At 44.1% G+C, this 230686-nt stretch carries 220 protein-coding genes and 4 tRNA genes (2 of these 224 cut by a window edge); 78 read left to right on the top strand and 146 right to left on the bottom strand.

The annotated features are described in order from the left end of the window. The 24 genes from VRU48_RS16705 to VRU48_RS16590 form a co-directional block, all read right to left on the bottom strand. Positions 1–1115, bottom strand: partial view of an NADH-quinone oxidoreductase subunit N gene (locus VRU48_RS16705; protein WP_330109057.1) — the 5' portion only. 256 nt of this gene lie to the left of the window's left edge; the window shows 1115 of its 1371 coding nt (coding positions 1–1115); it begins with the start codon at positions 1113–1115; the stop codon falls past the left edge of the window. Between the two features lie 2 nt (positions 1116–1117). Next, complete coding sequence (locus VRU48_RS16700; protein WP_330109056.1) at positions 1118–2581, bottom strand: complex I subunit 4 family protein; 1464 nt, start codon at positions 2579–2581, stop codon at positions 1118–1120. A 19-nt stretch (positions 2582–2600) separates the two neighbouring features. After that, the gene (gene nuoL, locus VRU48_RS16695) at positions 2601–4502 is read right to left on the bottom strand and encodes an NADH-quinone oxidoreductase subunit L (RefSeq protein WP_330109523.1); all 1902 of its coding nucleotides are present in this window, start codon (positions 4500–4502) and stop codon (positions 2601–2603) included. A gap of 18 nt (positions 4503–4520) precedes the next feature. Further along, a complete protein-coding gene (gene nuoK, locus VRU48_RS16690) occupies positions 4521–4850 on the bottom strand; it encodes an NADH-quinone oxidoreductase subunit NuoK (RefSeq protein WP_199138193.1) in 330 nt (109 codons plus the stop codon). Further along, on the bottom strand, positions 4843–5349 hold the full coding sequence (locus VRU48_RS16685; RefSeq protein ID WP_330109055.1) for an NADH-quinone oxidoreductase subunit J family protein: 507 nt from the start codon (positions 5347–5349) through the stop codon (positions 4843–4845). Before VRU48_RS16685 ends, nuoK begins: the two co-directional genes overlap by 8 nt. A gap of 105 nt (positions 5350–5454) precedes the next feature. Further along, complete coding sequence (locus VRU48_RS16680) at positions 5455–5955, bottom strand: NuoI/complex I 23 kDa subunit family protein (RefSeq protein WP_330109054.1); 501 nt, start codon at positions 5953–5955, stop codon at positions 5455–5457. A gap of 11 nt (positions 5956–5966) precedes the next feature. After that, positions 5967–7001: an NADH-quinone oxidoreductase subunit NuoH gene (gene nuoH, locus VRU48_RS16675; protein WP_330109053.1), complete on the bottom strand. Its 1035-nt coding sequence runs from the start codon at positions 6999–7001 to the stop codon at positions 5967–5969. Next, positions 7001–8011 carry an NADH-quinone oxidoreductase subunit G gene (locus VRU48_RS16670; protein ID WP_330109052.1) on the bottom strand — a complete coding sequence of 337 codons (1011 nt, stop codon included), beginning with the start codon at positions 8009–8011 and terminating at the stop codon, positions 7001–7003. The genes nuoH and VRU48_RS16670 overlap by 1 nt, the downstream gene beginning before the upstream one ends. A 2-nt stretch (positions 8012–8013) precedes the next feature. Next, complete coding sequence (gene nuoF, locus VRU48_RS16665) at positions 8014–9387, bottom strand: NADH-quinone oxidoreductase subunit NuoF (RefSeq protein ID WP_330109051.1); 1374 nt, start codon at positions 9385–9387, stop codon at positions 8014–8016. 74 nt (positions 9388–9461) lie between these two features. Then, positions 9462–9977, bottom strand: a complete 516-nt coding sequence (locus tag VRU48_RS16660) for an NADH-quinone oxidoreductase subunit NuoE family protein (RefSeq protein ID WP_330109050.1) — start codon at positions 9975–9977, stop codon at positions 9462–9464. After that, positions 9970–11184 carry an NADH-quinone oxidoreductase subunit D gene (locus VRU48_RS16655; protein ID WP_330109049.1) on the bottom strand — a complete coding sequence of 405 codons (1215 nt, stop codon included), beginning with the start codon at positions 11182–11184 and terminating at the stop codon, positions 9970–9972. The genes VRU48_RS16660 and VRU48_RS16655 overlap by 8 nt, the downstream gene beginning before the upstream one ends. A gap of 4 nt (positions 11185–11188) precedes the next feature. After that, the gene (locus VRU48_RS16650; RefSeq protein WP_330109048.1) at positions 11189–11689 is read right to left on the bottom strand and encodes an NADH-quinone oxidoreductase subunit C; all 501 of its coding nucleotides are present in this window, start codon (positions 11687–11689) and stop codon (positions 11189–11191) included. Further along, complete coding sequence (locus VRU48_RS16645; protein WP_199138204.1) at positions 11689–12231, bottom strand: NADH-quinone oxidoreductase subunit B; 543 nt, start codon at positions 12229–12231, stop codon at positions 11689–11691. Before VRU48_RS16645 ends, VRU48_RS16650 begins: the two co-directional genes overlap by 1 nt. A 166-nt stretch (positions 12232–12397) precedes the next feature. After that, on the bottom strand, positions 12398–12769 hold the full coding sequence (locus VRU48_RS16640) for an NADH-quinone oxidoreductase subunit A (RefSeq protein WP_199138205.1): 372 nt from the start codon (positions 12767–12769) through the stop codon (positions 12398–12400). Positions 12770–12843: 74 nt separating this feature from the next. After that, positions 12844–14586, bottom strand: coding sequence for a tetratricopeptide repeat protein (locus tag VRU48_RS16635; RefSeq protein WP_330109047.1), 1743 nt, complete (start codon positions 14584–14586; stop codon positions 12844–12846). An 84-nt stretch (positions 14587–14670) separates the two neighbouring features. Beyond that, positions 14671–15582 (bottom strand): PstS family phosphate ABC transporter substrate-binding protein, encoded by a 912-nt coding sequence (locus VRU48_RS16630; RefSeq protein ID WP_330109046.1) that lies wholly within the window; start codon positions 15580–15582, stop codon positions 14671–14673. After that, positions 15583–15822 carry a hypothetical protein gene (locus tag VRU48_RS16625; RefSeq protein ID WP_330109045.1) on the bottom strand — a complete coding sequence of 80 codons (240 nt, stop codon included), beginning with the start codon at positions 15820–15822 and terminating at the stop codon, positions 15583–15585. A gap of 6 nt (positions 15823–15828) precedes the next feature. Beyond that, complete coding sequence (locus tag VRU48_RS16620; protein WP_330109044.1) at positions 15829–16650, bottom strand: energy transducer TonB; 822 nt, start codon at positions 16648–16650, stop codon at positions 15829–15831. A gap of 33 nt (positions 16651–16683) precedes the next feature. Then, complete coding sequence (locus tag VRU48_RS16615; RefSeq protein ID WP_330109043.1) at positions 16684–17229, bottom strand: ExbD/TolR family protein; 546 nt, start codon at positions 17227–17229, stop codon at positions 16684–16686. Positions 17230–17238: 9 nt separating this feature from the next. After that, on the bottom strand, positions 17239–17859 hold the full coding sequence (locus tag VRU48_RS16610) for an ExbD/TolR family protein (protein ID WP_330109042.1): 621 nt from the start codon (positions 17857–17859) through the stop codon (positions 17239–17241). Between the two features lie 83 nt (positions 17860–17942). After that, the gene (locus VRU48_RS16605; RefSeq protein ID WP_330109041.1) at positions 17943–18824 is read right to left on the bottom strand and encodes a MotA/TolQ/ExbB proton channel family protein; all 882 of its coding nucleotides are present in this window, start codon (positions 18822–18824) and stop codon (positions 17943–17945) included. Between the two features lie 292 nt (positions 18825–19116). After that, positions 19117–20721 carry a phosphoenolpyruvate carboxykinase (ATP) gene (gene pckA, locus VRU48_RS16600; RefSeq protein ID WP_330109040.1) on the bottom strand — a complete coding sequence of 535 codons (1605 nt, stop codon included), beginning with the start codon at positions 20719–20721 and terminating at the stop codon, positions 19117–19119. Positions 20722–20853: 132 nt separating this feature from the next. Then, positions 20854–21207 (bottom strand): translation initiation factor, encoded by a 354-nt coding sequence (locus VRU48_RS16595; RefSeq protein ID WP_330109039.1) that lies wholly within the window; start codon positions 21205–21207, stop codon positions 20854–20856. A gap of 14 nt (positions 21208–21221) precedes the next feature. After that, positions 21222–22100, bottom strand: a complete 879-nt coding sequence (locus tag VRU48_RS16590) for a diacylglycerol/lipid kinase family protein (protein WP_330109038.1) — start codon at positions 22098–22100, stop codon at positions 21222–21224. 232 nt (positions 22101–22332) lie between these two features. On the opposite strand from VRU48_RS16590, the gene metK reads away from it, so the two are divergent. Both metK and VRU48_RS16580 read left to right on the top strand, forming a co-directional pair. Then, positions 22333–23583, top strand: a complete 1251-nt coding sequence (gene metK / locus VRU48_RS16585; protein WP_330109037.1) for a methionine adenosyltransferase — start codon at positions 22333–22335, stop codon at positions 23581–23583. 170 nt (positions 23584–23753) lie between these two features. Continuing rightward, complete coding sequence (locus VRU48_RS16580; RefSeq protein WP_330109036.1) at positions 23754–23945, top strand: hypothetical protein; 192 nt, start codon at positions 23754–23756, stop codon at positions 23943–23945. 62 nt (positions 23946–24007) lie between these two features. Here VRU48_RS16580 and VRU48_RS16575 read toward each other — a convergent pair whose 3' ends face one another. Together VRU48_RS16575 and VRU48_RS16570 are read right to left on the bottom strand one after the other, a co-directional pair. Further along, positions 24008–24535: an ExbD/TolR family protein gene (locus VRU48_RS16575; protein WP_330109035.1), complete on the bottom strand. Its 528-nt coding sequence runs from the start codon at positions 24533–24535 to the stop codon at positions 24008–24010. A 94-nt stretch (positions 24536–24629) separates the two neighbouring features. Continuing rightward, entirely contained in the window at positions 24630–25157 is a 528-nt protein-coding gene (locus tag VRU48_RS16570; RefSeq protein WP_330109034.1) for a superoxide dismutase family protein, read from the bottom strand. Positions 25158–25290: 133 nt separating this feature from the next. Between VRU48_RS16570 and VRU48_RS16565 the strand changes: the two genes are divergently transcribed. The 3 genes from VRU48_RS16565 (at position 25291) to VRU48_RS16555 (ending at position 26557) form a co-directional block, all read left to right on the top strand. Further along, entirely contained in the window at positions 25291–25638 is a 348-nt protein-coding gene (locus VRU48_RS16565; protein ID WP_330109033.1) for a hypothetical protein, read from the top strand. 90 nt (positions 25639–25728) lie between these two features. Continuing rightward, positions 25729–26148, top strand: coding sequence for a DUF5655 domain-containing protein (locus VRU48_RS16560; protein WP_330109032.1), 420 nt, complete (start codon positions 25729–25731; stop codon positions 26146–26148). Then, on the top strand, positions 26126–26557 hold the full coding sequence (locus VRU48_RS16555) for a hypothetical protein (protein WP_330109031.1): 432 nt from the start codon (positions 26126–26128) through the stop codon (positions 26555–26557). Before VRU48_RS16560 ends, VRU48_RS16555 begins: the two co-directional genes overlap by 23 nt. A gap of 39 nt (positions 26558–26596) precedes the next feature. Here VRU48_RS16555 and VRU48_RS16550 read toward each other — a convergent pair whose 3' ends face one another. The 4 genes from VRU48_RS16550 to VRU48_RS16535 all read right to left on the bottom strand — a co-directional run bounded on the left by VRU48_RS16550 (position 26597) and on the right by VRU48_RS16535 (position 29418). Beyond that, positions 26597–27091, bottom strand: a complete 495-nt coding sequence (locus VRU48_RS16550; RefSeq protein ID WP_330109030.1) for a RidA family protein — start codon at positions 27089–27091, stop codon at positions 26597–26599. A 144-nt stretch (positions 27092–27235) separates the two neighbouring features. After that, a tRNA-Asp gene (locus tag VRU48_RS16545) sits at positions 27236–27309 on the bottom strand. Between the two features lie 89 nt (positions 27310–27398). Then, entirely contained in the window at positions 27399–28472 is a 1074-nt protein-coding gene (gene prfA / locus VRU48_RS16540; RefSeq protein ID WP_330109029.1) for a peptide chain release factor 1, read from the bottom strand. A 199-nt stretch (positions 28473–28671) separates the two neighbouring features. After that, positions 28672–29418 carry a UDP-2,3-diacylglucosamine diphosphatase gene (locus tag VRU48_RS16535; RefSeq protein WP_330109028.1) on the bottom strand — a complete coding sequence of 249 codons (747 nt, stop codon included), beginning with the start codon at positions 29416–29418 and terminating at the stop codon, positions 28672–28674. A gap of 169 nt (positions 29419–29587) precedes the next feature. On the opposite strand from VRU48_RS16535, the gene VRU48_RS16530 reads away from it, so the two are divergent. Both VRU48_RS16530 and VRU48_RS16525 read left to right on the top strand, forming a co-directional pair. Further along, a complete protein-coding gene (locus tag VRU48_RS16530; RefSeq protein ID WP_330109027.1) occupies positions 29588–30598 on the top strand; it encodes an NAD(P)/FAD-dependent oxidoreductase in 1011 nt (336 codons plus the stop codon). Positions 30599–30600: 2 nt separating this feature from the next. After that, the gene (locus VRU48_RS16525; RefSeq protein WP_330109026.1) at positions 30601–30930 is read left to right on the top strand and encodes a 2Fe-2S iron-sulfur cluster-binding protein; all 330 of its coding nucleotides are present in this window, start codon (positions 30601–30603) and stop codon (positions 30928–30930) included. A 142-nt stretch (positions 30931–31072) separates the two neighbouring features. Here the strand turns inward: VRU48_RS16525 and VRU48_RS16520 are convergent, their stop codons facing one another. The 5 genes from VRU48_RS16520 to VRU48_RS16500 form a co-directional block, all read right to left on the bottom strand. Further along, a complete protein-coding gene (locus VRU48_RS16520; RefSeq protein ID WP_330109025.1) occupies positions 31073–32005 on the bottom strand; it encodes a DUF1735 domain-containing protein in 933 nt (310 codons plus the stop codon). A gap of 22 nt (positions 32006–32027) precedes the next feature. Then, positions 32028–33650 (bottom strand): SusD/RagB family nutrient-binding outer membrane lipoprotein, encoded by a 1623-nt coding sequence (locus VRU48_RS16515; RefSeq protein WP_330109024.1) that lies wholly within the window; start codon positions 33648–33650, stop codon positions 32028–32030. Positions 33651–33662: 12 nt separating this feature from the next. Continuing rightward, positions 33663–36776 (bottom strand): SusC/RagA family TonB-linked outer membrane protein, encoded by a 3114-nt coding sequence (locus VRU48_RS16510; RefSeq protein WP_330109023.1) that lies wholly within the window; start codon positions 36774–36776, stop codon positions 33663–33665. A gap of 234 nt (positions 36777–37010) precedes the next feature. Beyond that, positions 37011–38702, bottom strand: a complete 1692-nt coding sequence (locus tag VRU48_RS16505) for a S41 family peptidase (RefSeq protein ID WP_330109022.1) — start codon at positions 38700–38702, stop codon at positions 37011–37013. Positions 38703–38759: 57 nt separating this feature from the next. Continuing rightward, positions 38760–38975, bottom strand: coding sequence for a hypothetical protein (locus VRU48_RS16500; RefSeq protein WP_330109021.1), 216 nt, complete (start codon positions 38973–38975; stop codon positions 38760–38762). 200 nt (positions 38976–39175) lie between these two features. Between VRU48_RS16500 and VRU48_RS16495 the strand changes: the two genes are divergently transcribed. Then, positions 39176–39520 carry a hypothetical protein gene (locus VRU48_RS16495; protein ID WP_330109020.1) on the top strand — a complete coding sequence of 115 codons (345 nt, stop codon included), beginning with the start codon at positions 39176–39178 and terminating at the stop codon, positions 39518–39520. A 69-nt stretch (positions 39521–39589) separates the two neighbouring features. Here VRU48_RS16495 and VRU48_RS16490 read toward each other — a convergent pair whose 3' ends face one another. The 3 genes from VRU48_RS16490 to VRU48_RS16480 are packed head-to-tail and all read right to left on the bottom strand — an operon-like array spanning position 39590 to position 45101. Then, the gene (locus tag VRU48_RS16490) at positions 39590–40378 is read right to left on the bottom strand and encodes a DUF4397 domain-containing protein (RefSeq protein WP_330109019.1); all 789 of its coding nucleotides are present in this window, start codon (positions 40376–40378) and stop codon (positions 39590–39592) included. Between the two features lie 7 nt (positions 40379–40385). Beyond that, a complete protein-coding gene (locus VRU48_RS16485) occupies positions 40386–41975 on the bottom strand; it encodes a SusD/RagB family nutrient-binding outer membrane lipoprotein (RefSeq protein WP_330109018.1) in 1590 nt (529 codons plus the stop codon). An 18-nt stretch (positions 41976–41993) separates the two neighbouring features. Beyond that, entirely contained in the window at positions 41994–45101 is a 3108-nt protein-coding gene (locus VRU48_RS16480) for a SusC/RagA family TonB-linked outer membrane protein (protein WP_330109017.1), read from the bottom strand. A gap of 243 nt (positions 45102–45344) precedes the next feature. Between VRU48_RS16480 and VRU48_RS16475 the strand changes: the two genes are divergently transcribed. Beyond that, on the top strand, positions 45345–46091 hold the full coding sequence (locus VRU48_RS16475; RefSeq protein WP_330109016.1) for a DeoR/GlpR family DNA-binding transcription regulator: 747 nt from the start codon (positions 45345–45347) through the stop codon (positions 46089–46091). Positions 46092–46094: 3 nt separating this feature from the next. Here the strand turns inward: VRU48_RS16475 and VRU48_RS16470 are convergent, their stop codons facing one another. Then, positions 46095–47294: an anhydro-N-acetylmuramic acid kinase gene (locus VRU48_RS16470; RefSeq protein ID WP_330109015.1), complete on the bottom strand. Its 1200-nt coding sequence runs from the start codon at positions 47292–47294 to the stop codon at positions 46095–46097. A gap of 114 nt (positions 47295–47408) precedes the next feature. Between VRU48_RS16470 and nagB the strand changes: the two genes are divergently transcribed. From nagB to VRU48_RS16455, 3 genes are all read left to right on the top strand, one after another. Then, complete coding sequence (nagB, locus tag VRU48_RS16465) at positions 47409–49328, top strand: glucosamine-6-phosphate deaminase (protein WP_330109014.1); 1920 nt, start codon at positions 47409–47411, stop codon at positions 49326–49328. 90 nt (positions 49329–49418) lie between these two features. After that, complete coding sequence (locus VRU48_RS16460; RefSeq protein WP_330109013.1) at positions 49419–49946, top strand: transposase; 528 nt, start codon at positions 49419–49421, stop codon at positions 49944–49946. A gap of 83 nt (positions 49947–50029) precedes the next feature. Continuing rightward, positions 50030–51178: an acyltransferase family protein gene (locus tag VRU48_RS16455; RefSeq protein ID WP_330109012.1), complete on the top strand. Its 1149-nt coding sequence runs from the start codon at positions 50030–50032 to the stop codon at positions 51176–51178. Between the two features lie 50 nt (positions 51179–51228). Here the strand turns inward: VRU48_RS16455 and VRU48_RS16450 are convergent, their stop codons facing one another. Next, positions 51229–51483, bottom strand: a complete 255-nt coding sequence (locus VRU48_RS16450; RefSeq protein WP_330109011.1) for a hypothetical protein — start codon at positions 51481–51483, stop codon at positions 51229–51231. Positions 51484–51553: 70 nt separating this feature from the next. Here VRU48_RS16450 and VRU48_RS16445 point away from each other — a divergent pair, with 70 nt between their 5' ends. Then, positions 51554–51952, top strand: coding sequence for a hypothetical protein (locus tag VRU48_RS16445; RefSeq protein WP_330109010.1), 399 nt, complete (start codon positions 51554–51556; stop codon positions 51950–51952). On the opposite strand, the gene VRU48_RS16440 is transcribed toward VRU48_RS16445, so the two are convergent. After that, on the bottom strand, positions 51939–52130 hold the full coding sequence (locus VRU48_RS16440; RefSeq protein ID WP_330109009.1) for a hypothetical protein: 192 nt from the start codon (positions 52128–52130) through the stop codon (positions 51939–51941). The genes VRU48_RS16445 and VRU48_RS16440 overlap by 14 nt on opposite strands. A 309-nt stretch (positions 52131–52439) precedes the next feature. Between VRU48_RS16440 and VRU48_RS16435 the strand changes: the two genes are divergently transcribed. Both VRU48_RS16435 and VRU48_RS16430 read left to right on the top strand, forming a co-directional pair. Next, the gene (locus tag VRU48_RS16435; protein ID WP_330109008.1) at positions 52440–52781 is read left to right on the top strand and encodes a hypothetical protein; all 342 of its coding nucleotides are present in this window, start codon (positions 52440–52442) and stop codon (positions 52779–52781) included. A gap of 80 nt (positions 52782–52861) precedes the next feature. Then, entirely contained in the window at positions 52862–53017 is a 156-nt protein-coding gene (locus VRU48_RS16430; protein ID WP_330109007.1) for a hypothetical protein, read from the top strand. A gap of 161 nt (positions 53018–53178) precedes the next feature. On the opposite strand, the gene VRU48_RS16425 is transcribed toward VRU48_RS16430, so the two are convergent. Together VRU48_RS16425 and VRU48_RS16420 are read right to left on the bottom strand one after the other, a co-directional pair. Then, on the bottom strand, positions 53179–54000 hold the full coding sequence (locus tag VRU48_RS16425) for an IS1595 family transposase (protein WP_330109522.1): 822 nt from the start codon (positions 53998–54000) through the stop codon (positions 53179–53181). Between the two features lie 379 nt (positions 54001–54379). Then, a complete protein-coding gene (locus tag VRU48_RS16420; protein ID WP_330109006.1) occupies positions 54380–54583 on the bottom strand; it encodes a hypothetical protein in 204 nt (67 codons plus the stop codon). Between the two features lie 194 nt (positions 54584–54777). On the opposite strand from VRU48_RS16420, the gene VRU48_RS16415 reads away from it, so the two are divergent. The 3 genes from VRU48_RS16415 (at position 54778) to VRU48_RS16405 (ending at position 59269) form a co-directional block, all read left to right on the top strand. Further along, positions 54778–55296, top strand: a complete 519-nt coding sequence (locus VRU48_RS16415) for a hypothetical protein (RefSeq protein WP_330109005.1) — start codon at positions 54778–54780, stop codon at positions 55294–55296. A gap of 262 nt (positions 55297–55558) precedes the next feature. Then, on the top strand, positions 55559–58426 hold the full coding sequence (locus tag VRU48_RS16410) for a M16 family metallopeptidase (RefSeq protein ID WP_330109004.1): 2868 nt from the start codon (positions 55559–55561) through the stop codon (positions 58424–58426). Positions 58427–58483: 57 nt separating this feature from the next. Further along, positions 58484–59269, top strand: coding sequence for a DUF1835 domain-containing protein (locus VRU48_RS16405; protein WP_330109003.1), 786 nt, complete (start codon positions 58484–58486; stop codon positions 59267–59269). Here the strand turns inward: VRU48_RS16405 and VRU48_RS16400 are convergent, their stop codons facing one another. Continuing rightward, positions 59270–60811, bottom strand: coding sequence for a glycoside hydrolase family 10-like protein (locus tag VRU48_RS16400; protein ID WP_330109002.1), 1542 nt, complete (start codon positions 60809–60811; stop codon positions 59270–59272). Between the two features lie 225 nt (positions 60812–61036). On the opposite strand from VRU48_RS16400, the gene VRU48_RS16395 reads away from it, so the two are divergent. Continuing rightward, positions 61037–61942, top strand: coding sequence for a hypothetical protein (locus VRU48_RS16395; RefSeq protein WP_330109001.1), 906 nt, complete (start codon positions 61037–61039; stop codon positions 61940–61942). On the opposite strand, the gene VRU48_RS16390 is transcribed toward VRU48_RS16395, so the two are convergent. From VRU48_RS16390 to VRU48_RS16375, 4 genes are all read right to left on the bottom strand, one after another. Next, a complete protein-coding gene (locus VRU48_RS16390) occupies positions 61943–65674 on the bottom strand; it encodes a sensor histidine kinase (protein WP_330109000.1) in 3732 nt (1243 codons plus the stop codon). Positions 65675–65756: 82 nt separating this feature from the next. Next, complete coding sequence (fabD, locus tag VRU48_RS16385) at positions 65757–66638, bottom strand: ACP S-malonyltransferase (protein ID WP_330108999.1); 882 nt, start codon at positions 66636–66638, stop codon at positions 65757–65759. Between the two features lie 136 nt (positions 66639–66774). Further along, positions 66775–67410, bottom strand: a complete 636-nt coding sequence (folE, locus tag VRU48_RS16380; protein ID WP_330108998.1) for a GTP cyclohydrolase I FolE — start codon at positions 67408–67410, stop codon at positions 66775–66777. Positions 67411–67420: 10 nt separating this feature from the next. Beyond that, positions 67421–67831, bottom strand: coding sequence for a 6-pyruvoyl trahydropterin synthase family protein (locus VRU48_RS16375; RefSeq protein ID WP_330108997.1), 411 nt, complete (start codon positions 67829–67831; stop codon positions 67421–67423). 111 nt (positions 67832–67942) lie between these two features. Here VRU48_RS16375 and mqnB point away from each other — a divergent pair, with 111 nt between their 5' ends. Continuing rightward, positions 67943–68935: a futalosine hydrolase gene (gene mqnB, locus VRU48_RS16370; RefSeq protein ID WP_330108996.1), complete on the top strand. Its 993-nt coding sequence runs from the start codon at positions 67943–67945 to the stop codon at positions 68933–68935. A 40-nt stretch (positions 68936–68975) separates the two neighbouring features. Beyond that, positions 68976–69830 carry a menaquinone biosynthesis family protein gene (locus VRU48_RS16365; protein ID WP_330108995.1) on the top strand — a complete coding sequence of 285 codons (855 nt, stop codon included), beginning with the start codon at positions 68976–68978 and terminating at the stop codon, positions 69828–69830. Between the two features lie 20 nt (positions 69831–69850). Here VRU48_RS16365 and VRU48_RS16360 read toward each other — a convergent pair whose 3' ends face one another. The 8 genes from VRU48_RS16360 to VRU48_RS16325 all read right to left on the bottom strand — a co-directional run bounded on the left by VRU48_RS16360 (position 69851) and on the right by VRU48_RS16325 (position 77151). Continuing rightward, entirely contained in the window at positions 69851–70234 is a 384-nt protein-coding gene (locus tag VRU48_RS16360) for a hypothetical protein (protein WP_330108994.1), read from the bottom strand. 3 nt (positions 70235–70237) lie between these two features. Then, positions 70238–71470 (bottom strand): ABC transporter permease, encoded by a 1233-nt coding sequence (locus VRU48_RS16355; protein WP_330108993.1) that lies wholly within the window; start codon positions 71468–71470, stop codon positions 70238–70240. 77 nt (positions 71471–71547) lie between these two features. Continuing rightward, a complete protein-coding gene (locus VRU48_RS16350; RefSeq protein ID WP_330108992.1) occupies positions 71548–72186 on the bottom strand; it encodes an MBL fold metallo-hydrolase in 639 nt (212 codons plus the stop codon). Position 72187: 1 nt separating this feature from the next. Beyond that, positions 72188–73477 carry an alpha/beta hydrolase gene (locus tag VRU48_RS16345; protein ID WP_330108991.1) on the bottom strand — a complete coding sequence of 430 codons (1290 nt, stop codon included), beginning with the start codon at positions 73475–73477 and terminating at the stop codon, positions 72188–72190. 37 nt (positions 73478–73514) lie between these two features. Beyond that, positions 73515–74102, bottom strand: coding sequence for a gliding motility lipoprotein GldD (gene gldD / locus VRU48_RS16340; protein WP_330109521.1), 588 nt, complete (start codon positions 74100–74102; stop codon positions 73515–73517). Next, entirely contained in the window at positions 74102–74845 is a 744-nt protein-coding gene (locus tag VRU48_RS16335) for a shikimate dehydrogenase family protein (RefSeq protein ID WP_330108990.1), read from the bottom strand. Before VRU48_RS16335 ends, gldD begins: the two co-directional genes overlap by 1 nt. A gap of 74 nt (positions 74846–74919) precedes the next feature. After that, on the bottom strand, positions 74920–75684 hold the full coding sequence (locus VRU48_RS16330) for a phosphosulfolactate synthase (RefSeq protein WP_199138878.1): 765 nt from the start codon (positions 75682–75684) through the stop codon (positions 74920–74922). Positions 75685–75747: 63 nt separating this feature from the next. After that, positions 75748–77151, bottom strand: a complete 1404-nt coding sequence (locus VRU48_RS16325) for a tetratricopeptide repeat protein (protein WP_330108989.1) — start codon at positions 77149–77151, stop codon at positions 75748–75750. 245 nt (positions 77152–77396) lie between these two features. Between VRU48_RS16325 and VRU48_RS16320 the strand changes: the two genes are divergently transcribed. Then, entirely contained in the window at positions 77397–77864 is a 468-nt protein-coding gene (locus VRU48_RS16320) for a nuclear transport factor 2 family protein (RefSeq protein ID WP_330108988.1), read from the top strand. 407 nt (positions 77865–78271) lie between these two features. Here VRU48_RS16320 and VRU48_RS16315 read toward each other — a convergent pair whose 3' ends face one another. Continuing rightward, the gene (locus VRU48_RS16315) at positions 78272–80773 is read right to left on the bottom strand and encodes a M1 family aminopeptidase (protein ID WP_330108987.1); all 2502 of its coding nucleotides are present in this window, start codon (positions 80771–80773) and stop codon (positions 78272–78274) included. A 206-nt stretch (positions 80774–80979) separates the two neighbouring features. Here VRU48_RS16315 and amaB point away from each other — a divergent pair, with 206 nt between their 5' ends. Then, complete coding sequence (gene amaB / locus VRU48_RS16310; RefSeq protein WP_330108986.1) at positions 80980–82521, top strand: L-piperidine-6-carboxylate dehydrogenase; 1542 nt, start codon at positions 80980–80982, stop codon at positions 82519–82521. 118 nt (positions 82522–82639) lie between these two features. On the opposite strand, the gene VRU48_RS16305 is transcribed toward amaB, so the two are convergent. Further along, the gene (locus VRU48_RS16305) at positions 82640–83287 is read right to left on the bottom strand and encodes a GIN domain-containing protein (RefSeq protein WP_330108985.1); all 648 of its coding nucleotides are present in this window, start codon (positions 83285–83287) and stop codon (positions 82640–82642) included. Positions 83288–83636: 349 nt separating this feature from the next. On the opposite strand from VRU48_RS16305, the gene VRU48_RS16300 reads away from it, so the two are divergent. The 3 genes from VRU48_RS16300 to VRU48_RS16290 all read left to right on the top strand — a co-directional run bounded on the left by VRU48_RS16300 (position 83637) and on the right by VRU48_RS16290 (position 88070). Beyond that, positions 83637–86534, top strand: coding sequence for a DEAD/DEAH box helicase (locus tag VRU48_RS16300; protein WP_330108984.1), 2898 nt, complete (start codon positions 83637–83639; stop codon positions 86532–86534). Between the two features lie 21 nt (positions 86535–86555). Further along, on the top strand, positions 86556–87221 hold the full coding sequence (locus VRU48_RS16295; RefSeq protein ID WP_330108983.1) for a DUF2927 domain-containing protein: 666 nt from the start codon (positions 86556–86558) through the stop codon (positions 87219–87221). A gap of 303 nt (positions 87222–87524) precedes the next feature. Next, a complete protein-coding gene (locus VRU48_RS16290) occupies positions 87525–88070 on the top strand; it encodes a transposase (RefSeq protein ID WP_330108982.1) in 546 nt (181 codons plus the stop codon). Positions 88071–88177: 107 nt separating this feature from the next. Here VRU48_RS16290 and aat read toward each other — a convergent pair whose 3' ends face one another. Further along, positions 88178–88813, bottom strand: a complete 636-nt coding sequence (gene aat, locus VRU48_RS16285; protein WP_330108981.1) for a leucyl/phenylalanyl-tRNA--protein transferase — start codon at positions 88811–88813, stop codon at positions 88178–88180. Between the two features lie 75 nt (positions 88814–88888). Between aat and VRU48_RS16280 the strand changes: the two genes are divergently transcribed. Together VRU48_RS16280 and VRU48_RS16275 are read left to right on the top strand one after the other, a co-directional pair. After that, positions 88889–90319, top strand: a complete 1431-nt coding sequence (locus VRU48_RS16280; protein WP_330108980.1) for a DUF1800 domain-containing protein — start codon at positions 88889–88891, stop codon at positions 90317–90319. A gap of 50 nt (positions 90320–90369) precedes the next feature. Beyond that, positions 90370–91569: a DUF1501 domain-containing protein gene (locus VRU48_RS16275; protein WP_330108979.1), complete on the top strand. Its 1200-nt coding sequence runs from the start codon at positions 90370–90372 to the stop codon at positions 91567–91569. On the opposite strand, the gene VRU48_RS16270 is transcribed toward VRU48_RS16275, so the two are convergent. Then, a complete protein-coding gene (locus tag VRU48_RS16270; protein WP_330108978.1) occupies positions 91566–91919 on the bottom strand; it encodes a hypothetical protein in 354 nt (117 codons plus the stop codon). The genes VRU48_RS16275 and VRU48_RS16270 overlap by 4 nt on opposite strands. 162 nt (positions 91920–92081) lie before the next feature. On the opposite strand from VRU48_RS16270, the gene VRU48_RS16265 reads away from it, so the two are divergent. Then, the gene (locus VRU48_RS16265) at positions 92082–92450 is read left to right on the top strand and encodes a YccF domain-containing protein (protein WP_330108977.1); all 369 of its coding nucleotides are present in this window, start codon (positions 92082–92084) and stop codon (positions 92448–92450) included. Here VRU48_RS16265 and VRU48_RS16260 read toward each other — a convergent pair whose 3' ends face one another. Together VRU48_RS16260 and VRU48_RS16255 are read right to left on the bottom strand one after the other, a co-directional pair. Continuing rightward, positions 92451–92849, bottom strand: coding sequence for an META domain-containing protein (locus VRU48_RS16260; RefSeq protein WP_330108976.1), 399 nt, complete (start codon positions 92847–92849; stop codon positions 92451–92453). A 46-nt stretch (positions 92850–92895) separates the two neighbouring features. After that, complete coding sequence (locus VRU48_RS16255; protein WP_330108975.1) at positions 92896–93873, bottom strand: App1 family protein phosphatidate phosphatase; 978 nt, start codon at positions 93871–93873, stop codon at positions 92896–92898. 54 nt (positions 93874–93927) lie between these two features. Here VRU48_RS16255 and VRU48_RS16250 point away from each other — a divergent pair, with 54 nt between their 5' ends. Then, positions 93928–94809, top strand: a complete 882-nt coding sequence (locus tag VRU48_RS16250) for a diacylglycerol/lipid kinase family protein (protein ID WP_330108974.1) — start codon at positions 93928–93930, stop codon at positions 94807–94809. A 346-nt stretch (positions 94810–95155) separates the two neighbouring features. Here VRU48_RS16250 and VRU48_RS16245 read toward each other — a convergent pair whose 3' ends face one another. From VRU48_RS16245 to VRU48_RS16185, 13 genes are all read right to left on the bottom strand, one after another. Beyond that, positions 95156–95497, bottom strand: a complete 342-nt coding sequence (locus VRU48_RS16245; protein ID WP_330108973.1) for a hypothetical protein — start codon at positions 95495–95497, stop codon at positions 95156–95158. Positions 95498–95560: 63 nt separating this feature from the next. Then, positions 95561–96214 carry an energy transducer TonB gene (locus VRU48_RS16240; RefSeq protein ID WP_330108972.1) on the bottom strand — a complete coding sequence of 218 codons (654 nt, stop codon included), beginning with the start codon at positions 96212–96214 and terminating at the stop codon, positions 95561–95563. An 8-nt stretch (positions 96215–96222) separates the two neighbouring features. Continuing rightward, a complete protein-coding gene (locus tag VRU48_RS16235; RefSeq protein WP_330108971.1) occupies positions 96223–96930 on the bottom strand; it encodes a peptidoglycan DD-metalloendopeptidase family protein in 708 nt (235 codons plus the stop codon). A 1-nt stretch (position 96931) separates the two neighbouring features. Further along, a complete protein-coding gene (locus VRU48_RS16230; RefSeq protein WP_330108970.1) occupies positions 96932–97504 on the bottom strand; it encodes a hypothetical protein in 573 nt (190 codons plus the stop codon). Next, the gene (trhA, locus tag VRU48_RS16225; protein ID WP_330108969.1) at positions 97504–98145 is read right to left on the bottom strand and encodes a PAQR family membrane homeostasis protein TrhA; all 642 of its coding nucleotides are present in this window, start codon (positions 98143–98145) and stop codon (positions 97504–97506) included. Before trhA ends, VRU48_RS16230 begins: the two co-directional genes overlap by 1 nt. Further along, on the bottom strand, positions 98132–98518 hold the full coding sequence (gene rbfA / locus VRU48_RS16220; RefSeq protein WP_199141878.1) for a 30S ribosome-binding factor RbfA: 387 nt from the start codon (positions 98516–98518) through the stop codon (positions 98132–98134). The genes trhA and rbfA overlap by 14 nt, the downstream gene beginning before the upstream one ends. Positions 98519–98608: 90 nt before the next feature. Continuing rightward, positions 98609–99802 (bottom strand): GTPase HflX, encoded by a 1194-nt coding sequence (gene hflX, locus VRU48_RS16215; RefSeq protein ID WP_330108968.1) that lies wholly within the window; start codon positions 99800–99802, stop codon positions 98609–98611. A gap of 447 nt (positions 99803–100249) precedes the next feature. Continuing rightward, positions 100250–100672 carry a hypothetical protein gene (locus tag VRU48_RS16210; protein WP_330108967.1) on the bottom strand — a complete coding sequence of 141 codons (423 nt, stop codon included), beginning with the start codon at positions 100670–100672 and terminating at the stop codon, positions 100250–100252. 244 nt (positions 100673–100916) lie between these two features. After that, positions 100917–101315, bottom strand: a complete 399-nt coding sequence (locus tag VRU48_RS16205; RefSeq protein WP_330108966.1) for a hypothetical protein — start codon at positions 101313–101315, stop codon at positions 100917–100919. Positions 101316–101417: 102 nt separating this feature from the next. Next, positions 101418–102200 carry an indole-3-glycerol phosphate synthase TrpC gene (gene trpC / locus VRU48_RS16200; protein ID WP_330108965.1) on the bottom strand — a complete coding sequence of 261 codons (783 nt, stop codon included), beginning with the start codon at positions 102198–102200 and terminating at the stop codon, positions 101418–101420. Positions 102201–102287: 87 nt separating this feature from the next. Next, the gene (locus VRU48_RS16195; protein WP_330108964.1) at positions 102288–102884 is read right to left on the bottom strand and encodes an anthranilate synthase component II; all 597 of its coding nucleotides are present in this window, start codon (positions 102882–102884) and stop codon (positions 102288–102290) included. A gap of 28 nt (positions 102885–102912) precedes the next feature. Continuing rightward, positions 102913–104316: an anthranilate synthase component I family protein gene (locus VRU48_RS16190; protein ID WP_330108963.1), complete on the bottom strand. Its 1404-nt coding sequence runs from the start codon at positions 104314–104316 to the stop codon at positions 102913–102915. A 291-nt stretch (positions 104317–104607) separates the two neighbouring features. Continuing rightward, entirely contained in the window at positions 104608–105051 is a 444-nt protein-coding gene (locus tag VRU48_RS16185) for a cytochrome B (protein WP_330108962.1), read from the bottom strand. A 206-nt stretch (positions 105052–105257) separates the two neighbouring features. Between VRU48_RS16185 and VRU48_RS16180 the strand changes: the two genes are divergently transcribed. From VRU48_RS16180 to VRU48_RS16170, 3 genes are all read left to right on the top strand, one after another. Continuing rightward, the gene (locus VRU48_RS16180; protein ID WP_330108961.1) at positions 105258–108437 is read left to right on the top strand and encodes a TonB-dependent receptor; all 3180 of its coding nucleotides are present in this window, start codon (positions 105258–105260) and stop codon (positions 108435–108437) included. Positions 108438–109029: 592 nt separating this feature from the next. Further along, positions 109030–112062, top strand: coding sequence for an amidohydrolase family protein (locus VRU48_RS16175; RefSeq protein WP_330108960.1), 3033 nt, complete (start codon positions 109030–109032; stop codon positions 112060–112062). Next, positions 112055–113371: an amidohydrolase family protein gene (locus VRU48_RS16170; protein WP_330108959.1), complete on the top strand. Its 1317-nt coding sequence runs from the start codon at positions 112055–112057 to the stop codon at positions 113369–113371. The genes VRU48_RS16175 and VRU48_RS16170 overlap by 8 nt, the downstream gene beginning before the upstream one ends. Positions 113372–113527: 156 nt before the next feature. Here the strand turns inward: VRU48_RS16170 and VRU48_RS16165 are convergent. Further along, positions 113528–113672, bottom strand: a tRNA-Asp gene (locus tag VRU48_RS16165). A gap of 81 nt (positions 113673–113753) precedes the next feature. Next, positions 113754–113864, bottom strand: a tRNA-Asp gene (locus tag VRU48_RS16160). Between the two features lie 186 nt (positions 113865–114050). Between VRU48_RS16160 and VRU48_RS16155 the strand changes: the two genes are divergently transcribed. Continuing rightward, positions 114051–114527, top strand: a complete 477-nt coding sequence (locus VRU48_RS16155; RefSeq protein ID WP_199140699.1) for an Lrp/AsnC ligand binding domain-containing protein — start codon at positions 114051–114053, stop codon at positions 114525–114527. A gap of 10 nt (positions 114528–114537) precedes the next feature. Here the strand turns inward: VRU48_RS16155 and VRU48_RS16150 are convergent, their stop codons facing one another. Then, positions 114538–116832, bottom strand: a complete 2295-nt coding sequence (locus VRU48_RS16150; protein ID WP_330108958.1) for a Tex family protein — start codon at positions 116830–116832, stop codon at positions 114538–114540. 67 nt (positions 116833–116899) lie between these two features. Between VRU48_RS16150 and VRU48_RS16145 the strand changes: the two genes are divergently transcribed. After that, the gene (locus VRU48_RS16145) at positions 116900–117499 is read left to right on the top strand and encodes a hypothetical protein (RefSeq protein ID WP_330108957.1); all 600 of its coding nucleotides are present in this window, start codon (positions 116900–116902) and stop codon (positions 117497–117499) included. A 91-nt stretch (positions 117500–117590) separates the two neighbouring features. Here the strand turns inward: VRU48_RS16145 and VRU48_RS16140 are convergent, their stop codons facing one another. The 8 genes from VRU48_RS16140 to VRU48_RS16105 form a co-directional block, all read right to left on the bottom strand. Beyond that, positions 117591–118577, bottom strand: coding sequence for a pyruvate dehydrogenase complex E1 component subunit beta (locus VRU48_RS16140; RefSeq protein WP_330108956.1), 987 nt, complete (start codon positions 118575–118577; stop codon positions 117591–117593). 157 nt (positions 118578–118734) lie between these two features. Further along, positions 118735–119295: a GNAT family N-acetyltransferase gene (locus tag VRU48_RS16135; RefSeq protein WP_330108955.1), complete on the bottom strand. Its 561-nt coding sequence runs from the start codon at positions 119293–119295 to the stop codon at positions 118735–118737. 45 nt (positions 119296–119340) lie between these two features. Next, positions 119341–121737, bottom strand: a complete 2397-nt coding sequence (locus VRU48_RS16130; protein ID WP_330108954.1) for a glycoside hydrolase family 95 protein — start codon at positions 121735–121737, stop codon at positions 119341–119343. A gap of 76 nt (positions 121738–121813) precedes the next feature. Further along, positions 121814–124666, bottom strand: a complete 2853-nt coding sequence (locus tag VRU48_RS16125; RefSeq protein WP_330108953.1) for a PD-(D/E)XK nuclease family protein — start codon at positions 124664–124666, stop codon at positions 121814–121816. Between the two features lie 91 nt (positions 124667–124757). Continuing rightward, positions 124758–127994, bottom strand: a complete 3237-nt coding sequence (locus tag VRU48_RS16120) for a UvrD-helicase domain-containing protein (RefSeq protein WP_330108952.1) — start codon at positions 127992–127994, stop codon at positions 124758–124760. 96 nt (positions 127995–128090) lie between these two features. Further along, positions 128091–128582 carry an endonuclease domain-containing protein gene (locus VRU48_RS16115; RefSeq protein WP_330108951.1) on the bottom strand — a complete coding sequence of 164 codons (492 nt, stop codon included), beginning with the start codon at positions 128580–128582 and terminating at the stop codon, positions 128091–128093. 169 nt (positions 128583–128751) lie between these two features. Then, positions 128752–129543: a tRNA threonylcarbamoyladenosine dehydratase gene (locus tag VRU48_RS16110; protein ID WP_330108950.1), complete on the bottom strand. Its 792-nt coding sequence runs from the start codon at positions 129541–129543 to the stop codon at positions 128752–128754. 43 nt (positions 129544–129586) lie between these two features. Continuing rightward, positions 129587–130240, bottom strand: coding sequence for a TatD family hydrolase (locus tag VRU48_RS16105; RefSeq protein ID WP_330109520.1), 654 nt, complete (start codon positions 130238–130240; stop codon positions 129587–129589). 117 nt (positions 130241–130357) lie between these two features. On the opposite strand from VRU48_RS16105, the gene VRU48_RS16100 reads away from it, so the two are divergent. Further along, a complete protein-coding gene (locus VRU48_RS16100) occupies positions 130358–130873 on the top strand; it encodes a thioredoxin family protein (protein WP_330108949.1) in 516 nt (171 codons plus the stop codon). Positions 130874–131254: 381 nt separating this feature from the next. Here the strand turns inward: VRU48_RS16100 and VRU48_RS16095 are convergent, their stop codons facing one another. Together VRU48_RS16095 and VRU48_RS16090 are read right to left on the bottom strand one after the other, a co-directional pair. After that, the gene (locus VRU48_RS16095; RefSeq protein ID WP_330108948.1) at positions 131255–131401 is read right to left on the bottom strand and encodes a hypothetical protein; all 147 of its coding nucleotides are present in this window, start codon (positions 131399–131401) and stop codon (positions 131255–131257) included. Between the two features lie 41 nt (positions 131402–131442). Next, positions 131443–133155, bottom strand: a complete 1713-nt coding sequence (locus VRU48_RS16090; protein WP_330108947.1) for a glycoside hydrolase family 3 protein — start codon at positions 133153–133155, stop codon at positions 131443–131445. A gap of 297 nt (positions 133156–133452) precedes the next feature. Here VRU48_RS16090 and VRU48_RS16085 point away from each other — a divergent pair, with 297 nt between their 5' ends. From VRU48_RS16085 to VRU48_RS16075, 3 genes are all read left to right on the top strand, one after another. Continuing rightward, the gene (locus VRU48_RS16085) at positions 133453–134073 is read left to right on the top strand and encodes a porin family protein (protein WP_330108946.1); all 621 of its coding nucleotides are present in this window, start codon (positions 133453–133455) and stop codon (positions 134071–134073) included. Between the two features lie 112 nt (positions 134074–134185). Next, positions 134186–135079, top strand: a complete 894-nt coding sequence (locus VRU48_RS16080) for a LysR family transcriptional regulator (protein WP_330108945.1) — start codon at positions 134186–134188, stop codon at positions 135077–135079. Positions 135080–135219: 140 nt separating this feature from the next. Further along, positions 135220–136107 (top strand): YeiH family protein, encoded by an 888-nt coding sequence (locus tag VRU48_RS16075; RefSeq protein WP_330108944.1) that lies wholly within the window; start codon positions 135220–135222, stop codon positions 136105–136107. Between the two features lie 18 nt (positions 136108–136125). Here VRU48_RS16075 and VRU48_RS16070 read toward each other — a convergent pair whose 3' ends face one another. Both VRU48_RS16070 and gvpO read right to left on the bottom strand, forming a co-directional pair. Next, positions 136126–136695, bottom strand: a complete 570-nt coding sequence (locus VRU48_RS16070; protein WP_330108943.1) for a 3'-5' exonuclease — start codon at positions 136693–136695, stop codon at positions 136126–136128. Positions 136696–136722: 27 nt separating this feature from the next. After that, positions 136723–136809 (bottom strand): gas vesicle protein GvpO, halophile-type, encoded by an 87-nt coding sequence (gvpO, locus tag VRU48_RS19665; RefSeq protein ID WP_431311641.1) that lies wholly within the window; start codon positions 136807–136809, stop codon positions 136723–136725. A gap of 521 nt (positions 136810–137330) precedes the next feature. Between gvpO and VRU48_RS16065 the strand changes: the two genes are divergently transcribed. After that, positions 137331–137507, top strand: coding sequence for a hypothetical protein (locus VRU48_RS16065; RefSeq protein ID WP_330108942.1), 177 nt, complete (start codon positions 137331–137333; stop codon positions 137505–137507). Between the two features lie 12 nt (positions 137508–137519). On the opposite strand, the gene VRU48_RS16060 is transcribed toward VRU48_RS16065, so the two are convergent. Then, the gene (locus tag VRU48_RS16060) at positions 137520–137975 is read right to left on the bottom strand and encodes a hypothetical protein (RefSeq protein WP_330108941.1); all 456 of its coding nucleotides are present in this window, start codon (positions 137973–137975) and stop codon (positions 137520–137522) included. After that, complete coding sequence (locus VRU48_RS16055) at positions 137975–138655, bottom strand: NAD-dependent epimerase/dehydratase family protein (RefSeq protein ID WP_330108940.1); 681 nt, start codon at positions 138653–138655, stop codon at positions 137975–137977. Before VRU48_RS16055 ends, VRU48_RS16060 begins: the two co-directional genes overlap by 1 nt. 123 nt (positions 138656–138778) lie before the next feature. On the opposite strand from VRU48_RS16055, the gene VRU48_RS16050 reads away from it, so the two are divergent. The 5 genes from VRU48_RS16050 (at position 138779) to VRU48_RS16030 (ending at position 144345) form a co-directional block, all read left to right on the top strand. After that, a complete protein-coding gene (locus VRU48_RS16050; RefSeq protein ID WP_330108939.1) occupies positions 138779–139876 on the top strand; it encodes a serine hydrolase domain-containing protein in 1098 nt (365 codons plus the stop codon). 51 nt (positions 139877–139927) lie between these two features. Then, positions 139928–140164 carry a hypothetical protein gene (locus VRU48_RS16045; protein ID WP_330108938.1) on the top strand — a complete coding sequence of 79 codons (237 nt, stop codon included), beginning with the start codon at positions 139928–139930 and terminating at the stop codon, positions 140162–140164. A gap of 655 nt (positions 140165–140819) precedes the next feature. Beyond that, complete coding sequence (locus VRU48_RS16040) at positions 140820–141890, top strand: sensor histidine kinase (RefSeq protein WP_330108937.1); 1071 nt, start codon at positions 140820–140822, stop codon at positions 141888–141890. Continuing rightward, a complete protein-coding gene (locus VRU48_RS16035) occupies positions 141878–142582 on the top strand; it encodes a LytR/AlgR family response regulator transcription factor (protein ID WP_330108936.1) in 705 nt (234 codons plus the stop codon). Before VRU48_RS16040 ends, VRU48_RS16035 begins: the two co-directional genes overlap by 13 nt. A gap of 29 nt (positions 142583–142611) precedes the next feature. Next, a complete protein-coding gene (locus VRU48_RS16030; protein WP_330108935.1) occupies positions 142612–144345 on the top strand; it encodes a CocE/NonD family hydrolase in 1734 nt (577 codons plus the stop codon). Positions 144346–144435: 90 nt separating this feature from the next. On the opposite strand, the gene VRU48_RS16025 is transcribed toward VRU48_RS16030, so the two are convergent. Both VRU48_RS16025 and VRU48_RS16020 read right to left on the bottom strand, forming a co-directional pair. After that, positions 144436–146577, bottom strand: a complete 2142-nt coding sequence (locus VRU48_RS16025) for a S9 family peptidase (RefSeq protein ID WP_330108934.1) — start codon at positions 146575–146577, stop codon at positions 144436–144438. A gap of 156 nt (positions 146578–146733) precedes the next feature. Next, positions 146734–148224 (bottom strand): TlpA family protein disulfide reductase, encoded by a 1491-nt coding sequence (locus VRU48_RS16020; protein WP_330108933.1) that lies wholly within the window; start codon positions 148222–148224, stop codon positions 146734–146736. 488 nt (positions 148225–148712) lie between these two features. Here VRU48_RS16020 and VRU48_RS16015 point away from each other — a divergent pair, with 488 nt between their 5' ends. From VRU48_RS16015 to VRU48_RS15995, 5 genes are all read left to right on the top strand, one after another. Continuing rightward, a complete protein-coding gene (locus tag VRU48_RS16015) occupies positions 148713–149312 on the top strand; it encodes an RNA polymerase sigma-70 factor (protein ID WP_330108932.1) in 600 nt (199 codons plus the stop codon). Positions 149313–149365: 53 nt separating this feature from the next. Continuing rightward, on the top strand, positions 149366–150361 hold the full coding sequence (locus VRU48_RS16010; protein ID WP_330108931.1) for a FecR family protein: 996 nt from the start codon (positions 149366–149368) through the stop codon (positions 150359–150361). Positions 150362–150493: 132 nt separating this feature from the next. Then, the gene (locus VRU48_RS16005) at positions 150494–153184 is read left to right on the top strand and encodes a TonB-dependent receptor (RefSeq protein ID WP_330108930.1); all 2691 of its coding nucleotides are present in this window, start codon (positions 150494–150496) and stop codon (positions 153182–153184) included. Positions 153185–153188: 4 nt separating this feature from the next. Next, positions 153189–154010: a DUF4249 domain-containing protein gene (locus tag VRU48_RS16000; protein ID WP_330108929.1), complete on the top strand. Its 822-nt coding sequence runs from the start codon at positions 153189–153191 to the stop codon at positions 154008–154010. A gap of 153 nt (positions 154011–154163) precedes the next feature. Then, the gene (locus VRU48_RS15995) at positions 154164–154523 is read left to right on the top strand and encodes a VOC family protein (protein ID WP_330108928.1); all 360 of its coding nucleotides are present in this window, start codon (positions 154164–154166) and stop codon (positions 154521–154523) included. Here VRU48_RS15995 and tam read toward each other — a convergent pair. Then, on the bottom strand, positions 154520–155287 hold the full coding sequence (gene tam / locus VRU48_RS15990; RefSeq protein WP_330108927.1) for a trans-aconitate 2-methyltransferase: 768 nt from the start codon (positions 155285–155287) through the stop codon (positions 154520–154522). The two genes, VRU48_RS15995 and tam, sit on opposite strands and share 4 nt — an antisense overlap. Positions 155288–155412: 125 nt before the next feature. Here tam and VRU48_RS15985 point away from each other — a divergent pair, with 125 nt between their 5' ends. Genes VRU48_RS15985 through VRU48_RS15975 form a run of 3 tightly spaced genes read left to right on the top strand, consistent with a single transcriptional unit; the run spans position 155413 to position 156712 of the window. Then, entirely contained in the window at positions 155413–155769 is a 357-nt protein-coding gene (locus VRU48_RS15985) for an MmcQ/YjbR family DNA-binding protein (protein WP_330108926.1), read from the top strand. 10 nt (positions 155770–155779) lie between these two features. Then, entirely contained in the window at positions 155780–156304 is a 525-nt protein-coding gene (locus VRU48_RS15980; RefSeq protein ID WP_330108925.1) for a GNAT family N-acetyltransferase, read from the top strand. Between the two features lie 51 nt (positions 156305–156355). Then, positions 156356–156712, top strand: coding sequence for a VOC family protein (locus tag VRU48_RS15975; RefSeq protein ID WP_330108924.1), 357 nt, complete (start codon positions 156356–156358; stop codon positions 156710–156712). Here VRU48_RS15975 and VRU48_RS15970 read toward each other — a convergent pair. The 4 genes from VRU48_RS15970 to VRU48_RS15955 form a co-directional block, all read right to left on the bottom strand. Beyond that, positions 156702–158021: a hypothetical protein gene (locus tag VRU48_RS15970; protein ID WP_330108923.1), complete on the bottom strand. Its 1320-nt coding sequence runs from the start codon at positions 158019–158021 to the stop codon at positions 156702–156704. The genes VRU48_RS15975 and VRU48_RS15970 overlap by 11 nt on opposite strands. A gap of 77 nt (positions 158022–158098) precedes the next feature. Further along, positions 158099–158186, bottom strand: a tRNA-Ser gene (locus VRU48_RS15965). A 236-nt stretch (positions 158187–158422) separates the two neighbouring features. Further along, positions 158423–159853 carry a pyruvate kinase gene (pyk, locus tag VRU48_RS15960; RefSeq protein WP_330108922.1) on the bottom strand — a complete coding sequence of 477 codons (1431 nt, stop codon included), beginning with the start codon at positions 159851–159853 and terminating at the stop codon, positions 158423–158425. A gap of 139 nt (positions 159854–159992) precedes the next feature. After that, positions 159993–160412: an IPExxxVDY family protein gene (locus VRU48_RS15955; RefSeq protein WP_330108921.1), complete on the bottom strand. Its 420-nt coding sequence runs from the start codon at positions 160410–160412 to the stop codon at positions 159993–159995. A 155-nt stretch (positions 160413–160567) separates the two neighbouring features. Here VRU48_RS15955 and VRU48_RS15950 point away from each other — a divergent pair, with 155 nt between their 5' ends. From VRU48_RS15950 to rnc, 3 genes are all read left to right on the top strand, one after another. Beyond that, a complete protein-coding gene (locus tag VRU48_RS15950; RefSeq protein ID WP_008508386.1) occupies positions 160568–160804 on the top strand; it encodes an acyl carrier protein in 237 nt (78 codons plus the stop codon). Positions 160805–160832: 28 nt separating this feature from the next. Next, complete coding sequence (fabF, locus tag VRU48_RS15945; protein ID WP_330108920.1) at positions 160833–162086, top strand: beta-ketoacyl-ACP synthase II; 1254 nt, start codon at positions 160833–160835, stop codon at positions 162084–162086. A gap of 84 nt (positions 162087–162170) precedes the next feature. Beyond that, positions 162171–162899 (top strand): ribonuclease III, encoded by a 729-nt coding sequence (gene rnc, locus VRU48_RS15940; RefSeq protein WP_330108919.1) that lies wholly within the window; start codon positions 162171–162173, stop codon positions 162897–162899. Between the two features lie 114 nt (positions 162900–163013). Here the strand turns inward: rnc and VRU48_RS15935 are convergent, their stop codons facing one another. Together VRU48_RS15935 and VRU48_RS15930 are read right to left on the bottom strand one after the other, a co-directional pair. Next, complete coding sequence (locus VRU48_RS15935) at positions 163014–163730, bottom strand: hypothetical protein (RefSeq protein WP_330108918.1); 717 nt, start codon at positions 163728–163730, stop codon at positions 163014–163016. Between the two features lie 7 nt (positions 163731–163737). Next, entirely contained in the window at positions 163738–164454 is a 717-nt protein-coding gene (locus VRU48_RS15930; protein WP_330108917.1) for a hypothetical protein, read from the bottom strand. 72 nt (positions 164455–164526) lie between these two features. Between VRU48_RS15930 and VRU48_RS15925 the strand changes: the two genes are divergently transcribed. The 4 genes from VRU48_RS15925 to nadD all read left to right on the top strand — a co-directional run bounded on the left by VRU48_RS15925 (position 164527) and on the right by nadD (position 167593). Beyond that, positions 164527–165264 carry a lysophospholipid acyltransferase family protein gene (locus tag VRU48_RS15925; protein ID WP_330108916.1) on the top strand — a complete coding sequence of 246 codons (738 nt, stop codon included), beginning with the start codon at positions 164527–164529 and terminating at the stop codon, positions 165262–165264. A gap of 163 nt (positions 165265–165427) precedes the next feature. Further along, complete coding sequence (locus VRU48_RS15920; RefSeq protein WP_330109519.1) at positions 165428–166291, top strand: YicC/YloC family endoribonuclease; 864 nt, start codon at positions 165428–165430, stop codon at positions 166289–166291. A 51-nt stretch (positions 166292–166342) separates the two neighbouring features. Next, on the top strand, positions 166343–166909 hold the full coding sequence (gmk, locus tag VRU48_RS15915; RefSeq protein ID WP_330108915.1) for a guanylate kinase: 567 nt from the start codon (positions 166343–166345) through the stop codon (positions 166907–166909). A 93-nt stretch (positions 166910–167002) separates the two neighbouring features. After that, the gene (gene nadD / locus VRU48_RS15910; RefSeq protein ID WP_330108914.1) at positions 167003–167593 is read left to right on the top strand and encodes a nicotinate (nicotinamide) nucleotide adenylyltransferase; all 591 of its coding nucleotides are present in this window, start codon (positions 167003–167005) and stop codon (positions 167591–167593) included. A 161-nt stretch (positions 167594–167754) separates the two neighbouring features. Here the strand turns inward: nadD and VRU48_RS15905 are convergent, their stop codons facing one another. Continuing rightward, positions 167755–168468: an SAM-dependent methyltransferase gene (locus VRU48_RS15905; protein ID WP_330108913.1), complete on the bottom strand. Its 714-nt coding sequence runs from the start codon at positions 168466–168468 to the stop codon at positions 167755–167757. A 262-nt stretch (positions 168469–168730) separates the two neighbouring features. Here VRU48_RS15905 and VRU48_RS15900 point away from each other — a divergent pair, with 262 nt between their 5' ends. Further along, complete coding sequence (locus VRU48_RS15900) at positions 168731–170113, top strand: DUF6600 domain-containing protein (protein WP_330108912.1); 1383 nt, start codon at positions 168731–168733, stop codon at positions 170111–170113. A gap of 16 nt (positions 170114–170129) precedes the next feature. Here the strand turns inward: VRU48_RS15900 and VRU48_RS15895 are convergent, their stop codons facing one another. Continuing rightward, positions 170130–170654: an RDD family protein gene (locus VRU48_RS15895; protein WP_330108911.1), complete on the bottom strand. Its 525-nt coding sequence runs from the start codon at positions 170652–170654 to the stop codon at positions 170130–170132. A 256-nt stretch (positions 170655–170910) separates the two neighbouring features. On the opposite strand from VRU48_RS15895, the gene VRU48_RS15890 reads away from it, so the two are divergent. Continuing rightward, the gene (locus VRU48_RS15890) at positions 170911–172491 is read left to right on the top strand and encodes a peptide chain release factor 3 (RefSeq protein ID WP_330108910.1); all 1581 of its coding nucleotides are present in this window, start codon (positions 170911–170913) and stop codon (positions 172489–172491) included. Between the two features lie 3 nt (positions 172492–172494). Here the strand turns inward: VRU48_RS15890 and VRU48_RS15885 are convergent, their stop codons facing one another. From VRU48_RS15885 to argH, 4 genes are all read right to left on the bottom strand, one after another. Then, positions 172495–173697, bottom strand: a complete 1203-nt coding sequence (locus VRU48_RS15885) for a glycosyltransferase family 87 protein (RefSeq protein ID WP_330108909.1) — start codon at positions 173695–173697, stop codon at positions 172495–172497. Between the two features lie 98 nt (positions 173698–173795). Then, positions 173796–175049 carry a pyridoxal phosphate-dependent aminotransferase gene (locus VRU48_RS15880; protein WP_330108908.1) on the bottom strand — a complete coding sequence of 418 codons (1254 nt, stop codon included), beginning with the start codon at positions 175047–175049 and terminating at the stop codon, positions 173796–173798. Between the two features lie 80 nt (positions 175050–175129). Continuing rightward, a complete protein-coding gene (locus tag VRU48_RS15875) occupies positions 175130–175591 on the bottom strand; it encodes a hypothetical protein (RefSeq protein WP_330108907.1) in 462 nt (153 codons plus the stop codon). 12 nt (positions 175592–175603) lie between these two features. Further along, positions 175604–176938, bottom strand: coding sequence for an argininosuccinate lyase (gene argH, locus VRU48_RS15870; RefSeq protein WP_330108906.1), 1335 nt, complete (start codon positions 176936–176938; stop codon positions 175604–175606). 197 nt (positions 176939–177135) lie between these two features. Between argH and VRU48_RS15865 the strand changes: the two genes are divergently transcribed. Further along, complete coding sequence (locus VRU48_RS15865) at positions 177136–179997, top strand: S9 family peptidase (RefSeq protein WP_330108905.1); 2862 nt, start codon at positions 177136–177138, stop codon at positions 179995–179997. Positions 179998–180394: 397 nt separating this feature from the next. Here the strand turns inward: VRU48_RS15865 and VRU48_RS15860 are convergent, their stop codons facing one another. The 12 genes from VRU48_RS15860 to VRU48_RS15805 form a co-directional block, all read right to left on the bottom strand. Continuing rightward, positions 180395–181456 carry a M20 family metallo-hydrolase gene (locus VRU48_RS15860; protein ID WP_330108904.1) on the bottom strand — a complete coding sequence of 354 codons (1062 nt, stop codon included), beginning with the start codon at positions 181454–181456 and terminating at the stop codon, positions 180395–180397. A 21-nt stretch (positions 181457–181477) separates the two neighbouring features. Further along, positions 181478–181846 carry a four helix bundle protein gene (locus VRU48_RS15855; protein ID WP_330108903.1) on the bottom strand — a complete coding sequence of 123 codons (369 nt, stop codon included), beginning with the start codon at positions 181844–181846 and terminating at the stop codon, positions 181478–181480. Between the two features lie 34 nt (positions 181847–181880). Then, positions 181881–182690 carry a pyrroline-5-carboxylate reductase gene (gene proC / locus VRU48_RS15850; protein ID WP_330108902.1) on the bottom strand — a complete coding sequence of 270 codons (810 nt, stop codon included), beginning with the start codon at positions 182688–182690 and terminating at the stop codon, positions 181881–181883. 139 nt (positions 182691–182829) lie between these two features. Further along, complete coding sequence (gene argB / locus VRU48_RS15845; protein WP_330108901.1) at positions 182830–183663, bottom strand: acetylglutamate kinase; 834 nt, start codon at positions 183661–183663, stop codon at positions 182830–182832. A gap of 103 nt (positions 183664–183766) precedes the next feature. Next, positions 183767–184732, bottom strand: coding sequence for a Rossmann-fold NAD(P)-binding domain-containing protein (locus VRU48_RS15840; RefSeq protein ID WP_330108900.1), 966 nt, complete (start codon positions 184730–184732; stop codon positions 183767–183769). Positions 184733–184757: 25 nt separating this feature from the next. Then, positions 184758–185888: an aspartate aminotransferase family protein gene (locus VRU48_RS15835; RefSeq protein WP_330108899.1), complete on the bottom strand. Its 1131-nt coding sequence runs from the start codon at positions 185886–185888 to the stop codon at positions 184758–184760. A gap of 70 nt (positions 185889–185958) precedes the next feature. Continuing rightward, positions 185959–186315 carry a four helix bundle protein gene (locus tag VRU48_RS15830; RefSeq protein ID WP_330108898.1) on the bottom strand — a complete coding sequence of 119 codons (357 nt, stop codon included), beginning with the start codon at positions 186313–186315 and terminating at the stop codon, positions 185959–185961. A gap of 75 nt (positions 186316–186390) precedes the next feature. After that, complete coding sequence (argC, locus tag VRU48_RS15825; protein ID WP_330108897.1) at positions 186391–187374, bottom strand: N-acetyl-gamma-glutamyl-phosphate reductase; 984 nt, start codon at positions 187372–187374, stop codon at positions 186391–186393. Positions 187375–187376: 2 nt separating this feature from the next. Then, positions 187377–187847 carry a GNAT family N-acetyltransferase gene (locus VRU48_RS15820; RefSeq protein ID WP_330108896.1) on the bottom strand — a complete coding sequence of 157 codons (471 nt, stop codon included), beginning with the start codon at positions 187845–187847 and terminating at the stop codon, positions 187377–187379. After that, entirely contained in the window at positions 187840–188190 is a 351-nt protein-coding gene (locus VRU48_RS15815) for a cupin domain-containing protein (protein WP_330108895.1), read from the bottom strand. The genes VRU48_RS15820 and VRU48_RS15815 overlap by 8 nt, the downstream gene beginning before the upstream one ends. Before the next feature lie 76 nt (positions 188191–188266). After that, positions 188267–189457, bottom strand: a complete 1191-nt coding sequence (gene argG / locus VRU48_RS15810) for an argininosuccinate synthase (RefSeq protein ID WP_330108894.1) — start codon at positions 189455–189457, stop codon at positions 188267–188269. A gap of 11 nt (positions 189458–189468) precedes the next feature. Then, a complete protein-coding gene (locus VRU48_RS15805; protein WP_330108893.1) occupies positions 189469–190161 on the bottom strand; it encodes a GNAT family N-acetyltransferase in 693 nt (230 codons plus the stop codon). A 650-nt stretch (positions 190162–190811) separates the two neighbouring features. On the opposite strand from VRU48_RS15805, the gene VRU48_RS15800 reads away from it, so the two are divergent. Continuing rightward, a complete protein-coding gene (locus VRU48_RS15800) occupies positions 190812–191528 on the top strand; it encodes a DUF4397 domain-containing protein (RefSeq protein WP_330108892.1) in 717 nt (238 codons plus the stop codon). Here VRU48_RS15800 and VRU48_RS15795 read toward each other — a convergent pair whose 3' ends face one another. Beyond that, positions 191529–192731, bottom strand: coding sequence for an NAD(P)/FAD-dependent oxidoreductase (locus VRU48_RS15795; RefSeq protein WP_330108891.1), 1203 nt, complete (start codon positions 192729–192731; stop codon positions 191529–191531). Positions 192732–192909: 178 nt separating this feature from the next. Between VRU48_RS15795 and VRU48_RS15790 the strand changes: the two genes are divergently transcribed. The 9 genes from VRU48_RS15790 to VRU48_RS15750 all read left to right on the top strand — a co-directional run bounded on the left by VRU48_RS15790 (position 192910) and on the right by VRU48_RS15750 (position 203577). Next, positions 192910–195312 (top strand): TonB-dependent receptor, encoded by a 2403-nt coding sequence (locus VRU48_RS15790; protein ID WP_330108890.1) that lies wholly within the window; start codon positions 192910–192912, stop codon positions 195310–195312. A 10-nt stretch (positions 195313–195322) separates the two neighbouring features. Next, positions 195323–196033, top strand: a complete 711-nt coding sequence (locus VRU48_RS15785) for a DUF4198 domain-containing protein (protein WP_330108889.1) — start codon at positions 195323–195325, stop codon at positions 196031–196033. Between the two features lie 64 nt (positions 196034–196097). Then, positions 196098–197309: a PepSY-associated TM helix domain-containing protein gene (locus VRU48_RS15780; RefSeq protein WP_330108888.1), complete on the top strand. Its 1212-nt coding sequence runs from the start codon at positions 196098–196100 to the stop codon at positions 197307–197309. A 38-nt stretch (positions 197310–197347) separates the two neighbouring features. Then, on the top strand, positions 197348–198268 hold the full coding sequence (locus VRU48_RS15775) for a DUF6607 family protein (protein ID WP_330108887.1): 921 nt from the start codon (positions 197348–197350) through the stop codon (positions 198266–198268). Positions 198269–198471: 203 nt separating this feature from the next. After that, entirely contained in the window at positions 198472–199617 is a 1146-nt protein-coding gene (locus VRU48_RS15770) for a M28 family metallopeptidase (RefSeq protein ID WP_330108886.1), read from the top strand. 79 nt (positions 199618–199696) lie between these two features. Next, positions 199697–200770, top strand: a complete 1074-nt coding sequence (gene namA / locus VRU48_RS15765) for an NADPH dehydrogenase NamA (RefSeq protein ID WP_330108885.1) — start codon at positions 199697–199699, stop codon at positions 200768–200770. Between the two features lie 101 nt (positions 200771–200871). Next, positions 200872–202440, top strand: a complete 1569-nt coding sequence (locus tag VRU48_RS15760) for a DUF4394 domain-containing protein (protein WP_330108884.1) — start codon at positions 200872–200874, stop codon at positions 202438–202440. A 52-nt stretch (positions 202441–202492) separates the two neighbouring features. Next, the gene (locus VRU48_RS15755) at positions 202493–202798 is read left to right on the top strand and encodes a YbaB/EbfC family nucleoid-associated protein (RefSeq protein ID WP_330108883.1); all 306 of its coding nucleotides are present in this window, start codon (positions 202493–202495) and stop codon (positions 202796–202798) included. Positions 202799–202896: 98 nt separating this feature from the next. Next, positions 202897–203577 (top strand): metal-dependent hydrolase, encoded by a 681-nt coding sequence (locus VRU48_RS15750; RefSeq protein ID WP_330108882.1) that lies wholly within the window; start codon positions 202897–202899, stop codon positions 203575–203577. Between the two features lie 79 nt (positions 203578–203656). Here VRU48_RS15750 and VRU48_RS15745 read toward each other — a convergent pair whose 3' ends face one another. The 5 genes from VRU48_RS15745 to polA all read right to left on the bottom strand — a co-directional run bounded on the left by VRU48_RS15745 (position 203657) and on the right by polA (position 209728). Beyond that, positions 203657–204016, bottom strand: coding sequence for a hypothetical protein (locus VRU48_RS15745; RefSeq protein ID WP_330108881.1), 360 nt, complete (start codon positions 204014–204016; stop codon positions 203657–203659). A gap of 114 nt (positions 204017–204130) precedes the next feature. Beyond that, positions 204131–205006, bottom strand: a complete 876-nt coding sequence (locus VRU48_RS15740; protein ID WP_330108880.1) for a toxin-antitoxin system YwqK family antitoxin — start codon at positions 205004–205006, stop codon at positions 204131–204133. Between the two features lie 150 nt (positions 205007–205156). Next, entirely contained in the window at positions 205157–206032 is an 876-nt protein-coding gene (locus VRU48_RS15735) for a TonB family protein (RefSeq protein ID WP_330108879.1), read from the bottom strand. Continuing rightward, on the bottom strand, positions 206029–206904 hold the full coding sequence (locus tag VRU48_RS15730) for a TonB family protein (RefSeq protein ID WP_330108878.1): 876 nt from the start codon (positions 206902–206904) through the stop codon (positions 206029–206031). Before VRU48_RS15730 ends, VRU48_RS15735 begins: the two co-directional genes overlap by 4 nt. A 13-nt stretch (positions 206905–206917) precedes the next feature. Next, entirely contained in the window at positions 206918–209728 is a 2811-nt protein-coding gene (gene polA, locus VRU48_RS15725) for a DNA polymerase I (RefSeq protein WP_330108877.1), read from the bottom strand. Between the two features lie 221 nt (positions 209729–209949). Between polA and VRU48_RS15720 the strand changes: the two genes are divergently transcribed. Continuing rightward, positions 209950–210624: a hypothetical protein gene (locus VRU48_RS15720; protein ID WP_330108876.1), complete on the top strand. Its 675-nt coding sequence runs from the start codon at positions 209950–209952 to the stop codon at positions 210622–210624. A 138-nt stretch (positions 210625–210762) separates the two neighbouring features. Here VRU48_RS15720 and VRU48_RS15715 read toward each other — a convergent pair whose 3' ends face one another. From VRU48_RS15715 to VRU48_RS15690, 6 genes are read right to left on the bottom strand one after another with little or no spacing between them, the layout of a single operon-like run. After that, on the bottom strand, positions 210763–211116 hold the full coding sequence (locus VRU48_RS15715; protein WP_330108875.1) for a carboxymuconolactone decarboxylase family protein: 354 nt from the start codon (positions 211114–211116) through the stop codon (positions 210763–210765). A 39-nt stretch (positions 211117–211155) separates the two neighbouring features. Next, positions 211156–211482: an MGMT family protein gene (locus tag VRU48_RS15710; protein ID WP_330108874.1), complete on the bottom strand. Its 327-nt coding sequence runs from the start codon at positions 211480–211482 to the stop codon at positions 211156–211158. After that, complete coding sequence (gene trmB / locus VRU48_RS15705) at positions 211482–212132, bottom strand: tRNA (guanosine(46)-N7)-methyltransferase TrmB (RefSeq protein WP_330109518.1); 651 nt, start codon at positions 212130–212132, stop codon at positions 211482–211484. The genes VRU48_RS15710 and trmB overlap by 1 nt, the downstream gene beginning before the upstream one ends. 38 nt (positions 212133–212170) lie before the next feature. Next, positions 212171–213025, bottom strand: coding sequence for a hypothetical protein (locus VRU48_RS15700; RefSeq protein WP_330108873.1), 855 nt, complete (start codon positions 213023–213025; stop codon positions 212171–212173). Between the two features lie 26 nt (positions 213026–213051). Further along, positions 213052–213435 (bottom strand): hypothetical protein, encoded by a 384-nt coding sequence (locus VRU48_RS15695; protein WP_330108872.1) that lies wholly within the window; start codon positions 213433–213435, stop codon positions 213052–213054. Further along, on the bottom strand, positions 213435–214286 hold the full coding sequence (locus VRU48_RS15690; RefSeq protein ID WP_330108871.1) for a hypothetical protein: 852 nt from the start codon (positions 214284–214286) through the stop codon (positions 213435–213437). The genes VRU48_RS15695 and VRU48_RS15690 overlap by 1 nt, the downstream gene beginning before the upstream one ends. A gap of 531 nt (positions 214287–214817) precedes the next feature. Here VRU48_RS15690 and VRU48_RS15685 point away from each other — a divergent pair. Further along, the gene (locus VRU48_RS15685; protein WP_330108870.1) at positions 214818–215750 is read left to right on the top strand and encodes a hydrogen peroxide-inducible genes activator; all 933 of its coding nucleotides are present in this window, start codon (positions 214818–214820) and stop codon (positions 215748–215750) included. On the opposite strand, the gene VRU48_RS15680 is transcribed toward VRU48_RS15685, so the two are convergent. The 5 genes from VRU48_RS15680 to VRU48_RS15660 all read right to left on the bottom strand — a co-directional run bounded on the left by VRU48_RS15680 (position 215747) and on the right by VRU48_RS15660 (position 218203). Continuing rightward, a complete protein-coding gene (locus VRU48_RS15680; RefSeq protein ID WP_330108869.1) occupies positions 215747–216118 on the bottom strand; it encodes a DUF2784 domain-containing protein in 372 nt (123 codons plus the stop codon). The two genes, VRU48_RS15685 and VRU48_RS15680, sit on opposite strands and share 4 nt — an antisense overlap. Before the next feature lie 2 nt (positions 216119–216120). Then, positions 216121–216564 (bottom strand): hypothetical protein, encoded by a 444-nt coding sequence (locus VRU48_RS15675; protein ID WP_330108868.1) that lies wholly within the window; start codon positions 216562–216564, stop codon positions 216121–216123. Positions 216565–216653: 89 nt separating this feature from the next. After that, complete coding sequence (locus VRU48_RS15670; protein ID WP_330108867.1) at positions 216654–217262, bottom strand: superoxide dismutase; 609 nt, start codon at positions 217260–217262, stop codon at positions 216654–216656. 81 nt (positions 217263–217343) lie between these two features. Next, positions 217344–217817 (bottom strand): nucleoside deaminase, encoded by a 474-nt coding sequence (locus tag VRU48_RS15665; RefSeq protein ID WP_330108866.1) that lies wholly within the window; start codon positions 217815–217817, stop codon positions 217344–217346. 50 nt (positions 217818–217867) lie between these two features. After that, positions 217868–218203 (bottom strand): tRNA-binding protein, encoded by a 336-nt coding sequence (locus VRU48_RS15660; protein WP_330109517.1) that lies wholly within the window; start codon positions 218201–218203, stop codon positions 217868–217870. Positions 218204–218311: 108 nt separating this feature from the next. Here VRU48_RS15660 and VRU48_RS15655 point away from each other — a divergent pair, with 108 nt between their 5' ends. Beyond that, the gene (locus tag VRU48_RS15655) at positions 218312–219499 is read left to right on the top strand and encodes a class I SAM-dependent rRNA methyltransferase (RefSeq protein WP_330108865.1); all 1188 of its coding nucleotides are present in this window, start codon (positions 218312–218314) and stop codon (positions 219497–219499) included. 44 nt (positions 219500–219543) lie between these two features. Then, positions 219544–220440, top strand: a complete 897-nt coding sequence (locus VRU48_RS15650; protein ID WP_330108864.1) for a bestrophin family protein — start codon at positions 219544–219546, stop codon at positions 220438–220440. Here VRU48_RS15650 and VRU48_RS15645 read toward each other — a convergent pair. The 9 genes from VRU48_RS15645 to VRU48_RS15605 all read right to left on the bottom strand — a co-directional run bounded on the left by VRU48_RS15645 (position 220437) and on the right by VRU48_RS15605 (position 228560). Continuing rightward, the gene (locus VRU48_RS15645) at positions 220437–220691 is read right to left on the bottom strand and encodes a DUF6814 family protein (protein WP_330108863.1); all 255 of its coding nucleotides are present in this window, start codon (positions 220689–220691) and stop codon (positions 220437–220439) included. The genes VRU48_RS15650 and VRU48_RS15645 overlap by 4 nt on opposite strands. 3 nt (positions 220692–220694) lie before the next feature. Then, positions 220695–222224 carry an MFS transporter gene (locus tag VRU48_RS15640; protein WP_330108862.1) on the bottom strand — a complete coding sequence of 510 codons (1530 nt, stop codon included), beginning with the start codon at positions 222222–222224 and terminating at the stop codon, positions 220695–220697. 217 nt (positions 222225–222441) lie between these two features. Continuing rightward, complete coding sequence (locus VRU48_RS15635) at positions 222442–222792, bottom strand: hypothetical protein (RefSeq protein ID WP_330108861.1); 351 nt, start codon at positions 222790–222792, stop codon at positions 222442–222444. A gap of 296 nt (positions 222793–223088) precedes the next feature. Continuing rightward, entirely contained in the window at positions 223089–224144 is a 1056-nt protein-coding gene (locus tag VRU48_RS15630; protein WP_330108860.1) for a nucleoid-associated protein, read from the bottom strand. A 63-nt stretch (positions 224145–224207) separates the two neighbouring features. After that, positions 224208–225104: an NAD(P)/FAD-dependent oxidoreductase gene (locus VRU48_RS15625; protein ID WP_330108859.1), complete on the bottom strand. Its 897-nt coding sequence runs from the start codon at positions 225102–225104 to the stop codon at positions 224208–224210. A gap of 124 nt (positions 225105–225228) precedes the next feature. Continuing rightward, positions 225229–226017 (bottom strand): TerC family protein, encoded by a 789-nt coding sequence (locus VRU48_RS15620; protein WP_330108858.1) that lies wholly within the window; start codon positions 226015–226017, stop codon positions 225229–225231. An 80-nt stretch (positions 226018–226097) separates the two neighbouring features. Continuing rightward, the gene (locus tag VRU48_RS15615; RefSeq protein WP_330108857.1) at positions 226098–227438 is read right to left on the bottom strand and encodes a hypothetical protein; all 1341 of its coding nucleotides are present in this window, start codon (positions 227436–227438) and stop codon (positions 226098–226100) included. A 34-nt stretch (positions 227439–227472) separates the two neighbouring features. Beyond that, a complete protein-coding gene (locus tag VRU48_RS15610) occupies positions 227473–228012 on the bottom strand; it encodes a hypothetical protein (RefSeq protein WP_330108856.1) in 540 nt (179 codons plus the stop codon). Continuing rightward, complete coding sequence (locus tag VRU48_RS15605) at positions 228009–228560, bottom strand: RNA polymerase sigma factor (RefSeq protein ID WP_330108855.1); 552 nt, start codon at positions 228558–228560, stop codon at positions 228009–228011. Before VRU48_RS15605 ends, VRU48_RS15610 begins: the two co-directional genes overlap by 4 nt. 149 nt (positions 228561–228709) lie before the next feature. Between VRU48_RS15605 and aspS the strand changes: the two genes are divergently transcribed. Further along, complete coding sequence (gene aspS, locus VRU48_RS15600) at positions 228710–230455, top strand: aspartate--tRNA ligase (protein WP_330108854.1); 1746 nt, start codon at positions 228710–228712, stop codon at positions 230453–230455. Positions 230456–230502: 47 nt separating this feature from the next. Here aspS and VRU48_RS15595 read toward each other — a convergent pair whose 3' ends face one another. Further along, positions 230503–230686 carry the final stretch of a hypothetical protein gene (locus VRU48_RS15595; RefSeq protein WP_330108853.1) on the bottom strand. 263 nt of this gene lie beyond the right edge of the window, so only the last 184 of its 447 coding nucleotides appear in the window; the start codon falls outside the window, past its right edge; the stop codon is at positions 230503–230505.

Here is a 230686-nt window from a genome sequence, read left to right as displayed (position 1 = left end):
GTTAGCGGTATACCTGCCAACGATAGCATGGCAACTGTTAAGGCAAATGCCACCAAAGGGTTCTTCTTGCCCAGGCCATTGAAACTGTCGAAAGTATCGCCACCAGTTTTTTGTTTTACCATAATCAACACCGCGAAGGCAATGATGCTGGCAAAAGTATAAGCTGCGGCATAAACCAATACGTTATTGGCCGAGTTTGGCGTCAATACCACCAAAGAGAACAGCAAATAACCGGCATGCGAAATACTCGAGTAGGCCAACATGCGTTTAAAGTTCTTTTGGTAAAGGGCGGTGATATTGCCGATAAACAAGGTGATCACCACGATGCAGGTTAGCACCGGTGTCCAGAAATCGTGCAAAGGCTCAAAAGCATTGCTAAACAACCTCAAGAAAGCCGCAAAACCAGCCGTTTTTACCACGGTCGACATGAAGGCGGTAATAAGCGATGGTGCACCCTCGTACACATCTGGAGTCCAGAAATGGAAAGGCGCCGCGCCCACTTTAAAGCATAGCCCAATCATGATCAGGATTACGCCAGGATAGAACAACGTTGAAACTGTATTGTGTTCTACCAAATATTTGTTGATGACATCGATATCAAAAGATCCGGTAGCACCGTAAATCAGGGTAATACCGAACAGCAAAAATCCCGTAGAGAAAGCACCCATTAAAAAGTATTTCAGTGAGGCTTCGTTAGAGGCAAAATTAAGCTTGCGAATACCCGCCAGGATGTACAAACTTACCGACATGATTTCCAAACCGATAAACAACATCGACAGGTTTTGGTAAGATACCATGATGATCATGCCCGACAAAGCGAACAAAATCAGCGTAAAGTATTCGGCTACGTTATCGCTGCCTTCGGTAAAATAGCGTTGGGTAAGCAAAAAGATAAAGAAAGTACCAATAATGCTGATGGCGCTAAAGGCAAGTGCAAAATTGTCCATTTGCATCATGCCAAAATAAGTTGTCGGATTATTCCAGGCACACAGGGTAAAGCCCAAAGCTACAAGCAAACCTACCAAGGTTAATGGCAACAAGGCTTTTTTGGCTTTGAACAAACCTGCATAAAGTACTACTAATGCCGTTACGGCAATGGTTATAATAATGTTCATGTTTAGTTTAACCCTGTTAATTTTTGATTTACTTGTTCTAATAAATGTTGCACCGAAGCTTCCGACAATTGCAGCACTGGCTTAGGATATACGCCCATGACGATGATAAGCGCACAAATGATATACAACACCAATTTTTCTGTTCCTTTAATATCTGTAAAGCCAATGGTAAGGCTGTTGGTTTCGCCCAACATTACCTTTTGATACATCCTCAGCATGTAAACAGCACCGAAAATGATAGTCAATCCGGCTACGGCTACCATCCAAACGTTATATTGGTAAACAGACATCAATAATAAAAACTCGCCCACAAAACCATTGGTTCCCGGCAAGGCTACCGTACCCAAAACAATAATGAGGAAAGTAATGGCCAATTTTGGCGCTACTTTGGCCAAACCACCTAGTTCATCCACTTTGTTCGTTTTTAATTGCGAAGAAATGATGTCCAACACAAAGAACAAACCTACCACGTTGATACCATGGCTCAGCATCTGTACCATCGAACCCTGCAAGCCTTGCGTGTTTAGTGCAAAGATACCAGCCGCAATCAAACCTACGTGGCCAATTGACGAATAAGCTACCAATCTTTTGGCGTCTTTTTGCGTAAAGGCAATCAATGATGCATAAACGATACCAATAACAGACAAGATCATGGCCACATTGGTCCAGTCGTGTACACCTTGTGGCACTACTGGCAGCAACCACCTGATTACGCCATAAATACCCATCTTCAACATGATACCCGATAATAGCATCGTACCCGGAGCTGGAGCTTCGGTATAGGTATCGGGTTGCCAAGTATGGAAAGGGAAAATAGGCATCTTAATAGCAAAAGCGATAAAGAACGCCCAGAAAACCCAGCCCTGCTGATAGCTATCGAGGTTTAAGGCATAAAAGGCATTGATATCAAAATTATGCGCCGGATTTTGCAGGTACAGGTAGATCATACCCAAAAGCATAAACAACGAACCGGCAATGGTATACACAAAAAACTTCATGTTGACCTTGATGCGGTCTTTGCCGCCCCACATGGCGCAGATGAAATAAATCGGGATCAAAGCCGCTTCCCAGCCGATGTAGAACAAAAATGCATCGAGCGAGGTAAACACCAACAAAAGTCCGCTTTGCATAAAAAGCACCAAAGCATAAAAAGCGTTGCTGTTTTTATAGTCGTGCTTAAAGCTGGCCAAAATGATTAAAGGCATTAAAATATTGGTCAACAGCACGGTAATCATGCTAATGCCGTCGATGCCTACGTGAAAGTTAATTCCGAACTGTGCTATCCACTGACAGTTGACTAAAAACTGCGTACTGGCATCGGGGGTAAACTTGCACAATAAACCTATGGTTGTTGCCAACGAAAGGATGGAAAACACCAAGGCCGTTTGCTTAGCAGTTTTTTTGGCTAAAGCAGCTGTGACAATGGCACCAATTAGTGGTAAAAATATAAGTATTAAAAGTTCCATTTATTTTGTTTAGCCAATGTTAAGAGATGGATAAATAGGTGTACAACAATAAGGCAATGATACCGAACACCATCATAAAGATATAAAAGCCTACATTTCCAGATTGCAACAGGCGAAGGTTCTTGCTGCCTTCGGTAGCCGTCCAGCCCAAGCCGTTTACCAAGCCATCGATTACTTTTTTATCTACAATGCGGTAGAAGAACTTAGAAAAAGCATCCAATGGTTTTCTGATGATGGTATCATAAATCTCATCCAAATAGAATTTGTGATAAGACAATTTGGCCAATGCCGACCTTTTGCCTTCATCAGGTACAGGGATATCGGCATTTTTCACATATTTTACATAGGCAAAAATCAAAGCGATAAGCGCCGCGCCTACCGAAGCCGCCATCAGGCCGATTTCTGTACCGTGGTCTAAACCCAATTCCTGCGGCTTAATACCCGCACCGGCTAGCCAGTGTGCCAACCATTCGTTGCCTCCAGCAAAATGCGGCAAATTGATCAATCCACCAATGGCGGCCAAAATAGCCAACACAATCAGTGGGAAAGTCATTACACTTGGCGATTCGTGAACATGGCTTTCTTCGTGATGCGTACCACGATATTTGCCCGAGAAAGTCAGGAACATCATCCTGAACATATAGAACGAAGTTAAGAATGCCGTAAGCAAACCTACGCCCCAAAGTACCGGACTATGCTCGAAGGTATGTGCCAGGATTTCGTCTTTAGAGAAGAAACCCGAAAACGGTGGCAAACCTGCAATGGCAATGGTACCGATCATCATGGTAGCAAAGGTGATTTTCAATTTCGATCTTAAACCACCCATGTGGCGCATATCTTGCTCATGGTGCATGGCGTGGATAACAGAACCAGCGCCCAAGAACAACAAAGCTTTAAAGAAAGCATGGGTTAACACGTGGAAGAATGAACCGGTGTAAGCACCAACGCCCAAACCTAAGAACATATAGCCCAATTGCGACACGGTTGAATAAGCCAATACTTTTTTGATATCGGTTTGGGTCAAAGCAATCAGGGCGGCAATTAAAGCGGTAGCCGCACCTACAATGGCAATAATGTTTTGCGTAAGTGGCGCCAAATCGAACAATACGCTCGAACGGGCAATCATGTAGATACCAGCAGTTACCATGGTAGCGGCATGGATCAAAGCCGAAACCGGCGTTGGACCAGCCATCGCATCAGGCAACCAGGTAAACAAAGGCAACTGTGCCGATTTACCACAAGCACCGATAAACAACAGAATAGTGATGGTGATTATCACAGTGTCATTTGAAGCAAACTTAGTGGCGGCTACCGGAAAGATCTGTGCAAATTCGGTGCTGCCAAAAGCGGCCACCAACATAAATACACCGATCAAAAAGCCCAAATCGCCGATACGGTTCATCACAAAAGCCTTTTTAGCCGCGCTTGCGTAGCTCTTGTTGGTATACCAGAAGCCGATGAGCAGGTAAGAACACAAACCTACGCCTTCCCAACCGATAAACATCACGATATAGTTTGAACCCAATACCAAAATCAGCATGAAGAAGATAAAGAGGTTCAAATAGCTGAAGAACTTGCCAAAACCGGCGTCTTCGTGCATATAGCCAATAGAATAAATATGGATCAGAAAACCGATACCGGTAATGATCAGCAGCATCACCGAACTCAACGGATCGAGCAGAAAAGCCAAGGGGATATGCACCTTGCCCGCGCTAATCCAGTCGAAAAGCACTACATTGATTTGTTTTTCGGTACCGCCGCTTAATTGAAAAAACAAAAATACGCTGAGTACAAAAGAGGCAAATACCACACCGCTTCCGATCAAGCCAACCAGGCTTTTGCTAAACGTATTTCGGCCAAGGCCATTAATTACGAAGCCTAAAAGCGGAAGCAAAGGAACCAGCCAAAGTAAATTATTCATCATTCCTATTCTATATAATTACCACTTAAGGCGATTTAACACATTAATATCTATCGACTGCGTATTTCGGTAAACCATCACGATGATACTCAATCCTACAGCAACTTCTGCCGCGGCCAAAGCCATAATAAAAAATACAAAAACCTGTCCCGATGGGTCGTTATGGTGAACCGAAAAGGCAGTTAGCAACAAGTTTACGGCATTCAGCATCAGCTCTACCGACATAAAGATTACGATGGCGTTTCGGCGGGTCAATACCCCGATTACACCAATGGTAAAAATAATGGCGCATAACCAGATGTAGTGGTTAAGCGGCACTACCTTCATATTTTGAAACAAACTATCCATTTTGCTTTTCTTCCTTTTTAGTTAACAATACGGCACCAACCATTGCGGTAAGCAATAAGATCGACGACAACTCAAATGGCAACATAAACGGGCCAAAAAGTTCCTTGCCCAGATTTTTTACCAAGCCCAGGCTTGGGTTCTGCAATACCAGTGGAGTATTGATCGAAACCGCTTTGAACGAACCGATTAAAGTTACGGCCAAGCAGCCTCCGGCAATTACGCCCACGATTTTGATGAGGTTGGATTTGTTGGGCTCGTTCTCTTTGTTCAGGTTCAGCAACATGAGCACAAAGAGAAACAATACCATAATTGCCCCCATATAAACGATAAAGTTTACAACGGCCAGAAACTGGGCGTTCAACAATACATAGTGCACGGTAAACGTAAAGAAGGTCAGTATCAGGTATAGCACGCTGTGGATGGGATTTTTAGAGAAAATCACCAGCAACGAGAAAATGACACTGAGTGCAGCTACAAAATAGAATACTTGTGTACCCATTAATTCTTTGTTTAGTTATTTTTCGCCACGTTTTGCGGGGCACGAAGCAATCTCATTTTTTAAACCGTTGCTTAGGATTGCTTCTTTCCCTGCAACGGCTGTTTTTTATTTGGTCTCCAACGGAGCTTCTACCAATTTATCCTTGCCATAAATAAAGTCTTTGCGCAGGTAATCAGACGGTACGATTGGTCCATCCAAGTAAATGGCTTCCTTAGGGCAGGCTTCTTCGCACAAACCACAGAAAATGCAACGCAACATGTTGATTTCGTAAACGGCTGCATATTTCTCTTCGCGATAAAGATGTTTCTCATCGTTTTTGCGCTCGGCCGCGATCATGGTAATGGCTTCTGCAGGACATGATAAGGCGCACAAGCCACAGGCTGTACAACGCTCCCTGCCTTCTTCGTCTCTTTTTAAAGAGTGCATGCCACGCCAGTTGATCGAAAACTCTCTTTCTACCTCAGGATACCTGATAGTGGCACTTTTCTTAAAAAAGTGGCTCATTGTAGTACCCAAGCCTTTTACAATGGCAGGCAGATACAAACGCTCGGCAAGGTTAAGTGGCTTTTGCTCTAGTACTTTTTTCTTATTGCTTAATGATTCCATTGCTCTCCCTTTTAAAATTGACGTAAGGCAATCCAAATTCCTGTAATGATGATGTTGACGATAGCCAACGGGATCAATCCCTTCCATCCCAAATTCATCAACTGATCATAGCGGAAACGCGGAATGGTCCAGCGTACCCACATGAAGAAGAAGATGAACATAAATATCTTGATAAAAAATATACCCGTTCCTATCAAGGCGGCTGCATTAGGTGCAACGTGCGCTGCCACCCAATCCATCCCCGGATAGTTATAGCCGCCAAAATAAAGCGTAACCATCACGGTTGATGAAACGAACATATTGATATACTCGGCGAACAGGTAAAAACCCAGTTTCATCGACGAGTATTCGGTATGATAGCCGCCGATCAACTCGGTTTCACACTCCGGTAAATCGAAAGGTGCACGGTTGGTTTCGGCAAAAGAGCATACCATAAAAATAATGAAGCCCAAAGGCTGATAAAGCACATTCCAGTGCCAGCTATGTTGCTGCGCCACAATTTCTTTTAGGCTCAGCGAATTAGTTACCAAAAGCAGGGCGATGATAGAAAGGCCCATAGCCACCTCGTAACTGATGTTTTGCGAAGCTGCACGGATAGCACTTAACAACGAATACTTGTTGTTGGAAGCCCAACCACCAATCATTACGCCATAAACGCCCAACGATACCACACCAAAGATGTACAAAACGCCAACGTTGATATCGGTTACCTGCAAAGGCACTGTTTTGCCAGCAATGGTTAAATCTTGCCCCCATGGAATAACCGCCGTACCAATACAGGCACAAAGCATGGCCAAACCCGGACCAACCATAAACAACCATTTATTTGACGTTGCAGGAACGATTTCTTCTTTCATGAACATCTTTACACCGTCGGCCAATGGCTGTAAAATACCAAAGGGTCCGGCTCTATCCGGTCCAAGCCTGTCTTGTAAAAATGCAGCCACCTTGCGCTCTGCATAAGTAGAGTACATGGCAATAACCAAGCTGATGGCAAATAAAATGGTTACCAGTATAAATTTTTCGATTACAAAGTTGATATCCATTAGAATTTAGCAGTTTTTTCTAGTTCTATTTGATTTGCTTTTTGCAACGCCAGGTTTTCTTTAATAACCGGTAGTGGCTTAAAGGTTTCGTAGTGGTTTGATGCAATTACCGAAGTATCAGAAATATGCGTTGGATGCTCGATTACCCAATCGGCCGTATTTTTCTTCTCGAAGCGACAGGTGTTGCAGATGAACTCCTCCACCTCGCCAAACTGATCCTTGCGGGCAGTTACGCGCAACACATCTTCACCTTTGTACCATAGCGTTACCTTGCCATTGCATTTCTCATGGTCGCAGTTGCGATGTGCATCGACAGGTTTGGTAAACCACACCCTGTTTTTAAACCTGAAAGTTTTATCGGTTAAGGCCCCAACTGGACAAACATCGATTACGTTTCCTGAGAAGTCGTTATCAACCGCGGTTTGGATGTAGGTAGAAATCTCCGAGTGGTCGCCACGGTTCAAGATACCGTGTACACGTTTGTTGGTAATCTGATCGGCTGTAAACACACAACGGTAGCACAAAATGCAACGGTTCATGTGCAACTGGATCTTATCGCCAATATCTATCCTATCGAAAGTACGACGTTCAAATTCGTATCTGGTTTTTTGCAAGCCGTGCTCATAGCCCAGGTTTTGCAAATCGCACTCGCCCGCCTGGTCGCATACCGGGCAATCTAAAGGGTGGTTGATCAGCAAAATCTCTACCACGCCGCTTCTGGCTTCCAAAACCTCTGGCGAGGTAATGTTCTGTACTTCCATGCCATCCATCACTGTGGTACGGCACGAAGCTACCAGCTTAGGCATTGGGCGAGGATCTTTCTCAGAACCCTTGCTTACCTTTACGATACAGGTACGGCACTTGCCGCCGCTACCTTCCAGCTTAGAATAATAGCACATGGCAGGCGGAACGATATCGCCACCTATTTGCCTTGCCGCATTTAAGATGGTAGTTCCCGGAGCTACCTCTACTGTTATTCCGTCTATAGTTACTTTAACTAAATCGCTCATGGTTAAAGATTATCCTGTTTAACTTCCACTACTTTTTCTATCGGCACTGCATAATTGGCTATGCCATAGTTCTGTTGCTGGCTCTTAACCGGCTCTTTGATATGCCACTCAAACTCGTCTCTGAAGTGTCTGATGGCACTGGCTACCGGCCAAGCAGCTGCATCGCCTAGTGGACAAATTGTATTTCCTTCTATTTTACGTTGTACGTCCCATAGCAACTCGATGTCATCCATCGTGCCGTGTCCGTATTCAATTTTATGCAAAATTTTCTCTAACCAGCCTGTTCCTTCACGGCAAGGCGAACATTGTCCGCAACTTTCGTGATGGTAGAAGCGCGAGAAGTTCCAAGTGTTTCTTACAATACATTGGTCTTCGTCAAAAGCGATGAAACCGCCCGAGCCCAACATCGTTCCTGTGGCAAAACCACCTTCAGAAAGCGATTCGTAACTCATTAAGCGAGGCTCGCCATTGGCATATTTTAAGGTTAAATTGGCTGGCAGAATAGGCACCGACGAACCGCCGGCTACGGTAGCTTTTAGTCTTTTGCCATTGGCAATACCGCCACAATACTCGTCAGAATAGATAAATTCTTCAACTGGCAAGCCTAATTCGATTTCGTAAACACCTGGCTTAACCAAGTTGCCCGAAGCCGAAATCAATTTGGTTCCCGTACTGCGACCGATACCGATTTTGGCATACTCATCGCCACCATCGTTGATGATCGGCACTACTGCCGCGATTGACTCAACGTTGTTGACTACCGTTGGACAGCCATATAAACCCGCAATTGCCGGAAAAGGTGGCTTGATACGAGGATTTCCCCTCTTGCCTTCCAACGATTCCAATAAAGCGGTTTCTTCGCCACAAATGTAGGCACCACCACCTGGCTGTACATACAATTCGAGGCTATAGTCTGTTCCCAATATTTTTTGACCCAGCAATCCGGCGGCTTTGGCTTCGGCAATTGCTTTTTCCAAAATGCGGATCTGAGGCATCATCTCGCCACGCACATAAATGTAGGAAGTGTGTGCACCCAAGGCATAGCTTGCTACAATCATCCCTTCAATTAAGGCATGCGGAATATAAGTCATTAGATACCTGTCTTTAAAAGTTCCAGGCTCGGATTCATCGGCATTGCATACCAAATAACGCGGAACACCTTCTGGCTTGGCCAAAAAGCTCCATTTCATTCCGGTAGGGAAACCCGCACCGCCCCTGCCACGCAAGCCCGATTTTTTCACTTCTTCCACTACCTCGTCGGGAGTTAGCGTTTTCAGTGCTTTTTCAACGGCTCGGTAACCGCCTTTTTGGCGATAAACCTCCAGCGTGTTAATGCCAGGTACATTGATATGTTCTAATAATAGTTTACGTGCCATTTGCTATAGATATGAGATGTGAGCTATGAGATCAAAGCCAAACCGCTCCGCCCTCAAAACTCAAATCTAAGGTCTCAAATCTTATTTTTTAAATCGTCTATCAATTGATCAACCGACTGTTCGGTCAGGTTCTCATAAAAAGTATACTCAGGGCCAATTTGCAACACCGGACCAAAGCCACAGGCGGCCAAACACTCTACGCCTCTCCAGCTAAACAAACCATCTTCGGTTACTTGGCCTTCCTTAACACCCAGCTTCTGTTCGATGTGGTCCATAATTTTTTCGGCACCAACCAGGCAACAAGGGCCGGTACGGCAAACCTCCAATACATATTTTCCTTTAGGCTCTAAGAAGTACATGGTATAGAAAGAAGCTACTTCATACACTTCGATGGGCTGAATCTGTAAATATTCGGCCACTTTATCCATGGCAGGAACACTGGTCCAGCCAAATTCGGCCTGTACCAAATGTAAAATAGGCAAGAGTGCCGATTTCTGTCTTCCGGCAGGATAACGGTTTACGATCTCGTCGAACTTGCTGAGCAATGCCGACGAAAACTCTACAGGTTGTTGTTCTTCTACTCTAAGCATCTAATTCTCCTGCAATAATGTTCATGCTACTCATGTTGATGATGGCATCTGATAACAACATGCCTTCGCTCATTTTGGCAAACATAGAATAATTAATAAAACTTGGTCTTCTGAAGTGCAAGCGATAAGGCGTACGGCCACCATCGTTGATCAAATAGAAGCCCAGCTCGCCGTTACCGCCTTCTACGGCATGGTAAACTTCTGCTTTTGGCGCATCGATTTCGCCCATCACAATCTTAAAGTGATAGATCAATGCCTCCATATTGTTGTATACTTCTTCTTTTCCTGGCAGATAGAATTCTGGAACCTCCGCATGGAAAATGCCTTTGGGCTCCGATTTTACTTTCTCCATCGCCTGCTCGATGATGCGTACGCTTTGCCACATCTCTTCGTTGCGCACCAGGTAACGGTCATAAATATCGCCACTGGTACCTACCGGAATTTCGAAGTCGAAATCTTGGTAAGACGCATAAGGTTCGCTGGTACGTACATCATAGTCGACGCCGGTAGCACGCAGCAATGGACCTGTCCAGCCATAACTCAAGGCATTCTCTTGGGTAACTTCGGCAACGCCGGCGGTACGGTCAATGAAAATACGGTTACGGTTCAGCAAGCTTTCAAACTCTTTGAGCGCTACTGGAAACTCTTTTAAGAATTTGTTGATTTTAGCAAAAGCAATATCATTAAAATCTCTTTCCAATCCACCGATACGGCCAATGTTAGTGGTTAAGCGCGCACCGCAGATCTCTTCATAAATTTCGTAGATATGCTCCCTGAACTGGAAAAGGTAAAGGAAAGTGGTGGTTGCACCGGTATCTTGCGCGATAATGGTATTGCAAATGATATGATCGGCAATCCTCGAAAGCTCCATGATGATGACACGCAGGTAATCAACACGTTTCGGGATCTGGATATTCAACAGTTTCTCTACCGCCATGTGCCAACCCATGTTGTTAATGGGCGACGAGCAGTAGTTTAAACGATCGGTTAAGGGCGTAATCTGATAAAAAGGCCTATGTTCGGCAATCTTTTCGAATGCACGATGGATATAGCCAATGGTAGAAACACCACTTACGATACGCTCGCCATCCAGCTGCAAAACATTTTGGAAAACGCCGTGCGTAGCCGGGTGGGTTGGCCCCAAGTTAAGGGTTACCAATTCACTCTGCGGATCGTTGTCTGTATATACTGGTTGATTGTGTTTCATGGATTTATCTACCAAAATATTCGTCTTTTTTATCAACTCTGTTCGGATCTTCCAATGGATATTGCTTCAGCATAGGGTGTACGCCCAAATCGTCCATATTCAAGATCCTTCTCAGGTCTGGATGGCCTTCGAACTTTACGCCAAAGAAATCGTAGGTTTCGCGTTCCATCCAATTGGCCGCATTCCAGAGCGTACTGGCTGTTGGAATAGTTGGCTCGTTTTCGTGGATGAAAACCTTTAGCCTCACCCTGATGCCTTTTACCATGCTGTGCAAGTGGTAAACTACCGCAATATGGTTTTTCTCCGGATAATGAACCGCAGTAATATCGGTTAGGAAGTTGAAATCGATTTTGCCGTTTTCTTTCAGGAACGAAAGCACAGCAATCACTTTGTCTTTGGTGGTCGAAAAGGTTAACAGTCCGTAAGGCTCTGTTACATCGAAAAGCTGCTCGCCAAATTTTTCGCCAAGCAATTCGATAATTTCTGTATTGGTTGCTTTGGCCATTATTCTATTCCGTAAGAAGCTAACATTTTTTTGTATTGCTCAGAATGCCTTCTCCTGCCCGATTCGTTCTTCACCAGCTCCTGAATTTTGTTGAAGCCGTCTAAAATAGCCTCTGGACGAGGTGGACAGCCCGGCACGTACACATCAACAGGAATAATCTCGTCAATGCCCTGCAGCACCGAATAAGTATCGAAAATACCGCCGCTAGAAGCACAGGCACCAACTGCCATTACCCAACGAGGCTCGGCCATCTGCAGGTAAACCTGCTTCAATACCGGACCCATTTTCTTGGCTATGGTACCCATTACCATCAGCAAATCGGCCTGACGAGGCGAAAAGCTCAAGCGCTCGGCGCCAAAACGCCCAAAATCGTAATGAGAACCCATGGTAGCCATAAACTCGATGCCGCAGCATGAGGTGGCAAATGGCAATGGCCATAAGGAATGCGAACGAGCCAAACCAATGACCTTATCTAAAGAGGTGGCAAAAAAACCAGATCCTTCGATACCTGGAGGCGCATCTACTATGTTGATTTCACTCATGTTTTTAAACAAAAAATGCTCATTCAAATAAAGAATGAGCAACAAATTTACAATATTTTAAAAGCAATTAACCTAAGCTATTAGCATTTAGAACCGTTCTAAATAATCCGTTTTCAGTTATTATTTTCAAGCAACTGCAAACTGCCGATTGAGAACTGCCAACTGATTAGGCCCAGTCTAGCGCTTTTTTCTTGATGATGTAAATGAAACCCAATAGCAAGGTGCCCATGAAGATGAACATTTCAATCAGGCCATTCCAGCCAAGTTCCTTAAAATTAACTGCCCAAGGGTACATAAAGATAACCTCTACGTCGAACAGCACGAAAAGTATGGCAACCAGAAAGTATTTGATAGAAAACGGCTGACGTGCATTACCGATTACTTTGATACCCGCTTCAAATGTAGAAAGCTTGTCTTTGGTTTTGCGTCGAGGGCCTAAAATGTGCGTTACAAACAATGTACCCACCACAAATCCCAAGGCTACGATAACCTGAAATATAATAGGCAGAAAATCCTGTGCTGTACTTTGCGTTTCCATATCAATAATTTAAGGCAAAATTAAAATAAAAAGGCAGGATTACAAACCCTGCCTTTCGTTTATCTATTAAAAACTTATTTCTTAATTGGAGCCTTCTTAGCTGGTGCTGGAGCTGGTGTTCCATTCAAAAATTTCAAGTTATCTGTAGCAGTTGCATTAGTTGGGTCAATTGCCAAAACTTTATTGAAATATTCTTTAGCTTTTTCCTTGTCGGTCGGAGCAGCGTAAGCACCAAGATTGTTGTAAGCATCTACCAAGCTTTTTGCATTAGCCGCAGCCTTCTCTGGCTTGGTAACCGTAACTAGTTCCACATATTTCTCATAATAAGGAACGGCCAATCCCTTCGGTGTTTCTCCGTTATCTTTGGCGTCAAGCAATTTGTTAACACGTGCTCTTTGCAAATAGCTGATTTCATAATCAGGAGCAAGTTCAGTTACTTTTGCAAATGCGTTATCGGCCTCCACAAGAATACTTCTGTCTGGGTTTTTATTAGCTTGATTAGCATAAGCATAGTTATAGTAATCTGCCAAGCCAAGATAAAAGTAGTTCATGGCGATGCTCGGGCTCTTAGAATTAGACTTCACTACAGTTCTGTAAGCATCTGCAGCCTTAACATAGTTTTTAGCATCATAAAGTTTTTTGCCAATCTCTGCCAATGCATCTACTTTGGTCGAATCCATACTAACTGCCTTTACCACATTAACCAAAGCCAAGCTGTCGTTTCCAGTTGCGGCCAAAGCTTTACCTAAATAAAGGTAATCGCCACCCACAATACGCGATTCGTCTTGTTTGCGGGCAAACAATTCGTTCATGTATTTTAAGCCTTGTTCGAAGTTTTTGTTTTCGATGGCCGAATAGCCACGCATACGGATTACGACAAACTCTTTCGGGTTGTTGGCCTCGGCATGCAAATTAGCTACTTCTTTTTCTAAAGTGGCAAAGTCATCGGCATAGAACAAGAACTGTGCATAACGCAAACGCGATTCGAAAGACTTATCAGTTAAGTCTAAGTACTTTTTCATGTTAGCCAATGCTTCTGCTCTTTTTGCAGGGGCATTTTTAGGATCTGCCAAAGCCCAACGCATTTCGTTTTCGGCCAACTCGCGATAAGCCGGTCCGTAGTTAGGATCGCTTTCGGTTGCTTTTTTCAATTCCGCTTCCGCTTCAGGATAGGCAAAAGCCATTTTATACATCCTTCCAATTTGAACGTGTGCACGGTTCAAGGTTGGATTAATATCCAAAGCTCGCAGATACATCGGGTAAGCTTCTGTGTTTTTAGTCTGCATGGCATAGAAATCGCCTAAAGCCAAAAAGGTTTCGGCATCTTTATCTTTTGCATCTAATTCCTCTGCTTTTTGCAGGTTTGGCAAAGCGGCGGCATAATCAGGTTTGGCCTGATCGGTATAAGCCCTGCCGATTGCCAAATAAGTTTGGTAATCTTTAGTGCCCAGCTGCAAAGCTTTGTCGAAATTTGTTTTTGCCGATGTTGGGTTGCCCGATTTCAAATCGGCATGTCCCAAACCTACATAGTTTAGGGCGTATTTTGCATCGGCTGCGATACCTTTTGTAAATACTGCTCTGGCCGAATCGATATCGTCTGTACGTAAATATACTTCACCAAGGTTAAAAAAGTTTTCGCCCTTTGTTCCTTGGGTGCTTACTAATGTCTTAAGCATCGCTCCCGCCTTTTGGTACTGTTCTGCATCCATGGCCTTCTTCGCATCGGCTAAACTCTGAGCAAATGAGGCAGTACCACCCATCATTACCAAACCTAAACTTAAGGTTATTGCTTTCTTGATCATTTTCATTGTCATCATTTGTTTTAAACTGAAATAAAATCTTCCTATGCCTTTATCTGGTTCTGCATTAAGAATGTTATTTCCTTAGTTGAATATTAAAATTTAGTTCGTGTTCTTTATGTTAAATTCTCTCGGTGCTAATTTATGAGGACCTAGTCCTGATTTGAGTACAATTAACTGTCCACGTTGACTAGTTAACCAATTTGCAAATCCTGTGCCTAAACCATCGCTGTACTCGGCATTAATGATGTAAACATTCCTTAAAAACGGATATTTTGCGCCGATCAGGTTATTCTGGGTAGGTTTATAATAAGAGTCGTCCCCCTTTTTCCCAGGCAAGTTCTTCACGCCCATCATCTTAACTTGTGGCAAATATGCCAAAATATCTTTGTTGTTCTCTAACAACCAATTCACGCCCACCACACCAATGTAATCTTTGTGTTCGGCAATATACTTAATTACATCATTATTTGACTGTAGGGTATATACGCCGCTTTTTGGCAGTTCCTTAACCTTTGCCGAGTCGATAAAGTACCTGATCGTACTGGAGTTGGCATTATCAAACACCAGTTTTCTGCCTGATTTTGAAGTTCCCTTCATGATCTCAAACACCTCGCTTACGGTAATGTTTGTATCGATATTGGCTACGTTGGTAATCAGCGCGATGCCGTCAATCGCAAACCGGTCGGTATACACAGGAACCTGCCTCTGCTTGTAATAGTTTTCTTCCTCCGGCTTCAGCATCCTCGACAAAACAATCATCTTGGTTTTGCCGTTCAGAAAATCTGGAAGGATCTGATTTTCGTTGCCTAAGGTAGTCATTACGTTGGCATTCGGATAATCGCTTTTGAACACTTCAATCTGATCGTCCAAAATTCTGGCGAAAGAAGCATCTACCAGCAGTTTTGTGGTACCCGAAGTCCTGGTTTCCTTCACGGTATCTTTTTTGTCCTTTCTGCGGCATGCGCCAAACAAAAGTACCAAAAGCACCAAGGCCAAACTTATCTTTTTCATTTATGCAGACTCTTTTTTACTCATTATGCGGCTAAATCTTATGCCTGCATAAACAATTAAAACCACGCCGAAGGCAATCCGGTATTTTTGTGGAAACCTTTCGGGATCAAGGTTGATCATATCGCCAAAAAAAATAACGACGATACCTATACCCAAATAGATGAGCATCATGGTGAGCCCTAAAATAAACAGAAATCGCTGCTGAGGCGATTTCTGTTTAAAGTAATTCAGATTAAACATGTGTGCTTATTGTTGTAAGCTAAATTTAATAGGAATATTGTATTTTACACGCACTGGTTTACCATTTTGCATACCAGGGTTCCAGCGTCTAGCCAGTTTCAAAACCCTCAATGCTTCTTCGTCGGTTCCGTAGCCTAGTTTACGGTCGATTTTAAGATCGGTTAATGAGCCGTCTTTTTCTACTGTAAACGAAACGAATACGTTACCTTGAATATTATTCTCTGCTGCCATTGGCGGATATTTGATATTCGCGCTCAAGAAAGCATAGAACTTTTCGATACCGCCTGGATAGGTTGGCGGGTTCTCCATACTCACGAAGTTATAAACCGTGTTATCCTCTACCACAACCGCTTGTTTCGGACCTTCGCCTGCTGGTGCAATCTGAACGATCTCTGCAGTAGGGTCGCCTTCGATTGTTTTTTGTCCAGGGTCGGCTTTTTTCAAGTCTTCCAATTTTGGTGGTTCCTCGTCTTTTACCTCGTTATCAGGTTTTACGATTGGAGGAGGGAATTTCACCTGATCTTGTTTCGGTGGAGGTGGCTCTACCGGTGGAGGTGTTTTCACTTCCGGATCGATTGGCGGCGGTGGCTGCACAATTACCTCAACTGCCTTTTCGGGAGGAGGTTCTGGCCCAAGGCCTTTGATTAAAGCGTAAATTCTTGGCCCCAAGAACAGCAATATGAATACTGTTGAGGCAATCAGTAATGATTTGGTTGTATTCCAAGAATTAGTTTGGCGAAGCTCGTAAGCTCCGTAAGCTTTATTCTTTTTGGCAAATACAATCTCAAGCCATTCTTTGTCAAATAAATCTATTTTTTTTCCAAACATTGTTCAAGTATTTTTATTATTCGCTAATTCTCGTTAAAGGATGCCCTTTGCTTTCATGAAAGCTACTTCAGCTTCAAGCAAGTGCTTAGGGTCGTCATCAATTGCCGGAGCACTGATGTTGGTTTTGGTTACATTGATCTCATCCATAATGTCTACAAAGTTTTTGTAGTTGGCGCCCGAAGTCGGTTTTACCAAAATGATGATATCTCTGCCTGTTTTATCCTTTACTTCTTTTTTGTTTTTTAATAAAGATGCCCTGATGTCTGAAAATCCTTCGATAGTTGGCGCCGTGCTACCGGCCTTTCCCATATACCAGGCAATTCTATCGTTCTTTCCAAGAAGAATTGTCATGGTTTGTGATTCTCTCACTTCTAATCTATTCACGTCTTTATCATCCTTATCAGGTTTTGCAATATCCATTGCAAGCGGCTTTGATAGCGAAGTGGTCAACATAAAGAAGGTAATCAATAAGAAAGCCAAATCCACCATTGCGGTCAAGTCAACCTTGGTCGATTGTTTTTTGCTTCTTACTTTGCCACCTTTTTTGCCACCCCCGCCGGAGGTATCTAATTCTGCCATAGCTCTTTTCTATTGTGCACCGGCTTCAGCCGATGTAATTAAACTAAATTTGTTGACTTTTTGCTCCTGAAGTACGTCTACGATCTTTTTGATAACCGGATATTCTTCTTTCGCGTCGCCCTTGATACTTACGCGCATCTCGGTTTGGTGCAATTCGGCAGTAGCTCTACGTGCTTGTTCAATCCATCTGAACAAATCGTTGTTTCTGGTACTGTCAACCGGAACACCTTTAAACTGCGCCTCGAACTTGGTACGCTCATCGCCGTTCATTTTAATGAACTGCTTCAAGTTACCGAAAGGTACGCCGAACGATGAAATTACACCAAAACGGTTGATTTCTTCTGGGGTGAACTTCACGCTGTACAATTCAGCCATTTTTTGCAAAGTCAGCATTTTCACGTCTTTACCGATGATCTCGACAAAAACCTTTCCTTTACCGATGCTCAAGATCGTCAAATCCTTATCTGGCACTTTAAACTGTACCGAAGAAGAAGGCGTCTTGATTTCCAGTGGGTCTGGCTGACGTGAAGTTGCCGTTAAAATAAAGAAAGTTAACAACAGGAAGGCTACGTCGCACATGGCGGTCATATCTACTGCGGTACTCTTTCTTGGAACTTTTACTCTAGGCATAATATAAAAATTATAATATTTTAATTAATGATGTTAATTCTTCCGGTTTTCCATAAAGCCGGTAAAAAAAATTAAAATAATTCTTATTTATGGGTACTAGCGTAAGTTTGGATGATGCTGAAACCAGCTTCATCGATAGCATAAGTCAATTTATCGATTTTAGAAGTCAAGATGTTGTACATGATGATCGCAAGCGTAGAAGTACTGATACCAGTTGCTGTATTGATCAAGGCCTCAGAGATACCAGTTGCCAAAGCCGCTTGATCTGGAGCACCTGAGTTAGCCAAACCACCGAAAGCTTTGATCATACCTGTTACCGTACCCAATAGACCCATTAACGTACCTACTGATACCAAAGTAGCAATGATCGTTAAGTTTTGCTCCAACATTGGCATTTCCAATGAAGTTGCTTCTTCGATGTCTTTTTGGATAGCCAAGCATTTTTGATCTGTGTCCATGTTGGCTTCTGTTTCCATCTCGCCATATTTTTTAAGACCAGACTTGATTACGTTAGCTACTGAACCTTCTTGTTTATCGCACTCTGCAGCTGCAGCTTGGATATTGCCAGCACTTAAAAGCGATTGGATTTTTTTAACGAAAGAATCCAAGCTTCCTTTACCTGTAGCTTTGCCAATAACAATTAAACGCTCAATTGAGAATACAAACACCATTAAAAGCATACCGATTAGGATAGGTACGATGAAACCGCCTTTGTAAGCCATACCGCCATAGTTTCCTGGGTGTGGTAAAAAGCTGTGGGTATCATCATTGTAGAAAGCCAATGATACAGCACTGTTGTTTTTGGCAACATCAGGTGGAACATTGAAGTTTGAAGGCTTTCCTAATACAAAGATGAAAAGTGAAATACCGATAATAAGACAGATAGGGATTACCAGCGTTGCAAATAGATTAGATGCAGTTGAGCTCTCTTTTTTAACTGTTGTTGGTTTTGGTGCGTTTGCCATTTTTTTAGTTTTTTAGTTTTAGTACTTGTTTTTTAAACTTTAGATAAATTATTAAATCTTTTAGTAATACACACAACGCGTATTGACACTAATTGTTGCGTTAACAAATTTATAACTTTGATTTAAATTACAAATTAAATAATCGTTACACAATTAATTCGTTACGTTTTGCTATCCATCTTCACAAAGCGAACAGGGCATATAACTAAAAAAGATTGCCTATGGTTAGACAATCTTCCGCAATTAAAACTAAAAATTTAATTAAAAGCAAATTTTATGTAAAAAAAATACCTTAAACCACAGGCTCAACCACCTTTGGAAGTGCCTTTTTGATGGCCTCGTCGGCAAATTCCTCGAATTGCTTAAAGTTGTTCAAAAATGCGCCTGCCAGTTCGTTGGCCTTTTGGTCATACGCTTGCTTATCGTTCCAGGTATTGCGTGGGTTTAGTATTTCGGCAGGCACCTCCGGACAAGCAGTTGGCATCAGCAGGCCAAAAACGGGATGTTCTACAAACTCGGCATTGGCTAAACTGCCGTTTAATGCCGCGGTAATCATCGCCCTTGTATAGCCTAGCTTCATCCTTTGGCCAATGCCGTAAGGCCCACCGCTCCAGCCCGTATTCACCAGCCATACATTTACCTGATGCTTCTCCATCTTTTGGCCAAGCAGTTTGGCGTACTGAGCCGGGTGCAAAGGCAAAAACGCCTTGCCAAAGCATGCCGAGAAAGTAAGCTGAGGTTCTGTAACCCCGGCCTCCGTACCCGCTACCTTGGCCGTATAGCCAGAAATAAAGTGGAACATGGCCTGGCCCGTAGTTAGCTTTGAAATTGGCGGCAACACACCGAAAGCATCGGCCGTTAAAAAGAATATGTTCTTTGGCCCTTTAGCCACCGATGGCAACTGGGCATTGTCTATATAATGTATTGGATAGGCAACCCGGGTATTTTCCGTTTTCTCGATATTCGAAAAATCTACCTTGCGCGTGCCTGGAAAGTAATTGGTATTTTCGAGCAATGCCCCAAATTTGATGGCGTTGAATATTTGAGGCTCCTTCTCGGCGGTAAGGTCTACGCACTTGGCATAACAACCTCCTTCGAAATTAAATACAGAATCCTCGCTCCAGCCATGCTCATCATCGCCAATGAGTGCTCTTTGCGGATCGGCAGACAGCGTGGTTTTACCAGTTCCCGACAGACCAAAAAAGATGGCGGTATCTCCATCGGCACCTACATTGGCCGAGCAATGCATAGATAAAGTTTGCTTTTGTTGTGGCAAAACGTAGTTGAGTACAGAAAAAATGCCCTTTTTGATTTCGCCGGTATAAGCAGTACCTCCAATAAGGATAATCTTTTTAGCAAAGTTCAGGATCGAGAAATTGGCCTGCCTGGTTCCATCTGTAGCTGGATTGGCTTCGAAAGAAGGCGCAGCAATAATAGTCCATTCGGGTTGCGCAGGAGGTTCTTCCTGATCGTACCTTAAAAACAGGTTATTGGCAAACAAATTCTGGAAGGCATGTTCGGTTACCACCCTGATGCTGGTGCGATAAGGCTCGCTGGCGCAGGCATAGGCATCGCGAACGTAGATCTGCTTGGCGCTAAGGTGCGCTGTTAGGCGATTGAACAAAGAATCGAAATGCGCAGGACTGATTTTGATGTTGATATCTCCCCACCAAACCGTGTCTTCGGTTACTTCATCGCAAACGACAAAACGATCTTTTGGCGAACGGCCAGTAAATTTTCCGGTATCCACTGCCAAAGCGCCGCTATCGGCCAGCGTACCTTCTCCGTTCTTTAAAGCTTCCTGAACCAACTCTGCTACACTAAGCTGGTATTTAACTGTTTTAGCGTCTAATTTAAGATAGCTTAAATCAGGCGGGTGTACACTATTGTTGCTCATACATTTGGTTAATATGCTGCAAATCTAAACAGTTATTAACGCAAAAAACAACGCAATTTGGATAAAAATTTTACTTATTGTGGCAAATACACTAACAAACAAAACACTAATTATCAATTAGTTAAATCCGAATTAACCACCAGATTTTTTTACTTTATAGCCTTCTTTTTGAAGCAACGAAACGATCTTGTCGCGGAAGTCGCCCTGAATCAGTACTTCTCCGTCTTTGGCACCTCCGCCAACACCACACTTGGTCTTCAACATTTTGGCCAATATTTCCAGTTTTTCGTCGCTGCCTCTAAAACCGGTAACCAAGGTAACGGCTTTGCCTCCCCTGTTCTTACGGTCGAGCATCACCCTTAAATCCTGCTGGGCGTTGGTTAATTCGTCGTTTTCCTCTGGCTCGTTGCTTTCAAAAACAAAAGACGGATCGGTAGAGTACATAATGCCTCCCAAATCGCTTAGTGTATTCTTCTTCGGCTTCATTTTTTGTTGATTCGCTACTTGGTAATAATATTCAAAGATAAAGGCAATATTTCAATATCGATGTCTTTGCCCATAAATGAAGGTTCGCCATCCAAATGGATCGCATCTTCTTTGGTTCTCCTGATTTTGATATGTTGCCCCCTGATAATCTCAACCATGTCTGAGCGGTGGGTCTTCGCCCGCAACATGTGGTAGGCCAACCTCGGAAGCATATATAATGGAAACGGCTTGACGATACAAACATCCAAAAGGCCATCGGTTATTGACGATTTGGGCGAAATGTAAACGTTATTGCCATATTGCGAAGAATTGGCAATGCTGATTACAAAGGCCTTGCGCGCGTAGGTTTGGCCATCTATTTCTATTTCGTAGGGTTGCGCCTTGTAAGACGTCATTTCTTTCAGCCCCATTTCGATGTAGCCTTTTAGTCCCCGGCTTTTATTGCCGGCAAAAACGGCGCTTAGCTGAGCATCAAAGCCCATCCCGGCCATGTTAAAGAAAGGTTTTCCGTTGAGCCTGGCTGTATCTATCTGTTTTACGTTAAGCGTATTGAGCAATTGGATGGCTTTTTTGGTCTGCAAAGGCATCTTCAAGAAACGCGCCAAACCATTTCCAGAGCCCAAGGGAATGATACCAAGCGTCTTGTCTGACTGGACAACTTTTGCGGCCACTTCGTTAATGGTGCCATCGCCACCCACGGCCACGATAACATCGAAATTCTTATTCGCTGCTTCTTCGGCCAATTCTGAGGCATGACCTACATACTCGGTAAAACTGTAATTGGCATTGAACTTTGTCTTGTCCAAGCAACTATCTACCAAAGCAGGTATTTTAAGTTTCTTTTTACCTCCCGAAATGGGATTAATGATGAATAAGATATTCGTTTTTAACAAATTGCTTGAATTAGATTGGCACAAAATAATTGATATTTTTTGACTATTAATAATATATATAGTAATTTTGCAGCTGTTAAAAGTGGACTGATTTGCGATGCTATGCAAGTAGCGGGATTGCAACCACGTAAAAAAAAGTGCTAAAACCTTATTTCAATCGTTTTACCACCTGTTTACAGGACCATCAATCCATTTTACATAATAAGTTTATTTAAAAATTTAATTATTTAAAATGTCGTATTTATTTACATCAGAATCTGTATCTGAAGGCCACCCAGATAAAATTGCAGATCAAATCTCGGATGCGTTAATTGACAATTTCTTGGCGTTCGACACAGAATCAAAGGTAGCTTGTGAAACATTGGTTACCACTGGACAGGTAATTTTGGCCGGTGAAGTAAAATCTCAGACCTATTTGGACGTACAACAAATTGCAAGAGAAGTTATCAAGAAAATTGGCTATACCAAAAGCGAATATATGTTCGAAGCTAATTCTTGCGGTATCTTATCGGCGATACACGAACAGTCTCAAGACATTAACCAAGGCGTAGACCGAAGCAACAAAGAAGAGCAAGGTGCTGGCGACCAAGGTATGATGTTTGGCTATGCCACCAACGAAACCGACGACTACATGCCGTTGGCTTTGGATCTTTCTCACAAATTGTTGCAAGAGCTTGCCGCTTTGAGACGCGAAAACCAAGAAATTACCTACTTACGCCCAGATGCAAAATCGCAGGTTACTTTAGAGTATGATGACAACAATAAACCAGTTCGTATTGATGCCATCGTAATTTCTACCCAACACGACGATTTTGACGAAGAAGGTAAAATGTTGGCCAAAATCAAACAGGACTTGGTAAGCATCCTTATTCCAAGGATTATCAAAAAATATCCGCAATATGCGCACTTGTTCAACGACAGTATCCAGTACCACATTAACCCAACAGGTAAATTTGTAATTGGTGGACCGCACGGCGATACTGGTTTAACCGGAAGAAAAATCATTGTGGATACTTACGGTGGTAAAGGTGCACATGGCGGTGGTGCTTTCTCGGGCAAAGACCCAAGCAAGGTAGACAGAAGCGCGGCTTATGCCACACGCCACATTGCCAAGAACTTGGTAGCAGCAGGCGTAGCTAGCGAAGTTTTGGTTCAGGTATCTTATGCTATTGGTGTAGCTCAACCTATGGGTATCTACATCAATACTTATGGCACCAGCAAAGTGAACAAAACAGACGGTGAGATTGCCAAAATTGTAGAAGGCATTTTTGATATGCGTCCTTACTTTATTGAACAACGCTTAAAACTAAGAAACCCTATTTATAGCGAAACAGCAGCTTACGGACACATGGGCCGCAAGTCTGAAACCGTAACCAAGACCTTCAAATCGCCAAACGGTGAAGAAAAAAAGGTTACCGTTGAATTGTTTACTTGGGAGAAACTTGATTTTGTTGACCAAGTTAAAGCCGCTTTCGGTTTATAGTCCTTAGCCAGTAAATGTATAAAAAGCCCCCGGTGTTAAATCGGGGGCTTTTTGTTTTTGTTCAATATTTTGTCAATCGATCTAAAGCCAAGGCGAATCGCTTATCTTTAAAATAGCCTCTTAACCAAAGGCTATAATCGTCCTTATTTTTTAACCAAAAAAATTAAATCATGAAAAAGACCCTAAACTTGGGCAAAGCCCTAAGCAAAGCAGAACAAAAATCTATTCTTGGTGGCGGAAGCGAGTTTGTTGTGATCCAATGTAGCAATGGAGCCGTAGTTTGCATTTCTTGCGATGAAGGCGATGACTGTGGCGCCATAGCCGATGCGGCTTGTGCTGCAGCCGGCAATAGCGAAAGCTAGGCCCGATTTGACCATTAAACCAGAGCCGGCACTTGGAAACAGCGCCGGCTCTGACATTTTAGCTACATCCCCCTTGCTTGCATAAAAGCACGTTCCTGCGCCAAAACATTCCTGTCGTCTATAAAATACGACTTTACATCGGCGATGTGCATCTCATCAATCACATCCACAAAATTTTTATAGTTGGCCGTAGCGGTTGGCTTAATGACCACCACCATAAACTTCGATGGATCATGCTGATGTTGCTGGGCCACCTGTTGCTTGCCTTGCAAAATATATTTTTGAATAGTAGCCAAGCTTGTGGTCTGCATAATCGCTTTCGTGGCTTCACCCATGTAATAAACCGCCTGGTTATTTTTGCCCAAAAGAATGGTCATGGTTCGTGATTGCGCCAAAGTAATCGGCTCCTTGCTATCAACCGGCTTTACAATTTCCATTGCCCTCATTTTAGCCAAGGAAGTAGTCAGCATAAAAAAAGTAATGAGCAGAAATGCCAGATCGACCATAGCGGTCAGGTCTACATTTGGAGCGTGTGTTTGGGTTCTTCCCTTTACGGCCTTGCCGTTTTGTGGAGCAGTAAGTGTTGCCATATCGTGTTTAGTTTTAAACAGGATGACAGCTTGACAAAAATTGCATAAAAAAGCGACTAAAAATTTAGTCGCCTTTCTATTGTATTATTTTGGGTTATTTGATTGCTTCAATCACGCCACACCCTACCCTAGGCCCCGAATTGCCGGTTGGCTGGGTGGTATAATCGTCGGTACCGCCATGTACAATAATGCCACGACCAACGATATTTTTTACGTCGCCTTCTTTTACGCTCCACCTATCAGTACTTACACTGATGCTGCCATGGCCTTTAGCATCGAGCTTGATATTGCCAATATCGCCCGAATGGTAGGCTGCCGAACCCCATTTGCCGTGCATTTCATTGGTTGGATTCCAATGTCCGTGGGTATTCTCTCCCATGTTGCCACAATCGCCATGCTCATGAAAATGTACGGCCACGTTGCTGTCGGCACGGGCTGGATAGTTGATTTCCAAATCCATCTTGATCTTTCCATCGGCCAGACTGTAAAATTTGGCCGTTCCGATAGGTTGATTATCTGCGGTTGTACTTAAGGTTGCTTGGGCAATTTCCTTGTCTGCTTTGTTGCATGCGCTCCATGCCATTACAAAGCAAAGCGCCAGCGGTATAAGGTATTTTTTCATCATTATATATTTTAAGTTTCATCAAGAACAAACGGAGTAACGCTTTGGTTTCGAATACTTAAGAAAGAATATATCGAAATCCAAAACCAATTTGATGTGCCTTTGTTTTTACGGTATACAAACTTCAACCATCATGGAACAGCCAGTAGAAATGAATACCATGAGCCAGATTTTGGAAAAACTGAGGCTCAAAGGAAGAGATAACGAAATCAGGATGTCGGACCATGGAAAAATGCAATCGGCAAGCCTAAACAAAATATATAAACCAGAAGACCTAAGCATTGTAAAGACCTATCGTTTTGAGGGCATGTCTGACCCCGCGGATAATTCTGTGCTTTATCTGGTAGAAGATGCCGACAAGAACATCGGATATATTTTGGATGCCTACGGCATTTATTCTGACAACGAAGGCCCGGCTTTCGACGATTTTTTGAAAAAAATACCCGTGGCCGATCGCGACGAACAGGAGCTTTTCAGTTAAACTCAAAGCTATCAGAAGGGCTTCCATTTAGCGGAAGCCTTTTTTACGTTCGCTTAAATGACTATGTTTGGCCAAATAAATCTCTAAGCGATGTGGACTTGTCCCTTATGTAGCCGGCCATTTAAGCAAACCAATCAGCAACACTATTGCGGTGGCAAAACAGTTGGCGATTTCCTACGAGGGAAAAGCGATGTTTCGTTGGCATTATTTGATCATTTGTTGGCAAAATTAGCCACGTTCGGCCCTATTCAGCTACACGCCACCAAATCAATGATCGTGCTATCGGCTGTTACCCGATTTGCCTTTGTGATTAACCTGGGTAGGAACTTTGTCGATATGGTATTGCCTTTTAACGAACCTTATTACGACAACCTGTGTTTCCGTAAGATTGGACAAGTGCCTGGAAGCAACCAATACAACCATCACCTTAGGCTCATGTTTGCCGAGGACATCAACGAAGAAGTTTTGGGATATCTACAAAAAGCCTATGCCATCGGAAAAAACGTATGAACTTAACGGATTTAGCCTGCCTGTGGTATTTAAGGATGGCGTAATCCAAATTAATGGACCAGAAGACCTGCAACGCTTCCTCTCAGCAGACATTGACAATAGAACTCTAGTTTTGGTGGCGCTCATCAAATCAGACTACTTGTTGCGCACGAATCAGGCTTTAGCAATTGAGGATGATTCGATGATCGTGGAAATCTGGGGACACGTTTATGCAAGCCATTTTGCCGAAGCATTAAAAAATTTGGTACAGATGCACCTTATCGAGCAAATGGCAGATTTTATTATCCACCGTGCCGACACCATCGACTGTGGTGAAAGAGACAAAGACAATAACCGTGTTTTTTGGGACCTGCTTTCAAATTTTAAGGGATTGATTTTGGAGTTTTTGCCGAACGAGTTAAAAGCATAGGTTGATCAAAGCAGATAGCCGGTTAACTTTGAAAGATTTTTACTCATCCCCACCGCTCAGCTGTGCCACTAAATCCACTTCCAACTTGGCATCGGCTTCGTAAAGTCTGCTAATCTGTACCCAGGTAGCTGCTGGAAAGTCGCCTTTGTAAAATTCCTTCCTCGAATCGTTATATTTTTTCATGGCCTCTATATCTGTGGTATAGAGCGTTTCTTTTACCACATCTCTTGAAGTAGCTCCAAAGGCATTTAGGCATTCTTCCAATGTTTTGTAAAGCCTTGTTATGCCTTGCGGGCTTAAATCGCTTGTGGGAACCCCAGAAATATAAATCGTATTGCCCACCTTAACAACTTGGGCATACCCCGCGCTTTCATTTTGCTTTTGGCTGTTGCCAAAATTCCATTTTTCTTTAATGATGGCTGCCTTTTTATGGCTGGATTTTGCGGTATGCTCTTTGGGTTCGCCAGTGTTTTTACAACCTGCATGGGCAAACAACAACGAAAACAAACAAAATATGATGGCTGGTTTAATCATAAAAAGCTTCTCTAGATACCCTAATATAGGGCTTTAAGCCTTCCTATCAAAATTCTGCCGCGTAAACAAGACAGAGGGAACCGACTATGCAAACACAAAAAGCCTAAAACGAAAAAAGCACCACTGTTAAAGTGATGCTTTTTGCGGTCTGGACGGGACTCGAACCCGCGACCTCCGCCGTGACAGGGCGGCATTCTAACCAGCTGAACTACCAGACCTCTCAACCAAAATCTCTTTCGGTTTGGGATTGCAAATATAGCTTCTTTCTATTACTTTGCAATAAAAATTTTAAAATAATTATAACTCATTAATTTACAGCACCTTCTTTCATCTTCTCGGCGTTCTCTGCAAACTGTAAAGCATCGATCAGCTCTTGTACACCGCCATCCATAATGCCGCTCAGGTTGTAAAGGGTTAAACCAATGCGATGATCGGTTACCCTTCCCTGTGGGTAGTTATAGGTACGGATCTTAGCCGAACGGTCGCCGGTTGACACCATTGTTTTACGCTTGGCGGCAATATCTCCGTTCTTCTTCTGTACTTCCAGGTCGTAAAGTTTGCTTCTCAGCATTTCCATCGCCAATTCGCGGTTGGCCAGCTGCGAACGCTCTACCTGGCAAACCACCACAATACCTGACGGGCGGTGGGTTAGCTGCACCTTGGTTTCTACCTTGTTTACGTTCTGTCCACCAGCGCCACCCGACCTCGAAGTCTGCAAATCAATGTCTGCCGGGTTTACGTATAAATCAATTTCTTCGGCTTCTGGCAATACGGCTACCGAAGCTGCCGAAGTATGCACACGACCTTGGGTTTCGGTATCGGGCACGCGTTGTACGCGGTGTACACCCGATTCGTATTTCAACTGACCATACACATCGTCGCCACTCACCTTCAAAATCACCTCTTTGTAGCCACCGGCCGTACCCTCGGTTACGTCCATGGTTTCTACACGCCAGCCTTTGGTTTCGAAGAAACGGGTATACATACGGTATAAATCGCCAGCAAACAAGGCCGCTTCGTCTCCACCAGTACCTCCCCTGATCTCGAAAACCGCATTTTTGGCATCTTCAGGATCTTTCGGAATCAGCATCACACGGATATCTTCCTCCATTTTTTCCTGTTGTACCAAAAGGATGTCCAATTCTTCCTTAGCCATCTCGCGTAGTTCCTGGTCTTTTTCGGTGCTCAAGATTTCCTTATTAGCCTCGATATTGCTCATCACATTCTTGTAGATTTTGTATTCGTCTACAATTTTGCCCAAGTCTTTGTATTCTTTATTCAAAGCCGCAAAACGCTTCATGTCCTGTATCGTATCAGGATTGCTCAGTTGTTCTTCAACATCTTCCCAGCGTAGCTTAATTGCTTCTAATTTCTCTAACATAATTTTGTTTTTTCTGAAAATATGCGCTGTTGCAGGCAACAGAGCCAGTCCCGCTATCCGCTTCAACTTTAAACAAGTTTCCGCTGCTATCGGGTTTATTTAACGGCCACCTGTGCCGTAAAGGATGCAAAAATACGATTTTAAGACCAAAGGTGAAAGACCAAAGGAAACGGACAGGAAAGCTATGTTTAGAAGCCCTTTAATTTGGTTTATAGTATTCGAGCCTCAAATTCTCTCCGTCGAAAACACCATACGAAGAATAATTAATCCATTCGCCAATGTTTACATAACGGCTATTGTTGCCCAAATCTATATCTAGGGGCAAGTGCCTGTGCCCAAAAACAAAGTAATCGAAATGTTCTTCTTTTAGCTTTTCCTTGGCAAAAATGGCCAGCCATTCGTTTTCATTACCTAAAAAAACCTCTTTTTTGTTGCTGGCTACCCTGCTGCTGCTCGACCAGCCATTGGCAATAAACATACCTATGCGTGGCGGCAAAACCGAAAACAGCCATTGGCAAAAAGGATTCCTGAATACCTTGCGCAAAAATTTGTACTTCTTGTCTCCTGGCCCTAAGCCATCGCCATGATGCAAAAAGAATTTCTTGCCGGCACGCTCTATAAGCAGCTCGTCGCTGATGATTTCCAGGCCAATTTCCTTGGTAAAATAATCATCCACCCACATATCATGGTTGCCCTTAAAAAAATAGATCTTAATGCCCCTGTCGGCCATTTCGGCCAGCTTGCCCTGCAAGCGGATAAATCCCTTGGGTATTACCTTGCCGTATTCAAACCAAAAATCAAATACATCGCCCATCAAGAACAATTCGCTGCAAGTTGGTTCGATAAAATTCAGCCAGTCTACAATATGGGTTTCCCTTTTGCGACTCTCGGCGTAGTTGGGCGCCCCCAAATGAAAATCAGAAGCAAAATAGATGTATTTATCCATAGTTATGGCAAAGATAGCAAATTTTCATGGCCCTGTGAGTTAGCCTTTAAACGCTCAAAAACCGCATAGTCTACAAAAATTATAGACTTTTTTTAGTTTTTATGTAGAACGCGTCTAAATAAGGTCTATTTTTAAAGTTTAATTGTTAAATTTGCAAAAATTTAAAAATATGATTTCAACTGACATAGCCATTATTGGCGCCGGACCCGTAGGTTTATTCGCGATTTTTGAAGCAGGATTATTAAAAATGCGTTGTCATTTAATCGATTATTTACCCCAAGTGGGCGGCCAGTTGTCTGAAATCTACCCTAAGAAGCCTATTTACGATATCCCTGGCTATCCAAGTGTATTGGCCCAAGAGCTGATCGATAACTTGGTAGAACAAGCCAAACCCTTCCATCCCGGCTATACTTTAGGCGAGCGCATTGAGGGCCTTGAAAAACGTGGCGAAGCCGATTTCGTGCTCACCACCAATATGGGTACCATCATCGAAGCCAAAGTAGTGGTAATTGCTGGCGGATTGGGCTGTTTCGAGCCACGCAAACCTGCCGTTGCCGGTTTAGAGCAGTTCGAGAACGGAAGAGGCGTAAACTATATGATCCTAGACCCGGAAAAATACCGCGGACAAAAAATGGTGATTGCCGGTGGTGGCGACTCTGCCCTAGACTGGACCATTTTCTTGGCCGATGTGGTATCGGAACTTACTTTGGTACACCGTAGCGAAAGCTTCCGTGGCGCACCAGATTCGGTAAACAAGGTTATGGAATTGGCCGAAAGCGGAAAAATCAACCTCGTACTAAACAGCAATTTAAATGCAGTTAACGGAAACGGCAAGCTTGAAAGCGTAGAAGTGATCCATAACCGTACCATGGAAACTACCACTTACGAAGCCGACCACTTGATTCCCCTATTCGGATTAAGCCCTAAATTAGGCCCTATAGAGCAATGGAACCTGAACATAAGCAAAAGTGCCATTGAGGTAAATACAGACGACTACAGCACAAATATCCCGGGTATTTACGCAATTGGCGATATTAATACGTATACTAACAAATTAAAGTTAATTTTGTGCGGATTCCACGAGGCCGCCTTGATGAGCCACAGCGCTTATCAATACATTAATCCTGGAGTTAAATACACTATGAAATACACCACCGTAAACGGGGTTAGCGAATTTTAACAATGGAAACAAACGATATTTCTATACAGGTTGAAGACCGTGAGGGCAATGTTGCTACCTTAACGGCCCCTACCGACATGGGCTTAAGCCTCATGGAATTTTTAAAGGCCAGCGAATACGATATCTTGGCCACTTGTGGTGGCATGGCGCTTTGTGCAACCTGTTGCGTAGATGTACTGGAAGGCGAAGAAAAGCTCAACGAGATGACAGACGACGAGTATGCCATGCTAGACACCTTGCCTGACTTATTGCCCAACTCTAGGTTAGCCTGCCAATTACAGCTAAGCCCAGCCATGGATGGCTTAAAGGTAAGGCTACACGCCGAACAATAAGCTTAGATCGAGATTACAAATATGATCAATAGAAAAGCCCGCAAATTGCGGGCTTTTTTGGTTTAAGGCTTTTGAAAACAAAAAGCTCAAGGCATAAAAAAGGCGCTTCATAATGAAGCGCCTTTTTGGTATTCAGGTTTAATTATCTTGCACCTGAGTATTTATAGGTCTCGTCAACAGTATACCTGCCTGCGCCAGCCTTCCACTTGGCATTCATTGAAACTGGATCAGTGCCACTGAACGACATTGCGTTTCCAGTTACATCAAGTACAGCACCACCTTGGAATGCAGTACCAGTTTGGGTAGTAATTGTAATCAGTTTATCTGTAGCTGTATCGAATTTGAAGCGTAAGCTACCACCATTCAAATAAGCATCATCAGAAATCCTGTTGAAGATGTAGTAGTTACCAGCAAAGTCTCTGTTGTAAACATTACAAGTTTGGGCGTCAACCGTTCTAAACTCTACTTCGGTTGGATAGAAACCACGGTAAACACCATTGGCATCAGTTAAAGATCCCGTCACTTTGTATACACCATCATATTTATTTTTAGCACCTATAGCCAAAATGATTGTGCCAAAGTTAGAGCTTATAGTAGCTCCTGTTGCAGACTTGATCCTTACTCCTAAACCATAAGTTTTGGTAAAGTCGAACGACTGCGGCTTAAATGTAAAGGAAATTGTAGTAAAAAATGTTCCTTTTGCAATAGTTGCCGTCGGTGTATTGAAAGTATACAACGAAGTAGGCATGATCATTAAGCTCGACGATTGTTGTGTATTATACGAGGTTACTGCTGCGTCAAAGATATCAATGGTTAGCGGAATATCTTGAGGTGCAGGAGTAGCTCCAGTATAAGCTATTGTAACGCTATAGTTTACGGTTGGTGCATCCAAGCCAAATGACTTAGGAAACATTGGGTAAATTGCACCTGAAGGCGACCCAATAGCCACTGGGTTCCTAAATTCAACCACAGATGGCGAATTATCAGCTTGGATTACTGCTTTATCATCTTTTAAACAAGACGATAAAGAAAACACCGCTACTGATAAAATTAATAGACTAAAATATTTTTTCATGATTATTTTCATTTAATTAATGTTAATTCAAATCCCAGAATATCCTATCAGTAAATGGACCAACACTAGGTACGTTGGCAGAGTTTAATGAATATTCAGATGAAGGATAAACAGATCTTACTGGTAATTTATCAGTGCGGGTTGATACAGATTTAGTTGAAGCAAAACTCAATGTTCCATCGCTAGAACCATTTACGATTCTTGGATAAGTAGTTCTTCTGAATTCAGCAAAACCTTCATCACAAGTAACAAAGTTCAATGCAATCCATTTTTGGGTAATGATGGCTTCCTTTTTCTGCTCAACAGTACCAGCGGTTGGGAAGTTAACCAAAGCATTGCCTGGGTTTGCTGTTTGATAAGCAGTTCTGTCAGTAGTGCCATTTGTGCCTGGAGCATTGGTTGGACCTTCAGCTAGGTAAACAAAAGATTTTTCGATACCTAAGTCGAACAAATTCTGGGCATTGGCCGCAGAAACACCACCAACACCAACTACTGCAGCTTCAGCTTGGATGAAATAGCTTTCAGCGGCCAACATCAATGGCATACCAGCATTAATTCCTTTCATGATACCTGTACTTGTAGCATTTTGTCCTGTTGAAGTTCCTGTAAACCATGCAGAACCAGTAGGAGCTCTGTCGATTGGCTCAGCATCAACACCCAATTGATTTTTCTTCACACTTGGAAAACCTTGATACATTAATTTTCCTCTGGTGTTATCAGTAATTTTAACACCATTATAGAATGACAAGGCGAAAGGTGTTGGCAATTGTTGTTGACCTAAACCACCAGCTCCACCGGTTACAGTCCAAGCAAAGTTAGTGAACCAAGTATTGGCTTTGCCAGAAATAGCGCCAAAACCAGGATTAACAATGGCATCATCAGTTAAGAAAGCGCCAGTTAAGGTTTTTCCTGTAGCCCAAGCATCGTTAACTGTTCCTTTACATTTAACCAAGATTTTTAGACGGAGTGTATTGGCAAATGCTCTCCATTTAGCCATCTCAAGTGCATTAGAGAATGAACTAGTTGGAAAGAAGCTATTTGTACCAAACAATACGTCAACTGTGTTTGTGCCTGAAGTTGCGATTGGTTTCGCACCAACAACATTGGCATCAATACCACCTATGGCAACCGTTAAATCGTCATAAAGAGCTTTATAAACGTCTGCATCTTTGTCATATTTAGGCGTAACGTTCGATGCGCCTTTTAAAGCTTCAGAGTATGGTACGTTACCGTATTGATCAACCAGTTTCAAGAAGATATAAGACTTCATGATACGCGCTACAGCATTAAAATTAACAGTTACATCTGAAATAGATGTATTGTTAATGATATACTGATAATCGTTAGCGTTGTCATAAACAGATGTCCAAAGACCATTGTTATCGCCTGTACTATAGTTATAAGTCCAAACTACACCAAAAGCTCCGAAACCGCCAGCATTGGCCTGGTAACCTGCTTGCCAAGCTCCAGTATTGTTATAAGTTGTGGTTAGAAAAGCTGTTGATACTAGTGCTTGTGGCAATACCAAGTCTGGGGTATTCGTGGTTGGTGTATTCGGATTATCATTGATATCCAAATACTTCTTACAGGAAGAAGCTGAAACAACCAAAGCACCTATAATGAATAAATTAAATATTTTTCTCATCGTATGTCGATATTAGAATGTTAATGATAATGTTGCTCCATAGTAACGAGTTGGAGGCGTTTGGCTCAAGGTATTGATACCAATTGCGTTGCCACCAAGCGTATAATCTGGGTCAGTGTATAAGTTAGTTTTAGGTACAAATAAGAACAAGTTACGTCCTTGCGCACTGATGGTTGCACCTTTCACGTATTTCAAACCTTTCAACAATGATTTTGGCATATCCCACGACAAGCTGATCTCACGGATTTTCCAGAATGCACCACTGTTTACATAGTTTTCAGTTACGTTCATGTTCATACTTCCGTCAGCCCAAAAACCTGCACCACCATCTCTAACTGTTACATTTGTGTTAGCTACGAATTGACCAGTAACTGGATCTTTGTAAGACGAGTTAGGGAATACGAAACGTTGACGGTTAAAGGTTACCGATCTTGCTGATGAACCTGAGAAGTCGAAACCACTAGCACCACTGTTGAAGATTACATAACCACCGCGATACTCAGCAACAGCCGCTAAACGGAATTGTTTGTATCTGATAGAGGTATTTAAGCCTAGGATATGTTTAGGGTTGGTATTGCCAATTCTTTGCAAATCGGTATTTGCACTTGGATAGCCAGTAACTGGATCTACGATAACTCTACCTTGGTCGTCTCTTTTATAAGTAGCACCATACAATACAGGGAACAAATCGTTTTGAGCAGCATATACTTGACCAGTACCGCCAGTTGATAGGCCCAAACGTTTTTGGTCTAAGCTGATTGACAATACTTTGTTGCTGTTATAAGTATAGTTACCACCAACTGTTACTTCTAAACCATAGTTAGTTCTAACTGGAGTAATGCTCAAGGTTGTCTCGATACCTTCGTTAGAAACATCACCAGTGTTGATCAAGAATGAAGTATAACCTGTAGCATTAGAAATATTTACAGGAACGATCTGATCGCTGGTTTTAGTTTTGTAGTAAGTTACACTGGTAGAAATACGGTTGTTCCAGAAATCTGCATCAAAACCACCTTCGAAACCTTTAGTAATCTCAGGAGTTAGGTTCAATGATACGATACGGTTATCTAAACCAAAGCCTGGGTTAGAACCATAAGGATAACCTGATTGTTGGCTAAACGTAGGCACCAATGAATAAGCAGCTAAGTTTACGTTACCTACTTTAGATACACCTGCACGGATTTTCAAGTTGTTTAAGTAGTTATCGCTTTTGATAGAAGGGAAAAATTCAGTAGCGATGAACGACAAGTTCGCAGATGGATAGAATACAGACCTGTTTGCAGGCGATAAAGTAGAATACCAGTCGTTACGACCTGTTAATTGTAAGTACAAATAGTTTTTGTAACCGAATTGTACGTTACCAAAAATTGCTTGTTGGTGAACTGTAGAATTGCTTTCTGAACCACTTGGCTGAGCCTCAGAACGGTTACCAATGTTATAGATACCTGGTACTACCAAGCTGCTTGCCGAAACACCAATGCTTTTGCCCTTGTTGTTTCTTAAGCTCACACCTGCAGTAGCAGTAACTGATAGATCGGTAAAGAAAGTTTTGTTGAATTGAGCCAATAACTCAGAAGTCAACTGCGTGCTATAGCTTTCGCCATCAGAAACACTACCCAATCTGTCGTTCTTTTTAACACCGCTGGTACCAATTGATTTGGTATAAGCACTTAAAGCATATTTAGCGCTGTAATCTTTGTTAGAAGCATTTTGAGTAGTGATACCTACACGATAAATGAAGTTCAATTCTTTGATTGGATTCCACTTAACCTGGCTATTTGCAATGAAATAATCGTTACGAACATTCGAACGGTTAGTTTCTAAGGTAAAATAAGGGTTGTTATAGTACTCATTGTAGTAACCATCAGGACTTGCAAATGGATCTGTTTGCCAATTTTTATAAGAATTTAATTGGATTTGTCCAGGTGTTTGCAAAATCTGATCGTAGATAGATGAAGTTTGGCTGGTAATATCATACCTGTTTTGTACATAGTTGGTATTGAACTCAACTGTTACTTTGTTGCCAAGGTCACGGGTACCGTTAAAACGAGCAGAGAAACGGTTATACTTATCTTCTGGAGTAGTACCGTTTACGGTTACATACTGACCAGCAGCATAGGTAGTTGATTTCTCATCGCCTGATGAAACTGCAAAGTCTGTTTGGTTGGTGATACCAGTATCCCAGAATTTGTATTTCGAATCGTTGTAAGTGTAAGGTACGGTTTGGATTCTGCCATCAACCAATGGTTTACCAATTTGTACCATGCTGCCATCAAATGCAGGACCATATTGCTGGTTTTCATAAGCAAGGTAAGTCTGAACGTCAGGAGCTGAACCAGAACCAAATTGCTTTTGCATTTTAGGATAGAAACTTACTTGCTCAAAGCTGGTTGTGTTACTTACTTTGATGTTAGATTCGCCCCTTTTACCTTTTTTGGTAGTGATGATCAACGCACCGTTTGATGCATCTGAACCATAAAGAGCGGCAGCACCAGCACCGTTTAATACTTGCATGTCCTCAATATCCTCAGGGTTTAAGTTACCTAAGATAGAGTTTGGAACAATGTTATTATCAACTACAACCAAAGCCTGGTTATTACCCAATAACGAACGGTTACCCCTTAATACTAAACGTACAGTTGGGTTAACACCGCTACTTACAGTATTGATCTGCAAACCGGCAACCTTACCGTTCAAAGCTGTTGCAACGTTGGTTGCTTTGGCTTGGGTAAGTTCTTGAGCTTTTAAAGTTGTTGAAGTATAACCTTGCTCACGACGTTTAACTGTCAAACCTCCAGCGGTTACTACCACCTGATCTAAGGTTTTAGAGTCTAAGGTTAGAGAAACGTTAACAGAATTGTTAGCAGGAATAGCTACCTCTTGAGTGTTGTAGCCAAGGTAAGAAATTAGCAAGGTTTTGCCATTTGCAGGCACTCTTAGCGTAAACTTACCATCAACTCCTGTTGTTGCACCTACAGCAGGGGCCTCTTTAACTTTTACGGAAGCGCCCGGAATCGGCAATCCGTCTTCACTTGCTTTAATGGTACCTGTTACCGTACGTTCTTGGGCGAACGCAGCAACAGCCATTGTACACAAGATGAATAAACTTAGTACAAGTTTTTTCATAAATTAATAAAATTTAGGTTAGTTAATAGTTAATTAATCCCTAAATATGAGTAAAAGTATAGGGGAATCAAAATTTTGAAATGTTAAAATGACAATCAAATTTTATAAAATACTGATTATCAGATGTTTAAATTTTAACACTTTTTAACACTATTTTGGTGATATTGGCATATTTGCCTCTAAACCAAGAGAATTGAACTATAAAATAAATTCAAAATAAATAAAGTGTCTTGCTTAATTCTCTGTAGACGAGGTTTTTACTGGACTGCCTATCGTTTTGTAGCTTCCATCGCCTTTTAGGATGGCCAACAGCTGGGCCTGGTTGCCAAACAGCGTTTTTGCCTGCGCCATCTCCCTATCATATTGAAAAGCCTGCTCTATTTTGCCTTTTTCAAAGTAGTAGCGACTGATGATTTGTGTTTCGAGTACACGCTTGATTTCTGCCTTATGGGTAATCAGGTCTGTTTTCTTCGCCGCCAGCAACTTGTTTTTCAGCTCGTCGAGATCTGTTTTCACAGCAACAGATTTGTTTTCCTTTTCTGCTTCGGTACGCAAATCGTTAATCAGCTGTTCTGTTTTAGAGGTATAGCTATAGTCTTTTGAGGCCAGCGAGGTTACAAACTGGCTGTAATCGGCATCGCTAATCTGAAAGGTCTTAACATTGGGCGCCGTTTTATTGGCTTTTTTATAACTGTTGGCATAATCAAAGAACAGATTCTTGCTTACCAAAGAAATGGTAATCGGGCTGTATTTAACCGGCGCCACAAAAACGTCCGGATATACGCCATTGCCATTATATACGGTACGCCCCGCTTTGGTATCAAACGCCTTCATTACCGAATCGGCAAACTTTTCGGCAATTCCATTCTGGTCTTTATGCGCATAATCCAAGGCTTGGATGCACCTGCCCGAAGGTGTATAGTATTTCGCTACCGTAACTTTGACCAAGCTGTTGTAAGGCAGGTTGAATGTTTGCTGTACCAGTCCTTTGCCAAAGCTGCGTTGGCCAACTACAATTGCCCGATCCAAATCCTGCAAAGCGCCAGCTACGATTTCTGAAGCGGAAGCAGAGCCATTGTTGACCAACACAATTAGTGGCAGGTTTGGCGAGATGGGCTCGTTAGTGGTTTTATAAGCGACTGTTTTTTCTGGGTTTCTTCCCTTTTGGGTAACTACCAACACATCTTTGCTTACAAAAAGGTTGACAATTTTAACGGCTTCCTGCAATATGCCTCCACCATTGTTCCTTAAATCGAGAATCAGGCCTTTCGGTTTTTCCTTATTGATGCTTTCAAGCGCATCTTTAACCTCCTGCCCCGAGTTTTCCAAAAACTTGTCGAGGCGGATATAGCCGATCTGTCCATCGAGCATGCCCGAATAGGAAACATTGGGTTGTTTGATTTCTTCGCGGGTTAAGGTTTTGTTGAGCACCGTACCCTCTCTGATGATGACCAAGCTTACCGCCGAGCCTTTGGGACCGCGCATCAATTGGCTAACCTGGTTGCGGTCTTTGCCTTGAACCTCTACGTTGTTGATGCGGGTAATTTGGTCGCCTGGCCTGATGTCTTGTTTGTAGGCAGGATTATTTTCGCTGATTTCGTTTACATACAGCTTGCCTTCTATATTTAAAGTGCCGATGCCGATGCCCCCGTATTGCGTACTTACGTATTTGAGTTTGTAATCTTCTATTTCCGATTCGGGAATGTATTCGGTATAAGGGTCTAACCCGCCCAACATCGCATCGATGCCGTTACGCATCAAATCGGCGGGATTGGTTTCTTCTACATAGTTGATGTTGATTTCCTTGTACAGCGAAGCAAAAATATCGAGGTTCTTCGAAACCAAGAACAGGTCTTCCCTGAAAGCCATCGTTAACGAGGCCAACACTACAACCAATAACAGAATGTGTACCCTAGTCTTCTTCATCTACCAATTTGAAATAAAGGTAAACTTACAAAAAAGCAGAGGAAATTAAAAACGATGCTATAATCGGTTGCCGTTGGGATCGGCCAAGGCTTTACGGATCGTAAATTCGATATAGGTTTTATCTCTGTTTACCAATTGCATGAGCTGCTGCACCAGTTGGTCTTCCTGTCCGGGCACGAACGCAAGATCGGCCTCCGCCAATTCGCGGTACTTCCTCAAAAATTTGATTTTAACTTTTTGCCAGGTTTCGGGAGTAAGTGTAAAGCTTGCCATTGAATACTAATATTTTTTACAAAAGTATTAATATTTTATCAATACACACAAGCAATTGTTAAGGCAGGCTCAGCGGTGTTTGTTAATTACAAATTAAAAAAATAGAACCTTTTTTCAATGTCAAAAAACTGAACATCAATGGTTTAAATATTTTAGTAAATTTAAATAGGTAACTAATCCACCACTAAAACTTAATTATTATGAAAAAACTATTCATCAGCTTGGCTGTAGTATTTGCATTTTTTGCACTGAGTTCTTTTAAAGGCCAATTTACCATGGGCTCCGTTTCGCTCGAAATAAGCTCCTTTTCGGGCCACGGCGGTTCGGCAACCATTCAAAATACCGATACCAATGTTTATTACGACATTACGGCTGTCGATACGCAAGGGTCTATAGATGTGCCCTACGGCAATTACATTGTTGCTTCGGCAGGCACGCCTTGCAGTCCGCCTTTTATACACCAGGTAACTACTTCTACCGGCTCCATGACTTTTGTAATAGATGCAGACACCCCAGGCTTTACCATTATGGCCAACTGCTATTAAACTTTAGGCTCTTTATACCAAAAAAGCCACCCGATTAGGGTGGCTTTTTTATTTAAAGCAACAGGATAGCTACCTGTTCGGCGTATTGTCTATAAAAGGCCTATTGGTTGCCGTACCCGTATAAGGCAGGGTAATATCCCCTCTTAAACTGAAAGAATAAGTATTCGACTTGATTACGCTTACTGCTGTTCTTACCACAACGTTGGTGGTAGGTGCGCTTGGATAACGCAAAATCAAATCGTAAACCCCCATTGGAATCCTGAAAAAGGCAGATGCGCTTTTATAGGAAACACTTGGCGCTACAACGGTTTCTATGCCAGTTGTTGTATTCTTCATGATAAAAGTGAAGGCATTGGCATTGTAGCAGGCATGCACGAAACGCACATAGGCTGCAGAACTGTCGATAGCCGGCAAAGCATCTTCCACTACAAATACATCGGTAGTTTTAGTGGTTGTGTTATACAAGCCCGAAGTATACAGCGAATAGTTTTTGCCGTCGGCCAAGGTAGAGTTGATCGTAGCAATTACTTGATCTGGATCAACAGTGGAAGTGCTCGGGCGCTTCGCTTTCAGGTCGTAGGTACCTGGCGTCATCACAGCATAAGCATTGGTAGATGGGTATACCGCCGCAAAGGCCACGCCTGTAGTTGAACTTTCTGTACCTGTAGTTGAAGAAGCTGCAGAAACCTTGGTATTATTGGCATAAAAGTTAACCACCGGGCTATTTAAACCAAAATTGAAAAACTTGATCTGTGCGCCGCTTATAGGGCTGGAAATGTCCTGCACAGCATTCTTCTTACAAGAATAAATTATGGTGGATAGCAGAAGTACTGCTATTAATATATAGTTTCTTTTCATAATCTAATTATTGAGGAATTGTAACCCACATTTCTTTAGTTTGATAATCTGTAGCCAAGCCTCCAATTACATTCAGTCCGTCTCTGTTCCAAACGTATTCAGAGTTGTACCTAGGACGCATCCTTTGCACCACTTTGGTGTTGTTTTCTGAGAACAATACCAATGGCACTGCAAAACCTATAAACACTTGGTTGCCGGTAGCCGGATCTATATCGGTATAATGATACCTTCTTAAATCCATCCATTGCTCAACATGGCCCCAAGCCCATTGCGCAATATATTTCTGGCACATAATCTGCGAAAGGGTCAGGCTGCTTGGCAATGTCGGAACAATGGCAGTAGACGAAAGATAGGCTGTTTTTTCGGTCGAGCTGATTTGTGTAGGCGTTTGGCCATCGTCGGTGTTACGTGCATTTACAAAATCGATGTGTGCCGAAATACCATTTTTATACGCATTCCAAGCGGCAGTCTTATCTCCTTTTTTATAAGCCGCTTCAGCTTTGATAAACTGCAGCTGCGCATAAGTCATGATCGGGAATTTGTTTTTTCGCGCAAACAAATACCTGGCTGGCGTAGTTGTGGTGGCATTGGCCAATGCTTGTGTGGTATAGCCCCACAAGTTTAATGGCTGTTGCGAAGCGGTTAGGGCACCGATACCAAAAGTTGGCTCCAAGCCTCTGTAAAGGCCATCTGGAGATGGAGCAAGCATTCTGCTCATGCGTGGGTCAACCACACCACCAAACTGCGTACCATCCATCAAGGCTAAAATGAACTTGGTTTGTCTTAAAGTACCAATGTTGTTTCTGGTTGCCGAAAGGAAGTTGGCATCATCGTTTGCACTGCCTGCATAAGGGATCAAGGCATCGTCTACGTTGCCCACAAACGAGGCGTCAACCGCAGCAATGATATCGTCAGGTTTATACAATGCCGATTTGTTAGAAAGCTGGTTCAAGGTCATAGCTTTTAAACCGTTCGCAAATTTGATCCATTGTGCTCTTTTGCCTTTGTATAAAAAGTCTGTTTTGCCCAAATAGCCCTCGTTTACACCACCATCGGTCCTGTTCAGGTTAACGATGGCTGCATTGATCAACCTTAGGGTTTCTTGAAAGGCAAAGTCCTGCGTATCGTAATCGAACGAAGTTCTGCTGGCATCAATGGCTTCCTTAATGATGATTTCGCCATTACAATCGGTAGCAGTTAGCCAACCCCATGCTTTTAAGATCTGAGCCACGCCCAATAAATCCCAACGTTGTTCTTTTTCGGCTTTATTGGTCATGTCGACCAAGTTTTGGCCAAAATCGTAATACGTTGTTTTCCATATCTGTCCGCCTTGGTCTGGTGCAGTACCGCCTTGGTTATGGCCCATGCGCTCCCAAAGGTCTCCGGAAGAGGTTGAAGCGAAGTTTTGCGTATAACGACCTATATATATACCATCGTATTGTGGTGCCGTAGCCATCCAATGTAGCATTGGCGACAAATAAAGGTTGGCTTCTACCACTTGTGGCGCATTTGGATTGGTATTAACATCCAAAAACTTCTTACATCCGCTAAGGACAATAAGACCAGCCACCGTAAATGTTATGAATAATTTTTTCATGTTTTAATGCTCTCCTAATTATAAACCAATTTTAACCCCGAAGTTGATACCGATAGGAATAGGGAAGTTACCATAATCGATACCAGAAGCTCCAGATCCGCCTACAGCTGCCGTGTTACCGTTTACTACCGGATCTAAACCAGAGTAGTTGGTAATCAGGAATAAGTCTGTACCGGTAACAAAAACGCTTGCGCTTTTAACAAACTTCTGTTTGCTCAACAGCGTTTGTGGCAACCTATATTGCAAGGTTACGTCTTTTAAGCGAACCCAGTTGATGTTTTTCTCAATGAACAATTCCTCGCTCATACCGCTATAATAGCTGTTTTGATAGAAAGGCGTTACCACAATATTGTTTTTGGTTGGGTTGGCCGTATTTTCTTTTCCATCCTGCAATACGCCATTTACGATCCTAGGATTCAATCGGTCTAGGGTCATCATGCTCAAACCTCTTTGGGTTAAGAAATGTTGCGTAGCATTTAACACATCGCCTCCTTTTCTCATGTCTAACAAGAAAGACAAAGAGAAGTTTTTGTAGGTAAAGGTATTGGTGATACCGATAGAAAAATCTGGTTGCCTGTCATATCCTTTTCCAGGGCCCTGAATAAAGATAGAAGACCTTACCGGCAAACCGGTTGCAGGGTTGATCAAAATATCGCCATTGTTGTTTCTCAAGTAGAAATAACCGGTTAGCGAACGGGTAGAATAACCTGGCGAGTTACCATTTCTCACGTTACCGTATACCCAAGTATCAGACACATAAGATTCAGGCAACGAATTTGGCAAGGCCAGTACCGTACCTTTTGCACTTTCGAAGTTGGCCAATACGTTCCAGTTGAAGTCTTTGGTTTTAATTGGTGTACCTCTTACAGTAACCTCGATACCCTCGTTGCGGGTTTTGGCACCGTTAAGGTTAAACAATACATAACCTGTTGCATAACTGCCCCTGATATCGTTTACAATCTGGTCGGAAGTTTCTTTACGATAAATCGTAAAGTCTAAGCCCAAACGATCGTTAAAGAAGGCCAATTCGGTACCCAATTCGTAAGAACTTGCAAACTCTGGTTTCAGATCCAAGTTAGGACCGGTAAAGCCATAACCGAAGCCGCCACCTACCGTAGTTTTGCTCTCTAGCGAAGGCACGTATGAATAAGGCCTGGCATCTTTACCTACGTTGGCAAAGGCCGCCCTGATTTTACCAGAAGTAAAAATCTTGCTCAAGCCATCTTTAAATGCCGGCACATCGGTAAATACAAAACTTGCCGATACTGAAGGATAGAAGAATGAGTTGGCTCCGATCGGGATGGTCGAAGTCCAGTCGTTCCTGCCTGTTGCCGTTAAATAAAGGTAGTTTTTATAGTTTAAGGTCGCTCTTCCGAACAAACTGAACAATCTTCTTTGCGTAATTGTCGATTTTGCATTCCTTAACGTTGGCGTAGTATTGTTGATAGACACGAAATTCGGATCTAAAAATCCTTCGCCATATTGCGAATCGATAGAAGATTTCAAATCTTGGATGGCATTACCCAAAGTAGCGTCGATAGACAAATCGCTGGTAATTTTTTGCGAAGTCAGGTTCAATAAGTTTTGGATGTTCACGTTTCTCGTATTGTCGTTTGCGATATCCAAAATACCTTGACGGCTAAAGCCCCTAGAACTTTCTGGATGGCTTAACAAAAGGTTTCTGTTGTTGTACACATCAAAACCGATGTTAGATTTAAGGTTCAGCCATTTTACCGGGGTAATGGTAAATCCGAAGTTTGAAGTGATCCTATTCTGAATCGAATTGATTTTATTCTTATTGATATTAAAATAAGGGTTTTCGATTTCAGAAGTCAAGTCTGTTGCCGTAGTAAACCTTCTTCTGGTACCTGCTGGGGTAAGGTAATCTTTGGCATTGTCTTCTTGCGGCCAAAGCAACAAACCAATTAGTGGACCGCCCGAACCTTTAAAAGGCTGGTTGTTTACCGCATAAGTATAGTTCATTGAAAGGTCAACCTTTAGCCAATCGTTTATTTTGCCATTGGTTGAACCATTCAAGGTAAAACGTTCGTAGTCTGAATTTGGTACTACACCGTTTTGGTCGGTATACGAACTCGAGATACGATAGGTAACATCCTGGCTGCCTCCATCAAAAGACAAGTTGTGCTTTTGGGTAAGCGCAGTTTGAAAAAAGCCATCTACGTTATTGTACAATACTGTTCCAGGCGCATAAGCCGGACCAAAGTACTGCAAGGTACCAGCGCTGGCTACGCCGCCGGTTCCGAGGCCGTAAACACCTTGTACTTCTGGCTGGGTGCTGGTTTTCTCGATACGGAAGCTATTGCTGTAGTTAATCGAACCTTTGCCTGCTTTACCTCTTTTGGTAGTAATAACGATGGCACCGTTGGCCGCATCGATACCATAAAGCGCCGCGGCTTCAGGGCCTTTCAACACCACTAGGCTTTCAATGTCTTCAGGGTTGATATCGGCCGCACGGTTGGTAAAATCGACACCTCTATTAGAAAACGCCGTATTCGAGCTGTTATCCGAATAGAATGCTGAAGTATTCAACGTTTTGTTGTCGATTGGCAAACCATCAACCACAAATAGCGGCTGGTTGCTACCACTGATAGAACTTACGCCCCTGATGGTAATCGAGGTTGATGCTCCGGGTACACCCGAAGTACTGGTTACCTCTACCCCGGCAATCCTGCCTTGCAGGGCGTTGATAAAGTTTTCTCTTTGGGTATTGGCCAAATCCTGGCCTTTTACTTCTTGTTGTGCGGTACCTAAAGATTTTTTAGAAACCTTTTGCCCCAAGGCGGTTACCACAACTTCGTTAAGTGATTTAGAATCTGGAACTAAAGCCACATTGATTACAGTGCTTGAGCCCACTGTCTTTTCTTGGGTTGTTAAGCCCAAATAGATGAATTGAAGTACATCTCCTTGTTTGGTTTTGATCGAGTACATTCCCGCCGGACTAGTCTGCACGGCTGTTTCGGTTCCTTTGATCTTTACCGTAGCACCCGGAATAGGCAGGTTATCCTCCGTAGAGGTCACCTTTCCCGAAACCGTTATCTGCTGGGCCATTACTTGAATAGCCAACAAAAACGTGCCCAAAAACAGCATGAGTAGTTTTTTTTTCATAAACGCCAATTTGGTTAATAATTTAAGTTTTGTTTGTTGTTTTTTTATCTTGCCGAAAACACGCAGTAACACGCAAAATAACAATTGTCAAGTAAATATGATAAATGTTTTTCAGTAAAAAAAGAAAACAAGTAACTATTTTGATAGGGTTCTGCAAACTTTTATTGCACAAACCAGCAAAAACCCGCAGGATATTTTTATTTTCATATATTTATATCTTAGTATTCCAAACAGCTACAATCTATGTTGAAAAAAGAAAGACACGATTTTATTATGCGCCAGATCAACCTGCACAACAGGGTGCTCACGTCGGACCTGGTACAACTGCTCAATGTTTCCGAAGACACCATTAGAAGGGATCTACAGGAAATGTCGGACGACAACCTGCTCTATAAGGTACACGGCGGCGCGCTTTCCAAATCGTACCATTCTTCTTTTGACGACAGTACCGTTTATGCCAAAGAGGCCAAAATAGCCATAGCCAAAAAAACGATCTCGTTGATTAAAGATGGCATGGTGGTACTTACCGGTGGCGGAACGACCATTATAGAGCTGGTTAAGCAACTGCCAGAAAGCCTTCAGGCCACTTTTTTTACCATTAGTCCGCTGGTAGCTGTAGAACTGGCCAAATATGCCCGCATCGAAGTGATTCTGATTGGCGGACTCTTTTCCAAAAATTCGCAGATTACCTATGGTGGCCACGTCATCAACCAGCTTTCTGAAATCAATGCCGACCTGTGCCTGATGGGAACCAGTGCCTTGCATCCACAAGATGGGCTAACCGATACCGATTGGGAAATCAACCAGTTGAAAAAAACAATGCTCAGCTGCTCCAGGAAATCGGCCGTGCTTTGCATTTCCGAAAAACTGAATATTTCTTTAAGGCTAAAAGTAGCTTCTTTAGAAAATATAGACTATCTCGTTACCGAACTCGAAGCAAAAGACGCACAATTGGCCAACTATACGGCCAAATCGCTACAAATTCTATAACATTTAAGCCGGCAGGCAGATCTTGCCCATGCACACTGAGGGTACGCCTTCGCGGGCGCCGAAATTAATTGGTTGGCCAGCCAGGGTTTCGTTGGCCAGCAAGGCAAACAATACGGCTTCCTTGGCATCTGGGTTAATGTCCAACTCATCGGTTGTACCAAAACGCGCTTCCGGCAAAGCTTCTTTTAAAAGCCGAACCAATAAAGGATTGTGCATGCCCCCTCCACTCATAATGATGCGTGGGTGCCGCACCGAACCCGTTGTTTTTTTCACCGCTTGCATAATCCCTTCGGCCGAAAAATGGCAAAGCGTGGCCAATACGTCTTCGTGGGCCAAATCTGAAGTGTTGCTTTGTGCTTGGGCCTTTAATAAATAAGCCATGTTGAACAACTCTGGGCCGGTAGTTTTGGGAAAATCGGCATCGAAAAATTTATTGTCCAGCAAAGCTTCCAGCAGTTTTTTATTCGCTTTGCCACTTTGGGCAATGGCTGCATCCTGATCATAATACAAGCCCGGATAATGCAGCTGGATGTATTGATCCATCAGCGTATTACCCGGACCAACATCGGTAGAAAACACCTTGCTGGCATCTTTATCGCTGGGCAAATAAGTAAAATTGGCAATACCGCCAATGTTCAGCATAAGCCTATCTTCGCCTGTTGCCGAAAAAATCAGGTAATCGCCATATACGGCTAAGGGTGCCCCTTCGCCACCAGTTGCCAAGTGTTTTTGCCTAAAATCGGCAAGGGTAATGATACCTGTTTTAACGGCAATATGGTCGCCATCCCCTATTTGCAGGGTTGCATTTGGATAGCCGGCTTGCCCATGCAGCGATTTGGGCGCATGAAAAATAGTCTGCCCATGACTGGCAATGGCATCTACGGTTTCGGGCTTTATTTCCCATTGGGCCAAAGCCTCCAAAATCATTTCGGCATGTTTGATGCCCACCAGCTCGTTAAGCAGGCATACTTTTTCCAAATCGGCGTCTTTTCTGGAAAAAACGCTTTTAATATCGGCCTTAAAGGCATCGGTATAAGGCAATGTGATAAAATGAAGCACCTTGACTGCCGTTTCCCTGCCACTGCCACTGCACAGGCAAAGCGCAATATCCAGGCCGTCGAGCGAGGTACCCGACATGAGGCCTATGATTTTGCGTTCTTGTTGCTGGGCAATCTGATAAAGGCGTGCAAGCTGCTGGTTCATGGCATTAAATTTCGATAAAGGTAAATAGCGCAAACGTATTCGCAGTAAATTTTGTCGCGCTTTTTAAAAATACTCTATATATTTACTGCTCCGTTCACTAAATAACACAGATTAATGGCAAGATTAAATCTTTTAGAAGAAACGAGGTTCGAAAAACTACCTGTTACCGTATTCAAAACCCCGAAAGAAGCATCCTTAAACGTAGCCAATCGCATTGCGAACATCATTAAGGAAAAACAAAAAAACAACTTACCGGCCGTTCTGGGCCTGGCTACCGGCGCTACGCCAATTGCCGTTTATGCCGAACTGGTGCGCCTGCACAAAGAAGAAGGCTTGAGCTTTAAAAATGTAATTACCTTCAATTTGGACGAGTATTACCCGATGCAGCCCAATGCCGCGCAGAGCTATGTAACCTTTATGAACGAAAACCTGTTCGATCATATCGATATCGAAAAGAAAAACGTACATATTCCCGATGGCACCCTAAAACTGGAAGAAATTCCGGCGTTCTGTTTAGATTACGAAAGAAAAATTGGCGAATTGGGCGGTTTGGATATCCAGATCTTGGGTATCGGACGTACAGGCCACATCGGTTTTAACGAGCCGGGATCGGCGCCAAACTCTGGAACGCGACTGGTTACCTTAGACGATTTGACCCGCAGGGATGCAGCCAGGGATTTTGGTGGCAAGTCTTTTGTGCCAACCAAAGCCATTACCATGGGTATCGGTACCATTTTTAAGGCCCGCGAGATTGTACTCATGGCCTGGAACAAGAAAAAAGCACCCATCATTAAAAAAGCCGTAGAGGGCGAAATGTCGAGCGATGTACCGGCCACCTACCTGCAGCTTTCTGATAATGTAGAGTTTATTTTAGACGAAGATGCCGCCTGCCTATTGACGCGCTTCGATACGCCTTGGTTGGTAAAAGACTGCGTATGGACAGAAGAACTGACCAGAAAAGCGGTAATCTGGCTAGCCAACACCTTGGGCAAACCGGTACTTAAGCTAACCGAAGACGATTTCAACAACAACGGTATGGCCCAATTGGCCCTTGAAAAAGGTCCGGTTTACAACATCAACATCCACATTTTTAATAAACTGCAACATACCATTACCGGATGGCCGGGAGGGAAACCTAATGCCGACGACAGCCAAAGGCCTGAAAGAGCCGAACCTGCCAAAAAGAGAGTGGTTATTTTCTCGCCGCACCCTGACGATGATGTGATTTCGATGGGCGGTACGTTTATCCGCTTGGTTGATCAGCACCACGATGTACACGTAGCCTACCAAACTTCGGGCAACACGGCCGTTTGGGACGACGATGTGTTGCGCTTTATGGAGTTCAACATCGATTTTGCCGAAAGAATGAATATCGATCAGCCTGAAATGAAAGATGTTTACGATAAAATGCGCAAGTTTATCGAGCAAAAACAGCCTAACCAGATCGACACGCCAGAAATACAAAGCGTAAAAGGTCTCATCAGAAAAGGCGAAGCCATTGCAGGCGCCCGCTATTGCGGTTTGGAAGACGACCATATCCATTTTATGGCGCTGCCTTTTTACGAAAGTGGCAAAAACCAAAAGAACCCGGTTACCGAAGCCGATGTGGTATTGACCATGGAGCTGTTGCAAAAAATAAAGCCTCACCAGGTTTTTGCAGCCGGTGACTTTGAAGACCCGCACGGTACGCACATCGTTTGCTTCAACATTATACTCGAAGCTTTAAGACGTTTGCAAAAAACCGAGGCATGGGTAAAAGACTGCTGGTTGTGGATGTACCGTGGCGCTTGGCTTGAATTCGAAACCTATGAGATTGAAATGGCCGTGCCATTGAGTCCGCAAGAGGTAGAACGCAAGAAATTCGCCATCTTTAAGCATCAATCGCAAAAAGACAGGGCCGTGTTTCCAGGCGACGATGCCAGAGAATTTTGGCAAAGGGCCGAAGACAGAAACAGGGAAACTGCCAAAGCTTATGATAGTTTAGGCCTTGCCGATTACGAAGCCATGGAAGCTTTTGTAAGGTATAAGTTCTAATAAACCGATTACACTTGCGAAGTTTTAAAAACTTCGCAAGTGTTTTAAATAAGTATATTCAATTAATACCTAAACTAATTGAATATACCTATGAAAATCATTGAAAACTCTTATTATCATATCTATAATAGGGGAAACAACAAAAATCCAATCTTCTTTAAAGAAGACAACTACAGCTATTTCTTAACCAAATTAGAAAAGCACCTCAGACAATCCTGCACTTTGTATGCCTATTGTCTAATGCCCAACCATTTTCATTTGTTTTTAAAAGTTAACCACAAACACGATTTCGAACTGGGCATCAAAAACTTTTTTATCTCTTATACAAAGTCTATAAACAAAGCCTACGGCAGAGTTGGCGGCTTATTCCAAGGAAGATATCGGGCTTCAGTCGTTAATTCCGACAGTTATTACTCCAGAGTCATAACTTACATCCATCAGAATCCCCTAATGACAGGGCTTGTAAAGAAATTAGAAGATTACCGATATTCTTCTTACTCCAAATATCTAACCAACGATCCAGCATTTATTGACAAAGCTCCTGTTTTAGACTGGTTTGGGGGATTGGATAATTTCATCCGCAGCCATCAAATCATTAATACGTACGAGGCGCTATAACCAACCAATACTTGCGAAGTTTTAAAAACTTCGCAAGTATGTCTATATTAGTTCTCAATCTCCTTATTTATAAATTTCAAAAAATGGAAACCAAACCCCAGCGGTTATTATCGCTTGATTTTTTTCGTGGCCTTACCGTAGCCACCATGATTTTAGTGAACAATCCCGGCGACTGGGGGCATATCTATGCGCCACTAGAGCATGCCGAATGGAACGGCTGTACGCCAACCGATCTGGTATTTCCTTTTTTTCTTTTTATTGTGGGGGTTTCCATCGCCTACGCCATGGGCAGCAAGAAAACCGATCCCAAAAGCCATGGGCAACTGCTCAAAAAGGCTTTCAGGCGGATGATTACCCTTTTTGCGCTGGGCTTTATCCTAGCCATCTTCCCGAGAAACTTCCACGATTTTAACCTGATCGAATCGTTAAAGCATGTGCGTATACCCGGCGTATTGCAACGTATTTCGGTTGTTTTCTTTATTTCGACCTTTATTTTCCTCAAACAATCGGAAAAAAGTATTTTCAGGACCATCATTTTAATCCTCGTGGCCTATTGGGCATTGATGATGTTTGTACCGGTTCCCGATTTTGGACCGGCCAATCTGGAAAAAGAAACCAATTTAGGCGCTTGGCTAGACCGCACGTTGTTAACCGAAGCGCATTTATGGAAATCGTCTAAAACCTGGGATCCTGAAGGCATTTTAAGTACTTTGCCTGCCATCGGCACCTGTTTGTTTGGGGTATTGGTCGGCGTTTACCTGAAACGCAAAGAGGTGGAAGCCGCAACCAAGGTGGCTTGGCTGTTCGTTGTAGGTTTATTGTGCGTAATGGCTGGACTGCTTTGGGACCTCGAGTTCCCGATCAACAAATCGCTGTGGACAAGTTCTTATGTACTGTACACCGGCGGATTGGCCACTATTGGTTTGGCGCTATCCTACTGGATTATAGACGTGAACCAATACAACCGCTTTACCAAGCCTTTTGTGGTTTATGGGGTAAATGCCATCACGGTGTTTTTCTTAACCGGATTAACGCCGCGATTGTTCAACATGATCAAAATCGATATGCCGGATGGTTCCAAACTGGGCGCATTGAGCTGGTTTTATCAAAACTTCTTCCCCCCTTATTTTTCGCCAATCAATGCATCGTTGGCTTATGCAATTGTTTTCATCCTGTTTTGGTACGTTATCCTTTGGATGATGTACAAGAAGAATATCATTATTAAGGTATAGTATACAACGGCCACTTTTGTTGTTAGAACAGAAGTGGCCGCTACATAAATTTAGCAACTCACGCTGATACACATGGGGTCACTTGCACACATGGCTTCCGCATACTCTCTTGCCGAACCATATCCTGACCCGGGAGGATTACTTACCATACCTTCTTCGGTATGTGCACCACCATCTTTCATCACATAGGTACAATAGGCAGAATCACTTCCTACTCCACCCACTACTTTTTTTAACTGTTCTTTGGTCATGACCGATGCACCAAAAAAGGCTGTCTGCTTTAATTTTTTGGTATTTATACGCAAAGCTAACCCGTTTGCTTGCTAATTGATTGTCAATTGTTTATTTTGTATGTCTAAATTAAAATCTCAGATTATGTCTATTCCAGTAACAGTAAAAATTCATCCAGACAAACCAACAATAAATACGCTTCCCAAAAAACTTCCAAACAAGGTGTACGTAATAGATTATGACACTCATTTAGAAATAGAAGGTAAGTGGGTATTAAAGTTCAAAATAACAATGCTTGTAAGGGCGAACGGTGGGGATGTGGAGTTCAGCTACCAACGAAATATGAAGTTTGGCTTTCTTCCTCCAAAGTCAAAGGATGATTTTTACTATGTTTGTAACTATTGTTATCAGACGACAGTAATAGAGTTCAATAAAACATTAGATGACTTGCCATGCGATGACAAGTATATGGATATGCATTTTGAATCTTATGAGGCGCTTAAAAATAAAGTTGACAACGCCCTAAAACCTAATCTGAATTAAACTCTTCAAAATCGCTACTCTCTATTGGTATAATGACCAATGTATCGTCTTCTAGTTTTTCTGACGAATAGAAGTCCAATGCTTTTCTAAGCATTTGCGCAGAGAGCCTAAAAGACTTATCTGGGAAATTAATTGCCAAGTGGCTATTGTAGTCTATTGTTATATCTTTATTTTCCATAATTTTTAAGTGGTTAATTGATTTAAATACTATAAATTTGAAATATTGTTGAACATTTTAGAACGTTAAAAGCATCTTAGAAAAGACTTAACTAAACATATTTAAAACAGAAGCGTTAGCTTTTATTCTTGCACCCTGAATCTGGAAAATTCTCAACACGGCAAAGAATATAGTGGACCGCTCGCGCATAGCGTGGGCTGTTGCTTATTTTGCTGTATGGGCTATTCCAGAGCCTAGGGTGCGAAGTAGTGCTACAGTTCCACGCTTCTTTACTTTAAGGGCCTACAGGAACTGGGGGCGCTCTTCAAAATGAAAAAAGCAATTTTAATGGCGTTTGTCGCTGTTACATTCCTGTGCGGATGTAAAAAAGAAAAATCAACCTCTACATACGAGGTAAAACTGGTGTCTGCTGGAACCAGCTATACCCTTACAGCAAAAGTTTCATCGTCCAGCGGATCTGGAAAAGAATACTTAAACAAGTCCGGAATCAGTGGTTCTACTACCTATACGTTTACTCCGCTAGAATCAGAAGACATAAACGTTGCCTATGCGACTACCTCGAACATGACACTAAAGATATATGTCAATGGCCAAATGGTAGGAGATTATTCCAACACAGCTGGAAGTGGGATATATTTTGTACACAAATAATGCTGGCCAACTTTTTTAAGGTAGTATGGACTATTCTAGGAATGGGACTTCTGGCTGTACTCTATGGCATTTACATAAAAATGGACATAGGTAGGTATCAGATGGGAACCGATGTGTTCAACATTATAGATACAAAAACAGGCGAGCGATATTTCAGGGACGAATATGGAGCAGGCTATTATATCCTAGATAAAAATGGAGACGAAGTAAAAACAAAGTGGTACCCCAAGAACTAGATAAGCCTACTTCTTAGACGGCTTCCCAAGCAGTTTGTCGATAGCCCTGTCAAAAGCCGTGTCCCCGCTTGACTGTGCCTTTTTTCGGGGCTTTGTTGCGACTTTCGATGCGGTTTTCTTTTTTGATGCCGTCTTCTTCGCAACGGCTGTTTTCTTCTTGGTCATGCTATCAGTTGCTTGTATTTGAGCCTGCACTCGAAATTTTCGATAAACTTATCGAATAGTTGCTGGATGGACAAATTTCTGTAGTTATATCTGAATACGCTTTCCTGTACATATTTGTTCAGATGCTTAGGTGTTACCCTGATATAAACGGCAGTAAGGCTCCTTTTCATGTGCGACCAGAAGTTTTCTATGGCATTGGTATGCAGTTCGCCTCCATCTCCATAATAGCCTTTGCCATGGTCGGTACATCGAACCTTGTAAGAAACTTCTAATGCCCTATATCCATGGAATCCATCACCCATAATGCTTGCGCCAGTCCTTATGTTTTCAAGTGCTATTTGCCTAATAGTTACCATCAGCACATTAGGGACTACCATCGCGCGAACTTTACCTCCTCTTTCAAGCATGCCAAATACAGGGGTCTTGTCCTTGTATGCCCTTCCTGGATTGTACTTTATGCGCTTGTTCCTATGGCGGAACTTTGATTTTCCGCCCACGAACGATTCGTCGATTTCTACGGTTCCCTCCATCAGCGGAGCTTCTTCGTTGCCAAGAACTGTTCTCAGCCTCTGCAACATGAACCAAGCCGTCTTTTGGGTTATTCCCAAGTCCTTTGCCAGCTGTACGCTGGAAATGCCCTTTTTGTGCATGACAAGGTACAGCCCCATGAACCATGTAATCAGCCTCAGCTTTGATCCCTCGAATATGGTTCCGGTCTTTGCGGTATAGATTTTTCGGCAACAGGTGCATTTGTAGCGGATGCCGTCCTTAAAGACAAATGACTTATCGTTTCCGCATCCTTCGTACGGACACTGCATATATCCTTCCCATCTCCTAGAGGCAAGATATTGATGGCAAGACTTTTCGTTGGGAAAGCGCTTTACCAAGTCAATTATTGTAGCAAATTCTGTAACCATTGGGCAGATGATTTATAGGTGTTCTATTTTTTTACTTGTTTGGAATAATAAAGCCTTCTGTTAATATTTAATTTTTAAAACCTCAAAAGTATATTTTATGGAAGATTTTTATGTGATTACAAAACCAGTTAACTATTATACTGGCAGAATAAATGTGGAACACGTTCAAACAGATTTATTAATTCAAGAGCAGTTTAAAAGCGAAGTTGCAAAAATTGAAAGAATAAATAATTATGAGATAGATAGGAACACAATAAGGTTTGAGCTGATTGGGGCAATATTATACATCGTCCTGGTTGCCTTCAAGAAGAAGTGAGGTTTGTACCTTTGAAAGAGCATCTATTTTAGACTGCGCATTTTGCAATATTTCTTTTGCACCAGCAACGGGTAATCCATCGAGTACCCTAAGAATCTCTATTGTCTTATTTTCTATATCCCTATTTTCAAGCCATTCTCCAATTAGGGTAAGTTTTTTTATTTCCATAACTCCTGTTTTTTTGACCTCCCATTAATTTTGCGGACAAATTAGTCTTTTTTATTGACTTATGCAAATCTTAACAGGCTGTATTTTAGATTATTGATTAGGTTAATTGAACTACCTGAAGTTTTTGTTTAGGTAGATTGTGGTGGGTAAGATTGGTATATAAGTGCCGTAAATTTATTAACCAAACAAACAGCATGAAATCTAATGTCGAAAAAAGTATGCTACTTAAAGAGCATATCAAAAAAGCAAACTATACAAGAGGACTTGTAATAAATACCATAGTTCAAGTTGAATATATGCTTGATCGTTTACTAGCAGAATATTTTACTTCTGATAACAACCGATATGAAGACATGTTACTATTAGTGTTTTCAACCGAAAGAATAACGTTAGACAGTAAACGTAGAATTTTAGAAGTGATACTTAAAAAATGGTTTAAAGACCAGCACACAAAATACTCAAAGAATCTCAGATACATGGAAAATCAAATGATTCCAATAAGAAATAGGTTTGCACATTCTCCAACGGAGTACATGATAAAAAATGATGGTACAATTATAGATTTGATCAAGGTAAAGGACAAACAAGAAACTATTTCTTTTAATGAGAACCAAATAACCGAATTGAAAGAAAATTGTCAAGTGTGTATCGAGATGATGATGGACCTATTTAGAATAGTTAGACAGGCGCATCCCCGCAACGACTGGAAATAATCCCCAGGCATTGCAGAAATCGCCGGCTCTTTAATCTCAATAAAAAAAAGCCTCAAAAGAGGCTTGGTTATGTTTCCGTATAAATACCAATTTTTTCATAGCATGTTTTTTACTTTAAGTTACACTTATTTTCGCTAAAAGTATATTTCGCAGTTTTTGAATAGCTTTTCTACAAATACGTCTACAACTTAGCCAACAAAATGTAACTTTATTACTATAAATGTTTCCAAGCTTTGAAAACTATTAGATCTAATCAAAATCTATGATGAAAAAAAGACTCCATCTATTTGTTATTGGTTCGCTATCATTGGTTTTAGTCCAACCAGCGATTGCCCAACAAAAAACACCGGCCAAAAAGCCCGTGGCAACCAAAACAGCACAAAAGGCATCAACCAGCGCCTTGATACCCAACGACCCCAACGTAAAAATTGGGACCTTGCCTAATGGATTAACCTACTACATCCGCAAAAACACCGAACCTAAAAAAAGAGCTGAGCTTTATTTGGCCAACAAAATAGGCTCGCTCATGGAAAACGACGACCAACAAGGCTTGGCGCATTTTACCGAACACATGGCCTTTAACGGCACCAAGGATTTTCCAAAAAACGAGATCATCAACTACCTGCAAAAGGCGGGGGTACGTTTCGGTGCAGATTTAAATGCTTCTACCGGCTTTAACCAAACGGTTTACCAGCTGCCCATCCCAACAGACAGCATCGAGGTTTTTAAAAACGGTTTTAAAATCCTAGCCAACTGGGCCGGAAAAGTAAGCATGAACGGACCAGATATTGATAGCGAGCGGGGCGTTATTGTGGAGGAAGATCGTCAACGTGGCAAAAATGCCCAGCAAAGGATGAGCAACCAGCTGTTGCCTTTCCTGTTAGCCAACTCGCGCTACGAAAAGCGCATCCCGATTGGCAAAGTCGACATTTTGAACAACTTTACCCACGACAAGATCCGTTCTTTCTACGCCGATTGGTACAGGCCAAACCTGCAAGCCGTTATTGCCGTAGGCGATTTTGATGTAAACGAGGTAGAAAACCTCATCAAGGCTAATTTTTCTGACCTCAGTAATCCTAAAAATGCCAAACCAAGGCCTAATTACGATTTGCCAGACAATGTACAGCCCTTGGTCAAAATTGTAAGCGACAAAGAACAGCCCTACAATGTGGCACAGGTCATGTATAAACATCGCGAAGGCCCAACAAAAAGCGCAACGGATTTCAAAAACGACCTGATCCAAAACATGATCAATAGCATGTTAGGTGCCCGTTTACAGGAAATTACCCAAAAAGGCAATGCGCCGTTTCTAGTTGCCCAAAGCTATTATTCTCCCTATATGGGCGGTGCAGTTTGGGGGATCAACGCATTTCAAACCATTGCTGTGTCCAAAACAGCTGCTGGACTGGCCGATGCCTTAAGCGCCGCCTTGGCCGAAAATGAGCGTATGGCCAAGTTCGGTTTCACCAACAGCGAGTTCGAAACCGTAAAGAAAAAAGTAGAAGCAGGCATAGAAAAACAGTACAAGGAAAAAGACAAAACCAAATCGGTGGTTTATGTAAACCAATATTTGGAAAATTTCTTAGTGGGCGCCAGCATGCCATCGGCCGACTATAATTACAACGAAACCAAGAAAATACTTCAAAGCTTAACCTTGGCAGAAGTTAATGCCATGGCCAAAAGCCTGATTACCCAAACCAATCAGGTAATTGTGGTACAGGCTCCAGAAAAAGAAGCTAAAGATCTTCCAACCGAAGCCCAGTTACTTGCCGTATTGAAAAATGCAGGCAATAACGTAAAACCTTATGTAGACAATGCGGTAAACAAACCGCTTTTGGCCACCATCCCAACGGCAGGCAAAATTGTAAGCGAAAGCAAAACCGACAAAGTGGGCGTAACCAGCCTCACCTTAAGCAACGGTGTAAAAGTGGTACTTAAACCTACCGATTTCAAAAACGATCAGGTTATTTTCTACTCTTTTGGCAAAGGCGGCTCTTCTCTGGCCAGCAATAGCGATTATCAATCGGCAGAAAACGCCAACCTGATTGCGCAAAGCGGCGTGGGCGAGTTTAATCCTACCCAGCTCTCCAAATATTTGGCTGGCAAAGCCGTATCGGCCAGTGCCTACATCAATTCGGAGTACCAAGGCTTTTCGGGTAGCAGTACGCCCAAAGACCTCGAAACCGCCTTCCAGCTGATTTATGCCTATGCCACCAATCCGCGCAAAGACGTTGAAATATTCAACAAGAACATCAGCGATTTTAAAGTGATTACAGCCAACAAAAACAGCAGTCCAACCAGCGTATACGCAGATACCGTACAAGCCGTAATGGCCAATTACAACAAAAGAGGCATGCCAACGACCTTGCAAGACATCGACAAAATCTCTCTCGACAAGGCTTTTGCCTTTTACAAAGACCGTTTTGCCGATGCCAGCGGGCAAACCTTTGTTTTTGTAGGAAACTTTGACGTAGAAAAAATAAAGCCTTTCATTACGACCTATTTGGCCAGTCTACCGACATTGAACAGGAATGAAAACTTTGTAGACCTGGGCATCAATCCGCCAAAAGGCAAAGTAAGTAAAACCGTATACAAAGGCCTCGAAGACAAAGCTACCGTACAATTGTACTTCCATGGCGACTACGACTACAATGTTGACAACAACACGCAACTAGAAGCGCTAAAAAGCGCCTTGGAAATTAAAATCCTGGAGCGTTTGCGCGAAAAGGAAAGCGGCGTTTACAGTCCGGGCGTACAGCTTAGCGTAGAAAAATATCCTTCGGCGCATTATTATTTCACCATTTCTTTCAACTGTGCCAAGGCTAACGTAGATAAGCTGATCAATGCGGCCTTGGATGAGGTGAACTCGTTCAGGCAAAATGGCGCTACCGAAGACGATATCAAGAAGTTCAAATCGGAAGAGCTGAGGCAAGAAGAATTGAGCCTAAGAGAAAACGGCTTCTGGTTAAGCTATTTAGCCAACCGCCTCAAAAACGGCGAAAGCCTTGAGCAGGTGTTGGGCGATAGGGACCGCGTAAACAGCGTAACCGTTGGCACTACCAAAACTTCGGCACAAAAATACCTCAGCAGCGATAATTATATCCGCTTGGTACTTGTTCCAGAAAAATAATCCTAAAAATAACATGGGGGTGTATAGCTCAGGTCATACACCCCTTTCTTTTTTGCCATGAACAAAACACTACATATTTTAAACGGCGATGCTACCTGGCATAGCTTTAAGCAAACAGCTCTAACAGGAGATGTTTTAGTCTGGCGTGAAATCTTATCCGAAGGTCCTGTTTCAACAACCGAGCTCTGGCCAACCAGGGCCAAATGGATCAGTGAAACTTATGGCGAAAACACCACCGGCTACCAACAAAAAGTACTTGCTGAAATAGAGAAGCTAAACCATCTTGGTCCGTACAACGAGCTTGTGCTTTGGTTCGAGTATGATTTGCTTTGCCAAATTAACCTGATCTGCATTTTAAACATACTTCACGAATCGATCGGGCAGTTGCCAAGCATCTACCTCATCTGTCCAGACCATTTCGACGGTATGCCTAATTTTAAAGGCCTAGGCGAGCTCAATCCGGAACAGCTGACTAGTTTGTGGCCAAGCAGGACAAAACTGCACCAAAGCGACCTAACCTTTGCCAGCGAGGCTTGGCAATGCTATGTAGAAAATAATCCTAAACAACTCGAAAATTTTCTTCATCGTGATTTTGGGCAATTGCCTTTGCTCAAGAAAGCATTACAGGCACATCTGTTGCGTTTCCCACAGGCACCCGATGGCCTCAACCACATCGAAAAAACTCTACTCGAAATCGTCGATTCGAGTAAACATGCCAAACCCGCAATTTATCAGGCCTTTTGGGAAAAGGAACCTATTTATGGCCTCGCCGATTTACAGCTAGAGCACATCTTAAACCAATTGCAAAGCAAGGGCAAGATTACGGCAACCTTGACACCTTAATTATTTGGCTTGTATACCAACCGGTCCGCTAGGCTCGCTTTCGTTCTTTAAACGATCCAGTGCCGTTACCAAATAATTGTAGCGTTTGCCTTTTTCAACATTGGTATCCAAATAAAAAGTAAAGTCTTCAAAGCTAATGTGCACGATGTTTTTGGCATCCAAAATGGAGATTTTCTCGCCCTCTTCAAAACGATACACCACATAGCCCGAAGCCGTTTCGCCATCTTTGGCTTTCAAAGGCTTAGCCCATTTCAGGTTAACGCCATCTGCTTCAGCTTCGGCCGTTAGGCTTTGTGGCTGATTAGGCATTACATCGTCTAGCCAAGGCATTTGCGGCGGCAAAGCCGGATATTTGTACAAATCGTTGCGCAACGAATCGGCAACGGCACGAGCTACCGTAGAAAGCGACTTGGAACTGAAAAATACGCTGCCCTGTACACGGTTATTGGCCCTGATGTATCGGATTTGATTAGGAATTTCGCTCAGCTTGCCCCAGGCCGCTTCCTGCCTTGATGGCATGCCGTGCACCAAATAGGCCGCCTGACCAATATAAAGGTGCCTTCCGTAGGTATTGTTGCTCCACCAATCGAGCAGTACGCCAAAAGGTGCCGCCTGGCGGCTAAACGTAAAGTAAATCTGCGGATTGATATAATCTACCCAGCCTTCTTTAATCCATTTCCTCGAATCGGCATAAAGCTCTCCGTAATTGGAAAGGCCGTTGGTTTTAGAGCCCAGCGTATCTTCGCGGTAGTTGCGCCAAATGCCAAAAGGGCTTACGCCAAACTTCACGTACTTTTTGTAGTAATGCACGCTGTCGTTCACCATTTTAATCAGCATATCTACATTGTTTCTGCGCCAATCGTCTATATTGGTAAATCCGTTTGGATATTTGGCAAAAGTTGCGCTGTCTTTAATGGTTTGTCCGGCAATGCGATAAGGATAAAAATAATCGTCGAAATGCACGCCATCAATATCGTACTCCTTAACCACGTCTAAAATGACCTGCATAATATAGTCGCGTACTTCGGGCAATCCCGGATCGAACAGCTTTTGGCCGCCATAGGTATAAAACAGCTCTGGCCGTTTTTGGGTAATGTGTTCGGAACTGGTTACGGCATTGGCGCTCATGGTAGCCCGGTAGGGGTTAAACCAGGCGTGCAGTTCCATGCCTCTTAAATGAGCCTCTTTAATGGCAAATGCCAAAGGATCATAATCCTGCGTGGGCGCCAATCCCTGCTTGCCCATCAGCCAGTGGCTCCACAACTCGCGCGATTTTGCATAAAGTGCATCCGCCGTAGGCCTGATCTGCAACATTATCGCATTAATTCCGTTCTTCTTATGTTGCTCCAGGATACCTATCAGTTCTTGCTTTTGCTGATCAACAGAGAGGCCGGGCTTTGAGGGCCAGTCGATATTGGTTACAGTAGCTACCCACACGCCCCTAAACTCTCGTTTTGGAGTAATTTTTGTAGTAGTTTGTGCTGTTAGGGAAAATGAGGTTACTAATGAAAGTAAAAGTGCAATAAAAGGGCTTTTATTCATTATTTGGTTTGGTAATAGCAAATATGTTCGGTTTAAATTCTGTAGTCGTAAAGGTACACCTTGGTGCTAAACTTTATAAGTAAACGGTTTTTTCTAAAAAATCTGATACAATAACATTGCAAATTTAAGCTTTTCATTTTTTTATACTATGTTAGCCTCCCCGTAAAATGAAAATTAAATTAAAGTTTATTGCCTTCGCTTTGATGTCAATAAAAATTAATGACTATGCAGAATCAGGATCCCGTAAATAAAGTTGACAGGAATAAGGTCTATTTCTTGGTTGTTGTGATCGCCGCGCTCTTGGGTATCAACGCCTATCTCTATTTTAAAGACAAACAGCAAAGCAGCCGTTTTGTTACAGTAAATACCGAAAAAGACCGGCTCAAGCTCGAGGTTGAAAAAATAGAAGTAGAATTAGACCGCGTAAATGCCATTAATGTAAGCCTGAGCGAAAAGCTGCAGAACGAACAGAAGCTGGCCCGCGAAAAAATAGCCGAACTTAAGCTGGCCCTGCAAAAAGGCGAACTAACCCAGGGCGACCTAGACAAGGCACAGGCCCAAGTAAAAGAGCTGAGGGAATTTGTAAAAAACTACAACGACCAGATCATCAGGCTCGAAAAAGAAAACTCTTACCTTAAATCGGAGCGCGACAGCCTGAAGAGCACCGCCAACGCCATTAACCAAAAAGCGCAAAACCTGGAGCGCGAAAACGAAAACCTGAACGCCAAAGTAAAGGTTGGGGCCGCTTTAAAGGCGGCCAAAATAAACATTACCGCATTTAAGGTAAAAAGCAGCGGCCGTTTGGTAGAGGTAACCCGCGCCAGCACAGCCAAAAAGCTGGTTATCGACTTTTCTATCGCGCCCAATACCCTGGCCGAAAAAAACTACCATAAAATCTACCTCCGCGTATTCGATCCGGCCGGTAACCTCATTGCCAATGGCAACAACTTGTTTGAAGCCGACGGACAGCAGATGCAGTACAGCAGCGCCATCGAGATTTCGTACAACGACGACGATACGGCTTATAAAATCGACTGGACCAATCCCAAAGAATTTATGAAAGGTGCCTATGCCATTATTCTTTATGCCGATGGCTTCGTCATGGGCAAAGACCAGATTGTGCTCAGGTAGTTAAGCCAAAGGGAAACTGAAATAGAATGTAGTTCCCTTATCTACTTCCGACCGAAACTCTATTGTTCCACCCGCATTTTCTGTGGCCTGTTTAACAAAGGCCAAGCCTAAGCCCGTACCCGACGATTTGGTGGTGAAGTTTGGCACGAAGATTTTATGCTGCAGGCTAGGATCTATGCCTTTGCCATTGTCTTCTACCTCGATATACACCTGTTTTTCATCGTTGATGAGGTGTATTTTGATGGCACATTTTTCGCGGCCTTCCGAGGCTTCTATCGCATTTTTGAGCAGGTTATTGAAAGTACGCAACAACTGGTCCTTATCGCCTAAAACCACAATGTTTTTATTGGTACGGTTAAGCACCGCAATCTCTATATTATCGGCTGTACTGAATACCGCAATAGCCTGTTCGATAACCGGCAAAAGCTCCAGGTTTTCGAGCTTGGTATCGGGCATTTTGGCAAAGTTGGAAAACTCAGAGGCAATGGTAGCCAAGCTATCAATCTGTTCGATGAACGATTTATTGAAGCTGGCAAATTTCTTCTCAAAGTTGGGATCTTTTTCCTTCCACGATTTTTCCAATAGCTGAACCCCTAATTTTAAAGGCGTAAGCGGGTTCTTGATTTCGTGGGCCACCTGTTTGGCCATTTCGCGCCAGGCGCTTTCGCGTTCGGAACGGGCCAGTTTATTGGCGCTAGCCTCCAAAGCGGCAATCATTTTATTGTACTCCTTAATCAAAGAGCCGATTTCATCCTGCCGATGCCAAACAATAGGCTGGTTCTTCTGCCCCAATTTGGTCTTTTTAATGCTCTCCTGTATAAAAGTAAGCGGATTGGTAATCTGATTGGCCAAAAACACCGCCAATACGCCAATCAGTACAAACACCAAGGCATAAATATTGATCAGCGTGTTGATAAACAAGCCTATTTTCGCCTCATAATCTTCTTCGTTCGAATAATATGGAATGCCGATGTACGCCACGGTTTGGTTCTGTGCATTGCGGATGGGTGCATAGGCAGCCGCATATTTAAAATCGCCTATTTTTTCTGCGGTGTTTAAATATTCCGAGCGCTGTTTCAGATGCAGTTCGATATAGGCTTTAGAGGCCATTTTTCGGCCCAAAATGCCGTAATTGTACATTTTTGGCAAAGAGGTAAGGTACAAATCGCCATTGGTGAGATAAAGGTTCAGGAACGACGCGTTCACATCAGCAAACTGGCTAAATGCCGATTCGGCCTCGGCATCCTTCTTCAGCATCCCACTGTTCAATATCTGGCGCTCGTAAGAAAGCTGTACTTTTCTCAGCTTTTCTCTAATGGCTCCCTCCTGCTGTTTCAGGTATTCGTCTTTGATGTAAAAGAAGGTAGTCCATCCCACAATAAGCAAAGTAGCCACAACCGACAATACAATGGAGAACTGGATGCGGGTTTTGTAAAGGATCTTATTGGCATTGATCATGAGGTAACGGTTAATGCTGAACCAGCCGCCCTGATTGCTATCGATGTTTTTAATCAGCCACATAAAAACATACAGCAGGATGCCAAACAGGATAAACACCAGAAAAAAGAAAGACAGCGTGGCCAAACGCACCACATAAGGAATCTTGCTCTTGGTAATGACAATCAGTTTCGAGGCATCGGGCTTGTAGATGGCATGGCTGTAGCTGGTGCCATCGGCCGTATCTTCGTTTAAAAACTCAACCTTGCCAATTGCGCCTTTAAAACTCTGGTTAACCATGTCGTAGGTGTAGGTACCCGACTGACCGTAAAGCTTGTTGTCTTTATAAAACGCAAACGAATAATCGCTAAAGTCCTCGTCGCTCTTGAGCTTGCCGTCTATGAGCAGTTCGGGGAAATGGCTATTCGAATCGTAAGGCTGCGATTTGAGTTCGATCACCATACTGCCCAACAGGTTTTTGCCCTCGAGGATCGGAATGATGCAAAAATAGCTCTGAAAGCCAAAGGTATTGTTAATGCGATAGGCAAATTCGGTTTCCTGTACCTTTACGGCGCCCGACCTAACCAAGTCCCTAAACTTCGAAAAAGGAATTACCTCTTCCTTTTTAAGTGTCGAATCCTGGTTATTGTACTCGTACATCCTGTAATCGAAGCGCGACAAATAGCCATCCAAGTACCTTTTTACGATGTAATTGTGAAAACTGTTGGTTTGACTAAGTGATGGGCTTTTAAAATAATCAACCACCAGCGAATCGGACGAAACGCCCTTTTCAAAACTGTCTATCGAATTGATAACCTTGGGATCGTCTGAATAAGGAAGCTTTTCGGCAATGGTCGCTCTGATGCCCCTTTCCTTGATGTCGATGTACTTGATGTACTTGATGGCGGTTAAGAAGGCCATGCACAGGAACAAGGTGGCAAAAATACCGATAGAAAACCGTCGGTGCTGCATGTAGCCGTTCCAGGCGATGATAAAAATGAACAGGGCGTATACGAGGAAAAAGACATTAAAATCGTCGATTACCTTGTACACAAAATAAGCGCCCAACAAAGCCAAGAAAACAAAAAGGCGCTCGCGGTTATTAAAATGGAACTGTTTGCTCAGCTCAATCATGACATTCACCAACAGGTAAACGTTAAACCACACCAGACAGAGAATAATGATACTTGTCCAGCTGATCCAGCCCATGTTGATGATATTGGTGATATCAAAGTTGATCTTTGAGTTATAAATCAGGCCAAAAAATACATCATCGACCAAAAAACCGATATAGGCCAATAGCAATAAGGCCAGTATATGAAACAAATAGGCAGAAAACCTGCTCTTGGTTATGCTTTTAGCAAAATGGTACTTATAGCGATGCACGTACACAAAAAGCGACACCCAGGTAATGGCAAGCACATTGAGCAACAAATCGCCCAAGGAGGGCAGAAAATCGCTTTCGGCATAAATGGAAGGGCTGAATATTTCGAGGTTAAACTGATGGTTAAACCAGAAAAACTGCAGGTCGGTAAGCCTTACGGCCGTAAAAAAAATGGCCAGCACCAAGGTGGCCGATAAAATCAGGCCTCTTTTGGCCAACCACGAACAATACGAATTGACAAAAATACAGATGCTGAGCAAGCCGGTTATCCAAAGCCAAAGCTGAATGGTGCTGTAAATATTTTTAGAGTATTCTTCGCTCAGCTTGACCGGAAAAAGGTATTCCTTGTGGATGTTGAAGATTTCGGTAATGTCTTTGTCTGTAAAAGTGGCCAGATCCAGGCTATTATTGGCAAAAAGCTCGGGTGCAATCTGGTTTTTGAGGTATTGGTTCTCAATGCTGAACTGTGTTTTTACGGTAATGAGGAAAACGAAGATATGATCGTCGACCGTTTTTTTGACCAGTTCGTACCAACCGTTAGACAGCTGGCTAAACGAGGTCCCTTCCTTTAAGTGCTCTACATTGGCCGGAAAGGCCCTGGCAGAACTCCAAAAATCGAGGATGCCATTCTGGTAAACCAATACATTGATGCCCTGTTCGCGGTAATCGTTAATGAATTTAACGGCAAGTTTGTCGTCTTTATAAAACGATTGGAGTTCGGCTAGCTTCTCCGGATCGAAAAGGTACTGCTGTACAATGCGTTCTTTGGCCGAGAGGTTGCGCTGCAACTCGCCAGCTTCGTGCAAAAGGAGGTCGGTTTGGGTAATCGAATTATCGAGCGACAATGCCGTTACAATACAGCAAAGGCCCAAAATCAATAGCAGAAACCTAATTTTACCTCCAATACTCACGTTAAAGTTTAATTTAGTTAGGGTATTTATAAAAGCGCATTGCCTTGGCCATGCCAAAGCAATGCGTTAGGCACAGCATATTTTAGGCCAAAGATGCGCTGTTGGTCTGTGCTTCTCTATTTACTTTTTTAACCAGTCCCTGTAGCACATTGCCTGGGCCAACTTCTACAAATTCTGTAGCGCCATCGGCGATCATGTTGGCTACGGTTTGTGTCCACCTTACCGCACCGGTTAATTGGGCAATCAGGTTGGTTTTAATCACTTCAGGATCAGTGGTAGGCTGAGCATTTACGTTTTGGTAAATTGGGCATACCGGTGCCGAAATCTGCGTTTGTTCGATAGCCGCTTGCAGCTCTAGCTTGGCTGGCTCCATCAATGGCGAGTGGAAAGCACCGCCTACATTGAGTTTTAAAGCCCTTTTAGCTCCGGCTTCGGTTAGTTTTTGGCAAGCCAGGTCAATACCTTCAATGCTGCCTGAAATAACCAGCTGTCCCGGACAGTTGTAATTGGCAGGCACAACCACTTCGTCAATTTCGGCGCAGATCTGCTCCACTACTTCATCGGCAAGGCCCAAAATGGCAGCCATGGTTGAAGGTTGGATTTCGCAGGCTTTTTGCATGGCATTGGCACGGGCCACTACCAATTTAAGGCCATCTTCGAAAGAAAGCGCATTCGCGGCCACCAAAGCAGAAAATTCGCCCAACGAGTGTCCGGCAACCATATCAGGCCTAAAGCTCTCGCCCAATACTTTGGCCAAGATTACCGAGTGCAAGAAAATGGCAGGCTGGGTTACGTTGGTTTGCTTAAGCTCCTCGTCGGTACCGCCAAACATGATATCGCTGATGCGAAAACCCATAATTTCGTTGGCTTTTTCAAATAATTCTTTGGCCATTGGGTTTTCGTAAAGGTCTTTGCCCATACCCGAAAACTGGGCGCCTTGCCCTGGAAAAACGTATGCTTTCATACTTACAGATTTAAACCGGCATGGGTTTGCAGTAAAACAATTACCGGTTTCTATTTTTTGTTTAAGGTTTATTGATAAATGCTTTCGGCCATTTCGGGTATTGTTCTCCAAAATGGCCTCATTGAAATTTATTTAACTAGTGCAGGTTTGCTGTAATTAACCTCAAAAACTCTGCTCTTGTTTTATCGTTGCTGATAAATTCGCCGGTAAATGCCGATGTGGTTGTTACCGAGTTCTGTTTTTGTACGCCACGCATGGCCATGCAGAGGTGCTTGCACTCGATCACCACCGCAACGCCCGATGGCTGCAGGGTTTCTTGGATGCAGTCCCTGATTTCGTTGGTGAGGCGCTCCTGTACCTGTAGCCTGCGCGCAAAGGCATCAACCACTCTCGGAATTTTGCTCAGGCCAACAATATGCCCATTCGGAATATAGGCAATGTGTGCCTTGCCAAAGAAAGGCAGCATGTGGTGTTCGCACATCGAGAAAACCTCGATATCCTTAACCACTACCATTTGGCTGTAGTCTTCTTTAAACATGGCCGAGCGCAGAATTTCGGCCGGCTGGATATCATAGCCATGCGTTAAATACTGCAGGGCCTTGGCCACGCGCTCTGGCGTTTTAACCAAACCTTCGCGGGCTGGGTCTTCGCCCAACTGGGCCAGAATATCTTTATAATGGGTAGCTACCGAGCTGATTTTTTGATCGTCGTACCGGTCTATTTTCTGGTAGCCCAATACTTCTTCGTCGTGGTCGTATTTGTCGTGTTCCATATAAGTGCTGTTAACCAAAGTATTCAACAAAGTTGTTTTCGGTCTCGTAAATCTTAATACTGTGCAATTGTGCGCCACTTTCGGTAATAGGCGCAATGAGTTCCTGCCAAATGGCGATGGCTAAATTTTCTGTAGAAGCCAGTTTGTCTTTCATAAAATCTACATCCAAATTAAGGTTTTTATGATCGATTTTATCAACTACATAGGTATTGATTACATCTTTTAGCCATTTGAGGTCTACCAAAAATCCGGTTTCCGGATTTACTTCTCCTTTTACGGTTACATAAAGCTGGTAGTTGTGTCCATGCCAATTGGGGTTGGCACACTTGCCATACACTTCGGTGTTTTTATCGAGGCTCCAATCGGTTCTCGACAGCTTATGGGCGGCATTAAAACTTGCTTTTCGGGTTATATAAATCATTGCTTACAAATAAAAGGCAAATATACGGATAAATGGCCAAGCCCATGCCCTAATTTGCCTACGGTACAATATCTGGATAAATAAGCAAACAAAAAACGTTAAATTTACCTGATGAAATTATTGGTAGTTGCGGCCACCAGCGCCGAAATAAGCGGCCTTTATCAGCATTTTGGACTAGCTGAAGCCAATTTTGTGCAAACGCCCGAATTTGACATCTTGATTACAGGCGTGGGCATGACGGCCACTGCCTTTGCCTTAGGCACAAGGCTTAACCCAAGCTACGGCCTAGTGCTGAATGTGGGCATTGCCGGCAGTTTTGACCACACATTGGAACTGGGCAACCTCGTTAACATTACTACCGATGTTTTTGCCGAACTGGGTGCAGAAGACCACGATTCGTTTTTGAGCATCGACCAATTGGGCTTTGGCACCAACGCTTACACCAATAATTACACCTCGGCATTGCCTCAGGTAGATCGCTTGCCACAAGTAAAAGGCATTACCGTTAACAAAGTGCACGGCAATGCGCAAAGTATTGCTAGAATCAAGAGCCTTTTTAATCCGCAGGTAGAAAGCATGGAGGGCGCGGCCTTCTTTTACGCCTGCCATCAACTGCAACTCCCCTGCCTGCAAATCAGGAGTATTTCTAATGCTGTAGAGCCAAGGGCGAAAGAAAACTGGAAAATAGGATTGGCCATTTGGAACTTAAACCATTGGTTGATTGAATTATTAAGCTTTCTGAAAAACCCAACCGAATTTGTACGACATCAGTACTCCATCACGTTTATTAAAAAAAGACTAGTTCAAGGCCGCTATTATTACACCACCTTCACTTCAAATCCCGACAATGAAGACATTGCTAACCATTTAGCAAATAGCGACAAAAGAATTACCGAAATACAGATTGAAGATATTCAAAAAGCAATGGACGGAGAAGCGATAGAGGAGCATTGGGGAGAAGTAATGGGTTCTCAACTTGAAATTTTTCCTAAAAAGGGAAGCGTACTGATTGGATATGCAAAGAAAACAATCCCTATCGGCGATTTTAAACAGCTTTTGCAGGAATGGCTCGCATTCATAAGCTCATCACCAACTTTGAGTTAAAAATGACCAAACAAAGTCTGCAAAGCCCTATTTTTACGGCATGAAACTTACCCTTGGCTTTTCGCCCTGCCCTAACGATACTTTTATTTTTGATGCGCTGATCCACGGCAAAATCGATACCGAAGGCCTCGAATTTGAGGTAACTTTTGACGATGTGGAAACGCTGAACCAAAAGGCCATGCAGGGCCAGCTCGACATTACCAAGCTTAGTTTCCATGCTTTTGCCTATGTGGCCAACAGCTATGCGCTTTTAGATGCCGGCAGCGCGCTTGGTTTCGGCGTGGGCCCCTTGCTTATCTGCAAAAAAGAAAATTTCGATCGCATTAACGCCGAGCTTCAAACGCCAAACGCGCAACTCAAGGTTGGCATACCCGGCAAATACACCACGGCCAATTTTCTGTTGGGCGTAGCCTATCCGCAATTAACCAATAAGCAGGAAATGGTGTTTTCGGCCATTGAAGATGCCTTGCTGAACGAGGAAATAGATTTAGGCCTCATCATCCACGAAAACCGCTTTACCTATCAGGAAAAGGGTTTGCACAAAGTGGTTGACCTAGGTAGCTATTGGGAACAATTAACCGGTTGCGCCATTCCGCTTGGCGGCATTGTGGTTAACCGCAGGCTGCCTGTAGAGATACAGCAAAAAATAAATCGCCTGGTGCGTCAATCTGTAGAATTTGCGTTCGCCCATCCCAAATCGGGCATTGAGTTTATCCGTAGGCATGCACAGGAAATGGAAGAAGCCGTGATGTACAAGCATATAGAGCTGTATGTTAACGACTATTCGGTTGATTTGGGCACAGCCGGGCGCAAAGCGATAGATACCTTGTTTAGCATGGCTACCGAACGCGAAGTTATTCCGCCAATAGGCCAGCCTCTTTACGTAAATCCTTAAAAATAAGTTTACCCGTTTAACTATTGGTTACAAGGACCTTCGGGTATCTGCTTGCTGATTTTAAGCAGTTTGGTCACCACCATCGTCGAATCGTAGTCGCCGGTAACCGTGGTGGTATCAGATTTGATAAAATGGCATTCTGCCTCGATGTAAACCGGTGTATAAGGTTTTTCGAAGCCCAGGTTGCTATAAGCCAATTCGAGCGTTTTGGCACTGTCGATCACCCAATATTCGCGTCCTTCCTCGCAATCGGTAAAGGATCTGATTTCTGGTCCAAAGCTATAAAGCCCCTTGGCCACAACAGATGTTTTTTGGCCAGAATCATTTGATTTATTGCGGTTACAGGCTGCCAATATCAACAAGGAAGCAAATAGAGCGAGCAGGAGACTTTTATAGGTGTTCATGTTTTAAAGGTCTTGATTTAAATGGTCTATTTTCTTTACGCTTAAATTTGATGCCAAAGCCGATGCGATAAAAGAAAAAAAACTAACCGTTACGAAAACCAGCACAAAATCTTTCCACTTGAAAGCAATTGGGTAAGCATTACTGATCAACAAATTTGATTCGCCCATTTTTACCCATCCGTAATGTTGCTGCAACAAGCAGAATAAGAATCCGATTAACAGTCCAAAGATACAACCTGTTAAGGTGATCATCATACCTTCTGCCAAAAAAATTCGCTTAATCAGCTTTTTTCCCGCCCCAAGGCTATTCAGCACGGCAATATCTTTGAGTTTATCAATCACCAGCATGGTTAACGAACCAATGATGTTGAAAATGGCAATGATTAGAATAAAGGTCAGTATGATGTATACCATCCACTTTTCTGAACCCAGCACATTGTACAGGGCCTGATTTTGCTGCACCCGGTTCTTTACCAGGTAAGAATTTCCCAGTTTATCCTCAATCTGTTGCTTAAATTTCTCAGCATCCACCCCATCGTTCACATTGATTTCGATGGCGCTCACTTTTTTTTCTTCGCCAAGCAATCGCCTTGCGAAAGACAAAGGCACAATAACCAAGTTATCAAAATCCTGCTGGATTTCAAACACCCCCGAAGGTGGAATATTCAGCACGGTAAAATCGTCCATTGGATTGATAGAACTGGCCTGAACCCCTTTTTTGGGCGAGTAAATCTGCAGTTCTTCAAAAGGATCGCTCGAATTAACACCCAAATAGGCCTGCAGGGCCGAGCCAACCACCGCATTTGGCCCATTTCTGTTTTCGAGCACAAAATGGCCTTCCAGCATCACGGTGTCTAAGCTTTTGTTTTTCAGGAAATCGTCGCTTACACCCTTAATCAAGGCCGGCGACTGTTTTTCGTTATACCTGACCAAGGCATTTTCCGAAAGCACTTCGGTATACGAGAAGATTGACTTATCGTGGCGTAGCGTCTGTAAATAGGCTGTATTCGGATCAAATGTCTTGCCTTTTGCCGGTTCGATCAAAATTTGGGGCGTAATGGTATTGAACATGTTGAGCACCACTTCCTCAAATCCGTTAAACACCGACAAAATAATAACCAAAGCCGTACTGCCTACAAAAACGCCAACCGCCGAAATTGCCGAAATGATATTGATGGCATTGGTTGATTTTTTTGCAAAAAGATACCTACGGGCGATATAAAATGCGGTGTTCACTTTACAAATATACAGAAAAGGTTCAAGGTGGAGGGCTGAAGGCAAAAGGCATCAGCCCGCCTCTTCTTCCTGATGTTTTATCTCAAGAAGGGATTGTTCAGTTTTTCAAAACCAATGGTAGTAGAAGGGCCATGGCCTGGAAATACTTCGCAATCGTTGGGCAGTACAAACAGTTGCTGTTTAATGCTATTGATCAACTGCTGGTGGTTTCCTCCCGGAAGGTCGGTACGGCCGATGCTTTGGTAGAACAGCACATCGCCACCAATGAGGAAGTTATCTTCTTTGGCATAAAAGCAGAGATGCGCGGGCGAGTGTCCCGGTGCGAAAATCAGCTCTAGCTGGCTGTTGCCAAAACTAAGGGTTCCGCTTTCGGGCAAAAAGGTTTCAGGCTCCGGCGACAGTTCGTAGCGCATGCCCATTTGTGGCGCATAGCCGGGCACTGCCTGCAAAATGTACAGTTCGCCTTGGTGAAACTGCGGTTTCAAGCCCCAATTGTCAAACACAAACTTGTTGCCCAACACATGATCAATATGGCAATGCGTATTGAGCAAAAGCACTGGCTTTAATCCGTTTTCCTTGATAAACGAAGCCAACTGGTTCTGCTCGCTTCCGTCGTACATACCCGGATCAATAATGACGCATTCCTTGCTTTCGTCAAACAAAACATAAGTATTTTCCTGATAAGGATTGAAGGTAAATTTTTGTAAACTGATCATGTTAATGTTTTAAAATCCAATTCGCGATATCTTCTATGACGTACAAAGGCACATTTGCTGGGGTTTCGTACTCGGCAGGCGTACTGAGGGCCCCCTCTCCCTCGGTATACAAATGGTTAAGCTTGGGATAGCTTTTAATGGTTACGTTTTTGTTTTTGCCAAGTTCGGTCTTCCAAATAGCCAAGTCTTTTAAGGTAACCTGATAATCTCTTTCGCCCTGCAGCACTAAAATTGGCAACTTAAGTGCTTTTGCCACTTTAACCTGGTTATATTGGTTGAGGTTGGTAAAGTAGCTGGCTGGAATGCCCATAATCAGTTTATGCTGGTCTTTAACCGTATCGGCGTGCGTAATTTCGTCGGCCACATGGAGTTGCTTTTGCAGCTGCTCCTGATCTTTGATGAGGTAGGCAAACTGGTCTTTAATGGTAGGGCCAAAAGGGCGTGCCGGAGCAGACATCATGATAATACCGGCCAAGCCTTGCTGTTCTGCCGCAATTTTTGGGGCCAGCATAGCACCTAGGCTATGGCCCAATACTATTATTTTTTTAGCGTTGAGGCCAGGTAGCTGCTGCGCCAATTTAACGACCGCTTGTACATCGTCTGTTACTTCTTCCTTAATGGTTAATGCTACGCCATCGGGGGCCGAATGGGCGCCATAAACCCGGGTTCGTTTATCATACCTGATGGTGGCAATGCCTTTGGCGGCCAAACCCAAGGCCAAATCCCTAAAAGCTTTGGTATTGCCAACGGCTGCATCCTTGTCGCCGGGGCCCGAACCGTGTACCAGGATAACTACCGGAAAATTATTGCCTGTTTTGGGCTTTGTTAAAATACCCGGCAGCTTAAAGTCGCCACTGGTTATGGTTATTTTTTCTTCGGTATAAAGGCTGGCGTTGGCATAGGCGGGGTCTTTATACAGCGAAACCTTGGCCTTGGGCACTAAGGTAAAGCCCAACATTTTATGTGCAGCATTAAAAAGGAACTGCACCATCAGGTTTTGGGGTTCATTGAGCAGCGGCATTTTGACCAGCTGGTATTGTCCCGACTTTGTTTCTTCTGCCTCGCCGGTACGCAACTCGCCGTATTGCGCGGTTAAAGTGGCATGGGTATTTTGCATCAGCTGCACCGTAATCTTGTCGGCTACGCTGGCATCAAAATAGCTGCTTAGCACTTCGAACTTTTTGGCCTTAAAATCGGCCAAGAACTGATTGGCAAGATTGATGTTTTCGCGCTGAGCAAAAACTTGTGCAGCCAAACAAAGACTGAAGAACAATAATGTAATTTTTTTCATGGCAATCTATTTTAATGCCGTTTAAAACACTGGCCTGTTAATTTTTCCACTTGAACGTTTCGATGATCCGATCTATGTCTTTCTTGATGAATTTAACCACCGGCTGGATAGAATCGTATTGCGGACGTTCGTTAAAATAGAGAGCTCCCCTAAAATAGTGCTTGGCGCTATCGGTTAAAAAAAACTGTACCGAAGATGCCGTATTGCCTTCTATGGCGTAATAAATGCCATATACTTTGCGCTCGGGATAATTGATGAGCTTTTGGTCGATGGAGTTGGCCCTTACCGTATGCTTCATGGCCAGGGTACGGGCGGCCTCGGTCATTTTATCGTATTCTGTTTTCGAGAAAACACCATGATAGGTTAAATGCAGCACCCCATTAAACTGCGGAAAATTGAGGTTGTTCCAGCAGGGCTGGGCATTGCGCTCGTTATCTTTGGCCATTACAGCATAAACCGGATATTCGAAAGTAAAAGGACAATCGGAATTGAAGGTTTGATAGGCCTTTTTCGGAAAATCGATCCTAAAATATCCCCGTGGCTTAGGCGTACTTGCCTGCTGCTGGGTACAGGCCAAAAGGCTTACGGCCACAAACAACAGCAAAAAAATGTTTCGGTTGGTCATCATGTATTCCAAATATACCAAGAACGTTCGGCTTGCAGGTATAGCATTTCCATTCCGTTCTTGATTTTTCCGCCCTGCGCCTTCACTTTTTTCAGGAATTCGGTTTCTTCCGGGTTATAAACCAGATCGTAGGCCAAATGCTGAGGCCCTAAGAACTGGTAGGGAATGGGCGGAAAGCTATCGTAATTCGGCGACATGCCCAAAGGCGTGGTGTTGATGAGCAACTGATGTTCGTTCAGCAGTTTTTCGTCTACCTGACTGTACAAAATGGCATTGGGAGCAGGATTGCGAACTACCGTGAGGTATGGAATCTGTAATTGTGCCAAGGTATATTTAACGGCTTTGGCTGCGCCTCCGTCGCCGAATATCAGGGCTTTTTGGTGACGTTCGTCGAGCAATGGCTTTAGCGATTCGGCAAAACCGTAAGCATCGGTATTGTAGCCCTTTATTGATGAGTTTCCCTCTTTTCTTTCGATTTTGATGCAGTTTACCGCTCCTATCGCCACCGCCGCTTCGTCAATTTCATTTAAAAAGGGCAGTATTTCTACTTTATGGGGTATGGTTACGTTGATGCCACAAAGCGTTGCATGTGTGGAGAGGAGCTCGCCAAACTCACTGGCCTGCCTGATTGGAAAAAGCTCGTAGCGACAATTGGCAATGCCTTCCTTTTCGAATTTCTCGGTGAAATATTTTTTCGAAAAAGAATGCGAAAGCGGGAAACCGATTAATCCGAAAAGTTTCATAGGCGAATAACGTCGTGACGAGGAAGTAGGGCGAAGCAATCTCTATGATGCCTCATGCTACACTCGACGACGATTTATTTTTTGTTCAAGAAATAATCAAAAGTATCGCCTCTTAGGCCCAAACGGATAGTTTCTAACGGAATAACTTCCGCCGGTGCGATATTGCCCAGGTTTACATTGGTGCCGATCAGTTTGATGAACCAAACCTGCTGCTCTTTTTGCGGGGCCTCCCAAATAATGGTTTCTTCCGGAATTTGGGTCAGGATTTCGTCTACCAAACCCTCGCGCACTTCGCCGGTACCACGGTAGATACCTACGTTGCCACCTTCGCGGGCTTCGGCAATTACTTTCCACGAACCTGCCTCGATTTCGGCCTTCATCAGTTTGATCCATTTGTAGGGCGCGAAAATCTTGGTGGCATCTTTAGAACCCACTTCAGAGATTACGGTAACCTGTTTAGACAATTTATGGATGAATTCGCATTTTTCTTCGTGCTCAATATCCATCGATCCGTCTGATATTTCGGCATATTCCATCCCAAACTCTTCCAAAACCCTGCAATAATCGTCGAATTGGTTGCGAATGGCAAATGCTTCGAACAAGGTTCCTCCAAAATAGACTGGAATACCCGCACTGCGATAGATAGCTAATTTTTCTTTGAGGTTGGGGGTTACAAAAGAAGTAGCCCATCCCAACTTCACGATATCGGTATGTACGCCAGCAACTTCTATAAAATCTTCTACTTGTCTTAGGCTTAGGCCCTTGTCCATCACCATGGTTAAGCCTTTTTGGCGGGGTTTAACCGAGCGCTCAGGAATGTCGTTTAATTTGTAGTTCATATAGGATGCAAAGGTTAAAAAACTCTGCTATTTTTTAAAATAAACATCTAATTAATGACATTTCTATTTGATGTACTTATTAATTACGTCGATAATCAAGCCATTGTCCTGTAACTGGGGCAGGTATTCGAACAAGATGTAATGTTTTTCGGGATCGGTAACCAAGGCTGTTTCCAAATAAGCAATGGCATCTTTGCTTTGGCCCAAGGCAAACAGGTAAGCTACCATGCGGTAATACAGTTCGGCCGCATCGGGGTTGTTTTTGATGGCTTCGGCCATGGTTTCGGAAGCCTCTACCAATTTACCCTGTTCGTAAAGCACGGTCGAGAAATCGAGCCAGGCCTCTACATCAACCGGATTATATTCCAATACCTTGTAGTAGGCCTCTATCGATTGGTCTATCTGGCCCAATTTATAGTAGGCATCGGCAATGGCAAACCAAAAATCAGGATTTTCTTCGTCCAGCTCCAGCGCCTTTTTGTAAAAATGCAGCGATTCGAAGAAACGTTCCTCAAAATTGAGGGTTACCCCAATGCCAAACCAGGCATCGGCCATTTTCGAATCCATTTTAACCGATTTTTTGTAATAGGCGCGGGCTTCGCCCATCTGTTCCAATTTCTCGTAGCACTCGCCAATGGCACAATAGGTATCGGCATTAGGCTGTTCGTACTCGAAAGTCTGCTTATAAACCGCAATGGCATCTTCATATTTCTCGAGCTGCACCAGCGCGTTGCCTTTGTTGTAATAGGCCGAAGCAAAATTTTCTTTAATCAGGATGGCATAATCGTAGGCATCGATGGCTTTTTCGAAAAGATCCAATTTATGGTACGAATTGGCCAGGTTATACCAGGCCGCATACGAATAGGGATCGTTGTCGATATATTCCTGGTAAAAATGGATGCTTTCTTCCTGTTTATCCAAAATATCGTAGCAAAAGGCCAGTTCGTACAAGCCGTCTTTGTTTTCCATATTTTGCTCCAGGCTGCGCTTGATGTAGACGATGGCATTTTCGTAATCGTGCATGTTTTGGTACACGTAGGCCATCTGCAGTAAAATTTCGTCGGTGGTTTCGGCCAGCCCCAGTGCTTTTTCAAAATTCTCTAAAGCTTCCGAGTGGCGGTCGAGGTTTTGGTAGATGTTGCCCCTGAGCACATAGATATCTGCTTCGGAAGGCTCGAGCATTTCTGCTTTTTCGAGCGAAGCAAATGCCTTCTCTACCTGATTGGTAAACAATAAGAGCTGGGCCTGTTTAATCAAAAAAACCGCAGCGTAAGGGTGTTGGCTTAGGGCATATTCTATTACCTGCAAAGCCTTAACTGGATCGTTCTTCTCTATATAATTGTCAATTATATATTCAAATGCCTGCGCATCGAAAAAATACTGATCCTCATTGCGGATCATTTCTTCATAACGTTCTACAGAATGTTGCGCATCTTCATTAAAATCAAATTCAAATTCTTCTTCCATGTATCCTGAATATTTAAAGAACAGCCCAATTGTTTAATTAATCATAAGTTTACGCTATTTATGAGAGGCGCAAAAATATAATTATCAACATACACACACCCCCTTTTCCTAATTGATTAATAATAAAAGATTTAGCCGATAAGGGGCTGTGAGCGACCGGCAATAGGTAGGTCAAGTAGTTGCCGTTCTTTTAAATAGACTACAAATTTACATATATTTAGTTTGATAACCGTAAAATTTAAGTCATGAAGCAACTGAGCATCATTATTTTATTAGGGGTACTAGGCTTTGCCTCTTTTGCCCAAACCAACGAAGAAGAAGCTGTAAAAGCAACCATTAACCAACTTTTTGAGGGCATGCGCAAGGCAGATACCGCCTTGGTGCGCCGGGCATTTGCCAAGCAAAACGTAATGCAGACCATTGTGAAGGGCAAAGACGGCAAATCGGAAGTCCGCACCGAAAGCGTTGATGGTTTTATTAAAGCGGTTGGTACGCCACATGCGGCGCAATACGACGAGCGCATTGTGTTTACCAAGGTGTTGGTAGATGCCAACTTGGCCAGCGTTTGGACCGACTACAAATTTTATGTAGGCGACAAGTTTAGCCATTGCGGGGTTAATTCGTTCCAGTTATTTAAGGGCGAAGACGGCTGGAAGATCATTTACATTATCGATACCCGACGCAAAGATGCGTGTAGTGATGCAGTGAAGTAGTCGATATGGCTTGCCTGCGGCAGATTGGCGATGAGCGAGGCGAAAAGGCAATCCTTATCAATTAAAAATCGGCTTGTGGCAAAATTCAATTATTCAGTGGTTCTTTTTCACATTCTGTCGCTTCGCGGACAAACGTTTTTCATTAGCATGTATGTTTTCAATGGTATTCAAGCCTGCTTTGCAGGTTTTCCTGTAGATGAAAAAAGTATGCAAAAAAATCCACGCCTGCGCCCGATGCTTTAAAGTTTGTGCTGGAGCTAATTACTGCTAACCGAACCGGACAAGGGCGGTTTTGGCGTAACGATTGGCCATTACTTGGGCCTGACATGATGCTAAAACAAAGCTCATATCACAAAGGCTGTTGATTTGGATCAACAGCCTTTGTGATGGATACTTTCAAAATCGAATTATTTATTCAACTCGGCAGCGGCAGCTTTAAAGTAAGCCGCTTGCTTCAACAAATTGTCTTTGGCGTCGCCACTGGCACTTTCGGCCTCTTTAATTTTGTTCTGCTCGGCCGTGGTAAATACCTGCACAAACTGCTTGCCGTAGTATTGCGCCAACTTGGTGCGGTTCATGCCGTTAACAATGGCCTGTGCGCCTTCCTGCGTAATTTTTGGGTTCTTGTTTTTCACCAAATAGTTCGAATAAGCCATTACTACACCGGCCAAGGCATTGATGTTACCGGTATTGGCAATGTTCAGGTAAAACGGGTGAAAGCTGTCATCGCCTAAGCTGGCGTAAATCTGCGCCAACTGCGACGGCACATGGTCTTTCGTATCTTGATCCAACCCTGCTACAATTGAGCCCAAGGCCGTTGGTTCTACCATGTTCATGGCTTGCAACGAGGTACCGATTACTTTGTAAGATTGCTCTTTCAAGCCATTTTGGAATACTGGCACATAAGCTTTGTCGCCACTCATGGCCAATCTGGCAATGGCGGTAGACCTTACGTTCGAATTTTTGTCGTTTTTAGCCAAGGCTACAATTTTTTCGCCGGCTAGCGCTTTAATTTGTTCGTCTTTAAGGTTAAAGCCTTTTAAAGCCATAGCCCTTAGCGTAGCATTTTTATCGTCTAAAGCTTTTAAAAGCAATTGTTGAGCGGCCTTTTCCTTATTGTTAAATGTAGCCTGTTCAATTGCTTTTAGCCTGTTTGCGTATGAAGGAGCATTACTATATTGAAAAATGTAGTTCTCCAATGTTTTGTTGTCTTTGATTTGGCCTACCAAAATTTTGTCGGCATCAAGATCAATCAGGTCGGGTTTGGCCGAAACCGGAAAGCTAAAGCTTTGTTCCCTGCTGTTAATGGTTATTTCCTTGCTGATTTTTTGTCCACCCACATACAAGTCTACTTTTAAAGGCAAGGTAAAGGTTTGTACATCGGGCGACTGCGTTTGTTTAACATCGATTACCGCATTGCCATCTTTGTAATCGTACTTCACGTCCAAAATCGGGTGGCCGCCAGCATAATACCATTGGTTAAAATAAGGCAACAAATCTCTGCCGCTTACTTCTTCTAAAGCCAAACGCAATTGATGAGGTTCGCCGTTTTTATAGGCATTGGTTCTGAGGTAAAGGTTCAATCCTTTGTAAAAGGCATCGTCGCCCAAGAGGTTTTTTAAAGCGTATAAGATAATCGATCCTTTGGCATAGCTCACGTTATCGAACATGTCTTCCTTATCGTTGTAGTAGAAACGGGCCAATACCGGACTTTCGCCATTTTTGGTCGAACCCAAATAAGAAGTCAATTTGCCATAGCGCGATTCGTCTTCAGCATCTTTACCCTCGTCGTGACCGTGCCAAACCACCTCTCCAAAGGTGGCGAATGATTCGTTCATGGTGAGGTTAGACCACGATTCAGCGGTTACATAATCGCCAAACCATTGATGGAACAGCTCGTGTGCAATGGTGCCTTGTTCGTTGGCATCAATCAGTTCTCTTGGTGTTTTCTGCACGTGCTCGCCATGCAGGGTTGCCGAAGTATTCTCCATAGCGCCCGATACATAATCTCTAGCCACTACCTGTGCATATTTTACCCAAGGGTAGTCTATGCCCAAAATGTTGCTGTAAAAAGTCATCATATCAGGGGTTTTGCCAAAAATCTGCTTGGCATAAGGTGCATATTTTGGTTCCAGGTAATAGCTCACCTCCTTGCCTTTCCAGCTGTCTTTGTAAACTTGGAAAGGGCCAACCGCCATCATAAACAGGTATGGCGAATGTGGCTGATCCATTTTCCAAACATCGGTACGGGTACCGTTGGCATTGGCTTTTTGCGAAACCAGCTTGCCGTTAGACAGCGTAGTATATTTAGCCTGTACCGTCATGGCAATTTCGGCCGTGGTTTTTTGGTTAGGCTTATCGATGGTAGGGAACCAGGCCGAAGAGGCTTCGGTTTCGCCTTGGGTCCAGATTTCAATTGGCTTGTCTTTAATGGCCCCATCAGGGTTGATAAAATACAAGCCTTTGGCATCGGTAATGGCCGCGCTGCCTTTTACCTTCAGCTCGTCGGGTTTGGCCGTGTAAGCAATGTAAATGGTGTATTTCTCGCTGCGCGTGTATTTTTTGTTCAGCTGCACAAACAACTGTTCGTTATCGTAGGTATATTTTAACGGGGTGTTGGCTTTGGCTCCTACCAAGGCTACACTTTTAATATCCATACCCTTGGCATCGAGGGTTAGCGTATCGGTTGGGTAAAAATGTGGCGTTAGCGTAAGCCAGGCCTTGCCATACAGGTAGCGTTTGGCATAGTCGAAGCTCACGTCGAGCTTGGTGTGCACCAAATCGTTTATTTTGGTGGGCGTAACTCGGTAAACCTGATTGGTTTTGGGAGCTTCTTGTTGTGCCTGGAGCGAAGTAAAGCTGCAGAGCAGGGCCACCCCAATTAAACCGGTGGTAAAAATTTTATTCATGACTGATGTGCTTTGGTTTGCAATGGACTAATGTAGCAAAGTTAGCGCATAGAATTGCAAGCTAACGCTGGAAAAGTGTGGAGCGAGGTCGGCAGGCAAAAAATGTACCCTACGGCATTGCCAACCTAAATCCGCTTATTTTGTGGCAATCCTCCTTAATTTTTTGTTGCTTTGTAGAAATCGATTTCAGATCAAACCTTAATAGAATGGAAACAAATATCAGTGCTATTTTAAAGCAATTAGGAATAGAATCCATCAATCCGGCCTATAGCACAGGCCAAAACTGGGCAAGCCCAAGCAACGAAAAAATTATCGACAGCCACTCTCCCGTTGATGGCAAAAAAATAGCGTCGGTGCAAGTGGCATCGGCCAAAGATTACGACCAAGTTGTAGAAACTGCCCAAAAGGCATTTTTGCACTGGCGAACCGTACCTGCCCCAAAAAGAGGCGAAATGGTGCGCCAATTTGGCGAAGAGCTTCGAAAAAACAAAGAGGCTTTAGGCACCCTGGTTTCGTACGAAATGGGCAAAAGCTTGCAGGAAGGTTTCGGCGAAGTACAAGAAATGATAGACATCTGCGATTTTGCCGTTGGCCTGTCGCGCCAGCTTTACGGATTAACCATGCACAGCGAAAGGCCTTCGCACCGCATGTACGAGCAATGGCATCCGATAGGCATTGTAGGCATTATCTCGGCCTTTAACTTTCCGGTAGCCGTTTGGAGCTGGAATACAGCCCTGGCTTGGGTTTGTGGCAATGTTTGCATCTGGAAACCTTCAGAAAAAACACCTTTAACTGCTGTGGCTTGTCAACATATTATTAGCAAAGTATTAACGGCAAATGATGTTCCCGAAGGTGTGTCTAACCTGGTTATCGGCGACAGAACCATTGGCGAATTGATGAGCAACGATACCCGAATTCCGCTAGTTTCCGCCACTGGGTCTACCCGCATGGGCAAGGCCGTGGGCGCTGCCGTGGGGGCACGTTTGGGCAAAAGCCTCTTAGAATTGGGTGGCAACAATGCCATTATCATTTCTTCGGCAGCTGATTTGGACATGTCGATTATCGGCGCGGTATTTGGCGCGGTAGGTACTGCCGGCCAGCGCTGTACCTCAACCCGTCGTTTGATCATCCACGAAAGCGTGTACGAAGCCTTTAAAGAAAAACTAGTTAAAGCCTATGGACAGCTGCGCATTGGCAATCCGCTAGACCAGCACAACCATGTTGGCCCGCTGATTGATACCGATGCCGTAGCCAGCTATCTGGATTCGATAGCCAAATGCAAAGCCGAAGGCGGAAACTTTGTAGTTGAAGGCGGTGTATTGAGCGGTGGCGACTATACTTCGGGTTGCTATGTCAAACCTTGCATAGCCGAAGTAAAAAACGATTATCAAATTGTGCAGCACGAAACCTTTGCGCCAATCCTTTACCTGATCAAATACAAAGAACTTGACGAGGCTATCGCTCTGCAAAATGGCGTACCACAAGGCCTATCGTCGGCCATTATGACCCTCAATTTAAGGGAAGCCGAGCAATTTTTATCGGCCCAAGGTTCAGACTGTGGCATTGCCAACGTCAACATCGGTACTTCTGGCGCCGAAATTGGCGGTGCCTTTGGTGGCGAAAAAGAAACCGGTGGTGGTCGCGAAAGTGGCTCGGATGCCTGGAAAGCCTACATGCGTCGTCAAACCAATACCATTAATTATTCGAATACCCTGCCTTTGGCACAGGGCATAAAGTTTGACTTTTAATTAAAATAAATACACTTGCGAAGTTTTAAAAACTTCGCAAGTATTTACCAAAAAAATAAAAAAGCGCCCCGAATTCGGGGCGCTTTCCTTTTAAAAAAACTGAGATATGATAGGTTTGTTATTTTGAAAGTTTGGCTTCGTCGGCAAGGATAATGCTTTCTAAAGTTTGTTTAACGGGAGCAACTTTGGCAATTAGCGGGGCTACAGTGTTTACGCTGGTGCTATCGGCTACAAACTGATCCATGCTCATTTTCGCTTTTGAACCCAATACGGCATAGTGCTCGGTAGTACTGCCACTTAGTTTTAAGTCTGCGCTATCTTTAACCGAAGTGTATAGGTTAATGGTGCTGGCGTTGATATCGGCCTTGGCGGCACCTTTTAAATCGATGTTCAAGTTAAGGAAGTTTACTTTTCCGTAAGTTCTAACAACCGCATTATCGGCAGCTTCGATTGCAGCAAGGTTACGTACATAAACCGCTACGGTTAAGGTTTCTTTTTGGAAAGAGCTGATGCGCAATACGCCTTCTTGTTGCTGTACCAAAGCGTTTTTAGAATAGTAGCTGTCGTAAACTTTTACGCTTTCTGTCGGCGCTTGCACCAAGATCACTTCAACATTACCTTTTACTTCGATTTTGCTGATGTTTTTTACTTGGTTTAACACGGTTACATTGTTGTTGTCTTTTACTCCTGTTGAAGCAAATGCAGAACTGCTTAATACTACGAGTGATAAGGCGGCTGCGAATAAGGTTTTAATAGAGGTTTTCATGACTTTAATATTTTAAACTGTTGTATAACTGTTGTTTATTTTTTGTTTGGGCCTGCCGTTCTTCTGGGCAGGTTTCGTAAATAAGACTGCATCAAACGAGAAAAGTTGCACCGAAAATGGGCGTATTATACCAGCCTTGGGTAACACTAGACGAACGCCCGTAATTTTTCGACGAACTCGCACAAAAAATTTTCGTCGATAAGCAACTATTTGATTTGTAAGGCAATTGGATCTGACAGCTCGATTAATTTCTCAGAATTTATGCCCTCGCTGTTTGAATAAAAAACAATTTGATGTATGTTTAACATTTTTTAGATGCCTAGCTTTTCTTTCTTTTAGCTTTTATTCAATGTTACGCGTAAATAGTTCCAGTCCTTGCCAAATCGTATATTCATTATGTAAGCATGAGTTTTTGGGCTATTTGATCGAACCGCACATTGTACAGCTCAATCCGCAGGGCGATTTTTCGCTCACCTACCAGCGCTTGTTTACGCATACGGCCAAAGAGTTTGCCAAGCACCTGAGCGAGGTAGATTTTAAGCTGATCAAGATCCTGGACGAAACCGAGCAGGATTTCATCATCAAAAAATACCATAAAAAAGCCATCAGGCCTTTCGAGTTTTTCAGCAAGTTTTTTGACGAGAAGTTTTACGACAACGTAAGGCCAAAAATCGAAAAGAAACTGGCCGAAGTATTGGAAATCCTCAAAACCAAGGACGGCCTGTACCTGATGGACAAAGACGGCTGGCCCGCCGAACGAAAAATAGACCTGGCCACCGAACCGGCTACGGTGCTTTTTCATTTCAGGCGAAGCGAAACCGAAACCCGATACTTCCCCACCATCAAGTACCAGGGCATGCGCATCGATTTTATGTTTAAGGAGGCACAGGTGGTCTGTAACCAGCCGGCCTGGCTCCTGCTTAACGATGTGCTGTATTTCTTTGAACAGGATATAGAGGGCAAAAAGCTGATGCCTTTCCTCAATAAGCGATATATTACCATTCCGAAGGCCACCGAAGCCACCTATTTCGAAAAGTTTGTAGGGCCTTTGATCGAAAAATACCATGTTTACGCCGAAGGTTTCGACATCAAAACCGAGAAACTGGAAGCCACGCCTGTAATCAAGGTTATTTATGTAGATGGTGGCGTTTCGCAGCTGCAGCTGTATTTTAAATATGGGCAATATGCCTTTGCCATGGGCAACGACCAAAAGGTAACGGTTAGGCTAAGCAAGGAAAACGACAACTATACTTTTACCCGCATCAAGCGCAATAGCGACTGGGAGAAAGAGAAATTTGCCTTGCTGCAAAGCCTGGGGCTCAAAAAAACAAGTGCGCTTTTCCATCACCTGGAACTGCCCAACCTCGACGAGAACCATAATCCGTCTTACGCCATTATTACCTGGGTAAACGAGCATATCGATATGCTAAAAGAGCATGGCTATGAAATTGAGCAGGCCACCAGCAGCAAGCGCTTCGTTTTTGGTGCCAATAAAATCGATTTCGAAATCAAGGAAGACAACGATTGGTTCGACATCAATGCCATTGTGTATTTTGGTATTCATCCCATTCCGTTTATTGCCTTAAAACAGCATATCCTCCATAAAAAGAGAGAATTTATCTTGCCTGATGGCGATATCGCCATTATTCCCGAAAAATGGTTTACGCAATACAGCAGTTTGTTTAGCCTGGCCGATGGCAGCAAGAACCTGAAGCTGAAAAAGCACCACATCGGTTTGGTAAACGATTTGGCCGAAGACAGCCTGGCTAACGTAACTTTAGACCGCAAGCTGCAACGCCTCAACGATTTTGAACATATTGCCGACAGCGCCATGCCTACCCACTTTAAGGGCGATTTGCGCCATTACCAAAAAGCGGGCTACAATTGGTTCAGCTTTTTGCGCGAATACAATTTTGGGGGCTGTTTGGCCGATGATATGGGTTTGGGTAAAACCATCCAGACTTTGGCCATGTTGCAAAAGCTGAAGGAAGAAGACGAGCAAAACGCTACGCACAGCACCTCGCTCATCATCATGCCTACCTCTTTAATCTACAATTGGCTAAACGAGGCTAAAAAGTTTACCCCCAAACTCAAGATACATGCCCACACCGGCACTTTTCGCAATAAAGACATCAGCCTTTTTGGCAAGTACGACCTAATTATTACCACCTACGGCATTACCCGCGTTGATGCCGAGCTGTTGAGGGAATTTTATTTCAACTACATTATTTTAGACGAGAGCCAGAACATCAAAAATCCTTCGTCTAAATCGTTCAAAAGCGTGCGCATGCTCCGATCGCGCCATCGCCTTATTTTGAGTGGTACGCCGGTAGAAAATTCGGTGGCCGACTTATGGACGCAGCTTACTTTCCTGAACCCCGGTTTATTGGGCACGCAATCTTTTTTTAACGAAGAATATGTGCAGGCCATAGAGAAAAGAAAGGACGAAGACAAGGCCAAAAAACTGCAGGCCATCATCAAGCCCTTTGTACTGAGAAGAACCAAGGAACAGGTTGCCGCCGAACTGCCACCTAAAACCGAGCATATTTTTTATTGCGATATGAGCGAAGATCAAGCGGCCGTTTATGAGAAAACCAAATCGGCTTACCGCAACGACTTGCTCACCAGTATGGACGATGGCACTTATGCCAAAAAACAGGTGCAATTGCTACAGGGCTTAACCGCGCTAAGGCAATTGGCCAACCATCCGGTGATGATTGACGAAGGCTATGAGTCTGATTCGGGCAAATTCGAAAACGTGGTACACACGCTCGACAACGTGCTGAAAGGTGGCCATAAAGTGTTGATTTTCTCACAATTTGTGCGACACTTGGGCATTTTCAAGAATTACTTCGAAAAAGAACACATTCCTTATGCCTACTTAGACGGCAGTACCAAAAACCGTGGCGAAATTGTGGCCGAGTTCCAGCAGAATACCGACCTAAAGGTGTTTCTGATTTCGATCAAAGCGGGTGGCGTGGGCTTAAACCTCACCCAAGCCGATTATGTGTTTATTCTCGATCCATGGTGGAACCCAGCTGTTGAGCAACAGGCCATTGACCGTACGCATCGCATTGGACAGGAGAAAAAGGTGTTTATCTATAAATTTATATCGAAAGATACCGTTGAAGAGAAGATCCTGGCCTTGCAACGACGCAAAAAATCATTAGCCAATTCATTGATTACGACCGAAGAAAGTTTCTTCAAATCGCTCAGTAAAGACGATATTAGGGAGTTGTTGAATTAGCAATCAATAAATTGCCTGCCCATGAAAAAGATAAAACTGCTTGCCTTCCTCCTACTGGGCTTAAGTTTGAATGCTTTTGCCCAAAAACTCAACGAAAAAGAAAAGGCCGCCTTTGACGATATTGCCTTTTACAGAGCCAGGCCCAACGATTATAGGGTGATTGTAAAATGGGTAGTTCCAATCAGGTATAAGATTTATGGCGATACCAGCCAATACATCAAGAAAGAAATAGACAGTACCTTTAGCCAAATCAGAAGGCTTACCAAGCTCGACATCAAAAAAACGAACGATGATGACGAGGTAAACTTTCTGATCGTAGCTGGTCGGGAAGAAAGCGCATTGAACAGACTATCTGAAGGCATTGTGAAATATGCCAATGGCTATGGAGGCTTCTATTTCAAATCGAACAGCAAATCTGAAATTTACCGTGCCGAAAACCTGATTTTCCCTGAAAGCTATCGGGATAGAACTCCTTTAAGACATTCGTTGAAAAAGAACCTCTTAAGGTCTATCGGCTTGTTAAGCCCTACCGAGCGCAACGCGAACAGCTTGTTTTATTCGAACTATAACGACAAACTAAAAATAGACGATTTCGATTCGCATATCATTGCAGCCTTCTATCAGGAAAGCATCAAGCCAGGGATGACCAAAGAGGAAGTCGATGCCATTTTAAAGGCTAATCAGTAATTTCTCCTTTGTCGCTGGTGAAGAACACCAACGATGGCCAACATCACTTACTCAATAATTGATAGCTGAATAAACTTATCAATATCTTCATGGCCTTATTGGCATTCCTCTATGCACTTGTTGGTGTTCTTCACCAACAAGCTACCCTTACAATAAGTCAATTGGACTTCAAAACCTCCAAATATGCTTCTCTGCTCATCATTTCGGTACTTAAGCTCATGCCCTTGTTGATGTTCTTCACCAACAAGCTAAAAGAGTCACTCATGAAATCGCTGTTTCTTCTCAAAATCATTATCTTGTAACATGGTACCAATAGCAACGTATCATCCCCAATTTTTTACCGTCGCGATTTTAAAATGGCAAAATCTTTTATTAGCTGACGAGCGAAAAGAGATAGTCATCTCCAGCTTAAACTTTCTTCATGCCAAGAAGCGGATAAAAGTATATGCTTTTGTTATCATGCCGAACCATATTCATCTGATTTGGCAAGTTATGTCAGGTTATTTAAGAGAAGATGTACAAAGAGATTTCTTAAAATTTACTGCACAACAATTATTGAAAACTTTAAGAAATGGCCATACCTCCGAAATGAAAAACTATTATGTCGGCCTTAAAGACCGTAAATATCAGATTTGGCAACGTAATGCGCTGAGCAAAGATTTATGGTCTGAAGCATTTTTTCTTCAAAAGCTTGGTTACATCCACAACAACCCTTGTCAACCCAAGTGGATGTTGGTAGATGCGCCCGAAGACTATTATTATTCAAGTGCCTCTTTCTATAAAAGTCAGCAAAACAATTTCAGCTTCTTAAGCCATTATAGCGAACGAATGTTCTTCTGTCGTTGGTGAAGAACACCAACGGTGGCCTACATCGCTTACTCAATATATCCATGACTTAATACAGTTTTGCTAGCTCTTGTTGGTGTTCTTCACCAACAAGTTACCCTTACAATAAGTCAATTAAACTGCAAAACCTCCAAATATGCTTCTCGGCTAATCATTTCGGCACCCAAGCTCATCAAATGCTCGTTGGGCAATTGACAATCGATCAGTTCAAAACCCATGTTTTGGCAGAGGTAAATGAGCGCCGTTTTAGAGGCGTTGCTCACCAAACTGAACATGCTTTCGCCACAAAAAACCTTATTGATTTTAACGCCATACAAGCCTCCTACCAGTCGGCCTTGTTGCCAAACTTCTATGCTGTGCGCCAGCCCTTTTTGGTGCAACTTGATATAGGCCGACTGCATCTCGTTGGTAATCCAGGTTCCATCCTGCCCTTCGCGGGGTACTGCCGCACAATACCTGATTACATTTTCGAAATCTTGATTTACCGTTACCTCAAAAACACGGTCCTTCATTACCTTGGCCATGCTCTTGCTCACTTTTACCCGTTCCGGAAAAATGACACAACGCTCGTGCGGTGCATACCACAAAATAGGGTCGGCGTGGCTAAACCAAGGAAATATACCGCTCTGGTAAGCCAGTTCCAGCCGTTCTACGCTCAGGTCACCTCCAATGGCCAATAACCCATCAGGCTCGGCCAAAGCCGTATCAGGAAAAAGCAGCACATCGTCTAGCAATCTAAAAATCATGCTGCAATAATAGCAAACAAAACAATAGTTAAACCCAAGCGTTTTAAAAGAGTCATAACTGTAAATCGAACTCCCATGGAGAGAAAAGATAATTTCAACAGTGTTAAGCATCTATATAGTCGCGCCTCTTTCGGAATTTCCTATCCCAAGCTGCAAGACCTCAGCAGAAAAAACCCGAACAAGGTAGTAGAACAGCTCTTTAAGGATTCTGCCGTTTTCGAAGAGCTGAAAAGCGTAGATCCGGCCGAAGTAAGGCAACAAATGGACCTACAGGCTAGCCTCGGAGCTAAAAAGGAACTCACTCAAGAGGAAAAAGACCAGCGACAGGAAATTACCAAAACACAAAACGAAAGAAGCCGTTCGCTCAACATCGATTGGCTTATGCGCATGATCAACACCAATGCATCGTTACGCGAGAAAATGACCCTGTTTTGGCATGGCCACTTTGCCTGTCGCTCTAACAACCCCATGTTTGCCCAGCAGCTCAATAACATCCAACGGCAATACGCCTTGGGCAGTTTCCGGACTTTGCTGGTCGAGGTTTCCAAATCGCCGGCCATGTTGCAATACCTCAACAACCAACAGAACCGCAAAGGCAGACCAAACGAGAATTTTGCCCGCGAATTGATGGAACTTTTCACCCTGGGCATCGGCAACTATACCGAACAGGACATCAAAGAATCGGCACGGTCGTTTACCGGCTGGACTTACGACAAAAACGGCGATTTTCAGTTGAGGCCGGCCTTTCACGACGAAGGCAATAAAACTTTCTTTGGCAAAACGGGAAATTTTGATGGCGAATCGATCATCGACATGATTTTGGAAAACCCTAAAACAGCCGTTTTCATTGCGAGAAAACTGTATGTATTTTTTGTAAACGAAACGCCAAACGAAGCGCATGTAAAAGAGCTGGCCGATCATTTTCACGCCAGTCAGTACGATATTTCGGCTGTACTGAAAAAGATGTTTACGGCCGATTGGTTTTACAGCGCACCCAATGTGGGTACCAAAATCAAATCGCCGGCGGAGTTTCTGGTTGGATTGAGTCGCGAATTTTATGTCACCTACAACAAGCCACAGGTGCTCATCCAGTTGCAAAGCAGCTTAGGGCAATACCTGTTTAATCCGCCCAACGTAGCGGGCTGGCCGGGTGGCAAAAACTGGATAGACAGCTCGTCACTGATGCTACGGATGAAAATCCCTTCGCTGGTGCTAAACGACGGCCTCATCGATTTTAGCGGCAAGGCCGACCCCGAAGACGAAGCGGTAATTGCCCTAAACAAACCAGCCAATGCCAAGCCCAAACCCAAATCGTACGTGGATGCGCAAAGCGATTGGCCTAAATTTTTGGCAAGCCTGCCCAAGGGGATCAAACCCCTCGACTTGGCCAAGTTTTTATTGCAGCCTAGCCTGAGCCAAAAAATCACCGACATGATTGCCAACAACCAAGGCTTGAAAAACACCGCCATAGAAGTAACCAGTTTGCCAGAATATCAGCTTTGCTAACCATACTTGCGAAGTTTTGAAAACTTCGCAAGCGTACTAAACCCAAGAAGATGAAAAGAAGAGATTTTTTAAAGAATTCTGCCCTGGCTGCCGCCGGTAGCTTGTTTGTTCCAGTGTTTATGAAACCTTTTGAGGCCTTGGCCTTAGACGAACTGAGCCCTTACAAAAACCTGGTGGTGGTACAGCTTTCGGGTGGCAACGATGGCCTCAATACGGTTATTCCTTTTGGCAACGATATTTATTACCAAAAAAGAAAAAGCATCGCCATTAAGCCGGAGGATGTGATCAAACTGAACGATATGCAGGGCCTCAACCCTAACTTGGGCGCTTTGAGGGAGATTTACGACCAAGGCTGGATGACCATCATCAACGATGTGGGCTACCCCAACCCCGACCGCTCGCATTTCCGTTCGATGGACATTTGGCAAACCGGCAGCGACAGCAACCAGTTTCTTTCTACCGGATGGATTGGCCGCTACCTCGATTCGAACTGCGAAACCTGCAAATTTCCCTATACGGCAATTGAGGTAGACGATAGCTTGTCGCTGGCCATGAAAGGCAATTCGAAAAAGGGAATTGCCCTCAAAGATCCCAATACGCTGTTTAGAAATACCAACGAGGCCTTTTTTAAACAGGTGCTCAACAGCAGCAAAGACCATTTGGATGAAGACAATTTGGGCTATTTGTACAAAACCATGGTCGAAACTTCCTCGTCGGCCAATTATATTCAGCAGACTTCCAAAATTTACGAGAGCAAGGCCACCTATCCCAACAGTGGTTTCGCCAATCAGCTTAAAACGGTATCGAGATTTATTTCTTCTGGCTTAAAAACCAAGGTTTACTATGTGTCGCTAAGCGGTTTTGATACCCACGTGAACCAATTGCAGCAACAAGGCAACCTGTTTAGGCAATACAGCGAGGGCATGGCCGCGTTTTTAAACGACCTGAAACAGCACGACAAACTGAACGATACCTTGGTGATTACTTTTTCCGAGTTTGGACGTCGGGTAGAGCAAAATGCCAGCAACGGTACCGACCATGGCACGGCCAACAACGTATTTGTATTTGGTGGCCGATTAAAAAAACAGGGCATTTACAACAGTGCCCCAAATTTAAGCGACCTAGACAATGGCGACCTTAAGTACCAAGTAGATTTTAGAGAGGTCTACGGAACCATTTTAGACAACTGGCTCGATGTAAGCAACCAGCAGATACTGACCAAAAAATTCCAAACCCTGGATTTTATCTAATTGGCTGTACGCTTTAGCACATAGTATTTGTAGCTTCCATATTCGCCTCCCAGCGCATAGACCTGAAAAAGTTCGTAGCCATAGTTTTTCATTTGATTGACGCAGTCGAGCGCCGAGTTGAATTCGAGTTCCTTGCCTTTATCATCCTTGATATAGGCTTCTTCTTCTTGATTTATTTTCTGGCCGTAATCTAGCTTTATCCACCTTTTATTACTAAGAAATTTTCCAACTTCCCTCAGTTCGATGTAAGGCGCTTTGATTTCGCTCAGTTTTTGGCCGTTAACGGTTTGTGCTTTGGCGCCAAATGCCAAGCCAATGGCCATAGCCATTAAAAAAATTAACTTTTTCATGTCCTTATGGTTATTTGTGTATTCTAAATATACACAATTGTAGTATTCCAATAAATAATCAGGGTTAATTTAATATAGGTTCGTCATCAAAAATCAGGCGCCAAATCGGGTTAATCGCTGTAACATTCGGGCCTGCTGATGCTCTTAATAAAAAGCGCATACATGAACTTGATTGGCAATATTATCTGGATTATTTTTGGTGGATTACTGATTTTTTTCCAATATATTTTTGGTGGCCTTATTTTGTGCCTAACCATTGTAGGCATTCCATTCGGCATCCAATGCTTCAAATTTGCCATAGTTGGACTGGCACCATTTGGCGTTAAAATAACCAACACCAGCTACGGCGTAGGTTGCCTATCGACCATCATGAACATCATCTGGCTTATTTTCGGTGGATTAAGCATTGTGCTTACCCATTTGGTTTTCGGCCTTTTGCTGTGCATAACCATCGTAGGCATTCCCTTCGGTTTGCAGCACTTTAAGCTGATGAGCCTGGCCTTTTCGCCATTTGGCAAATCGATCAGCTAGTTATTTGGCCGGACTAAACACCAATAACACGGTGCCGTTTTTCAAAATCTGCAGTTTATTATCGCTTACCTTTAGGTTGGTGGCACTTTTGAGATCGTTAAGGAAATTATTTTCTGCCTGGCCCACTTCTTCGCAGTACATCATGGTGCCTATCAACTGGTCAAATTTTACCGAATCGCCTTTAATCATGGCCGAGCCTCCAAAGCCATTGCAAAACGACTTGCCGCTTACGTGATTGTTGCCTTCAAAATTTAAGGTAGCTTTTGCCTTGGTGGGCAGGGTTTTGCCTGGCCATTCGCTCAATACCCATTTGGTGTTTGCTACACTGGCACTTTGCATTTTTGGGGTACAGGCCTGAACAATCAGTATCATGACTAGGCCAAAGAATAAATGTTTCATGGTCATTTTGAATAGGGTTTACCTAAAGATAAGCAGCATTTGCCTGCTAAGCAATTAATCCGATCTTTTTCGAATGGCTAATGGCTTCTTCACTATCCGTAAACAGGCAGGTGTGTATTTGGTTTTGTTCGAGTTCGTTTAAAAGCGCCAGGGTTCCCTCTTGTTTTTTGGGCCTGATGTTCCTGATGTAAACCGCAGCTACATTTTGAGGAAAACGCATGGCAATGGTATGGTAAATGACTGGGTCTTGCTGCGAGTTATCGCCAAAGAAAACAAAGCGCTGTTTCGGAAAGGCATCAATAATGCGCATCACCCTCAACAGTTTCCCTTCGTGTCCGGTTTTCCCGGTTTTAAAGAGGCTTTTCCATCGCTTAAGCTGATTGAGCAAAAATGCGCCCTCAGGCAATTGGTTGAACCTGAACGTTTCTACCAGGTAATCGTACAAATTCCATTCGCTGCTCGACACGTAGAAAAACGGATTGGGTTGCGTGACCTCGGTATAGGCATTGGCCAATAATTGGTAATGCATTTGTGTCATGGCAAAGGTTTTGCGCGTTCGCGGATTGCGGGTAAAGAGTTCTTTTAATCGCCTGCCCAATTTTACCGAATACGATACCATTACCGTATCGTCTATATCAGAAATAAAGGCATATTGGGTAATGTGGGGCACAAAAATCTCTCCTTCGGCCGTTGCCAGCACTTGGTCGGCCTCGTCAACGGCATCAACCTTTACCCGGTGCCAACCAGCGGTTACGTTTTCCTGGGCTTGCCACTCGAACTTGAAAAAGCCATCGTACGCTGTTTTTTGGTGGATAATCTGCTGGTTAAAATGCAAGCGTACCCGAGCAAATGGATAGGGCTTTACCATAAACAATTTGAGCAGGTGCACCATATTAACCAAAAAATTACGGCTAAAGCCTTGCTTGGTCTTGGCTTTGAACTTAAACACATGGCCATAAAGCACCAAATTATGGGTATGCCCATAGCCGTGGTATATTTTTACGCTCAGGTTTTTGTTCATCATATTTAAAACAGGCTTTGGCCGTCAGTTGTTTTGTAGGCACTTCAAATTAGGCAAGTGAAAACGAAAAAGCTTCTTTTTATCATCAACCCAGGTTCTGGTCATGGCACCCAAAATTTTGCCGAAACCATTGCTGCTTTTTTTAACGACAGGGAGGAACAGGCCGAGGTTTATCAGCTACCCAAAACCTGTGTGATGAAAGAGCTGAAAGCCATCATCAAAAATGCAAAGGCCAACCGTGTAATTGCCGTTGGTGGCGATGGTACGCTCAAGTTGGTGGCCGAATGCCTGTTGGGAAATGATACGCCCATTGGCATTATTCCGGCAGGCTCGGCCAATGGCATGGCCAAAGAACTGGGTATCCCCTTGGAGGTAAACGAAGCGCTGACCTTAGCCACAACTGGGCGGCCCAAACAAATCCATGCCATCCTCATCAACAACCAACTGTGCATCCACCTGGCCGATATTGGCTTTAATGCCTACTTGGTTAAAAAATTTGACGAATTGCCCGCAAGGGGGATGCTTACCTACGCCAAAGCCCTCTGGCATGCCCTTTGGAATCATCGCAAAATGGATGTGGAATTTTCGATTGGCGAAAAGACCATCCGACAGCAAGCCGCCATGGTAGCCATTGCTAATGCCACGCGATATGGCACGGGGCTACAGATCAATCCCGATGGAAAATTAGACGACGAACTTTTCGAAGTGATCCTGGTCAAAGAATATGCCGTGATGGAAATTCTGAAAATATGGATCAGCAAATTGCCTTTCAATCCAAAGAAAATAGAAAGCTTTCAAACCACCAAACTGCACATCAACACCAAACACCGGGTACATTTTCAGGTAGACGGCGAATATTTGGGCAAAATAAGCTCGCTCAAGGCAAAAATTATCCCTCGGGCAATCCATGTGGTTGTTCCGACTTCGCAAGCCCGATAAAGAGGAGAATCTCCCATCATATAAGGCTAGGCATTAAGAGCATAGGATTAACGGCCAACCCTTAGCCTCTCTAAGGCGTCTTAGGTGGTCAAACAATAAAACCCAGTATTGCAAATCTTTCAACTGCACCGATTAACCATTTAGGAATTTAGGGCATGAAGAATTAGGATAGTCAACCCTCAGCTTTCTAAGGCGTCTTAGGCGGTTAAAAAATAAGGTAACTTTATTCCATTTTCCAGTTTCACCAGTCTCCATTGGATTGAATAACCATAAAGGCATTAAGCAAAATGAAGAATTAAATATTAGCCTCTCTAAGGTGGCTTAGGTGGTCAAAAAATAAAACAAGTTATTGCAAATCCTTCAGCTTCACTTGCCCCCTAATGGTCAGGTAGAGCCTTACAAATTCGAACATGATGCAGACTTTGAGCAACACCCCAAACCATTTGTCGCCATAATAGCTCAATGCCTCGGGTAGCAGGGTAATAAATCCAACTGAAAACACCCACAGGTATAACCTCAAAGGAAACTGGATGTAATAGAGTATAAACCCGAATTTTTGCAGCCTGAATTGTCCGTAAGCACCCCACAGCACCAGTATAAACATCGGGAACATTAAAATGGCACTTATTTTAGCCGAAAGCTGATCAGGTTGTTTGTTAAAATGTGTAGCGATTTGCCACAGCTGCATGGACATGAAAACTAGAGAAACGAGGTCGAGTAAAGCAAAGTAACGGAAAAGTAGACGCATTTTTTATTTACAGTATTTATCTAAGTACTCCTTGGCCTTCGGAGAGCCCATATATTTAACAAAGCTGAATTCTTCGCAGGCACCGAGCTTATCGCCCTGCTTGTATTTTCTTAAACCGGCTTCAATCCTGCTGTTCAGGTAATCGTCGTCGATGCCCAACTCGGCTTTGAGTTTCATGATTTTGGGCAGTTCTTCGGGCTTGAAGTTGCCATTTTCCTTGTTGCGGTAATAATTGAGCACTACATTAACCAGCGCCTGCTCATCTTTATAGCCTTTTATCGCGAGGGCAATATCATTGGCACTCACCTGTCGGCAGTCGTAGCCATCGAGGTTGAAATTAACGGGCACTACCAGTAAAGCCGTGGTATCGTGGCTCAGCGGCACAGTCCATTTGCCACTGCTCATGCGGATCAGCCTCAAGGCTTCATCGTCAAGATCGGTACCCATGCCCTTGTTGATGGCAGCGTAATACACTTCGCCTTTGGCATTGAGCTTAAAGCCCACATTTACCGTGCCCTGAATACAGTGGTGCAGCGAATAGGCAGGATAAATAATATTCCTTTTGATAAAGGCCGACAAACCGCCTTTGATACTGGGTTGCTGCGCCTGCGCAAAAGTAGAAACGAAGAGCAAAAAAAGGGTGGCTATTCTTATCATGCTTCAATTTACGAATTTTGTGGCAAAGCCGATGCAAAAGTCTGTGTTAAAATCAAGGCTGGATCTGGACAGTTCTGCAAATAAGCATCGCGCTTGGAGAATTGGCAAACACCAGGATAATCGCCCTTAAGATCGTGCATATCGAGTATCAGCTGCAAATGCAGATGCGGTGGCCATTGTCCGTTTTCGGCAGGTTTTCCAAAGCAGGCAAAAGCTTTGCCTTTCGGTATCGTCATGCCTTCGTACAAGTGCTGCAGCGAGTTCAAATCTAAGTGGCCATACAAGGCATAAAATGTGAGTTCGTCAAACTGATATTGCAGAATAATCGTCGCACCATAATCGCCAAAATTGTTGTTAAAGCGAAAACTGTGCACCTTGGCATGGTAGAAGTTATAAACGGGCGTTCCGGCAGCCCCCCAAATATCGACACCCAAATGCAGGCGCCTTGGTTCTTCGCCTTGATCAAAATGCGTACTTCTGCTGTAAATGGTACGGTGTTCGTTATAGCCTCCAATGCCATAGCGAGCATGGTTTTTAGCCAGTTTTTTATCAACCCAAGCCGAAAAACGATGGGTATCACTTAGCGTGGGCAAGTCTAGCTCAGTGTTGTTGGCCGTAAAATCGAATGGCAAAAGCTGGTCGGCAGTAGGGTCAAAGTCTACTACTTTGCCAATGAGGCCCATGTGTTTGTTTATGATTTCTTTAAACGGAAGCATCTTATTTTTTTAAGGGACGAGTCCAAATCTGTATCATTCCATCAGCACCCTGCTGGCCATAAACCGACGTTGATAAAGCCCTGTAATAAATGGCAATGGCATCCAGCTCCTCAAACTTGAGCTTTGCTATCGTTGCCTTTGCCTCATCTGGACTAACCCTTACTTCATTAATTACCAATATTGGGTTTTTGGAACCAGTTGCAAATATTTCTTTCGCTTCCGCGAGCATTTCCCTCTTCTGTTGCTTGGGTTGCCTGCTTTTAAGCTCGATGGTGATGAAACCCTGCGAAAAAAGCTCTACGCCCAGCGCTTCCTCGGTATTGCCTATCGGATGCATCAATACAACGCGCAACAAATCTTTAGCCGTTTTAGCTCGTAGTTTTTTATTCAGCTTTAAACTGTCTTTTGCCTCATAAAAACCCGAATACGGCAGAAAGTATTTGTAATTGTGCACTAACGGTACGTGGTTGTTTGTAGCTTTGACCAAATTGTCGATATAAGCTTTAGTCAATGGCTGGGCCTGCGCCACAGCTGCGCCAACACCAAAAACAACAAGCAACCCTATCTTTTTCATCAGCCTTTAAAAACATAAACGTAATTGTAGATGAAATGCGACAGGGCTCCAAAATTCACAAACAAATGCCATACTTCGTGGGTATGGAAGTATTTGTACAAAGGCTTGTCTTTGGCATAGAAATAGGTGCCTCCAATATAAAAAACACCGCCTAAGAAAAGCCACACCAAAGCCATTGTGGGCAAGGTTTCGATCATTTTGGTAACGAACGGAATAATGAGGCAGCCCATGGCAATGTAAAGCCCGGTTGATACCGCCTGATTTTTGAGGCGGTTAAAGATCTTCAGCAGGCAACCTATTATCGCAATAGACCATACCAAGCCAAACAGCAACCATCGGATCCAGCCATCAAACACCAAAAGAGCCGTAGGCGTAAATGAGCCCGCAATCATCAAATAGATGCAGCAGTGGTCGAACTTTTGCCAAAAACGGATACCATATTCTGTTTTGGGCAGGCTATGATAAATGGCGCTTACGCTAAACAATACCCAAATGCCAATTCCATACACATAAGCGGCGGTATAGGCAAAAGAGGTGTGCGCTGCCTGCAACAGCAAATACAAAGCTGGGATGGCCAAAACGGCCGGTACTACGTGGGTAAGAAAATTTCCTGGTTCGCGAATGTACCTATTGGTCTGCATCGGTTGGCTCGTCCGTATCTTTTCGTTCCTTGGCTATTTTATCGAATATTTTATCCATGTGCTCTACATATTCGTTGGTATCGTCAACAAAAAACGAAAGCGTTGGAATAACCCTGGCCTGATGGCGAATGCGCGAACCCAGTTTATACCTGATTTCGCTGGCATGCGCATTTACGGTAGCTACCGATAGGCTGGTGTTGTTGGTATTCAAAAAACTCAAATATACTTTGGCTACGGCCAAATCGGGCGAAACCCTAACTTTGGTAATGGTTACTAAGGTATTGGGTAAATAAGAAGCCCCTTCGCGCTGAAAAATCGCGGCCAGTTCTTCTTGTAATAATCCTGCAAACTTCTGTTGTCTTTTACTTTCCATAATCTCAAATTCTATAGCTAACTGCCAAATTGGACGACTAAAGCATTTGCTGCAATATAAGCCTTTTCTTGGTGTGTGCGCTCTTTTTTCTTAATATAACAACTTATCGTAGGGATAGCGCGTGGTATGCAAAGCTTTTACTTTATCGTACAGCAGCTGCTTAAATTCTTCTACATTTTCCTTTAGCGTTGCCGAAATAAAGATGGCCGGATCGTTGTGATGCGCCATCCAGCTTTTTTTGAAATCGGCCAAGGTTAGCGGCGCTTCTTCCTCGTCTTCATGTCGGTCTGTTTCAGGCGTTACATAGGCATCGATTTTGTTAAAAACCATGACGGTTTCCTTGTCGCGGGCACCCAGATCTTTCAGGGTTTCGTTTACCGTATGGATCTGGTCTTCAAAATTTGGATGCGAAACGTCTACCACATGTACCAAAATATCGGCCTCGCGCACCTCGTCTAAGGTCGATTTAAAACACTCGACCAAATGGTGTGGCAATTTTCTGATGAAACCCACCGTATCTGAAAGCAGGAAAGGCAGGTTTTCGATAACCACTTTCCTCACCGTCGTGTCAAGCGTAGCGAAAAGCTTGTTCTCTGCAAATACATCCGATTTAGAAAGCATGTTCATGATGGTTGATTTGCCTACGTTGGTATAGCCCACCAGAGCCACGCGGATCAGCTGCCCGCGGTTTTTGCGTTGCGTTTCGTTTTGGCGGTCAATCAGCTTAAGGCGTTCCTTAAGCAGGGAAATCTTCTCCAAAATCATCCGCCTATCGCTTTCAATCTGGGTCTCGCCCGGACCGCGCATCCCGATACCCCCCTTTTGACGTTCCAAGTGGGTCCATAAACGGGTTAATCGAGGCAATAAATATTGCAACTGGGCCAGCTCTACCTGTGTTTTGGCCTGTGCGGTTTGTGCCCGTCCGGCAAAAATATCCAAAATCAGGTTGCTTCTGTCCAGTACCTTTACCTGCAGTTCGCGCTCAATGTTGCGCAGCTGCGACGGCGAAAGCTCATCGTCAAAAACCACCATGTCTATTTCTTCTGCCTTTACATAGGCCTGTATTTCTTCGAGCTTTCCGGTGCCCACAAAGGTGGCGCGATCGGGCTTGCTCATGCGCTGCGTAAAAACTTTTTCTACCTTTCCACCTGCCGTATCAACCAAAAAGGCTAATTCTTCGAGGTATTCTTTGGTTTGTTCGGGTTTTTCGCCTGGCATAATTACCCCTACCAGAACGGCTCGTTCTTGCTTAAGGGCAGTATCGTAATATTTCTGTTTTCCCATTGTATGCTACAAAGATACGAAATCTAAGTTCGTTTCATTTTGCACCTATAAAACTTAGTTTGGGGCTTAATGTTTTATTTTTAACGAAGCTGGCGAGGGGTTGTTGGTGAAGAACACCAACAATGGCGTATTATGGAAATTGTTGGCGAAGAACAAGAGCGCATCGATTAGGAAAGCAAGCGCAGTATTTTATGGCCACAGCAGCCCCGCTGTACGCTTTACTTCGTGCCCGCTGCCATCGGGTTTAGAGAACGCGGGATTGTGGCCAAGTTTCAAAGTGCTGGTCAGGATGTGCCATCCCGACCAAGATAACCCTGGATTTGCAATCCAGCTAAAAAATCATTTATTGACAAGGGCAACAAAAAAGGGCCTCTTTTGCAAGAAGCCCTTCATTAATTAACTGTATTTTTTAGTAGAATTGTGCAAACCACGCACGTTTCGGGTTAATTAATCATTAAACTGATATACTACACCACCGGTAATGTAGGTATTTGAAAAACTAGGGGTTTCCGTTTTAACCACCTTGCCATTAACCAATATTTCAAGCTTGATAGCACCTGTAATCTTATAATTTTCGGTGATGCTTAGGCTAACATCACTTGCATAGCTTACGCTTTTGGAAATTGTTTTCGAGAAAGGCAGCGATTGTCCGGTTAGCTGGGTATCGGCATCCGTTTCGTTGGTAAAGCGGATGTCCATCACGCCAATATTATCGCCCGAAACTTTGCTTACCCTGTATTCGATGGTCACATTTTTTGGATAGTTTTTGCGCGGATCGTTCACCTCATCAGGTTTCTTGCTGCAGGCACTTAATAGGGTTAGCACCATTAAAGGCAGCGCTATATAGAATAGCTTTCTTAGGTTTTTCATCTTTTTCATAGTCTTATCTTTTTCGTTGTTACCTCACAAAGGTAGACCCGTGCCCTATGCCAGTCCATCACGGAAAACCAGTATTTTGACACCCAAAAAACGCGTAGATTTATTAATTTTCGGCATTTCTACAACTTATACGACTATAAGAGCCGGGCAAAAATTCTTGTTGTCATGGGCATAGAATCAAAAAGCCCGATCTAGATTTTACATCCAGACCGGGCTTTTTTTGGTTTAATTCGTGTTATTTACCGAAAGTATAGCTTGTGGTAGCAGACAATGCTGTACCTGTTCCGATGTTTTCTTTAACGAGTTTGCCGTCTACCCAAATCTGTACCTTTAGGCTAGAGTTGGCACTTGCACCCGATCCGTTTGCGCCAAAATTAATCACCAATACAGACGAAGGAATAGTGAGCTCGGCACTGGTAAACGTTCTGCTGTTTACCGAAGTGTTGGTGGTAATATCACCAGTTGCATTGGTAAACAAGGCGGTCGAGATGCTGGCATCAGAAGAAGTTTCGGCCTTGAACACCACTTTGTGTGTTCCGGCGGGTGTTTCATCATCTTTTTTGCTACACGAAGCCAAAATTGCGAGAGCGATTAACGGAAGTACGACAAGTAATAGTTTTTTAAAGTTTTTCATCTTATCAGTTTTTAGTGAGTAATGCCAACCAAAAACAAACACTATGCCATTAACTAAAACGAAAACATCACTACACCCTTAATCCCAGCCCTAAACTACAGGCTATAAATGCTTTACAAAATCTGAAATCGCCCGACCAGGGTCTTCGGTTTTCATAAAGTTTTCGCCTATCAAAAATCCATTATACCCTACACTTTGCAGTTCCTTAATGGTTTGTGGATTACTGATGGCGCTTTCGGATATCTTCAAAAACTCGTCAGGAATGTGGCTCACCAAATCAAAAGAAGTTTGGATGTCTACGGTAAAATCGCCCAAATTACGGTTGTTTACGCCAATGGCATTTACGTTGGGGCAAATGCTGGCCTGCAGCTCTTCAAGATTGTGCACTTCCAACAATACATTTAAGCCCAGGTTTTGTGCAAAACTGCCCAGTTGGGCAACTTCCTGCGGACTTAAAATAGAAGCGATAAGCAAGATGATGTCGGCGCCCCAAGCCTTGGCTTCCAAAATCTGGTATTCGTCTATCATAAAATCCTTACGCAGGATGGGAATTTGATTGGCTGCTCGGGCTTGTTGCAAGTCTTCGGCCTTGCCGCCAAAAAAATCGGTATCGGTTAGCACCGACAAAGCCGAAGCGCCGGCTTGGGCATAAGCTTGGGTTACCGCAGCCACATCGGCCGTTCCGTTGATCAGTCCTTTTGATGGCGACCTGCGCTTAAACTCGGCAATGATCCCGCTGCGCTGGGCATCCAACAGAAAATCCTTAAATACCAAAGGCTGCCTGCTAAAATGCGGATAGGCCTCTAGCTCTTTTACGCTCACCCGGCTTTTGGCCGAAGCGATTTCTTCTTTTTTGCGGTGAACGATTTGATCGAGTATGTTCATTTTCTATATTTTATCATCATGGCGAGGAAAGATTGTTTCTCCCCAAAATCCCGACAGCTCTCAGAACGGGATCGCCATGACGTAGCTTTAAAGGGTTAACCAGTTTTTCATCATTTGTTTGCCGTCGGGCGTAAGCACGCTTTCGGGGTGGAATTGTACGCCACATACATCATACTCGCGATGGCGCAAGGCCATGATCTGCTGGTCGGTATCGATGGCCGTAACGCGCAACACCGAAGGCAGATCGGCAGGATTAACCACCCACGAGTGGTAGCGGCCCACTTCAACCTGTGTTGGGCAATCTCTAAACAACAATTCGCTTTCGTCTAATACCGTAACCGGCGTGGCAATGCCATGCATAGGTCGGCCTAAATTAAGCAAGCTACCTCCAAAGGCTTCGGCAATGGCTTGCTGACCCAGACAAACGCCCATGATGCTCTTGCTCGGCGCATAGGTTTTAATTACCTCGAGCAGCAAACCCGCTTCTTCGGGAATACCCGGCCCCGGCGAGAGCAAAATCTTATCGTATTGCGCCACCTCGCCAAGTTCAAACTTATCGTTTCTCCATACTTCGGCCTCAAAACCCAATTCGTTAATGAGGTGTACCAAATTATAGGTGAAACTATCGTAATTATCAATTACCAATATCTTTTTGCCTCCTGTTGAGGCCTGATTATTTTCCATCTCAATCGTAAATCGTAATTCTAAAATCCTAAATCTCTTCAGCCATCGCAATTGCCCTGCGCAAAGCGGCTATTTTGTTGTTTACTTCGTTCAGTTCGCTTTCGGCCACCGAATCGGCCACGATGCCGGCACCGGCACGGTAATGCAATTGGTTGTTTTTGCTCATAAAGGTGCGGATCATGATGGCGTGGTTAAAATCGTCGTTAAAACCCATGTAGCCAATGGCTCCAGCGTAAAAATTACGGCTCAGCTTTTCGTATTGATCAATCAGTTGCATGGCCTTGTATTTTGGTGCGCCACTCAACGTTCCGGCCGGATAGGTATCGGCCACGATCTTGAACGAGCTGGTTCCTTCCTGCAAATTCCCGCTTACTTTAGAGACCAAGTGGATAAGGTGCGAGTAGTACTGCACTTCCTTAAACGACTTTACTTCTACACCGGTACAATGCCTGCTCAAATCGTTACGGGCCAAATCAACCAGCATGACGTGTTCGGCGCTTTCTTTGGGATCTTGTTCCAGTTTTTTGGCCAAAGCGACATCTTCTTCGTCGTTTCCGGTGCGCTTAAAGGTACCTGCAATGGGGTAAATGCTGGCCACGCTGTTGCTTACCGTAATCTGTGCCTCGGGCGAAGAACCAAACAGCTTGAAGCTTCCATAGTCGAAATAAAACAGGTACGGCGAGGGATTGATGGAACGCAGGCAACGGTAAACATTAAACTCGTCGCCCAAAAAGCCTTGCTTAAAAGCTCTTGAAGGTACAATCTGAAAAACATCGCCACGGTAGATATGCTTTTTCAGCTGTTCTACCATCTCCATAAAACCCTCATTGCTCAAATTCGATTCTTCCTCACCATTAACCTGGAAACTGTACTCGGGAAAGTTCTTGTTTTGAATCAGGTATTCGATTTTGGTCAGGTCGTCGTTATCATCGTCGTTGAACACGTTTTTGAACAAGGTAATCTCGTTCTTGAAGTGGTCGATGGCAATAATATAGCGATACACATGGTATTGCATGGTCGGGATCGTTTCATCGGCCGGCGCAGTTGAAGTAAATTTGATATCCTCAAAATGCTGTACGGTATTCCAGGTAAAATAACCGAACAAACCGGTCGATATTTTTTTGTCGACCGCGGGACTTATCGATTTAAACTGTGCCTTAAACGCTGCAATCTCATCGGTAAGCACAAAACTGTCCTTGCTGCTTTTTTCGCCGTCGGGGAAATAGGCGCTCAGCTGTTCGTTTTGCAAAACCAATCCGGCCACAGGTTCGGCGCACACATAGCTAGTGGCATTTTCGCGGCTATGGTAATCGGAGCTTTCGAGCAAAATGGTGTTCGGGAACACATCGCGCAGGCGCAGGTAGATGCTTACCGGCGTAGTGGTATCGGCTAAGCGCTTTTTGGTGTGTGTTTGTATCTGGTATGTTTTCATATTATTTCTTTATTCGCCATTTCAATTGATTTTGTCGGGCTTTGCCATGGCGATATTTCAAAAACAAAAAACCCGACGTGTGGTTCCGTCGGGTTTTGAATGTGGTTTAAGTTTAGGTTTAAGTTGATAAACTATAAGGTACACAAGGCTACGACGCAACTCTGTTTAGAATTACCACGCCATTGCCAAGTATGTATATTGTTAATCATCGTGGAGCAAAAATATATAAAAAGTTAAATAATCAAAATATTTTGAATTTTTTTCGAATGCCTCCTAATCAGTGCTTAAGCCTTAAGAAACCCCAAAGAAAGTTCTCGAAGGGTCGCTTTTTACCATCATAAAAATCGTGGCAATGATAATAATCAGCCCCAGGCCAAAGAAAACGGCAATATTCTTATGTTTTGCAGTAGCATCGGCCACTTTTTTAGACCTCGAGTTGCCCACGGTAATCAGGATGATGGCCAAAATCATCATGCTAATATGTTCCATTTTCCAGTAACGGCCCATAGCTACCGAGCTGTCTATTTTGTACCAGCCGTTTAAAAAATACACCGCCAAACCCAGCAACAATTGGATATGAGCGCTTACCAAGGTAAAAACATTCAGTTTTCTGTTGCCTTCGGTATAGGGCTTTTTGCTAAGCCAGCCCGACAAGGCGTTGATTACGGCAACAACCAAAAGAATAAAGACAACATAGCGCCAGCCTGAGTGCGCACTTTTAAGGATATCGTTCATGGTATAAGCAATTTAATTTTCTGTCAAATCCAAAAATAGCTAATTAATGGCAAATGCAAGTCCTATTACTTTATTTATAAACCTTCTTAATACTGAATTAACAAGTGTTGTCTAATGTAATAATCCCATTACAATTACTTAATCAAAGCCCTCTGCTGAGTTAATGTTCGGATTGGATTTTTGCGCCAAACAAATTAAAATCAGCTATGAGGTATTTTTTACTATCCTTTTTTATGCTCTGCTTTTGGGGTACCAGCAAGGTATTGGCCCAAACTACGCAGGCTTCGATTTCGGGGATTGTTGCCGACGAACAGAAGAAACCTATTGCAGGTGTTTCAGTTCTGGTTAAGAACGAATCGACAGGTTTTACCACCAGAACCAACACCAACGCCACCGGCGAATTTACTTTTAAAGAACTGCCTTTGGGTGGCCCTTACACCATTAAGGCTACTTTTACAGGCCTTGGCGACCAAATCCTTTCGGGTTATATGTTGAACCAAGGCGATGCCGTTAAGGTAAACATCAACATGCTGGCCACTTCGCAAACGTTGGAAGCGGTGCAGGTGGTGGCCTCTGGACTGAGGAATAAAGTGCAAAACTTTGGTGCTTCTACCGAGATTTCGGCCAGAGCCATTACCAAACTGCCTGTAAACGGCCGTAACTTTACCACGCTGATGGATCTTTCGCCGTTGAGTCGCGGTGGCAACATTGCCGGTCAGCTGGGTTCTTCTACCAACTATACCATTGATGGCATGAACGCCAAAAACCCTACTTCTGCAGGCTCTACCACCAGTAGAAGTGGTGCACCTTATTCGATTTCTATCGAAGCCGTAAGGGAATTTAAAGTAGTAACCAACCAATACGACGTAACTTTTGGCCGTGCCGGCGGTGGTACCGTGAGCGCCGTAACCAAATCGGGTACCAATACATTAAGCGGCAGTGCTTTTGGTTATGGCCGTGCCGATTGGTTGGCCAGTCCGTACGACATTAGGGGCAACAAACGCATTAACGACTTTTCTACCTATCAATACGGTTTTACCTTGGGTGGGCCGATCATCAAAGACAAGTTGCATTATTTTGTAGCTTGGGATCACCAGAAAGATTCCCGTCCCTTGATTATTGCCGATATCAACTCTCCAGCCGATGAAGCGAGGTTTAACATTACGAATGCTACCTTGAGCAGCTTCTTGAATATTGCCCGCAACAAATACGGCGTGGCCAACTCGCCACAATATGGCAGCTTCCCAAAAAAACGTGGTTCTGATGCCGCTTTTGCCCGTTTAGACTGGCAAATTAACGACAAGAACTTGTTAACCATTCGCGATAACTACACCAACGACCGCAATCCATTGGGTTTGGCCGACAATACTTCTATCAACTTCTTTGAAAGCTATGGCAACGACAAGAATGTTGACAACAGCTTATTGGCCACTTTGCGTACTACCGTAAGCAGCAAGGTAACCAACGAACTGAAGTTCCAGCATTTGTACACCTTTCAAGCCAGTACCCAAAACGATCAGTTAAACTACGCTATTCCAAGGGCTATTGTAGGCAACTTGACTTCTGTTCTTGCTGATGGAAGCACTAAATCTACTTCGGTACAAATTGGTGGCCATCGCTTTGGTCAGGAGGGATTTACCAACAACGTATTCCAATTGGTTGATAATTTTTACTACAACACCGACAAAATCAAATACACATTCGGTGCCGATTTAATGTATACTCGTGCCAAATCATTATATGGCAGCGAGGTAAATGGCCGTTTCGAGTACACCAACACCGGCTCTACAGCAACCTCTCTTCAAAACTTCGACAACCTTGTTCCAAACAGGTATTACCGCGAAGTACCTTTGGTAGCCGATCCAACCGTAATGGGCAATATATTTAACATAGGCGTCTATGGCCAGTTGCAAGGCAAATTGGCACCGGGTATCGATTTGATTGCTGGTTTCCGTGTAGATTATGCCCATTATCCTTCATCGCCGCTAAATCAGTCATTGTTTGATGCATTGGGCGTACGCACAGACAACCAATTAAAATCTTTTGTTGTACAGCCGCGCTTCCAATTTACTTGGGATGTAAATGAAAAACATACCGATTATTTACGTTTAGGCGCAGGTATCTTTAGCTCTGATATTAACAACTATGTAACCATTAACAACCTGACTTTTGATGGCAAGCACTTGGCAACTGTTGATGTTTTTGGTGCCGATGTACCTACGCCAAACTTCCCTGGCTACAGAACCGGTGTGAGTGCACCTACTTTGCCAAACTTCCAAGTACCAACCATTAACACCAATGCGGCCGATGCACAAGTTCCAATAATTTACAAAGCCAATATCTCCTACAACAAACTGATTACCGACAAATTAAGAGTGGGTATTAGTGGCTATGCCTCTTTGGGTCGCAACAACTACATGTACGTAGACAGAAACATGGCAGTCAACCCATTCTTTACCCTATCAAACGAAGACAATCGTGGCGTTTATGTGCCAAGCATCCCAAGCAATGGTACCGCCGATTGGAAAACCGGTCGTTTGAGCAATAAATTTGGCCGTGTTTTAGAATTGAACAGCAAAGGAAAAGTGAACCAGTTTGCGGTTGTATTAGATGCTACTTGGCAATACTTTAAAGATGGCGAGATTTCGGCCAGTTTTACTTGGAACGACAGTAAAGACAATACCTCGTTTAATGGTAACGTAGCCAACTCGGCAACCTTGTCGTTACCCGTAAAAGACGACCCGCGAAACCTGAGCAAAATGAGCTATTCTGATGGACAATTCCGCAACAAAGTTGTAATCTACGGTACTTTGCCAACTTTCTATGGCGTTTCTATCGGGGTTCGTTACTCGGGCATTGGCGGTACACGCTACACCTTATTATCTGGCGCCAACAACAACGGCGATTTTGTAACCACCAACGATTTGGCTTTCATTTTCGACAGGAACAATCCTAATGTACCTGCAAACGTACGCACAGGCCTGCAAGCTTTGCTAGACAATCCATTGGCCAGCCAAAGCCTGAAAGATTACATCTTGAAATATTCGGGCAAAATTGCGGAACGTAATGGCGGTATCAATGGTTTCTTCGGCACGGTTGATTTAAGGGTGAGCAAAAAAATCAAGATCCAAAAATCGCATAACGTAGAAATCTCGGCCGATATCTTCAACTTTGCCAACTTGCTGAACAAGAAATGGGGCGTAAACGAATCGTTGGGCAGCCAAGCTTTATATGCCTTGGGCATACCGGCGGCAGGTGGCAATCCGGCTGTTCCGAACTTCGACACCACCAACAAGGTATTCAACTACCGTGTAAACAATTCTGGCGTGGTTAACCCATCGGGCAACCCTTACCAGTTCCAGATTGGCTTGCGTTACGGATTTTAATCATTAAACTAAATACCAGCTACAGATTAACAGATTTCTCAACACAAATTATAACCCACTTGCAAACGCAGGTGGGTTTTCTATTTATAACTGATTTATTTCTTGCGAAAAACTGAGGAGCCCTCAAGTGTCTCGGGCGGTAAAACAAAATGTAGGTTAACCATTAAGGCATTGAGAATATTCAGGCAGAGCACCAAGGTTTTCTAAGGCGTCTCAGGTGTTGAGTAAAATTATTACGTCCTGCAATTAGGTAGGCAACCATTAAGAATTAATATGAGGCAAATAGCCTTTATCAAAAACAACCGCAAAGACATGGGATAATCCCCATGTTACTAGATAATAAAAAACTAAGGCGTCCTTAGGTGTCTCAGGTGGTGAAGCAAAATTATAGATTCAACCATTAAGAATCAGCACAAGGCAATACAATTGAAGCTTTCTTTGTCAAAACAAATACACTTACATGCCTCAGGCAGTAAAAAACAGCCACAATCGGCTCTTTTTAATTTATTGTGCCGAAAATGTAAAATAAAAGTTAGGTAAGGTATAAATCTTTATTTATCAATAGATTTAAGGTCTTAACTTAACAACAATTATGAAGAAAATTCTACTCGCGTTCGCGCTGGTGTTTTCTACTGCATTTTTGTTTGCACAGCAGACTTATCCCGTTAACGGTTCTTTCGACATCAGACCAGGATTGTACGCTTTTACCAATGCGAACATTGTAGTTAACGCCAATCAAACGATCAGCAATGGCGTATTGCTCATCAAAAACCAAACCATCCAGTCGGTAGGCACCGGCACTGCAATTCCAAAAGGCTATGTGGTGATTGATTTGAAAGGAAAATACATTTATCCTTCGCTTATCGATGCCTTTACCACTTATGGCATTCCAGAGGCACAGCGCGCCCAGGCCGCGGGTGGTTTCTTTGGTCGCCAGTCGGTTTTTACCTCAACCAAAAAAGGAGCCTACGGATGGAACGAAAGCATCCGCCCCGAAGTTGAAGTGAAAAGTATCTTCACCATCGATACCAAAAAGGCAGACGACCTGCGCAAAGCTGGTTTCGGTAGCGTAAACGTAATCAGTCGCGATGGTATTGCACGCGGCACCTCGGCCGCCGTTACCCTAAACGACGGCAAGGAAAACGAAGTGATGCTGAATGACCAAAGCGCAGCCAATTACTCGTTTAACCGTGGCACTTCTACCAACGATTACCCTTCTTCCTTAATGGGTTCTATCGCTTTGCTGCGCCAAACCTATTTGGATGCCAGCTGGTACAAAAACCAAAAAGAAGAATACAATATTTCTTTAGAGCAGTTTAACAAGCAACAAGGCTTGCCACAGCTTTTCGAAGCCGATGGCTGGGCCAATATTTTGCGCGTCGACAAAATCGGAAAGGAATTTAACAAACAATTCATCATCAAATCAACCGGCGACGAATACCAGCGCATCGATGCAGTTAAAGCCACAGGCGCTACGCTGATCATTCCGATCAACTTCCCTAAGGCTTTTGATGTAGAAGACCCTACCGAAGCCCGCAACCTGAGCCTTGCCCAATTAAAAGGCTGGGAACTGGCACCAACCAATCCGGGTGTACTGGAAAAAGCAGGCGTTAAATTTGCGCTCACTACTTTCGGCCTCGAAACCCCTAAAGATTTCTGGACCAACTTAAGCCAGGCCATCACCAACGGATTAACCGAAAAACAAGCCTTGATGGCCGTTACCGAAATCCCTGCAGGCCTTTTGGGCATCGGCGATAAAGTAGGTACGCTCGAAAAAGGCAAATTGGCCAACTTCCTTATCACCTCTGATAATATCTTTAAACCGGGCAACATCATTTTCGAAAACTGGGTACAAGGCAAACGCTTTGTGGTCAACAAAATGGATGTAACCGATTTGCGTGGCACTTACAGCCTCAACATCGACGGCGTGGGTACTACCCTACTAAAAATTACGGGCGCAAACGGCGGATCGACCGCAGCCATTGAGCGTTTGGGTGCCGACAGCGTGAAAACCAATGCCACCTTTAGCCGCACCGGCGATTGGGTAACCATTACCTTCAACCTGAAGAAAAACCCGGTTGGCGATGTTCGTTTGAGTGGTTATTTAACCAGCGCCAGCCCATTAACCTTTAAAGGCGATGTGATTTTGAATTCTATCCCGGCAGGAGCTTGGAACGGCACCTTTAAAGAGGCCGCTAAAGAAGCTCCGAAACGCGAAGAGCCTAAGTCAGCTATCAACAACGGCTCGGTAATTTATCCGTTTATTGCTTTTGGTACCGCAACCTTGCCTACGCAAGAAGCTGTTTTATTGAAAAATGCTACGGTGTGGACCAACGAAAAAGAAGGCATTCTGCAAAACGCCGACGTACTTTTAGAAGGCGGCAAAATCAAGGCCGTGGGCAAAAACCTATCGGCTGGTAACGCCAAAGTAATTGATGCGACCGGCAAACACATTACGGCCGGCCTAATCGACGAACACTCGCACATTGCGGCCAGTGGCGGCATTAACGAAGGTGCCCAATCGGTTTCGGCCGAAGTGCGCATTGCCGATGTGATTAACTCTGAAGACGTCAACATCTATCGCCAGTTGGCCGGTGGTGTAACCACTTCGCACATCCTGCATGGCTCGGCAAACCCTATTGGTGGCCAAACACAGCTCATCAAATTGCGCTGGGGCAAAACACCTGAGGAACTCAAGTTTGCTGGCAGCGATGGCTTCATCAAATTTGCCTTGGGCGAAAACGTAAAACAAAGTTCGGCACAAAACAACCAACGCTTTCCGGCAACCCGTATGGGCGTTGAGCAAACCTATGTAGACGAGTTTACCCGCGCCAAGGAATACGAAAAAGCATTGGCCGTAAAAGGCAACAACGTGCGCAGAGATTTAGAATTGGATGCAATTGTTGAGATTTTAAACAACAAGCGTTTCATTACCTGCCACTCTTATGTACAAAGCGAAATCAACATGCTGATCCATGTAGCCGATAGCTTGGGCTTTAAGATCAATACCTTTACCCACATTTTAGAAGGCTATAAAGTGGCCGATAAAATGAAGGCACATGGCATTGCAGGCTCAACCTTCTCCGACTGGTGGGCCTACAAAATGGAGGTACAGGAAGCCATTCCTTACAACGGAAAAATCATGCACAACGTGGGCATTACCACCGCTTTTAACTCTGACGATGCCGAAATGGCGCGCAGGCTGAACCAAGAAGCTGGTAAAGCAGTATTGTATGGCGGCGTACCTGAAGAAGAAGCCTTGAAATTTGTAACCCTTAATCCTGCCCGCATGTTGCACATCGACAACAAGGTAGGTAGCCTAAAACCAGGCAAGGATGCCGATGTAGTGGTTTGGTCGGCCAACCCGCTTTCTATCTATGCCAAAGCCGAAAAAACCTTTGTGGATGGAATTGCCTATTGGGATATAGACCGCGACGCGCAAACCCAAAAAACACAACAGGCAGAAAAAGCCCGCATCGTACAAAAGCTTTTGGAAAGCAAAAACGCTGGCGCACGTACGCAACGCGCGTTTGGCGAAAGGCCACCAAGATTGTATGCCTGCGAAACACAAGAAGATTATTGGGCAGAAATGAACCAAATGGAAGGAGAACACAATCATGAATAAGTATATCAGTACCGCAATAGCCCTGTTTGTCACCAGTACTTTGGCTTACGGGCAGGCCAACATTTCTCCGGCTAAGCCACAAAGCCAGAAGATTATTGTGATGGGTGCGACCATCCATACCGGCGACGGCAAGGTAATTGAAAATGGCTACCTTACTTTTGACAAAGGCAAGATTACCGGCATAGGCGATGCCACTACCGTAAAATTCAGCACCAACGATGCCCGATTGATTACGGCCAGCGGCAAGCATGTGTATCCGGGTTTTATTGCCCCTATCACCAATTTGGGCCTGATCGAGATAGAATCGGTAAAAGCCACCATTGACGAAGACGAATTGGGCGAAAACAATGCGCACATCCGCTCTATCATTGCCTACAACACCGATTCTAAAGTTCCGGCTACTTTGCGTAGCAATGGCATTTTAATGGCTCAAATTACGCCAAAAGGGGGCAGCATATCTGGAAGTTCATCGGTAGTACAGTTAGATGCCTGGAACTGGGAAGATGCCGCGATTAGAAAAGAAGATGCCATGCACATGACCTGGCCTGCTACGCCACGCGGCAGGGGCGGTTTTGGTGGCGGTGGCCGATTTGGCGCTGCCCCAGGCGGGGTAGATCCTAACGAGCGTACCCAAAATGCCATTGCCGAAATCAATAAGTTTTTCACCGAATCAAAAGCCTACACTGAAGCCACGCCTGCGGTAACCAATACCCGCATGGCTGCCATGAAAGGTGTTTTTAACGGTAGCGAGAAGCTGTTCATTACAGCTAATACACAAAAGGATATCGTAAGCGCGGTTATGTTTGCCAAAAAATTCGGCATTACGCCTGTAATTGTAGGTGGCGATGACGCTTATCTACTAACCGATTTCCTCAAATCGAACAATGTGGCCGTGGTGGTTAAGCAACCACATGCCCTACCCAACAACGCCGACGATGACGTAAACATGCCTTACAAAAATGCGGCTTTGTTAAGCAATGCAGGTGTAACAGTGGTATTGAGCATCGATGGCTTTTGGCAACAACGCAACCTGCCGTTTATGGCTGGTACGGCATCGGCATGGGGCATGAGCAAGGAAGATGCGCTTAAAACCATTACCCTAAACGCTGCCAAAGCCATGGGCGTTGATAAAACGACTGGAAGTCTGGAAATTGGCAAGGATGCTACTTTCTTCATTTCAGGAGGCGATGCGCTCGACATGAAGAGCAACAAGGTGGAAGAAGCCTTTATCCAAGGCCGCTCTATCAATCTTGACAACCTGCACAAACAGCTGGACAAAAAATTCAGCGACAAGTACGGAATAAAATAACCGATAGCCTTACGAAGTTTTAAAAACTTCGTAAGGCTTATTCATCAGACGTCATGGGTTTTAAAAACCCATGACGTCTTTTTTTGTGCCTAAGGCAAAAAAAAGAGCAGTTTGAATTTCAAACCGCTCCCTTAACTAACTTATTATTTATAAAACTGGCTGTTGGGGAAGGAGTCGAACCTTCAAGGGGTAGTTAGCTACAGTTCAAAAATTAATTTGTGGTCAACCCATAAACTGCGTTTGTCCCATAATCCCCACCACCGAGACAAGGAGGTGTGTCTGCCAATTTCACCACCCAACATTGTAAACAAGTCTTAAGTTCTTCGTCGCTAGTCTTAAGTCAATTTGACTGTAGACTTCGGACTATAGACTGCCGACTAGGCTGTAGGGGAAGGAGTCGAACCTTCATAGAGTGGTTGTACCATTGCTGGATTTCCCATTATTCTCTACCACCGAGACAAGGAGGTGTGTCTGCCAATTTCACCACCCTACAGGATTTAAGTTTTTCGGTTTGCAATTTTCAGTTCTCCATAGTGAACCGTAACGGGCAACTGTTAACCGAATTGCTTGATACAAACATAGGACAAATAGCTAATATGTTGCAAATTTTTTAATGTTTTTCTTTTATTTTTATAAATATTATAATAAATTAGCATTATCATTAAAATTCAAGAAAATTATGCTCAAAAAAGAAACCCAAAATTTAGAAATTGACAACCTGGATATCCAGATTTTAACCCATCTGATGCAGGATGCCACCAAACCTTACACCGAAATTGCCAAAGACCTGATCATTTCGGGCGGTACCGTACACGTGAGGATGAAAAAACTAAGCGATATGGGCATCATCAAAGGCTCACACCTCATCATCGACCCCAAAAAAGCAGGTTATGACATTACCGCCTTTTTGGGCATTTATTTAGAAAAAGGTTCGTTATACAAAGATGCGGTCGAACATTTGAGCAAGATCAAGGAAGTGGTAGAACTGCATTATACCACGGGCTCATATAGCATGTTTGCCAAAATCACCTGCAGAGATACCAATCACCTGCGCCATGTACTGAACGAAGAAATACAGGCCGTAAAAGGCATACAACGTACCGAAACCCTGATCTCGCTAGAAGAGAGCATCAAAAGGCAGATTGAGCTCGGCTAGTAGTTGCCAACTATTTAAACATGCCTTTCAGCGCGGCCAACTTCGCCTGCAAATCGCCATCGGCTTCTTTCTCGGCTTGAGCTTGTTTAGCTTGATGCTGGGGCTTATGGTTATGCCTTGTATTTTGGTCTTTGTTAACCGGCTTCGCCTCGTTGGTTCTAGGGCTTTGTCCTTTTTGGCTATCTTCTTTCATAGATAGGGAAATCCGCTTGCGCGCCACATCCACATCAACTACGGTTACCTGCACCACTTGGCTTACCTTAACCACCTCATTAGGGTTGGCTACATAGCGATTGGCCAATTGGCTGGTATGCACCAAGCCGTCTTGATGCACGCCAATATCAACAAAAGCTCCAAAATTGGTAATATTGGTTACAATACCGGCTAGCTTCATGCCTGTTTTAAGGTCATCTATCGAGTTTACGCCTTCTGCAAAACTAAATACCTCAAACTGCTCGCGCGGGTCGCGACCAGGCTTGGCTAGTTCTTTTACAATATCATTTAAGGTAGGCAAGCCCACCGTAACGCTCACATAACGTTGCAGGTTCAATTGTTTTTGCAGGTTGCCGTCTTTCATTAGGTCGTTTACAGTGCAACCCAAATCAGCGGCCATTTGCTTAACCAGTGCATAACGTTCCGGATGTACGCCACTTCGGTCTAAAACCTGCTCGGCATCGCGGATGCGCAAAAAGCCTGCCGCCTGCTCAAAAGCCTTTTCGCCTAAGCGTGGCACCTTTTTAAGGCTTTCCCTGTTTTTAAAGGCCCCGTTTTTATTGCGGTAATCGATAATGTTCTGCGCCAGTTGCTCGCCCAAGCCTGAAACATAAGCCAAAACCTGCTTAGAAGCCGTATTCAGTTCAACACCCACGGCATTTACACAACTCATTACCGTATCGTCCAAACTTTGCTTCAATTGGCTTTGGTCTACATCGTGCTGGTACTGGCCCACGCCGATAGAGCGCGGATCGATCTTTACCAATTCGGCCAAAGGGTCCATCAAGCGCCTGCCGATAGACACCGCCCCTCTTACCGTGACGTCTTTATCGGGAAATTCTTCTCTTGCCAAAGGCGAAGCCGAGTAAATAGAAGCACCACTTTCGTTAACCATAACCACGGTGACCTCAGGTATGCGCAAGCCACGCACAAAAGTTTCTGTTTCGCGACCAGCCGTTCCGTTACCAATGGCAATGGCTTCTATTTCGTATCTATCGCACAGTTGCTTCACCTGCCACTCGGCATCTTTTAAGTTGCCTTGGCCAGTATGCGGATAAATAGTGGTATTTTCTAATAATTTCCCTTGCCTGTCTAAACAAACCACTTTACAGCCTGTTCTGAAACCTGGATCGATGGCCATGACGTTTTTTTGGCCCAAAGGCGCCGCCATGAGCAGCTGCCGGGCATTCTCGGCAAATACGCGGATAGCTTCGGTATCGGCCTTTTGTTTAATCGTTGCCCGCAGTTCGGTTTCCATAGCTGGTCGCAACAAGCGTTTGTAGCCATCGCCAATGGCCAGTTGCACTTGTTCGCTACAGGCATTGCGGGCGGTGATAAATTGATTTTCGAGCAAGGTAACGGCTTCTTCGTCGGGTGGCAGCACATCGAGCTTCAAAAAGCCCTCTTCTTCGCCCCTCAACATGGCCAATACACGGTGCGAAGGTGCGGTTTTGGCACTTTCTTCCCACTCGAAATAATCTTTGTATTTGATGCCCTCTTCTTCCTTGCCTTTGGCCAACACCGTTTTATAGGTAGCCTTTTGCATAAAATAATGGCGCATTTTATTTCTGGCTTCGGCATTTTCGCTCACCATTTCGGCAATGATATCCCTGGCACCCGCCAAAGCTTCAGTAACATTGCTCACCCCTTTATCAGCATTGACATAGGTATCGGCTTCTGCGGCCGGATCAATCCTGCTTTGCGACAAGATACGCAGCGCCAAAGGCTCCAAGCCTTTTTCTCTGGCTACCGATGCCCGGGTTTTGCGTTTAGGCTTATAAGGCAGGTAAATATCTTCTAAAGCCGATAGTGTTTGTGCTTCGTTTATCTTTTTCTCCAATTCTGGGCTCAGTTTGTCGAGCTCGGCCAGCGACTTCAGGATAGCCTCCCGACGCTTGTCCAACTCCCGCAGCTGCTGAGCCATATCGCGAATGGCCGCGACCTGCACTTCGTCTAAACTTCCCGTCTGCTCTTTGCGGTAACGCGAAATAAACGGAACGGTAGCACCTTCGTCGAGCAGGTTAAGTGTTGCATTGACCTGACTATTAGCAATATTTAATTGTGAAGCAATTTGCCTAGCGTGGATATTCATATTTAATTAGGAAAGCCGTAAAATTAAAACTATTATGGAATAAAATTTAGCTTGGCATCATTCATTTATGAAAAAGATATCCCTGATTTGTTTAACGGTGATTTCCCTTTACGGATGCCAGCCCAAAAACGACTTGGCCATGGAAATACAGGTTATCCATCAAACCTTTGAGCAGGCCGTTGTACGCGTATCTGAAAACGACTTTCACAGCATGATGAGGCTGGAGCCCAAGTTTCCGCTTCCAGGCGCCAAACCTTTGACTATGCAAGATACCACATTAAGGGTAGGCAAGCATATCTATCAAGTTGCAGACAGTTTGTTTAGCGCCAAGCATTTTAAATATATGCCCCAAAAGGGCGACCCTGTTTTAGTGAAGCAACTGATTGAGCCTACGCTTCAATCAGAATTTGTTGAGCTAGTCCAAAATGCGAAGGATTACCAATTGGTTAAAGCAACTGATAGCGCTGTTTTTCAAAACAAAAATTTTAATGGCAGGCTTTCTTTTAGTCGGGTAGCTTTTAATGCCGATCGCACCGAGGCCTGTTACTATGTTGAACAATATAAAAACATAGGGCGTTGGGGCTGGGGCATGGGAACCTTGGTTTTTGTCGCGAAAAAAAATGGCAAATGGGTGTTTGCAAGAGCTGAAGAAATCTGGATTATTTAACCAATATTGGCTAAACAAAAAATCCCCTAAGCTGGCCTAGGGGATTTAATAGCTAATACTTTCGAAGTATTAAAAACTTCGAAAGTGTATTTTATTTATTAACGTACATCACTTCTTTAACCGCTTTAACCACTTTTTCTGCGTTAGGCAAGCTGGCTGCGATTAGGGTTGGTGCATACGGAAGCGGCACATCGGCGCAAGTGATACGCAATACTGGGGCATCGAGGTGGTCGAATGCATTTTTTTGAACATTGAAGGCAATTTCAGAAGAAATAGAAGCCAATGGCCAAGCTTCTTCAACAATCACCAAACGATTGGTTTTCTTAACCGAGTTGATGATGGTGGCATAATCGATAGGGCGTACGGTACGCAAATCGATTACCTCAGCATTGATGCCTTCCTTGGTCAATTCTTCAACTGCAGGGTTAACCGCGCGGGTTAGCATTTTACCAAAAGTTACGATGGTTACATCGGTACCTTCCTTAACCACGTTGGCTTTGCCTAGCTCAATATAGTATTCGCCTTCTGGCACGTCGGCTTTATCGCCGTACATCACCTCCGACTCCATAAAAATTACTGGATCTGGATCTAAAATAGCTTGTTTTAACAAACCTTTGGCATCGTAAGGAGTAGCCGGAACCACTACTTTCAAGCCTGGGCAGTTGGCATACCAGTTCTCAAAGTTTTGAGAGTGCTGTGCGCCTAGCTGACCAGCATTGCCGGTTGGACCACGGAAAACGATTGGCACCGAAAACTGGCCGCCGCTCATCGATAATATTTTGGCCGCGCCATTGATAATTTGGTCGATGGCCACCAAAGAGAAGTTAAAGGTCATAAACTCTACAACCGGTATCAAGCCGTTCATGGCGGCGCCAATACCAATACCTGCAAAGCCCAGCTCGGCAATAGGCGTATCAATTACACGTTTATCGCCAAACTCGTCTAACATGCCCTGACTCACTTTATATGCACCATTATATTGCGCAACTTCCTCGCCCATTAAAAAAATGTTCTCGTTTTTACGCATTTCTTCGCTTAATGCTTCGCGTAGTGCTTCTCTAAATTGGATTTCTCTCATTGTTTGTTCAAAAATTACCGAGGGCAAATATAACTAATGAATCGTAATTTTAAAGTAGTGTTTTGATTACACGATGCTTTAGCCACGATGAAACCCTAAGTAGCAGGCACCAAGCGTAAACTGTTATTTGGCCAGCATCAAAAACTGCCTTAGAATATTAGTCTTTTAAAGGCGTTAACAGCGAATAGATTTCGCTATCCAAGAATTGGCCATTAAAGTAATAATCTTGCTTAAAATAAGCCTCTTTTACAAAACCGTGCTTCAGCAGGAGCTGCCTGGAGGCGTCGTTATCGGGATTGATGACGGCTTGCATGCTGTGCAGGCCGATGGTTTCGAAGCCAAAGGCCAGCGTTAAGTCTGTGGCTTCCGAAGTAAAGCCCTGTCTCCAGTAATCGGGATGCAGCATGTAGCCAAACTCTCCTCTGTGGTTATCCGAATCTATGCTCCAATAACCAATGGAGCCAATCATTTTTTCGGGCTGATCTTTTAGCGCCATTACCCAAGGCAGGCTTTTGCCAGCCAAGGTATTCTCCATGATCAGGGTAATCAGGCGCTCTACATCTTGTAAATCTTTTGGACGTGGGCGATTGATATAGCGCATTACATTTTCATTGGTCCGCATATCGAAAAGGATCTCGGCATCGCTTAGGCGATGTTCTCGCAACAACAATCTTTCTGTTTCCAATACAGGGAATTCGGGAAAATCTAATACCAACATCGTCTAAGGATTTAAAGGGGTGAAAAGCAATAATAGCAAAATCCATCAAATTTCTATAGCATAACTTTTTCCGGCCACGGTTTGCAGCTCTTTGAGCTTATTGCCATACTTCACTTTGCAAACTCCTCCTGTGCGCGAAGTAATTTTGCTGCTGATGAGCTTACCGTTTTTCCATTTCATGTCGACTACAAACCCACCACGGGCCACCAAGCCCTTTACCTCGCCCTCAGTCCACTCGGCTGGCAAGGCCGGCAAAAGCTCTACGTAGCCTTGGTGGCTCTGCAACAACATTTCTGCAATGCCTGCGCTGCCACCAAAATTACCGTCGATCTGAAACGGCGGATGCGCACCAAAAAGGTTGCTGTAAACACCGCCTCCACCCATTTTAATCTGGGCATCTTTGCCCACGTAGCGTAGCATTTTTTTAACGGCATCATAAGCTCTTTCGCCATTCTGCAACCTGGCCCAAAGGTTAATGCGCCAGGTTATGGCCCAGCCTGTGCCTTCGTTGGTTCTAATTTCCAGCGATTTCTTTACTGCTTGGGCCAGTTCTGGCGTTTGCGAACTGGTAATGCTGTAACCCGGATAGGCCGCAAACAAATGCGAAAGATGTCTGTGGCGCGGATCTTGGTCTTCCCAATCGTGGTACCACTCCTGCAAATTGCCTTTTTTGCCAATTTGATAAGGGTACAATTTGGCCAAAGCCGTTTTTACGGCCTGCTGCATATCGGCATCAACACCCAATATTTCAGTAGCCTTGAGGTAATCGGCAAACAATTCCCTGATCATGGCCAAATCTGCGGTGCTGCCATACAAAGTACTTCCTTGATAACCTGTTGAGGTAATGTAGACGTTTTCTGGCGAAGTGGATGGTGCCGTAACCAGATTTCCCTTCGGATCAGGTGTTAAAAAATCGAGGCAAAACTGTACCGCTCCCTTCATCAAAGGGTAGGCTTGTTTGGCCAAATAGGTGTCGTCTTTGGTAAAGGCATAATGCTCCCATAAATGCGTAGGCAACCATACGCCTCCCATGGGCCAGTTTGCCCATTGCGGACTACCCTCGCCAAAAGCGCCAACCGGATTGGTCATGGCCCACAAATCGGTATTGTGATGGCAAACCCAGCCACCTGCATTGTAATAATTTTTAGCCGTTACCGCTCCCGTTTTGGCCAGCTGGCCAATAAAATCGAGCAAAGGCTGGTGCAGTTCTGAAAGGTTACCCGTTTCTACGCCCCAATAATTCATTTCGGCGTTGATGTTGGTGGTATAGTTGCTGCTCCAAGGCGGACGAACCAATTCGTTCCATAAGCCCTGCAGGTTTGGCGGAATACCACCTACCCTCGACGAGCTGATCAGCAAGTAACGGCCATACTGGTAATACAAAGCTACCAGACTGTTATCGGTTTTGCCCGACGCAAAGCGGTTTAAGCGGTCGATTGTCGTTAAGTTCTCTGCTTCTCTGTCGCCCAAATCCAACTGTACGCGATCAAAATATTTCCTGAAATCGGCTGTATGGCTTTTGAGCAACTCGGCATAGGTCTTTCCTGTCGCTCTCTGCAAATAAGCGGCGGCCGATGCCACTTCGTCTTTGCCTTGCGTACCCGGATTTTTGTTGGCTCCGTTAAAGCTGGTTGCCATCGACACCAAGAGCACAGCTTCGGTAGCATTCGCAACTTTTAACGTACTGTCTTTCAGGCTTTGTTGTCCATCGGTTTTCAGCACCCTGAGCATCGCCGAAAAACGCATGGCATTGACCGGGTCGTTGATGATGGTGCTCGGCACATGACTCCGGTAATTGGGTTCGGCATGGAAAGGCGCATGGCCTTTAAAATGCAGGTTGCCTGCCTCAACAGCTACTTTGGCTTGCAACAAGCTATTGAAACGACAGGTAAAGTTCAGCTTGTCGTTACCCTTTGCCGTTAGCCTGATGACCATCACCTGATCGGGATGCGAAATAAAGGTTTCGCGGGTGTAAGTGGTGCCATTAAGGATATAGCTTACTTTGGAAACGGCATTTTGGATATCCAGCTCCCGCTTATAGTCGACAGGTTCGCCTTGATGGCCAAAATCAATATACAGATTGCCCAAAGGCGCATAAGATTCGGAAAAGCTACCTTGCATAAAGCGTACTAGAGAATCGGCTTTTTTATAATTTTCGCTAAACAGGGCATCTCTTACCGGCTGCAGGTAATTTTTGGCGTTGGGATTCATGTCGGGGTTTACCGGACCTCCGGCCCACAACGTGGCTTCATTGAGCGAAAATCGCGTACTGTTAACCCCGCCATAGTCCATGGCCCCCAAACGGCCGTTGCCCAAAGGCAGGGCTTCTTCAAACTGACCGGCAGGCTTGGTATACCATAATTTTAGCGCATTTGAGCTTTGGGCGAGCAAGACATTGGCCCATAGCAAGCTAAAGGCTACGAGGAGAAAAGTTTTTTTCATAAGCAGTTGGATATAGGTAGCCTAAATATAGGCGTTTAAACCCATAAAAAACAATCCTCCCAAACCGAGACTTTGGCTATTTTCCGAACAAGGTTTTGTAGATCGAGTATTTATAGTTGTCTTCAACCGCGCTGGCCCTAAAATATGGCGCTTCGAAAAGTTCTGTCAGCTTTTTGCGCAACTCCTCCAAAAACTGGGGCTTGAGTTCTTCCAGGTAATCGCCGGCCAGGCTCTGTCGGCCCGACTTAAACCAGGTGCCATCCTGACTCATGGTTTTAACCACATACAGGTTGGGTTCTACGGCAGTTTTGTCCGCATATTGCTCGTACACATAGGTATAGAGCAGCGTTTGTACCAGCGCCTTGTTGATGTATTTGCCATCGGAATTGAACAGCTCGGGAATATCTTTGAATGTGAGCTTGTCGCTTCCGGTTTTATAGTCGATAATTTTAACTACACCGTCTTTCTCGTCGACGCGGTCTATATAGCCAAATATTTTGACGCTGGCTTCTTGGCCGTTCAGTGGAAAGGAAACTGTAGCTTCTACCTTTTGCTCTAAGGTAAGTATTCGAAAAGGCGCCTGGCTCTCATCCTGATTTAAAATAATCTCAACGTAGGCCTCAACGATGGCCAAAATTACTTTTTGCATGCCCGAGTATTCGAAAACCTTATGGGGATTATCGAACATGACCGCCGCGAAAGCCTGCTGTACCAATGCAGGTACCTTTTTGCGCTTAACCTGGATCAGCTCCTTGGTGATGATTTCCTTTTTGAGCTCTTGATAGAAATATTCCATCACTTTGTGCAAAATAGAGCCAATTTCGTTGGCTTCTACTACGGCGCTTACCTCTTTGGGCTCTTTGATGCCGGCAATGTAGTTGAAGAAAAAGTCTATCGGATTGGAAATGTATTGGGTTAATGCCGAAGGCGAAAGGATGCGCTCTTTGTTGAGGTATTTTTGAAGCATCGCCTGAATGGCCGGATGGCTTTTATCAATCTGTATTTCTTTGGCGAGTTCTGTTTTTACATTCAAACTTAGGGCATAATGGCTGAAGGTAAAATTGCTTTCATACTCCAACTGCTTCAGGATCCGGCTTACCTCGCCAGAATTCGATTCGTCGGTGAGGCTGTTATAGACAAAACTGATATGTTTAGCCCTTTGTAATAGACGATACACCATATACGATGAAATGGCATCCTGATTTTCGAGTACCGGCAAGCCATAAACACGGCGAATGCTATCGGGAATAAAGCTGTTTCCGATGGTTGATTTGGGAATAATTCCTTCGTTAAAGCCCAAGAAAACAATTTTATCGAAATTCAGGTTACGGGTTTCGAGTAAACCCATCAACTGGATTCCACTTAGCGGGTCGCCCGACAAGGGCACTGCAATGCCCTGCAAGGCTTTTTGTACCAACGTGCAAACAAAGGCAATTTCTTCCTGGCCAATGTGCTTGCCAATGGTATCGTGCAGGCGATTGAGTTCCTGAATGGTTTTGATGAACAGTTCGGCATCTATTTTTTTGAGCAATTTTTGGGTAGAAAGCCTATTGAGCAGAAAATCCATAACCGTTAACAGCTGGCTAATCACCTGTTCTGGGCCTTTTACTTTTTGGTAGAAGATTTCGAAAAGCCCTTTTTGCTTCAACAACCTTTCATAATCGATATGTGCCATTTTCTCATCCAGCAACGTGGTTTGCACCTTGTCTTTCATCTTTTGACTAAGGCCGGTTAAAGGATGGGTTAAAAAGGCCGCCAACTGCTGATAACTGATTTGCTGTTCCTGCTGGATTTCCAGTTGCGAGCTGAGCCATAAATCGGCCAGGCCATACACACTCGAAGTACCCAACGGAAAACCCATGGTTACGTTGAGGCTCACGGCATGCTCCCCAACCTGTTGAGGGATGGTTTGCAGGGCAGGGATCAACAGGCTTTCATCGGCCAAAATGACTGCCGTTGTTCCTATGGATTCGGTTTGCACATAATCATCTGCCAAAATATGGTTCAGCAACTTGGCTTGAGCCGTTTTGCCTTGTATCTGATAGGAATCTACATGATGGGGCGTGCTTTGCATTAAACTCGGCCTGTCATCAAAAACATTTTTGAGTTGCAACTGGCTGATGTTTTTGCGCAGAAACAAACCCGCCTCTTGCAAAGGATCATCGAAATAGTAGCTGTCGATATCGAAATAAAAAAGCGCCTTGCCGGCTTCTTGAAGTTTGGCAAACAACTTGGCTTCGGCGCTGGTTAGTGCATTAAAGCCCACAAAAATAAGCTTGCCCTGATCAAAATTTTGTAAGAAAGGCACCGCCGCAATATCGCTATTGGCCAAGGTCCGGTAGGCATAGCCATTGGTGATGAAGTTTTGCGCCTTTAAGCGGGCATGAAATTGGTGGTACAACTTGGGCATGCGTCGCCACATCTGAATAAAGAGTTCTTGCTGTTTTTTGTGTTTGCCTTCCGAATAGGACGTCCAAAACTGCGACAAAAACTCATGCTGTTCGGGACTGAGGTAATCGAATTCCTGATTAATGACTGCGATATCTTCCAAATCGCGGTAAAGCTTGTCTGCCTCAACCAAATCATTGTCTATTTGGCTAAAGTCGCTCAGGATGATCTTGGCCAAGGGGAAAAACCTGTGGCTGCTTAGGGGTTCCAGGCCTTCTTCGCGCAGCAACTGATTGTAAACTTGCAACAAGGTGTAGAACTGCAGGTAAAAATCGGCTGTTTTTTCCTGTACCGCCTCCGAGAAAAACTCCTGAATGGTGAAGATTGCGGGACTAAAAAAAGGCCTTTTGATAATATCGGCCAAATATTTCTGCAAATAGGCGGCTGGCCTTTTGTTGTTGAAAACAATGGCACAGTGCTGCAACTGCGCACCAAATTTTTCTACGATGTCTTCGGCAACTTCCTGCAAAAATGGCTTCATTCTTTATTAGATATTAGATATGCTTATTGAGCTATGCGACATTAACAGCCTCGCGCCAGACCTGGCTTAACCCGACTGCTGCTGCACGCTCTTAAACTAATTTCAATTTTTTGCTTACGGCATAAAACAAATAGGTTTTAACTTGTTCGTAACCCATTGCCATCAGCAGGTTTTTATAATTTGTTACTTGCTCTATATGCCTGTCGCTTTCTTCGAGGGTAAATTTATAATCGAGGATGATGACCTCGTTTGGCCTGAACAAAATCCGGTCGGGCCGGTGCATTTTGCCATTCGCATCGATAATATTCTGCTCGGTAATGCTTTCGGTGGCTGTACTCAAAATCTGTTGCAGTTCTGGGTGGTTGAGCACTTCCATAACCTCGGCCTGCAATCCGGGCAATTCGCTTTCCTGTATTTCGCCCTCCAGCAACAGTTTGCTCAAATAGCGTTCTACGGCAGCAGTGGTTCCGGCATTGGCCAACACATCGTGCATCAAAGAGCCCCTTTTTCCCGATTCGTGGATATTGAGCAAGTGCTTGAGGTGCTTTTCTTGTGGCAACACATACAATTCAGACAATCGGTTGGTGGTAGGATAAGTGCTTAGGCTAACGAAATCCGTTTTCTCGGCAGCATCTTTAACGGCTACATCCTCTATAATTTCGTAGCGGTTGTTTTCGTCAAATTCCTGCTCAAAAGTGTAATTCAGCACATCGCCCATGGTCGATATTTTTGAACTGTCTTTTTTGGCCATCGTGGCGATATAGAGATAGTCTTTGGTACGGGTTGTGGCTACGTAAAGCATATTGAGCGCATCCATCTGACTAAACAGCAGCTCTTCGTAATAGGCTTTGGCAATGGCCGAATCGGCCAGGGCATCGTTAAATTTAAGCGGGATTCCTTTCAGTTCCTTGTATAAGGTTTCTTCGGCCGAAACCCAAAAAATGGAATTGGCCTGTGCCTTGATATCCCAGTTGCAAAAAGGAATAAAGACGGCTCTAAATGCCAAACCCTTCGATTTGTGGATGGTAATGACCTGAATGGCATCTACCCCCTCTGGCGACGGCAATGATTTGGCTATGCCTTCCTCATCCCACCAGACAAGAAAAGCCACAGCTCCCTTTTCGCCAAGCTTTGTGGCGTTACTCGCCAAATCTCTAAAAGCCAACAGGTACGGGATATGGTCCGGCAGGTTTTTGAGTTCGTAGCAATCGATCAGGTTTTCGATCAGCTCTGCCAAAGGCAATTGTAGCCAATTTGACCAGTTTTCACAAAGCGATGCCGGCAAAATATGCCCCAAGGCACTCAACGAAGTACCGGTAAGGTTGAGGTAGGCATTGGCATCAACCGGCTTTTGATGCAGGCTATGGTACAGGGCTATACAATTGGCTTTGTACAAAGCGGTTTGGGCATCGATACCGGTCAGCACTTTTAGGGTATTGACGATGAGCTGCACGCAGGAGTTGTTCGAAATCAACAAGGCATCGCCCGAAATTACCGCCAGCTGCCTAGCCATTAATTTACGCACCACCAAGAGGGCTTCGCTGTTAGAGCGCACCAAAATGGCGATGTCTTTTGAGGGGTAATGTTTCTCGTTTTTGAGAATCAGGATTTCCTCAATCACGTCGTCTAAAGCTACATCCCTGAATACGGTTTCAGAAAAACGCTGCTCTGGCGAAAAGTCGTCTTTTCCAAATTTGCGGATTTTAATGGTTCCGCCAGCCAGAGTTTTTGAAGCAAAGTTTTGGGTCGCACCAGCATAAATGCCTGTTATGATTTCGTGGTACTGGTTTGCCTGCCACCACTGGTTAAGCAGTTCGGGCTTGGCACCTACATTTTCGTTAAGCAGGTTTTGTAACGTAATCGGGATGGATTTGTACAGAAAGTTGTTAAACGTGATGATATTGACCGCGCTTCGGTAGTTTTCCTCCAAACTTTCTTCCAGTACATTAGCTGCGCCTACATCTATTTTGGCCTGCTTGTGCAGAATGTTCCAGTCGCCATTGCGCCAGCGGTAAATAGACTGTTTGGTATCGCCCACGATCAAATGGTCTATCAGCTCTTGGCTTGGTGTGGCCATGGCATTGGTGAGGAGCGATTTAAAGCTGTTCCATTGGCTGGTTGAAGTATCCTGAAACTCGTCGAACAGGAAATTGCGGTAGCGTGTACCTACTTTTTCCCAAATAAACGAAGGGTTGTCGCCTGCATCGTCGGTAATGCCACTGATCAGTTTTTGTGCGTCGCTAATCAGCAGGTTATCGTTTTCATTGCGATAGGTCTTTAAAAGCCCGGCTATTTCCTGCATCAGCCTCAGGTAATAAAGGTTTTTGTTAAAGGCAATGGCCAGGCTATAGTTGGGCAGGTGGGTTGAATATTGTGTTTGCAGTTGTTGCAAAAGCGGATTTACCAAGGCATATACCTCGGGCATTTCGGCATTTTTCTGGAACCACTCGTCGGGGTTGTCGATATATTTGAACAAGGCATCGATTTTAGAAAAATCTCCCCCAGCTACCAAAATGGCTTTGGCCAAACCGTTTCTCGATTTGCCTTTCAGCTGCTCGTTGCTTACATTGTGTTGTTCAAATACCTGATAAATTTGAGTGGCCACAGCCATGAGCTGTTCCTCAAAGTTCTTGATTTCGGCACGGGTAACCTGGATGTACTGTTTAAAAAGTTCGTCGATATTTTCGAGGCCGAGGGTTTCTACAGCTTGTTCAAACACCTGGAAGCTTTCTTTAAAAATTTCGCCAATCAGGTTGTAAAGCTCCGCCTTGTAATTCCAGCTTTTGTTGTCGTTGATGCGCTCAATGGCCAGGTCGATGATCCATTGCAGCAGTTGCTTGTTGTGGTCTAAGGCTTCATCCAGTTTGGCTACCAAATCGTCTTTCACCTTGTCGTAGTTCATTTCCAGGTTGTAATCGGCATTGAGGCCCAGCTCGAAGGCAAAGCCACGGATTACCTTCTGCACAAAACCATCGATGGTACTTACCGAAAAGCGGCTGTAATCGTGCAGGATTTTGCGGTACACCTGATCTGCCTTTTGCTTCAAGGCTTCGGCATTGAGGCTCGGGTGCGCCTTTAAAATCAGCTGCCGATAGCCTTCTACATCGGCACTACCTATTGCAAAGCCGTGCAACACCTCCAAAATCCGCGTTTTCATTTCTTCGGTAGCCTTGTTGGTAAAGGTTACGGCCAGGATTTCGCGGTATTTGTTGTCGCCACTAAAAAGCAAGGTAAGGTAATGCGCCGTGAGGCTGAATGTTTTGCCCGAACCGGCTGCTGCTTGAAGTATTTTTAGAGGTTTAGGCATAGTTTTCTTTACTCTCTCCATTGGAGGGAAATTTTAAATCTCCAAAGGGCTAATTTCTTGTATTTTCATTCCCCTCTCCCAGAGGGGTGGACGCACAGCGGACGGGGTGTTTCTTATTTAGCTATAGTTTTCTACAATAAAATTTTCCAATCCCATCAATACAAATTCCATTTTTCTAAGGATATCATGAACAGAAATACGATAGATTTTTAATCCTTGCGCGACCAAATACTTTTCTCTTTGTTCATCGTAATCCCCATCAAAATGATGACTTGCGCCATCAATTTCTACGACCAAACCTAACTGTTTACAATAAAAATCCACAATATAGTTTCCAACAACGCGCTGCCTGTCGAAATCCATCTTATAAAATTTCCTTTTGTGGACCTGTTGCCAGAATAATACTTCGGGCAGGTTCCTGGCATAACGCAACTCCTTGGCCCTTTCTTTCAGTTTTGGATTATAGGGCAACTCTAAACTTGGAGCTTGGTTAATGATTATTCCGTTAATCATGATTGGCTTTTCAACCACCCCGCCCTTTGGGCACCCCTCCAGTGGAGGGGAATTTTGACCCTCCAAAGCTTGAAGTATTTTTAGGGGTTTAGGCATAGGGTTAAACTTACGCAATTTTGAATTTATACGCATGCCATCTTGAAAACTTCATCAGCTTAGCTGTTGTTGTTGGTGGTGTTCTTCACCAACAACTTCGTTTAAATACCTTATGAAAAATTTGTTGGTGAAGAACACCAACAAATGCGATAATATGAATGCTACAGTACTATTGCTGTTTCTTTTTCTTGGCGATTGCCTTGAGGTTGATGCGTTCCGGACGCTTGGCCATTTCTATCGGATAACCCAACAAATCGCGGATAACCACCGAGGCGCACACCCCGCCAAAAGCTGCCGGAAGATAGGAAATGGTACCATAGGCCGAGCGTTTAAAGTTGCTTCCATCGGTCATGATCAACGATTCTTTCATCACCTCTTCGGTAGAAAAAACGGCCTTCACTTTTTCGTAATTGGTCAGTTTTTTCAGGCGCTTACGCACATATTGGGCAAATACGCACTGGTAGGTGTCTGGCAGCAAGGTTACGCGCAACTTGGTAGGATCGAGCTTGCCACCCGCACCCATCGAACTCACAATAGGCATGTCTTTTTCGAGGGCTTTAGAGAGGAGGGTAACCTTTGGCGTAATGCTATCAATACAGTCCATTACGTAGTCGAATTTGCCTTCCATCAGCTCGCGACACTTTTGTGGCGTTAAAAACTCCTTAACCACGTGCAGTTTCAGCTCCGGATTAATGGCCAACAAACGTTCCTGCATGATATCAGCTTTGCTAACGCCATGATTAGTGGCCAGTGCAGGCAATTGTCGGTTACGATTGCTCGGATCTACCACATCGCCATCTACAACGGTCATTTCGCCTACGCCCGACCTGCAAATAAACTCGGCTGCAAAAGAGCCCACGCCTCCAAGACCTACAACCAAAACGTGCTTGCCTTGTAATTTTTCAATTCCTTCGTTGCCTACCAACAGGGCAGAGCGCGACAACCAACTCACATCTGACATAAATTTCCTGCATTAAAACACTGTGCATCAATAGATGACAGCTCTATATTAAACCTATTTTTTTCCAGTTGGCAAAAATAAGTGCTTTGAGCTCATCGAGCGAAGATTTTTTTAAATTAGAAGCGGCCTCATAAATACTTGCGATGCCTGCCTCCCCTTCGTCGGTTTCGAGAAAGAAACGGTCGGTAGCGATCAGTAGCTTGGTTGCGTTAGCCTCTTGTTTGAGGGTAGCCTCACCAAAAGAAAGCCAAAATCCTTTATCCAACAACTGCTGGCCCAATTCGGCATTTTTGTTAAAGCCATGAATCACCATCGGCACTTGTACGTTTAGCCTTTTCTTCATGGCCATGAGTTCATCAAAACAGCGTACACAATGTAAAATAAGTGGTTTGTTCAGTTGTTCGGCCAAGGCAATTTGTTTTTCCAAAATCACGAGTTGATTGGCCAAAGGTTCGCCTTTTAGTCGGTCGAGGCCGCACTCGCCTATCATTTTTACTTGGGGCTGCTGTGCTATTTGCGTTAATACAGCCAGTTGTCCTTCTAAATTTGATAACGTGACGTACCAAGGGTGCAAGCCTACAGAAATGGGCTTATTAATTGATATTTGGGGCAATGGTTCTGTAAGCGAGAAGCTCTGGATGCTAATAGCCTCTAAATTTGTTGTTACTTTATGGGTATGGATATCTAATAATTGCATCAAACCACTTAACTTTAGAAAATAAAGAATAGGTAAATGTACTCGTTCTGTAAAGAAATAGTGAATAATCTATAATTTTAGTAGTCTTTTTTATTTTTGCTCAAATATTTCAAAATCATGAAGAAAATCATCATTCTAGTGGCTTCGGTGTTTATCGCGACAGCCAGTTTTGCCCAGGCTCCGGCACAAGCGCCAGCCAAAAAAGAAGCCGTTCATATTTACGACCCCAAGGCCAATGCCCAAGCCGATATTGATGCCGCTGTGGCCAAGGCCAAAAAAGAGGGCAAACACGTTTTTATACAAGCTGGTGGCAACTGGTGCATTTGGTGCATCCGTTTTCACGATTTGGTAAATGCAACGCCGGAGCTGAAGGATTACCTAGATAAAAACTATGTAACCGTATTATTGAACTGGAGCCCAGAAAACAAAAACGAAGCTGTATTTAAAAAACTGCAATACCCTGGCCGTTTCGGCTTTCCGGTATTTTTGGTATTAGATGGAAACGGCAAACTGATCCACACCCAAAACTCGGCTTATTTGGAAGAAGGAAACGGACACAGCGTAAAGAAAATCATGGAGTTTTTGAAAAACTGGAACGTAGCGGCTTTAAAACCTGAAAACAACAAATACTAGTACTGAATTTATAATTGGAAATCCTGGGTCTTTAAATAGGCTCGGGATTTTTTTATACCTATTTCTTTTTACCGCCTAAGACACCTCAGAGAACCTTAGCTATTCACTAAATATCCTTAATGCCTCAATGGTTAAAAAACTGTTTGGCTGACCGCATAGGGCATAATCATTCATTCAACACCTAAGACGTCTTAGAAAACCTCAGCTATCCACCCCAATGTCTTATGGCTAAACCTGATTCAAAACTTATATTTGCCTTAAATTCCTTAAATGGTCAAAAAACTGTTTGACTGAACGCGTAGGACATAATCATTTATCCAACACCTAAGGCGCCTTAGAAAACCTTAGCTATTTACCTTAATATTCTCAATGCCTCAATGGTTAAAATGCTGCCGGGCTCATTTGCCCATGATCGCCCGAAGAGCCTAAAAAAACATTAACCAGTTTAGCCGGCTCGAATGCTTGTTGTGCTTTTAAATCAAAGGAGAAGGCAACTAAAAATAAAGCAACGAGCTTCGGCTTTTTCATCTTTATAGGGATTTTAACTCAAAATCTGGCAAAAAAACAGGCTATAACCCATCTCCATATTTGAAGAAGGCATTTACCGAAACCGGCAACTTACCGGTTGGCACCAATTGTTTCTTTAGTACCGAGGCTGCCGCTTTTTGCATATAATCTTCTTTCTGATAGGCTACCAGTAGGGATTTTGCATTTTCCAATCCTGGAAGGCCAGCCAAATTATAAGGGTTGGCGAAAAACGCAAACACGGCATCTTTTTTAGCCATGTCGGCCAAGAACATTTTCAGATCGGCACTTAAAGGCAGGTTGTTGCTTGGACGCAAACGGCTATCGATGATACCGATAATGACCTGGTCTTCTGGCTTGATTTCGGCCAAAACCTTGGCAATGGCATTGGCATTTGCATTTTTGTCGAGGTTATAAACCACGGAATTTTTATACGTAGACACCAGTTCTTGCTGAAAAACCGTTGCATCAGGCGTACCTACGTTCAAAATTACGGTGCGTTTATCAGGCGTTAGTTGCTGTACCGCATCGCGCCCCTTAAGCAGGGTCATGCTGGCATCGGCCAATTGTTGCAACAAAGCCATGCTTTCAGGCCTGTTTACTTCGGCCACTACATTATCTTCGTTAATATGTTTTTTAACATTGAGGCCTGCCCAGTACTTGGCCACCAAAATTTTCTTTACGCTTTCCTCAATCCGATCCATGGTTAAGCGTTGGTCTTTAATGGCCTGGCGGATTTTCTTTACGGCTCTCTTGGTATCTTCTGTCAGTTCCAAAATGTCGTTGCCGGCAATAATTCCCATCACATCGGCTTCGCTATCCTTGTAATATTTGACCACGCCTTTCATTTCCATGGCATCGGAAATAACGATGCCCTTAAAGCCCAACTGTTCTTTCAAAACGCCAGTTACGATGGGCTTAGACAAGGTTGAAGGCATATTTGGCGTAGCATCGAGCGCCGGAATGTTCATGTGCGCAATCATTACGCCCGCAGCACCTTGCTTGATCAGTTCTCTAAAAGGATAAATCTCCAAACTATCTAAACGCTCCTTGGTAAAATTGAGCTGTGGCAAATCGTAGTGCGAATCTACATCGGTGTCGCCATGGCCCGGAAAGTGTTTCAGGCTGACCATCAAACCGCCGTCTTGCATGCCTTTCATGTAGGCTGCACCTTTTTCGGCCACGTTATATTTGTTCTCGCCAAACGAACGGTAGTTGATTACCGGATTTTTGGCATTGTTGTTTACATCCACATCGGGAGCCAAGTTCATGTGCATGCCCACGCGCTTGTAGTCTTTGGCCACCTCTAAACCCATTTTATAGATCAGTTCTTTGTTCTGAACAGCACCCAAAGCCATTTGGTAAGGATAAGAAATGGTGCTGTCTAAACGCATGCCCAAGCCCCATTCGCCGTCAGAAGCAATAAGCAAAGGCACTTTGGCCAGCTTTTGGTATTTGTTGGTCAATATGGCTTGCCGACCGGGTCCGCCTTGAAAAAACACCAAGCCCCCGATTTTTTCTCTTTTAATGACCTTGCCTACCGAATCTTCGAAGGCTTGTCCCCTGTTGGTATGCGCACGTACAAAAAACAACTGGGCAATTTTTTGCTTTTTGCTCATTCTGTTGAATACCGAATCGACCCATTTAGGCTGCTGTTTCAACAGTTCGAGGTAAGATGGCTGTGTTTGTTGCGCCTGTGTGCTTAGGGTGCCCAAGCTTGCCACAAGGCCAAGGGTATATAAAAGAGATTTTTTCATTTGTGTATGCTGCTTTTTCCTTATCGTGAATAATTTGCGCATTAAAGATGCTGAATTTAATCGAGCCCAACCAAAAAATTAGCCCAACTTGGAGCCTTGCCGGGCCAATTGTATTAAATTTGATACACTTTAGCGCCTCATCGTGGCTTCGCCAAAGCACTCCAAATAGTTGTTTAAACACTCAATAATGGGCTTTTGGCTGGCCTGCATCCATCCTTGGCCCTTATTTAACATTTCAAATCTCGGCTTTGGCACATTTATTCCAATATGCCATCCACAAATAAAATGAATAAGACTATGAAAAAGTTAGCTGTACTTGCAATTGCACTGTTCATAACAGGAGTTGCCAACGCTCAATCGACCGATAAGGCCATCAGACTTGGCGCCAAAGCGGGGGTGAATATCTCAAACATCATTAAAGACGATGGAAACAACGATTTTAAAACCAGTTACATTGTAGGCTATCATGCCGGTGTAACCCTAGACATTAAATTGTTGCAAAATTTGGCTTTTACACCCGAGCTGCTTTATTCGACCAAGGGTTATAAACAAACCTCTACTTTTGGCGAATTTACCCAACGCACCCATTTTATTGAACTTCCTATTTTGGCCAGCATTACCTTGGCCGACAAGCTCAATCTAGTGGTTGGTCCGCAGGTATCTTTCCTCTTATCTACCAATAACAAGTTCGAAAACGGTTTTGGTACGGTAGAGCAAAAGATCATCGAAGACAATTCAGACCGTTTTAAAAAGAGCCTGGTAGGTGGTGTAATCGGTTTCCGTTACGACATTAACAACCAAGTTGGCATTAACGGCCGCTATGCCCTCGATTTTCAGAAAAACAATGAAAACGGAACCAGCCAAAACCCGGAATTTAAAAACCAGGTGTTTCAAGTGGGTTTAGGTATCAAGTTCTAAAAGATTAATTAACCTATAAAAACAAAAGGCCGTTCCAAAAAGGAGCGGCTTTTTTAATAGCCCTCCGTGTTGAAGTAAATGCTACTTTTGTAACTTACCAATAACCAAGCCTTTGTTCGATTTCAGGTTAAAAGTTTTCTATACCGTAGCCAAGCGCCTCAATTTTACCAAGGCCGCCGAAGAACTGCACATTACACAGCCTGCGGTTTCGAAGCACATCAAGGAGATCGAATACCACCTTAAAACCAAGGTATTCGACCGCGAGGGCACCAAAATTAAGCTCACGCCCGCCGGTAAACTTTTGTTTGGCTATTGCGAAAAAATATTTGCCATTTATAGCGAGCTCGAGTTTGAAATCAGTCTGCTTAACCAGCAGCATAAGGGACAATTGCGCATTGGAGCCAGCACCACCATTGCCCAATATGTGTTGCCTGCCGTTTTGGCTGCTTTTCATGAGAAATTTGCAGACATCAAAGTAAGCCTCACCATAGCCAATTCTGAACAGATTGAGCACTTGCTCGCACAACAAACCATTGATTTGGGCGTGGTAGAAAACCGATCGAAAAACACCGCTTTTAAGTACAGCGAGTTTTTGAAAGACGAAATTGTACTGGTAACCAGCAGCCATCATCCCTTGGCGAAAAAAGGCACCCTCAAAGCCGAGCAGCTTAAAAACATTGCCCTGCTTTTGCGCGAGCCTGGCTCAGGCACCCTGCAGATCATTATGCACCACCTGAAACATGCAGGCATTCATTTAGACCAGCTTCAGGTAGAAATGCAACTGGGCAGCAGCGAAAGTATCAAATCTTACCTGTTGCATTCGGATTGCGCCGCCTTTCTATCTATCTATTCCATTTTAAACGAATTGAAAGAAAACAAGCTGAGTGTTGTCGATATCAAAGATCTGTCGATGGATCGCTATTTCTACTTTATCGAACCCCAGGGCAACATGCAGGCTATAGGCAATCTGTTTATGGATTTTGCCATTCATTATAACTTTAAGTAATGATACATTACCAATAGCAATTTCTTTGGCAACGGCGAAGCACTGAAATTTGTGCCATTCAATTATTGGTTATGGCTATTTTTCATTCTTCAACTCTTCAAAAAGCTAAACAAGGGGCTTTAGCTTCAAAAATTATTTTCATGGGATTGGCATTACTTTGCCTCTTTCCTTTTGTAAGTCCGCCGTTGGCTTTAGCTTTGGGCATCGGACTGGCCATTTTGTTGGGCAATCCATTTACCTCTTACACCCATAAAGCCACCCATTTTTTGTTGCAGGCTTCGGTAGTGGGTTTGGGGTTTGGCATGAACATTCACAATGCCATCGCTACAGGCAAAAGTGCTTTTTCGTTTACCTTGTTATCTATCTCGATTACCTTTGGACTTGGCTTCTTGCTTACCAAATTGCTTCGCATAGAAAAAGTAACTGCCTATTTGGTAGCCGCCGGAACAGCTATTTGTGGAGGTAGTGCCATTGCCGCGGTGGCACCCGTAGTACAGGCCAAAGAAAACCAAACTTCTATTGCTTTGGCTACCGTTTTTGTACTCAACGCTATTGCCTTATTTGTTTTTCCGCCTTTAGGCCATTGGCTAAACTTATCGCAAAGCCAGTTTGGCTATTGGTGCGCCATTGCCATACACGACACGAGCTCGGTAGTGGGCGCCGCCAGCAAATATGGCCCCGAAGCACTTACGGTGGCCACCACAGTAAAGCTGGCCCGCGCTTTATGGATCATTCCCATTTCGCTGCTTTCGGCCTTTGTTTTTAAGGGCGATACCGCCAAAATCAAAATCCCCTATTTTATTGGCTTGTTTGTATTGGCGATGTTGTTGAACAGCTATGTGCCACAACTACAGGCATACAGCCATTACGTTACCGCCTGGGCCAAAGCCGGCCTTACACTTACCTTATTTCTGATTGGCAGCGGACTTTCTTTAACAGTAATTAGGTCTGTAGGCGTTAAGCCCTTGGTGTTAGGGGTGATTTTGTGGGTGGTTATTTCAGTGGTGGCGTTGGGGGTGATAATCTGAAAAGAATATTACCATTAACTAAATCAGTCTTCTTTTCCTAAGTTCCCAAAAACATCTTGCAGTAGCCTGAATATCTGCAGCCGCATTATGGGCTTCCATAAAATCTGAACCAAATAGCTTATAATGCAGTTCTGATAATTTTGGCCATTTGTAACCATAAGGCCCTGGGAGAGCACAATAATTTTTCGTTCCCAACATCGTACATATCCTTGATTTTTGACTAATCAGCTCTTTCATGTTATTTCTTAACAATTCAGCGCCCATTATCTTCTCGTCAAAACTCATATTATGTGCAACCAAATGAGTACATGAATCTAAATATCCATAAAAATTTTCCAGAACAACTTTTAATGACAACCCTTCATTAATCGCTCTTTCTGTTGTTATGCCATGTATATCAGAAGATTCTTTTGGAATGATAAAGCCCTCTGGTCTTACTATAAAGTCTCCACTAGCAATAAGCTCGCCTTTAGCATTAAAGTACAAATAGGCAAGCTGAACCAATCTTGGCCAGTTAGCCAAATCTGTTACTGCTGCTTTCCAATTCTTTGGCAATCCTGTTGTTTCAGTATCAAAAAATAAGTACATATATAAATTGTTTTAATTTGAATAATTCTATTTCCCATGTTGCCAGCAATAGCCTCCACTGCTGGCATTTCGTTTACAGCGCGTTCCTTTTTTGGTTAAAGCTTTACACTGCACATCCAAGCTCGGTTTACGAGCAATGATCGTTTGATCTTCCTTGCTTGTTGGCTTTGGTGCGGTTTTACTATCACAGACCCCACAGGAGCCTCCATTGCCACAATATTTGCAACGCGAACAATTTGAGCAAGCATTGCAGGGTGTTTTGCCATAGCACGTAGCTACAGTCGATAGTTCGGCAGTTTTTGTTGGCTTAAATGAAAAGTAAAACAGCACGCAGCTGAGGCAGAGCAATAAAAGCGTTTTCAATATTCTGACAATTGGGGTTAACCTATTTATCTAGCGCAGAGGTTCAATTCCTTGCAGACATAAAACTATGGCCAAATACCGTTGCTTACCTTCCGGTTTTCCGTAGTAAAATTCAAAAGTGCTTTTAAGCATTAAAAAATGATGGTCTTTGAAGAAAAGAAAGGATTTTTACTTGTCAATAGCCACAGGTTGTTGTCTTTGGCAAACAAATTTGACTGGCATGAGGTTAGTTTAACAGCGCTCTTCGAGGATGAACCTTAAAATTTAAGCTGATGAAAAATGTAAGCACACCCAAAAACAATCCGCATGTACAAGGCGGTCCAATGGCCAATCGCGCCCATCAGGATATCAAAGTAGATAAAAAACAGAACGGCATCAGCAATGCCGGTGGCCAGCGCTCCGACCAGACTTCGAATAAAGACAACGAGCGAAAACGCGAAAACAAATAATAGAAAAGCACCTTAATCGGTGCTTTTTGCATCGAAGGTTTCCGTTAGTACCTTAGCCAGCAATTCCTTTCCTACAGTTTTGGTGATGAAAAATTGCCTCGCCCCAGCAAATAAAAAAAATGCCCCAAACAGTAACAAGCCCCAATAAAAACCAGTTGCCACAACAAATATCATGACAGCCATAAACACCAACAAGGAATAGGCCATGCTGACAAAATAAGTTAAAACCACCGTTGTTTCGGCCCCTAGTTCCTTAAACTCAAATTGGCCACCATCTAATAGATATGGAGCTTCAAAATTCCAGACCAACCCAAAGGGCTCCTGACTAAATACAATACTTCGATTAGTTTGATCCTCAATCTCATAATTCTCTTTTGCCAAGATCGCAACAATATTCTTAACAAGCTCGGACGCAGTAAGACCAGTTACCTGTGAAGCTTCAAATTTGAATTTTAATCCTGAAATCATCAGTTATGGGTAGGTTCTTCCTTTGCCATGGCAATAATATCCTTGCCCTCAACCGCTTTTCTTTCGTTGTGGTGGTTCAACGTGTGGATCATAGCCAGGGCCAGCTCTTGGAGCGTACAAAAACCATTGGGAAATAACGCTCTCCCAATCGGGAACAGCCAATTGATATATTTATAGAACGAATGTGCGTATTTAAGCCCTTTGATGGGTTTGATAAATCCCGGCCTGAAATTAAAGACCTGCGCAAAAGGCAGTTTCATCAAGTCGTTTTCGGTTTTGCCTTTCACCCTCGACCAATTAGAACCGCCTTGCTCGCTGGTGTTCGTGCCTGCACCAGATACATAACAGAAAGTCATGTTTGTATTGAGCTTGCTTAAAGTTTCGGCCACGTGCATGGTTAAAACATAGGTCATTTGGTAATACTTTTCTTTGTCCATACCTACCGAAGATACGCCTAGGCAAAAGAAACAGGCATTATAGCCGGTTAATTGCTCCTCGATGGGAGAAAAGTCGAAGAAATCGGCATGAATGATCTCCTTTAACTTGGGGTGGCTGTAGCCACAGGGCTTGCGGTTGATGACTAAAACAGCTTCCACCGCCTCGTTTTGCAAACATTCGTAAAGTACGCCCTCGCCCACCATACCTGTCGAGCCCGTAATAATGGTCCTGATTTTCTCCATGCCCTAATTTAAGCATTTATTAATTAATAGATTAGCTCCTGGCAAATTCAGCATCATACCTTTATCGTATGCAACAAAACGGGCCTGAACTTGTCTAATTAAAGAACCACCAAACCAACAGACATGAAAACTTTTCTTTTAACAACAATTTCGCTCATGCTAGGCCTCTCGCTCGCGGCGCAGACCCTAAGCGATAACCCATTAAAAACCAAATTAGATTCTGTAGTTGACAAAGCGGCACAGGCATACCTCAAAAACAATACCCGTGTTGGATTTTCGATTGGGTTTATCGATAACCATAAGAAATACACCTATAATTATGGCGAAACTGCCGTAGGAAGCCACAAAACACCAACCGCACAATCCATTTACGAAATCGGTTCCATAACCAAAACCTTTACGGGCCTATTGGTGGCTCACGCGGTAAAAGAAGGCAAAATGGATTATCAGGCCGATATAAGAAAATACCTGCCTGCTGGCTTTGCCAATTTACAATATCCGGATGGCAAACCCGTAAAAGTAATTTACCTGATTGCACATGCGAGCAAGTTTCCGAATAGCCTTAAAGAAGATCCAACCGGCGCTACACTTACCGAAGCCGGCTTTCTGCAACAGATTCATGAAATCAAACTCGATAGCCTGAAAGAATTCAAATATGCTTATTCTAATGTGGGTTATCAGTTGCTCGGCTACGTGTTGGAGCGCATTTACCAGCAGCCTTACAATAATCTAGTACAGCAGTACATTGCACAGCCTTTAAAAATGGCCAATACTAAAGTTACATTTCCGGCCAATGCCCAATCAAATATTTTGAAGGGTTACAATGCCAAAAAAGAAGAAGCCAAGGCCTTTCCGACGGTATTTGTGGCGGCAGGCGGGTTACGCTCTAACGTAAATGATATGCTCAATTATTTGAGCTATCAGCTGGCCGAAAAAGACGAAGAGATAAAGATGAGCCATCGCATTACTTCTGGCGATATCGACAAGGAAGCGCATGCCTTTCAATGGTCGCTCGGCAAAACGGCTAACTGGGACTATTACCTTTATACCGATGGTGGCACACCTGGTTTCCGTACTTTCTGCATGCTTTATCCCGATTACAACGTGGGTATTGTAGTATTGTCCAACCAAACCGATCCCTCGGCTGGAGGTGGTCTTTACCGCATTACTTCAAGTATTTTAAATGAGCTGAAGCAACAAAAAATTACTAAAACCAAGTGAGTGTTTGGGCTGTTATTTTTACATTTGTCAACAATAACAGCCTAATCGCCAATGCCAGAACTCCTCCTCTTAAGCGTGATGCTCATCCCACAAATTGTAGCGGGGATTTATGCCAAAAGCATCGGCAAGAATTTTTGGTTCTGGTTTTTTATTTCCTTTTTAATTCCCATTATTTCGTTGATTATCCTCCTGTTTTTAGACAAAGATAAGGATAACAAAAGAAAGGGTTACGGCCTTGCCGATCATGTTGAACAAAAAAACGATAACATTAACCACATCGAAACGTAAAGGAATTTATTTTTCTTCGTTCGAAACTTACAGTCACATTGTGTTGTGTTTTCATAACAGTAAATAGCCAACTGAGAATTACACTGCTCATTCTTTGAACCATTAAGAAGTGAAGAACTACATGCCCACCTTAGCCTCTCTTAGCCGTCTAAGGCGGTAAAAACAATACTTATTTTTTTCATTCGAAGCCTCCAGTAATATCGTTTCGTATTTCCACGGCTGTAAGCTCCGGCAGAGAATCATACCGCTCATGCCCTTGAACCATTAAGAAGTGAAGAACTACATGCCAACCTTAGCCTCTCTTAGCGGTCTAAGGCGGTAAAAAACTATACTTACTTTCTTCATTCGAAGCGGGTAGTAATATCGTTTCGTATTTCCATGGCTGCAAGCTCCGGCAGAGAATCATACTGTCCATGCCTTTGAACCATTAAGAAGTGAAGAACTACATGCCAACCTCAGCCTCTCTTAGCGGTCTAAGGCGGTAAAAAACTATACTTACTTTCTTCATTCGAAGCGGGTAGTAATATCGCTGATCTTAGCCGTCTAAGATGGTAAAAAAACAACGTTCATCACCACTTCCCTAACGTTCGTGTACTTTTCCTTTTGCCTTTGAAATAGTTTTGTTTCATTTGTTCCGTTAAACTTGAAAACTCCAATGCCGAACACCAAAAGAAGCCTATCATTATATTGGAAATGCCAACTCATCGGCTGGTCGTTGGCGGCGCTGTATTGGGCATTCGTAGGCTATTTGGGTTCTAACTTTAGCCTCACCTTGGGCATATTTCATTTTTTGGGTGATTTGTGTATCTACATCATCCCTACCCATCTGTTCCGAAATCTTTCTAAACAGCAACATTGGGAACAACTAAGACCCAAAAAGCTGTTGCCTATTGTAATTACCGCAATCTTATTATTGGGAAGCATTTTCATGGTCCTCACCATTACCAAAAACTATTGGTTCAGGGCATTATGGGAGCCAAATTTTGTTGGAAGCCTTTCGATCTATTTCAAACAAAGCTGGTTGACCACTTGGATGACGGGCATTCGCCTCATGTGCATTTGGATATTAGCGTACTACCTATACCATTATGCCCAGGCCGAAATCAGGGCCAGCAAGGAAAGTGCGCGACTGAGCCTTGTGGCCAAAAACGCGCAACTTGACAATTTAACAGCACAGCTGAACCCCCATTTTTTCTTCAATTCGCTCAACAACATCAAGGCGCTGGTTAACGAAAACCCAATTGCTGCCAGAAGGGCTATCGACCTCCTTTCTGATCTTTTGCGCACTTCGCTTTACAACCGCGACCATGCCTTGATTACCTTACGGGAAGAACTGGATTTGATAAACGATTATGTAGAGCTGGAGAAAATGCGTTTTGAAGAACGGCTACAGGTAAGTTTTGAGATCGAATCGCAAACGTTAGACGCCAAGGTGCTTCCGCTTAGTCTGCAAAACCTGGTTGAAAATGCCATCAAACACGGTATTGCACAGCAACCAGAGGGCGGTATTATTTTCGTCGGCATTACAGCACAAGATGGCTTTCTTTTCGCTACGGTACAAAATCCTGGTAAGCTACAAATACATGCCAACACTGGCTTGGGACTAAAAAACCTGCAGGAACGGTTGCAGCTTCAGTTTAACGGCAAAGCCAGTTTTAGCATCGAGATTTTGGATGAACAAAGCGTTTTGGCCACTTTAAAAACCCCTTTACAATGGGCAAATTAGGCTATTTGATCATAGACGATGAGCGCTTGGCCCGCGAAGAAATGAAGTGGAGCCTGAAGTCCTATCCCGATTTAGCGTTTTTGGGCGAAGCCTCTAATGCCTTTCAAGCTGAGGAATTGATTAACCGCCTCAAACCCGATCTTATTTTCTTGGATGTACAGATGCCCGGCAAAACAGGCTTTGAATTGTTGGAAGAACTGGATCATGTGCCTGCTGTCATTTTTACCACCGCCTTTGACCAATATGCCGTAAAAGCATTCGAACTCAATGCGCTCGATTATTTGGTAAAACCCGTCCGCCAGGAACGATTGGAGAAAGCCATCCTCAAAATCAGGCAGCAATTACAGAATATAAATACCACTAAACCCGCACATCTTTTTGTAAAGGAGGGCGAGAAATACCATTTTATAGCATTTAAAGATTTGTACCTGATCGAATCGATAGGCAACTATGCGCGTTTGTATTTTAACCGTGAAAAGGTATTTTTCAAAAGATCGCTAAACCAGCTGGAAAAGACCCTCGACCCCAATCTGTTTTTCAGGATAAACCGCAATACCATGATCAACACCAGCTTTATTGAACAGGTTATACCCGATGCCAACGGCCGTTTATCGTTCCAGTTAAAAACCGGCGAAAGCTATAGGGCTTCCAGTCGACAAAGTGCCCTATTTAAAAACCGAAATATGTTTTAATTAACCCCTAATTTAATGATATGATTTTAATGAGAAAAACCTTCTCCCTGGCCATGCTTTGCCTATTGCTGAGCTTAGGCAGTCGAGCCCAAACCACTAAACCCGCAGCCCAAAAAGACCTGAGTGCTTACTTGGTGCAAGACAGTTTATTGATTCCTACCAAAGTTGGCGCACAGATTTCGGCCTTGGTAGTCCGCAAGAAAAATGTGGCCGAAAAGCAGGCTGCCATTTTAAGTTTTACCATCTATGCCCGCCTCAGCGATATCAACAAGGCTATAGAAGCGGCCGACAAAGGCTATGTAGGTGTAGTGGCCTATACACGGGGCAAGAAAAACAGTCCGGATGAAGCCGTGCCTTACGAATATGACGGGCGGGATGCTACAGCCGTAATCGATTGGATCAGCAAGCAGCCTTGGAGCAACCAAAAGGTGGCCATGTACGGTGGCAGCTATAACGGCTTTACGCAATGGGCGGCTACCAAGCACTTGCATCCTGCCTTAAAAACCATTGTTACTTCGGCTTCTGCATCTCCGGGGCTCGATGTACCCATGACCAATAACGTGGTGATGAATTTTTTATTCTCGTGGACTTACTACACCACCAATAACAAGCTTCTGGACAATGCCGATTACAACAACAAACAATGGAACGACCTTGACGATCGCTGGTATGCTGCCGGTACGCCTTACCCTACGTTGGACAGCCTGCTTGGTCGACCAAAAAACAAAATCTTCAGGCGTTGGCTCGCACACCCCTCTTACGACTCTTATTGGCAAAGCATGATTCCTTACCAAGATGATTTTGCCAAAATCGACATCCCTATTTTAAGTACCACAGGCTATTTTGACGGCGGACAGATTGGCGAAATGTACTACTACCGCGAGCACCTCAAATACAACCCGAAAGCCGAACATTATTTATTGGTTGGCCCTTATGGCCATTTCGGCGCACAAGGTTATCCCGACTCGGTGTATAACGGCTATAAAATTGATCCGGTGGCACAGATCCCCATTCACGATATCATTTACCAATGGTTCGATTACATTTTAAAGGGAGGCCCTAAACCAACGGTTTTGAAAGACAAAGTGAATTATCAGCTGATGGGTGCCAACCAATGGCTAAGTGCGCCATCCTTAAAACAAATGGCCAACGATTCGCTGGTGCTTTACCTCAGCAATGCACGCGATCAAGAAGTTTTTAAGCTGAGCGACAAAAAACCCTTAAAAGAAGCCTTTTTAAAGCAGGAAATAGATTTTAAGGACCGCAGCAATAAACACAGCTACTTTTGGTTGCGCAACATTACTTACGATACTTTGTTCCATAACGGGCTGATGTTTTACAGCAAGCCCTTGCCCGAAGCCGTTAATTTAACCAGCAATTTTACCGGACAGATGAAGGTCATGATCAACAAAAAGGATATGGACTATAGCGTGGTGTTGTTTGAGCTTACACCCGAAGGGAAATACTTTTACCTCTCCTACTTTATGGGCAGAGCAAGCTATGCAGCCAACCACAGCAAGAGAAAACTGCTGGTACCGGGCAAAAAAGAAACCCTGCCTTTTAGCAATACTTACCTCAGCGTCAAAAAGTTGAGCAAAGGAAGCCGCATTGTAGCCTTGGTAAACATTAACAAGAGTGCCAGCGAACAGATCAATTATGGTACAGGCAAAGATGTAAATCTGGAAAGCATCAAAGATGCCAAAGAGCCTTTACAGGTAAAATGGTATAACGACAGCTACATCAAGCTGCCTATTTTGAGGTAAAAAAAATCGTCATGGCAAGGAACAACTTGACGAAGCAATCTGTATCGAAGAGATTGCTTCACTACGTTCGCCATGACGATTTTTAAAGAATTAGTTCCTCGCCGCAGTAGTTCCTCTTAACGGATACTCTTTTGGCGGTTCTAAATTAAGCAGGTTTTTTACAAAATAATCCCAGCGACGACGCATCATGTAAGGCGAATAAGCACCAAAGCCGTGTGCACTGTTAGGGAAAATAACCAAATCGTAGTCTTTGTTGGCTTTATTCAAGGCCTCTACTACCAAAAGCGTATTGTAAGGCGGTACGTTGTTGTCCATCATACCATGTGCCAACATCAGTTTTCCTTTCAGGTTTTTGGCATAGTTCTGATTGGCTTGCGCTTCGTAATCAGAGTTTTCTACCAAACCATTGTAGCGTTCGCCCCAATCGTCTTCGTAGTTGCGGTTTTCGTGGTTACCCGATTCGGCAATACCTACCTTAAAGAAATCAGGATAACGGAACATAGCGGCTGCTGTAGCAAAGCCACCACCCGAATGGCCCCAAATGCCTACCTTGTTGGTATCGATTGGATATTTCGCCGACAGTTGTCTAATGGCTGCAATCTGATCTGGCAGAGTATTATCGGCCATGTTGCCATAGCTCATATCGTGGAAGCTTTTTGAACGGAAAGGATTGCTTGTACCTTCAATCATCACCACGATGAAGCCCAATTCGGCCAAGGCCTGGTTATCGCCCCTCGAAGCCGAGAACGACCAGCTGCCTACACTACCACCTTGTGGACCTGGATAAATGTAATCGATAACCGGATATTTCTTGTTCGGATCCATGTTAGTTGGCGTAAATACCAGTCCGTAAATATCGGTTTTGCCATCGCGGGCTTTTACGTTTACCTGAGCTGGCGCTTTCCAGCCTTTAGCTGCTAATCTCGATACATCTGTTTTTTCTAACGCTGTAATCAGGTTGCCTTTTACATCACGATAGTTCATGGTTGGTGGCACATCTGGCTGTGAATAGGTATCGATAAAATAGTTATATGACGGCGAGAAAGTAATCGAGTGGTTGCCTTCTTCTGGCGTAAGCAGGGTCAAGCCTTTGCCATCGAAACCCACTTTGTAGAGGTAGGCAAAATAAGGATTGCCTTTTTCGCGGCCATGACCTGTAAAGTAAATTACGCGGTTTTTCTCGTCAACCCTTAACAAACGGCCCACTAACCATGGCCCTTTGGTAATTTGGTTTTTCAGTTTGCCGGTGGTGGCATCGTACAAGTACATGTGGCCCCAATCGTCGCGCTCCGAATACCACAAAATTTCTTTGGTTGCCGGCAAGTAGCGCCAGTTAATGGCTCCACGGCCCGACTCGAACTGGGTTTTTACGGTTTCCTCAAAAACCTCGCGTACGGCACCAGTATTGGCATCGGCAATGCGGAATTTCTCTTGCTTATGATCGCGAGAGGTAGAAAGAAAAGCCATTTCCGAGCCATCCGCTTTCCAATCGATATCGTCAAAAGTGCCACTACTGGCAATGTCGTCGCTTAAGGTAGCGCGGTGCGGATCTGGCGGAATTTGCAGGCTGATTACTTTTGCATTTTCCACATCGACAATCACCCTTCTGATCGTGGCAATTACCTTATCGCCAGGCAAAGGATATTTCCATTGTTTGAGTACCGGCGCACCCACATTGGTGGTTACCAGGTACATGTTGTTTACATTGCGTTGGTCTTGCTGGAAAGTGGCCACTTTTTTAGAATCAGGCGACCAGCGTACAATCGGGCCATCGCTCATGGTCCAACCGGCATTATCGGTAGCGTAGCCGTAGTCCTTAACCCCGTCGGTAGTAAGCTGGGTTTGTTTGTTGCTGGCTACATCGCGTACCCAAAGGTTCCAGTCTTTAATAAAAACGGCTTTTTTGCCATCGGGCGACAACACCTCGTTATTGCCCCTAAACCTGGCCGCGCGTGGTGCTTCGGCATTTTTATAGGCATCTGTCGCCACTTTGCTCTTTTTGGCCGGATTAACCAGAAAATCCTGAGAACCGTTAGCCGTTTTCACGGTGTACCAAAATTGGTCGTTTTCTAACCAATTCGGAAAAATTCCTGCCTTATCGATAAGTGGCGAGGTATTATAAGCCATAAAGCTTTCGGCACGCTCATAATCTTTGGCTGTTAGTTTGCCCTGCTGGGCATTGGCAACAAATGCCGAGGCAAGCGCTGCAACTGTAAGTAAATATTTATTCATAGCCATTGTTTAATTGATGGGGTATAAAATTAAAAGGTTTAGCCCGTTCGTGTTTAAAGTACCAAGAATAATACATCTGCAGCGCTTACACAAACGATGAGCTCAATAAATAACTTAACAAAATAGGTTATAAATTGAGCTCATTGTCTTCGAATGCTATTTCTGATTTAAGATTTTATCAAATGCCTGTACCTTTTCGCCAATTGCTCCTTCACCAACATGTCCCAAAGTATTAGCAACCACTCTGCCTTCACTATTCACTAAAAAATGAGACGGATAGCTATAAAACTCGAACACATTGTTTAAAATCGCGACTTCATCTTTATTGAGATTCACAAATTCTGCTTCAATGCCATATTTCTTTTTAACGGCCAACATGTTTTCTTCGGTTGTAAAAGCCGAAAGAAACAAGAATTTAAGCGGTTTGCCTTTAAATGCATCAATCAACCTGGGATAGCTTGGCATTTCGGCCATACAGGGGCCACACCAATCTCCCCAAAAATCAATGTATAAGTTTGTTCCCTTGGTTTGGGTAAAGAGGTCGATCAGTTTTTGTTTTAAAGATTTGTTTGCCTTAAGCTTTTGCAGGCGATCAAGAATAGCATACGAAGTGAAGCCCTTCACTGTTTTTGCTTTCTTCTCTATCAATTTTTGGCGGAGAAATGGGTTTGATATCGTCTTTACCTGTCTATCCCAAGCCAAAGTATCCTTTACAAAACTGGCTTTATCTACAAGCAGGTTGTAATGTAAGATGTCTTTGCTCGGCCCGGTTGAGAATTTGTCAACCTCATTTAAATATAAATCAATCACATTGCCTGTTTGCTTCTTCGCCAAATCATAGCTGGGGTTGATATTAACCATAATCTCTTGGCCTGTGCTCAACATTTTCAAGAACCCATAATAAGCCGAGTTGTTCAGGGCTCCTGGATTATTAATCGGAATTGCTTCAATAATTTTGAGCAGTTGAGACTGGACAATCTTGTCATTAAACTTACCTGCAAAAGGAAAAAATAAAATATCAATACCTGTCTTGTATTGCAGCTCGTTTTTTTTCCAATTGATAAAGAACTGGTCCTTCACTTGGTGTTGTTTAACGAAAGAATCCAAGAATCTCAATTGCTCATCCAATCTTGCCATTTTACGCGCAGCATACAAGCTGTCACTTTGGGTTTTATCGCCCATGTTTACCTTGCTAAACGGCTGCTGGGCAAATTCTTGATGAAACCTAAACAAAAGATTATTAAGCGCTGCAAATTGTCCAAAAGCAACAACAGCGCCTTCATTATTTTTTTCGCTACTTATTTTATCATTATTAATTTCCAGTCTTATGACTGTTCCGGGCTTTGTATAAAGGTCTATGAAAGCGTCTTTGTAATTTAAAAGCATATCGCCTTCAAAGGGCTGGTAAAGTTTAATCCAAAAATCTCCGTTTTCTTTAATCTGAATAGCCTCGTTGGTAGCTTTTCCCCTAAGATCGTAGGTAGAAAAGGTCATAAAATGGTCGCCTTGACCAGGCTTATAACCAATTATCTTTCCGCTAATCTGAACGCTGTCTTTTTCATTAAAATAATTTGTTGCCGTTTGGTTTTGGGCAACCGCCGCGTAACAGCTGCTGATTGCAAGTAGTAAAATACCTAATTTTTTCATGGAGGATGATGTAATTTTTCAACCTAAAGTAAACAAAAAACAGGTCTATAAAAATGTATGATGAAACTTAAGCAGCGGCTCCTGCCCATAAACAATAAATGCCGCCAAAGGCAGCATTTATTCGGTCGATTAAAATGGCGTTAAAAATCTCCGTTGGTTTTAGTGTTTGTGTAACCGAATTGCACAAATTTGATGCCTATTCTTTTAAAAAATCGAGCCAACCTCCTAAAAAACAGACCGATTAAGACCTGAAAAATTTATTTATTTAATTATCAGCCCATTAAATTTGAACAAAGCCGTAACTTTAGGCAAGAATAGGTTATCTAATCATGGCAAATTAAGATATCCGTCATTTTAATCGGCCCTTTTTAACAAAACTGCCCACTTCATCAGACAATAGATTAGATTGGGTTAAAAAATGTTAAGGAGAAGCCAACATGCAATTTGTTCTTAATTTTGCAGTTATAGTTTAAACCACAAACGCAAAAATGCCTCTGGCCCTACAGCAGTCTTTTCATGAAAATGCCAGCGACCACGAGCTGTTAAAACTGGTCGGCGCTAACGACCGTTTGGCCTTTACCGAGCTTTACAATCGTTATTGGGACAAGGCCTTTGCCGTGGCCATGCACCGTACCGCCGACGAAGATGTTGCTACAGAAATTGTGCAGGATATTTTTGTAAGCCTATGGCAGCGCCGTGCCGACTTGCAAATCAAAAACGGCATAGCCACCTATCTTTCGGCCGCCATCAAATACAAAGTGATTAACCATTTGGCCAGTCAGTACAAACAGCAGCAGCATTTGGTTAATCTGGCCAATTCGGCTCCGCAAACCACCGACAGCACCAACGATTGGCTAGCCGAAAAAGAATTGCGCCAACTTTTAGGCGAAGCCATCAACCAATTGCCGCCCAAGTGCAAAATGGTCTTTTTGATGAGTCGCGAAGAAAACAAGACCTATGCCGAAATTGCCAGCGAACTGGGCATCTCCGAAAAAACCGTCGAAGCGCATCTTTCCAAAGCCCTAAGCAGTTTGAGGCAAAGCCTGAAGATTTCCCTGCCCTTGCTTTTGTTCCTGCTCGGAAAATAAATTTCATGACCGACTAAGGGTATTGCCGTGCAACATTGACTATATGTTAAAAGATGCTCGGCATACGCATGGAAAAACCCAACCCACAATTACAGGAACTGGCCTACAAATGGAAAAATGGCACGCTTACGCCCGAAGAAAAAATCCGTTTTGAGCAATGGTACAACAGTTTTAACGACGAAGAACTGTTGTTGAGCGAGAGCAAGTATGTTGATGAACAACAACTGAAAGCGCACCTAAAAGCCAACATCGACCAGCAACTGGCCCAAGAAGTGGCCCAGCCAAAAACCTTTAAACTATGGCCACGCATAGCGGCCGTGGCAGCCGTAGTGCTTGTTGTATTTGGGGCTACCTTGTTTAAAGAACCGATCCAAAACCTGTTTAATCCAGTGCAACAGATGCAATTGGCTACTTTGCCTGGGCAACATCGTCAAATTCAGCTTGCCGATGGCACCAAGGTATGGTTGAGTCCGGCTACGCAAATCAGTTATCCGAATGCGTTTAGGGGCCACGAGCGACAAATACAAGTAAGTGGCGAAGCCTTTTTTGAAGTAAAACACGATCCAGAACATCCTTTTGTGATCCAATCGGGCGCCATGCGCACCATTGTACTGGGTACCAGCTTCAATGTACGGGCCTATCCCGCCGCCAACAAGGCCGAAGTTACGGTAGTTAGCGGCAAGGTTGGGGTTACGGCACAGCAAAAAACCGAAATCATGACAGCCAACCAGCGCGTAGTCTTTAACAAAAGGACGAAAGGCCTGGTTAAGGAAAACTACCCGGAGGCCCAGCAGTTTATTGAGCAGCGCATCGGTCTATTCAATTATAACGGCGCTTCATTGTTAACGGTAAGCCAAGCCTTGGAAATGCAATATGGCATCAGCATACAGCTGGCTCCTTCGTTATTGAACAAAGCTTTTTACGGCCAGCTCAAAACCAGCATTCCCTTGCCACAAACCTTGGACAAGCTAGCGGCCGTAATGGATATCACTTGGCACAAAGACGGCAAAACCTATTTACTGCAACCCAAAAACCCCAATAATAATTAACAAAAAACACCCCCAAACACCACACACAATGAAAAAGCCCGGTTCTAAGGATCGGGCTTAACCAAACCACAAAAGAACCTGTTTAAAGTCTCCAAAGCTCGAGACAAGTCGATCACCCTTAAATTTAAAATCATGAAAAAAACCGAACCTTACGGGTTCATGTCCATTTTTTATATTGTGATGAAGCTCCCCTTATTTGTTAAAGTGACGTTGCTGGCCTTGCTGCTTTTCTTGGTTACGCATGTCCCCCTTATGGCGCAACAAGGCAGCCCCTTGGATAAGCCGATTACCCTTAGCCTCAAAAACGAGCCTTTAAAACAGGCTTTGGATAAAATTACGGCAGCCAGCGGCATAAGGTTTACCTACAACGAAACCGTGGCCAGCAGCCAGGCCAAAATTAGCATCGAGGCCAAAAACCAAAAGCTTGAAAATGTGCTAACCGCAGCGCTGAGCAACCAGCCTTATACTTTCAGTTTGCTGGACCAGGAAATACTGATCCGTTTTGATGCCGAGAAGCTAAAAAAGCCAAACGCCGTTCCGGCGGCTAATCCGGCCAGCAACAGCAAGTTTACCGTAAGTGGTACGCTTACTTCGAAGGCCTCTGGCGAAACCCTTATTGGAGCTACCATTAGGGCCGTTGGGGCCTCGCAAGGCACTTCGACCAACGAATATGGCTTTTTCTCGCTCACCCTGCCCAAAGGCAACTACCAGTTGGCCGTATCGGCCGTAGGGATGAAGAACGAAATCATCAGCCTCACGCTCGATGGCAACAAAAAAATGGATCTCGCGCTCGAAGAGAACTCGCAGGAATTGGCTACCGTAAATATTGTGGCCAAGGCCAGAGGCAGTCGCGATTTGGGCAATCCGCAAATGGGCGTAGAAAAACTCAACATCCAAGACATTAAAAACGTACCGGTACTTTTTGGCGAAAAAGATGTCATGAAAACCATCCAGCTCTTGCCGGGTATCAAATCGGCTGGCGAGGGCAACGGCAATTTCTATGTCCGCGGTGGCGGGGCCGACCAGAACCTGATTTTATTGGATGAGGTACCGGTATACAATGCTTCGCACTTGCTGGGCTTCTTTTCAACCTTCAACTCCGATGCCATCAAAAACATGAGCATTTACAAAGGCGATATGCCCGCTCAGTATGGGGGCCGGCTCTCCTCTCTGCTCGATATCAAGATGAACGAAGGCAACAACCAAAAATTTGGTGTGAGTGGCGGTATTGGACTCATTGCGGCCAGGGTCAATGTAGAGGGTCCTATCCAAAAAGAGAAATCTTCCTTCCTGTTTTCTGCCCGACGCACCTATGCCGATCTATTCCTAAAGCTTTCGAGCGACAGCACCATCAACCGCAACCAGCTTTACTTTTACGATTTTAACCTCAAAGCCAATTACATTCTGGGCGAAAAAGACCGCTTGTATGTTTCGGGCTATTTGGGCAAAGACGTGTTGGTGGCAAGAGATGTGGCCGATATCAACTGGGGCAACAGCATAGCCACTTTGCGCTGGAACCACATTTTTAGCAACAAGCTCTTTTCCAACACTTCGGCGAGTTTTAGCAATTACAAATACAACATCAACATTAAGGAAGATGTAAACGAATACAACATTTTTTCGCAGCTGCGCGATTGGAACCTGAAAGAAGACCTGCAATGGTATGCCAACAGCAAAAACTCGGTCAGCTTTGGCTTTAACAGCATTTACCATACCATTAAGCCGGGCGAGATTTCGGCCACTGGCAATTCGGGCATTCTTTCGCAAAACCTGCAGAACCGCTACTCGTGGGAAAATGCCGTTTATGCCAGCAATACCTGGAAGGCTACCGACCGTTTCTCGCTTACCTATGGCCTCAGGATATCGGCATTTAGCATTTTGGGCAAAGGCGATTATTACGATTTGGATGGCAACGGCAATATTATAGGCAACACTAGTTACGCTTCTGGCGAATTGGTCAAAACCTATTACAACCTCGAGCCTCGCCTGGCTATGGCCTATCAGCTGAACGAAAACAGTTCGGTAAAGGCATCGTACGCCCGCAACGCTCAAAATCTGCACCTGATCAGCAATTCTAATGCGGGTTCGCCTACCGATAAATGGGTGGCCAGCACCAACATCATCAAGCCCGAACAGGCCGACCAGTATTCTGTTGGCTATTACCGCGATTTTAGCGAGCACCAATACGAGTTGAGCGCCGAAACCTATTACAAACAGCTGTACAACCAGGTCGATTACCGTAACGGCGCCAATATTTTTACCAATCAGCCTATAGAAACGCAATTGCTTTATGGCAAAGGCAGGGCCTACGGCCTCGAGTTGCTGTTTAAGAAAAAAGCAGGCCGATTAACCGGCTGGATCAGCTATACGCTTTCTAAATCGGAACGGAAAATTGACGGCATTAACGATAACCTATGGTACAACGCCCGCCAAGACCGTACGCACGACATCGCCGTGGTGGCCATGTACAAGCTCACCAATAAGTGGACTCTATCGGCCAATTTCATCTACTATACCGGCGATGCGGTAACCTTTCCGAACGGCAAATACCAAATTGATGGCGTCAACTATTATTATTACACCAGTCGCAATGCTTCGCGTATGCCAAGTTACCACCGTTTAGATCTGGGGGCAACCAAACAGCTGAAACAGACCAAAAAATTCTCTTCAGAACTCGTATTGGGCCTGTATAATGCCTATGGGCGCGAAAATGCCTACACCATATTTTTCAGGGACAAAAAAGGCGATCCTACCCAAACCGAAGCCGTAAGAACAACCTTATTCACCTTTGTTCCTTCTATTTCCTATAACTTTAAATTTTAATGGCATGAGTTCAACTTCACGTTATATTGGCTATTTTTTAATCATCGGATGCTTATTTTCTTCCTGCGAAAAAGCAATAGACCTCCAGCTCGAAAATGCAACGCCAGATTATGTAATCGAAGCTACGGTAAGCAACGAGGCCGGTGGTGCCAAGGTACTGATCAGCACCACGAAAGATTTTAAGGACAACAACAGTTTTAACGGCGTAAGCGGCGCGCAGGTAAGCATTGAAAACAATGGCACGGCTTATTCCCTTACCGAAACCAGCAAAGGCATTTACCAAGCCGCTACGCTGGTGGGTGCGCCGGGCAATTCGTACCGCCTGTTGGTAAGCCTTGCCGGTAAAAACTATACGGCCAACTGTACGATGCCCAAAGTAGTACCGCTCGATAGTGTTTACGTGAGCCAAAGCAAATACGACCTTAATAAAGACAATGTTCCGCGCACTTTTGCCGTGGTTAAGTACAAAGATCCGGCAGGAGAACAGAACTATTACCGCTTTGTACAATACCTCAACAACAAAAAAGAAAAGACCTTGTTTACCTTTAACGACGAGTTTACGCCGGGGCAAACGGTAAACACCATCCTGAACTATAACAATCCCAACGACGATCTGAGTATCGACCTGAAAAAAGGCGACGACCTGACCATGGAGATGCAGTGCATTGATGCCACCGTGTACAAGTATTTTTATAGCCTGCGCAACGGTGCATCGGGTAATGGCAACAACGCGGCTCCTTCTAACCCCTTAACCAATATACAAGGTGGCGCTTTAGGTTATTTCAGTGCGCACACCACCCAACGCAAAACAATAAAAGTCCCTTAATAAATCCTGTTTAGTTGCTTGGCCCCGGCATTTGCTGGGGCCTTGTTTTTTAGGCGATGATGGAACATCGAAAACCAAAAGACTTGCTTATATTTAAAACCACGATATACCGAACAGCAAGGCTTGCCGTTCAACTTTAAACAAGAAACAATAATGGATTTCCAATTTCAATCACTCGAACCTTTTGTGCCTTCAGGTAAAGATTTCGAAGGTTCTAAACAGCTTTTTCAGGCCCTTGGCTTTAGGCTTGCCTGGGATGCAGGCGACTATGCGGGTTTTGAAAACGAAAGCTGCAAATTTATACTGCAACGCTACGACCACGAAGAATTTGCCCAAAACCTGATGATCAGCGTACAGGTAAGCAATGTACAGGCCTATCGCGATTTTATCCTAGCCAACCATATTCCCGAAAAATTCAAGATCCGCATCGGCACAATTACCCAGCAGCCTTACGGACAGGAAATGAACCTGATTGATATAGCCGGAGTTTGCTGGCACTTTATCCAGTCTTAACGCGTAGCCAAAATAAACAGCCGTGGAAAGGGCAAAAGCACCGTACCATCGGGATAAATGGAATAAGCCTTGCTTAAGGCCTCCTCGTATTGCGCCAGAAAATCCTGTTGTTCGGCTTCATTAAGTGGTTGCAAGAAAGGCCTTAATCCGGTTCCCTTAAACCATTCCACTATGGCTCTGGCTCCACCCTGAAGCGGATGGTAATAAACCGTACGCCAAATATCCAATCGGCTTGTTTGATGGCGCAAGGTCGAATAATACCATTCGGCGCTTTGCCTGTCTATCCGCTGGTGCGCATGGGCCAATTTCTCGACCCAAGGTCCGTTTTTGGCCATTTCTCTCATTAAGCGATGGGCCGGTTCTTCAAAATTATCCGGCATCTGCACGGCCAGGGTACCGCCCTTGGCCAGCTTATTGATCAATTTTGGGAACAAGGTGGCATGATCGGGAACCCACTGCAGGGCCGCATTGGCCAAAAGCACATCAAACGGTCCTTCGTTTGACCAATTGGCAATATCGGCAAGCTCAAATTGTACTTGTGGCAAACGCTTGCGGGCTACCTCGATCATATTTTCGGAACTATCCATGCCAATTACCTTTGCCATTGGAAATTTGTTGAGCAAGAGTTCGGTAGAATTTCCGGGGCCACAGCCTATATCGGCCGCCTGGCGAACGCTTGTGGTAGGAATAGGTGCCAAAAGATCGAAAATTGGACGATTACGCTCCGCTTCGAATTTGCTGTATTGTTGGGCAGACCAGCTCATGATATTTTTATTGAATTAAACGCCTGTACACAAATATAAGTTTCGTTGTTGTGATTTTTTGACAAAAGAAAGCCCCTTAATTTCTTGAAAATATCCGTTCTTTGAGTATCCCTTAATCGAAGCACATGAACATCGAAGAACTCAGAGATTATTGCCTCAGCAAACCCGGAGCTACGGAAGGTTTTCCTTTTGGTGAAGAAACGCTTGTTTTTAAAGTTGGCGAAAAGATTTTCTTGCTCATCGGCTTAGACAATGGCACCTGGTTCAATGTAAAATGCGATCCCGAATTGGCCATCGAACTCCGCGAGCGCCACTGGGAAATTACCCCAGGTTTTCACATGAACAAAAAGCATTGGAATTCGGTTCGCTTGGATGGCGGTCTTTCGTTCAAACAGCTGCAAGAGCAGATCGACCATTCTTATATGCTTATCCTGAAATCGTTGCCCAAAAAATTGCAAGACGAAATTGATGCCCTGAAATAAAACAACAGCCATGTTTTTAAGCGCAATGCAGGCCGATGAGCTTTATCGACTGGCCGAAATAGACCGAAGCGAAGCCATCGAGGCAAGCTACCAGCTTCAAAACGGGCAGCTGGTTTTGATAGCCGATGCACAACTGGCTACGGGTTTTACCGCCGAAGAACTCTCGGAACTGATGCAGCGCCAAAGCGAGCTGCTACAGGCTGGCGGAAAGATAATGGGCGCCTTTGAACAAGATAAATTGGTGGGCATGGCATCGGTAGCCCTGCCGTTGTTTGGTCGGGATAAAAGCTATTGCAAAATGGACATCCTGTATGTAAGCAGGCCACATCGTGGCCAAGGCATTGCCAAACAGCTTTTACACTCCATTAAAATCATAGCGCGCACTTTTGAAGCAAGCCATTTATACATTTCGGCCACGCCGACCCAACATACCGTAGACTTTTACCTGGCTCAAGGAGCACAGCTCGCTACCGAAATAAACCCGCAGCTGTGGGCCATGGAGCCCGACGATATCCACCTGGAACTGCCTTTGTAATTTTGATGAGAAAAGCTATATTTAGCTAATCTACAACAAATACCTAAACTGATGAAAGCATTAAGCTTAACGGCAATAATCCATGTAACTGACCTGAACAAGGCCCTCGATTATTATAAAGATGTACTGGGCTTTAAAGTTGATTTTGAATTTGGCGAGTATGTTGGCCTGAACTACGACGATGTTGCCCTGCATTTGAATGGCGTAACCAACCATGGCATCAAAAAGGCACCAGGCAGCGCACATTTCGCTATCGACTGTAGCGAGGTTGATGCTTATTACGACCTCATTAGCAAGCAAGGGGCTATTATTACGGTTCCCATTGCCGACCGTGCCTATGGCCTACGCGATTTTGCCGTTGAAGATCCCGATGGCAATACTTTGGTGTTTGGAAAAGCTATCGTTTAACCAGCTTATAGTTTCCAGTGGCTACATCTTGCTCTACAGTATAGCCATCGGCCAACTCAAGTATCCAGCCATCGCCAGTAATCTTTTTAGTGGCCGTATCGATGGGATTCGAGATGGAGATCTTGTCCCAATTCGGACTCATCAGCGCTCCGTTTTGAACCGTTAAAATGCCCCATAAATCTGTAATCCTGATGTTGGGGTAAACCGTGCCTTTGTCTTCAATGGGCACAATATTTCTGGGATCGAACGAAACGTTCATTTTCACGAATTTGAGTTCGAAATGGGGCTGTTCAATAAATTTAAGCTTGTATTCGGCAACAATCTTCTTGTTTTTTTCTTCCCTTTCGGTTTCCGCTTTAATGATGGCCTTTCCGTTGTAAATGTCAATGGCGTTTTCGGCTGCGGTTTTTATAGCAGTCGGCATACGGATACTAAATGCCTTGATAAAATAGTTGGTCAAATCGGTTTTTGCCGTAATTTTTTTGTTCCAGTTTTTGTCGCTTTTATAGAGTAACCAACCATATACAGGGGTACTATAATAAGCAAAAGAGCGCACAAAGGTGGGGTTTTTAAAGAAATCGTCTATCCCCTTTAAAAAGAATGCGGCCATTTCCGTTTGGTTTCTGCCACTAAGCATTGCGCCGGTAAATTCGGCGATGCCTTCATTGAGTTCCAATTCATTCTCCGTAGTGCGCGAATTGGCATAAAGCGACTGTCGGTATGCTCTAAAGGTAAGTGCATGGGTCAGGTGCTGTTTCTGTTCTTTTGCCGAGGCCGATTGGATGGCTTTCTTTAGTGCCTCGAGCTCCAAGCGCAGGTAAATCCGGCCGTCTTTTTGGTCGAGGTGATTATTTTCGGCATTGCCGAGGGCAAATCCCAATTCAGGCTGGATGCGATGAAATGATTCGTGGGCCAATAAATTGAGCCTATGCTGTTGGTCTGGAGGAAGTGGCAACATGATCATGGCCCATCTCTTGCCACCCCAGTTGATGGCGGTGTTGGCAATATTGATCTTGGCAGGCAAAACGCCAGAATAATTATGGCCATTGGGTTTTAACAGGCCAGCTGTATCGGCTTCGTTGGCAAAAAGCTTCCTGGTTTTCGGATCAACAAAAATCGTTGGCCCATATAAATCCTTATTCCAGAGGCCGACATGCAGTTTTGAAGCCGTTTTAAACTCATCGAAAAAAACGGAAATGCTATCGCTAAGCGTAGCTTGTTTTTGCGCCTTTACGCTGTGGACGAACAAGAAAAATACGGCGGTCAACAAGGAAAGCCTCCTTATGGCTGTTGGGATGTGGTGCTTCATGTGGTTGCCAAGATAAGGAATTATCCGCATCCGCTACAAAACAGCGTGTCAAAATGAAACCCTTCTAAAAGGTTTTGCGGAGAGAGAGGGATTCGAACCCTCGATACCCTTTTGGAGTATACACACTTTCCAGGCGTGCTCCTTCGACCACTCGGACACCTCTCCGTTAAATGATATTGTTTTCCTTTAAAAACAAATATCCTGTTATTGACTTATAAAATTGTTCTCTTCTAAAAGCTTAGCCATTACCAGGCGCGCTCCTTCGACCACTTCCAAAGGAATCCTTCGGATCGGACACCTCTCCGTTAAATTACGGGTGGCAAAAATATAACTTTTTGCCATAAAAAATGCCCAAACCTGAGTTCGGGCATAAATTATCTATAATTAGGGATGATAATTTTTTAGTCGATCACTGTAATTTTCAGCATGTTGGTCTTGCCTTTGATTTCCATCGGAATGGCCGCCGTATTGATAATAACATCGCCTTTCTTAATCAGTTTCTTCTTTTTCAGGAACTCGTTTACCTCGGTAATGGTATTATCGGTGCTTTCAAACTTATCGTAGTAAAAGCCCCTTACGCCCCAAACCAGGCTCAAAGTGTTCAACAGGCTTTCGTTGCTGGTGAAAATGAAAATAGGCGCCTGCGGACGGTGGCTCGAGATTTCGAAGGCTGTGTAGCCACTCAAAGTCATCGATACAATGCCTACCGCATTGGTTTGCTTGGCCAAGAAACAAGCCGAATCGCAAACGGCATCGCTCAAAAAGCTCTCCTTGCTTGGTTTTAAAAACTTCTCCGGGTGGAAAGGATAATTATTGTCTTCGATGTTCGAAATGATTTTTTGCATGGTTTCGATTACGATCAGCGGAAATTCACCAACCGAAGTTTCGCCGCTTAGCATCACCGCATCGGCACCATCTAATACCGAGTTGGCTACGTCGTTCACTTCGGCACGCGTAGGGCGAGGCGTGGTGATCATGCTCTCCAACATCTGCGTAGCAATGATAACCGGCTTAGAAGCGGCCTTACACTTGTTAACGATCATTTTTTGCAACAAAGGCACTTCTTCCATCGGCATTTCTACGCCAAGGTCGCCACGGGCTACCATAACGGCGTCAGAAACCGCAATAATTTCGTCGATATTGGCAATAGCCTCTGGTTTTTCTATTTTGGCAACCACCCTGGCTGCTTTGCCTTTGGCTTTGATAATGTCTTTCAGTTCGATAATATCCTCGGCGTTACGCACAAAAGACAAACCGATCCATTCTACATCGCTTTCGAGTACAAAATCGAGATTTTTACGGTCTTCGGTGGTTAAAGAAGGGATGGAAACCTTGGTATTTGGCAGGTTTACGCCTTTTCTCGAGGTCAATATGCCGCCGTGTACCACTTCGCAAACCACTTCGTCTTTGTAGTTCGTTTCGAGCACGCGCATCTGCAACTTGCCATCGTCGAGCAAAATAATCTCGCCAGCTTTTACATCTTTCGGAAAGCTCTCGTAGGTAATGTAGATCCTGTCTTCGTTGCCTACGCATTCTTGGGTGGTAATAATGGTTTTATTGCCGTTTACCAAGTGGATTCCGCCATCCTTAACGGTTCCGATCCTGATTTTCGGACCTTGCAAATCGGCCAAGATGCCAACGTTATACTTGTATTTTTTGTTGATGCTGCGGATGGTATCGATTACTTCCTGATGATCAGCCTGCGAACCGTGCGAAAAATTGAGTCGGCAAACATCTAATCCGGCGTTAAACATACTGTACAAAACATCTGGCTTAGCTGAGGCCGGGCCCAAGGTGGCCACGATTTTAGTTCTGGAATGAAAAGGTTTCATTTATTATTTTTTGATTATCGATCGTACAAAAACAGCAATTACGCAAAAAGATTAGCGATGCGCTGCCTATTGTTTATGTTGTTTTTCAATTTTATTAAGATTCAAATATAGTGTATTTAATACACGAACAATATAAAATTTACATTACTAAATTCTCCCGCGATTTTAATTTCAGCGGATCAATCTGCGCAGCCACCTGTATATCAGGCAGTTTGTTAAGGCGGGTCAGGATAAAATTAAGATCCTCCTTGTCAATGTACTGGTGGATGATCATGAAAAAATCGACCTTGTTCATTTCCGGAATCAAAAACCCTTCGCTGTTTCGATTGTTTACCACATAATATTCGCGCTCGCCCTGTTCTACATAAAAATAGTACCTCGAAAAGGCCACCGGCGCATCGTCTACCTGGTGAAAAATCTCGTGGTCTTCGATTTTTGCGAAGTCGAATTCCAAGGCATTATTGATTTTATGACAGAGGATATAGTCCTTTAAAGAGGCCGTAATTGCAATTAAAACGAAGTCGAGGTCGAGAGAGAGTTTTAAATAAGTTTTGTTCAAAACAGAATTTTTTTTAGAATTACAAAATTATAAAACTAATTTTACTCAAAGTTTGAAATAAAAACATTAAAATTGATTGAGAAATAAAAACATTTGAAAAGTGTTAGAATTTATTTTTCTTTGCACAGAATTTTTAACCATTAAATTATAAAATTATGTCTGATATTGCTTCAAGAGTTAAGGCTATTATCGTAGAAAAACTAGGTGTTGATGAAAGCGAAGTTACGCCAGAAGCTTCTTTTACAAACGACTTAGGTGCAGATTCTTTGGATACCGTAGAGTTGATTATGGAATTTGAAAAAGAATTCAATGTTGCTATCCCTGATGATCAGGCTGAAACAATCGGCACAGTTGGTCAAGCAATTGCTTATTTAGAAAAAAACGTTAAGTAATCATACGCTTTCCGTACAATACGTATAAATGGAATTAAAAAGAGTAGTAGTTACAGGTTTAGGTGCACTCACTCCAATTGGTAATAACGTTCAGGAATATTGGAACGGCTTGCTGAATGGTGTGAGTGGCGCTGGGCCAATTACAGGATTTGACACAGAAAAGTTCAAGACCAAATTCGCTTGCGAAGTTAAAAATTTCAATCCGGAAGACTTTTTGGACAAAAAAGAAGCCCGCAAGCTCGATCCATTTGTACAATATGCATTAGTAGCAACCGAAGAAGCGGTTAAAGACGGTAATTTTGATTTTTCAAAATTAGATACCAACCGAATTGGCGTAATTTGGGGTGCCGGCATAGGTGGTTTAAAAACTTTCCTAGACGAGGTAACCAATTACTCTAAGGGTGATGGAACGCCAAGATTTAACCCTTTCTTTATTCCTAAAATGATTATTGATATCGCTCCTGGGCATATCTCTATCAAGTATGGTCTCCGCGGACCAAACTTCGCCACCGTTTCGGCCTGCGCCTCTTCAACCAATGCCTTGATCGATGCTTTCAACTATATCCGTTTGGGTACAGCCGATGTCATCATCAGTGGTGGTTCAGAAGCCATCATCAACGAAGCTGGTATGGCAGGTTTTAACGCCATGCACGCGCTTTCTACCCGAAATGACGACCCTCAAACCGCTTCTCGCCCATTTGACAAAGACCGTGACGGTTTTGTGGCCGGCGAAGGTGCAGGAACGATTATTTTAGAAGAACTGGAGCATGCCAAGGCCCGTGGCGCCAAAATCTACGCAGAAATTGTGGGCGGTGGCATGAGTGCCGATGCCAACCACATTACGGCTCCGCATCCCGAAGGCTTGGGCGCCAGAATGGTAATGACCAATGCCTTAAAAGATGCCCATTTAACCGTTAATGACATTGACTATATCAATGTTCACGGTACTTCTACCCCACTGGGAGATATCAGCGAAAGCAGAGCAATTGTTGATTTGTTTGGCGAACAGGCCTACAAATTGAACATCAGTTCAACCAAATCGATGACAGGCCACCTTTTGGGTGCAGCCGGTGCCGTTGAATCGATTGCCGCTATCCTAGCCGTGAAAAACGATGTTGTTCCTCCAACCATCAACCACTTTACAGATGACCCGGAATTTGATCCGAAGTTAAACTTCACCTTTAACAAGGCTCAAAAAAGAACCGTACGCGCTGCATTGAGCAATACTTTTGGCTTTGGTGGCCACAACGCATCTGTTATTTTCAAAAAATACGAGGAGTAACCTAAAACACTATCTTTACAGATATTTGTATTGTATATTTATACATGATACTGGCTTGCCTGTAATTTTTTGTAACCATTTTTGATGCCGTTATTCGATTTATATAAGCTTTACTTCTCGTCTAACAAAGAGTTTGTAAAAAAACTGAAGAATATCCTGGGTTTTGTACCTGGCAATGTCACTTTGTATAAAATGGCATTCAGGCATCGCTCTGTGGCCAAAGTACTCAAAAATGGCAGCCGAAGCAGCAACGAGCGCCTCGAATTTTTAGGCGACGCCATTTTGGGCTCGGTAATTGCCGAACTGCTTTTCAAGGCTTACCCCTACAAAGAAGAAGGCTTTCTGACCGAAATGCGGTCTAAAATCGTGAACAGGGCCAACCTCAACCAACTGGCCAGGAAAATGGGCTTCGACCAATTGATCATTTACGACCAAAAAATGGTGAGCCTGCAGGCCAAGCACCATTCTATGCTCGGCGACGCCTTTGAGGCCCTGATTGGTGCCATTTACCTAGACAAAGGCTATAATTTTACCAAAAGCCTGCTGCTCAAACGGATTGTAAAGCCTTACATCGACATCCATACGCTCGAAATGACCGAAACCAATTTCAAGAGCAAACTGATCGAATGGTGCCAACGCCATGGCAAAGACATTGCTTTTGATATGGTAGAGAACGGCGAAGGCGAAAGTGCCAAGCTATTTACCATCCACGCCATCATCGACAACGAAATACAAGGTATAGGCAGAGATTACAACAAGAAAAACGCCGAAAAACTGGCTGCCGAGAAAGCCTGCGAAGCACTGATTGTTTAGGTTACCATCAAGATAGGAGATTTGAAACAAGAGATTTGAGATAGGCAACCCTCTTTCTTTGGTCTTTAGTCTTTAACCTCTTCTTCAAAGCCTTCCGCCTTTAAACCTGCGGCCTTACTTCTTCTTCCCTAAAGTATCGGTATATTTTTTATACGATTCGGTAATCCATTTAATCCCGTCGTATTGGTTCCATGTTTTGGCTTTTTCGTAATCGGGACGGTAATTGATCATAAAATCGTCGAGCTGCTGGCCTTCTAAGCCGGTGTATTTGGTAATCAGCGATTTATTAAAAAACTGGTCTACATGCGTTTGCTGGATTTCCGTATTGTAATAGTTGTTAAAACGGCGCGCATTTCGGGGTGTTCGACCAAAAAGTTCGTAAAAGGCGGTTATCGGGGTAAAAATGTAAGAAAGCAGGGGCGGTTTGCCACCATAGAAAGAACCTTTGTCCTTAAAGTCTTTCTTGATGGCATCTAATGTTTGTTTTTTGCCTTCGCCGGTAATTACCACCTCGTTAAGCATATTGCCTCGGTTAAGCGTTAAAACCATATCTTTTGTCGATTTAACAACAACCGTTAAGTCGTTAAAGCCCCTTTTGGTAATCACCAGGGTATCGCCTACCATGGCCCTGATCTGAAAAAGCCCAATATCGTTGCTGCCCACCGCATAGCCGTTGCGCGTATTGTTGATCTCGGCCAGGGCAATCCTGATTTTGCTGCCGTTCTCGAACAGCACGCCGTTCAGCATAAATTCTTGCTGGGCTTTTAGCGTGAAGCTCCAAAGGCACGAAACTAGAAAAAAGGCAAGGCCAAGTCTAATCTTATTGTTCATTATTGCATTAATTAAGGCTATCCTTATATTTTTTATAGGACTCTGCAATCCATTTTAAGCCATCATAAGTGTTCCAATTTTTGGCTTTCTCGTAATCCGGCCGATACGCGATCATAAAATCTTCTAATGCTTTGCCTTCCAGTCCCGTATTTTTGGCAATGATCGATTTGTTGAAAAACTGGTCTACGTGTGTCTGTTCGTTCTCGGTTTGATGGTACTTCCGAAACCTCCGGGCATCTCTTGGCGTTTTGCCAAACAGCTCGTACAAAAACGTCAACGGACTCCCGCCAAAAGGCGACAAGAGCCCAATGGGTGGCTTGCCTGCATAAAAAGAGCCTTTGTTTTTAAAATCCTGTTCAATATCGCGCAGGTCTTTTTCCTTGGCTTGCCCTTTAATCAGCACTTCGTTCAGCATGTTGCCACGGTTCAGCTTCAACACCAAATCTTTCGATGAACTGACCACAACCGTCAGGTCGTTAAAGCCCCGTTTGGTAATGAACAAGGTATCGCCAAGCTGTGCCCTGATTTCAAACAAGCCCAAATCGCTGCTGCCTACTGCATAATGGTTGCGGCTGTTGGATATTACGGCCAGGGCAATTCGTATTTTGGAGCCATTTTCGAACAGTACACCTTTCAGCTTGAACTCTTGTTGCGCAAAGCTTCGCGTAGCACTGGGCAAAATAAATGCTAGAATGCACAAGAAAATCCTGCAGAGCGACTTCATTATGGAGCAAATTATTTATTTTGTAAACTTAAGCATTGTTTGCGAGCTCTATAAGTTAAAAAACGTTAAGAAATGGCTAAAGTTTTATCAGCACTCTATTTAATCTACGCTTCCCTCATTTTTGTGGTGCTGATGTTTGTTACATTGCCATTTTTTCTGTTGGCAACGGCCCTGCTTCCACCTTTGCAGGGCAAGAAAACGGGCTTGTTCTTTTTGCGCTGCTGGGCCTGGGCATTCAGCCTTGCTTCATTCTTTTGGATCCAAACCCAAAACAAGCACCTCGTTAACCGCAGCGTACCGCATATTTATGTGGGCAACCATGGTTCTTACCTCGACGCCGTAGCTGTTTGCATCAGCATTCCGCAATATTTTAGTCCGTTGGGCAAGGTAGAAATGGCCAAAGTTCCCGTTTTTGGCTGGATGTACAGGCGTATTGTGGTGATGATAGACCGCAGCTCGAAAGAAAGTCGCGAACAGTCGGTAAACGCCTTAAAAGACGCCATCAACCAAGGGCAGTCTATCCTTATTTTTCCGGAAGGAACCATGAACAAAAGCGAGAAGCCCTTGGCCGACTTTTACGACGGCGCCTTTCGCATTGCGATAGAAACCCAAACCACGCTCATGCCGTTTGTTACCATCAACAACCGAAACCTGTTGCCAAGAACGGCTCCCTTAAAAGCACACCCGGGCTTGATAACCACCGTTTTTATTACTCCGGTTGATGTTAAGGGCCTGCAGCTCGAAGATTTGCCACAACTTAAAGAAAAAGTATTCCGCTTAATGGAAGAGGCTATTTTGAAGCATAGTTAATATCTAATTGCTCTATTGTTAAATTGTTGAGATCTACAAGCGCTCCCCTGGCTAAGCACAATGACCACCTGACCATGGACTATAGACCATCGTCTATGGACTATTGACTAAGGACTTATAGACTGTTTGCTTAAAAATCATATCTTTGCACATGATAAAATCGATGACAGGCTTTGGCCTGGCGGCTACCGACGAAGGAAACGTAAAGTTTTCTGTAGAGATCAAATCTTTGAACTCTAAATTTTTGGAGCTGAACCTGAAACTTCCAAGGGCTTATTCTGATAAGGAACTTCTGTTGCGCAACACCTGCAGCAAGGAAATTGAACGTGGCAAAGTAAGTGCCGTAGTCAATATCGAGCGTAGCGATGAAAACCAAAAAGGCGCTACCATTAACCAGGCACTGTTAACCAATTATTACAAACAATTGGAAGCTATTAACGTTGCTTTGGGCGCCAATGCCAACAACCTGTTGCAGGCCGCCCTTAATTTTCCAGAGGTAATTTCTTACCAGGAAGAAGAAGGCGATGAGAAAGAATGGGAAATCCTGCATCAGACTTTTTTGAAGGCTTTAGCCAATTTCAATCAGTTTAGAGTAGACGAAGGCAAGGTTTTAAAAGCCGATTTAGAACTACGCATTAAAAACATACTTACCTTTTTTGCCGAAGTTGACCAGTTGGCCCCGCTCAGGGTACCACAAATCAAGGCCAGACTAACCCAATTTTTGGAAGAAACCGTGGGCAAGGTAAACGTAGACCAAAACCGCTTTGAGCAGGAACTGATCTATTACATCGACAAATTAGACATCACCGAAGAGAAAACCCGTTTAAAAAGCCACTGCGACTATTTTATGGAAACCTTGAAAAGCAAGGATGCCAATGGCAAAAAACTGGGCTTTATCTCCCAAGAAATAGGCCGCGAAATCAATACTATGGGCGCCAAGGCCAACGATGCACAAATACAGCAACTGGTAGTGGGCATGAAAGAAGAACTAGAAAAAATTAAAGAACAACTGTTAAACGTGTTATAGCGTTGGGCGACGAGCGTTTAGCGCTTAACGCCACACGCAAAACTTTTAAAAATGCAAGGCAAACTCATCATATTTTCGGCACCCTCTGGAGCTGGCAAAACCACCATCGTTAGACACCTTTTAACTAAGTTTCCGCAGCTCAGCTTCTCCATTTCGGCCACCACGCGCGAATTGAGGGGAAACGAAAAGCACCAGAACGACTACTATTTTATCAGCAAGGAAGAATTTCTGCATAAGGTAGCCCATCAAGAGTTTGTAGAGTTTGAGGAGGTATACAACGGCACCTTTTACGGCACCCTACGTTCGGAAATAGAGCGGATCTGGAACGAAGGCAAACACGTTATTTTCGACATCGATGTGGAAGGTGGCTTGCGCCTGAAGCGAAAATACGAAGACGATGCCCTGGCTATTTTCGTACAGCCACCATCATTAGAGGTACTTAAAGAGCGCTTAACCGGTCGTGGCACCGACAGCGATGAAAAGCTACAGGAGCGTTTTGCCAAAGCCGAAAAAGAACTGCAATACGCCGATAAATTCGACGTGGTGCTCAAAAACTTCGACCTGCAAATCGCCTGTGCCGAAGCCGAGAAATTGGTGGGCGATTTCCTAGCGAAATAGTTCACGGTTTTCAGTTTTCAGTTTACAGTTGGCTAATAATGATGGTTGTTTCCTATTTTTACACTTTGTGGTTAAACCTTAATTTCAACCAGAATGTCTGAAAACCGCCAACTGAAAACCGGCCTCTTCTTCGGTTCTTTTAACCCGATCCATACTGGGCATTTGATCATTGCCAATTACATGGCTACTTTTAGTGGCTTGAAAGAGGTTTGGCTGGTGGTTTCTCCACACAATCCCTTAAAGTTAAAAAGTGGCCTAGCCAATATGTACGACCGCTTGGAAATGGCCAAGCTGGCTACCGAAAACGCCCCGCAAATTAAGGTGAGCGATATCGAATTTAAGCTGCCACAACCCTCTTACACCATTGATACCCTAACCCATTTGCACGAGCGCTATCCAGAAAGGGAGTTTGTGCTCATTATGGGCGCAGACAACCTCGTTTCGTTCAAAAAATGGAAGAACTACGAAGTATTGCTTAAAGATTACCACATTTTTGTTTACCCGCGCCCTGGCGCTGAGGTAAGCGAATGGAAAGACCATCCCTCCATTACCTTTACCGATACGCCAGAAATGGAAATCTCTTCAACATTTCTCCGCAAAGCGATCAAAGACAACAAAAATGTACAGTTTTTCGTACCCGACAATGTGCTGGAGTTTATCGAGAAGAAGAATATGTATCGCTAGTTCGCTTAGTCGAAAAGATTTTCTATGATGGATTAAAAATCCATAGTTCAAGAGATCCGGATTGCAAATCCGGACCAACGGCCATTAGAAACTCTGGCTAGCCGGGATTTGCAATCCCGACTTCTTATAACTGCAGATTTACAATCCGCTATCAACAAACTCTATCCAACCTTAAACAACAAAAAAATCGTTGGCTTTTTGTGCAAGTCTATTTTTTCTTGTCGCCATGCCCCTACGGCTTGGGTTTTGATCAATTCATCTTCGGCGTTAATATTGCAGGCAATGCACAACTGGGTACTGCCATGGCAGTTTTTTAATACATCGTCGAGCAAATGGTTGTTTCTGAAAGGCGTTTCCATAAACAATTGGGTCTGTCTGTTTTTTAGCGACAAACTTTCCAAATCCTTAATACGTTTTGCACGTTCAACCTTGTCAATGGGCAAATAACCATGAAAAGCAAAGCTCTGTCCGTTAAACCCCGAAGCCATTAAGGCTTGAATCATCGAATTGGGGCCTACCAACGGTACAACTTTGATTCCTCGCTTATGCGCTTCGGCTACAATATCGGCTCCCGGATCGGCCACCCCAGGACAGCCTGCTTCGCTCATCAAGCCAACGTCGCTTCCCGACATCAATTCCTTAAAAAACGGAACCAGGCTATTGCCACGTTTGTGTTTGCCATAATCGTGCACAACCAGTTCGCTTTGCGGGGTCTTTAATCCGGCCTCCTTTAAAAATCTGCGGGCTGTTTTCTCGTTCTCTACGATATAGGTTTTGATGGCATTGATGGTATCAACCAAAAAAGGCGTGAAAGATTTCTGGGCTGCGTTTTCGGCCAGGGGAACGGGAATAAGATAAAGTGTACCTTTTTGCATAAACTTGCTTTAAGCCTACAAAGCTACACTTTAAGGCAGGCATTTAGGCCAATGTAGCAAATTTAGTTCCGGCTGCCTTGTTTTTAACACATGTTTGGCACCAATTAATCTACTGTATTTAAACACTTAAGTGTCAATAAATACGTTAAAACTGTAGCATAGACAAAGATTATTAAGCACACGTTAATCCTTTGTTAAAAATGGTGCTCAAATTGATATACACACAGCGTTAGGTTAATTATAAATTTAAAACACACACAAAATGAAAATCATGATCAAATTGTCGGTAATGTTAGGACTAGTTTTCCTCCTTACCGGAACCACTCAAAAAGTCATGGCGCAAAACGAGGACGTGTCCTTGCAATCATTCTACGATGAATTGTCGCCTTATGGCACTTGGATCCAGGATCCGCAGTACGGCTACGTTTGGCGTCCTGATGTAGACCAAGACGAGTTTAGACCTTATTACAGCAATGGTCGCTGGGCCATGACCGAATATGGCAATACCTGGGTATCTAACTACGATTGGGGCTGGGCTCCTTTCCACTACGGCCGTTGGGTATATAACCGTTACAACCAATGGATTTGGATTCCTGATACCGTTTGGGGACCTGCATGGGTAACTTGGAGAAGTGGTGGCGGCTATTATGGCTGGGCTCCTCTGGGACCAAGCATCAGCATAGGCATTAACATTGGCCATGGCGGTTACCGCGTACCTGATTTTTGCTGGAACTTTATTCCATACAGCAATATCTATTACAACAGCTACCCACGTTATTATGCCAGCAGAAACCGTGTTTACATTCAAAACACCGTAATTATCAACAATACTTATGTACGTGGCAGCAGAACCTACTATACCGGTCCGAGAGCCGATGATATTAGACGTGCAACCAACCAAAACGTAACCGTTTACAATATCAACAGAAGCAGCAGGCCAGGTGCCAGCAGGGTAGAGAACAATACCGTAAACATCTATAACCCACGTTCGAGCAGAGGCGAGGTAAACAACAACAACGCTGCGCCTAGAAACGTGGTACAAGGCAACATTAACCGTGGCCCTATTGATAGAGATAACAACGGCATGGCCAATACCCGTCCAACCAGAGGTGAAAATGGAAATGTGTTTGGCGATAGAAATAACGGCAATGGCGTAGCCACCCGTCCAAACAGAGGCGAAAACGGCAACGCTAACGGATTTGACGGCCGAAACAACGGCAACATGTCTACCCGTCCGGGCAGGGGCAACAACAACGATGTCAATGCCCCACAAGGCCGAGATAACCGTGTAGGCGTGGCTCCAACTGGCGACAACAATGTGTTACAAAGACCAGGTGCTTTTGACAGAAGCCGCGAAAACGGTAACGACCAGCCACAACGTGTTGACCGAGGCCAAATGCCACAAATGCCACAAAGGATGGAGCGTGGCCGTGAGCAACAGGTACAACCTCAGCCACAACAACAACGTGTTGAGCGTCCGCAACCTGTGCAACAAGCGCCACAACCAAGAATGGAAAGACCGCAACCACAAATGCAACCTCAACGCAGCGAGCGTACCCAACAAGCACCTCCACAAAGAAGTTCAGGTTCTGAAGGTCGTGGTAACGGTGGCGGCGGAGGTGGTGGCCGACCAGGCAGAGGCTAAAACAACATAACGAATATCAATTTTTCAAGGGAAGCGAATCGAAAGGTTCGCTTTCTTTGGTATTTTGATTCCTCAAATCCGAATAAAACTCGTCCTGTTTCCTCACTAGCTCTAGCTTCTTTTCATCAACAACTATTGTATCAGACCAGTTGTCGTGCCAAGGCGAACATGGCGTACCTAATGCACTCAAGGCATTAAAAGGAACAGCTCTTACAAAATTCCTAATCAAGGCCTTTTCAAAGCTCAAGGTTTCACCACTGAGTGTCATTGCCCTGGTTCCGGTAATCAATTTTCCTAATGATTTGCCTTGGAAACACATCTCAATCAGAAACATCACCAATCCATAGAAAAACAAGGTAATCAATCGGTCTACAATCGGATTGGTTTCCAATCCGCTCACACTGTTCGGAAACAAAAGTTCGAGCACTATGGCCACAAAAATCAAAATGATGTAGAATGCCACCACGTCGATCAAATAATTAGCCAGCCTTTTTCCAGAGCTCGCCCTGGAGTATTCCAGATTCATATCTTTCGTTTTCATAGAGTACGTTTTTAGATTTAAAAATATGGCTATTAAAATACAACTATTTCAATAAAACGCCTAATGAGTTGGTTAGCTTAACAACCTGTAATAGCATTCAAGCACCAAATTATGCCCAATATTCAGGTATTCTCTAAAAATCCGTACCTTTGCCCTGCATGAAACAAACTACAGCCCTATTGTTCCCTCTTCGCTTTTTATAAAGCCTGCTGTTTTGCGTTAAATTGGTTTCTGCCCATCACCTCAATACAAATCCATGGTTAATCCTGAAATAGAAAAAAGAAAGACATTTGCTATTATTAGTCACCCCGATGCGGGAAAAACAACGCTAACCGAAAAGTTTCTGCTTTTTGGCGGCGCCATCAATACCGCCGGAGCCGTGAAGCGCAACAAGGCCAACCAGAGCAGCACTTCCGATTTTATGGAAATCGAGAAGCAACGTGGCATCTCGGTAGCCACCTCGGTTATGGGTTTTGAATACAAGGACAAAAGGATCAACATTTTGGACACCCCAGGCCACAAGGACTTTGCCGAAGATACCTACCGTACCCTTTCGGCAGTAGACAGCGTGATTTTGGTGGTCGACTGCGTAAAAGGTGTTGAGGAGCAGACCGAAAAACTGATGGGCGTTTGCCGCATGCGTAACACGCCAGTAATTATTTTCATCAACAAAATGGACCGCGAGGGTAAAGAGCCTTTCGATTTATTGGACGAGATTGAAAACAAACTGAACATCAGCCTTTGCCCTTTGAGCTGGCCAATTGGCCAGGGCCATACTTTTAAAGGCGTATACAGCATCTACAACAATCACCTTAACCTTTTCAATTCTGAAAAAACCAAAGTAACCGATTCGGTAGTAGCCGTAAACGACCTGAAAGACGAGGCTTTGCTAGATTATTTGAAAGAAAGCGAAGTAAAAGGCCTGCAGGATGATGTGGAGCTGGTAGATGGCATTTATGGACAAGTGGATAAATCACTTTATACGGAAGGTTTGCTGGCGCCGGTATTCTTCGGCAGTGCCATCAACAACTTTGGCATCAAGGAGCTGTTGGATACTTTTATCGACATTGCGCCTAGCCCAAGACACCGCGAAGCCGAAGAACGCGACGTAAAGGTGGAAGAAAAGAATTTTAGTGGTTTTGTATTTAAAATCCATGCCAACTTAGACCCTAAACACCGCGACAGGATTGCCTTTTTGCGCATTTGCTCGGGCAAGTTTGAACGCAACAAATTTTATTACCATACCCGTCAGGATAAGAAACTGAAATTTGCCAACCCGATGGATTTTATGGCCAACGAAAAGAGCATCGTTGACGAAGCTTGGCCAGGCGATGTAGTGGGCCTGTACGACAGCGGGAACTTTAAAATCGGCGATACCTTGACAGAAGGCGAAAAGCTCCATTTTAAAGGCATCCCAAGTTTTTCGCCGTCCATCTTCAAGGAAGTAGAAAACATGGATCCTATGCGCACCAAACAGCTCGAAAAAGGCATAGAACAGTTAACCGACGAAGGTGTTGCGCAGCTTTTTGTGATGCAGCCCGGCAACCGCAAAGTAATTGGCGCCGTGGGCGAACTGCAGTTCGAGGTAATCAATTTCAGGCTAGAGCATGAATATGGCGCCAAATGTAGGTTCCGCACCTTGAGCTACAGCCGTTCGAGCTGGGTGAATTCTACCGACAAAAAGAAACTGGAAGAATTCCTGAAAAGAAAGCAGCAGCACATCGGTACCGACAAAGAGGGCAATCCGGTTTACCTGGCCGATAACGAATTCATGATCAACATGACCAAAAACGATTATCCGGATATCGATTTCTACAGAACCAGCGAATTTAAATAAGCGCTATAATGGTGCGCTCATCTGTAAGCCACTCAACTGATCATCATAGTTGGGCTCCTCTTTTTTAAGCGTTGCGGCTTCGTAAATAATCAGGAGCCAGACCATGAAAAAAGGAACGCTCATCATACTGAGCAATATGGGGTATGTCGACGCCAACTTAGGGAACAGCAACAAGGGAAAATCGCAGGAGAAGATATAGATGACAATAAAAACAACTCGTTTGAGCTTGTCAGACTGCGCATAAATATGCCATAGGCCTATGCCCGTTGCCGCAATGATGTAGGTACAATCTTCTGAACCGGTACTAAACAACACCGGAAACAGCAACACACTGGCCAATACATACAACTGAAACCTTTGCTTTTGATAGGCCTTGAAGTTGAGGTAAGGCAGGCCAAACAAACCAATGCCAATAAGCAGAAAAACCGAATTTGGGATAGCATGTGTGGTAAAAACGGTTCTGATAAAACCCATAATCGAAATATCTGTTGAGGCTTCGGCTATGTTGTTGGCGTTTTTATGCACCAGCGAAATTGCCCAATCCCGATAGGAGTTGACAACAAATGCCGGTGATGAGAACAGCATGGGCAAGACGAAGAAAAATATGCCCCACAGCAACAGGTAAAGCACAAACCTTTTCTTGTCTTTTACAAAAAAGAAAAAAGCCAGGCCAACAATGCCGTACAGCTTAATAAAGGCGCCCAGCATAATCAACATGGCCGACCAAAAGCCCTTGTTCTTGTTAAGCAAAGTATAGCTTAAAATGATAAACGCGCCTGCTGCCGGGTTAAACTGCTGACTTAGCGAAGCTGATACAAAGCAAGGGATAACGATAAAATACAACAGGTTATGCTTTTTTACCGGGATAGTAGATAAAGCCCAGAAAAGCACCAAACAATTAAAAACATTCCACAGCAAGAAACCAACAGCAGTAGGAAAAGCCGCAAAAGGCATAAAAAACACGCTAAATACTGGCCCGTAATGATTGCTATCGAAATGATATTGGGGATAGTCGGCGTAAAACGACTGTTGCGCAAAAAGATTGCGGACAGTATTCTCGAAAATAAGATAGTTATTGTACCGATGGGTAATAAGCGATTGTACTACGCAAAAAACAGTAGCCAGCAGCCAGATAGCCAAGGCCAGGTTTTTCTTTTGCTTTTCCGTTTTGAAGGAAAAACCCGTTAACAAGAAATTGGTGTTCATTTGGTTTGTGTTTGTATCAAAAATAATACAAAAACACAATTATGCAAAAAATGATTAAAAAGTCGCTGTCCATACCTTGTTAGACAGCGCCTTTTTTACTATTTCAATTTGCTCAACGCCTCGGCAATGCGAGGGATCATATTTTTGATATCGGCTAGAGAGCAGCCGCCAATCGAAGCCCTGAACCAAGGCATATTGTCTTCGTTTCCAAAAGCCGAGAACGGCACCAAAGCAGCCTGTGCTTCTCTAATCAAGTAGAAATTAACATCGGCACTGTCTTTTAACAAATCACCAGCTGGAGTGGTTTTGCCAATATAATCGATTTTTAAAGTCAGGTAGATAGCGCCCATCGGCACAATCGCATCCACGTTAAAACCATCGGCTTTCAGTTTTTGGAAGCCGTTATAAAGCTCGTCTAAACTGGCTTGGATCTGGGTTTTAAAATCGCCCAAGAAATTATCAACTTGCGTTTTATCTTTAAAATAGCTAGCTACAGCAACCTGTTCTGCCTTAGGTGCCCAGGCACCGATATGGCCCAAAAGCGATTTCATTTTGCCGATGATGACTTCTGGTCCGAATGCCCAACCCACACGTACGCCGGTAGAAGCCAAGCATTTAGAAATGCCATCGATATAAATGGTATAATCTTTCAATTCTGGGCGTAAGCTTACCGGATTAACATGTTCCTTGCCAAAAGTAAGCAACGAGTAAATCTGGTCGTACATGATGTACAAAGGCTTTTCGTCGGCACCACGCGATTTGTTTTCTTCGATAACGATATCACAAATCTCCTCCAGCTGCTCGCGGGTAAACATGGTACCGGTTGGGTTCAACGGCGAACACAAAGCTAACAAGGTAGCGCCTTTTAAATGCGGTTTCAGCTGCGCAGCCGTAGGCATGAAATTGTTTTCTACGGTAGTTTCAACAGCCACGCCATTAGCCGAAGAAAGGTGGCAATAATGGTTGTTGTTCCATGATGGAGCCGGGTAAATCACTTTATCGCCCGGATCGATCAAAGCCAGGTAGGTAGCATAAATCAGCGGACGAGAACCGCCGGCTACCAAAATATCTTTTACGGTATAGTCTAATTGATAACGATCGGCCAAAACACCGGTTATGGTTTCACGCAAAGCCAAAATACCGTCTGCCGGCGGATAATTGGTATGTCCCTGATGATACGCATCTACAATAGCGGTTTCTAATGCTTCCGGGATCGGGAAAATCGACGAATCAAAATCTCCGATAGTCAGATTGGCAATTTGGGCACCCTTTCGCTTCAGCTCGTTTACTTCGTTTCCGATTTTGATAATCTCCGAGCCGATAAGCGTGTTCGCTAATACTGATACATTCATATTATTAGTATTTATACACTTCATGTTAAGGAGAAAGTAAGGCTACCCTCCTTTTGCAGGAAGCAAAATTTAAAAATTGGTTACTTTTTTATGGTTTTATTATTGGTTGTGGTGATGTTGGTAAAGGGCTTACCCGCTGCGTCTTTTCCAAAATCTACCTTGCCAATCATTGTTTTACTGGCCAGGAAGTTTTCTCTTATTTTTAAGGCAACGCCATTCACTTTGATGACTTCCTGATTGGCTGCCGGAACTTTATAAGAATCAAAAAACTCGGCCATATTCATCACCTTAGCATCTTTCTTCAAGTTAACATTCATCCCTGTCGGCTTTTTGCCTTTTGCTTTTAACATATCACCCGCACCAATCCCTGCCAGCTCAACACCTTGATAATCATTTGGATCAACAAGCTTAGCGATTAATGCATCGCAGGTTTTACCGTTAAACGAAACCTTGGGCGACGGGCTATTCGTTTGAGGCTTATTTTGAGCCAAAGTCACAGAGGTTACCCAAAGAGCCACGAGTACTAAAATGTATTTTTTCATAGGGGTTTTATATTATTCACTCAACAGTTTCTCAATCGCCGTTCTTACCTTGCCAAAATTAAACTGGCTCAACACCTCATTCATCATTTCCTCTATCTGGTCGTTGCACAAATTGCCGATGCTGCCTTCATGGGTATGGTTAACTTGTTTTTTAGGCTCAAAAGTGCCGTTTTCTATCGATTCGCCTACAATTTTGTAAGCCTCCCTAAATGGTATACCTTGAAGCGCCAAATCGTTCACCACATCGACGCTAAACAGGTAATCGTATTTTTTATCGTTTAGGATGTCGTCTTTTATCGTGATGTTTTGCAACATGAAAGTGGTCATTTCTAGACACTCATTCAGCGAAACGATGGCTGGAAAAAGGTTCTCTTTAAGCAACTGCAAATCGCGATGGTAGCCCGATGGCAAATTGGTAATCATCATGGCAATTTCGTTGGGCAAAGCCTGGATTTTGTTGCAGCGCGAACGGATCAGTTCAAAAACATCAGGGTTTTTCTTGTGTGGCATAATGCTCGAGCCCGTGGTCAATTCGGCTGGAAAACTGATGAAGTTAAAATTTTGGTTGATGAACAAACACACGTCCATCGCCATTTTAGCTAAAGTTGCCGCTACTGCCGACATGGCCTGCGCCAAAATGCGCTCGGTTTTGCCCCTGCCCATCTGCGCATAAACCACGTTGTAGTTCAGCTTATCGAAGCCTAGTAACTCAGTGGTTAGGGTTCTGTTTAAAGGAAACGACGAGCCATAACCCGCAGCCGAGCCCAATGGATTTTTGTTGCAAATTTTATAGGCCGCCAGCATCAGCTCCATATCGTCGGCCAAGCTTTCGGCATAAGCGCCAAACCACAATCCAAAAGACGAAGGCATGGCAATTTGCAAATGGGTATAACCTGGCAACAGCTTATCTTGATGGGTATTGCTCAACTCGATCAATTGCGAAAACAAGGCTTCGGTATTGCCTACCATTTCTTGGATGCACGACCTGAAATACAGCTTCAAATCGACCAAAACCTGGTCGTTACGCGAGCGGCCGCTGTGTATTTTCTTGCCGGCCTCGCCAATGCGCTGCGTTAACAGCCACTCTACCTGCGAATGCACGTCTTCAACACTGTCTTCGATGGTAAACTCGCCTGCCTCGATTTCAGCATAAATGGCTTTTAACCCGGCTTTTACGGCCGTCAATTCTTCCGCACTCAGCAAATTGATACTGGCCAGCATTTCTACGTGGGCCAAGGAGCCCAACACGTCGAATGCCGCCATTTGTAAATCAAGTTCTCGGTCTTTACCAACTGTAAAAGCTTCAATTCCTTTATTTACTTCAATATTCTTTTGCCAGATCTTCATTTCGGATATACGTTATTGTATTTTACAATAAATATTGTAAAATACAATATTTATTTGCTGCAAAAATACAATAAATACGGCAGAATAAGGAATGAAGCTGACCATCAGCGCAAACGCAACACAATTGCAAATAAATCTGCTTATAGCGATACTTATTCATCCGAAAATATTATTTTAGCAAAATCAAAACCTTAATTATGAAGAAATTAAACTTTGTTCTATTGATGCTGGTTGCCGCTTTTGCCCAAAATGCATTGGCGCAGCAGAAGCCGGCACTAGCTTGGAAAGATGTATCCAAGTGGTCGTACAACCGTGGCAGTGCCCTATCGGCCGACGGCCAATGGTTTGCCTGGTCTAGCGGACCAACCGAAGGCGACTTGAAAATGACCATCCGCAAAACGATGGATACGCTCCATTACACTTATCCCATTGGCGCTACTCCAAACAGCCTTACCTTTTCTAAGGATTCAAAATATGCCGCTTTCAAAATTTCGGCCAAAGATGCCGAAGTAAAGGCGGCCCGTAAAACGAACAAGCCCCTGTATGATAAACTAACCTTGGTTTCGCTGGCCGACAAGAAGGAAACTTCTTTTGACAGGGTAAGGACTTTCAGTTTTTCTGGCGACTCGCCATCGTGGATTGCCATCCAGTTTGCTGCACTCGAAACGGCACCTAAAGGCAAGGATGATGCCAAAGGAACCGATGTATTGTTGTATAACCTGGCCACCAAAAAAAGCTTCAATCTAGGCAATGTAGGCGAATATGCCTTTAACAAAGTCGGCGATAAACTAGCTTATACCGTTGATGCCAACGGCCAAAACGGCAATGGTGTTTTTATCAGGGATATGAAAACCGGTTTAACCACCGCTTTAGATAACGATAAGGCCAGCTACAAAAGCATCAACTGGAACGAAGACGGCACCGCCTTTGCGCTTTTAAAAGCCAACAAAAACGAGAAATACAAAGACGATGTGTACAGCATCATCGGTATCAATAAAATTAACGGCGATTTAACCGCCAAGGTCATCTACAATGGTATCGACGATAGTACTTTTCCAAAAGGTATGGGCATCAATACCAATGCCGGCCCTTATTGGTCTGACGATCAAAGCACCTTGTTTTTTGGCATCAATACCTTAGATAAAAAGGACGAGAAAAAAGAGGAAAAGAAAGACGAGAAAAAACCTGAGGGCAAAGCCGACAGCACCGCTAAAGCCAAACCCGAAGTAAAACCAGAGCCTAAAAAAGAGGATATCGAAAAACCGGATATGATTATCTGGAACTGGCAAGACAAGCGCCTGCAATCGGCACAGCAAACGCAGGAAATGCGCGACAAAAACTTCAGCTATACCAGCGCTTACCGCGTAGCCGATAAAAAATTTACCCAACTGGCCGATAGCAACATGCGTACAGTGATGGTGGCACCTCAACAATTGTACGCCGTTGGCTACGACAACAGCAAATATGAGCTGATGGGCAATTTAGATGGCCAAAGCTACACCGATATCTACCTGATCGACCTTAAAACAGGAGCCAAAAAGCGCTTGTTCGAGAAATTGTATAACGGTGGCCGTTTATCGGTAGCGCCAAACGGTAAGCTAGCCAGCTATTACAACGATGGCGTGTTTTACAGCATCGATTTCGAAACCGGCAAAACAGCTAACCTAACCGGCAACATCAAGGCTTCGTTCATCGACGAGCTAGACGACCATAACGTAAGCAAACCGGCTACCCAAAGTTTGGGCTGGTCGAGCGATTCGAAATATGCGTTGATTAAAGACAATTACGATTTATGGAAAATCAGTGCCGACGGCAAAAACGTTGTGGCATTATCAGACAATTGGAAGGCGAAAAAATCGGAAGTAATGGGCCGTATGCGCATTTACACCGACGAAAAAGGAACCGACCTGAGCAAGGACCAATATTTCAGCGTATTTAATGCCAAAGACAAAAAAGCAGGTTATGGCTATTTACCGGCAGGAAAAAACAAAATAGAAATCCTGTTTATGGACGATAATTCGTACGGTGCATTGGCTAAGGCAGAAAACGGCAAAACCTTTGTGTATACCAAAAGTAATTTCGAACAATCGCCTATTGCCTTTGCCAGCAATGCCAACAATTTGAGTGGCGCCAAACAGGTAAACACCAATACCCCAGACCAAGCCAAATATGCGTGGACATCGGGCGTAAAATTGATTGATTATGTAAGTTCCAATGGCGATTCGTTACAAGCTGCTTTATACTTACCAGTCAATTATGTTGCCGGAAAATCATATCCAACCATTACCTACATTTACGAACGCCTAACCGACGGCCTTAATAATTATGCCATGCCTAGTTTTCCAGGTGGTGGCTTTAACAAGGCTGTATACCTGAGCAACGGTTATGCGGTACTGGAACCAGACATCAAATACAAATTGAACGATCCGGGCATGTCGGCAGTGGCTTGTGTAGTACCAGCCGTTAAGGCCGCGATTGCTACAGGTATTGTTGATGCGAAAAACGTAGCCATCCATGGTCACTCGTGGGGTGGTTACCAAACTTCTTTCCTGATTACGCAAACCAACATTTTTAAAGCGGCGGCGGCCGGTGCGCCATTAACCAACATGATCAGCATGTACAGTTTGATCTACTGGAACAGTGGTGGTACCAACCAAGCTATTTTCGAGGCTAGCCAAGGCAGGTTAACGCCAGGCTACTGGGATAACTGGGATGCCTTTACCCGCAACTCGCCTATTTACCACATTAAAAAGGTACAAACGCCTCTGTTATTGTTGCACAACGACAAAGATGGGGCAGTTGATTTTACCCAAGGTATCGAGTACTACAATGGCTTGAGAAGATTGAACAAACCTGTAGTTATGATTACTTATCGTGGCGAAAACCATGGTATTGCCAAGTTGCCTAATCGTAAGGATTATGCAGTTCGCATGTTGGAATATTTCGATTACATGCTAAAAGGCAAGCCTGCGCCAGAATGGTGGAGCAAGGGTGTAAGCCGATTGGATATGGAGAAACATTTGGAAGCCCGCGCTTTTGAGGAAGCTCCACAAAATTAATAGCAAACAACAAAGCCCCGAGAAATTCTCGGGGCTTTGTGCTTTATTGTTGGTTCCTTCATCAACGAACTTACAATTATATTTAAATCGTTGGTGAAGAACACCAACGATAGCATTATTTATAGCATTATTGTTATTGCTGGTCGGGATGTGCCATCCCGACCTCATTAGCTCCGGATTTGTAATCCGGTTTAATTTAATTTTCGCTTACTCCTTCCAAGCCAGAGCGGACTAGTTACTTTTGCCCTTGTTGGTATTCTTCACCAACAAGCATCTATTCAAATCGTTGATAAAAACACCAGCGGTAGCATCAGTTCTATTTTGCCCTTGTTGGTGTTCCTCACCAACAAGTATCTATTCAAATCGTTGGTAAAGAACACCAACAACAGAATCAGTTTTATAGCACCACAGGTTTTAACATGTCGATATAGCCCTCAACGCCTTCTGCAATTTCACGAACGTAGATAAACTCATCGGCCATGTGCGAACGACCCGAGAAACCCGGTCCTACTTTAACCGATGGAATATCCAGCAAAGCTTGGTCTGAAGTAGTTGGTGAGCCATAAGTGGTACGACCCAAGGCCACTCCTGCTTTTACTACCGGATGGTCTTTATCAATAGACGACGGTTTTAACCTGATAGAACGCGGGGTTACATCGCAATCGACATTGGCACGGATAATTTCCAATACTTCTTCATTGGTATAGGCATCGGTTACGCGAACATCAACCGTAAAAGTACAAGTAGCAGGCACCACATTGTGCTGCGAACCGGCATTGATAATGGTTACGGTCATTTTTAACGGGCCAAACACTTCTGAAACTTTAGGAAACTGATAATTCCTGAACCATTCGATATCTTTTAGCGCTTTGTAAATAGCATTTTCGCCCTCTTCACGTGCCGCATGACCGGCTTTTCCGTGCGATACGCAATCGAGCACCAACAAACCACGTTCGGCAATAGCCAAATTCATTTCGGTAGGTTCGCCCACAATACCGAACTCCAGTTTGCCCAAATCGGGCAGTACCAGTTCCAAGCCATTGTTGCCCGAAATTTCTTCTTCGGCTGTGGCCGCCAGGCAAATGTTATATTTCAAATCGCTTTGCGGATAGAAATAAAGAAAAGTGCCAATGAGCGAAACCAAGCAACCACCGGCATCGTTGCTGCCCAGGCCAAAAAGCTTATCGCCCTCGATGGCCGCATCGTAAGGATCACGTGTGTAGCCCGAATTCGGTTTTACGGTATCGTGGTGCGAATTGAGCAACAAAGTGGGCTTTGCCGGATCAAAATGCTGGTTATAGGCCCAAACATTGTTGAGCTTTCTGTAGATTTTAACGCCTTTGTTTTCCAAAAACTGCGCAATGAGGTCGGCAGTCTTGTCTTCTTCCTTGCTGAAAGACTGGATGCGGATCAGTTGTCGCAATAAATCCAGGCTTTCTTGTTGTATTTTTTCTAACATATCTGAATTAAGATTTTAGAATTACGACTTACGATTTTGTTCGTTCCTGCGCGTGGTAACAATTGCTGCTACGATGATGGAAAGCAATTCATTTCCCTCCTTCCAATTCTCTTTAATCACATTGCTTTTTGGGGGATTAAATTCTTCCAGAAGCTCAAGAAAGAACATCGTTTCGTCTAATTCTTCTTCTACAATTTTAAGTTTATTTATAAAATCGGCAGTAGATTTCGCTCTGCAGGCAGCTCTATAGTTTGCGCCAACAGCACTCGAACATCTCACCAATTGGTTTGAATAATTTTTATTTAACACATTAAAGGGCAAACTATTAATCAGATGCCCAATCGAAATAGAATAAGCTTTTGTTCTACTTTTTAAAATTTCACTGTTCATAGGCTGAAATCTTCAATCGTAAATCGTAAATAACTTATCCTTCTTTGGTGTACAAATTTCCCGCTTTGAGGGCCGAAAGTTTAATGCCTTTGATCAACGATGAACTGAAGCCGTTATGCTCCATTTCGTTGAGGCCGGCAATGGTACAACCTTTGGGCGAAGTTACTTTATCTATTTCTGATTCTGGGTGGGTTTTGTGCAATAAAAGCAAATCGGCGGCGCCTTTGGCGGTTTGAACAGCCATTTTAAGAGCTTCGTCGGCATGGAAGCCAATCTCTACACCACCCTGCGAGGCGGCCCTGATGGCCCGCAAAAAGAAGGCAATTCCACAAGCACACAAAGCTGTGGCCGAGGTCATTAAATCCTCGTTGATCTTCACCACCGAGCCTACCGTTTCGAACATTTGGGTAACTTCTGCCAGGTTATTGGCCGAAGCATTGTCGCTAGCTATACAGGTCATGGATTGGCCAATGGCGATGGCGGTGTTTGGCATAGACCTCACCACTTGCACATCTGCACCAAGCTTTTCTTTGATGGCCGCACAGCTCACGCCCGAAATTACAGAAATAACCAAATGTTTAGCCGGATCGATGGCGGGTTGGATTTCGTCTAAAACCGCATTTAACTGTTGGGGGAGCACCGCCAAAATTACAATGTCTGCAGTTTTAACCGCTTCGTTGTTGTTGCTGCTGATTTGAAACCCTGCTTCTTGATAAGGCTGCAGATGGCTTAAATTGCGACGGGTTAGGGTGATGTTTCCTGCTTGTACGAAGTTTGCTTTGACCAAGCCTTTGGCCAGCGACAAACCAATGTTTCCACTTCCGATAATGGCTATCTTTTTCATGTCATTTTGATTAGAATATATTCTTTAGGTGAATTTTCAAGGGTGTTGTTACAGCGATGAGGCTACAAAACAGGATGTGCGAAGTTATTGGAGATATTTTTAAACACCTCCAAAATCCTTGGCAACAAGGTTCAATAATTTATGGCAACATTTTGGTACCGAAAAGGCCCGTTGCCAACTCGGGGAGCTCGTCGGCTTTGCCAATGAAAACGGCGCCAACGCCTTTTTTGATGGCATCGAATGCGTTTTCCAGTTTGGGGATCATGCCTCCGGCTACGGTGCCATCGGCTTTGAGGCCAGCAAATGCTTCGGCCTTGATTTCTCTCACTACAGAGGCTTCGTTGTTGATATCTTTCAGTACGCCTTTTTTCTCGAAGCAGTATACCAATTGAGTATCATAAATGTCAGACATGGCCACGGCAATAGCCGAAGCAATGGTATCGGCATTGGTATTGAGCAGCTGCGAATGACCATCGTGGGTAATGGCGCACAACACCGGCACCATACCGGCTTTAATCAGGCTCGCCAAGGTAGCCGACGATACGGAATGCTCATTGAGGTCGCCCACATAACCATAATCGATTACGGTGCCTGCCAATGGCCCTGGAGGCGTGCCGTGGGTTAGGGTTTTAACCGGACGCTTAGTGGCTTTGATCACGTTGCCATCGGCACCGCTTAAACCAATGGCATTGCAGTTTTTGGCCTGCAGCTGCGCCACCATGTTTTTATTGATCAAGCCGGCATAAACCATCGTTACCACCCGCAGGGTTTCGATATCGGTAATGCGACGACCCTCAATCATCTGGGCTTCAATACCTAAAGAATGGCCGAGTTCGGTTGCAATTTTACCCCCCCCATGCACCAAAATCTTTGCACCGGGCAATGCCGTAAAATCTAACAGAAACTGATGTAGATTTTCGGAGTTGTCGATGACGTTTCCTCCAATTTTGATGACGGTGAGTTGGGTTTTCATATTCTTATTTTTTACGCCATTGCGCTTCCAGTTGGGACGAAGCAATCTCATTTCCGAGGCAAGATTGCTTCATCACTTAAGTTCCTCGCAATGACGAATTAATCTATAGTTTCTCTAACATGGCCTTGAGTACCGTTTGTGCAGCCCAAAGTCGATTTCCGGCTTCGTGGATAACCAATGAATTTGGTCCATCCAAAATCTCCGACGACAGTTCCAAATCCCGACGAACCGGCAAGCAGTGCATGACCTTGGCCTTATTGGTGATTTTAAGCTTTTCATTGTTCATCATCCAACCGTCGGGGTAAGTTAACACTTTTCCGTATTCTTTGTAGCTGCTCCAGTTTTTAACGTACACATAATCTGCACCGGCCAGGGCTTCTTCTAAATCGTACTCGATTTTTGCACCCGGCGTAAAGTCTTCGGCCAATTCGTAGCCTTCAGGCTGTGCGATGGTAAAATCGATCATACCATCTTGCTGTGCTTTGCACATCCACTCGGCAAAGGAGTTGGGTACGGCTTGTGGCAAAGCTTTTACGTGTGGCGCCCAGGCCAACACCACTTTAGGCTTGGTGCCTTTGTTCGTCCAGGTTTCATGGATGGTAATCAAATCGGCAAAACTTTGCAAGGGATGGCGCGTGGCACTTTCCAAGCTTACCACCGGTACGGCACAGTATTTTACAAATTTATTGAAAAAGTCTTCGCTGTAGTCTTCCTCGCGGTTATGCAGTTTTGGGAAAGAACGCAGGCCGAGGATATCGCAATACATGCCCATTACGGCCGCGGCTTCGCGAATGTGCTCTACGGTAGTGCCGTTCATCACTACGCCATCTTGCGTTTCTAATGCCCAGCCCTCTTTGTCCATGTTCATCACCATCACGTTCATGCCTAGGTTCAAGGCGGCTTTCTGCGTACTTAAACGAGTGCGCAGGCTTGGATTCATGAAAACCAGGCCTAAAGTCTTGTTCTTGCCCAACGACTGGTGTGCATAAGGATTGGCTTTTAATGCCAAGGCATCGTTTACAAACTGTTTAATGTCGGGGACATCGTGTACAGATGAAAAAAGTTTCATTTTAATGGGGTTAATGGTCGATTATCTATTTTACTAACTGACGAAATGCATTTAAAAATTCGTCTGCCTGCGCTTTGGTTAAGTTTAGGGCCGGCAACAAGCGAATAACGTTTGGTTTGGCTTCGCCGGTAAAGATGAAATGCTTAAACAGCAAGTCTTTCTTCACATGCGCCAATTCTTCCGGCAGTTCGATGCCAATCATCAGTCCACGGCCACGCACTTCTTTTACCTGCTCAAATTTTTTGAGCTCGGCAATAAGGTAATTCCCTACTTCTTCAGCATTTTTTAGGAGCTGGTCTTGATCCATCACCTCGAGTACGGCCAAAGCTGCCGCGCAAGCCAAGTGGTTGCCTCCAAAAGTGGTACCCAACTCGCCATGCCAAGGCTTAAATTTTGGCGCAATCGAAATTCCCGCTACCGGAAAGCCGTTGCCCATACCTTTGGCCATCGTATATACGTCAGCTTCTACGCCGGCATAATCGTGCGAGTAGAACAAACCGGTTCGGCCATAACCACATTGAACGCTATCGGCAATGTAAACGGCATTGTACTCGTCGCAAAGCGAACGGATCTTTTGCAAAAAGCTTTTCGAAGCCTCTTTGATACCGCCTACGCCTTGGATGCCTTCGATAATTACCGCAGCAATTTCATGGCCTTGTGCCTTAAAGGTTTCTTCTAAAGCCACCTCGTTGTTATGTGGCAAGAAAATCACGTTAGGGTTTTCGTTTACCGGCGCCACGATTTTCGGGTTATCGGTAACCGCTACGGCCAAGGAGGTACGGCCGTGGAAAGCGCCTTTGAAAGCGATTACTTTCTTACGTCCGTTGTAGAATGAAGCCAATTTTAAAGCATTTTCGTTGGCTTCAGCACCAGAGTTGCACAAAAACAACTGGTAGTCTGGCTTGCCCGAAACCTGGCCCAATTTCTCGGCCAGCTGTACCTGCAAAGGAATTTTAACAGAGTTGGAATAAAAACCAACCTTGCCCAATTGGTCGGTCAGGCGACTTACATAATGCGGGTGGGTATGTCCGATAGAAATAACGGCATGACCGCCATACAAATCCAGGTATTTTTGGCCATTGGCATCCCAAACCTGGCTACCTTGTGCCTTTGCAATTTCTATATCGTTAAGTGGGTATACGTCGAATAAGTTCATTTTAGTAAGGTTAAAGACTAAAGGCTAAAGACCAAAGATTCTACTGGCGTATTAGACTTTAATCATTGTATTATGGTCGTAAATGTTTTATTAATCCTATCAGCATGGCTTTTACTTCGCCAGCTTTTTTACACATCTCTTCATATTTGCTTTCATCAAGATATTCCAAATCTTTGGCAAGAAAACATGTATATTCCAATTCTTGAACCGAGCCTAAAGCATTATCAAGAAAATGAGCAAAATCCTTTTCGGTCCGCCGTCCGGCTCCTTCAACAATATTTAAAGGAACCGAATATGCCGCCCTTTTAACCTGACTGCACAAATCATACTTCTCGTGCGAAGGAAACTCAGGCACAATCACTTTATAAGTATGTACCGTCAATAAATGCGCTTTTTTCCAAACTTCTAGCTTTTGATAGTCTCTCATGGTATATGTTTTTTAAGGTTTACTATCTTTCGTTAAGCAATTCACCTTCTGCCCTCCCGCCCTCTGGCTTCCTACCTAAAAATTCGCAGCTTTCAGTTTCAGTCCGGCTGTTTCCTCGAGGCCAAACATCAGGTTCATATTTTGTACGGCCTGGCCACTCGCGCCTTTCAGCAAATTATCGATAATACTGATGATGAACAGTTTATTGCCGTGTTTCTCTACATGCACCAAAGCCTTGTTGGTATTTACAATCTGCTTCAAATCGATGTTCTTTTTGCTGACATGCGTAAACGGATGCGAGCTGTAGTAATCGTCAAACAGTTGCTGTGCCTCTTCCAAAGTCAAATCGCTTTCTACATACATAGCGGCCAAAATGCCTCTGGTAAAATCGCCCCGCTGTGGAACAAAGTTAATGGCTTCGGTAAACGACGGCTGTAATTGCACCAGGCTTTCGCCAATCTCGTTCAGGTGCTGGTGTTCAAAGGCCTTGTAAACCGAAAGGTTGTTGTTTCTCCAGCTGAAATGCGACGTAGCCGATAAGCTTTGTCCGGCGCCGGTTGAGCCCGTGGTGGCATTGAGATGCACTTCGCCGTTTAGCAAGCCCTTGGCCGCCAAAGGCAACAAACCCAATTGGATGCACGTGGCAAAACAACCTGGATTGGCTATGTTTTTGGCTGTTTTGATGGCATCGCGATTCAGCTCTGGCAAACCATAAACGAATTGACGATTGTTGATTGACGATTGACGATTTAGCCTGAAATCCTGCGAAAGGTCGATGATTTTAATGTTTTCGTTAATGGGGTTGGCTTCCAAGAATTTTTTGGCATCGCCATGGCCAACGCATAAAAACAACACGTCGATGTTTTGCGGAATCTCGCTGGTAAACCTCAAATCGGTATCGCCCAACAAATCGGTATGTACATCCGAAATGAGGTTGCCCGCATTGCTGCTGCTGTTAACAAAAGCAATTTCTACCTGTGGGTGGTTCACCAAAATACGCAGCAATTCGCCGCCTGTGTAACCTGCACCACCAATGATGCCTGCTTTGATCTTGTTCATCTTTATGGGTTTATAGCTATTCTGTAGAGCAGAAAATCTGTCTCTGGTTCTTGTTTTTCAAATCCGATGGCTTCGTACAAACTTTGTGCGGTATAATTGTCAACCGCTGTTTCCAATTGCACAAACTTCGACCCCCTGGCTCGGGCAAAATCCATCGCGGTTTTGATCAGTTTCTCGCCAATGCCTTGTTGGCGGTAGGCTTCGTCTACATACAAATCGTTCAGGATCCAGTTTTGCACCAACCTCACCGACGAGTATTTAGGATAAAGTTGTGTAAAGCCGACTGGTTTTTGCAGTTCGGCATCCAAGGCTACAAAAATGATCGATTCGTTGTTTTGCAAACGCTCGTTGATAAAGGCCTGCGCCATTCCGATATCCGAAAACTGCTTGTAGAATATTCGGTATTGATTAAACAGGCCAACCACCAGGTTAGCTTCAGTTTGATCAATTTGTTTGATGACGATATTATTCACAATCGGTTCTGTCGTTTTGGGTTGATGGATAAGAAAACAGCACAAATTCCAAATCTTGCGTGGTCGCATTCCTGATCTGATGCTGCTGTCCGGCTTTGATTTGTAGGCCTTCCTGTGCGTTGACAACTCGAGTTTCTCCGTCGATTAAAAAAGTGGCCTGTCCTTTCAGGATAAAGAAAAATTGCGTTGCATAAGTATGAAAATGCAATTTTTCGGCAGTTTGGGCAGGCATCAGTTCTTGTTTGATGACTGCTTCATCTCCAATTACAAAATTCCACCCATCGCAGTTATTGCCCCATTTGTAGTGGCTTAAACAGTTTTCTTTGGAAAGGATTTCGTTCATCTTTTAAGGTTGAAGGCGGAAGGTTGGGAGGCAGCAGGCCCAGGTTAGCTAAATCCTAAGCCTTATACCTTTAATCTTATCCCTCCTCGTTTACTTTATGCCAGATCATTACCTGGTTGCCAAATATTTTAGAGAAGCCTTTGACGTCGTCGCCGCTCCAGGCGTTGTTCATTTCGCCATAGCTGCCAAACTTGTTGCTCATCAAATCGTGCGCCGATTCAATGCCGATTATCTGAAAACGATAAGGCAACAATTCGACAAACACTTTGCCGCTCACCATTTTTTGGGTATCGGTTAAGAAAGCTTCGATGTTCCGCATAATCGGATCGTGGAATTGGCCTTCGTGCAGCCAGTTGCCATAAAACGACGACAATTGTTCTTTCCAGCTCAGCTGCCATTTGGTAAGGGTATGCTTTTCTAAGGTATGGTGCGCCTTGATGATGACAATTGGTGCGGCCGCCTCAAAACCCACACGGCCTTTAATACCGATAATGGTATCGCCTACATGGATATCTCTGCCAATGCCAAAAGGTTGAGCAATGGCTTGAAGTTTTTGAATGGCTCTTACCGGCTCCATTTTTTCGCCATCGATGGCTACCAATTCGCCTTGCTCAAAAGTCAGCTCTATCCTGCGGGCTTCGGTTTCTGAAACCTGGGTTGGCCAAGCACTTTCTGGCAAGGTATCGTGAGAAGTTAAAGTCTCCTTACCACCTACCGAAGTGCCCCATAAACCTTTGTTGATCGAATAAGTGGCTTTCTCGGCACTGTATTCAACCCCATGTTCGCGCAGGTATTCGATTTCTGCCTCGCGCGATAGTTTCAAATCCCTGATTGGCGTAATGATTTCTACGTTGGGAATCAGGATATTGAAAATCATATCGAAACGTACCTGGTCGTTGCCGGCACCGGTACTTCCGTGGGCTACATAATCGGCACCGATTTTCTTTACGTAGTTGGCAATGGCGGTAGCCTGACTTACACGTTCGGCACTAACCGAAAGTGGGTAGGTTGCATTTTTAAGTACGTTGCCAAAAATCAGGTATTTGATGCAAGAGTTGTAATAGTTCACCGTTTCATCCACGGTAGCGTGCGAAGCCACACCTAAAGCGTAAGCCCGCTTTTCGATTTCCTGTAATTCTTCGTCAGAAAAACCACCGGTATTGACAATTACCGAGTGTACTTCCAAACCACGGTCTTGGGCCAGGTGGATGCAACAGAACGAGGTATCTAAACCTCCGCTAAAAGCTAAAACAACTTTTTTCTTCATGGGTTACTATGCTATTTAAATAAAAGGGTAAACAATAATAAAACTGATTTTAGGCCTGATTTTGGCTTCACTACCAAACGTTGCTTAATGCGCATAAAACGCTCGTACAAGCCTGGCTTTTTCTGCAGTTCTTCGGCGAAGATCTTGGCGGCTTCGTGCTTTTTCTCGGCCGGATCGTACAGCATGGCGGTGCACATGCAGTTTTTGCGTTCCTTCATCTTCAGGATTTCGAAGTTGACGCAGCTTTGGCAGCCTTTCCAAAAATCTTCGTCCTGGGTAAGTTCCGAATAGGTTACGGGTTCGTAGCCCAAATCTGAATTGATCTTCATCACGGCCAATCCGGTGGTCAGGCCAAATATTTTGGCTTTGGGATAAAGCGTTCTCGAAAGCTTGAAAATGGCTTCTTTAATGGCATGTGCCAAGCCTGCTTTTCTAAACTCGGGACTAACGATAAGGCCAGAATTGGCCACAAACTGTCCATGGCTCCAGGTTTCGATATAACAAAAACCGGCCCAGCGGCCATCTTTGTGAAAGGCGATTACGGCTTTTCCTTCTTCCATCTTGCCTGCTACATAGGCTGGCGAACGCTTAGCGATACCTGTACCTCTTGCTTTTGCAGATTCTGCCATCTCGGTGCAGATTTCTTCAGCGAAAACACGATGTTCAGGAAGTGCAACTTGCACTATAAAATCGTTTATATTCATTAATTCTCTAACGAAAAAAATAAGGTCTTCTTGTTAATTGGGTTTTTAGAGAGGATCAATTCCTCTGAATGTATCTAGGGTACGGAGTACTAAATACGCGGCGTGAAGTTTTGCCGATTGGTAGTAACGAAGAATACGGGTCGCAAGCGCTCAATAAACAGACTCTCAGCCGCAATGTTCTTTGCTTCTAAGATGGAAAGTTTATGTATGATGTTTTTGCTCATTTTTATGGTCTGCTAACCCGTTGTAAATTACTTGAGGCGCAAAGGTTTAAATAAAAATCGAGTTGTGCAATAAGAATCTTATTTTTTTACATTTTTTATATAGTGGCGTTGGGAGATTGGGAGGTTGAAAAGTTAGAAGATTGAAAAGTTAGAATGTTGGAAAGTTCATCGCGAGTTGTCCATTCAATTTATCCATTGGCCATACAACAATTTAGCAATTCATCAGTTTAGCAATTTAGCAATTCACCCATTCCCTCCCCGAAGGAGTCCCAATGAACCAATGACTAATGAACCAATAAACAGTATCTTCTGATTTAACAAAGTTTAACATGGTTTTCCAAGAGATAAAGCCAATATTTGCATTTGGATGTTTTTGGAACGCATCATATTTCAAAAACAGCTTTTTAACTTCTATATTTACTTATTATGATTAAAAACTATACGCCTAATCGTTTAGCCAGGCTTACTGTTGTTAAAGCTTGTCTTCTTTTTGTTTTAGTGGGCATGATGGCTTTAGCCGGTTGCAAAGGCACCAGCACAGAGCTTCCAAGTACCGGAGCATTAAGCATTGTCAATACCTCGCCAACTTCGGCCACTTACGATGTGTATGTAGACGACGTGAAAATAAACAACGGTGCGCTTCCTTTTGGCGGACAACTTAAATATGGCTCTTACGTTTCTGGAAACCACGGTGTAAAAATCATGATAGCCGGACGTGCCGAAAGCCTGCTTACCAAAGGTATTTCTATTGCCCCACAAACCTATACCACTTTTTACGTAATCAATAGGCCTGTTAATTTCGATGCGCTTGTAGTAACCGACGATGTATCGACTACTTCTACCACCAATGCTTTCATCAGGTTTGTAAACGTTTCGCCTGATGCACCCGCAATGGACCTCAAAATTAAAGATGGCAATTCGTTGTTTACCGGCAGGGCCTATAAAACCGCCAGTGGCTTTACCCAATTGGCTGCCGGAAAATATACTTTCGAAATCAGGGATGCCAATGGCGTGGTTAAGGCTACCCTAACCGATATTTCGGTGGGTGCCAACAGCTATTACACCATTTTGGCAAGGGGGCTTATGACACCGGCCAATAGCGAGGAAAACGCCTTTAGCGGCCAGGTAATTGTTCACCAATAGTTAACGGCCAAACCTGAAATAATGGGCTAAGGGATTGGTTTTCCCCTTGATCTGCTGTACCAAAAGCTGCGCGCCAATGACCGAAAAAGTAATGCCGTTGCCCCCAAAGCCCAAACAAAAATAACTATGCCGAAACTTGGGATGGGTGCCGATGTAAGGTAATCCATCCTTGGTTTCTCCAAAGGTGCCACACCAGCTAAAATCAGTGATAAAATGGATGTCCGGCATCAGTTTCTGAAAGGTCTTGAACAGCTTTCGCTGCTTAAGGTCTAAAAGCGCGTCGCGCTTCAACGCGTTCTTAAAATTTTCGTCTTCACCTCCAACCAAAAGCCTGCCATCTGCTGTGCTCCGCATATAAAGGTAGGGCGTATCAGTATTCCAAAATAAGGTATTGGCCAAGGCATCGCTCAAATGCTCCATGCGCTCGCTCACCATGGCATAGGTACTTTTGAGCTTCACAATGGTATTGGGCAACAGCTCTTGGGTTTCATAACCCGTACAATAAATGATATGCTTTGCCTTTACGCTTGCACCTGTATGCATTTGAGCCAATACATGATCGCTTTCGTATTTCACCTTTTTCAATTCGGTTTTATCATAAACCTGCAGGCCTTTTTGGGCGTTGTAGTGCAACAAATCGTGGGTGAGGCAAAAAGCATCCACGCTTGCGCCATCGGCCGATAAAATGCCTCCATCGGCGAACAAGCCATAACGTTGTTTAATCGTTTCGCCGGTTAGCCAATCGACCTCAAAGCCGTTGACCAGACGTGTTTCGAACTCGGTACGCAACCACTTTGCATCTTTTTTGCTATGGGCAAAATAAAGCGACTCTTTAGCTTCAAAACCACAGGCCGACTGTACTTCCTGCACAATTTCGGCTAATTGGCCTATCGAATCCCGGCAGGCTTTATAACTGGCAACCGCCCCTTCCTGACCAATCTTTTTGATGAGTTGGTAAAGCGGCACATCTATTTCGTACTGCAGCATAGAGGTAGTAGCCAAGGTACTGCCATTGGCAATCTCGCGCTTATCGACCAATACCGTGTCTAAGCCATTTTTGACACACGAATGGGCCATTAATGCCCCTGTAATACCGCCACCGACAATGAGCACCTCGCAGGTTTGGCTGGTTCTTAAGGATGGATAAGCATGCAAAATGCCATTCTTAACTAGCCAGTAAGGTTCGTTTGATCTAATATTCATGAGCCCTGATTTGTTAAATCCTAACAGTCGACACACACCTTATGTTTTTACAGATATGGCTATTTAAGCAAACAGCCTATGTTTTACACCCTTATTTAGAATTATTCAAAATAATTTGGATGCTATTGTTTCATGCTGTTACTTTGCAATTGTTTAGAATTAGTCCAAATAAAATCAAATGAAACACTCGATACTTTTCAAACTTACTTTTTTACTTACAGTTTTCTCATTTAGTGCCTTTGCGCAACAAAGCAGCAGCATTAAAGGAAAAATTACCACCGCCGATGGCCAACCTGCTGCCTTTGTAAGCATAGGCCTCAAAAACAAAAACCAGAGCACCGCTACCAACGAAAACGGCGAATACACCTTTGCCAAGATCAAGGCCGGAAGCTATACCTTAAAAGTGAGTGCCGTTGGCATCAATACCCAAGAAAAAACGGTAACGCTTGCCGCTGGAGAAACCGCAACATTGGATTTCGTGTTGACCGAAAACAGCCAAACCCTGAAAGAAGTTTCTATCCAGGTCCGCAAAAACAAATACAAAATCGGCACCCCGTCTTCTTCTTTGAGGCTTAACGAACCTGTATTGGAAGCGCCCCAAAACATCCAGATTGTGAGTGGCGAGGCCTTGGCCGATCAACAGGTAATCAGCATGAGCGATGGTTTGATCCGTAACGTAAGTGGTGCGGTAAAATTAGAACACTGGGGCGATTTATACACCAACATCTCCATGCGTGGCTCGCAAATCCAGGCTATGCGCAACGGCTTTAACGTGGTAGCCTCTTTTTGGGGTCCGCTAACCGAAGACATGAGCTTTGTTGACCACATCGAATTTGTAAAAGGTCCGGCCGGCTTTATGTTGGGCAATGGCGATCCGAGCGGCATGTACAATGTCGTCACTAAAAAACCTATGGGCACCAACACCGGCGAAGTTTCTTTTACCGCAGGTAGCTACGACCTGTACAGAACAACGGTTGATCTTGACCGCAAAATAACAGCCGACGGCAAATTATTGTTCAGGTTGAATACCGCCGTACAAAACAAAGGCAGTTTTAGGCCTTACGAACAAAACGACCGCTACAGCTTTGCGCCTTCGTTGAGCTACCAAATTACCAACAGCACCAAATTTACTGCCGAATATACCCTGCAAAACGCAAAAATGACCGAGGTAGGCTCTTACTACGTATTTGGCACCGATCAATATGCCAAAGTTGGCCCCAAATTTACCATGACCCAACCTGGTGTTGATCCAACCCGTATTAAAGACCATAGCTTATTCTTGAACCTGACCCAAAACCTTGGCGACAAGTGGAAAGTTACGGCACAAGCCGCCTATTTCAGGTATCTGCAAACCGGTACCAGTTCATGGCCATCGGCAGTAAGCAGCAACGGTGATGTGATTAGAAACGCCGCCATTTGGGATGCCGAAAGCACCATGAAATTAGGCCAATTGTTCATCAATGGCGAAGCCAAAACCGGAGGTATCACCCACCGCATTTTAGCCGGCTTTGATGGTGGCAAAAAAGAATATTTCGCCGACTGGGGCCAATCGCACGATTTGGATTTGCCTACGGCTCCGTTTAACATCTATCATCCAAACTATGGCTATCCTTCAAACGGCTATCCAAATTTTGACCGTAGCAAAAGCGTAAAAGAAAGAGCCATCGCCATTGGTGGCTTGATGGATCAGAAGTACCTGAGTGGTTATGTTCAGGAAGAAATGGGTTTCTTTGCAAACCGGGTACGCCTAACCTTGGCTGGCCGCTATACCTTTGTTAGCCAATCGTCGTGGGGCGCCGCAGCCGATAAAGCCGATAAAATTACACCCCGCGTAGGCCTGAGTGTTTCTATCGATAAAAACACAGCAATTTATGGTGTTTACGACCAGGCTTTTACTCCTCAAAGCGGCATTTTGCGCAGTGGTGCCACACCTGATCCGATTACCGGCACCAACACCGAGTTTGGCATCAAAAAAGACTGGTTTGATGGCCAATGGAACACCACTTTATCGGTTTACAGAATTTTGAAACAAAATGAGCTGACCGCAGATCCATCAAACGGCACCCGACCTGATGGCTCTAAAGAAACCTACAGCGTCGCTTTCGGCGAAAAAAGGGCCCAAGGTATCGAATTCGACCTCAGGGGCGAAATCCTTCCAGGTCTTAAACTTATTGCCAACTATGCCTATACCGACAGCAAGGTGACCAAGGTAACGCCAGGTGTAACGGGCTTTACCGTTGGGGATGTTGTTCCGGGCTTTGCCAAACATGTGGCCAACAGCTGGCTGAGCTACGACGTACAAAACGGCGCCTTAAAAGGTGCGGGCGTATCGGCAGGCTTTACCTATATGGCCGATCGTGCTACAGATACCTGGAGCGTTGGACTGCAAAAACTGCCAAACTACTTTAAGCTAGATGGTGGCATTTACTACGGCAGGGATAAAATCAGGATTACGGCCAACGCATTTAACATCTTAAATCGCTACCTGTATTCGGGTTCATACTACTCGTGGCTCAATGCCTATTACTGGCAAGCCGAAGCTCCAAGAAACTACAGATTAAGCATAGCCTATAAATTTTAAAAAAATGACGATGAAAAAAATAGCTTTAGTACTCACGCTTCTCGCCTTGAGTAGCAGTGGCGCCTTTGCCCATGCCCTCTGGATAGAAACCGCTTCGACCGGCAAAAAGGGACAGGCTCAGGAAGTGAAAATATTTTTTGGCGAATATGAGGAAAACGAACCCGATTCGGCCGCCAAATGGTTCAGCAACCTGAAGGATTTCAGCTTGGTGCTAACCGCTCCAAATGGCGCTACCAAAATTTTAACGACCGTTGCTGACGTACATTGCTTCAAAGCGAGTTTTACACCAGATCAGGATGGCACTTACACCCTATCGGTTGTGCACGAAGTAAAAGCCATTTACGAGCATGCTAAAATAGAATACTATGCCTTTACGCATGTTGCCGTTGGAAATGCGCCAAAAATCAATCTCACCTATCCGGCAAATGCCTTGTTTACCATCCGCCCATCAGCAGCTGTTGTGAAGGCCGGCGCCTCGGTGCCCCATCAAGTGCTGTACAATAAAGTGCCCTTTGCCACACAGAAACTAACAGTTGTTGATACCGAAAGAAAAAAACAAGAACCTGTAACCGATGCCAACGGTAAGTTTGATTTTAAACCGGCACAAAAAGGCAATTACTTTTTAGAAGCCTTTAAGGAAGAGGCCACGCCCGGAGAACTCGACGGGAAAAAATATGACAAGGTTTGGCACGTCGTAACCTATTTCGTACAAGCACAATAACCCTTACCACCTATTAAACTTTCAGCCAATTGGCCTTAAGCGGTCAATTGGTTCTGCTATAAAAATGAGCACTACAAAGCCCACATCCAATAAAACAAAAAAATCGCGCTTTAGGCGGATAAGCGATTGGCTTCACCTTTGGCTGGGCCTGTTTTCGGGCCTTATTGTGTTTATCGTGGCTACCACAGGTTGCATCTTTGCCTTTCAGGTCGAAATAACGGAATGGATCCATCGCGACGAAATATTTGTTGTCCCACCGGCAAAAGCACAAACATTGCCCCTAAGCCAACTGCAAAAAGAAGCCGAAAAGGCTTTGGGCAATGGCATTAAGGTAGGCTTTGTTGAAACCTACTCGTCGCCAGAACGGGCCTGGGTTTTTGGCAGCTATAAAGCCGGCAACCCCAAGGCCTTTTTCTATTTCGATGCGATCGATTATTACAAAGTAGTTTACGTTAATCCCTATACCGGCAAAATAAACCTGGTTAAAGATTACAAATACGATTTCTTTAACGTGGTTAAATTCATCCACTGGAGCCTGCTCATCAATCACCCCATTGGGCAACAGCTAGTAGGCTGGAGCACTTTTATCTTCGTGATCTTGCTCATTACCGGCATGATCCACTGGTGGCCCAAAAACCTCAAAAAATCAAATTTCGACAAAAGCTTCAAGGTTAAATGGAAAGCGAAATTTAAGCGCCTCAACTACGACCTGCATAACGTACCAGGTTTTTACGCCCTGCTCATTTGCCTCATCTTGGCCTTAACCGGGCTGGTATGGGCCTTCCAATGGTTTCAGGCAACGGTATACGTGGTGGCTTCGCAAAGCACCACGCCACCAGTTGTTAAAACATTTAAATCAGACAGCACGAAAACCAAGGTTTCACAACCTTTGGATATCTCTTTTGAGCAAGCCCGCCAAATGCTGAAAGACGTTGACCGCATTGGCATGAACCCGCCTACCGACAAAGAGGGAACCATTTCGGCCTATGGCTACAGGGGCGTAGAAACCTATTACAATTTCGACGTGCTGCAGTTTGACCAATACACGGGCAAATTCATCAGCCGCCACAACCGCTCCGAGCAAAATGCCGGCGAAAAGCTGATCGGCATGAACTACGATATCCACGTGGGTGCCGTTTTGGGCCTCACCGGAAAAATCATGGCCTTTTTTGCCAGTCTGGTAGCCGCCACCCTGCCCATTACAGGCTTCATTATTTGGCTGGGCAAAAAGAAAAAAACCAAGAAAAAATCAACAACCAAGCCCGTTGCGATTTAACGGGACAAAAATAAACATCACAAAAAACAATAATTACAATGAAAAAACTACAACTCTTATTGGCGCTAGTACTTCCTGTTTTGGGAGCATCGGCACAATCAAAAATGGACCAAGACCGCGAAGCCATCAAATCATTGGCAGGTTTTTATAAGGTGACGTTTAACTACGCGGAAACTTTTTCGCCAGACGACGATTACAAATTTCACGAAAGACACCGTTCATCGGCCAAAGAATGGGCAGTAATTTTAGAAGACTCGCCCAAAAAAATCGTTATCCAGCATCTATTGGTGATGAGAGGCGACAGCATGATCATCAAACACTGGAGAGAAGACTGGACCTATGAAGACCCGCAAATTTTGGTGTACGACAAAAACGACACATGGAAAAAAGTAACCTTATCGGCCAACGATATCAAAGGAAAATGGACTCAAAAAGTTTATCAGGTAGACGATAGTCCACGGTACCAGGCCATTGGCACCTGGGTACATGTTGACGGCAGGCACCAATGGCAAAGCAATGCTGATTCGCCCCTGCCTCGTCGCGAATATACCGAACGCAGCGACTACAATGTACTGAACCGTGGCAACATGCTTTACCTTACCCCAAAAGGCTGGATGTTTGAGCAAGACAACAAAAAAATCCTGCGCACCGAAAGCGGCGATAAATTATTGGCCATGGAAAAAGGCATGGAAGAATTCATCAAAACCGACCCTAAATCTTTCGGCTATGCCCAAACTTGGTGGAAACAGCAACAAAACTTCTGGAAAGATGCCCGCGAAACCTGGGATGCTATTTTTGCAGCAAACAACGTGATCAAATTGACTTCGAAAGTTGACAACAAATTATTGTACGAGCAGTTTTTTGCCCTCGGCGACCAATCGGTAAAAGAAAACTGGAGCTCTGCCAAAAACAAGGAAGGCATCAGAAAAATCATTTTGGCTTATTTGGCCAAAGGGTAAGCCTCCCATCATTGCACTAAAGGAGCTTCTTTGGAGCGATCTAATATCTCCTTAAAACTAAGCCACAGCCTGACAAATTATCATACAAAATGTCAAGCTGTGGCTTATTTCGTTAAAATATTCTTTTCCCAGTTGACATCTTACCCAACTGATTCTACGGCTAAGATTTTGTATATTGCAGGTACAAAAACTCTCTCGCCGACATGAAAAAAGCTTTTATCATTGCCTTCTTGTTGTTTGCCCACCACGCTTTTGCCCAAGACCTCAGCTATGCCCGCAAAACTTTAGACAAGCTTACGGCGCCGGCCTTTTGGGGACGAGGTTATACCAAAAACGGCATGGAAAAAGCGGCCGATTTTATAGTTGCCGAAATGAAATCCTTTGGTCTGCAACCTATGGATGGAAAAAGCTTTAAGCAACCCTTTCTGTTTTCGGTTAATACCTTTCCGGGCAAAATGGAACTGCAAATAAACGGGCAGAAACTCGTACCGGGCAAAGACTTTATTGTAGGCCAGGCCAGTAAAGGCGTTGTGACCAAAACAAACCTCACCCAACAAGATAGCACCCACTTTATAGCGCAAGCAGAGCGGATCGTGGTCAGCCTGCAAGATAAACTCACTTGGTCTGTAGCACAAAAGGTAAACGATTTTACCGAAATCATGGTTAAAAAATCGGCCTTAGCGCAACCGCCACAAACCATAGCCACCAACATCGAAAATGTTTTTGTCCCCGATTTTAGGGCAAGCAACATCTGCGCCATGGTAAAAGGCACCGCCAAACCCGATTCCATTTTGCTAATAACCGCTCATTACGATCATTTGGGTGGCATGGGCGCCAACACCTATTTTCCAGGCGCCAACGATAACGGCAGCGGCGTATCCTTTCTGCTCAGTTTAGCCAAATACTATGCCTCTCATCCACAGCGGTACACCATGGCTTTTATCTGTTTTGCCGGGGAAGAAGCCGGTATTTTGGGCTCCAAATATTTTACCGAAAACCCATTGGTCGATCTTAAAAAAGTTCGTTTCCTCATCAATGTGGATATGGTTGGTACGGGCGAAACGGGAGCTACCGTAGTTAATGCCACCCAATACCCCAAAGAATTTGCCCTGCTCAACCAAATCAATGATTCTGGGCATTTTTTAGTCAAGATCAATCCCAGAGGAAAAGCCGCCAACAGCGACCATTATTTCTTTACCGAAAAAGGCGTGCCTGCATTTTTTCTTTATACCCAAGGAGGCATTGCCGCCTACCACGATGTGTACGACCAGCCTAAAACCCTGCCATTTACTGTTTACGAGAAGCTTTTTAAACTGTTTGTAGGCTTTAACAGCGCTTTGATGAATTAAGTTGTCATTGGATTGTTTAAGTTCGGCCACGGTTAAACAAATGCCTTGGCTTATTGTTAATTTGGCAAAAAATTGAGCAATGGCCCTACTTTTCACTCCCCTTCGCCTAAAAAACATTACCCTTAAAAATCGCATTGTGGTATCGCCCATGTGCGAATATTCTTCAACCGATGGTTTGGCCAACAACTGGCACCTCGTACACTTGGGCAGTCGTGCCGTTGGAGGCGCCGCACTGGTACTTACCGAAGCTACGGCGGTTTCGCCCGAGGGTCGTATTTCTGTTGCCGATCTCGGAATTTGGAAAGACGAACACATCATCAAGCTTCGAGAAATTACCGATTTTATTCACCAAAACGGAGCCGTTTCGGGCATTCAATTGGCACATGCCGGACGCAAGGCCAGTTTCGATATTCCCTGGCAAAACCCCAAGCAATTAGACAACGCCCATGGAGGCTGGCCAACCGTAGCGCCAAGTGCATTGCCTTTTAATCCGACAGACAAAACGCCTTTGGCACTCGATTTTGAGGGAATAGCCAAGGTTAAGGCCGATTTTAAGGCGGCCACCAAACGAGCCCTACAAGCGGGCTTTCAAGTGGTAGAAATCCATGCCGCACATGGCTACCTGTTGCATCAGTTTTTATCGCCATTGAGCAACCACCGCAACGACGAATATGGGGGCAGCTTCAAAAACCGCATTCGTCTGCTGTTAGAAGTTGTTGAATCGGTACAGGAAACCTGGCCAGCCGAAAACCCGCTGTTTGTTCGCATTTCGGCAACAGATTGGGTAGAGGGAGGCTGGAACGAGGAAGAATCGGTACGCCTCTCGGCTTTGCTCAAAGCTAAAGGGGTCGACGTTGTCGATACTTCTTCGGGTGGTTTAGACCTGAATCAGCAAATCCCAGTACAACCTGGTTATCAAGTGCCCTTTGCCAAGGCCATTAAGCAACAGACCGGCATTACAACAGGCGCCGTTGGACTGATTACCGAAGCCCAACAAGCCGAAGCCATTTTGCAAGAGGGAGCAGCAGACCTGATTTTCTTAGCGAGGGAATTACTGAGAGATCCTTATTTTCCGCTTCACGCCGCCTTTCAGCTCGGTGTCGATGTAAAATGGCCATCGCAATATGAACGTGCCAAAACGCGTTTAATTTAAATATTAAGCTTATCTTGGCTTCAAAAAACAAGCACCGGTAAGCCGCTGTTCGACAAAGAAAACCTCATGGTTTGCCTTGCCGAATAACGAATGATAAACAGATGAAAAAAACTGCCTTCAACTTCAATCGTGCAATTGCCTTTAAACTTTGTGCATTGCTCCTTTTCTTTTCGATAACCTTATCCTGCAAAAAGGAAAGCACGTTTATCAATCTGCCACTTTCGGGCCCGGACCAAGATTTTTATGTGTTGGCCAACAACAATACCTTGCTGAAATACAATGCCAAAAGTATCAAAACATCGCTCAATAGTGTGAGCATTACAGGCATGGGGCCGACCGAAAAGATGCTGAGCATCGATTTTAGGCCTGCAACCGGCGATTTATACGGTATTAGCGATGCCAGCAAGCTTTACATCATTAACCTGAGTACCGGATTGGCACGCGCGGTAGCTGCCACCCCAATTACGCCTGCTGTTTCTGGCACGGTAATCAGCATAGATTTTAACCCCACAACCGACCGCCTCAGGCTGGTTAGCAACACCGGCCAAAACCTTCGCATCAATCCCGAAACAGCTACGGTAGAAGCCACCGACCCCAACATTAGCGGAGGCACCGTGATGGGTATTGCCCATACCAACAGCTTTGCCGGGGCAAGCACTACGACTTTATACGACATTGATCCTGTAGCCAAAACCCTAAACAAACAAGATCCGCAAAATAACGGCACCATAACCAAAGTGGCCGATTTAGACCAGGATATAAGCAACACCACGAGTTTGGATATTTCGCCAAACAGCAAAAACGTACTCCTAGTTGGTACCTTAAACAAGACCATCAGTTTGTTCAGCATCGATTTAGACAGAAATGTAACCAAACTGGTCGGTAAGTTTACATTTACTGACCAAACATCTATCCAAAGCATCGCCATTCCGACCAATCCGGTTGCCTATGCCACCACTACGGATGCCAACAATGCAAATACCTTGCTTATTTTCGACCCTACATTCAATAAAACTGTGGCGGTTGCCAAAACCATTACAGGCATGCAAAGCGGAGAAACAGTACTAGGCATAGACATGAGGCCTTCAAACGGCCAGGTTTACGCCTTGGGCAGCAGCAATAGGCTCTACACCGTTAACCTGAGTACAGGCCTGTTTACCCAGGTAGGCACGGGCGCCTTTGCCACGGCATTAGCTGGAACAAGCTTTGGTTTCGATTTTAGTCCGCAGGAAGATATCATCCGCGTGGTAAGCAATACAGGCCAAAACCTGCGTATCAACCCGATTACCGCCAGCATTTCGGTACAGCCCAACCTATCAACCAGCACAGGCTCGCCAACGGTAAGCGCAGCCGCTTATAGCAACAATATCGCGGGCAGCACCACAAGCAGGCTTTATGTGATAGACCATGTGCTGAACAAGCTTTACACGCAAGATCAAAACTCAGGGTTATTGAGCCCTGTTGGCGATTTAAAAATTGTAATCAGCGCCGTTAACGGATTTGACATTAGCTTTAGCAACATAGGCGATACCGCTTACGGCATTTTTACGGTAGATGAGAAAAACAAGCTCTATCAAGTCAATTTGTCAACCGGACAAGCTTCTGTAGCCGCTTCGGCACTTGAGTTTACACAGCCGATAACCGGGTTTACTTTGGGCAGAAGGCTGTAATTTTTTAAAACATTTTCCCTTATTTTCGACTTATAATTTAAAACCACGATCCATGTTCGATAAATTGATGGCTGCCCAACAAAAGGCAGATGAAATTAAAAAAAGATTAGATACCATTTCGGTGTTTGGAGAAGTTGAAGGCGGCGCCATCCGCGTTACCGCAACCGCAAACAAAGCAGTTACCGCCATTACCATTGAAGAAGATTTTTATAAACAAGCCGATAAAGAAGAGCTAGAAGAACTGCTGCTAACTGCCGTAAACAAAGCCCTGCAACAGGCCGACCAGGTAAGCGCCGTAGAAATGCAGGCCGCTACCAAAGACATGCTCGGCGGACTAGGCGGTATGTTCGGAGCTTAAGGTAGAAGGCTGAGGGTTAAAAGGCGGGAAGAGCATTCCATCTTAAACTAAACCCATCTCCAATCTCATATCTAGTATCTTAAATCTCAAACAAAAAAATGAAATATACCTATTATGGCCAATCATGTTTTCTGTTAGAAACAGAGGCCGGCAAAAAATTTCTTTTCGACCCGTTTATCAGTCCAAACCCCTTGGCTGCGCATATCGATACGACTAAAATCGAGGCCGACTATATTTTGGTGAGCCACGGGCATGGCGACCACGTAGCCGATCTGGTTGCTTTGGCTAAACAAACACAGGCCACGGTAATTTCCATTCCCGAAATTGCGGGCTGGTTGGGCAAGCAAGGCATCGAAAAAGTACATCCGATGAATTTCGGAAAATACACTTTCGATTTCGGAAAAATACGTATGGTTTGGGCCACGCACTCGTCGGGTTTGCCCGATGGCAGCTACGGTGGCAATCCTGCCGGCTTTGTGCTCGAACTAGATCAACATCAGATTTATTTTGCGGGCGATACCGGCCTTACCTTGGAAATGAAGCTGCTGGCCGAACTTTATAAACTGGACTATGCCATTTTGCCAATCGGCGGTAATTACACCATGGATGTAGACGATGCGGTAATCGCGGCCAACTACGTCAACTGCGACAAGATAATCGGCGTACACTACGATACCTTTCCGGTTATTGCCATCGACTCTGAAACGGCTGTAGAAAGCTTTAAACGGGCCCACAAGATCTTATTGCTGCCAGCCATAGGCGAAACCATCAGCTTGTAGCCAACTACAATAAAAAGGCTCCCGATTGGATCGGGAGCCTTTTTCAATTAAACCTTAAATTAATAAAACTAGCTATGACTTAGTTTTTCTTTGCGGCTTTGTTGGCTTTATAGCGCATATCTGGAGTGCCGTCTTTTTTGGTTGGGCCTGCAGCTGGAGCAGCTTTTGCACCTTTGTTGGCTTTAAAGCGCATGTCTGGAGTGCCGTCTTTTTTGGTTGGAGTAGCTGAAGCGGCTACTTTTTTAACTTCTTTTTTAGCAGTTGCCGGTGCAGTAGCTTTTACTGTAGCAGCTTTTTCGTCTGCTTTTTTAGCTTCGGCTTTAACAGCTGTTTTGGTTGCTGCTGCTTTTTTAGCTACCGGTGCGGTGGCTGGAGTTTGTGCGAAAGTGGTGCTTGCACCTAATACTGCAATTGCAATAAGACCTAATAATTTTTTCATGATGCTAATTTTTTAATTTTAATGAACCTCTTGTTTACAGAGGCTTCAAGTTTTCCATTTTTGTTGATGTAAAATTGTTTTATTAAAATGAAGATTGAATGAAGTTAAACATTTTTATTGTTGAAGTAAAATTTCCAAAGGTAAAATATATTGCATTTCAACGGGCTCGCCCAATTCGGTGCCTGGGATCCAATTACCTAAAGATAAAGCCAATACCCTGAGTACTTCTCGTTTCAATTTAGGGTTGGTATTTTTCGGAAAGCCGATAGCTGTTAGCCGTCCGTTGCTCAACACCTCAAAATCAACCTCCATTTTTGCCGGCACTTCTTCTTTGGGCAAATTGGCCGGGTATTTAAAGCTGCGTGCAAAAAGCTGGTAAAAGGCGGCAAGGCCTCCTTTATAGCTTGGTGGCGTTACCACTTCGGTTTTGGCTACGCTCTTGCCATCGGCATCAAAATACTCGCCCTCGGTAAGTTGCCCGTTGTCGTCGTAGTTCTCTTTAAGGGCCAGTTTACCGGTTTTATGGAACATGCGCCAGTTGCCCACTTTTTTGCCTCGGCTGTAACGCCCTTCTTTGCGTACATGCCCATTATCCCAATACAGGCGATAAGTACCGTGCAGGGTATTCCAGGCATAGTTAGCTTTTTCCTGTACTTGCTCATTGGGGAACAGGATTTTCCACTCGCCATATTTATAGCCCTTGTCAAAATCTCCTGTTTCTACCAGCTTGCCGTTTTCATAAAAGGCATAAGGACCGCTTCTTACGCTCAGCTTTTCGTCGCCATAACTGATGCGCTCGCGCAGTTCGTCCTTGCCATTGTACAGCATCACTACCCAAAGGCTGTCCTTATGTACGATTTCCTTGCGCCATTTAGAACGCAAAGGATCTTTATTGTAGCCTGGGTTCGAATAAATCAATGTGGTATCTTGTTGGGCAAACAGTGTTGCAGCGGTCAACAAGAACAGCGGCAATAAAATATACCTTTTCATATTTGTTAGTATTAAGCCCTCAAACGATGTAATTCCCTATAAATTTACCGAATTATTTTTCAGTCGGCAAAACAATAAAAACTACCGGAATTTTATTTTTGGAATGACTAAGGTACTGTTGCTAAATTTCAAATGGAAATTTCTTTTCTATTACCTTATGCTGAATTTAATCGGAATAGTATAGTTCACACGTACAATCTTGCCACCCATTTTGCCTGGAATCCATTTGGGAGAAAGCCTCACTACCCTCAAAGCTTCCTCATCAAGGCTAGGCTCTAACGACTGGCCTATCTTAATATTTTCAAGTTTGCCTGTTTCGGTAATTACAAACGACACGATAACCGTTCCAGTAATTCCCCTATAAGCCGCTACTGATGGATATCTTATTTTTTCGCCAAGAAATTGATAAAACTTATCTACTCCCCCGGGAAAAGAAGGTGGCATTTCAATCATTTCGCGAGTGGTTTTATTGCCTAACGAATCCAGGTAAAGTGCATTCACAAGCTTTGAATCATCATCATATTTTTCATTCATTGCAAGCTTGCCATCATCGTAATAAGTAAACCAATCGCCTATTTTTTTATCATTTTTGTAAATCCCTGTCTTTACAACCGTACCATTGTTGCTGTAGAGGTAATAAGGCCCATTCAATAAATCATTGACAAAACTTCTGGTTTCCGTTGCCTTGCCCAAGGTATCGTAATTGATAAAAACACCTGTACGCAAATTGTTCGCATACATGCCTTTTAACGAGGGCCTTCCATGCTTATACTCGATATAAGATCCGTTCCTTATTGTTAAGGCCACATCTGCATAAGTAGTTTTGGTAAGAATTTCATCAAATTTATTATGGGTAGAAACCACGTAGCTTGTGCTATCTTTCTGGTAAGCCTTGTAAATCAACACCGCGTCCTTTAAACGGGTAACCGTTCTATTTTTTACATCAACATAAACTACAGTCGTATCTGTTTGTGCAAACAGCCCTGTCGAATAAACCAACAAGGCTAACAAAAAAAGCTTTTTCATCTCAGGCTAAATCGTATTGGTATGCTATATATTACGCGGGCTGGCTTGCCGAATAGTTTGCCGGGTGTCCATTTGGGCGAAAGCTTCATCACCCTTAGGGCTTCTGCATCCAAACTGGGATGGTAACCCCGCTCCACCTTCACATTTTCAATTGCCCCGGTTTCGGTTACAAGAAACGACATGCGGACTTCTCCTTCAATGTGTTGCTCTGCCGCATCCCGTGGATATTTTACGTTTCGGGCAAGAAACATATAAAATTTGTCTATACCACCTGGAAATGATGGCGGGGCTTCAATCTGATCCAAGGTTGTCTCTTTCCCTGATTCATCAAAACTGGTTTTGCTGTAAGAATCCCCATAGTCGGTAAACTTTTCGATGATGGCCGGCTTGCCGTTTTCATATTGAAGAATCCATTCGCCAGCTTTTTTGCCTTTCCTATAATTGCCTGTTTCCTGTATGGTTGCATTAGGCCAATAAAAGGTATAAGGGCCATTTAAAGTATCTCTCTGGTAACTTTCCGTTCTCAACACATTGCCAAGCGTATCATAGCTTACAAAAATGCCTTCGCGCTCATTGTTGATGTAGATGCCCTTGTAGGTGGGCTTGCCGTTCTTATAAACCACCGATTGCCCGTTTTTGATAGTTAATCCGGCATCTAAATAGATTTCGCGCTTTTGCAATTGGCCGGCCCTGTTATGAACCGACAGGATATAGCTGGTACTGTCTTTTTTGTAGGCTTTGTAATAGTAGGTGGCCTCGTTCCAACCTTTAACCGCTTTATAGTTGGCATCAACGTAAGCATAGGCCGTATCTGTTTGTGCCGACATTGATTTGACATACAACAGCAACACCAATAACAAGAGCTTTTTCATCAAGATTTAACGTTTAGTGGGCCGCCAGCCAATTATCGCCTTCGCCAATTTCGATTTCGATAGGCACTTGGGTTTTGATGGCCGTTTTCATGCGGTTGGCAATAATGGCTTTCATTTGTGCTACTTCGGTTTTTACCACGTCGAACACCAACTCATCATGCACCTGCATGGTCATTTTAGACTGGAGTTGCTGCGCTTTGATATCGTGGTGGATATTGATCATGGCGATCTTGATCAGATCGGCGGCCGAACCCTGTATCGGAGCATTGATGGCATTTCGCTCGGCATAGCTCCTCACGGTGGCATTGGCCGAGTTAATGTCGCGCAGGTACCTTCTGCGACCCATAATCGTTTCTACAAATCCGTTTTCGCGGGCAAAGTTCATGGTATCGCTCATGTAGCGCTTAATGCCTGGGTATTGGATAAAATACTGTTCGATGATTTCGGCAGCTTCCTTGCGCGGAATATTGAGGTTTTGCGACAAACCAAAAGCCGACTGTCCGTAAATAATACCAAAGTTTACCGCTTTGGCGTTGCGGCGCTGCATCGAATCGACTTCTTCGATCCCAATGCCATACACCTTGGCGGCTGTTGCGGTATGGATATCGATGCCTTTGCTAAAAGCATCGAGCATGTTTTCTTCCTTGCTGATTTCGGCAATGATGCGCAACTCGATCTGCGAATAATCGGCCGAAAGCAAAATATGGTCGGCATCCCTGGCGATAAAAGCCTTGCGCACTTCGCGGCCACGCTCGGTTCTGATGGGGATATTCTGCAGGTTCGGGTTGTTGGAGCTGAGCCTACCCGTAGCGGCTACCGCCTGGTTGTAGCTGGTGTGCACGCGTCCTGTTTTGGGGTTAACCAACAAAGGCAGGGCATCCACATAGGTAGATTTAAGCTTCTGCATCTGGCGGAAGTCTAAAATATCCTGTACAATATCGCTCTTATTGGCCAACAGCGTCAATACGTCTTCGCCGGTTTGGTACTGACCCGTTTTGGTTTTCTTGGCCTTTGGATCGAGTTTAAGGTGATCGAACAACACTTCGCCCAACTGTTTGGGAGAGGCAAGGTTGAATTTCAGTCCGGCTTTGTCGTAAACGCTTTGCTCGGCTTTGATAATTTCCTGCTGCAGCTCGCTCGAATAGGCATTCAGTGTATCGATGTCAATCCGCACGCCTTCTTTTTCCATATCGGCGAGTACGTAAATCAACGGATTTTCTATTTCCGTAGCCAATTTGGTGGCATTGCGTTCTACCAGCATCGGCTTAAAAATATTGGCCAGTTGCAGGGTTACATCGGCATCTTCGGCCGCGTAATCGACCACACTTTCTACCGGCACATCGCGCATGTTGCCTTGGGCCTTGCCTTTGGCGCCAATGAGTGCCGTAATCGAAATTGGCGTGTAACCCAAATAATTCTCAGACAACACATCCATGTTGTGGCGGGTATCAGGATCGATGAGGTAATGGGCCAACATGGTATCGAACAACTCGCCCTTTATTTCTACATCATACCATTTAAGTACCAGCATATCATATTTGATGTTCTGCCCGATCTTGGCTATTTTTTCATTTTCGAGCACCGGTCTTAGTTCATCTAAAATGGCTTGTGTAGTAGCCCTGTCGGCCGGCACCGGAATGTAATAGCCTTCCCCAACATGGATGGCAAAAGACAAACCCACCAAATCGGCCAGGTTGGCATCGGTTCCGGTAGTTTCGGTATCAAATGAAATGCTCTGCTGTTGGAGTAGCGTTTTAATCAGTTCTTTTCTAGCCTCTGGCGTATCAACCAAAATATAGTTATGCGGGGTATTGCTGATGTTTTTGGCATCTATTGGCGTATCGAACAGCGAAGGCTGCGATGTTGCCTTTACTTCTGGCGTAACGGTTACATCGTTGCCAAACAGGTCTTTTTGCCCGCTTGGATTGGCTTTGGCCTCGTTTACGTTAAATTCTTCGCCAAAAACCCTACGGCCAATGGTACGGAATTCGAGTTCGGCAAAGAGGGGCTCCAATAGTTCGCGACTTGGCTCTTCCAGTTGCAAAGCGGTTTCGTTAAACTCGATGGGAACGTTAAGGATAATCGTAGCCAGTTTTTTAGAAACCAACCCCTGCTCGGCAAAGTTCTCGATATTTTCGCGCTGCTTGCCTTTCAGCTCATGTGCGTTGGCAATGATATTCTCCATGCTGCCATATTGCTTGATGAGCGCTTTGGCCGTTTTCTCGCCAATGCCCGGAATACCAGGAATATTATCTACGGCATCGCCCCATAGGCCCAAAATATCGATTACTTGGTCTACCCTTTCAATTTCCCATTTGGCCAGCACTTCTTTTACTCCTAAAATTTCCATTTCATTGCCCATTCGTGCAGGTTTGTAAATGAAAATATGGTCGGATACCAGCTGGGCAAAATCCTTATCTGGAGTCATGCAAAACACCTTAAAGTCTTGACGTTCGGCTTCTTTGGCTAACGTACCGATAATATCGTCGGCTTCGTAGCCATCAAGCGTAATAACCGGGATATTAAAGCCTTCGATCAGCCTAAACACATAAGGAAGCGCTTTAGAAAGGTCTTCGGGCATGGCTTCGCGGTGGGCCTTGTAGGCTTCGAAATCGGTATGTCTTTCGGTAGGCGCCTCGGTATCGAAAACAACGGCAATATGACTTGGTTTTTCCTTTTTGAGCACCTCGAGCAAGGTATTGGCAAAGCCCATTACTGCCGAGGTGTTGATGCCGCCCGAGGTAAAACGGGGGGTCTTGCTTAATGCGAAATGTGCGCGGTAAATCAACGCCATTCCATCTAAAAGGAAAAGTTTTTTGTCCATTGGGTTATTGTATTAGTAGCATAAAGGTACTAATAGTCTGCCTATCCTTTTAACCCATTATTATTTTTTATTTTATGGCTTAATCAACTGGGGCTTGTCGCAACCTCTATCGATAAAAACGAAGACGCACGCAACATCGGCGCAACTATTCGGAATGTAAAAATTGTTAAAAGCCGAGTTCATTCGGTAACAAGCACAAATAATTTACGTTATTTGTGCACATGAAAGCGTTTAAATTTCTTTTGTTGCTGTTACTTGCCGGCACCAAGCTTTGGGCCCAAGATGTGGTGCTGATTAGCGAGGGCAATTTTGTTCGAGGCGTAATTAAGGGCACCAATTACAGCTCGGTAGTGCTGATGCAAGACGATCAGAGTTTGGTGCAATACCAGGCCAAAGACATTAAATCCTTTGTTTGGAATGGAGAAACCTACGAAAGCAAGCCCATCATATCGAAGAAAAAAGCTGACTTCCGTTTTTTTAAACTGGTAGAAATCGGTACGGTTAACCTCTATTCGTATGGCGACAAAGCCGTAACAGCGCAAGCACCTGCCCCATCAAGGCCCAAAATAAGGCCATCATTTGGCGTAGGCTTGGGCTCTGGCGGACTTGGAGGCGGCTTAGGCGGCGGTATTACTTTTGGTGGCGGTGGCCGAAGAAACGATGCAGAAATAAACGACGGCCCTAAAGGCAAAGTGAGTTACTTCATCGAAAGACCAGGCACAGGACCAATGCAGGAAATTTCTTTAGATGCCGGAAAAATTACCACAACCAAAGCTATTCTGCTCCAAAAATTGACCAACGACGAAGATTTGGCCCAACGCATCAAAGACACCGAAAGCTTTGACGATAAAAACCTGGTAGCGTTTATCAAAGCTTACAATGAGATGCACAAGTAATTTAGTCTTGAGTCTGAAGTCGGCAGTTTGAAATCCGAATCCATGAAACTAGATTGCTTCGTTGATTTCTTCCTCGCGAAGACAAATAGAAGATCGTCATTGATGAACGCAACTTCAAAGCCATTAATCTGTTGCTAACTATTTTTCAGAAACCCCCGAAAGATCATCCCAATACTCCACGGCACGACGGTAATGTGGAATGACGATAGAACCGCCCACCAAATTGGCAATCATAAAAATTTCGTTCATTTCGTCGTTGCTTACGCCTTCGTTATGGCATTTCTCTAAATGATATTTGATGCAATCGTCGCAACGCAAAACCATAGAAGCTACCAGGCCCAGCATTTCCTTGGTTTTTACATCTAAGGCACCGGCGGCATAACTGGTGGTATCGAGGGCAAAAAAACGCTTGATATTGGTATTGGCCGTTTCCATGATCCTATCGTTCATTTTGCTGCGATAGGCATTAAATTCTTCTACTAATTTTCCCATGAATGTTGTATGTTGATTGTTGAATAGGGATGCGGATTGCTAAATCTCAATCAAGGGATCCCAAAACACCTTTTTAAAATCTTTTACTTTATCTTTTTCTACCCTCACGCCCTCTTTTTCCAGCAATTCCTGCATGAGCGACGGCGGCGAAAAGTGAAATTTGCCCGTCAGCAAGCCGCTGCTGTTCACCACACGGTGCGCAGGCACTTTGGTTTTTGACGTACCGGCAAACGCCATGGCATGGCCTACCATACGCGACGATTTGGCCGCACCCAAAGCCTTGGCAATGGCGCCATACGAAGTTACCCTGCCCTTCGGGATGAGCCGCACCACTTCGTAAACCTGGTCGTAAAAAGAATCGTCCATTAGCTGAATGAAAATTGAATATAGTTGATGTTCTTATCGTGCTTTAAATATATTCTTTCGTAATGCGTTTTGATAGACAAGACCTCATCGGCAAATTCAGATTGGTAGAGGTGGTCGGTGTTTTTGTGTGTTACCAAGCCTAGTTCTTCTACCTTTTCGCAGGTATAGCCATAAAGACCGTCGTTATCGGTTTTTAAGTTTACCTTGCCACCGGGCCTTAACAGGATTTTATATTTTTCTAAAAAGCCCGGAAAGGTAAGGCGCTTTTTCTCTCGGCTGATTTGTGGCTGCGGATCGGCAAAAGTGATCCAGATTTCGTCAATTTCTCCGGGTGCAAAAAACTCGAGGATATCTTCAATCTGGATCCTTAAAAAGGCCAGGTTCTGAATACCTTCTTCTACACCGGTTTTGGCCCCGCGCCAAATGCGGTTGCCCTTAAGGTCGACGCCTATAAAATTCTTTTCTGGAAAAAGCTTGGCCAGGTTTACGGCATATTCGCCTTTGCCACAAGCCAGCTCCACCACAATCGGATGACCGTTTTTAAAATGGTCAGTCGCCCATTTCCCTTTCATTACTTTGCCCAAATGCAATTGGTATACATTTGGAAAAGTATCTATTTCTGCAAATTTTCTTAATTTATCCTTGCCCACTTCGGTGTATTTGAAGTGCAAAAATAAACAAATTATAGCTAAGGTATGGCTTTTGTCTTTTCAATGATAGAACTTGACCTAGCCACCTCATACATGACTTTGCCAGCCGATATTTCATAACCCCTAGAGAGAACATAAGCCAGTTTTTCGACAATAATGCCCGAGGCATTGTCTAAAACATAAGTGCCGTTGGTATTGCTGTTGATCAATTTGCCCCTGATTTCGGTATTAAATTTAATCACGGTGTTTTTTTCGGTGATATCGGCAATGATAAATTCGGTATGCAGTTTTTGCTGGTCAATTTCCACATCGTCAGTCCACGAATAGCCTTTTCTGAGGTTTTTGCTATAGGTGAAATCGGCCAAAAAGTTCAACAATATTCCTTTTTCAAAAACGAGGGGCTGTATACCGGCAAAATCGACCAAGGTATCCGTGGCCTTTTCTGCTTTGTAGGAAGAATGTCTTTCTACGAGCCCGAATTTATTGATGTGCACTTCAACCGGCTTATTCACCATATAATCTAATGCCCTATTGATGTTGGAAGCACTGTCAATTCCTTTACCCGAAACATACTTAAATTTTTTGCCCATGGCCCCAATCTGACCGTCGAGTTTGGTGATGGACACATTAAGCTGATAGCCATCGGCATCTTTCGAAACCACTTTATATAGCTTGGTTACTTCCGATTGCGAATTCACTTCGATGCGCTGCTTGCCTCGTACCGCTACGGCATTTGAAGTCACACTGGTTTCTACTTGAAACGCTTGCCCGTTCAACAGGTTAAATTCGCGGTGTTGCGCTTGTGCATGCGCATAAAAACCCAAGCACAGCAACAGGGTTACTGCTATAGCCTTTAAGCCATTTTTTCTATTAAACCTCTTATTTTCAGTCATGTTTTTCCGAATCAATACGTGCATTTTTACTTAACACCTCTTACAACAGCCAGCGGCGCAATAGGAGGCAATGGAGGCAAAAGCTGAACATAGGGACGATAAGGCTCTGGACTGGCTGCCTCGGGCGTATAGCCAGCTAAATTTGGCAACTTGGGCGCCGGAGGCATCAACGGTACCGAAGGCAAAAGATTCGACGCCATCAAAGAAGAAAACGACGAAATGGACGACAGCGAAATAGAAGGCACATTTGGCATGATAAACTGCAGGTTTGTTCCATATATCGGATCAAGCTGCGGCGTAAACAAAGGCACGGGCACTTTCCAATCGGAGTTGCCGTGAAGCCCAATCTGTGCGTTGGCCTTGTAAGCGGCAAAGGCCAATAAAACGAATAGCAACAGTTTCTTTTTCATTATAATTGAATGTTTTTTCTATCCAGGAATATAGGAATACCAATGGTAGACATGTAAGTAACCCGATCGCCCGAATAATTGGTTAAATTAAATACGCCGAAACCCATGGTTATAGCCGAATTCTTGAGCGGCCTTACCCCCAGAGAAAAGCCAAGGTTAAGGCCAGACCACTCGGCATTGAGGTTAAGCCTCTTTACTAATTCGTAAGATACGTTGGCAAACACACCCGTACCATATTTTCCTTTGCCGGCGGCCACATCGCCAGGACTTTTCCTCAAAAAACGCCCTGTACCAAAGCCTATGGTATAAGACAGTGCCGCATTGCCTGTTTCTTGCGAGCGGTTGCCCCTGATGGCATGGCTAAAGGCAATATAATAGGTGTTTTCTGGCGCATCAGATACTTTCGGATCGGCAAACAGCTGCAAGCCGCCAACGGCAATGCTGCAGCTCTTGAAAATCTGTCTGCTCAGCACAATATTGGCCGACAAATCCCTCAGCTCACTCACTCGGGTTACGTTTACGCTGGCCGAAACATTGACAAACCTGCTCGAGTTTCCAAAACTGATGCCTGCAGCCCCAATCATATCGGGCTTTTTCTCCGTGGTATAAAAAGACGGATAAATTGCGCCTAAAATCGCAAAAAAGTAAGTGGCATTGCCTCCGCCCCAACCCGATGGAGTGGTAATACTTTGCAAGTTGTTACTGGGCAGTACAAAAGAGCTTCTCGACCGGAATTTGGCTTTCTCTTCAATAAGCGAATCCATTTTGAGCGACAAGGCTTTCTCAAAGACCGTTTGGCCAAAAGCTTGGCTGGTACACCAAACGAACATCAAGGTTAGCATCCCCTTCATGCCCATGAGTAAGCAAGATTTATATCGGTAATTCATAGTTGGTTAAATTTTGATTCTCTAAATAGCCCATCAATGCACGGTGCCTATTTAAAAAGAATGCTAAATCCGTATATAGCCAAAACAGCCATATAGCTTAATTTAATTTCTATTTTTCACTAATTATGGGGATGATGAGCGTTAATAAATAAATACCGACCGAGTCGGTGTGGTTTGCGTCTAATTCTAACTCAACGGCTTATATAATTATGTTATACCAAGTTATTAATTTTATACACAATAGAGGCAACACAAACATAACAAGTTTTTTACAAAAAAGTAATAAATTCGATATTTTTTAACGAAGCCAAGAACATGAGGTCTTTTAGGGCAACCAACTTGTCGTTTAGCTGCGATTGTTTTATTGTTAAATTATCATTGCGTATTTGTCCCTCCCGCCTGGCGAAATAGAAAGCCAAAAAACATAACGGCAAATCGATATCGATGTTATCATCAAAATTTATATCTTTACAAGATAACATCAATTTTAACTATATGACTTTAGTTCAGCTTGAATATATCGTTGCCGTTGACACTTACAGAAGCTTTGTGAGTGCCGCCGATAAGTGTTTTGTAACGCAGCCAACCTTGAGCATGCAGGTACAGAAACTGGAAGAATTCCTGAATGTCAAAATATTCGACCGTAGCAAACAGCCTGTGGTGCCTACAGAAATCGGTGCGCAAATCATCGCACAGGCGCGCATCGTATTGCAGGAAAATCAAAAAATAAAGGAAATCATCAGCAGTCAGCAGCAAGACATTACAGGCGAGCTTAAAATAGGTATCATCCCTACCATTGCGCCTTATTTATTGCCCGAAGTTATTTCGTCGATGCTCGAAAAATATCCGGACCTCAAGTTGTTGATTTGGGAATACACCACCGAAGACATCATCCACCACCTCAAAACCGGGGTTATCGACTGTGGCATTTTGGCTACGCCTTTGGTGGATCCCAACCTGAACGAAACCCCGCTATTTTACGAAAACTTTGTAAGCTACATCAGCAAAAACAGCAAGCTCTTTAAGAAAAAGGCCATCGAAGCCGAGGATTTGGAAGAAGAAAACATTTGGCTACTGAATGAGGGGCACTGCATGCGCACGCAGGTACTGAACATCTGCCGGTCAACCAAAAACAACCGCCTGCAATCGCTGGCCTATAATACAGGCAGCATAGAAACCCTGATTAGGATGGTTGATGTTAACGATGGGGCCACTTTATTGCCCGAACTGGCCTTGGCCGACCTGAGCGTAAAGCAGCTCAACAAGGTCCGTTATTTTAAATCGCCAGAACCTGTACGTGAAATCAGTCTGGTAACGCACAAAAACTACATCAAAAAACGGATGCTCAATGCCCTGCGCGAAGAAATCCTGGCCATTATTCCGAAAACAATGAAACAGCGCAAGAAAAAGGATGTAATTGGGATTTAACCCTTTTGTTTTTTGCGAAAGAAATTCAGCTTTACCGAAATGGCTATCGCGAGGAGAAAAAGCCCTAAGGTCAGCACATCAATCAATGTAGGATTGATATCGGCACCCGTAACTTGATCGGCAAGATATTTAATGAATGAAGTAGGCAGGTTTTGCTCGCCCAGCTGGGCTTTTACGCCCCACTGCCAATCGGTAACCGGACAATAGCCTAAGCCAAACCAGATGCCCAAAATCGTCCAACAGCCCAAAGTGAGCATGGCAAACCAAAAGTGCAACCTACGTGTTTTTGGCCAGATCCAGCCAAACAGGTTAAAGCCAACAATAAAGAGGTGGACAAAAGTTAGAAAAGCATCTAAGGCTTTAAGCATGCTTACGGGTTGTTGCTGCCGCTTTTCAAGCCCTCTATGCCTACCACTTTATCTTCTTCTTCGCCTTTTTTCTTTTTCTTTTTCTTGGCATTTGGATCGATGCCACTCAGGCGCTCCTCCACAATCAGGTTGTATTCGGTTAACTGCTCAGGCTTCAATACGGCTTTGATATTTTTGTTGAGTTCGTTCTGAACTTTATAGAATTTAGTTTCGTCTTCGTCTTTATAAGTGCCCGCCTGCTGCTTTTTGTACAAAGCCAGCTGTTCTTTGGCCAATTCGTAGGCATAATTATACACCACGCTTCTTTGCGTTGGACTCAGCTTTAGGCGCTTATCCAATTCTTCGATGTTTTTTTTCGCCAATTCTTCTGCTGTTGGAACCTTTTGTGCCTTGCCTGCAAACGCCACGCCTAGCACTAAAACAAGCATTACCATCAATTTCTTCATAGCCGCAATTTATAAAATAATCCGCAAAATTTAAAAGCAACAAAAAAGCCAGGCTAACCTGGCTTTCTAAATTATAAGCGATTTTGCTATTAAAGTGCTTTTTTGTAACGCTCGGCAACTGCATCCCAGTTTACCACATTCCAGATAGCCGCTAAGTAATCCGGGCGTTTGTTTTGGTATTTCAAGTAGTAGGCGTGCTCCCAAACATCGATACCGAAAATTGGCGTGCCTTTTACTTCGGCAATATCCATTAATGGGTTGTCTTGGTTAGGGGTTGAAGAAATCACCAATTTTTTGTCGGCACCTACCGATAACCAAGCCCAGCCTGAACCGAAACGGGTAGCACCGGCATCTTGGATTTTGGTTTTGAAATCGGCAAAAGAACCGAAAGCTTCGTTAATGGCTTTCGCCAAATCGCCAGTTGGCTCGCCACCTTTGTTCGGACCTAAAACCGTCCAGAACAACGAGTGGTTAAAATGGCCGCCTCCGTTGTTGCGAACCGCCATTGGGAATTTTGAAATATTTTTGATGATATCTTCGATGTTCGAATTTGCCTCAGGCTTACCTTCCAAAGCTTTGTTCAGGTTGGTAACATAAGCTTGGTGATGCTTGCCATGGTGGATTTCCATGGTCAATTTATCAATATGTGGTTCTAATGCGTCGGTTGCGTATGCTAACGCAGGTAATTCAAAAGCCATAATGTATATATTTAAGTTTAAAAATTGTTATGTACAAATATAACAGAGAAAGGTTAAGTTTTATTCAATTGTTTGTCAACTTTATTTGCGTTTGTTTTTGAAGAAATCCGTCATCAGCTGACCGCATTCTTCGGCCAAAACACCGCCTTTCAATAACGTTTTAGGATGCAAAAGGTTTTGTCCGATACGCGTAAAGCCTCGTTTTTCTTCGTGTGCGCCAAATACGATGCGGCTAATCTGCGTCCAATAGCTGGCACCGGCGCACATTACGCAGGGCTCGATGGTTACATACAGCGTGCAGTCTTTCAAATATTTGCCCCCAAGGGTTTGGGCGGCGGCTGTAAAAGCCTGCATTTCGGCGTGTGCCGTCACATCGTTCAGTTGTTCGGTAAGGTTATGGCCCCGGCCAATGATCTTGCCATGGCTCACTACAAGGGCGCCAATCGGGATTTCTTCGGCTTCGTAGGCTTTTTTGGCCTCGTTCAGGGCCAGGCGCATAAAATGTTCATCAGCCTGTTCGGGGTTTTGGCCTTCTTCGAAATTGTAATAGCTCATTTGATTGTAGATTTTAGATTGGCGAATTACGATTGCTTAACTTAACATCGTCAGATCAGTTTGCTTCCATTGGGCACTGGGCTGGCTACGCTGGCCAACACAATATCTCCGTTTTCATCGGCAAAACCGGTTACCAAAAACTCGCTCATGAACTTGCCGATCTGCTTTTTGGGAAAATTGATGACGCCAACAATCTGTCGGCCCACCAGTTCTTCCTTGGTGTAATGCTTGGTAATTTGGGCGCTGCTCATTTTGACGCCGAATTCGCCAAAATCAACCTTTACCTTAAATGCCGGTCTGCGGGCTTCCGGAAAATCGAATGCCTCCAAAATGGTGCCTACGCGTAATTCTACTTTTTCAAAATCGTTCCAGGTTATTTCTTCCATGCAGTAAAAGTACAATTTAGCCCCCTTAACCACAAACTGGCGCACATAGGTTTTGTGAAAATGTGCCTGCGCTTTGCGGTTAGCCAAAGGGTTTAGTACCTTTGCAACATGGTTGAAATCAAGTTAAAAAAGGGAAAAGAAAAAGCGGTTTTACAGCGTCATCCCTGGGTATTTTCTGGGGCTTTGGAAAAAGTAAAGGGCGAGCCCAAAAACGGCGACGTGGTCAAAGTACTCAGCGCCCACAACGAATTTTTAGCTTACGGTTATTTCAACGATCAATCTCGCGTAGCGGTTCGTTTAATCGAATGGAACGAAGAACAAGCCATCAACAAGGCCTGGTACGTTCAGAAAATCAATCAGGCAATACAAGCCAGGGCACACCTGTTGCAAAAGCAAGACACCAATGCCTATCGTCTTATTTTTAGCGAAGCCGATTTTTTGCCGGGCCTGATTGTAGATAAATATGCCGATTTTTTGTCGGTACAGATTTTAAGCACGGGCATTGAAAAAGCCAAAGATGTGATTATCGAAGCGCTTTGCGAAGCCTTAAATCCAAAAGGCATTTTCGACCGCAGCGATGCCACCGCACGTACACACGAAGGCATTACCGCCGAAAACGGTTTGCTTTGGGGAGAGGCGCCAGCCACTTTTATCGAAGTAAAGGAAAACGGAATTACCTATCATATCAACATTGCCGAAGGGCAGAAATCGGGTTTTTATTGCGACCAGCGCGACAACCGTCAGTTGTTGGCCAGCTATGCCAAAGGCAAAACCGTATTGGATTGCTTCAGCTACAGTGGCGGATTTAGCCTCAATGCCTTGCTACAAGGCGCGGCGCAGGTAACCAGCGTAGACAGCTCGGCCCTAGCCATCGAAACCCTCAAGCAAAACATCGAGCTGAACCAATTTGATCAGCAAATACAGACTGCCATCCAATCCGATGTCAATAAGCAACTGCGGGCCTTTAAAGACGAAGGAAAGAAATTCGATATCGTGGTACTCGACCCACCGAAATATGCGCCTTCGCGCTCGGCCCTCGACCGTGCTGCCCGTGCCTACAAAGACTTGAACCGACTAGGCTTATTGCTTCTGGAAAGTGGCGGCTTGTTGGCTACATTCTCCTGCTCGGGCGCGGTTGATATCGAAACCTTTAAGCAGATTATTGCCTGGGCGGCCTTAGATGCCGGCAAAGAGGTACAGGTCATCAGGCAATTTAGCCAGCCCGAAGACCATCCGGTGCGCCTATCATTTCCAGAAGGCGAATATTTAAAAGGCTTGTTGCTCAGGGTTGTTTAATTTGACAAAAAATCTGCTTAAATTAGTTTGATACACATCTAGCTATGCTCATTGTAAAAAACATCAGGTTAAGCAGAATTATCAGAAACACTTGGCAGGTTGACCTGATCATGATTGTTTCTTGTACGGTGGCTTTTTTGGCCCATGAGTACCTTATTGCGCATCATTTCATTGTGCCTACCATCATTCCGGGTGTTTTGGGCACAGCCATCGCTTTTTTTATCGGCTTTAACAATAACCAGGCCTACGACCGCTGGTGGGAAGCCCGCAAAATTTGGGGTGGACTGGTTAACGATTCGAGGTCGTTTGCCCGAAGCCTGCTTAGCTACGTACCCAAAAACGCAGCAAACGACGAAGTGGTTAGGCGGATGATTTTAAGGCATATTGCCTTTTTATATGCCCTTAAAGCCAATTTAAGAAGCACGAAAGATCTTATCTACATCAAATATTTAAGCGAAGACGAACAGCAGCAGGTAGAAAAACAGCGCAATGTGCACAACGCCATTCTGCACAACCAGGCCAAAGACCTCGAAAAATTATATACCAGCCAGCTAGACGGCTTCAAGTTTCTCGACATCAACAACCTGCTCATCAAATTTAGCGATGAAATGGGCATGTGCGAACGCATTAAAAACACCGTTTTTCCAACCACCTACAGCTATTTAACCAAGGTGTTTATTTGGCTGTTTGTGGTTACGTTTACTTTGGTGATTAGTCAGGACATGGGCTGGTGGGCCATTTTTATGGGTTGGCTGGTGGGTTTTGTATTCGTGTCGACGCAAATCAATGGCATGAGCCTCATCGATCCTTTCGAGAATAACTCGTCGGGCGTACCGCTTAACCAGATTACCCGCACCATCGAAATCAACTTGTTGCAGATGCTGGGCGAAGAAGAGGTTCCGGCACCGGTAATGCCTATTAACGACGAGTACGTACTCTAGTCGAGTTCTTCCGAATTTTCGGGCAAATGATCATATTCGCCCATTAAGGCATACTTGCCAAATATGACCAGGCCAATGGCTATCGGAATGAAGATAAGCAGAATGATGCCCCACTGCAGCGCGGTATTGGTTTGCGCCATTCCCGGCTCGGCCAGACTGATTTTGCTCCAGGCCTGCCAAGCCATTAAACCTACGGCCAATGGGCCTAAAACAATCCAAAAGATACCCAATATTTTTTTTAATGCTTTCATGATTTAATCGTTAATGTTTTCGTCGGTTTGATTAGCTAAATAAACGGCGCCGATTATAAAACTGAGCGTGGCGATGCCGATGGGGTACCAAAGTCCGGAGAGCGGCGTGGCTCCCGCAAAACTGGCAATCAAGGTAGCGATAAAGGGAACCAATCCGCCAAAAACGCCATTGCCCACGTGGTAAGGCAGCGACATAGAAGTATAACGGATTTGGGTTGGAAACAGCTCGACCAAGAAGGCCGCAATTGGTCCATACACCATGGTTACCAAAATTACCTGAAAGAAAACCAAGGCCACAAACAGCCAGAAAGTACCCGAAGTGAGCGTTTTGTCTTTCATAATTTCTTTCGCATGGCCAATAGGCTTATTCGAATTGGCATACACCGTATCAACTTGTAGCTTGTTAAAGGTGCTTCCATTTAACAGCGTTATTTTGGTGCTTGTATTCACCAAGGTGTCGCCGGCTGTGTGCAGCGCTGTTTTGGTGATGACCGGCTGGGCAACATCCTTGATTGCTGTAGGCTGTAGCTGGCTCAGGTCTGTTTTGTCTAGAAATACCTGATAAATAGGCCGGTAAAAAACAATGCCCAGCAGCATGCCCCCAAGCATAATCCATTTGCGCCCAACCCTATCGCTCCACGAACCAAATACCACAAAAAAGGGCGTCGCAAAGGCAATGGCCCAGAGCAAAATATAACGCGAATCGTTAAAATCGACCTTACAGGTGTTTTCGATGAAAGACTGCGCATAAAACTGGCCGGTATACCAGATGACGCCCTGACCCATTGTAGCGCCAAACAAGGCTAGCAAAACCATTTTGAAATTGGCTTTCTTGCTAAAACTTTCCTTGAGCGGATTTTTAGAAATCTTGCCTTCCGTTTTAAGCTTGGCAAACATGGGGGATTCGTGCATTTTTAAACGGATGTAGATGGAAACGCCTACCAGCAAAATAGACAGCAGAAAGGGAATGCGCCAACCCCAATCGGCAAAAGCAGAAGCACCGATAAGATTTTTAGCAAGCACGATGATGCCCAAAGAAAGAAACAGCCCTAGCGTTGCCGTGGTTTGGATCCAACTGGTAAAAAAGCCTCTCCTGCCTTTTGGTGCATGTTCGGCTACGTAAGTGGCTGCGCCGCCATATTCACCCCCCAAGGCCAAACCCTGAATGAGGCGCAAAATCAGCACCAAAATAGGCGCGGCGTAACCAATGCTTGAATAGGAAGGGATGAGGCCGATTAAAAAGGTAGAGCCACCCATCAGCACCAAAGTGAGCAAGAACGTGTATTTACGGCCAATTAAATCGCCCAGGCGACCAAACACCAGCGCACCAAAAGGCCTAACGATAAAACCTGCCGCAAAAATGGCCAGGGTGTTGATCAAAGCCGAAGCTCCGGCATCGGCCGGAAAAAGCTGTGCCCCAATAATGCTGGCCAAACTGCCGAAAATATAAAAGTCATACCATTCGATCAGCGTTCCTAAAGAAGAAGCGCCAATTACTTTGAAAATGCTGTTCTGTTTGGGGATTGAAGTCATAGCTTTAAAGCTAAGTGTTTGAAAACTAAAACACAACTTCAATCACGCCATTATTGCTGTTCTTCACAATGGCCTATTCGAAAATTTTTGGCGAGCAATAACGACAAGCATAAATTAACCATTGAGGAATTAAGTTTGTTTTGCACTTATTTAATATAGACGTTATATGATGGTTTTTGGTTTGTTGGTATTCTTCACCAACAAGTGTATGAAGAATTTAGGATTTGCTCAATGGATGCTGCAAGTAAAGAATAACCAGCGACAGCAAGAGAAACGGCAATTCTATAGCCGCGCCTTTGAGATCTCTATGGTTCAATTCCAAAGCCATAATGAACAAGATGCCCGCGGCGGTAATGAAATTGCCATACACAAATGTTTTGGGAAACAAAACCAAGATGGCACCAATTACAGTGAAAGCGCCCAGAACCAGCACTCCGTTTTTGCCGACATTAAATTTGCTAAACATCTGGAGCATTTCTGGCTTCCCATTGATCATGGCAAAGCCTTGTTTGATGCCCATGTACAGGGCAAAAAGAATTAAAACCGAATTAAGGATTTTGAGTGCCATAAGTAATATTTAATATCCATGCTTACAGCAATTTAAGAAAATTTATTCTTTTTTTAGAAAGCGGAGATAACAGGTACAGAATAAACCATTAAGGAATTAAGGTCGCTTAACGCTTGCTTATCGCCATTGTTGGTGTTATGCCTTAGTTGGTATTCTTCACCAACACGCTATTCGAAAACTTTTAATAAGCAGCATCGCCATTGTTGGTGTTCTTCACCAACAAGCTATGCAAAATTAACCATTAAGAAATTAAGCTTATTTAGAGATGTCTGCCACCATTCGCTGTTTCGTCCAAGTTACTGCTCCTCTCTGAAATAAACCTTGTAATAGTTCATCGAGCGGTCGTCGTCGAAGCCCTTTTCAATGAGCTCTTTGTTGCCGTGGATATAGATATGGAAATTCTTATCGAGCTTTAAAATACTTTTGAATGCCTTGGCCTGTTTTTTTACCGCCGCATCAGAAATATCGAAAGTATCGGCAATTGGAGTATCAAACTCTTCTTCGTAGCTTTTCTTGTAGCTTTTAAAAAGATCTATACCTTCTTGATTGGCAATCACCTCGTTGGCAAACTCGTCGATATCGAAGCTTTCTTTCTCCTTAAAATATTTCATCGAGCGGTTCAACAAATCGATTTTATCTGTTTTGGTTACTTCAAACTCCTCATCCAGTTTTTCGGTGATGAAGTTTTTGTACACGCCCAATACATTTTGTGTTTGGCTGTAATTATCGTTCCTTACCTTGAGCCTCAAAAATTCGTCTTTCCAATACACGGCTTCGGCACTACGGTTGGTTTGATCGATTACGGCCACCTTAAAACCCTGCTCTTTATCGGTATTGAAAATGAGGCAGCCTTTATCCAGTTTGCTGATGTTAATAGCCTCCTGCTCATAACTTAGCGCAAAGCCACTCTGTTCTGGATAAACCTTGATATAGCTCTCTTTGGTTTCTGATTTGAAAATCCCGATCGCATCGTGCAGATCGCCTTCAATCTGTACATTTTCAAAATAGGCCACATAAAGCTCGCCCGATTTGATTTTCGGATGGTTCGAAATATCGTACAGATAGGTAGCCAGCTTCTTGCTGTTCTCGTGAAACAAATCGCCGTTGGCAAAAATTTCCGAGGCGAAGTGATACACCTCGTTCAGGTTCAAATCGTCGTTGGGGTGCATGAAGTGGTAAATTTCATTCACTTTCTCATAAGGCGACAGGAAATACTGCAACAAAAGCTGTTTCAGCATTTCATCTTGAATGTACATCGACTGTTCAGACAGCACATAGAACTCGTCTTGCAGCTTGTTGCCAATTCTATGGATAGAAAGTTCGGCCAATGAGGCTTCGAAAAAGGTAATCATACGCTCAGCTTAAAATGTAGGCCTGCAAAAGTAGGCTTTAGCTTTGGCATGCTCAAATCGGAATTAAAAATCCTCCTCTATCAGCTCCTTGTTGGCATAAACGCCCGCCTTGTTGCCCATGGCTACCGCGCCAGCCACCGAACGGAAAAGCATAGCACAATCGCCGGCTGCAAATACGCCAGGAACAGAGGTTTGCCCATCGTTGGCTATAATCAGGTTCTGTTGGTCGAGTGTACAACCCAATTGCGCCGCAATAGGCGTATGCTGTTCGAGGCTTCCCCGGCCAAAAACCGCCTTAAGTTCGTGCCGGGTTCCATCTTTAAGCAGTACATGTTTCAGCTGACCATCCCAATGCACCAATTCGGCAATTTCTGTACTTACGATCTTGATATTTTTGGCTTTAAAATGCTCGGTTTGCGCTTGGCTTAATGTGGAAGGTCCGTTGGTAAACAGGGTAAGTTCAGGGCTCCAGTTATAGATCATTTTGGCAAACTCGAAAGCCATATCGCCATTGGCTATAACACCCAGCGGCTGTTTGGCCACTTCGTAACCATGGCAATACGGGCAATGCAAAACCGAAATGCCCCAGCATTCGGCAAAACCCTTGATGTTTGGAAATACATCTTTAATACCCATGGCCAAAATAAGCTTACGGGCTTCAAAGCGTTGTCCATCGGCTGTGGAGATAGCAAAACCTTGCTTTATTTTTTCGGCTTGGATAGCCAATCCATCGTAAAATTTAACCGTAGGATAAGCCAGTACCTGAGCCTTCGCTTCGGCGCTGATGATGGCCGGCGTTTCGCCATCCTGCGTTAAAAAATTATGCGAATGTGGGGTTTGCCTGTTACAAGGTTCGCCTGCATCGATCAGCAATACCTTGCGCAAAGACCTGCCCAAGGCCATAGCGGCCGAAAGACCGGCATAGCTGCCTCCAATAATAATTACATCATAGCTGTCCATTTCTTTTGAATTTGAATTGATTTGGACAAATCTAAATATTAAACGCAACAATATTGCATTTGAAGACAAAATAGGAAACCGCGATGACGATTAACGCCCTCAGTTGCCATACCAACCTGCGATTTTACTTCTTGTTGGTATCTTCTTGTGGCGTATTGCGCAATTTGACAGGTTTTTTGCCTTTTTTCATCTTCAGGTTCAGCATTTCTACCAATACCGAAAAAGCCATCGCAAAATAGATATAGCCCTTAGGGATATGCTGGTCTAAACCTTCGGCCAAAAGCGATACACCGATGAGCAACAGGAAAGAAAGTGCCAACATTTTTACGGTTGGGTGCTGGTTAACGAAGTTGCTGATGGCTCCGGCCGAAACCATCATGATGATCACGGCAATGATAACTGCCGCAATCATGACCTCAACATGTTCGGCCATCCCTACGGCGGTAATAACCGAATCGAGCGAGAATACGATATCGAGCAGCAGGATCTGCACAATGACGCCGCTAAACGAATATACCTTTCCCTTTACTTCGTGCTCTTCGGCGCTTTCCAGTTTTTCGTGTATTTCGTGCGTGCTTTTATAAATCAGGAAAATACCCCCGATAATCAGAATCAAATCGCGACCAGAAATAGCCAGCTTGCTGAGCCACTCTTGGCTCTCAACGCCAAACCATTCGCCGATGTTGAACAAGGGCGAAGTGAGTTTCATGATCCAGGTGAGCGATAGCAACAGGAGCACACGGGTAATCATGGCAAGGCCCAAACCCAGCTGACGGCCTTTTTTTTGCTGATGTTCGGGTAATTTGCCCGATAAAATAGAAATGAAGATAATGTTGTCTATCCCCAAAACGATTTCTAAAACGGTTAGGGTTAGTAGTGAAATCCAGGCTTCTGGACTGCTTAAAAATTCCATGGTTAATCTGATCTTAGGCGAAAATAAAAAAAGCCCGTTAATTTTCATTAACAGGCTCCTACTTTATTTGTTTGGTTTGTTTATCTAAAGGTAACCGAATTATATGCCGAGCGTACCATTACCTTGCTGCTGCCACCCTTGCCGATCTGGCCGGTATAGCGTTTGGTCTGGTCGTCGTCGTCGTTTGTTTTGCGTGCCGTAACGTTGCTGCCATATTTAAAGCTGTTATAGCTTACCGCTACATCAAAATCGGCCGAGTAGCCAGCGTCAAAGCCTAAAGCCACGCTGCTGTATTCGGCATTTACATTGATGTTTCTGCTCGCTGCATCGATGTTGTTGGCGCTAAGCGAACCGTATTGGATCTTGGTGCCCAAATTGCCATGCAGGTTGGCAATTTTAACCGTAGCATACTGTACATCCAAATCGAGCGGACCCGCACTGCCAATGGTGATACCGCTGCCATATTGGTGCCTGATTACAGAAGCATTTCTTACGGTTCCGATATTTACCGAAGTGTATTGCAAATCGAGGTTCAAGGTGCCTGCCGTGCCAATGGTTAGACCGCTACCATATTGATGTTTAATGGTTGCGCTGTTTTTAATGGTGGTAATATTGGCCGAAGTATATTGGGCATCCAAATCGAGCGTACCTACCGAAGCAATGGTTAAGCCACCGCCGTATTGATGTCTGATACGCGCCTGGTTCAGGTCTTGCAGCACACATTTGCCATACTGTACCGAAATGTAGTTGTTGGCATTGCTCAAATCGCCGGCGGTAAGATTGCCATATTGCACTTTAAGCGAGGTTGGCCCAGCAAAGCTATCCATTACAATGCTGCCATATTCTTGCGAGGCGGTTAAGGCATTGGTAGCAGGCATATAAACCGTATAGTATACTTTTACTTCCTGGCGCCATCTTTTGCCATTGCGACTGCCGCTGCCCTTATTGCCGTCGCCGATACTTGTTCTAAACGATACAACGTCGCCGCTTTTAGAGGCATTGATATTGGTATTGTCCAGCAAGCGTTGCGCGGCTTCCTCGGTATTGGCGTAGGCCTTGATGTCTACGTCTACCTTCACTTCGTTTTTGTCCCAGGTTTTAATGGTCATGCCACCATATTGGTTGTTCAAATTCACTTTGTCGCTACGGTCTACGCTAAACGATTTGGAAAAGGTTTTAGCTCTCATCGGATCGTCGGCATCCTGGCTGCTGCTATACGAATAGCTAACCGAGCTTGAATTGCTGACGCTGATTTGAGAGGCTTTTGAACTGCTGTTTTTGGCCACAGCAGTAGATACTACAGGCGCAGCTGGTGCTGCCGGACTGGTGGCGGTTATTTCTCCGGTTTGCAGGGCGTTAACTTGTGTAGCGAGCAACAGCAAACCCGACACACCCAGGGCTACATTTTTTATTCTTTTCATGACTGATTGTTTTGTTGATACAAAGCCGTTGGCCCTATATCGAATTCTCCTTTTTATATTGATTGACTTGGTTTATAATTCCTAATTGCTGGCTAAGCAACTGCGATTGTATTTCGAGGTTTTTCATCATGGCTTTAACCACAGCTACGCGGTTCGGGCTGGTTTGCAACTCTCGTTTTAGAGCCTCGTAATCCTTGCTCAGTTTGGCCATATCGTCAGTAAACTTGCCATATAGCTCCGGATTATCCTTGGCATAAACCTGCAGGCTGTCTTTTCTTTCCTCGATGAGGCTGGCCAAATGCACCTGTTTGTTTTTAAATGCCGGATTGACATCGGCAATTTCTACGCCCACATTGTTGGCTTTTTTATAGCTGGCCGTAAAATAAATGCCCAAGCTAATGACCAGCATCGCGGCGATGCTTAGCCATGGATACAGCTTTACCGACTTTTTTGGCTGTTCTTTTTCTTTCTTGTCTAATTCGGAGGCTATGCGTTCCCACAGCTGGTCTGACGGGCCTTTTACTTCGAATTCTTTCTTGTTAGCCTTTACAAACTCCTCTAATTTATTATTCATCTTGCTACTCCTTTCATTTCTAATAAACTATTCAACTTTCTCTTGGCTCTCATGTACTGCGAGCGTGATGTATTTTCTGTTATTTTCAATATATGTGCAATTTCTTCGTGGTCGTAGCCTTCAAACAAATAAAGTGTTAGTACCACTCTATATCCATCTGGCAATTCGGCCACCGCCGCTTTAATGGCTTCTACCTTTAAAGCGGTTTCTTCTGGGTCTGGTGCCGTTTCTTCGGCTACGTCAACCTCGTCAATACTTACAAATTCGGCTTTACGCTTGCGTAAGTAGTTAATGGCTCGGTTAATTACAATCTGTTTAAGCCATAAACCAAAGGTGGTTTCCTGCCTAAAATCCGCAATACGGTTAAAGGCATCCAGGAATGCTTCCTGAAGTACATCTTCGGCTTCGGCATCGTCGTTTACAATACGCAGGGCTACGTTATACATCGCACCAGCATATAATTTGTAAAGCTCAAACTGTGCTTTCCGGCTTCCCGCTCGGCATTCGTTTACCAGCGAGACGTGTTTGTCTATGTATGCAGTTTCCAATTTTAAAAGGCGTTCAAGTCAAGAGACAGTCTATTTTCAAAAACGTTGCATCAAGGTAGAAAAAAAATTTTTCTGGCCACATAATCAGCTTAGGTTTCGGAAACCTTGACAGGATTGTGTATTTTTGCGGCTCAAAATTTGATTTAAAGATGTTAAGAACAACTACTTGCGGCGCCTTAACGCTGCAAAATCTAGGCGAAAACGTTACACTTTGTGGCTGGATGCAAAATTCGAGAGACTTGGGCGGGATGACTTTTATAGACATTCGCGACCGCTACGGTATTACTCAATTGGTTTTTAACATGAATGATAATGCCGACCTCTGCCAAGCGGCGCGTAACTTGGGTCGCGAATTCGTGATCAAGGTAAGTGGCGTTGTGGTGGAGCGCTCTAACAAAAACAAGGAAATTCCGACCGGCGATATCGAAATTAAGGTAGAAGCCCTCGAAATATTGAACAAAGCCAAACTGCCTCCGTTCTTAATTGAAGATAAAACCGATGGTGGCGACGATTTGCGCATGAAATACCGTTACCTGGATCTGCGCCGCAACCCAATCAGAAACAACATGATCTTGCGCCACAAAATGGCCCAGGCTACCCGTCGCTATTTGGATGGATTGGATTTTATCGAGGTAGAAACACCGGTACTGATCAAATCGACCCCAGAAGGCGCCAGGGATTTTGTGGTGCCAAGCCGCATGAATGCAGGCGAATTTTATGCCTTGCCGCAATCGCCACAAACCTTTAAGCAGTTGCTGATGGTTTCGGGCTTTGACCGTTACTTTCAGATTGTAAAGTGTTTTAGGGACGAGGATTTGCGTGCCGACAGACAGCCAGAGTTTACCCAAATAGACTGCGAAATGTCTTTTATTGAACAAGAAGACATTCTACATACGTTCGAAGGCCTGATTCGTACCTTATTTAAAGAAGTACGCAATTACGACTTGCCTACAGTGCCTCGCATGCAATATGCCGATGCCATGCGCTGGTATGGTTCCGACAAGCCTGATACTCGTTTTGAGATGAAGTTCGTTGAAATGAACGAGGTGGTAAAAGGAAAGGATTTTGCGGTTTTTGACAATGCCGAATTGGTGATTGCCATTAACGCCAAAGGCTGTGCGCACTACACCCGCAAGCAATTAGACGAACTGACCGATTTTATCAAACGCCCACAAATTGGTGCTACTGGTTTGATTTACATGCGCCACAACGAAGATGGCTCGTTAAAATCGTCGGTTGACAAGTTTTACAACGAAGAAGAATTGCAAAAATGGTCGGCGGCCTGCCAAACCGAACCTGGGGATTTGGTCTTGGTGATGGCCGGCGTAAAAGACAAGGTACGCAAGCAATTGAGCGAACTTCGCTTAGAAATGGGCACGCGCCTTGGCTTGCGTAACAAAGATACTTTTGCCGCGCTTTGGGTACTCGACTTTCCGCTGTTGGAGTGGGATGAGGAAACCGAGCGCTACCATGCCATGCACCATCCGTTTACTTCGCCTAAGCCAGAAGACATTGCCATGCTCGATACCGCACCTGGCGAGGTAAGGGCCAATGCCTATGATATGGTGGTTAACGGCACCGAAATTGGCGGCGGCTCTATCCGTATTTACGACCGCGATCTACAAGCCCTGATGTTCAAACACTTGGGTTTTAGTCCTGAAGAGGCTCAAAAACAATTTGGTTTCTTGATGGATGCCTTCGAGTTTGGCGCGCCTCCGCATGGTGGTATTGCTTTCGGTTTCGATAGGCTTTGCTCTATTTTTGCCGGTTTAGACAGCATCCGCGATGTGATTGCCTTCCCTAAAAACAACTCGGGTAGAGATATCATGATCGACAGCCCAAGCACTATTGACGAGAAGCAGCTGAAGGAGCTGAAAATTAAATCTGATTTATAAAATGAACAAAATAAAAAAAGGAAACCGAAATGGTTTCCTTTTTTGTTTCAATAGGTTTCGCTGTCTGGCGGAATGCCATAATCTACAAAAGCCAGCTCTTTTTCCTTGTCCTTTTTCTTTTTGGTAAAAAGCGATTTGACCAAGTTAAAAATGCCCGACATGCTTTCGGCATCTAAAGATTTGCCTACTTTGCCCGATACCAGCGCGGCCAGGGCCTTGGTAATCAAGCCA

The sequence above is a fragment of the Pedobacter albus genome (genome assembly GCF_036324255.1).
In the GTDB taxonomy this organism is placed as follows: Bacteria; Bacteroidota; Bacteroidia; order Sphingobacteriales; family Sphingobacteriaceae; genus Pedobacter; species Pedobacter albus.
This window is presented reverse-complemented; position numbering and strand designations above follow the sequence as displayed.

Bases quoted from the DNA above. Each gene is read 5' to 3' on its own strand.
- VRU48_RS16685 (WP_330109055.1), bottom strand. From the start codon at position 5,349: ATGGGTACACAAGTATTCTATTTTGTAGCTGCACTCAGTGTCATTTTC.
- VRU48_RS16345 (WP_330108991.1), bottom strand. From the start codon at position 73,477: ATGAAAAAAATTACATTATTGTTCTTCAGTCTTTGTTTGGCTGCACAA.
- VRU48_RS15985 (WP_330108926.1), top strand. From the start codon at position 155,413: ATGAACATCGAAGAACTCAGAGATTATTGCCTCAGCAAACCCGGAGCT.
- VRU48_RS16630 (WP_330109046.1), bottom strand. From the start codon at position 15,582: ATGAAAAAGATAAGTTTGGCCTTGGTGCTTTTGGTACTTTTGTTTGGC.
- VRU48_RS16645 (WP_199138204.1), bottom strand. From the start codon at position 12,231: ATGAGTGAAATCAACATAGTAGATGCGCCTCCAGGTATCGAAGGATCT.
- nuoF (WP_330109051.1), bottom strand. From the start codon at position 9,387: ATGGCACGTAAACTATTATTAGAACATATCAATGTACCTGGCATTAAC.
- VRU48_RS16420 (WP_330109006.1), bottom strand. From the start codon at position 54,583: ATGGAAATAAAAAAACTTACCCTAATTGGAGAATGGCTTGAAAATAGG.
- VRU48_RS15745 (WP_330108881.1), bottom strand. From the start codon at position 204,016: ATGAAAAAATTATTAGGTCTTATTGCAATTGCAGTATTAGGTGCAAGC.
- VRU48_RS16455 (WP_330109012.1), top strand. From the start codon at position 50,030: ATGGAAACCAAACCCCAGCGGTTATTATCGCTTGATTTTTTTCGTGGC.
- VRU48_RS15660 (WP_330109517.1), bottom strand. From the start codon at position 218,203: ATGGAAGAAATAACCTGGAACGATTTTGAAAAAGTAGAATTACGCGTA.
- VRU48_RS16125 (WP_330108953.1), bottom strand. From the start codon at position 124,666: ATGAAGCCATTTTTGCAGGAAGTTGCCGAAGACATCGTAGAAAAATTT.
- VRU48_RS16365 (WP_330108995.1), top strand. From the start codon at position 68,976: ATGAAACTTACCCTTGGCTTTTCGCCCTGCCCTAACGATACTTTTATT.
- nadD (WP_330108914.1), top strand. From the start codon at position 167,003: ATGTCTGAAAACCGCCAACTGAAAACCGGCCTCTTCTTCGGTTCTTTT.
- VRU48_RS16620 (WP_330109044.1), bottom strand. From the start codon at position 16,650: ATGTTTGGAAAAAAAATAGATTTATTTGACAAAGAATGGCTTGAGATT.
- VRU48_RS16025 (WP_330108934.1), bottom strand. From the start codon at position 146,577: ATGAATAAATATTTACTTACAGTTGCAGCGCTTGCCTCGGCATTTGTT.
- VRU48_RS15670 (WP_330108867.1), bottom strand. From the start codon at position 217,262: ATGGCTTTTGAATTACCTGCGTTAGCATACGCAACCGACGCATTAGAA.
- VRU48_RS16575 (WP_330109035.1), bottom strand. From the start codon at position 24,535: ATGGCAACACTTACTGCTCCACAAAACGGCAAGGCCGTAAAGGGAAGA.
- VRU48_RS16140 (WP_330108956.1), bottom strand. From the start codon at position 118,577: ATGAGAGAAATCCAATTTAGAGAAGCACTACGCGAAGCATTAAGCGAA.
- VRU48_RS16440 (WP_330109009.1), bottom strand. From the start codon at position 52,130: ATGGAAAATAAAGATATAACAATAGACTACAATAGCCACTTGGCAATT.
- VRU48_RS16640 (WP_199138205.1), bottom strand. From the start codon at position 12,769: ATGGAAACGCAAAGTACAGCACAGGATTTTCTGCCTATTATATTTCAG.
- VRU48_RS16330 (WP_199138878.1), bottom strand. From the start codon at position 75,684: ATGAACTACAAATTAAACGACATTCCTGAGCGCTCGGTTAAACCCCGC.
- VRU48_RS16495 (WP_330109020.1), top strand. From the start codon at position 39,176: ATGAAAAAACTATTCATCAGCTTGGCTGTAGTATTTGCATTTTTTGCA.
- VRU48_RS15995 (WP_330108928.1), top strand. From the start codon at position 154,164: ATGGATTTCCAATTTCAATCACTCGAACCTTTTGTGCCTTCAGGTAAA.
- VRU48_RS16360 (WP_330108994.1), bottom strand. From the start codon at position 70,234: ATGAACACCTATAAAAGTCTCCTGCTCGCTCTATTTGCTTCCTTGTTG.
- VRU48_RS16610 (WP_330109042.1), bottom strand. From the start codon at position 17,859: ATGCCTAGAGTAAAAGTTCCAAGAAAGAGTACCGCAGTAGATATGACC.
- VRU48_RS16115 (WP_330108951.1), bottom strand. From the start codon at position 128,582: ATGCCTAAACCCCTAAAAATACTTCAAGCTTTGGAGGGTCAAAATTCC.
- VRU48_RS16145 (WP_330108957.1), top strand. From the start codon at position 116,900: ATGAAAAAGATATCCCTGATTTGTTTAACGGTGATTTCCCTTTACGGA.
- VRU48_RS16700 (WP_330109056.1), bottom strand. From the start codon at position 2,581: ATGGAACTTTTAATACTTATATTTTTACCACTAATTGGTGCCATTGTC.
- VRU48_RS16015 (WP_330108932.1), top strand. From the start codon at position 148,713: ATGCCTCTGGCCCTACAGCAGTCTTTTCATGAAAATGCCAGCGACCAC.
- VRU48_RS16475 (WP_330109016.1), top strand. From the start codon at position 45,345: ATGTTGAAAAAAGAAAGACACGATTTTATTATGCGCCAGATCAACCTG.
- VRU48_RS16060 (WP_330108941.1), bottom strand. From the start codon at position 137,975: ATGATTTCAGGATTAAAATTCAAATTTGAAGCTTCACAGGTAACTGGT.
- VRU48_RS15690 (WP_330108871.1), bottom strand. From the start codon at position 214,286: ATGAAGGGGATGCTAACCTTGATGTTCGTTTGGTGTACCAGCCAAGCT.
- VRU48_RS16240 (WP_330108972.1), bottom strand. From the start codon at position 96,214: ATGATAAGAATAGCCACCCTTTTTTTGCTCTTCGTTTCTACTTTTGCG.
- VRU48_RS15860 (WP_330108904.1), bottom strand. From the start codon at position 181,456: ATGTTAGAAAAAATACAACAAGAAAGCCTGGATTTATTGCGACAACTG.
- prfA (WP_330109029.1), bottom strand. From the start codon at position 28,472: ATGTTAGAGAAATTAGAAGCAATTAAGCTACGCTGGGAAGATGTTGAA.
- argG (WP_330108894.1), bottom strand. From the start codon at position 189,457: ATGAAGAAAAAAGTTGTTTTAGCTTTTAGCGGAGGTTTAGATACCTCG.
- VRU48_RS16100 (WP_330108949.1), top strand. From the start codon at position 130,358: ATGAAGAAAATCATCATTCTAGTGGCTTCGGTGTTTATCGCGACAGCC.
- VRU48_RS16480 (WP_330109017.1), bottom strand. From the start codon at position 45,101: ATGAAAAAAAAACTACTCATGCTGTTTTTGGGCACGTTTTTGTTGGCT.
- VRU48_RS16410 (WP_330109004.1), top strand. From the start codon at position 55,559: ATGATGAAAAAAAGACTCCATCTATTTGTTATTGGTTCGCTATCATTG.
- VRU48_RS15895 (WP_330108911.1), bottom strand. From the start codon at position 170,654: ATGAAAACGAAAGATATGAATCTGGAATACTCCAGGGCGAGCTCTGGA.
- VRU48_RS16570 (WP_330109034.1), bottom strand. From the start codon at position 25,157: ATGAAAAAATACCTTATACCGCTGGCGCTTTGCTTTGTAATGGCATGG.
- pckA (WP_330109040.1), bottom strand. From the start codon at position 20,721: ATGAGCAACAATAGTGTACACCCGCCTGATTTAAGCTATCTTAAATTA.
- argC (WP_330108897.1), bottom strand. From the start codon at position 187,374: ATGAACAAGATCAAAGCAGGCATCATTGGTGGTGCAGGTTACACAGGC.
- VRU48_RS15735 (WP_330108879.1), bottom strand. From the start codon at position 206,032: ATGAAAAAGCTTTTTTTGTTAGCCTTGTTGGTTTATTCGACAGGGCTG.
- VRU48_RS15815 (WP_330108895.1), bottom strand. From the start codon at position 188,190: ATGAACGAAATCCTTTCCAAAGAAAACTGTTTAAGCCACTACAAATGG.
- nuoL (WP_330109523.1), bottom strand. From the start codon at position 4,502: ATGAATAATTTACTTTGGCTGGTTCCTTTGCTTCCGCTTTTAGGCTTC.
- VRU48_RS15640 (WP_330108862.1), bottom strand. From the start codon at position 222,224: ATGACTTCAATCCCCAAACAGAACAGCATTTTCAAAGTAATTGGCGCT.
- VRU48_RS15700 (WP_330108873.1), bottom strand. From the start codon at position 213,025: ATGACTGAAAATAAGAGGTTTAATAGAAAAAATGGCTTAAAGGCTATA.
- VRU48_RS15685 (WP_330108870.1), top strand. From the start codon at position 214,818: ATGACTTTAGTTCAGCTTGAATATATCGTTGCCGTTGACACTTACAGA.
- VRU48_RS16270 (WP_330108978.1), bottom strand. From the start codon at position 91,919: ATGAAAAAGTTAATTTTTTTAATGGCTATGGCCATTGGCTTGGCATTT.
- VRU48_RS16075 (WP_330108944.1), top strand. From the start codon at position 135,220: ATGGGATTGGCATTACTTTGCCTCTTTCCTTTTGTAAGTCCGCCGTTG.
- VRU48_RS16280 (WP_330108980.1), top strand. From the start codon at position 88,889: ATGGAGAGAAAAGATAATTTCAACAGTGTTAAGCATCTATATAGTCGC.
- VRU48_RS16635 (WP_330109047.1), bottom strand. From the start codon at position 14,586: ATGATGACAATGAAAATGATCAAGAAAGCAATAACCTTAAGTTTAGGT.
- VRU48_RS15905 (WP_330108913.1), bottom strand. From the start codon at position 168,468: ATGCAAAAAGGTACACTTTATCTTATTCCCGTTCCCCTGGCCGAAAAC.
- tam (WP_330108927.1), bottom strand. From the start codon at position 155,287: ATGAGCTGGTCTGCCCAACAATACAGCAAATTCGAAGCGGAGCGTAAT.
- VRU48_RS16680 (WP_330109054.1), bottom strand. From the start codon at position 5,955: ATGGAATCATTAAGCAATAAGAAAAAAGTACTAGAGCAAAAGCCACTT.
- VRU48_RS16205 (WP_330108966.1), bottom strand. From the start codon at position 101,315: ATGAAAAACTTTAAAAAACTATTACTTGTCGTACTTCCGTTAATCGCT.
- VRU48_RS16055 (WP_330108940.1), bottom strand. From the start codon at position 138,655: ATGGAGAAAATCAGGACCATTATTACGGGCTCGACAGGTATGGTGGGC.
- VRU48_RS16210 (WP_330108967.1), bottom strand. From the start codon at position 100,672: ATGAAAAACCTAAGAAAGCTATTCTATATAGCGCTGCCTTTAATGGTG.
- mqnB (WP_330108996.1), top strand. From the start codon at position 67,943: ATGAAATTATTGGTAGTTGCGGCCACCAGCGCCGAAATAAGCGGCCTT.
- VRU48_RS16670 (WP_330109052.1), bottom strand. From the start codon at position 8,011: ATGAGCGATTTAGTTAAAGTAACTATAGACGGAATAACAGTAGAGGTA.
- VRU48_RS15865 (WP_330108905.1), top strand. From the start codon at position 177,136: ATGAAGAAATTAAACTTTGTTCTATTGATGCTGGTTGCCGCTTTTGCC.
- VRU48_RS16460 (WP_330109013.1), top strand. From the start codon at position 49,419: ATGAAAATCATTGAAAACTCTTATTATCATATCTATAATAGGGGAAAC.
- VRU48_RS15710 (WP_330108874.1), bottom strand. From the start codon at position 211,482: ATGGACGATTCTTTTTACGACCAGGTTTACGAAGTGGTGCGGCTCATC.
- VRU48_RS15740 (WP_330108880.1), bottom strand. From the start codon at position 205,006: ATGAAAAGGTATATTTTATTGCCGCTGTTCTTGTTGACCGCTGCAACA.
- VRU48_RS15770 (WP_330108886.1), top strand. From the start codon at position 198,472: ATGAAAAAAGCTTTTATCATTGCCTTCTTGTTGTTTGCCCACCACGCT.
- VRU48_RS16090 (WP_330108947.1), bottom strand. From the start codon at position 133,155: ATGAAAAAATCTCTTTTATATACCCTTGGCCTTGTGGCAAGCTTGGGC.
- VRU48_RS15830 (WP_330108898.1), bottom strand. From the start codon at position 186,315: ATGAGAGACTATCAAAAGCTAGAAGTTTGGAAAAAAGCGCATTTATTG.
- VRU48_RS15800 (WP_330108892.1), top strand. From the start codon at position 190,812: ATGATTAAAAACTATACGCCTAATCGTTTAGCCAGGCTTACTGTTGTT.
- VRU48_RS16170 (WP_330108959.1), top strand. From the start codon at position 112,055: ATGAATAAGTATATCAGTACCGCAATAGCCCTGTTTGTCACCAGTACT.
- VRU48_RS16000 (WP_330108929.1), top strand. From the start codon at position 153,189: ATGAGTTCAACTTCACGTTATATTGGCTATTTTTTAATCATCGGATGC.
- VRU48_RS16185 (WP_330108962.1), bottom strand. From the start codon at position 105,051: ATGAACGATATCCTTAAAAGTGCGCACTCAGGCTGGCGCTATGTTGTC.
- VRU48_RS16265 (WP_330108977.1), top strand. From the start codon at position 92,082: ATGAACTTGATTGGCAATATTATCTGGATTATTTTTGGTGGATTACTG.
- VRU48_RS16375 (WP_330108997.1), bottom strand. From the start codon at position 67,831: ATGATTTATATAACCCGAAAAGCAAGTTTTAATGCCGCCCATAAGCTG.
- VRU48_RS15680 (WP_330108869.1), bottom strand. From the start codon at position 216,118: ATGCTTAAAGCCTTAGATGCTTTTCTAACTTTTGTCCACCTCTTTATT.
- VRU48_RS15720 (WP_330108876.1), top strand. From the start codon at position 209,950: ATGAAAGCGTTTAAATTTCTTTTGTTGCTGTTACTTGCCGGCACCAAG.
- VRU48_RS16615 (WP_330109043.1), bottom strand. From the start codon at position 17,229: ATGGCAGAATTAGATACCTCCGGCGGGGGTGGCAAAAAAGGTGGCAAA.
- VRU48_RS16020 (WP_330108933.1), bottom strand. From the start codon at position 148,224: ATGAAAAAATTAGGTATTTTACTACTTGCAATCAGCAGCTGTTACGCG.
- VRU48_RS15775 (WP_330108887.1), top strand. From the start codon at position 197,348: ATGAAAAAACTACAACTCTTATTGGCGCTAGTACTTCCTGTTTTGGGA.
- VRU48_RS16295 (WP_330108983.1), top strand. From the start codon at position 86,556: ATGAAAAAGATAAAACTGCTTGCCTTCCTCCTACTGGGCTTAAGTTTG.
- aat (WP_330108981.1), bottom strand. From the start codon at position 88,813: ATGATTTTTAGATTGCTAGACGATGTGCTGCTTTTTCCTGATACGGCT.
- VRU48_RS15715 (WP_330108875.1), bottom strand. From the start codon at position 211,116: ATGGGAAAATTAGTAGAAGAATTTAATGCCTATCGCAGCAAAATGAAC.
- VRU48_RS16030 (WP_330108935.1), top strand. From the start codon at position 142,612: ATGAGAAAAACCTTCTCCCTGGCCATGCTTTGCCTATTGCTGAGCTTA.
- folE (WP_330108998.1), bottom strand. From the start codon at position 67,410: ATGGAACACGACAAATACGACCACGACGAAGAAGTATTGGGCTACCAG.
- VRU48_RS15875 (WP_330108907.1), bottom strand. From the start codon at position 175,591: ATGAAAAAATACATTTTAGTACTCGTGGCTCTTTGGGTAACCTCTGTG.
- VRU48_RS16655 (WP_330109049.1), bottom strand. From the start codon at position 11,184: ATGAAACACAATCAACCAGTATATACAGACAACGATCCGCAGAGTGAA.
- VRU48_RS16520 (WP_330109025.1), bottom strand. From the start codon at position 32,005: ATGAAAAAATATTTTAGTCTATTAATTTTATCAGTAGCGGTGTTTTCT.
- VRU48_RS15840 (WP_330108900.1), bottom strand. From the start codon at position 184,732: ATGAAACTTTTTTCATCTGTACACGATGTCCCCGACATTAAACAGTTT.
- VRU48_RS16350 (WP_330108992.1), bottom strand. From the start codon at position 72,186: ATGATCAGTTTACAAAAATTTACCTTCAATCCTTATCAGGAAAATACT.
- VRU48_RS16175 (WP_330108960.1), top strand. From the start codon at position 109,030: ATGAAGAAAATTCTACTCGCGTTCGCGCTGGTGTTTTCTACTGCATTT.
- VRU48_RS15855 (WP_330108903.1), bottom strand. From the start codon at position 181,846: ATGAACAGTGAAATTTTAAAAAGTAGAACAAAAGCTTATTCTATTTCG.
- VRU48_RS16135 (WP_330108955.1), bottom strand. From the start codon at position 119,295: ATGTTGGTATTAGATTTTCCCGAATTCCCTGTATTGGAAACAGAAAGA.
- VRU48_RS16595 (WP_330109039.1), bottom strand. From the start codon at position 21,207: ATGAAGCCGAAGAAGAATACACTAAGCGATTTGGGAGGCATTATGTAC.
- VRU48_RS16435 (WP_330109008.1), top strand. From the start codon at position 52,440: ATGAAAAAAGCAATTTTAATGGCGTTTGTCGCTGTTACATTCCTGTGC.
- VRU48_RS15675 (WP_330108868.1), bottom strand. From the start codon at position 216,564: ATGAAGAAATTGATGGTAATGCTTGTTTTAGTGCTAGGCGTGGCGTTT.
- VRU48_RS16505 (WP_330109022.1), bottom strand. From the start codon at position 38,702: ATGAAGAAGACTAGGGTACACATTCTGTTATTGGTTGTAGTGTTGGCC.
- VRU48_RS16325 (WP_330108989.1), bottom strand. From the start codon at position 77,151: ATGGAAGAAGAATTTGAATTTGATTTTAATGAAGATGCGCAACATTCT.
- VRU48_RS16605 (WP_330109041.1), bottom strand. From the start codon at position 18,824: ATGGCAAACGCACCAAAACCAACAACAGTTAAAAAAGAGAGCTCAACT.
- VRU48_RS15950 (WP_008508386.1), top strand. From the start codon at position 160,568: ATGTCTGATATTGCTTCAAGAGTTAAGGCTATTATCGTAGAAAAACTA.
- VRU48_RS15790 (WP_330108890.1), top strand. From the start codon at position 192,910: ATGAAACACTCGATACTTTTCAAACTTACTTTTTTACTTACAGTTTTC.
- VRU48_RS16530 (WP_330109027.1), top strand. From the start codon at position 29,588: ATGATTTCAACTGACATAGCCATTATTGGCGCCGGACCCGTAGGTTTA.
- VRU48_RS16565 (WP_330109033.1), top strand. From the start codon at position 25,291: ATGGAACAGCCAGTAGAAATGAATACCATGAGCCAGATTTTGGAAAAA.
- VRU48_RS16490 (WP_330109019.1), bottom strand. From the start codon at position 40,378: ATGAAAAGAAACTATATATTAATAGCAGTACTTCTGCTATCCACCATA.
- VRU48_RS15625 (WP_330108859.1), bottom strand. From the start codon at position 225,104: ATGGACAGCTATGATGTAATTATTATTGGAGGCAGCTATGCCGGTCTT.
- VRU48_RS16445 (WP_330109010.1), top strand. From the start codon at position 51,554: ATGTCTATTCCAGTAACAGTAAAAATTCATCCAGACAAACCAACAATA.
- VRU48_RS16650 (WP_330109048.1), bottom strand. From the start codon at position 11,689: ATGGCCAAAGCAACCAATACAGAAATTATCGAATTGCTTGGCGAAAAA.
- rbfA (WP_199141878.1), bottom strand. From the start codon at position 98,518: ATGGAAAGTAAAAGACAACAGAAGTTTGCAGGATTATTACAAGAAGAA.
- VRU48_RS16405 (WP_330109003.1), top strand. From the start codon at position 58,484: ATGAACAAAACACTACATATTTTAAACGGCGATGCTACCTGGCATAGC.
- VRU48_RS15635 (WP_330108861.1), bottom strand. From the start codon at position 222,792: ATGGCACTCAAAATCCTTAATTCGGTTTTAATTCTTTTTGCCCTGTAC.
- nuoH (WP_330109053.1), bottom strand. From the start codon at position 7,001: ATGGATATCAACTTTGTAATCGAAAAATTTATACTGGTAACCATTTTA.
- VRU48_RS16235 (WP_330108971.1), bottom strand. From the start codon at position 96,930: ATGCTTCCGTTTAAAGAAATCATAAACAAACACATGGGCCTCATTGGC.
- VRU48_RS15780 (WP_330108888.1), top strand. From the start codon at position 196,098: ATGAGCACTACAAAGCCCACATCCAATAAAACAAAAAAATCGCGCTTT.
- VRU48_RS16315 (WP_330108987.1), bottom strand. From the start codon at position 80,773: ATGAATAAAATTTTTACCACCGGTTTAATTGGGGTGGCCCTGCTCTGC.
- VRU48_RS16430 (WP_330109007.1), top strand. From the start codon at position 52,862: ATGGACATAGGTAGGTATCAGATGGGAACCGATGTGTTCAACATTATA.
- VRU48_RS15620 (WP_330108858.1), bottom strand. From the start codon at position 226,017: ATGGAATTTTTAAGCAGTCCAGAAGCCTGGATTTCACTACTAACCCTA.
- VRU48_RS16195 (WP_330108964.1), bottom strand. From the start codon at position 102,884: ATGGAAAATAATCAGGCCTCAACAGGAGGCAAAAAGATATTGGTAATT.
- metK (WP_330109037.1), top strand. From the start codon at position 22,333: ATGTCGTATTTATTTACATCAGAATCTGTATCTGAAGGCCACCCAGAT.
- VRU48_RS16500 (WP_330109021.1), bottom strand. From the start codon at position 38,975: ATGGCAAGCTTTACACTTACTCCCGAAACCTGGCAAAAAGTTAAAATC.
- VRU48_RS15920 (WP_330109519.1), top strand. From the start codon at position 165,428: ATGACAGGCTTTGGCCTGGCGGCTACCGACGAAGGAAACGTAAAGTTT.
- VRU48_RS15935 (WP_330108918.1), bottom strand. From the start codon at position 163,730: ATGAACAATAAGATTAGACTTGGCCTTGCCTTTTTTCTAGTTTCGTGC.
- VRU48_RS16120 (WP_330108952.1), bottom strand. From the start codon at position 127,994: ATGGAGAGAGTAAAGAAAACTATGCCTAAACCTCTAAAAATACTTCAA.
- VRU48_RS15760 (WP_330108884.1), top strand. From the start codon at position 200,872: ATGAAAAAAACTGCCTTCAACTTCAATCGTGCAATTGCCTTTAAACTT.
- VRU48_RS15925 (WP_330108916.1), top strand. From the start codon at position 164,527: ATGGCTAAAGTTTTATCAGCACTCTATTTAATCTACGCTTCCCTCATT.
- VRU48_RS15750 (WP_330108882.1), top strand. From the start codon at position 202,897: ATGAAATATACCTATTATGGCCAATCATGTTTTCTGTTAGAAACAGAG.
- VRU48_RS16245 (WP_330108973.1), bottom strand. From the start codon at position 95,497: ATGCAGCTGTGGCAAATCGCTACACATTTTAACAAACAACCTGATCAG.
- VRU48_RS16230 (WP_330108970.1), bottom strand. From the start codon at position 97,504: ATGAAAAAGATAGGGTTGCTTGTTGTTTTTGGTGTTGGCGCAGCTGTG.
- argH (WP_330108906.1), bottom strand. From the start codon at position 176,938: ATGAAGATCTGGCAAAAGAATATTGAAGTAAATAAAGGAATTGAAGCT.
- VRU48_RS16395 (WP_330109001.1), top strand. From the start codon at position 61,037: ATGCAGAATCAGGATCCCGTAAATAAAGTTGACAGGAATAAGGTCTAT.
- VRU48_RS16040 (WP_330108937.1), top strand. From the start codon at position 140,820: ATGCCGAACACCAAAAGAAGCCTATCATTATATTGGAAATGCCAACTC.
- polA (WP_330108877.1), bottom strand. From the start codon at position 209,728: ATGGACAAAAAACTTTTCCTTTTAGATGGAATGGCGTTGATTTACCGC.
- VRU48_RS16485 (WP_330109018.1), bottom strand. From the start codon at position 41,975: ATGAAAAAATTATTCATAACATTTACGGTGGCTGGTCTTATTGTCCTT.
- VRU48_RS16525 (WP_330109026.1), top strand. From the start codon at position 30,601: ATGGAAACAAACGATATTTCTATACAGGTTGAAGACCGTGAGGGCAAT.
- VRU48_RS16515 (WP_330109024.1), bottom strand. From the start codon at position 33,650: ATGAGAAAAATATTTAATTTATTCATTATAGGTGCTTTGGTTGTTTCA.
- VRU48_RS16300 (WP_330108984.1), top strand. From the start codon at position 83,637: ATGTTACGCGTAAATAGTTCCAGTCCTTGCCAAATCGTATATTCATTA.
- VRU48_RS16470 (WP_330109015.1), bottom strand. From the start codon at position 47,294: ATGAACCAGCAGCTTGCACGCCTTTATCAGATTGCCCAGCAACAAGAA.
- VRU48_RS15795 (WP_330108891.1), bottom strand. From the start codon at position 192,731: ATGAATATTAGATCAAACGAACCTTACTGGCTAGTTAAGAATGGCATT.
- VRU48_RS15975 (WP_330108924.1), top strand. From the start codon at position 156,356: ATGAAAGCATTAAGCTTAACGGCAATAATCCATGTAACTGACCTGAAC.
- VRU48_RS16190 (WP_330108963.1), bottom strand. From the start codon at position 104,316: ATGAAAACATACCAGATACAAACACACACCAAAAAGCGCTTAGCCGAT.
- aspS (WP_330108854.1), top strand. From the start codon at position 228,710: ATGTTAAGAACAACTACTTGCGGCGCCTTAACGCTGCAAAATCTAGGC.
- VRU48_RS16305 (WP_330108985.1), bottom strand. From the start codon at position 83,287: ATGAAAACCTCTATTAAAACCTTATTCGCAGCCGCCTTATCACTCGTA.
- amaB (WP_330108986.1), top strand. From the start codon at position 80,980: ATGGAAACAAATATCAGTGCTATTTTAAAGCAATTAGGAATAGAATCC.
- VRU48_RS16065 (WP_330108942.1), top strand. From the start codon at position 137,331: ATGAAAAATGTAAGCACACCCAAAAACAATCCGCATGTACAAGGCGGT.
- VRU48_RS16260 (WP_330108976.1), bottom strand. From the start codon at position 92,849: ATGAAACATTTATTCTTTGGCCTAGTCATGATACTGATTGTTCAGGCC.
- VRU48_RS16510 (WP_330109023.1), bottom strand. From the start codon at position 36,776: ATGAAAAAACTTGTACTAAGTTTATTCATCTTGTGTACAATGGCTGTT.
- VRU48_RS16010 (WP_330108931.1), top strand. From the start codon at position 149,366: ATGCTCGGCATACGCATGGAAAAACCCAACCCACAATTACAGGAACTG.
- VRU48_RS15890 (WP_330108910.1), top strand. From the start codon at position 170,911: ATGGTTAATCCTGAAATAGAAAAAAGAAAGACATTTGCTATTATTAGT.
- VRU48_RS15785 (WP_330108889.1), top strand. From the start codon at position 195,323: ATGAAAAAAATAGCTTTAGTACTCACGCTTCTCGCCTTGAGTAGCAGT.
- VRU48_RS16005 (WP_330108930.1), top strand. From the start codon at position 150,494: ATGAAAAAAACCGAACCTTACGGGTTCATGTCCATTTTTTATATTGTG.
- VRU48_RS16320 (WP_330108988.1), top strand. From the start codon at position 77,397: ATGAAGCAACTGAGCATCATTATTTTATTAGGGGTACTAGGCTTTGCC.
- fabD (WP_330108999.1), bottom strand. From the start codon at position 66,638: ATGAAAGCATACGTTTTTCCAGGGCAAGGCGCCCAGTTTTCGGGTATG.
- VRU48_RS15805 (WP_330108893.1), bottom strand. From the start codon at position 190,161: ATGAATATAAACGATTTTATAGTGCAAGTTGCACTTCCTGAACATCGT.
- VRU48_RS16255 (WP_330108975.1), bottom strand. From the start codon at position 93,873: ATGATGAACAAAAACCTGAGCGTAAAAATATACCACGGCTATGGGCAT.
- VRU48_RS15650 (WP_330108864.1), top strand. From the start codon at position 219,544: ATGCTCATTGTAAAAAACATCAGGTTAAGCAGAATTATCAGAAACACT.
- VRU48_RS16275 (WP_330108979.1), top strand. From the start codon at position 90,370: ATGAAAAGAAGAGATTTTTTAAAGAATTCTGCCCTGGCTGCCGCCGGT.
- VRU48_RS16155 (WP_199140699.1), top strand. From the start codon at position 114,051: ATGCTCAAAAAAGAAACCCAAAATTTAGAAATTGACAACCTGGATATC.
- VRU48_RS16150 (WP_330108958.1), bottom strand. From the start codon at position 116,832: ATGAATATCCACGCTAGGCAAATTGCTTCACAATTAAATATTGCTAAT.
- argB (WP_330108901.1), bottom strand. From the start codon at position 183,663: ATGAAAACCCAACTCACCGTCATCAAAATTGGAGGAAACGTCATCGAC.
- VRU48_RS16035 (WP_330108936.1), top strand. From the start codon at position 141,878: ATGGGCAAATTAGGCTATTTGATCATAGACGATGAGCGCTTGGCCCGC.
- VRU48_RS16045 (WP_330108938.1), top strand. From the start codon at position 139,928: ATGCCAGAACTCCTCCTCTTAAGCGTGATGCTCATCCCACAAATTGTA.
- proC (WP_330108902.1), bottom strand. From the start codon at position 182,690: ATGAAAAAGATAGCCATTATCGGAAGTGGAAACATTGGTTTGTCGCTG.
- VRU48_RS15730 (WP_330108878.1), bottom strand. From the start codon at position 206,904: ATGAAAAAGCTCTTGTTATTGGTGTTGCTGTTGTATGTCAAATCAATG.
- rnc (WP_330108919.1), top strand. From the start codon at position 162,171: ATGCCGTTATTCGATTTATATAAGCTTTACTTCTCGTCTAACAAAGAG.
- VRU48_RS16415 (WP_330109005.1), top strand. From the start codon at position 54,778: ATGAAATCTAATGTCGAAAAAAGTATGCTACTTAAAGAGCATATCAAA.
- VRU48_RS15980 (WP_330108925.1), top strand. From the start codon at position 155,780: ATGTTTTTAAGCGCAATGCAGGCCGATGAGCTTTATCGACTGGCCGAA.
- gmk (WP_330108915.1), top strand. From the start codon at position 166,343: ATGCAAGGCAAACTCATCATATTTTCGGCACCCTCTGGAGCTGGCAAA.
- VRU48_RS15615 (WP_330108857.1), bottom strand. From the start codon at position 227,438: ATGAAAAGAATAAAAAATGTAGCCCTGGGTGTGTCGGGTTTGCTGTTG.
- VRU48_RS16660 (WP_330109050.1), bottom strand. From the start codon at position 9,977: ATGCTTAGAGTAGAAGAACAACAACCTGTAGAGTTTTCGTCGGCATTG.
- fabF (WP_330108920.1), top strand. From the start codon at position 160,833: ATGGAATTAAAAAGAGTAGTAGTTACAGGTTTAGGTGCACTCACTCCA.
- VRU48_RS15835 (WP_330108899.1), bottom strand. From the start codon at position 185,888: ATGAACTTATTCGACGTATACCCACTTAACGATATAGAAATTGCAAAG.
- VRU48_RS16110 (WP_330108950.1), bottom strand. From the start codon at position 129,543: ATGTCAGATGTGAGTTGGTTGTCGCGCTCTGCCCTGTTGGTAGGCAAC.
- VRU48_RS16535 (WP_330109028.1), bottom strand. From the start codon at position 29,418: ATGGATAAATACATCTATTTTGCTTCTGATTTTCATTTGGGGGCGCCC.
- VRU48_RS15665 (WP_330108866.1), bottom strand. From the start codon at position 217,817: ATGAGCTATTACAATTTCGAAGAAGGCCAAAACCCCGAACAGGCTGAT.
- VRU48_RS16625 (WP_330109045.1), bottom strand. From the start codon at position 15,822: ATGTTTAATCTGAATTACTTTAAACAGAAATCGCCTCAGCAGCGATTT.
- VRU48_RS15880 (WP_330108908.1), bottom strand. From the start codon at position 175,049: ATGAATGTATCAGTATTAGCGAACACGCTTATCGGCTCGGAGATTATC.
- gldD (WP_330109521.1), bottom strand. From the start codon at position 74,102: ATGACCAACCGAAACATTTTTTTGCTGTTGTTTGTGGCCGTAAGCCTT.
- VRU48_RS16070 (WP_330108943.1), bottom strand. From the start codon at position 136,695: ATGTACTTATTTTTTGATACTGAAACAACAGGATTGCCAAAGAATTGG.
- namA (WP_330108885.1), top strand. From the start codon at position 199,697: ATGGCCCTACTTTTCACTCCCCTTCGCCTAAAAAACATTACCCTTAAA.
- VRU48_RS16290 (WP_330108982.1), top strand. From the start codon at position 87,525: ATGGTACCAATAGCAACGTATCATCCCCAATTTTTTACCGTCGCGATT.
- VRU48_RS16105 (WP_330109520.1), bottom strand. From the start codon at position 130,240: ATGCAATTATTAGATATCCATACCCATAAAGTAACAACAAATTTAGAG.
- VRU48_RS15930 (WP_330108917.1), bottom strand. From the start codon at position 164,454: ATGAAGTCGCTCTGCAGGATTTTCTTGTGCATTCTAGCATTTATTTTG.
- VRU48_RS15755 (WP_330108883.1), top strand. From the start codon at position 202,493: ATGTTCGATAAATTGATGGCTGCCCAACAAAAGGCAGATGAAATTAAA.
- trhA (WP_330108969.1), bottom strand. From the start codon at position 98,145: ATGCAGACCAATAGGTACATTCGCGAACCAGGAAATTTTCTTACCCAC.
- VRU48_RS15885 (WP_330108909.1), bottom strand. From the start codon at position 173,697: ATGAACACCAATTTCTTGTTAACGGGTTTTTCCTTCAAAACGGAAAAG.
- VRU48_RS16400 (WP_330109002.1), bottom strand. From the start codon at position 60,811: ATGAATAAAAGCCCTTTTATTGCACTTTTACTTTCATTAGTAACCTCA.
- VRU48_RS15655 (WP_330108865.1), top strand. From the start codon at position 218,312: ATGGTTGAAATCAAGTTAAAAAAGGGAAAAGAAAAAGCGGTTTTACAG.
- VRU48_RS15695 (WP_330108872.1), bottom strand. From the start codon at position 213,435: ATGAAAAAGAAACTGTTGCTATTCGTTTTATTGGCCTTTGCCGCTTAC.
- VRU48_RS16425 (WP_330109522.1), bottom strand. From the start codon at position 54,000: ATGCAGTGTCCGTACGAAGGATGCGGAAACGATAAGTCATTTGTCTTT.
- nagB (WP_330109014.1), top strand. From the start codon at position 47,409: ATGGCAAGATTAAATCTTTTAGAAGAAACGAGGTTCGAAAAACTACCT.
- VRU48_RS16555 (WP_330109031.1), top strand. From the start codon at position 26,126: ATGCCATCGGAAAAAACGTATGAACTTAACGGATTTAGCCTGCCTGTG.
- VRU48_RS16335 (WP_330108990.1), bottom strand. From the start codon at position 74,845: ATGAAACTTTTCGGATTAATCGGTTTCCCGCTTTCGCATTCTTTTTCG.
- VRU48_RS15970 (WP_330108923.1), bottom strand. From the start codon at position 158,021: ATGAAGCACCACATCCCAACAGCCATAAGGAGGCTTTCCTTGTTGACC.
- VRU48_RS16550 (WP_330109030.1), bottom strand. From the start codon at position 27,091: ATGATTAAACCAGCCATCATATTTTGTTTGTTTTCGTTGTTGTTTGCC.
- trpC (WP_330108965.1), bottom strand. From the start codon at position 102,200: ATGAACATACTCGATCAAATCGTTCACCGCAAAAAAGAAGAAATCGCT.
- VRU48_RS15900 (WP_330108912.1), top strand. From the start codon at position 168,731: ATGAAAATCATGATCAAATTGTCGGTAATGTTAGGACTAGTTTTCCTC.
- VRU48_RS16180 (WP_330108961.1), top strand. From the start codon at position 105,258: ATGAGGTATTTTTTACTATCCTTTTTTATGCTCTGCTTTTGGGGTACC.
- VRU48_RS16580 (WP_330109036.1), top strand. From the start codon at position 23,754: ATGAAAAAGACCCTAAACTTGGGCAAAGCCCTAAGCAAAGCAGAACAA.
- hflX (WP_330108968.1), bottom strand. From the start codon at position 99,802: ATGGGAAAACAGAAATATTACGATACTGCCCTTAAGCAAGAACGAGCC.
- nuoK (WP_199138193.1), bottom strand. From the start codon at position 4,850: ATGGATAGTTTGTTTCAAAATATGAAGGTAGTGCCGCTTAACCACTAC.
- VRU48_RS16130 (WP_330108954.1), bottom strand. From the start codon at position 121,737: ATGAAAAAAACTTTTCTCCTCGTAGCCTTTAGCTTGCTATGGGCCAAT.
- VRU48_RS16050 (WP_330108939.1), top strand. From the start codon at position 138,779: ATGAAAACTTTTCTTTTAACAACAATTTCGCTCATGCTAGGCCTCTCG.
- VRU48_RS16560 (WP_330109032.1), top strand. From the start codon at position 25,729: ATGTGGACTTGTCCCTTATGTAGCCGGCCATTTAAGCAAACCAATCAG.
- VRU48_RS16085 (WP_330108946.1), top strand. From the start codon at position 133,453: ATGAAAAAGTTAGCTGTACTTGCAATTGCACTGTTCATAACAGGAGTT.
- VRU48_RS15610 (WP_330108856.1), bottom strand. From the start codon at position 228,012: ATGAATAATAAATTAGAGGAGTTTGTAAAGGCTAACAAGAAAGAATTC.
- VRU48_RS16095 (WP_330108948.1), bottom strand. From the start codon at position 131,401: ATGAAAAAGCCGAAGCTCGTTGCTTTATTTTTAGTTGCCTTCTCCTTT.
- VRU48_RS15630 (WP_330108860.1), bottom strand. From the start codon at position 224,144: ATGATTACCTTTTTCGAAGCCTCATTGGCCGAACTTTCTATCCATAGA.
- pyk (WP_330108922.1), bottom strand. From the start codon at position 159,853: ATGAAACCTTTTCATTCCAGAACTAAAATCGTGGCCACCTTGGGCCCG.
- VRU48_RS15645 (WP_330108863.1), bottom strand. From the start codon at position 220,691: ATGAAAGCATTAAAAAAAATATTGGGTATCTTTTGGATTGTTTTAGGC.